This is a genomic window from Streptomyces fradiae, assembly GCF_041270065.1.
GTDB lineage: Bacteria > Actinomycetota > Actinomycetes > Streptomycetales > Streptomycetaceae > Streptomyces.
In genome coordinates this window covers 6,429,161-6,657,439 of the sequence record NZ_CP065958.1, presented here as the reverse complement: position 1 = coordinate 6,657,439, position 228,279 = coordinate 6,429,161, and the positions used below count along the sequence as shown (strand labels likewise).

At 72.7% G+C, this 228,279-nt stretch carries 199 protein-coding genes and 2 pseudogenes (1 of these 201 running past the window's edge); 81 read left to right on the top strand and 120 right to left on the bottom strand.

The window, feature by feature from the left end:
- Positions 1-483 precede the first annotated feature (483 nt).
- The gene (locus JAO84_RS30165; RefSeq protein WP_370415659.1) at positions 484-1,020 is read right to left on the bottom strand and encodes a flavoprotein; all 537 of its coding nucleotides are present in this window, start codon (positions 1,018-1,020) and stop codon (positions 484-486) included.
- Between the two features lie 209 nt (positions 1,021-1,229).
- On the opposite strand from JAO84_RS30165, the gene JAO84_RS30160 reads away from it, so the two are divergent.
- The gene (locus JAO84_RS30160) at positions 1,230-2,276 is read left to right on the top strand and encodes a phosphotransferase (RefSeq protein WP_370415658.1); all 1,047 of its coding nucleotides are present in this window, start codon (positions 1,230-1,232) and stop codon (positions 2,274-2,276) included.
- On the opposite strand, the gene JAO84_RS30155 is transcribed toward JAO84_RS30160, so the two are convergent.
- The 17 genes from JAO84_RS30155 to JAO84_RS30075 all read right to left on the bottom strand — a co-directional run bounded on the left by JAO84_RS30155 (position 2,273) and on the right by JAO84_RS30075 (position 15,745).
- On the bottom strand, positions 2,273-3,304 hold the full coding sequence (locus tag JAO84_RS30155; protein WP_370415657.1) for a glycosyltransferase: 1,032 nt from the start codon (positions 3,302-3,304) through the stop codon (positions 2,273-2,275). The two genes, JAO84_RS30160 and JAO84_RS30155, sit on opposite strands and share 4 nt — an antisense overlap.
- A 6-nt stretch (positions 3,305-3,310) precedes the next feature.
- Positions 3,311-3,925, bottom strand: coding sequence for a hypothetical protein (locus JAO84_RS30150; RefSeq protein WP_370415656.1), 615 nt, complete (start codon positions 3,923-3,925; stop codon positions 3,311-3,313).
- The gene (locus JAO84_RS30145; RefSeq protein WP_370415655.1) at positions 3,919-4,845 is read right to left on the bottom strand and encodes a PIG-L deacetylase family protein; all 927 of its coding nucleotides are present in this window, start codon (positions 4,843-4,845) and stop codon (positions 3,919-3,921) included. Before JAO84_RS30145 ends, JAO84_RS30150 begins: the two co-directional genes overlap by 7 nt.
- Complete coding sequence (locus tag JAO84_RS30140; protein ID WP_370415654.1) at positions 4,842-5,573, bottom strand: glycosyltransferase; 732 nt, start codon at positions 5,571-5,573, stop codon at positions 4,842-4,844. The genes JAO84_RS30145 and JAO84_RS30140 overlap by 4 nt, the downstream gene beginning before the upstream one ends.
- Entirely contained in the window at positions 5,570-6,403 is an 834-nt protein-coding gene (locus JAO84_RS30135) for an aminoglycoside phosphotransferase family protein (protein ID WP_370415653.1), read from the bottom strand. Before JAO84_RS30135 ends, JAO84_RS30140 begins: the two co-directional genes overlap by 4 nt.
- Before the next feature lie 47 nt (positions 6,404-6,450).
- Positions 6,451-7,338 carry a glycosyltransferase gene (locus JAO84_RS30130; protein ID WP_370415652.1) on the bottom strand — a complete coding sequence of 296 codons (888 nt, stop codon included), beginning with the start codon at positions 7,336-7,338 and terminating at the stop codon, positions 6,451-6,453.
- Between the two features lie 65 nt (positions 7,339-7,403).
- Positions 7,404-7,598, bottom strand: coding sequence for a hypothetical protein (locus JAO84_RS30125; RefSeq protein WP_370415651.1), 195 nt, complete (start codon positions 7,596-7,598; stop codon positions 7,404-7,406).
- Positions 7,595-8,044 carry a hypothetical protein gene (locus JAO84_RS30120; RefSeq protein ID WP_370415650.1) on the bottom strand — a complete coding sequence of 150 codons (450 nt, stop codon included), beginning with the start codon at positions 8,042-8,044 and terminating at the stop codon, positions 7,595-7,597. Before JAO84_RS30120 ends, JAO84_RS30125 begins: the two co-directional genes overlap by 4 nt.
- Before the next feature lie 193 nt (positions 8,045-8,237).
- Positions 8,238-9,440, bottom strand: coding sequence for a helix-turn-helix domain-containing protein (locus tag JAO84_RS30115; protein WP_370415649.1), 1,203 nt, complete (start codon positions 9,438-9,440; stop codon positions 8,238-8,240).
- A gap of 90 nt (positions 9,441-9,530) precedes the next feature.
- Complete coding sequence (locus tag JAO84_RS30110) at positions 9,531-10,190, bottom strand: HAD-IA family hydrolase (RefSeq protein ID WP_370415648.1); 660 nt, start codon at positions 10,188-10,190, stop codon at positions 9,531-9,533.
- A 212-nt stretch (positions 10,191-10,402) separates the two neighbouring features.
- Positions 10,403-10,753: a DUF6527 family protein gene (locus tag JAO84_RS30105; RefSeq protein ID WP_370416900.1), complete on the bottom strand. Its 351-nt coding sequence runs from the start codon at positions 10,751-10,753 to the stop codon at positions 10,403-10,405.
- A gap of 50 nt (positions 10,754-10,803) precedes the next feature.
- Positions 10,804-11,973, bottom strand: a complete 1,170-nt coding sequence (locus JAO84_RS30100) for a ThiF family adenylyltransferase (protein WP_365755093.1) — start codon at positions 11,971-11,973, stop codon at positions 10,804-10,806.
- Complete coding sequence (locus tag JAO84_RS30095) at positions 11,948-12,208, bottom strand: multiubiquitin domain-containing protein (protein ID WP_033204305.1); 261 nt, start codon at positions 12,206-12,208, stop codon at positions 11,948-11,950. Before JAO84_RS30095 ends, JAO84_RS30100 begins: the two co-directional genes overlap by 26 nt.
- A 108-nt stretch (positions 12,209-12,316) precedes the next feature.
- Entirely contained in the window at positions 12,317-12,601 is a 285-nt protein-coding gene (locus tag JAO84_RS30090) for a DUF3892 domain-containing protein (RefSeq protein WP_370415647.1), read from the bottom strand.
- Positions 12,602-12,756: 155 nt separating this feature from the next.
- Complete coding sequence (locus JAO84_RS30085) at positions 12,757-13,782, bottom strand: ImmA/IrrE family metallo-endopeptidase (protein ID WP_370415646.1); 1,026 nt, start codon at positions 13,780-13,782, stop codon at positions 12,757-12,759.
- Between the two features lie 20 nt (positions 13,783-13,802).
- Complete coding sequence (locus tag JAO84_RS30080; protein ID WP_370415645.1) at positions 13,803-14,711, bottom strand: hypothetical protein; 909 nt, start codon at positions 14,709-14,711, stop codon at positions 13,803-13,805.
- Positions 14,712-14,791: 80 nt separating this feature from the next.
- Complete coding sequence (locus JAO84_RS30075) at positions 14,792-15,745, bottom strand: hypothetical protein (RefSeq protein ID WP_370415644.1); 954 nt, start codon at positions 15,743-15,745, stop codon at positions 14,792-14,794.
- Between the two features lie 512 nt (positions 15,746-16,257).
- Between JAO84_RS30075 and JAO84_RS30070 the strand changes: the two genes are divergently transcribed.
- Together JAO84_RS30070 and JAO84_RS30065 are read left to right on the top strand one after the other, a co-directional pair.
- On the top strand, positions 16,258-17,631 hold the full coding sequence (locus JAO84_RS30070) for a hypothetical protein (protein WP_370415643.1): 1,374 nt from the start codon (positions 16,258-16,260) through the stop codon (positions 17,629-17,631).
- Positions 17,632-18,173: 542 nt separating this feature from the next.
- The gene (locus JAO84_RS30065) at positions 18,174-19,904 is read left to right on the top strand and encodes a TerD family protein (RefSeq protein ID WP_370416899.1); all 1,731 of its coding nucleotides are present in this window, start codon (positions 18,174-18,176) and stop codon (positions 19,902-19,904) included.
- Positions 19,905-20,583: 679 nt separating this feature from the next.
- Here the strand turns inward: JAO84_RS30065 and JAO84_RS30060 are convergent.
- Together JAO84_RS30060 and JAO84_RS30055 are read right to left on the bottom strand one after the other, a co-directional pair.
- Positions 20,584-21,870, bottom strand: coding sequence for a phytase (locus tag JAO84_RS30060; protein WP_370415642.1), 1,287 nt, complete (start codon positions 21,868-21,870; stop codon positions 20,584-20,586).
- Between the two features lie 310 nt (positions 21,871-22,180).
- Positions 22,181-24,373: a M4 family metallopeptidase gene (locus JAO84_RS30055; protein ID WP_370415641.1), complete on the bottom strand. Its 2,193-nt coding sequence runs from the start codon at positions 24,371-24,373 to the stop codon at positions 22,181-22,183.
- 179 nt (positions 24,374-24,552) lie between these two features.
- Here JAO84_RS30055 and JAO84_RS30050 point away from each other — a divergent pair, with 179 nt between their 5' ends.
- Complete coding sequence (locus tag JAO84_RS30050) at positions 24,553-27,267, top strand: LuxR C-terminal-related transcriptional regulator (protein WP_370415640.1); 2,715 nt, start codon at positions 24,553-24,555, stop codon at positions 27,265-27,267.
- A 162-nt stretch (positions 27,268-27,429) separates the two neighbouring features.
- On the opposite strand, the pseudogene JAO84_RS30045 reads toward JAO84_RS30050, so the two are convergent.
- Positions 27,430-28,609 (bottom strand): annotated as a pseudogene (locus JAO84_RS30045) (ISL3 family transposase).
- A 241-nt stretch (positions 28,610-28,850) separates the two neighbouring features.
- On the opposite strand from JAO84_RS30045, the gene JAO84_RS30040 reads away from it, so the two are divergent.
- On the top strand, positions 28,851-29,480 hold the full coding sequence (locus tag JAO84_RS30040) for an MFS transporter (RefSeq protein WP_370415639.1): 630 nt from the start codon (positions 28,851-28,853) through the stop codon (positions 29,478-29,480).
- An 88-nt stretch (positions 29,481-29,568) separates the two neighbouring features.
- Here JAO84_RS30040 and JAO84_RS30035 read toward each other — a convergent pair whose 3' ends face one another.
- The 12 genes from JAO84_RS30035 to JAO84_RS29980 form a co-directional block, all read right to left on the bottom strand.
- On the bottom strand, positions 29,569-30,507 hold the full coding sequence (locus JAO84_RS30035; protein WP_370415638.1) for a hydroxyacid dehydrogenase: 939 nt from the start codon (positions 30,505-30,507) through the stop codon (positions 29,569-29,571).
- 83 nt (positions 30,508-30,590) lie between these two features.
- The gene (locus JAO84_RS30030) at positions 30,591-31,718 is read right to left on the bottom strand and encodes an iron-containing redox enzyme family protein (protein WP_370415637.1); all 1,128 of its coding nucleotides are present in this window, start codon (positions 31,716-31,718) and stop codon (positions 30,591-30,593) included.
- Between the two features lie 46 nt (positions 31,719-31,764).
- The gene (locus JAO84_RS30025) at positions 31,765-32,736 is read right to left on the bottom strand and encodes a D-glycerate dehydrogenase (RefSeq protein WP_190225006.1); all 972 of its coding nucleotides are present in this window, start codon (positions 32,734-32,736) and stop codon (positions 31,765-31,767) included.
- A complete protein-coding gene (gene sbnB, locus JAO84_RS30020; protein ID WP_370416898.1) occupies positions 32,727-33,737 on the bottom strand; it encodes a 2,3-diaminopropionate biosynthesis protein SbnB in 1,011 nt (336 codons plus the stop codon). Before sbnB ends, JAO84_RS30025 begins: the two co-directional genes overlap by 10 nt.
- 14 nt (positions 33,738-33,751) lie before the next feature.
- Positions 33,752-34,741, bottom strand: coding sequence for a 2,3-diaminopropionate biosynthesis protein SbnA (gene sbnA / locus JAO84_RS30015; protein ID WP_190225005.1), 990 nt, complete (start codon positions 34,739-34,741; stop codon positions 33,752-33,754).
- Positions 34,738-36,000: an ATP-grasp domain-containing protein gene (locus tag JAO84_RS30010; RefSeq protein WP_370415636.1), complete on the bottom strand. Its 1,263-nt coding sequence runs from the start codon at positions 35,998-36,000 to the stop codon at positions 34,738-34,740. Before JAO84_RS30010 ends, sbnA begins: the two co-directional genes overlap by 4 nt.
- Positions 35,997-36,521 (bottom strand): flavin reductase family protein, encoded by a 525-nt coding sequence (locus JAO84_RS30005; RefSeq protein ID WP_370415635.1) that lies wholly within the window; start codon positions 36,519-36,521, stop codon positions 35,997-35,999. The genes JAO84_RS30010 and JAO84_RS30005 overlap by 4 nt, the downstream gene beginning before the upstream one ends.
- A gap of 108 nt (positions 36,522-36,629) precedes the next feature.
- On the bottom strand, positions 36,630-37,895 hold the full coding sequence (locus JAO84_RS30000) for an ATP-grasp domain-containing protein (protein ID WP_370415634.1): 1,266 nt from the start codon (positions 37,893-37,895) through the stop codon (positions 36,630-36,632).
- 76 nt (positions 37,896-37,971) lie between these two features.
- Positions 37,972-39,213 carry an acetyl-CoA carboxylase biotin carboxylase subunit family protein gene (locus JAO84_RS29995; RefSeq protein WP_370415633.1) on the bottom strand — a complete coding sequence of 414 codons (1,242 nt, stop codon included), beginning with the start codon at positions 39,211-39,213 and terminating at the stop codon, positions 37,972-37,974.
- Positions 39,214-39,260: 47 nt separating this feature from the next.
- On the bottom strand, positions 39,261-40,517 hold the full coding sequence (locus tag JAO84_RS29990) for an MFS transporter (RefSeq protein WP_370415632.1): 1,257 nt from the start codon (positions 40,515-40,517) through the stop codon (positions 39,261-39,263).
- The gene (locus tag JAO84_RS29985; protein WP_370415631.1) at positions 40,517-41,611 is read right to left on the bottom strand and encodes an LLM class flavin-dependent oxidoreductase; all 1,095 of its coding nucleotides are present in this window, start codon (positions 41,609-41,611) and stop codon (positions 40,517-40,519) included. Before JAO84_RS29985 ends, JAO84_RS29990 begins: the two co-directional genes overlap by 1 nt.
- A gap of 1,545 nt (positions 41,612-43,156) precedes the next feature.
- Positions 43,157-43,912 carry a transposase family protein gene (locus tag JAO84_RS29980; RefSeq protein WP_017236966.1) on the bottom strand — a complete coding sequence of 252 codons (756 nt, stop codon included), beginning with the start codon at positions 43,910-43,912 and terminating at the stop codon, positions 43,157-43,159.
- Between the two features lie 507 nt (positions 43,913-44,419).
- On the opposite strand from JAO84_RS29980, the pseudogene JAO84_RS29975 reads away from it, so the two are divergent.
- The 3 genes and pseudogenes from JAO84_RS29975 to JAO84_RS29965 form a co-directional block, all read left to right on the top strand.
- Positions 44,420-44,605: pseudogene (locus JAO84_RS29975) on the top strand (CorA family divalent cation transporter); the annotation flags it as partial.
- 175 nt (positions 44,606-44,780) lie between these two features.
- Positions 44,781-45,593 (top strand): molybdate ABC transporter substrate-binding protein, encoded by an 813-nt coding sequence (gene modA, locus JAO84_RS29970; protein ID WP_370415630.1) that lies wholly within the window; start codon positions 44,781-44,783, stop codon positions 45,591-45,593.
- Positions 45,594-45,636: 43 nt separating this feature from the next.
- Complete coding sequence (locus tag JAO84_RS29965; RefSeq protein WP_370415629.1) at positions 45,637-46,329, top strand: pyridoxal 5'-phosphate synthase; 693 nt, start codon at positions 45,637-45,639, stop codon at positions 46,327-46,329.
- A gap of 95 nt (positions 46,330-46,424) precedes the next feature.
- On the opposite strand, the gene JAO84_RS29960 is transcribed toward JAO84_RS29965, so the two are convergent.
- Positions 46,425-48,341 (bottom strand): FHA domain-containing protein, encoded by a 1,917-nt coding sequence (locus JAO84_RS29960; protein ID WP_370415628.1) that lies wholly within the window; start codon positions 48,339-48,341, stop codon positions 46,425-46,427.
- A gap of 334 nt (positions 48,342-48,675) precedes the next feature.
- On the opposite strand from JAO84_RS29960, the gene JAO84_RS29955 reads away from it, so the two are divergent.
- Together JAO84_RS29955 and JAO84_RS29950 are read left to right on the top strand one after the other, a co-directional pair.
- Positions 48,676-48,999 carry a plasmid stabilization protein gene (locus tag JAO84_RS29955; RefSeq protein WP_370415627.1) on the top strand — a complete coding sequence of 108 codons (324 nt, stop codon included), beginning with the start codon at positions 48,676-48,678 and terminating at the stop codon, positions 48,997-48,999.
- A gap of 88 nt (positions 49,000-49,087) precedes the next feature.
- A complete protein-coding gene (locus JAO84_RS29950) occupies positions 49,088-49,657 on the top strand; it encodes a type 1 glutamine amidotransferase domain-containing protein (RefSeq protein WP_370416897.1) in 570 nt (189 codons plus the stop codon).
- Between the two features lie 56 nt (positions 49,658-49,713).
- On the opposite strand, the gene JAO84_RS29945 is transcribed toward JAO84_RS29950, so the two are convergent.
- On the bottom strand, positions 49,714-50,184 hold the full coding sequence (locus JAO84_RS29945; protein WP_370415626.1) for a universal stress protein: 471 nt from the start codon (positions 50,182-50,184) through the stop codon (positions 49,714-49,716).
- A 180-nt stretch (positions 50,185-50,364) separates the two neighbouring features.
- Here JAO84_RS29945 and JAO84_RS29940 point away from each other — a divergent pair, with 180 nt between their 5' ends.
- Entirely contained in the window at positions 50,365-51,324 is a 960-nt protein-coding gene (locus JAO84_RS29940; protein ID WP_370415625.1) for an NmrA/HSCARG family protein, read from the top strand.
- 16 nt (positions 51,325-51,340) lie between these two features.
- Here the strand turns inward: JAO84_RS29940 and JAO84_RS29935 are convergent, their stop codons facing one another.
- Entirely contained in the window at positions 51,341-52,645 is a 1,305-nt protein-coding gene (locus tag JAO84_RS29935) for an NAD(P)/FAD-dependent oxidoreductase (RefSeq protein WP_370415624.1), read from the bottom strand.
- Positions 52,646-52,724: 79 nt separating this feature from the next.
- On the bottom strand, positions 52,725-53,666 hold the full coding sequence (locus JAO84_RS29930) for a LysR family transcriptional regulator (protein WP_370415623.1): 942 nt from the start codon (positions 53,664-53,666) through the stop codon (positions 52,725-52,727).
- 129 nt (positions 53,667-53,795) lie between these two features.
- Between JAO84_RS29930 and JAO84_RS29925 the strand changes: the two genes are divergently transcribed.
- From JAO84_RS29925 to JAO84_RS29910, 4 genes are all read left to right on the top strand, one after another.
- The gene (locus tag JAO84_RS29925) at positions 53,796-55,157 is read left to right on the top strand and encodes a D-arabinono-1,4-lactone oxidase (protein ID WP_370415622.1); all 1,362 of its coding nucleotides are present in this window, start codon (positions 53,796-53,798) and stop codon (positions 55,155-55,157) included.
- Between the two features lie 5 nt (positions 55,158-55,162).
- On the top strand, positions 55,163-56,359 hold the full coding sequence (locus JAO84_RS29920) for an amino acid deaminase/aldolase (protein ID WP_370415621.1): 1,197 nt from the start codon (positions 55,163-55,165) through the stop codon (positions 56,357-56,359).
- An 82-nt stretch (positions 56,360-56,441) separates the two neighbouring features.
- Positions 56,442-57,083, top strand: coding sequence for a TetR/AcrR family transcriptional regulator (locus tag JAO84_RS29915; protein ID WP_370415620.1), 642 nt, complete (start codon positions 56,442-56,444; stop codon positions 57,081-57,083).
- Between the two features lie 88 nt (positions 57,084-57,171).
- Entirely contained in the window at positions 57,172-58,563 is a 1,392-nt protein-coding gene (locus JAO84_RS29910) for a GH1 family beta-glucosidase (RefSeq protein ID WP_370415619.1), read from the top strand.
- 49 nt (positions 58,564-58,612) lie between these two features.
- On the opposite strand, the gene JAO84_RS29905 is transcribed toward JAO84_RS29910, so the two are convergent.
- The gene (locus JAO84_RS29905; protein WP_370415618.1) at positions 58,613-59,026 is read right to left on the bottom strand and encodes a VOC family protein; all 414 of its coding nucleotides are present in this window, start codon (positions 59,024-59,026) and stop codon (positions 58,613-58,615) included.
- Positions 59,027-59,151: 125 nt separating this feature from the next.
- The gene (locus tag JAO84_RS29900) at positions 59,152-60,597 is read right to left on the bottom strand and encodes an LCP family protein (RefSeq protein ID WP_370415617.1); all 1,446 of its coding nucleotides are present in this window, start codon (positions 60,595-60,597) and stop codon (positions 59,152-59,154) included.
- A gap of 142 nt (positions 60,598-60,739) precedes the next feature.
- Here JAO84_RS29900 and JAO84_RS29895 point away from each other — a divergent pair, with 142 nt between their 5' ends.
- The 5 genes from JAO84_RS29895 (at position 60,740) to JAO84_RS29875 (ending at position 68,841) form a co-directional block, all read left to right on the top strand.
- Positions 60,740-61,315, top strand: coding sequence for a TerD family protein (locus JAO84_RS29895; RefSeq protein ID WP_265868633.1), 576 nt, complete (start codon positions 60,740-60,742; stop codon positions 61,313-61,315).
- Positions 61,316-61,536: 221 nt separating this feature from the next.
- Positions 61,537-63,354, top strand: a complete 1,818-nt coding sequence (locus JAO84_RS29890) for a methylmalonyl-CoA mutase family protein (protein ID WP_370415616.1) — start codon at positions 61,537-61,539, stop codon at positions 63,352-63,354.
- Entirely contained in the window at positions 63,354-65,564 is a 2,211-nt protein-coding gene (gene scpA / locus JAO84_RS29885) for a methylmalonyl-CoA mutase (RefSeq protein WP_370415615.1), read from the top strand. Before JAO84_RS29890 ends, scpA begins: the two co-directional genes overlap by 1 nt.
- A 3-nt stretch (positions 65,565-65,567) precedes the next feature.
- The gene (gene meaB / locus JAO84_RS29880) at positions 65,568-66,551 is read left to right on the top strand and encodes a methylmalonyl Co-A mutase-associated GTPase MeaB (RefSeq protein WP_370415614.1); all 984 of its coding nucleotides are present in this window, start codon (positions 65,568-65,570) and stop codon (positions 66,549-66,551) included.
- Positions 66,552-66,699: 148 nt separating this feature from the next.
- A complete protein-coding gene (locus JAO84_RS29875; protein ID WP_370415613.1) occupies positions 66,700-68,841 on the top strand; it encodes a SpoIIE family protein phosphatase in 2,142 nt (713 codons plus the stop codon).
- Here JAO84_RS29875 and JAO84_RS29870 read toward each other — a convergent pair.
- On the bottom strand, positions 68,834-71,116 hold the full coding sequence (locus JAO84_RS29870; RefSeq protein WP_370415612.1) for an RICIN domain-containing protein: 2,283 nt from the start codon (positions 71,114-71,116) through the stop codon (positions 68,834-68,836). The two genes, JAO84_RS29875 and JAO84_RS29870, sit on opposite strands and share 8 nt — an antisense overlap.
- Before the next feature lie 148 nt (positions 71,117-71,264).
- On the opposite strand from JAO84_RS29870, the gene JAO84_RS29865 reads away from it, so the two are divergent.
- Entirely contained in the window at positions 71,265-72,242 is a 978-nt protein-coding gene (locus JAO84_RS29865) for a LacI family DNA-binding transcriptional regulator (RefSeq protein WP_370415611.1), read from the top strand.
- A 114-nt stretch (positions 72,243-72,356) separates the two neighbouring features.
- Here JAO84_RS29865 and JAO84_RS29860 read toward each other — a convergent pair whose 3' ends face one another.
- Together JAO84_RS29860 and JAO84_RS29855 are read right to left on the bottom strand one after the other, a co-directional pair.
- Entirely contained in the window at positions 72,357-72,926 is a 570-nt protein-coding gene (locus JAO84_RS29860; RefSeq protein ID WP_370415610.1) for a flavodoxin family protein, read from the bottom strand.
- A 28-nt stretch (positions 72,927-72,954) separates the two neighbouring features.
- Positions 72,955-73,809, bottom strand: coding sequence for a class I SAM-dependent methyltransferase (locus JAO84_RS29855; protein ID WP_370415609.1), 855 nt, complete (start codon positions 73,807-73,809; stop codon positions 72,955-72,957).
- A 258-nt stretch (positions 73,810-74,067) separates the two neighbouring features.
- Between JAO84_RS29855 and JAO84_RS29850 the strand changes: the two genes are divergently transcribed.
- Positions 74,068-74,934, top strand: coding sequence for a LuxR C-terminal-related transcriptional regulator (locus JAO84_RS29850; protein ID WP_370415608.1), 867 nt, complete (start codon positions 74,068-74,070; stop codon positions 74,932-74,934).
- A 3-nt stretch (positions 74,935-74,937) separates the two neighbouring features.
- Here JAO84_RS29850 and JAO84_RS29845 read toward each other — a convergent pair whose 3' ends face one another.
- The 15 genes from JAO84_RS29845 to JAO84_RS29775 all read right to left on the bottom strand — a co-directional run bounded on the left by JAO84_RS29845 (position 74,938) and on the right by JAO84_RS29775 (position 94,221).
- Positions 74,938-75,774, bottom strand: a complete 837-nt coding sequence (locus JAO84_RS29845; protein ID WP_370415607.1) for a thioesterase II family protein — start codon at positions 75,772-75,774, stop codon at positions 74,938-74,940.
- Positions 75,771-76,733 carry a 3-oxoacyl-ACP synthase III family protein gene (locus JAO84_RS29840; protein ID WP_370415606.1) on the bottom strand — a complete coding sequence of 321 codons (963 nt, stop codon included), beginning with the start codon at positions 76,731-76,733 and terminating at the stop codon, positions 75,771-75,773. Before JAO84_RS29840 ends, JAO84_RS29845 begins: the two co-directional genes overlap by 4 nt.
- A gap of 31 nt (positions 76,734-76,764) precedes the next feature.
- Complete coding sequence (locus JAO84_RS29835; protein WP_370415605.1) at positions 76,765-77,811, bottom strand: MupA/Atu3671 family FMN-dependent luciferase-like monooxygenase; 1,047 nt, start codon at positions 77,809-77,811, stop codon at positions 76,765-76,767.
- A 25-nt stretch (positions 77,812-77,836) separates the two neighbouring features.
- Positions 77,837-79,078: an MFS transporter gene (locus JAO84_RS29830; protein ID WP_370415604.1), complete on the bottom strand. Its 1,242-nt coding sequence runs from the start codon at positions 79,076-79,078 to the stop codon at positions 77,837-77,839.
- Complete coding sequence (locus JAO84_RS29825; protein ID WP_370415603.1) at positions 79,062-80,714, bottom strand: amino acid adenylation domain-containing protein; 1,653 nt, start codon at positions 80,712-80,714, stop codon at positions 79,062-79,064. Before JAO84_RS29825 ends, JAO84_RS29830 begins: the two co-directional genes overlap by 17 nt.
- Positions 80,707-81,816, bottom strand: a complete 1,110-nt coding sequence (locus JAO84_RS29820) for an HAD-IIIC family phosphatase (RefSeq protein WP_370415602.1) — start codon at positions 81,814-81,816, stop codon at positions 80,707-80,709. The genes JAO84_RS29825 and JAO84_RS29820 overlap by 8 nt, the downstream gene beginning before the upstream one ends.
- A gap of 2 nt (positions 81,817-81,818) precedes the next feature.
- Positions 81,819-82,808, bottom strand: a complete 990-nt coding sequence (locus JAO84_RS29815) for a 3-oxoacyl-[acyl-carrier-protein] synthase III C-terminal domain-containing protein (protein ID WP_370415601.1) — start codon at positions 82,806-82,808, stop codon at positions 81,819-81,821.
- Positions 82,805-83,932, bottom strand: a complete 1,128-nt coding sequence (locus tag JAO84_RS29810) for an acyl-CoA dehydrogenase family protein (protein ID WP_370415600.1) — start codon at positions 83,930-83,932, stop codon at positions 82,805-82,807. Before JAO84_RS29810 ends, JAO84_RS29815 begins: the two co-directional genes overlap by 4 nt.
- Positions 83,925-84,218 (bottom strand): acyl carrier protein, encoded by a 294-nt coding sequence (locus JAO84_RS29805; RefSeq protein WP_370415599.1) that lies wholly within the window; start codon positions 84,216-84,218, stop codon positions 83,925-83,927. The genes JAO84_RS29810 and JAO84_RS29805 overlap by 8 nt, the downstream gene beginning before the upstream one ends.
- Positions 84,215-85,108, bottom strand: coding sequence for a 3-hydroxyacyl-CoA dehydrogenase family protein (locus JAO84_RS29800; RefSeq protein WP_370415598.1), 894 nt, complete (start codon positions 85,106-85,108; stop codon positions 84,215-84,217). The genes JAO84_RS29805 and JAO84_RS29800 overlap by 4 nt, the downstream gene beginning before the upstream one ends.
- Positions 85,105-88,593: a beta-ketoacyl synthase N-terminal-like domain-containing protein gene (locus tag JAO84_RS29795; RefSeq protein WP_370415597.1), complete on the bottom strand. Its 3,489-nt coding sequence runs from the start codon at positions 88,591-88,593 to the stop codon at positions 85,105-85,107. The genes JAO84_RS29800 and JAO84_RS29795 overlap by 4 nt, the downstream gene beginning before the upstream one ends.
- 17 nt (positions 88,594-88,610) lie before the next feature.
- Positions 88,611-88,964, bottom strand: coding sequence for a phosphopantetheine-binding protein (locus JAO84_RS29790; protein ID WP_370415596.1), 354 nt, complete (start codon positions 88,962-88,964; stop codon positions 88,611-88,613).
- Positions 88,961-92,035, bottom strand: a complete 3,075-nt coding sequence (locus JAO84_RS29785; RefSeq protein WP_370415595.1) for a condensation domain-containing protein — start codon at positions 92,033-92,035, stop codon at positions 88,961-88,963. Before JAO84_RS29785 ends, JAO84_RS29790 begins: the two co-directional genes overlap by 4 nt.
- Positions 92,032-93,885, bottom strand: coding sequence for an amino acid adenylation domain-containing protein (locus JAO84_RS29780; protein ID WP_370415594.1), 1,854 nt, complete (start codon positions 93,883-93,885; stop codon positions 92,032-92,034). Before JAO84_RS29780 ends, JAO84_RS29785 begins: the two co-directional genes overlap by 4 nt.
- A 102-nt stretch (positions 93,886-93,987) precedes the next feature.
- A complete protein-coding gene (locus JAO84_RS29775; RefSeq protein ID WP_370415593.1) occupies positions 93,988-94,221 on the bottom strand; it encodes a hypothetical protein in 234 nt (77 codons plus the stop codon).
- A gap of 299 nt (positions 94,222-94,520) precedes the next feature.
- Between JAO84_RS29775 and JAO84_RS29770 the strand changes: the two genes are divergently transcribed.
- Together JAO84_RS29770 and helR are read left to right on the top strand one after the other, a co-directional pair.
- Positions 94,521-95,066: a GNAT family N-acetyltransferase gene (locus tag JAO84_RS29770; RefSeq protein ID WP_370415592.1), complete on the top strand. Its 546-nt coding sequence runs from the start codon at positions 94,521-94,523 to the stop codon at positions 95,064-95,066.
- Positions 95,067-95,213: 147 nt separating this feature from the next.
- Positions 95,214-97,412, top strand: a complete 2,199-nt coding sequence (helR, locus tag JAO84_RS29765; protein ID WP_370415591.1) for an RNA polymerase recycling motor ATPase HelR — start codon at positions 95,214-95,216, stop codon at positions 97,410-97,412.
- 26 nt (positions 97,413-97,438) lie between these two features.
- Here the strand turns inward: helR and JAO84_RS29760 are convergent, their stop codons facing one another.
- Positions 97,439-97,996 (bottom strand): heme-binding protein, encoded by a 558-nt coding sequence (locus tag JAO84_RS29760; protein WP_370415590.1) that lies wholly within the window; start codon positions 97,994-97,996, stop codon positions 97,439-97,441.
- Between the two features lie 141 nt (positions 97,997-98,137).
- Positions 98,138-98,662 carry a hypothetical protein gene (locus JAO84_RS29755; RefSeq protein ID WP_370415589.1) on the bottom strand — a complete coding sequence of 175 codons (525 nt, stop codon included), beginning with the start codon at positions 98,660-98,662 and terminating at the stop codon, positions 98,138-98,140.
- Between the two features lie 157 nt (positions 98,663-98,819).
- On the opposite strand from JAO84_RS29755, the gene JAO84_RS29750 reads away from it, so the two are divergent.
- Positions 98,820-100,055: a sensor histidine kinase gene (locus JAO84_RS29750; RefSeq protein WP_370415588.1), complete on the top strand. Its 1,236-nt coding sequence runs from the start codon at positions 98,820-98,822 to the stop codon at positions 100,053-100,055.
- An 84-nt stretch (positions 100,056-100,139) separates the two neighbouring features.
- On the opposite strand, the gene JAO84_RS29745 is transcribed toward JAO84_RS29750, so the two are convergent.
- Positions 100,140-101,711 carry an adenosine deaminase gene (locus tag JAO84_RS29745; protein ID WP_370416896.1) on the bottom strand — a complete coding sequence of 524 codons (1,572 nt, stop codon included), beginning with the start codon at positions 101,709-101,711 and terminating at the stop codon, positions 100,140-100,142.
- 776 nt (positions 101,712-102,487) lie between these two features.
- Here JAO84_RS29745 and JAO84_RS29740 point away from each other — a divergent pair.
- The 6 genes from JAO84_RS29740 (at position 102,488) to JAO84_RS29715 (ending at position 108,743) form a co-directional block, all read left to right on the top strand.
- Positions 102,488-103,537: a questin oxidase family protein gene (locus JAO84_RS29740; RefSeq protein ID WP_370415587.1), complete on the top strand. Its 1,050-nt coding sequence runs from the start codon at positions 102,488-102,490 to the stop codon at positions 103,535-103,537.
- Between the two features lie 73 nt (positions 103,538-103,610).
- Positions 103,611-104,033 carry an STAS domain-containing protein gene (locus JAO84_RS29735; RefSeq protein WP_370415586.1) on the top strand — a complete coding sequence of 141 codons (423 nt, stop codon included), beginning with the start codon at positions 103,611-103,613 and terminating at the stop codon, positions 104,031-104,033.
- 80 nt (positions 104,034-104,113) lie between these two features.
- Entirely contained in the window at positions 104,114-104,515 is a 402-nt protein-coding gene (locus tag JAO84_RS29730) for an STAS domain-containing protein (RefSeq protein WP_370416895.1), read from the top strand.
- Positions 104,512-105,036 (top strand): ATP-binding protein, encoded by a 525-nt coding sequence (locus JAO84_RS29725; protein ID WP_370415585.1) that lies wholly within the window; start codon positions 104,512-104,514, stop codon positions 105,034-105,036. Before JAO84_RS29730 ends, JAO84_RS29725 begins: the two co-directional genes overlap by 4 nt.
- 155 nt (positions 105,037-105,191) lie before the next feature.
- Positions 105,192-105,593, top strand: coding sequence for an ATP-binding protein (locus JAO84_RS29720; protein WP_370415584.1), 402 nt, complete (start codon positions 105,192-105,194; stop codon positions 105,591-105,593).
- 42 nt (positions 105,594-105,635) lie between these two features.
- A complete protein-coding gene (locus JAO84_RS29715) occupies positions 105,636-108,743 on the top strand; it encodes a HAMP domain-containing protein (RefSeq protein WP_370415583.1) in 3,108 nt (1,035 codons plus the stop codon).
- Here JAO84_RS29715 and JAO84_RS29710 read toward each other — a convergent pair.
- Positions 108,715-110,997 (bottom strand): SpoIIE family protein phosphatase, encoded by a 2,283-nt coding sequence (locus tag JAO84_RS29710; RefSeq protein WP_370415582.1) that lies wholly within the window; start codon positions 110,995-110,997, stop codon positions 108,715-108,717. The genes JAO84_RS29715 and JAO84_RS29710 overlap by 29 nt on opposite strands.
- Positions 110,998-111,200: 203 nt before the next feature.
- Here JAO84_RS29710 and JAO84_RS29705 point away from each other — a divergent pair, with 203 nt between their 5' ends.
- The 4 genes from JAO84_RS29705 to JAO84_RS29690 all read left to right on the top strand — a co-directional run bounded on the left by JAO84_RS29705 (position 111,201) and on the right by JAO84_RS29690 (position 115,461).
- A complete protein-coding gene (locus tag JAO84_RS29705; protein WP_370415581.1) occupies positions 111,201-111,629 on the top strand; it encodes a barstar family protein in 429 nt (142 codons plus the stop codon).
- A gap of 163 nt (positions 111,630-111,792) precedes the next feature.
- Positions 111,793-113,055, top strand: coding sequence for a serine hydrolase domain-containing protein (locus tag JAO84_RS29700; protein WP_370415580.1), 1,263 nt, complete (start codon positions 111,793-111,795; stop codon positions 113,053-113,055).
- Positions 113,056-113,175: 120 nt separating this feature from the next.
- Positions 113,176-114,543, top strand: coding sequence for an esterase-like activity of phytase family protein (locus JAO84_RS29695; protein WP_370415579.1), 1,368 nt, complete (start codon positions 113,176-113,178; stop codon positions 114,541-114,543).
- A 45-nt stretch (positions 114,544-114,588) separates the two neighbouring features.
- Positions 114,589-115,461, top strand: coding sequence for a hypothetical protein (locus JAO84_RS29690; RefSeq protein ID WP_370415578.1), 873 nt, complete (start codon positions 114,589-114,591; stop codon positions 115,459-115,461).
- Here JAO84_RS29690 and JAO84_RS29685 read toward each other — a convergent pair.
- The 4 genes from JAO84_RS29685 to JAO84_RS29670 all read right to left on the bottom strand — a co-directional run bounded on the left by JAO84_RS29685 (position 115,440) and on the right by JAO84_RS29670 (position 119,342).
- On the bottom strand, positions 115,440-116,675 hold the full coding sequence (locus JAO84_RS29685) for an NAD(P)/FAD-dependent oxidoreductase (protein ID WP_370415577.1): 1,236 nt from the start codon (positions 116,673-116,675) through the stop codon (positions 115,440-115,442). The genes JAO84_RS29690 and JAO84_RS29685 overlap by 22 nt on opposite strands.
- A 75-nt stretch (positions 116,676-116,750) precedes the next feature.
- A complete protein-coding gene (locus JAO84_RS29680) occupies positions 116,751-117,446 on the bottom strand; it encodes an alpha/beta fold hydrolase (protein WP_370415576.1) in 696 nt (231 codons plus the stop codon).
- A 115-nt stretch (positions 117,447-117,561) separates the two neighbouring features.
- Positions 117,562-118,191 carry a phosphoribosylanthranilate isomerase gene (locus JAO84_RS29675; RefSeq protein ID WP_370415575.1) on the bottom strand — a complete coding sequence of 210 codons (630 nt, stop codon included), beginning with the start codon at positions 118,189-118,191 and terminating at the stop codon, positions 117,562-117,564.
- A gap of 71 nt (positions 118,192-118,262) precedes the next feature.
- Positions 118,263-119,342, bottom strand: coding sequence for a hypothetical protein (locus tag JAO84_RS29670; RefSeq protein ID WP_370415574.1), 1,080 nt, complete (start codon positions 119,340-119,342; stop codon positions 118,263-118,265).
- A gap of 371 nt (positions 119,343-119,713) precedes the next feature.
- Between JAO84_RS29670 and JAO84_RS29665 the strand changes: the two genes are divergently transcribed.
- Both JAO84_RS29665 and lysA read left to right on the top strand, forming a co-directional pair.
- Positions 119,714-120,106: an SAV_915 family protein gene (locus tag JAO84_RS29665; RefSeq protein ID WP_370415573.1), complete on the top strand. Its 393-nt coding sequence runs from the start codon at positions 119,714-119,716 to the stop codon at positions 120,104-120,106.
- 10 nt (positions 120,107-120,116) lie between these two features.
- Positions 120,117-121,442, top strand: a complete 1,326-nt coding sequence (gene lysA, locus JAO84_RS29660) for a diaminopimelate decarboxylase (protein ID WP_370415572.1) — start codon at positions 120,117-120,119, stop codon at positions 121,440-121,442.
- Positions 121,443-121,465: 23 nt separating this feature from the next.
- Here the strand turns inward: lysA and JAO84_RS29655 are convergent, their stop codons facing one another.
- Entirely contained in the window at positions 121,466-122,161 is a 696-nt protein-coding gene (locus JAO84_RS29655; protein ID WP_370415571.1) for an esterase/lipase family protein, read from the bottom strand.
- A gap of 198 nt (positions 122,162-122,359) precedes the next feature.
- Here JAO84_RS29655 and JAO84_RS29650 point away from each other — a divergent pair, with 198 nt between their 5' ends.
- Positions 122,360-123,805, top strand: coding sequence for a glyceraldehyde-3-phosphate dehydrogenase (locus JAO84_RS29650; RefSeq protein WP_265868673.1), 1,446 nt, complete (start codon positions 122,360-122,362; stop codon positions 123,803-123,805).
- 177 nt (positions 123,806-123,982) lie between these two features.
- On the top strand, positions 123,983-124,438 hold the full coding sequence (locus JAO84_RS29645) for a tellurite resistance TerB family protein (protein WP_370415570.1): 456 nt from the start codon (positions 123,983-123,985) through the stop codon (positions 124,436-124,438).
- Between the two features lie 25 nt (positions 124,439-124,463).
- On the opposite strand, the gene JAO84_RS29640 is transcribed toward JAO84_RS29645, so the two are convergent.
- The 4 genes from JAO84_RS29640 to JAO84_RS29625 form a co-directional block, all read right to left on the bottom strand.
- On the bottom strand, positions 124,464-125,414 hold the full coding sequence (locus JAO84_RS29640; RefSeq protein ID WP_370415569.1) for a M56 family metallopeptidase: 951 nt from the start codon (positions 125,412-125,414) through the stop codon (positions 124,464-124,466).
- A gap of 5 nt (positions 125,415-125,419) precedes the next feature.
- Positions 125,420-125,863 (bottom strand): BlaI/MecI/CopY family transcriptional regulator, encoded by a 444-nt coding sequence (locus JAO84_RS29635; RefSeq protein ID WP_370415568.1) that lies wholly within the window; start codon positions 125,861-125,863, stop codon positions 125,420-125,422.
- 205 nt (positions 125,864-126,068) lie between these two features.
- Positions 126,069-127,319: a LysR family transcriptional regulator gene (locus JAO84_RS29630; protein ID WP_370415567.1), complete on the bottom strand. Its 1,251-nt coding sequence runs from the start codon at positions 127,317-127,319 to the stop codon at positions 126,069-126,071.
- Positions 127,228-127,776: a carboxymuconolactone decarboxylase family protein gene (locus tag JAO84_RS29625; protein WP_265868591.1), complete on the bottom strand. Its 549-nt coding sequence runs from the start codon at positions 127,774-127,776 to the stop codon at positions 127,228-127,230. The genes JAO84_RS29630 and JAO84_RS29625 overlap by 92 nt, the downstream gene beginning before the upstream one ends.
- 186 nt (positions 127,777-127,962) lie before the next feature.
- On the opposite strand from JAO84_RS29625, the gene JAO84_RS29620 reads away from it, so the two are divergent.
- Positions 127,963-128,550, top strand: a complete 588-nt coding sequence (locus JAO84_RS29620; protein ID WP_370415566.1) for a TetR/AcrR family transcriptional regulator — start codon at positions 127,963-127,965, stop codon at positions 128,548-128,550.
- Positions 128,551-128,634: 84 nt separating this feature from the next.
- Here the strand turns inward: JAO84_RS29620 and JAO84_RS29615 are convergent, their stop codons facing one another.
- The 7 genes from JAO84_RS29615 to JAO84_RS29585 form a co-directional block, all read right to left on the bottom strand.
- Positions 128,635-130,353, bottom strand: a complete 1,719-nt coding sequence (locus JAO84_RS29615; RefSeq protein WP_370415565.1) for an acyl-CoA synthetase — start codon at positions 130,351-130,353, stop codon at positions 128,635-128,637.
- On the bottom strand, positions 130,350-133,670 hold the full coding sequence (locus JAO84_RS29610) for an FAD/NAD(P)-binding protein (protein WP_370415564.1): 3,321 nt from the start codon (positions 133,668-133,670) through the stop codon (positions 130,350-130,352). The genes JAO84_RS29615 and JAO84_RS29610 overlap by 4 nt, the downstream gene beginning before the upstream one ends.
- The gene (locus JAO84_RS29605; protein WP_370415563.1) at positions 133,667-134,140 is read right to left on the bottom strand and encodes a cobalamin B12-binding domain-containing protein; all 474 of its coding nucleotides are present in this window, start codon (positions 134,138-134,140) and stop codon (positions 133,667-133,669) included. The genes JAO84_RS29610 and JAO84_RS29605 overlap by 4 nt, the downstream gene beginning before the upstream one ends.
- Positions 134,141-134,541: 401 nt before the next feature.
- A complete protein-coding gene (locus tag JAO84_RS29600; RefSeq protein ID WP_370415562.1) occupies positions 134,542-134,958 on the bottom strand; it encodes a cupin domain-containing protein in 417 nt (138 codons plus the stop codon).
- Complete coding sequence (locus JAO84_RS29595) at positions 134,951-135,871, bottom strand: sulfurtransferase (protein ID WP_370415561.1); 921 nt, start codon at positions 135,869-135,871, stop codon at positions 134,951-134,953. The genes JAO84_RS29600 and JAO84_RS29595 overlap by 8 nt, the downstream gene beginning before the upstream one ends.
- 5 nt (positions 135,872-135,876) lie before the next feature.
- Positions 135,877-136,428, bottom strand: a complete 552-nt coding sequence (locus JAO84_RS29590; RefSeq protein WP_370415560.1) for an HPP family protein — start codon at positions 136,426-136,428, stop codon at positions 135,877-135,879.
- An 11-nt stretch (positions 136,429-136,439) separates the two neighbouring features.
- Positions 136,440-137,984 (bottom strand): vanadium-dependent haloperoxidase, encoded by a 1,545-nt coding sequence (locus JAO84_RS29585; protein WP_370415559.1) that lies wholly within the window; start codon positions 137,982-137,984, stop codon positions 136,440-136,442.
- A gap of 709 nt (positions 137,985-138,693) precedes the next feature.
- Here JAO84_RS29585 and JAO84_RS29580 point away from each other — a divergent pair.
- From JAO84_RS29580 to JAO84_RS29565, 4 genes are all read left to right on the top strand, one after another.
- Positions 138,694-139,185 carry a hypothetical protein gene (locus JAO84_RS29580; RefSeq protein ID WP_370415558.1) on the top strand — a complete coding sequence of 164 codons (492 nt, stop codon included), beginning with the start codon at positions 138,694-138,696 and terminating at the stop codon, positions 139,183-139,185.
- Between the two features lie 186 nt (positions 139,186-139,371).
- On the top strand, positions 139,372-140,523 hold the full coding sequence (locus JAO84_RS29575) for an acyl-CoA dehydrogenase family protein (protein WP_370415557.1): 1,152 nt from the start codon (positions 139,372-139,374) through the stop codon (positions 140,521-140,523).
- Between the two features lie 28 nt (positions 140,524-140,551).
- Entirely contained in the window at positions 140,552-141,337 is a 786-nt protein-coding gene (locus tag JAO84_RS29570; RefSeq protein WP_265867904.1) for an electron transfer flavoprotein subunit beta/FixA family protein, read from the top strand.
- A gap of 33 nt (positions 141,338-141,370) precedes the next feature.
- Entirely contained in the window at positions 141,371-142,327 is a 957-nt protein-coding gene (locus JAO84_RS29565; RefSeq protein ID WP_265867905.1) for an electron transfer flavoprotein subunit alpha/FixB family protein, read from the top strand.
- A gap of 78 nt (positions 142,328-142,405) precedes the next feature.
- Here JAO84_RS29565 and JAO84_RS29560 read toward each other — a convergent pair whose 3' ends face one another.
- From JAO84_RS29560 to JAO84_RS29540, 5 genes are all read right to left on the bottom strand, one after another.
- On the bottom strand, positions 142,406-142,804 hold the full coding sequence (locus JAO84_RS29560) for a Zn-ribbon domain-containing OB-fold protein (protein WP_370415556.1): 399 nt from the start codon (positions 142,802-142,804) through the stop codon (positions 142,406-142,408).
- Positions 142,805-142,924: 120 nt separating this feature from the next.
- Positions 142,925-143,644: a TetR family transcriptional regulator gene (locus JAO84_RS29555; RefSeq protein ID WP_265867907.1), complete on the bottom strand. Its 720-nt coding sequence runs from the start codon at positions 143,642-143,644 to the stop codon at positions 142,925-142,927.
- Between the two features lie 88 nt (positions 143,645-143,732).
- Positions 143,733-144,494 (bottom strand): SDR family NAD(P)-dependent oxidoreductase, encoded by a 762-nt coding sequence (locus JAO84_RS29550; RefSeq protein ID WP_370415555.1) that lies wholly within the window; start codon positions 144,492-144,494, stop codon positions 143,733-143,735.
- A 52-nt stretch (positions 144,495-144,546) separates the two neighbouring features.
- A complete protein-coding gene (locus JAO84_RS29545; protein ID WP_370415554.1) occupies positions 144,547-144,951 on the bottom strand; it encodes a hypothetical protein in 405 nt (134 codons plus the stop codon).
- A 106-nt stretch (positions 144,952-145,057) separates the two neighbouring features.
- Positions 145,058-146,212: an acyl-CoA dehydrogenase family protein gene (locus tag JAO84_RS29540; RefSeq protein WP_370415553.1), complete on the bottom strand. Its 1,155-nt coding sequence runs from the start codon at positions 146,210-146,212 to the stop codon at positions 145,058-145,060.
- Between the two features lie 138 nt (positions 146,213-146,350).
- On the opposite strand from JAO84_RS29540, the gene JAO84_RS29535 reads away from it, so the two are divergent.
- Positions 146,351-146,983, top strand: a complete 633-nt coding sequence (locus JAO84_RS29535) for a TetR/AcrR family transcriptional regulator (RefSeq protein WP_370415552.1) — start codon at positions 146,351-146,353, stop codon at positions 146,981-146,983.
- A 100-nt stretch (positions 146,984-147,083) separates the two neighbouring features.
- Here JAO84_RS29535 and JAO84_RS29530 read toward each other — a convergent pair whose 3' ends face one another.
- The 5 genes from JAO84_RS29530 to JAO84_RS29510 form a co-directional block, all read right to left on the bottom strand.
- Positions 147,084-148,220, bottom strand: a complete 1,137-nt coding sequence (locus JAO84_RS29530) for an XdhC family protein (protein ID WP_370415551.1) — start codon at positions 148,218-148,220, stop codon at positions 147,084-147,086.
- 64 nt (positions 148,221-148,284) lie between these two features.
- Entirely contained in the window at positions 148,285-149,751 is a 1,467-nt protein-coding gene (locus tag JAO84_RS29525) for an NCS2 family permease (protein ID WP_370415550.1), read from the bottom strand.
- Positions 149,752-149,999: 248 nt separating this feature from the next.
- Complete coding sequence (locus tag JAO84_RS29520; protein ID WP_265867914.1) at positions 150,000-152,387, bottom strand: molybdopterin cofactor-binding domain-containing protein; 2,388 nt, start codon at positions 152,385-152,387, stop codon at positions 150,000-150,002.
- A gap of 2 nt (positions 152,388-152,389) precedes the next feature.
- A complete protein-coding gene (locus tag JAO84_RS29515) occupies positions 152,390-152,995 on the bottom strand; it encodes a (2Fe-2S)-binding protein (RefSeq protein ID WP_265867915.1) in 606 nt (201 codons plus the stop codon).
- Between the two features lie 2 nt (positions 152,996-152,997).
- Entirely contained in the window at positions 152,998-153,891 is an 894-nt protein-coding gene (locus tag JAO84_RS29510; protein ID WP_265867916.1) for a xanthine dehydrogenase family protein subunit M, read from the bottom strand.
- A gap of 302 nt (positions 153,892-154,193) precedes the next feature.
- Between JAO84_RS29510 and JAO84_RS29505 the strand changes: the two genes are divergently transcribed.
- Positions 154,194-155,888, top strand: coding sequence for a PucR family transcriptional regulator (locus JAO84_RS29505; RefSeq protein ID WP_370415549.1), 1,695 nt, complete (start codon positions 154,194-154,196; stop codon positions 155,886-155,888).
- Positions 155,889-156,100: 212 nt separating this feature from the next.
- The gene (locus JAO84_RS29500; RefSeq protein WP_370416894.1) at positions 156,101-156,868 is read left to right on the top strand and encodes a hypothetical protein; all 768 of its coding nucleotides are present in this window, start codon (positions 156,101-156,103) and stop codon (positions 156,866-156,868) included.
- A gap of 186 nt (positions 156,869-157,054) precedes the next feature.
- Here the strand turns inward: JAO84_RS29500 and JAO84_RS29495 are convergent, their stop codons facing one another.
- Both JAO84_RS29495 and JAO84_RS29490 read right to left on the bottom strand, forming a co-directional pair.
- Positions 157,055-158,587, bottom strand: a complete 1,533-nt coding sequence (locus JAO84_RS29495) for a WD40 repeat domain-containing protein (RefSeq protein ID WP_370415548.1) — start codon at positions 158,585-158,587, stop codon at positions 157,055-157,057.
- A gap of 73 nt (positions 158,588-158,660) precedes the next feature.
- Entirely contained in the window at positions 158,661-159,434 is a 774-nt protein-coding gene (locus tag JAO84_RS29490) for a GntR family transcriptional regulator (protein ID WP_370415547.1), read from the bottom strand.
- Positions 159,435-159,582: 148 nt separating this feature from the next.
- Between JAO84_RS29490 and JAO84_RS29485 the strand changes: the two genes are divergently transcribed.
- The gene (locus JAO84_RS29485; RefSeq protein ID WP_370415546.1) at positions 159,583-160,443 is read left to right on the top strand and encodes a (2Fe-2S)-binding protein; all 861 of its coding nucleotides are present in this window, start codon (positions 159,583-159,585) and stop codon (positions 160,441-160,443) included.
- Positions 160,444-160,664: 221 nt separating this feature from the next.
- Entirely contained in the window at positions 160,665-161,750 is a 1,086-nt protein-coding gene (locus tag JAO84_RS29480) for a DUF2637 domain-containing protein (RefSeq protein WP_370415545.1), read from the top strand.
- A gap of 55 nt (positions 161,751-161,805) precedes the next feature.
- On the opposite strand, the gene JAO84_RS29475 is transcribed toward JAO84_RS29480, so the two are convergent.
- The 4 genes from JAO84_RS29475 to JAO84_RS29460 all read right to left on the bottom strand — a co-directional run bounded on the left by JAO84_RS29475 (position 161,806) and on the right by JAO84_RS29460 (position 169,354).
- On the bottom strand, positions 161,806-162,207 hold the full coding sequence (locus JAO84_RS29475; RefSeq protein WP_370415544.1) for an ATP-binding protein: 402 nt from the start codon (positions 162,205-162,207) through the stop codon (positions 161,806-161,808).
- A 101-nt stretch (positions 162,208-162,308) separates the two neighbouring features.
- Positions 162,309-164,051: a pyruvate dehydrogenase gene (locus JAO84_RS29470; protein WP_370415543.1), complete on the bottom strand. Its 1,743-nt coding sequence runs from the start codon at positions 164,049-164,051 to the stop codon at positions 162,309-162,311.
- 41 nt (positions 164,052-164,092) lie between these two features.
- Positions 164,093-165,412, bottom strand: a complete 1,320-nt coding sequence (locus JAO84_RS29465) for a protein phosphatase 2C domain-containing protein (RefSeq protein ID WP_370415542.1) — start codon at positions 165,410-165,412, stop codon at positions 164,093-164,095.
- A gap of 123 nt (positions 165,413-165,535) precedes the next feature.
- The gene (locus JAO84_RS29460) at positions 165,536-169,354 is read right to left on the bottom strand and encodes a S8 family serine peptidase (protein ID WP_370415541.1); all 3,819 of its coding nucleotides are present in this window, start codon (positions 169,352-169,354) and stop codon (positions 165,536-165,538) included.
- A 248-nt stretch (positions 169,355-169,602) separates the two neighbouring features.
- Here JAO84_RS29460 and JAO84_RS29455 point away from each other — a divergent pair, with 248 nt between their 5' ends.
- The 4 genes from JAO84_RS29455 (at position 169,603) to JAO84_RS29440 (ending at position 172,097) form a co-directional block, all read left to right on the top strand.
- On the top strand, positions 169,603-170,586 hold the full coding sequence (locus JAO84_RS29455) for a helix-turn-helix domain-containing protein (protein WP_370415540.1): 984 nt from the start codon (positions 169,603-169,605) through the stop codon (positions 170,584-170,586).
- A 96-nt stretch (positions 170,587-170,682) separates the two neighbouring features.
- Entirely contained in the window at positions 170,683-171,129 is a 447-nt protein-coding gene (locus JAO84_RS29450) for a hypothetical protein (RefSeq protein WP_370415539.1), read from the top strand.
- A 78-nt stretch (positions 171,130-171,207) separates the two neighbouring features.
- Positions 171,208-171,690 carry a DUF456 domain-containing protein gene (locus JAO84_RS29445; RefSeq protein WP_265867927.1) on the top strand — a complete coding sequence of 161 codons (483 nt, stop codon included), beginning with the start codon at positions 171,208-171,210 and terminating at the stop codon, positions 171,688-171,690.
- 32 nt (positions 171,691-171,722) lie between these two features.
- A complete protein-coding gene (locus tag JAO84_RS29440; protein WP_370416893.1) occupies positions 171,723-172,097 on the top strand; it encodes a PPOX class F420-dependent oxidoreductase in 375 nt (124 codons plus the stop codon).
- Here JAO84_RS29440 and JAO84_RS29435 read toward each other — a convergent pair.
- Both JAO84_RS29435 and rsgA read right to left on the bottom strand, forming a co-directional pair.
- On the bottom strand, positions 172,094-173,494 hold the full coding sequence (locus JAO84_RS29435) for an AlkA N-terminal domain-containing protein (protein WP_370415538.1): 1,401 nt from the start codon (positions 173,492-173,494) through the stop codon (positions 172,094-172,096). The genes JAO84_RS29440 and JAO84_RS29435 overlap by 4 nt on opposite strands.
- A 98-nt stretch (positions 173,495-173,592) precedes the next feature.
- Positions 173,593-174,711 carry a ribosome small subunit-dependent GTPase A gene (rsgA, locus tag JAO84_RS29430; protein ID WP_370415537.1) on the bottom strand — a complete coding sequence of 373 codons (1,119 nt, stop codon included), beginning with the start codon at positions 174,709-174,711 and terminating at the stop codon, positions 173,593-173,595.
- Positions 174,712-175,074: 363 nt separating this feature from the next.
- Between rsgA and JAO84_RS29425 the strand changes: the two genes are divergently transcribed.
- Positions 175,075-175,539, top strand: coding sequence for a VOC family protein (locus JAO84_RS29425; RefSeq protein WP_370415536.1), 465 nt, complete (start codon positions 175,075-175,077; stop codon positions 175,537-175,539).
- Here JAO84_RS29425 and JAO84_RS29420 read toward each other — a convergent pair.
- Positions 175,512-176,225: a helix-turn-helix domain-containing protein gene (locus JAO84_RS29420; protein ID WP_370415535.1), complete on the bottom strand. Its 714-nt coding sequence runs from the start codon at positions 176,223-176,225 to the stop codon at positions 175,512-175,514. The two genes, JAO84_RS29425 and JAO84_RS29420, sit on opposite strands and share 28 nt — an antisense overlap.
- A 37-nt stretch (positions 176,226-176,262) precedes the next feature.
- Positions 176,263-177,387 (bottom strand): YihY/virulence factor BrkB family protein, encoded by a 1,125-nt coding sequence (locus JAO84_RS29415; RefSeq protein WP_265867933.1) that lies wholly within the window; start codon positions 177,385-177,387, stop codon positions 176,263-176,265.
- Positions 177,388-177,404: 17 nt separating this feature from the next.
- Here JAO84_RS29415 and JAO84_RS29410 point away from each other — a divergent pair, with 17 nt between their 5' ends.
- The 14 genes from JAO84_RS29410 (at position 177,405) to JAO84_RS29345 (ending at position 191,157) form a co-directional block, all read left to right on the top strand.
- Positions 177,405-179,051 (top strand): acyl-CoA dehydrogenase family protein, encoded by a 1,647-nt coding sequence (locus JAO84_RS29410; RefSeq protein ID WP_370415534.1) that lies wholly within the window; start codon positions 177,405-177,407, stop codon positions 179,049-179,051.
- Positions 179,052-179,418: 367 nt separating this feature from the next.
- Entirely contained in the window at positions 179,419-180,726 is a 1,308-nt protein-coding gene (locus JAO84_RS29405) for a GAF domain-containing protein (protein ID WP_370415533.1), read from the top strand.
- A 151-nt stretch (positions 180,727-180,877) separates the two neighbouring features.
- A complete protein-coding gene (locus JAO84_RS29400; protein ID WP_370415532.1) occupies positions 180,878-181,459 on the top strand; it encodes a GNAT family N-acetyltransferase in 582 nt (193 codons plus the stop codon).
- A gap of 171 nt (positions 181,460-181,630) precedes the next feature.
- Positions 181,631-181,714 carry a putative leader peptide gene (locus JAO84_RS29395; protein WP_356067285.1) on the top strand — a complete coding sequence of 28 codons (84 nt, stop codon included), beginning with the start codon at positions 181,631-181,633 and terminating at the stop codon, positions 181,712-181,714.
- 126 nt (positions 181,715-181,840) lie between these two features.
- Positions 181,841-183,538: a nitrite/sulfite reductase gene (locus tag JAO84_RS29390; RefSeq protein WP_370415531.1), complete on the top strand. Its 1,698-nt coding sequence runs from the start codon at positions 181,841-181,843 to the stop codon at positions 183,536-183,538.
- Positions 183,535-183,714 carry a hypothetical protein gene (locus JAO84_RS29385; protein ID WP_265867938.1) on the top strand — a complete coding sequence of 60 codons (180 nt, stop codon included), beginning with the start codon at positions 183,535-183,537 and terminating at the stop codon, positions 183,712-183,714. Before JAO84_RS29390 ends, JAO84_RS29385 begins: the two co-directional genes overlap by 4 nt.
- Entirely contained in the window at positions 183,711-184,427 is a 717-nt protein-coding gene (locus JAO84_RS29380; protein ID WP_370415530.1) for a phosphoadenylyl-sulfate reductase, read from the top strand. The genes JAO84_RS29385 and JAO84_RS29380 overlap by 4 nt, the downstream gene beginning before the upstream one ends.
- Positions 184,424-185,008 (top strand): adenylyl-sulfate kinase, encoded by a 585-nt coding sequence (gene cysC / locus JAO84_RS29375; protein WP_370415529.1) that lies wholly within the window; start codon positions 184,424-184,426, stop codon positions 185,006-185,008. The genes JAO84_RS29380 and cysC overlap by 4 nt, the downstream gene beginning before the upstream one ends.
- Positions 185,005-185,940 carry a sulfate adenylyltransferase subunit CysD gene (gene cysD / locus JAO84_RS29370; protein WP_370415528.1) on the top strand — a complete coding sequence of 312 codons (936 nt, stop codon included), beginning with the start codon at positions 185,005-185,007 and terminating at the stop codon, positions 185,938-185,940. Before cysC ends, cysD begins: the two co-directional genes overlap by 4 nt.
- Before the next feature lie 2 nt (positions 185,941-185,942).
- A complete protein-coding gene (locus JAO84_RS29365; RefSeq protein ID WP_370415527.1) occupies positions 185,943-187,289 on the top strand; it encodes a sulfate adenylyltransferase subunit 1 in 1,347 nt (448 codons plus the stop codon).
- A gap of 221 nt (positions 187,290-187,510) precedes the next feature.
- The gene (locus tag JAO84_RS29360; protein WP_370415526.1) at positions 187,511-188,620 is read left to right on the top strand and encodes an aliphatic sulfonate ABC transporter substrate-binding protein; all 1,110 of its coding nucleotides are present in this window, start codon (positions 187,511-187,513) and stop codon (positions 188,618-188,620) included.
- A gap of 26 nt (positions 188,621-188,646) precedes the next feature.
- A complete protein-coding gene (locus JAO84_RS29355) occupies positions 188,647-189,444 on the top strand; it encodes an ABC transporter ATP-binding protein (RefSeq protein ID WP_265867944.1) in 798 nt (265 codons plus the stop codon).
- A complete protein-coding gene (locus JAO84_RS29350) occupies positions 189,431-190,330 on the top strand; it encodes an ABC transporter permease (RefSeq protein ID WP_370415525.1) in 900 nt (299 codons plus the stop codon). The genes JAO84_RS29355 and JAO84_RS29350 overlap by 14 nt, the downstream gene beginning before the upstream one ends.
- Before the next feature lie 5 nt (positions 190,331-190,335).
- Positions 190,336-191,157 (top strand): sirohydrochlorin chelatase, encoded by an 822-nt coding sequence (locus tag JAO84_RS29345; protein ID WP_370415524.1) that lies wholly within the window; start codon positions 190,336-190,338, stop codon positions 191,155-191,157.
- Here the strand turns inward: JAO84_RS29345 and JAO84_RS29340 are convergent.
- The 7 genes from JAO84_RS29340 to JAO84_RS29310 form a co-directional block, all read right to left on the bottom strand.
- Complete coding sequence (locus JAO84_RS29340) at positions 191,049-191,615, bottom strand: TIGR03086 family metal-binding protein (RefSeq protein ID WP_370415523.1); 567 nt, start codon at positions 191,613-191,615, stop codon at positions 191,049-191,051. The two genes, JAO84_RS29345 and JAO84_RS29340, sit on opposite strands and share 109 nt — an antisense overlap.
- Before the next feature lie 55 nt (positions 191,616-191,670).
- Entirely contained in the window at positions 191,671-192,288 is a 618-nt protein-coding gene (locus tag JAO84_RS29335) for a DsbA family protein (protein ID WP_370415522.1), read from the bottom strand.
- A gap of 88 nt (positions 192,289-192,376) precedes the next feature.
- Positions 192,377-192,943, bottom strand: a complete 567-nt coding sequence (locus JAO84_RS29330; protein ID WP_370415521.1) for a DUF1697 domain-containing protein — start codon at positions 192,941-192,943, stop codon at positions 192,377-192,379.
- A gap of 70 nt (positions 192,944-193,013) precedes the next feature.
- On the bottom strand, positions 193,014-194,225 hold the full coding sequence (locus JAO84_RS29325; protein WP_370415520.1) for a S8 family peptidase: 1,212 nt from the start codon (positions 194,223-194,225) through the stop codon (positions 193,014-193,016).
- A 234-nt stretch (positions 194,226-194,459) separates the two neighbouring features.
- Positions 194,460-195,806, bottom strand: a complete 1,347-nt coding sequence (locus JAO84_RS29320; protein WP_370415519.1) for an ABC transporter substrate-binding protein — start codon at positions 195,804-195,806, stop codon at positions 194,460-194,462.
- Positions 195,803-196,645 (bottom strand): carbohydrate ABC transporter permease, encoded by an 843-nt coding sequence (locus tag JAO84_RS29315; protein WP_370415518.1) that lies wholly within the window; start codon positions 196,643-196,645, stop codon positions 195,803-195,805. The genes JAO84_RS29320 and JAO84_RS29315 overlap by 4 nt, the downstream gene beginning before the upstream one ends.
- Entirely contained in the window at positions 196,642-197,574 is a 933-nt protein-coding gene (locus JAO84_RS29310) for a carbohydrate ABC transporter permease (protein ID WP_370416892.1), read from the bottom strand. Before JAO84_RS29310 ends, JAO84_RS29315 begins: the two co-directional genes overlap by 4 nt.
- Before the next feature lie 161 nt (positions 197,575-197,735).
- Between JAO84_RS29310 and JAO84_RS29305 the strand changes: the two genes are divergently transcribed.
- Together JAO84_RS29305 and JAO84_RS29300 are read left to right on the top strand one after the other, a co-directional pair.
- Entirely contained in the window at positions 197,736-198,593 is an 858-nt protein-coding gene (locus JAO84_RS29305) for a phosphotransferase enzyme family protein (protein WP_370415517.1), read from the top strand.
- A gap of 46 nt (positions 198,594-198,639) precedes the next feature.
- The gene (locus JAO84_RS29300; RefSeq protein WP_370415516.1) at positions 198,640-199,470 is read left to right on the top strand and encodes an alpha/beta fold hydrolase; all 831 of its coding nucleotides are present in this window, start codon (positions 198,640-198,642) and stop codon (positions 199,468-199,470) included.
- Positions 199,471-199,477: 7 nt separating this feature from the next.
- On the opposite strand, the gene JAO84_RS29295 is transcribed toward JAO84_RS29300, so the two are convergent.
- From JAO84_RS29295 to JAO84_RS29280, 4 genes are all read right to left on the bottom strand, one after another.
- Positions 199,478-200,200 carry an exonuclease domain-containing protein gene (locus JAO84_RS29295; RefSeq protein WP_370415515.1) on the bottom strand — a complete coding sequence of 241 codons (723 nt, stop codon included), beginning with the start codon at positions 200,198-200,200 and terminating at the stop codon, positions 199,478-199,480.
- Positions 200,201-200,312: 112 nt separating this feature from the next.
- The gene (locus tag JAO84_RS29290; protein WP_370415514.1) at positions 200,313-201,566 is read right to left on the bottom strand and encodes an SAV2148 family HEPN domain-containing protein; all 1,254 of its coding nucleotides are present in this window, start codon (positions 201,564-201,566) and stop codon (positions 200,313-200,315) included.
- Between the two features lie 88 nt (positions 201,567-201,654).
- On the bottom strand, positions 201,655-202,974 hold the full coding sequence (locus JAO84_RS29285) for a copper amine oxidase (RefSeq protein WP_370415513.1): 1,320 nt from the start codon (positions 202,972-202,974) through the stop codon (positions 201,655-201,657).
- A gap of 79 nt (positions 202,975-203,053) precedes the next feature.
- Positions 203,054-203,833: a Tat pathway signal sequence domain protein gene (locus JAO84_RS29280; protein ID WP_370416891.1), complete on the bottom strand. Its 780-nt coding sequence runs from the start codon at positions 203,831-203,833 to the stop codon at positions 203,054-203,056.
- A 210-nt stretch (positions 203,834-204,043) separates the two neighbouring features.
- Between JAO84_RS29280 and glgX the strand changes: the two genes are divergently transcribed.
- Positions 204,044-206,164 (top strand): glycogen debranching protein GlgX, encoded by a 2,121-nt coding sequence (gene glgX, locus JAO84_RS29275; RefSeq protein WP_370415512.1) that lies wholly within the window; start codon positions 204,044-204,046, stop codon positions 206,162-206,164.
- Here glgX and JAO84_RS29270 read toward each other — a convergent pair.
- The gene (locus tag JAO84_RS29270; protein ID WP_370416890.1) at positions 206,133-207,404 is read right to left on the bottom strand and encodes an MFS transporter; all 1,272 of its coding nucleotides are present in this window, start codon (positions 207,402-207,404) and stop codon (positions 206,133-206,135) included. The two genes, glgX and JAO84_RS29270, sit on opposite strands and share 32 nt — an antisense overlap.
- A gap of 90 nt (positions 207,405-207,494) precedes the next feature.
- On the opposite strand from JAO84_RS29270, the gene treY reads away from it, so the two are divergent.
- Positions 207,495-209,849: a malto-oligosyltrehalose synthase gene (gene treY / locus JAO84_RS29265; protein WP_370415511.1), complete on the top strand. Its 2,355-nt coding sequence runs from the start codon at positions 207,495-207,497 to the stop codon at positions 209,847-209,849.
- 101 nt (positions 209,850-209,950) lie between these two features.
- Here the strand turns inward: treY and JAO84_RS29260 are convergent, their stop codons facing one another.
- Complete coding sequence (locus JAO84_RS29260; protein WP_370415510.1) at positions 209,951-212,143, bottom strand: hypothetical protein; 2,193 nt, start codon at positions 212,141-212,143, stop codon at positions 209,951-209,953.
- Positions 212,144-212,262: 119 nt separating this feature from the next.
- Between JAO84_RS29260 and JAO84_RS29255 the strand changes: the two genes are divergently transcribed.
- A complete protein-coding gene (locus tag JAO84_RS29255) occupies positions 212,263-212,709 on the top strand; it encodes an SsgA family sporulation/cell division regulator (RefSeq protein ID WP_370415509.1) in 447 nt (148 codons plus the stop codon).
- A 32-nt stretch (positions 212,710-212,741) separates the two neighbouring features.
- Here the strand turns inward: JAO84_RS29255 and JAO84_RS29250 are convergent, their stop codons facing one another.
- From JAO84_RS29250 to JAO84_RS29240, 3 genes are all read right to left on the bottom strand, one after another.
- Positions 212,742-213,323 (bottom strand): nitroreductase family protein, encoded by a 582-nt coding sequence (locus JAO84_RS29250; protein ID WP_370415508.1) that lies wholly within the window; start codon positions 213,321-213,323, stop codon positions 212,742-212,744.
- A gap of 107 nt (positions 213,324-213,430) precedes the next feature.
- On the bottom strand, positions 213,431-214,456 hold the full coding sequence (locus JAO84_RS29245) for a cytochrome P450 (RefSeq protein WP_370415507.1): 1,026 nt from the start codon (positions 214,454-214,456) through the stop codon (positions 213,431-213,433).
- A gap of 139 nt (positions 214,457-214,595) precedes the next feature.
- Positions 214,596-215,153, bottom strand: coding sequence for a DUF1707 and FHA domain-containing protein (locus JAO84_RS29240; protein WP_265867965.1), 558 nt, complete (start codon positions 215,151-215,153; stop codon positions 214,596-214,598).
- Between the two features lie 195 nt (positions 215,154-215,348).
- Here JAO84_RS29240 and JAO84_RS29235 point away from each other — a divergent pair, with 195 nt between their 5' ends.
- Positions 215,349-216,323 carry a GNAT family N-acetyltransferase gene (locus JAO84_RS29235; RefSeq protein ID WP_370415506.1) on the top strand — a complete coding sequence of 325 codons (975 nt, stop codon included), beginning with the start codon at positions 215,349-215,351 and terminating at the stop codon, positions 216,321-216,323.
- Between the two features lie 66 nt (positions 216,324-216,389).
- Complete coding sequence (gene treZ, locus JAO84_RS29230) at positions 216,390-218,144, top strand: malto-oligosyltrehalose trehalohydrolase (protein ID WP_370415505.1); 1,755 nt, start codon at positions 216,390-216,392, stop codon at positions 218,142-218,144.
- A 405-nt stretch (positions 218,145-218,549) separates the two neighbouring features.
- Here treZ and JAO84_RS29225 read toward each other — a convergent pair whose 3' ends face one another.
- From JAO84_RS29225 to JAO84_RS29210, 4 genes are all read right to left on the bottom strand, one after another.
- Entirely contained in the window at positions 218,550-219,719 is a 1,170-nt protein-coding gene (locus JAO84_RS29225; RefSeq protein ID WP_370415504.1) for a M24 family metallopeptidase, read from the bottom strand.
- A gap of 73 nt (positions 219,720-219,792) precedes the next feature.
- Complete coding sequence (locus tag JAO84_RS29220) at positions 219,793-220,746, bottom strand: hypothetical protein (RefSeq protein ID WP_265867969.1); 954 nt, start codon at positions 220,744-220,746, stop codon at positions 219,793-219,795.
- Between the two features lie 69 nt (positions 220,747-220,815).
- Complete coding sequence (locus JAO84_RS29215) at positions 220,816-221,550, bottom strand: LysR family transcriptional regulator (protein WP_370415503.1); 735 nt, start codon at positions 221,548-221,550, stop codon at positions 220,816-220,818.
- Positions 221,551-221,577: 27 nt separating this feature from the next.
- Positions 221,578-222,111 (bottom strand): tetratricopeptide repeat protein, encoded by a 534-nt coding sequence (locus tag JAO84_RS29210; protein WP_370415502.1) that lies wholly within the window; start codon positions 222,109-222,111, stop codon positions 221,578-221,580.
- A 109-nt stretch (positions 222,112-222,220) separates the two neighbouring features.
- Here JAO84_RS29210 and JAO84_RS29205 point away from each other — a divergent pair, with 109 nt between their 5' ends.
- Entirely contained in the window at positions 222,221-222,991 is a 771-nt protein-coding gene (locus JAO84_RS29205; protein ID WP_370415501.1) for a hypothetical protein, read from the top strand.
- Here JAO84_RS29205 and JAO84_RS29200 read toward each other — a convergent pair.
- Both JAO84_RS29200 and JAO84_RS29195 read right to left on the bottom strand, forming a co-directional pair.
- Positions 222,957-223,526: a cysteine hydrolase family protein gene (locus JAO84_RS29200; protein ID WP_370415500.1), complete on the bottom strand. Its 570-nt coding sequence runs from the start codon at positions 223,524-223,526 to the stop codon at positions 222,957-222,959. The two genes, JAO84_RS29205 and JAO84_RS29200, sit on opposite strands and share 35 nt — an antisense overlap.
- 35 nt (positions 223,527-223,561) lie before the next feature.
- A complete protein-coding gene (locus tag JAO84_RS29195; RefSeq protein WP_370415499.1) occupies positions 223,562-224,209 on the bottom strand; it encodes a nucleoside/nucleotide kinase family protein in 648 nt (215 codons plus the stop codon).
- 118 nt (positions 224,210-224,327) lie between these two features.
- On the opposite strand from JAO84_RS29195, the gene JAO84_RS29190 reads away from it, so the two are divergent.
- The 4 genes from JAO84_RS29190 (at position 224,328) to JAO84_RS29175 (ending at position 226,500) form a co-directional block, all read left to right on the top strand.
- A complete protein-coding gene (locus tag JAO84_RS29190; protein WP_370415498.1) occupies positions 224,328-224,564 on the top strand; it encodes a DUF2283 domain-containing protein in 237 nt (78 codons plus the stop codon).
- 173 nt (positions 224,565-224,737) lie between these two features.
- Positions 224,738-225,583: a methyltransferase domain-containing protein gene (locus JAO84_RS29185; protein WP_370415497.1), complete on the top strand. Its 846-nt coding sequence runs from the start codon at positions 224,738-224,740 to the stop codon at positions 225,581-225,583.
- A gap of 64 nt (positions 225,584-225,647) precedes the next feature.
- On the top strand, positions 225,648-226,052 hold the full coding sequence (locus JAO84_RS29180) for a VOC family protein (RefSeq protein ID WP_370416889.1): 405 nt from the start codon (positions 225,648-225,650) through the stop codon (positions 226,050-226,052).
- A 94-nt stretch (positions 226,053-226,146) separates the two neighbouring features.
- Positions 226,147-226,500 (top strand): hypothetical protein, encoded by a 354-nt coding sequence (locus JAO84_RS29175; protein WP_265867974.1) that lies wholly within the window; start codon positions 226,147-226,149, stop codon positions 226,498-226,500.
- Positions 226,501-226,518: 18 nt separating this feature from the next.
- On the opposite strand, the gene JAO84_RS29170 is transcribed toward JAO84_RS29175, so the two are convergent.
- Positions 226,519-227,304, bottom strand: coding sequence for an SDR family oxidoreductase (locus tag JAO84_RS29170; RefSeq protein ID WP_370415496.1), 786 nt, complete (start codon positions 227,302-227,304; stop codon positions 226,519-226,521).
- A 257-nt stretch (positions 227,305-227,561) separates the two neighbouring features.
- On the opposite strand from JAO84_RS29170, the gene JAO84_RS29165 reads away from it, so the two are divergent.
- Positions 227,562-228,279 carry the 5' portion of a class I SAM-dependent methyltransferase gene (locus tag JAO84_RS29165; RefSeq protein ID WP_370415495.1) on the top strand. Its footprint extends 35 nt past the window's final position, so 718 of the gene's 753 nt are visible here — the first part of the coding sequence; it begins with the start codon at positions 227,562-227,564; its stop codon lies off the right edge, out of view.

The following is a 228,279-nucleotide window of genomic DNA, read 5'->3' as shown; positions in this document are numbered from 1 at the left end:
TAATCATCTCTCGGGCGTCCTCCGGATCCGCCGGATAGCGGCAGAGGACGAAGGCCGCATTCGGCAGGCCCGTGATGAGCTGACCGCCGGGGGCGAGGACACAGTAGAAGCGGCAGGCCGCCGTAGTGCTCCAGGCGCTCCCCGGCCTTGCCGAGTAGATCCTCTCCGAACCCGCCTGGCCCACTCTCGACACCACCCTCAACGTCACCGAAGTCCTCACCTGACGCCTGGGGCGCCTTCCGGATCTGGCAGTCGGGAAGCCCCGCACAACAGGCCGACATACAGAGATCCGCATGGTCCTGCCACACCCACGCCATGGGCGACGTGGTCAGGCTCCCTTCCAAGGAGCCGCTGACACAGACACTGCCCCAATCGGCACATCCCACGTTCACCCGGTGAGCAGGTCCCAGCTCGCTCTCAGAAATGCCGTTCCGCGCCGGAACAGCGAATCCGTTCCAAGCGAGAAGGGGGGCGAGATCGCGTTCAGTCGAGCTTGCCCTCCAGCAGCTCCAACGCCTCCTCCCACCGGAAGCGGTCCGCTCCCCCACCCGCCTTCGGCCGGTGCGGCTCGTACGACCCGACCAGCACGCCCATCTCCCGCAGCTGGTCCAGGCTCCGACCGTACGCCGGATGCGCGGCCATGGCCGCGTTCACGTACGGCAGGACGACCGTCGGGATACCCATCCCGTACGCCTCGCACAGGATGCCCAGCGCGAGGGTGTCGGCGATGCCGGCGGCCCACTTGTTGATCGTGTTGAACGTGGCGGGCGCGACGGCAATGGCGTCGGCGGGCGGGAGGGGGCGCGGGTCGCCGGGGCTGCGCCAGGCCGAGCGGATCGGGTAGCCGGTCTGGGCCTCGATCGCCTTGGTGTCGAGGAAGCCGAGGCCCTGGGGTGTGGCTACGACGCCGACGCCCCAGCCCTGCTCCTGCGCGGCGGTGATCAGCCGGTGCGCGTCGCCCGCGATGCCGGCGGCGCAGACGACGACATAGAGGAACGGCTTTTTCGGGCGGTCGTTCATGGCTTTGCCCCCTCGTCGACGCGCTCCCCTGCGGTCACGATTCAGACCCTAGCTGTCAGCATTCGCGGACGGGGTCGGGCCAGAGAAGCCGCCTGCCATCTGCACGAAGGGCATGGTGTCTGAGTACAAGCGCTCGCTAGACCACTGATGCCGGTGCCGCGTGGTGATCCTTGTGCGCCCGAGCGCCCAGCTCACGTATCGTCGCCAAGGTGACCAACGCGCATGTGGCGAGCAGGCACCGCATTCCCTCCGATGATCTTGCGGAACTGATCAAGGAGTTCGACCTCGGGGACGTCGTCGACTGGCGTCATCTGGCTGACGGCCTCATGAACGTGAACTGGCAGCTGGACACGCCGCGAGGGACCTTCGTTCTCAAGCGGGTCACGGATGTGCCGCTCGACAGGTTGCGCCGCAATCTTGCCGTGCTGCCGGCCCTGGCTGAGGCCGGCATTCCGGTGATCGTCCCTGTGGTGGGCTCGTCGGGTGGGGTCGTGGTCGAGGTCGGTGGGAGCGGGTACTGCCTGTTCCCCTGGGCACGTGGAGCGCACGTTCGTGGCGTGGACCTCCCCCTCGCTCAGGTGCGGCGGCTCGGCGCGGTCCTCGCCAAGCTCCACCTGACGCTCGGGCACGCCGCCGAAGCCGGGGTCCTCTCCGCTGTTCCCGTCAGCCTCACCGCGGACGTCGCCACACCAGAACGGGCGGCGGAGAAGGCCGACCGGCTCACTTCTGCTGCGCGGTCCCACGGTTCGGGCGACGCCTTCGACGCGGCGGCGCTCGACGCCCTCGCCAAGCGTCGGGTGCTGCTCGCCGAGTACGCGGCCCTGCGCCCGGAGGGAGACGTTCCCGCAGGGCCGTACGGCTGGACGCACGGCGATTTCCAGTACCGGAACCTCCTCTGGGCCGACGGCGAGCTGACGGCCGTCCTGGACTGGGACCGGCTGGGCGTCCGCCCGTACGCCGAGGAGGTCGTCCGTACGGCACAGGTGCAGTTCGGGGTGGAGGGCGTCTTCGACCTGGAGCGGGTGGCGGCCTTCGTGAGCGGCTACCGGTCGGTGGTCCCGTTGGAGCCGGCCGCGCTGCTCGACGGCGCACGCCGTCTGTGGTGGAAGCGGATGACGGACTTCTGGCAGCTCGAATTCCATTACGACCGGGGCGACCACTCCTGCGACGACCTGTTCATCGCCGACGAGGCGCTCCTCCACTGGTGGACGGAGCGGCTCGACGAGGTGGAGCGGGCGTTCGGCGGCGCTCTCTAGATCCCCAGTTCCCGGAGCTCTGGGAGGCACGGGCGGGTGAAACGTGCCGCTCTGGCCCGTGCCAGCTCCCCCAGCGCTTCGCAGTCCACGTCGCGGATCACTCGCGCCCACGCCTCGGGGCCGGCGGTGGCAGGGAGGACGATTCCGGCGTCGCCGATGGCTTCGGGGATCCCGCCCCGGTTGGTACCGATGGTCGGGACGCCGTGGAGGGCGGCCTCGACGATCACGCGGGGGAAGGCGTCTTCCACGGTGGATGGGACCAGCAGAAGGCGGTGGCTACGGTACAGCGGCTCCATGTCGTAGACACGGGGCACGTACCTGACGTTCGGATAGGCCGCGAAGTCGGCAGACGTGTCCCACCAGCCCTCGACCAGGGTGAAGGGCTGTTCCGGCATGAGGCGGATGAGCTGGTGCAGCAGCTCGGCGCCCTTGGCGGGGATGGGGTTGACCATCAGTACGGCTGGGGTGCGCTCCGTGTCCGTAGCCGGTCGTGGGCGGGCGAACGGCGGGTACACCACGTCGATGCGGGTGCCGGGCGTGCGGGGTGCCCGGTCGCGGACGAACTTCGACACGGCAAGTCCGTAGTGGGGACGGCCGGTGAGCACGCCCAGGCCGGTGGCGGAGACGGAGTGGAGCAGGCCGGCGACGAGGGTGGTCGGCTTCGCCAGTTCGGCCAGCCTCGCTGATCCTTCCTGGGCGGTGAACACGACGTCGGGGCGGATCTTCCCCAGGAGGCTGGCCAGTGCGTGCCCCACGTTGTTCTGCGTCAGCGCCGCGCACTCGACCCCGTTCCACCGGTAGCGCAGGGTGTCGTCCGCTTCGTCGTACGGGACGCGATGCCTGTCGAGATGGGCGCGCATGTCGGTGAGCTGGGTGGCTCCGTCCCACGGCGCCTCGTGTGAGCCGAGGTAGGTGACGCGCCAGCCGACGGCGGCAAGTTCTTCGGCGAGGAGCTGCTGGGTGACCTCGGCGCCGCCGATGAGGAAGGGGGGCGGGGTGCGGCGCCAGGCGAAGAGGGCGGTGGGCACCTGCGGTCACCTCGCCCAGAAGCCGACGAGGGTTTCCACGGCCCGGGCGACTTCATCCGGGTCGGCGTCGGCGGCGAGGACCGCGAGCTCTCGCGTCATGGGCCGACGGGCCGTGTGAACGAAGTAGTCGCGTGCGTGGCGGAGGAAGTCCGGCTCGTGGAGGAAGTACTCGGACTCGGCGGCGGTGTGGCCGGCGGTCTTCCGGCGGAGGTGGAGCGTCTCGGCCGGTACGTCGAGGTAGAGGGTGTGATCGGGGCGCAGGAACGGCAGCGACTGGAGCCGGTGGCGGAGCTGGTGGTGCACGCCGTACCCAAACAGGGCGTCCAGGGCGTACGCGTGGGCAAGGAGGGTGTCCACGGAGCGGTCGAGGACGACGAGCTGCCTGCTGCTCGCGGCGGCCTCGGCCACTCTGGTCGCCTCGATCTCCATGAACCTCTCGAAGGCGGCGAGCTGGGCGGCCGCGGAGTCGGTGCGGGCCGGAGGGATGTCGTCGCGGTGGGCGATGTGCTTGACGTAGCAGTCCGAGACGTACGCCCGTGAGCCGAGGGCGGTGCGGCGGAGGTGGCGTATCGCCGTGGACTTGCCGGCGTAGGAGGGCCCCTCCAGGGCGATGATCAGCACGTCGGCGACTCCGTCCGGTAGAAGCGTTCGGCGTACGGGCCGGGCCCGTCGGCGAGGTCGGCCGCCGTGGTGAAGGCGTGCCGGATCGGCCGGTACATCTTCCGGGCTGGGTGCATCTGTGAGCCGTGCATCCTCAGGACGGTGACCTTGTCCAGGACGACGTCGGTGATGTCGACCAGCTCGGGCCGCATGGCCGCCCCCGTACGCGTACGGAACAGGTGCTGGTCGCAGCCGGCGAGCGCGTACGTCGCCCAGAAGGCGAGGTCCTCCCAGAACCAGGTGCAGCCGAGACGGACGGCCGCCTCGTGGACGAGGAGGTGGTCGGGGTGGCGGGTGACAGCGGCGGGGGCGAGGAGCTCAGCATCGGGGTGGAGCGCGGCGATCCGGCGCAGCTCCTCGGTGATCCGGTCGAGCAGCTCGGGGTCGTAGGGCCTGTACGGCGGCTCGGCGTCCTTGTGTCCGAGAAGGAGTCGGCGTGCGGCGAACGGTGCAAGCGCGGCGGCGCCCTCCCGGTCGCGCAGCTCGGACACCGTGCCGACATCGGCGTACGTGGCTTCCAGGGCGGGGTGCACGCTCCGGGAGCGGGTGAAGACGGTGACCACGGTCAGCGGTCGGGGGCGGGCGAGGAAAGCACCCGAGGCAGAGAGGGCGAAGTCGTCGTGGTGAGGTTCGATGACAAGGACCGGGCGGCCGGCAGGGGTGCGGGCCTCGACGTAGTAGGGGACGCGGGTGTGGGGCGCCGTCACCTCCAGGACACGGTGGTCCATGGCCCGGTGGCGGGCGGCGAGCTTCTGGGTGTGTGTCCGGTGGGCGCGGTGGAGGTCGTCGGGGAAGGTGTAGATGCCGCTGCCGTCCGGAACCGGCAGGTCGGCTGCAAGCAGGGTCTTGGGCTGGGGCCGCACAGGGGTCTCCTTCGTCATCGCACGGTGGTCTCGTACCAGTGGCGCCACATGCGGGGCGACCGGAGCCGCAGGCGGGCGGTGATGGGGTTCTGCCACCAGAGCATCCGCAGGCTCGACCACTGGTCGTAGCGGCGGGTCGACGGGCGTACGCGCAGGTCGTCGAGGATCGCCACGGGCCGTCCGGTGGCCTGGCCGTGGGCGGTGAGCCGGGCGAAGAACTCCACGTCCTCGCTCATGAACAGGTCGTCCCGGTACCCGCCGACGTGGTGGAAGGCGTCGGCGGTGCAGAACTGGTTGACGCCCTGGGCTCCACCGCGCCGGGTGCGGTAGTGGTCCCAGTAGGCGCACAGCAGCCGGGCGCCGAGCCGCTCGGGCGTGTAGAGCGGCGGAATGGCGCCGCCGACGGACCCGGCGTCCATGGCGGCAGCCGCGGCGGTGACCGCTTCCAGGGGGAGGGCCACGTCGGCGTCGGTGAAGAAGAGACGGCCGCTGCGGGCGGCGCTCGCGCCGGTGTTGCGTACCCGGCCGATGTTGCGGACGGACTCGGTGACGACGCGGGCGCCGAAGGAGGCGGCCATGTCGGCGGTGGCGTCGGTGCTGGCGTTGTCGACGACGATCACCTCCCCGGTGCGGCCGGTGACCTCCTCCCAGCGGGCGAGGGAGGCGAGGACGGAGGGCAGGTAGCGGGGCAGGTAGGCGACCTCGTTGAAGGCCGGGATCACCACCGACAAGGCAGGGGTGGTCATCGATATGTCCTTTCGGGACGGGGTACGCGAAAGAGGTGCGGGGTCCGTCGGCTCAGCTCGTCCAGGCGGCCGACCCACCGGGCCCGGTCGTCGCCGGGTTCGGAGTGGGCCCAGCAGCGCATCGTGTGGAAGACGGCCCAGGCCGCCAGCTGGTGGTGGTCCAAGGCGAGCGGATAGGCGTCGGTGACCGTGCGGGCCCGGGCGGAGGCGATGGCGCCGGTCATGACCAGGGTCTGGGCCACGTCGGACTCGCGGGGGCCGGCTACGGCGTCGGTGAAGTCGACGAGGTGGCGGACGGCTCGGGGCCCGGCGAGCACGACGTTGTCGCCGTGCAGGTCGCCGTGGCACCACACCGGGGCGGCTGTGGGGGCGTCGGTGATGGCGGCCAGGGCGGGCGCGATGCGGTCCAGAGCGCTGGGCGGGCAGCGACGGCCGATCGAGGTGACCTGCTCATGGAGCGGCCGGCGCGGGGCCCACGGCTGGACCGGGGCTCGGTGAAGGCGGCCGAGCAGGCCGCCGAGGTCCCTTAGGGCTCGCTCGTCGCCCACCCGGCCGGACCGCACGGCGCTTCCCAGGGTGAGCGGTCCGAGGTCCGCAGTGATGAGAGCGGTCACCTCGTGGCCGGGCACGTGTCCGTGCACGAGGACGGCGGGCACGGGGACGTGCTGCGCGACGGCCCGGTTCGCCGCCGCCTCGGTCGCGGCGTTGCGGCGGGCGGTAACCGCGTACAGCTTGATCACCACGCTCCGGCCGTCGGCCAGGAAGGCCCGGTACACGACGGTCTTCGACCGTGCCGACAGGCGGTGTGCGGCGCGGACCGGAACTCCCATGAGAGCGAGAGCAGCCCGCGCGATGGCTGCGGGTACGTTCGTCGTGCTCACCACGCACCCGCCGGTTCCGCCCCGAAGGCACCCAGGCGGCGGACGTGCCGAAGGGTGACCGCCAGGTGCCGCCGGTACTCGGCCACGTCCTCGGTGCGGGGACAGTCGGGCTGCCAGGGCTTTTCGGGGCCGACGAAGTGCACGAGGGCCGCGGCCGGGTCCGGCCTGGGCGACCGGGTGACGACCCGCCGTACCCAGTTGCCCCGCTCCAGGAACCGGCCGGCCTCGAACCTGTTGAGCCCGGCGGCGGCCGGTCGCACGCGGCCGGAGTGCAGGAGCCACAGGTTCAGGGCGTCCTGGTCGTTGTGGAGGATGTGGCGGCGGCCGTGGATGAGCGCGTGCTCGACGCCCTTGCGGACGACGGGCATGTGGCCGGTGCGGGTCCAGAGGACTCCGGCGTTGAAGTAGGGGCGGCCGCGCAGGTGGGGCCAGCGTTCGGCGGCACCGGGCAGCGCCGGGCACTCCCCTACGGCCGGGTTGAACTCGTCGCGTACGGCACCGATCTCGTCCTCCCGGAGGGATCCGAGCGGATTGGTGACGTCTCCGCGGACGAGCACGTCCGCGTCCACGTAGATCAGGTAGGGCCGGCGGACGAAGTCCGGCGTGAACTCGAACCGCAGGTAGGTGGTGACGGTGATGTACGAGGCGTCCGCCATGCGCGAGGCTCGCAGCGGGGCGCAGCGTCGGAGGTCGAAGGAGCCGAAGCCAGTCCGCTTGGCGAAGTCGGAGAGGAGCAGGGCCTGTGCCGGGGCGAGGTCCAAGGTGAGTACCCGTACCGCCGCGTTGCGGCGGGCGATGGGGGTGAGGCCGTCGGCCAGGCCCGCGATCGCGGCAAGGCCGGGGACGAGGTACTGCTGGTCGATGCAGAGACCGAACGCGTACACGGGGCGTCGCCTTTCAGGCATGGTGCACGGTAGGGAGTGAGGGGTTCGACGGTGTACACGGAAGCTCACCGGTTGTCCCCGCCGCCGGAGGGGGCGAGGACTTGGAGGCTGTCGGGGTCGTCGGTCTCCCAGTAGGGCCCGCCCCCGGTCGGCGGCCGCAGCACCCACACAGTGCCGCCGGCACGGACGTCGGTGACGATCGCCCGCCGTCCGTTTCCGTCCCTGACAAGGTCGCCGACCCACGCGCGCCGGGCGGTCACGAGGTGCCCTCTTCGGGTGCTTCGGTCTGCGTGAACCAGCCGGACGCCGCGTCCGCGAGGTCGCGGCGGCGTCGGTCCTGACCGGGCGTGCGGCGGGCCGGGGTGCCGCCGTTCGACGCGTCCGCGAGGAACCCTCCCCGATCGCGGAGGAGCACGCCGAGGGCCGCGAACTGGGCCGCGTCGGAGGCGACATGGGCCGCCGCGCTGACGACGACGCCCCGGATCATCCCGGCGGACAGGGCGGCCGTGACCGCCTGCCATCCTGCCCGCTCAGCGAGCGGCAGCGCCGGGTCGGAGTCGGACCAGGCCCCGGCGACGTGCCAGTGCCGGGCGTCGGCGTAGTAGCGGCCACGCTCCTCGCTCTCGCCGAGAGCGGTGGAGGACGGGGCGCAGGAGTAGACGGCAACGGGTACGTGCCCGAGACCGCCGGGCGGGTTGTTCGGCATACCTCCAGGCTGCTGACCTGCGAGGCTCGGGCCCAGGCATGGCCCGTCGCAGCGGAGGAACCTCGTATCGGACTCGACTGCCACGTCCCGTGGCAGCGGACGCGGACTCCGCCGTGGGGCTGACACGGCCCGTAGCAGTCATGCCGGCGGCACCCGCGGAGCTACTACGGACCGTGGTACCGCGGCCCGTTCCTCAGCGCACCCCGAGCGGGACACCGGCGGAGTTGGCCAGCCCGCGCAGTCGGCTGACGGACACGCCGGCGAGCCTGCTGATGATGACGCCGGGAAGCATCTGGTGGCGCACCCAGCCGGGAGCCGTCTCGCACACCGTTTGGAGGGTGTCGGCGGCGGCCTCCCACCGTCGGCATTCCACCTGGGTGAGAGCGACGTCCAGGCCGAAGCGGGCACGGGTGGCCAGCGGCACGCTGGCGTCCAGGCGGACGGTGTCCATGAGGCGCAGAGCGCCGCCCGTGTCGCCGAGCGCCACCGCGATGCTCATCGCCTGCGTGGCGGCGTACATCGGCCCGTACGGCTGTGCGTGCGAGCCGCGGGCGTGTTCGTCTCCGATGCGGGCGGCGACGGCGTGTGCCTGGGAGAGGTACTCGCGGGCGTGGTCCGCGCTCGCCCCGCCCCGGGAGGCGGCGACGGCGGCGTTCGTGACGAGCTGACCGTAGACGCTGAGCCGGTCCGGGTCGTGCTCGCTCATCTTGGGCTCGATCCGGTCGGCCTGAGCCGCCGCGAGGAGGAAGCCCTGCTTGGTGCGCCCATCACGGAGATTGACCCACGCGGTCGTGGCGGCGAGATGGGCGTCGCGCAGTTCGTCACCGCCCTGGACGGCGATCTGCCGTCCGTACGTCAACGCCGCGTACGCCAGGTCTCGCGAGCCGAGCACGTTGGCGGCCATGCCCGCGGTCTGGAAGGTGTCGATCAGGACGCCGGCGGCGGCCTCCCGTTCATCGAGGCCGGCGGCGTCGAACCGGGCGCGGGCTTCTGGAAGGAGCCGCCCGAGGAGGGTACCGAGCTCGGTGTACCGCCCTTCCCAGTAGGCGGCGTCCGCGCGACGAACGACCGCTCGAAGTTCTTCGACGCTTCCCGGCTCGACCTCGGCGGGGATGCCGATGGCAGCGTCGTGGGTCGCCGCGGAGACCAGGCGCAGCGCGGCCCGCTCGTCGCGGTCCATGGACCGGCGGGGCGCCTGCTGCCCGAGGAGCACGGCGATGTCCGTACCGAGCGCGTCGGCGATCGACAGCAGCGACGGCAGGGAAGCCGTCCCGCCGCGTTCGAGCTTGCGGACGACGCCGACGGACACACCGGCGGCCTCGGCTAACTGCTCCTGCGTCATGGCACCGCGCAACGCCTTCAAGCGCTCAGAGGTGGTGTACTCCGACCACTGCATGCTCCAGAACCTCCGCGTGATGGGCCCCACACGGACAGTACTCACAGAAGCGGTGCGGTGGACAGCCTTCGGCCAGGCGGCAGTTGACGCTCAGACCGTGAGCACAGCCGTGACGCCGAGAAGAGCCTCCAGCTCGGCGACTGCCCTGTCTTCGTCGGTGGCGTGAACAGTCGTGATGCCCAGCTCGGCAGCGGGCGGCAGGTTCACCTCATGGTCGTCCACGAACACGCACTGCTCGGCAGGCAGCCCGATCCGCTCCAGGGCCAGCCGGTAGATAGCTGGGTCCGGCTTCGCCATCCCCTCGAGCTCGGACACGACGTGCACGTCGAAGAGGTCCCAGATCCCCACGTGCTCGTACGGGTTGAACGGGTCGAGCCCGAAGCTGTTCGACAGCAGCGCGAGCCGATGCCCGGCAGCCTGCGCGGCCCGGGCGAGCGCGATCATCCGACGCGCCGGAGGCACCTCGGCCCAGGCCCGCCCCATCAGGTTCACGGGGTCCACGTGCTCGCCCAGCAGAGCTGCTGTTCCTTCATTCCACTCGGCCTGCCCGATCTCCCCGATCTCCAGCGCCGCGTACAGCCGCCGGCCTTCGGGATGATCGTTGAGGGTGGCACGCCACGCGCCCGGCTCCAGTCCTTCGGACACGCACCAGGCCCGGTGAACCTCGATGGGGCTGGCGGTCAGCACCCCCGCGAAATCCAGGATCAGTCCCAGTTGCTCATACCCGTCAATGCTGTTCCCGCGCACCATCCGGTGTTCGCCCCTTCCGAGATCGGTCTCGCACGGCGACGCTACCGTGCAACCACCAACCGGAACACACGGGCAGAAGTCGACCACAGGGTACGACCTGGTGGCGGGAAGTACCTCGCCCAACGCACCAGCAACTCCAGCGCGAGCTGGAGTCGGACTACCGCCAGACCCAACCTCGGTCGTCATCCGATCAAACGGAGCGCAGTGCCGGTTTACTGACGCCAAAGCCTCAGATAACGGCGGAGACCAGCCGTTCGTCGCGGCCGCTGCTCTCCCCTGTCATGGACGACCAGCAAACGGAGGTCTCGGTCCCGGTTTTGGTCGATTTCTGCCGCCGAGTAGCGGCGGCTCCAGTGAACGCGACCGTCGCGGATCCAGTAGTGAGACTGGCACGGGAGGGACCAGTTGCCGATCGATGGGGTGAGGGAAACATTCTCGCCGTCGTAGGTGAGGGACCACTGGGCCGGGGAGAGCGGTGTGACGACTTCGTGCCCGCATCCGCAGCAGCACAAGTGGCCGCAGGTGCGGTAGGGGATCGAGATGTAGAGCACCCCTGCGTCCATGGCCTGGGGAAAGGTCTCGGTGAAGACCGGGCTCAGGGTGTCTTGCGGAGTCACGGCCGGTCCTCGTTGGCGATCTCGTTGGTGATCAGCGAGTACGTGGTGTGGGCCTCGTCGGTGGCGTCGGCGTAGATGCCGAGGGCGCGTTTCCAGCGGATGACGGCCAGGATGGCGTTGAGCGCGTTGAGGTCCGAGGTCTGGATGTTGCTTGCGTAGGCGTCGCGTTCGGGCGCGGGCTTGGGGATACGTCGGCGGGCGGCTTCTCGGCGACCGGGGAGGCTGGTGGTGATGCGGAGCAGTCCGCTGAGGCGGCCGTCGATCTCTTCGATGCCCATGCCGACGTCGATGAATGGCACGTCGTGCGCTTCGATCCAGTTGATGATGGCCGGTTTGCTGGCCGCGTCGTCGGAGGCGAGGAACACGAACGTCGCCCCTTCGAGGAGGTCGAGGTTGCACTCGTCGAGGTACTGCACGCAGCCGGTCACACTGCGGTGCATGTTGGCGTAGACCGAGGCGAGATAGGTGGCCTTGGGCGGACGGGCGCGGAGGATGTCGAGGGTGGGGGCCCCGGGTGCGCGGAAGGCGTTGTGGTTGTCGAAGGTGTCGCCGTCGATGAGGAGGATCGAGTCGACCTCGGTCTTGGCGACCTGGTCGAGGATGTAGCTTCCGCTGCCGCCGAGGCCGACGATGACGATGCGCTGTCCTCGGAATCGGCGGTTGATGGCGGTGATGCCGGCGCGGGAGGTGGCGGTGTCGCGGTAGGCGAAGGGGCTATCGTCGTCGATCTCCTGCCACGCGGCGCCGGGGGTGGGCGTGGCTGAGGGGTCGAGGGCGTAGGCGTGGTCGGCGATGATCCGCGCGTATGCGGTGATCTTCGTGTACTGGTCGGGGTAGCCGTTGGGGGTGGGCTTGCTGGAGAGCATGAAGTTCGCCTGCATGTCCTCGGCGATCACCCGGGTCTCCGGGTTGGCGAGGGTCAGGGGGCGGCCGTGCTCGGTGCACGGGGTGGAGCCGCCGAACCAGATGCGGTGGTCGGTGTCGGAGACGACTCGGTCTCCGCTGACGGTCACGGGGTAGGCGAGGAAGCCGTACTCGACGGTGCGGTTCTCGGTGACGTACGGGATGCGCTGGACGACGATGTGGCCAGCGCGCACGACGACGTCGTAGCCGTCGTCGAGGAGGCGGGACAGGTCGGGGTCACGAGCGAGAAGTGCGATAGACATCGAAAACCATCCCCTCCTTCACGCGGACGCTGTGGCCGGCCGTGAGGCTTCCCGCTCCGTGTCCGTCGTGTCCGCGGCTGTAGCGGACGGTGTAGGTGTCCTGGTCGTTCGGCGGCTGGCCAGGGTAGGCGAGGTCGACGACCTGCTCGTAGGTGATGGCCTTCGCCTCCCAGGTGTGGGGGCGGGCGTTGACGATGATCGTGACGGGCTTGGGCCCGTGGCTGTCCTGGGACATGGGGTCCTCCTGAAGTGGGGAGCGCGTGTTCGGACTGGTGAGTACCGGGGGTGTCGGGCGTGCCGCCGCAGGGGGCGGCACGTCGGACGGCGGTTTCGCGATGGCGGGTCAGCGCCGGGGAAGAGCGAGGAGGTTGTTGGTCCACACGCCGTCGGCGTGGGTCCGCAGGTACTTCTCGCCTCGGGCGGGCGTCACGACGGCGACTTCCGTGCGGTGGCCGGCTGCGTCGCTGGTGTAGGCCTTGCCGGCCTGGTTCTCGATCCAGTCGACGATCTGCGCCCGGGTGCTGTTGCTTGCCTCGCCGGACGTCTGGTTGGTCCACCACAGGTGGGTGATGTGCTCGTGCGTGGTGCCGCCGGCCGTCAGGCGTACCGCGGTGATCTGAATGGCCACGTTGCTGTTCCTGCTGTTCCTGCCGGCGACGTTCCGACGGGTTCCCGCAGCCGGCGCCGGGTTCCTTGGGCACCCTGGGTGGGGTGCTTCGCCTGGGACGGACGACGTAACTCGCGGGTAGGAAGACGCGTGCGGTTCGCGGGGCCGGCGGGGCGTCAGGAGCAGTCGAAGCAGCGGTCGCTGTTCGGGGGGAACATCGCGGGCGGGTGCACGATGAAGCAGCCGGGGCAGGCGCGGCCCGGGACACGGGGCGGGCAGGCGCAGCGGCCGCAGTCGGGGCACTGAGGAACGCGGCAGCTTGGGCAGGCGGGTTCGAAGGAGCGGTACTCCTCGTCGCAGTTCGCGCAGATGTAGTTGCGCGACTGGGGGCCGCTGCCTGCGGTGGGCGGAGTGAAGGCGCGCCAGGGGGCGGAGTCGGTGACGAGGACGGCGACGATGTAGCCGTCCATGGGGGCGGTGTCAGTGTGCAGTTCGCGTCCGAGGATGCCGTCGCGGTAGCGGACCTGGGTTCGCCCTTGTGCGCGGCCGGAGCCGGTCAGGGCACGGTCGATGACGGGGATGTCACCTTGGAAGCTGCCACGTCGCAGGGGGCGCTCTCCGTGCGAGGCGGCGAAGGCGAGGTGTCCGGTGGGATCGAGGAGGAGAACGTGACCAGGAGCGGGGAGGTGCTGGGCTGCTCGCACGCAGACGGCCATGCGGGAGGCGTTGCTCGCCCGCCACAAGTGGGTGATCGCCAAGGCGGTGGGTCCTTTGACGTCCAGGTGATGACCGACGAGGTGCGCGGGGAGCAGGATCTCGGCGGCGAACGCGTCGCAGGCGGCATCCTCGAGGAGGACGCCGCCGTCGGGTTCCCGGCTGAAGGGCTCCATAAGGTCAAAGCTGCTCTTCTGCAGGTGGTGACCGAGTTCGTGCAGAGCGGTGAAGTCCCGCCGTGCCTGGCTGGCGGACATGGCGACCGACAGGCGCGGCGGCGGGCCGTAGTCGTATGCTCCGGCGACGCTACAGCCTTGTGCCGCCCGGCCCTCGGGAACGTCTTTGACGGTGAGCTCGGGCCAGGTCCGCAGTTCCGCGAGGGCGCCTTGTGTCAGGCGTTCGAGGGCACCGGGGCGAGCCGCTTCGACTTCCTTGATCATGGCGGCGGCCTGAGTGCGGGCTGCGCCGGCGAGCACGTAATTGACCACGCGAGGTGCCCCCTTTTCCTCTATTTGTCGAGGATGAGTTCGAAGTAGCGGTCCGTGCGGGCGGTCCAGTTCGGCTGGGCGCGGTCATCGTCGCGTGCCGCGAGCGTGAAGATGCCGTAGGCGGCGCGCAGTCGGCCGTCGCGTTCAGTCTCGTCGTACTGAGCGGCGAGCTTCTTGATCTGCGTGCGGCGCAGGGGGCGGTTCAGCTCGTGGACGACGACAGGTGGCAACGCGGGGTTGGCCGCGAGCAGGTACCCGGCCGGCTGGCCGAGGCGCTCGGCGAGTGCGGCGGCTTGGTCGGCGGTGAGGGCCTGCTGTCCTCTCCATACGGCGAGCGCCTGGGGCGGCAGCAGATTCAATGCGGCCGCGAGCTGCGGGGCGGTGATGGCGTGGGCACGAAAAAGCTGGGAAAGGCCTCCCGCCCCTTGGGGAGCCCACTGTGCCGAGGCCAAGGCCTCAAGGCGGTCGGCGAGGACTGCGCGGTACTCGTCGGCCGCCGCGGACGGCCAAGCGCCGCTGCCCCGCTTGGTGCCTGCGATGGCATCGGCAAGTGTGCGGGAGGTGAGGATGTCAGGGCGGTTGGTCAGCTCGCCGACCTGCCGGTCCAGCACGCACCACGGAAGCGTCGTCTCCAAGCCCCACCACAATGCCAGCGGCTGTTCCAGGGTGGTCGCCTGAGCGGGCAGAAGCAGGGTGTCGCTGTCAACGTACCGTTCGAAGGAGGTCGGCACGGCACGCACGGTGTCATCGTCACCGATCGTTGTGATCAGCAGCAGCTGGATGGTGTCCTCCCATGCCGCACGCCAGATCTGGCCCGGACGTGGGTCCTGAGGTGGTGCGGTGGCCACCCGGTGGACGGCGTCGGGCACTTTCAATCCCGCCGCGGCGGCTACCAGCCTCTGGTAGGCAGTGGTGTGGACAGAGCTCATGCCGTCTCCCCCGTCTCCTCGGCTGTGGTCCATCAGCGCATTCTCTTCTCACTGGATCCAGACGACGTAACTGGGACGGTTCACGAAGGAGCGTCGCCGCAGCGCCGCAGCAGTGCGGTCATGACTGCCTGCGAGTCACTGTCCACGGATAGGGCGTCACGGAGCAGAGTTTTGAGATTGGACAGGACCATGGCTGCGTGGCCTTGCCGGATCTCCAGCAGCTGCGCCGCGTGATGGGCGTCCTTGTCGAGGTACGGGAGCAGCAGGCGCTCATTGGGTGAGAGGCGCTGCCAGATGTCCTCGGCCACTGCGTCGACCCCGGTCGGGTCCGGTGCGGTGGTGGCCGCCTGCCGTTCGACGATTTCGGCGACGGTGCCTTCGTCGGCGTACAGCGGGGTGAAGCGGGCCGGTGCCAGGAGCTCGAACCGGGCCTCGAGGACCTTGGCGAGGTCCTCCTCCCGCACCGCGCCCTGTGCATGCTGCAGCACGCACAGCAGGATGGTCTTGAGGGCATGGACCGTCTGCTTGGGTGTGGGGCCGGCATGGTTCCAGCGGGTGATGCCGACCCCTGTCACCCGCGCGGCCCGGGCGATGAGATCGTCCAGGTCTCCCTGCCATACAGCTCCATCGGCATGGTCGGCCAGCGCCCAGCGGGGCGGGGAACCCTTGGTTTTCCGGTAGGCCAGGTCCTCGCTCATCAGCCGGGCGATACGGCGCCGAAGCTTGCCCCGCGGCGTCTTCTTCGCCTCGTCGATGAAGTAGTGCTTGATCGTCGCGAGATACACACGTTCCAGCGAAGCATCGTCCGTGGCGAGCGCGAAGCAGCTTGTGACGAACTTCTGTCCTTTCCCTTCGCGGGTCAGCATCGCCAGGACCACCTCATAGGCAGCGTCATCGCTCCACTCCGCGTGCCCCTCGGGCGGTGGAAAGCCGTAGGAGCGGCGAACCTGGTGGACCAGTCGCCGCAGCAGGTCGAACGAGACCGGCCCCAGCTCGCCCGTCCGTGTCAGCTCCTCGAAAGCCCCGCCTGTCACGAGCCACCCCCGATCCCTTACCCCCGCCCCGGCGCCTGCAGCCACGGGGCTTCCAGTCTGCATACACCAGCATCTCCCTCCGCGGCATGCGACACACGCATATTCCCCTCGTCGCGCAGAAGGGCCCACCCGCTATCCGGACAAGGAGGTGTCACGTTCTCTACGCGGCGGCGCGGACGGCGGCAGAGACGCGGTGCAGTTCGAGCAAGCAGCGTCCGATCCCGAGGGCGAACCCGAAGCCCTCTACAGAGGTCACAACATCAGCGCCCTACCGTGCGTTTGGTGTCGACTCGTACGAAGGCAAGGGTGCCGCCGAATCCGGTTCCATACGGCCGGTGACGAGGCGTGACGTCGCCAATAGCTTGACCGAGATCAACGTTGTCGATGGGTCGATTCGCTTCGCGGGCGGGTGGTCCATGCCTTGTGCGCCCCTGCGCACTTGCGTGCTCCGGCTGCCGCAACCGTACCTTCGCGGGGTTCTTGAAGTGCCCGTGCGAGCCGTAGGGGACTCATTGAAGCCGGCCAAGAAGGTACTCCTCGACCTCGACGCATCGTCGAACGTGTCCATCCGATCCAACGAAGAACTGCTCGGCAAGGTGCAGTCCGCGATCGCTGCGGACGACAAGGCGCGCAAGAAGAGGGAGGCCGAGCCGCTCCGCCGCAAACCGGTCCTGTCCGGGATCCCGGGCAACGAGCTCGACTGCCGGGTGCGAGTCTCCATGTGGGACGTGCTGCACACACTCGGCCGGGCCACGACGCTGTCCTGGAAGGGAGCCGGACGCGGCCTTGCAGAGCACTGGGGAGCCCTGAAGTACAGCCAGGCGCTGGCGGGTGGTCCTGACTCGTTCCTCGGGCTTTCGACCGAAGGGCGGAAGATCGCCGAACGGTACAAGACCATCCAGTCGCACGAGCTCGGCATGGCCTTCGGGCTCACGCTCGCCAAGCAGGTGCTCGGGCGGCGGTTCCCCGAGCACTCCGTGAGCATCGTCCCGGCCGACACAGTCTTGCGCGCCGGGTGGGCCCTCACGAGCAGGGAGAAGGGCAACAAAATCGGGTACGGGTACCGGCCGCAGTACTTCGCGGAGGTCTGGCGCCCTGGGGAGCCGTCCCTCGTAATCCCCATCGCGACCAAGGGCAACCACAGCAACGCGGCGATATCGGCCAGCCAGCTGGCGTCCGCGTCTGTGCACGCCGAGGCCGTGCACATCGGCGCGTGGAACGAGACCCCGAGCCTGCTGTTCAGCACGGAACTTCCTGCGGACGGCACCGTGACCGTCCACGCGCTGCAGGCTCCCGGCCGTGACGGCTGGCTCGCCAACCCCTCTGGCGAAAGCAAAGCCGACCTGGACACCGCCCCATCGGAGGAGAATCCCTTTCCGGGGATCCAGCCGCCCCATGTGGGAGGGGTGGCCCGCGAGCCAGTTCCCGGCTGCCACGTGACCCCCGAGTACTTCAAGTGGTTTCAGCAGGTCCTCGGACATGCGGCGGCGGCCGGGCTCATGGCCTTCACCGGCTCCGGTCAGGGCACTTCCCGCTATCTCACCAAGCGGCAGGGCAACGAACGGTTCGAAGACTTCGAACACGCTGCCGCCGGCAGTGTCCAGGACATCAGCCACCGCCTTCTCGGGCACACTTACGCCGGCACCGACCATGTGTTCCGGCTGAACGGGCCGCGCGTCGAAGCGTTCTCCGGCGTGGACAAGGAGCTCTTCGACCTCCTTACCGAAGGGGAGGTCGAGGAGTACCGCCTCCGCGTACACGCGGCCCGGCACACTCGTCCCCAACTCGCCTGGGACAAGAAGTGGGGCGGCCCCGTATCCATCCACGCCGACGGATCCGTCCTCGCCATCCGCCTGCTGCCCGGTCAGCGCGTGAAGCGCAGCTAGCGGACCGTCCCGAAAACGCCGGAAGATCGAGCGCGTGACCTGCGAACGCCGACAAAGGCGCAGGTCACGCACCCTAATTCGCGGATCACACCGAGTGCCTTCTAAGCACATGGCCGGGGCTACCCGGCCCGGTCTTTGTCAGAGCCGTTCGCCGATCAGGAGTATCTTTCCAAGGGAACACGTGGGTATTGATGTGATCCCCGGGCCTGCACTCTCGAAGCGCCGCCCCAGCAACTGATGCCGCTCCGGCGTGTACGGGGGCGATCGATGCTTGTGTCCGGCATGGGCTTCACCTGAGGATGCCACCACAGTCGGCCTCGAAGACCCTGTCGTTCGCCGACAGTAGGAGCGGATCTCCGGCATCGATATCGGAATACTGACAGACTCTCCGCAGCAGCGAGGGAGGCTCCATGGGTTTCGGATTCCGCGTCGGTGTGCCGGGATTGAGCGTGCGCGTCTCGACAAGGGGTGTACGGACGTCCATCGGGCCGCGGATGGCACGCGTGAACGTAGGAGGCGGGCGAACGACGCTCTCGTCGGGCATGGGGCCCTTGTACGCCTCCACCGCGCTGGGCGGTGGGCGGCGTCGGAGTACGACGAGCCGCGCGCCACGTTCCGGCTCGCGCCCGCGGGCCACCGTACCTTCGGGCGCGCAGCTGGAACGGGCTCGCCGACAGGCTGAGCGGGCCCGACAGGAGGCAGAACGCGACGCTGCCATCACGCATCTGCGGGAACTGCGGCTGCAGATGACCAGCGTGCATCTGCAGCCCTTCTCCCCCGCCCACCCGCCGGTAGTGCCTGGTCCCCCGCAACTGGGACTGCCCTGGGCGTTGGCCGAGGCCAGGACGTTCCATCTGGCGGGGCTCGGTGTGTTCGCCCGTGCAGAGCGCGCCGAGGCGAAGCGGCGGGCCGAGCAGGACGCGCCGGCGTACCTGGCTGCCGAACAGGCGCGGTTGCAGGGCATCTACGCCGCTTTGACCACCGAGGCACATCAGTGGTGGCAGGCCCTTGTCGCGAACGACGAGGCGACTGTGTGCGAGACGGTCAACTACGCCTTCTCCGACAACCCCGCCGCCGGCTGCGCGGTCGGGGTGGACGGCTCTGTGATGTCCGTGGTGATGCGGCAGCCCGACATCGACTCGCTCCCCGACCGGACTCCCGGAGTCACCTCCGGCGGGCGTCCCACGCTGAAGACGCTGACGAAGCGCGACCGGGTCCTGTGGTGGCTCACAGCCATGGGGTCCAACGTCATCGCCACCCTCAAGGAGGGCTTCGCCGTCGCGCCGGGAATCACCGCGATCGACCTCGCGGTGATCACCCGCATGCCGGACACCCAGCGACTGGGGTTCGTGGCGTACGGTCGGTGGACCCGCCAGGCCATTGAGGCAGGCTCCTGGCGGCAGCCGGAGGACGCGCTGCGGTTCCTCGACATCGGCCAGGACGTCGCCTGCGCCGTCGCCACGACCGCCTCCGGAAACCTGTCGAGCACCATCAAGCCGCTGGACACCAGCCGTCTGCCCGGCCTGCAGAGCCTGCTCGACCACGCCCAGGACGACGCCACCTCGGTCGACGCCACACTGGCCGGCCTGGACGGCGACCTCCTCGCCAACGTCCCCGCCACCCATCATGTGCCAACCCCAGACCCCTATGTGATCCACACGTTCGCCGAGTGGAGGGCCCAGGCCCCGTCCCCGGCCCAGCTGCCCGCCACGGGCGAGCCCGTTCACGCCGCCCTCGCGACGCTTACGCCTGGGCAGAACCTCACCCTGCCCGACGAGGCGTGGGAAGGGCTGAACATCACGTTCAGCTTCGACGGCGCAGACGCCGACCTCACGCTCTTCCTCACCGACGCGCACGGCCGGGTCGCCTCCGACGAGGACTTCGTCTTCTACAACCAGCCGTCCGCTGCCGAAGGGGCCGCACGTCTCCTGGGGAAGCAGAACGATGGCACGCACACCATCGAGAGCGCCGCCGTCCACCTCGCGGCTCTGCCCGAACGCGTCCAACGCATGACGATCGCCATCAACATGGACGTCGACACCGGACTGACCTGCGGCTCCCTCACCCACGCAGAACTGTCCCTGAGATGCACTGCCGCCGCCTGGGCCTTCCAGCCACCCGCCGACCCTGCCATTCGAGCGATGGTCGTGGCAGAGCTCTACCGGTACAGGTCCACCGAGGGTCTGCCGGTGTGGAAGCTCCGAGCAGTCGGGCAGGGCTGGGCAGATGGACTCGACGGCTTGGCCAGAGCGCACGGAGTCGATGTGGTGTAGCCCATCGCACGGACGCTCCACTGACCAGCAGCAGGCCGCCTCCGAACGCTCTCCGCTGGGGAGAATCTGGGGAGGATCAAGCCCCGTTGGGGAGCGGCTGGGGAGGATCGGCTGTATACGTCGGTAGCACGATGAAAGAGCCGGAAAGGTTGATCGGCGCAGGTCAGAGCACCTCTCCAGTCGACTCCCGCAGGTCAGCGACGCGAGGGCGAGGACTTCAAGAAGATCGGCTCCGGTGCGGAGGGGTGAAGCGGTGTGCTGTGGTCGCGCTGCGCGCCGGTGGCGGGCGTAGACCGGATCGCGGTTCGCGCTTGGCTCCGTACAGTTTCAGCCGTCTGGGTCGTTCACGGGGCGGCCAAACGTCCTGGAGGGCGGCGTGGGCCTGCCCGGCGCCGAGAAGGAACGCATTTCTTTCACGCCATCACCTCGTCAAAGGGGGTGGTCGGCCGGTGCGTAGGCGGCGCCGACGGGGAAGTCGAGTTGTCCCGGAGGTCGGTGGCACTGAACGTCGCGGGCGGGCCCCCCCCCCCCCCCCGCGACGTTCAGTGAGCTTCTTCAGAGTGGCCACTGATCGGGTGACGGCTTGATCCGTGAAGGCTGAACACCGCTGCAGATCAAAGGCCGGTCAACCCCACAGAGTCGTTCACCCTCTGGGGCGGCCGCTGAAGAAGCTCAGTGATCAGTCAATGGTGTCGTCGACCTCGCCGAGGTCGACGAACTTGAAGCCGGTGGCCTCACGGTCGCTGTCACCGGGGGTCTCCTGGCCGTCCTGGACGACGAGCAGGCCGTTGGGGTAGCGGGTGCCGAGTGGGGCGTTGAGGGCGGCAGCGCCGTCGCAGACCTCGGAGCCGTCGAGGGTGGTGGAGGCCGCGGCGATGCGGAAGGTGTTCTCGTACTCGTTGTCCTCGTCGCGCTCGCGGTCGTAGGCGACGAAGGTGTTGTCGCCCTGGCTGGAGGCGAGCAGGTAGCCGTCGCCGTCCGGCTCGGACACCAGGGTCAGCCCCTCGACGTCGGCCGTCAGGTGTGTGCCGCCGAAGCCGGGGTCGATGCCGGGCGTGCACTCCTCGGTCTGCTCGTCGTACGTGCCCGGGACGCCGTACTCGCGGACCTTGTCGATCAGGGTCGGCGTGCCGGTCAGGCCCGCGTCGATGCGCCAGATGCCGACGTCCTCCTGTCCGGCGTACAGGGTGCCGTCCGCGGGGTCGACGACCATGCCCTCGACCTGCGGCAGTTCGCCCGGCTCGGCGCAGGGCGTCCAGGTGGCGCCGTTGGGCAGGCGGAAGGAGGAGGGCAGGTCCAGGGTGCGGACCTGGCGGTAGTCGACGGTGCCGGCCGCGGTAGGGAGCAGTTCCAGCAGGGCGATCCGGGTGCGGTTGCGCTGGCTGACCAGGGCGTAGGAGCGGCCGGTGGTGCGGTCGGTCCAGGTGGCCAGGCCGTACGCGGTCTGCTGCTCGTTGATCTCGTCCTGGTCGGCGGAGAACACGGGTCGCACTCCCGGGGCGGTGACGTCGGTGAGCGGGCCGCCGGGCTTGTCGCGGTCGATGCGGTAGATCCGCAGCCGGTCGTTGCCGCGGTCGCTGACCACCGCGACGTCTGCGCGCGTGCCGCCCAGGCGCAGGCCATGGACCAGGTCGACGTTGTTGAAGCGGCCGGGCTTGTCGTCGGCGCTCGGGCCGGCGGGGGCGGGGAGGGACTGGACCTGGCGCGCGTCCAGGTCATAGACCCGCAGGCCTCCCTGCTTGGCGGTGGCGATCACCAGGCTGCGGCCCGGGTCGGTGGCGTTGCGCCAGATGGCGGGGTCGTCCGCGTTGGCGTTGCCGCCGGCCTCGTCGTCGAACAGCGGCGTGGTCTCGGCCTTCGGCTGGACGCTGTCGATCCCGGAGGCCTGGGCCGGGGGGGCGAAGGAGGTCGCCAGTGTCGTGCAGAGAGCGAGCGTGGAGGCACGAACGGCCAGACGTATCGTCATGTTTCTTCCTTGTATGAGGGGTTTTGCCCTGGTAGGGAAGACACTGGCGGTCACGTATGACATGTCCACGACTCAGAGGTGTCTAGTGGTTGAACACATCGCGAAAGCCGTGGAGCGGAGATCGGGCCGTCCCGGCTGGCCCTCTCACGCTCGCGGCCGTCGGCTCCGCTGTAGCCTCGCCAAGGAGATCGACCGGTGCAAGGCGCGCCACCTCTTCTTCGACAGGTCCGCACGCATGCGGTGGCTCCTGCGGCCGGAGCGCCCGAGCAGGGCGTCCGGCCGCAGGAGTGCTGATGGGGAGCTGGACCGGTCAGCCGATGGCGATCTGGTCGACCAGGAAGATGGTGGACAGGTAGGTGTCTTCGGTGCCGGCGAACTCCAGCTTCACCGTCCGGCCCTTGTAGGCGGACAGGTCGACGGTCTTCTGGACGTATCCGGAGCTCGCGTCGGCGTTGGAGTAGGTGGCCAGGGTGGTGCCGTCGACCTTGACGCCGAGGGTGTCGTAGGCGGTGGAGCCGGACTCCTGGGTGGAGACCTTCAGCCAGAAGGTGAGCTTCGGGGTGCCGGTGGAGGGCACCGCGATGTTCGACTGGGACAGGGACTCGATGGCGTCGGCGCCGTAGCCCATCATCCAGGCGTACCAGGACCCGTCACGTGCGGCCTGCAGGGACGAGTTGGTGATGATGTTGTCGCTCTGGGTCCAGCCGCTGGTGCCCTGTTCGAAGCTGCCGTTGGTCAGCGCGTTGCCGCTGGGGGGCGTGGTCGGCGAGGGGGTGGGGTCCGTCGGCGAGGGGGTGGGGGTGGACGGCGAGGGGGTGGGGGTGCCGGTGCCGGGGTCGGGCAGGGCGGTGCCGACGCTGACGGCCGCCCAGGCCTTGGAGACGAGGTACCGCTCCTGGGAGTTGGTGCCGTACAGGTCGGCGGCGGCCTGCAGGGTGGCGGTGCGGGCGCCGGCGTAGTTGGTGGTGGAGGTCATGTAGGTGGTCAGCGCCCGGTACCAGACGGCTGCGGCCTTGTCCTTGCCGATGCCCGCGAAGGTGTCGTTGTTGCAGGTGGTGCCGGTGTGCGAGCGTCCGCCGATGGTCTTCGTGCCGGTGCCCTCGGCGGCCAGGTAGAAGAAGTGGTTGCCGATGCCGGAGGAGTAGTGGACGTCCGCCGAGCCGGCGCTGGAGGTCCAGCAGGACAGCGAGTTGCCGTCGGCGGCCGGGTTGTCCATGCGGCGCATGTAACCGCCCGACATGTTGAGCTTCTCGCCGATGTAGTAGTCGCCCGGGTCGCCGGCGTTGTTGGCGTAGAACTCGACCATGGTGCCGAAGATGTCGCTGGTGGCCTCGTTGAGGCCGCCGGACTCGCCGGAGTAGGTGAGGTTGGCGGTGGCGGAGGTGACGCCGTGGCTCATCTCGTGCCCGGCCACGTCCAGCGCGGTGACCGGGGTGTTGCCGTTCTGGGAGGAGCCGTCGCCGAAGAACATGCAGAAGCAGTTGTCGTCGTAGAAGGCGTTCAGCACGTTGGTGTCCATGTGCACGTACGCCGGGGCGCCGCGGCCGTCGTTGCGGATGCCGGAGCGGTTGAAGGAGTCCTTGTAGTAGTCCCAGGTCTTGGCCAGGCCGTAGGAGGCGTCCACGGCGGCGCTCTCGCGGCTGGACGTGGTGCCGTTGCCCCAGGAGTTGGTGGTCTTGGAGAAGGCCCGGGCGTTCTGCTTCGGGTTCGACTGCGGGCTGTTGTACGAGTCGTAGATGATCGTGCCGCCGTGCGCGGGGTCGGTGAGGGTGTAGCCGCTGCTGGTCTGGGTGGTCTCGATGGAGACCTGGCCGACGGTGACGCCGTTGCCGGTGCCCGTGACGCTCTGGTGCAGTTCGTACTGGTCCAGCGCCGCGCCGCTGGTCGCGTCGACGATCACCGCTTCCCGCGAGGTCGGACCGGTGTCGCCCTCACCGGTGACGGTCGAACGGTAGGCGAGGACGGGGATCTTGCCGACCGCGTACACCACCAGGGTGCTGTCCTTGCTGCCGGCCTTCGCCTTCTTCACGTGCTTGGCGTGCTTCACGGCCTTGGCCGAGGCGTCGGCGGCCGTCAGTTTCGGGGTGGTGCCGGCGATCCGGATCGCGCCCTGGTGGGCCAGGTCCGAGCCGGTGATCGTGCCGTCCTCGGCGAGGTGCACCACCAGGTCTCCGCCGATCACCGGCAGGCCTCTGTAGGTGCGGTCGTAGCGCACGTGCCGGGTGCCGTCGGCGTCGATCAGGACGTCCTTGGCCCGCAGGCGCTCGTCGGGGCCCAGGCCGAGCTCGCGGGCGGTCGCGGCCGCGTTCCGGTCGGCCGTGCGTATCGCCTCGTCGCGCGCGTCGGCCGTCATCGCCTGGAAGCCGGCGCCGGGTCGGGCGGCGGAGGTGCCTGCGGCCGCGGTGGGCTGGGGAGCCGCGGTGGACTGGGTGGCCACCATGGTCACGGAGCCCAGGGCGAGGGCTGCCGCGACACCGGCCGCCAGGGCGTTCTTGCGGTTCATCGATATCCTTCCGCCGGGCCTTGTCGGGGATGTGCCGCAGAACGTCATCTGTGGTGCGGGGGGCGTTCGGCAGCGGTTGGCTCGGCTGTGGCCATGAGGCTAGGGACGCAGGTGCCCGGCCGACATCGGGGTGATCCCTTGACCTAGACGGGGAGGCTCGGCGGGCGCACCATGGCCCGATGCCAGAATCTGCGATGTGGATGAACGCGTTCCACGAGGTCGGTCCCCTGCTGCCAGAAGACGTGCACCACACCCGCCGGGTGGTCCTGTTCGGGCCGCCCGGAAGCGGCAAGACCACCGCGGCCGGGGCCTTGGGGCGACGGCTGGGCCTGCCCGTCCTGCGGTTGGCCCCGCGTCCGCAGGACGCCCGGGTTCCCTGCGCCGGGCTGCTCGAACTCGCGCTGGCCCTCCAAGCGCTGCCCGTCGCACGGGAGCTGACGGCGGAACTCGACGAGGCCGCCGGCCGGCCGGGCTCCCCGGACGATGCCGGTTCGGCCCTGCGGCTGCGTCGGCAGACCGCCGCTGTGCTGCGGGAGGCACCGCCCATGACGCTGGTGGTGGACAACGCCCAGTGGCTGGACCCGGCCAGCGCGGCCGTCCTGGGCTGGGCCCTGCGCCTGACCCCGGACCTTCCCGTCATCGCGGCCGAACGCACCTGGCGCCCGGAGGCCGCGGGTCACTGGTGCGGGGAGGACGCGTACGCGGTGCGCGTTCCGCCCCTGACGAACTCTCAGGTCGCGACGCTGCTGTCCCCGTACCGGCTCGTCCCCCGTGAGGTCACGCGCATCCACACCCACAGCGGAGGAAATCCCGCACTGGCCCTGGCGCTGGCCGACGCCTCGTGCCCGCTCCCGGACCGAGACGGTGACAGCGGGCGGGCCCTGCCGCCGACGGCCAGCCGACTGGTGGGTGAGTGGCTGGACGAGGTACCGGCCCAGGTACGGGAACTGCTGACGTTCGCCGCGCTCGACGACCGGCCCGACCTCGACCTGCTCGGCCGCCTCGCCGGCCCGGCAGCCGAGGCCCTCTTCGCCCAGGCCGAGGCGGCCGGGCTCGTCGACCTCGGGCAGCCCGACGGAACGGTGCGGTTCACCGCTTCCGCGATCGGCGCCGAACTCGTGGCCCGGCTGCCGGGCCACGCACGCAGGCTTCTGCACGCCCGCCTGGCCGAGGCCAGCCACGACAGCGTCCGCCGCGACCGGCACACCGTGCTGGCGGCCGACGCCGCCGACCCGCGGTCGGCCCGCCACGCCGCCCGCGCCGCCGCACGCGCCCGGCTGCGCGGCGACCACGCGCTCGCGGCAGAACTCTCCCTCCTCGCCGCCCAGCGCACCCCTCACGACGACAGCGACCTGCTCACCGAACGGGCCCTGACCGCCGTACGCGACGCCGCCCACTACGGCGACCTCGCCCGCGGCCGGGCCGCCGCACGCCTCATCGTGGGCCACGACACCACCCCCGACCAGCGCGTCGACGCCCTCGTCGCCCTGATCGACGCGAGCGGCCAGCACCTGCAGGGCGCGGACGAACTGTTCGCCGCCGCACTTCACGCCGCGGCCGGACGACGCGACCTCACCGCGCGGATCCTCATACGTCAGTCCATCTGGGCCAACGTCAACGAAGGCGACCCCCAACGGGGGTGCGACCTGGCCGGCCGGGCCACCGACCTGGCCGAGGCCGCCGGCGACACCACCACCACCGCCATGGCCCTCACCATGCAGGCCCGCCTCCAACGCATCCTCGGCCACCCCGACACCGCGACCACGCTCGCCCGCGCCCTGTCCCTGCCACGCGCCGCCTTCATCCCGGTCAACGGCACGCCCCAGCACCTCGCCGCCCGGCACGCCCTCTTCGACGACCGTCCCGAGGAGGCCCGCACCGCGCTGCTTCCCCTGCTCGTCGAAGCCGAGCGGACGGGTGACGCCGAGGCGACCGTGGACATCCTGCGCAGCCTCGCCGAGGCCGAACTCCGCGCCGGACGGTGTGCCAGGGCACTCGACCACGCCCACCGCGCCCAGGCGCTGACCGACGGGACCTCCCTGTCACCCGCGCCGGCGTGCTACACCTCCGCCCTCGTCGAGGGCACCGCCGGACGCACCGACCTCGCCCTCGTCCACGCGCGCCGCGGAGTCGACACGTCCCGGCAGGAAGACAACCGGGTCTTCCTCTCCCGCAACCTCTTCGCCCTCGGACACCTCCTCCTGGTCACCGGCCACCCCAAAGAAGCTCTGGAGGCTCTGGAGGAGGTGCGGGACCTCGAGGAACTCCAGCAGGTCCGCGACCCGTCCGTCCTGCGCTGGCATCCCGAACTCGCCGAGACCCTCATCGTCCTCGGTCACCTCGACCAGGCGCGGAGCCTGCTGGACGACACCCGCCGCACCGCGACCGACCTCGGCAGGGACGCGGTCCTCCCCGCGCTCGAACGCACCCAGGCGCTCCTGGACGCCGCCCGCGGTAACTTCGGCACCGCGGCCCGGCGCCTCAACGACGCGGCCGACCGCCTCCGCCACCTCCCCCTCGAACGAGGCAGGACCCTGCTGGCGCTCAGCCACACCGAACGCCGCGGCCGCCGCCGCGCCGGCGCCCGCACCGCCGCGCGAAGCGCCGCCGACCTCTTCACCACCCACCAGGCACACCCCTGGGCCCAGACCGCCATCCACACCCTCGGCCGACTGGAAGACGCCCCCACGGACGACGACGCCCGCCCCCGCCTCACCTCCGCCGAACGGCGTTGCGCCGAACTCGCCGCCGCCGGAGCGAGCAACCGCGACATCGCGACCGCCCTCACCGTCAGCGTCAAGACGGTCGAAGCGACCCTCACCCGCGTCTACCGGAAACTGGGCCTCCACTCACGCTTCCAGCTCGCACACACCGTCACACCGGCACACGAGTGACCTGCGACGGCCCCGAACCGGCTGAACTCACCGTCGTGGCGAGGCCAGACGAACACTTACCTTCCCGGACCAGTGCCCCAGGCCAACGGCGTGGAGACGGCCCGGCGCGGGTCTGTCAATCGAGCGGCTCTGTCTCATATTCGGTGGGGACGGAGAGTGCCGCTATCCGAGGAGGATGCGGTGGCGAAGAAGGGTGAAGCCTGCTCGTCCGTGCATCTGGCGCGCGATCCGTTTGGTCTTGGTGTTGACGCCTTCGGTGGGGCCGTTGCTGTACGGAAGTGTGAGTGCGGCGATCACAGCGTCGCGGTCTCGGTCCAGGCCCCGGGTGAAGGCGTGCAGATGGGGTAGATCGGCTGAGCGAGCCTTGACGATCCAGCGCGAGAGACCGTCGGCATTACCTTCGCAAGGTGTCAGGAGTTCGGCGAAGCCTTCGGCAACGGCGGCCAGCTGGGTCATCTCGGGGCAGGCAGCGGTAAGCCGGGCCAGAAGACCGCGATGCTCGGCCTTGAGGTTGTCGGGCCTGGCGAGGATCATCCGGGCGAGCCGGCGCGGGAAGACGTGGCTGCGGTCGGCGCCCGCGCGGCCCTGGTTGATGTACTTGTGCAACAGGTTCAGACATCCGGTGAACCCGAGGGCCTTGATCTCTTCGAAGAGGTGCTGGACGGGGACGGCCGGGTCCGCAGCACGACGTCTGCGCAGGTGTTCGTGGTAGGGGGCGACGAGGCTGGCGCGGTACCTGGGGACTCGGAGCATCCGCTCGGGCCGGTCGGCTCGCGCATAGCGTTTGACGGTGTTCAGGGCCAGTTGCAGGCGGCGGGCGCATTCGAGCAGGCCCACACCCTTCCCGAGCAGGTCGTGGACCTGGTGCCAGCGTTACAGAGTCGTCTGCGCGCGGGGTCCGTCGTAGGTGGGCGCGTCTAGCTCGGCGGCCCAGCACGTGCTGTGTGCCTTCACCTCGCTCAGGGCGGCTTCGCACAGGTTGTGCCGCAGGCGCCCCCGGTCGGCGACCTGGACTGCGTCGGGCAGGGCGCGGCGGATGGCCTCGGCGTAGGTCGTGGAGCCGTCTCGGCACACGACCTCGACGCCCGGATGCTTGTGCATCCACGCTTCCAGCGTGTCGGCGGTGCGGTCGGGCAGTACGTCGATCCGTTCATGGGTCTCGGCGTCGATCACCACGGTGGCATAGCGATGCCGCCGACGCCCCGCACCCCGGACAGATCGCGGCCTCCTGCGGAGTCCGGGCCCGCACCACGATCCGTTCACCATCGTCGGCCACATCCCCGATGGCCAGCGGGAAGAGACCCGAAAACACCATCTGTACAAGCTCGTTGACATTCTTCATATGATGGCCAACGATGCTCCGTCACCACCGAATATGAGACAGAGCTGAACGATTTACAGTCCCCAGGTGCTCGGCCCCGCCGCGGCGGGTCTGCTGATCGGTCTGTCGGGGTCCGGCGTACTTGGCGTGGTGGCCGGTGTTTTCACCGTCGGGGCGCTGCTCAGCCTGCGAGCCCGGCTGCACACCGAACTCCGGCCGACGACCGACGCGCCATGGCGGACCCGGTTCACCCGGGGCGCACGTGGTGCGCCGCAGTCCGCTGCTGCGGGCGCTGCTCGTGCGGGGGGCCCTGTTCAACTTCTTCGAGTATGCGCTGATCACGCTGTACCTGGTGGTCGCCCTGCGGATCCTGGGCATGTCCACGTCGGCGGTCAGGATCCTCCTTGGCGTCGGCGCGGTCGGCTCCGTCGCCGGTGCTGCCCTGGCCGCACGTCTCTCGGCCCGTGTGCGGCGCACCCGTCTGGTGGCCCTCGTCATGGGGTTCGCCTTGATCGCGCCGTGCGTACTGCCGCTCTCCCCGCACGATTCGCCGTACCTGGTCGGCGCGATGGCCGCCCTCGCGTTCCTCACCTACGGCGTGGGCCTCACCGTCTACAACGTGCACTCGATCGCGATACGGCACGAGAGCGTCGAGGCCGAGTACCAGGGGCGGGTGGGCGCCGTGTACAGCTTCTTCGCCTTCGGGGGCACCGCCCTGGGAGCCGCCTTCGCCGGCTGGCTCACCATCTGGTGGGACCCGCAGTCCGCCATGTGGATCCCGTGCGCCGGCCTGCTGGCGGTCCTGCTGCTGTTCGTCGGCTCCCTTCGCCGGATCGAAGCGGCGGGCCCGGCCGAGCACCGGACCCCGGAGGGCGCCGGGACTCCGGCCTGAACGAAGGTGCCGCGCCCTGGTCGTCCCTCTCGCGCAGAGGGACGACCAGGGCGCTCAGGTGTTTCGAGGCCCGTCCCGCCGGCCGTTGTCAGGCCGCGGGGTCCGGAGCGCCGCCCGTCAGCACCTGGCGCACCGCCCGGACGGCCTCCCGGCCCGCGCGTTCCTGAGCCTGCGCCGTGCCCGCGCCGATGTGCGGGGTGGCGATCACGCCGGGGAGCCCCAGGAGGGGTGAGGAGAGGGGCGGTTCGAACTCGAACACGTCGAGTGCGGCGCCGGCCATCCGCCCCTCCTTCAACGCTTGGGCGAGGGCGAACTCGTCCACGATGCCGCCGCGTGCCGTGTTGACCAGTCGCAGGCCGGGCTTGGCCCAGGACAGTTCCCGCTCGCCGATCAGGCCGCGGGTGGCGTCGGTCAGCGGCACGTGAACGGTCAGCACGTCGCTCTGCCGGAGCAGTTCCTCCAGCGCCACGGCCTGCGCGCCGGTGCGTTCCAAAGCGTCGTCACGCACGTGCGGGTCATGGGTCAGGACGCGCATGTCGAAGGCGCGCAGCCGACCCGCGACCAGCTCTCCGACCTTGCCAAGTCCGAGAACACCGACGGTGCTGCCGGCCAGTTCGACGCCCTGGAAGTCGGCGCGCCGCCAGTGGCCGGCGTGAACGGACTCGGACGCCGGAAGAATGGGGCGGGCCAGGGCGACGACGAGTCCGACGGTGAGTTCGGCGACGCTGACCACATTGGAGTACGGGGCGTTCGCGACGACGACGCCTGCCCGGGCGGCCGCCGCCACGTCGACATTGTCCAGACCGACGCCGGCCCGGGCCACGACCCGCAACCGCGGGGCCGCGTCGAGCACCTCCAGGTCGACCCGTGTGGCGCTGCGAACGAGCAGGGCGGACGCCTCGGGAACAGCTGCGAGCAGCTGCGCGCGGTCGGATCCGGTGCAGTGGCGCACGTCGAAGTCGGCGGCGAGCTCTGCCGTCAGGTGTGCGGGAAGGGGGTCCGCGACGAGGACGACGGGTGAGGGCACTTCTGTTCCTTCCCGAGGTGGGGTGGGCGGGCGGCGGTGACGGGTCGCGTCCCCGCCGCCCGGGCGTTGCTGCGGAGCCTTGGTCAGGCGGCGTTCTCCGTCGGCATGGCGCGAAGGAATCCGAGCATGCGGTCGAACTGGCGGCGGCCGGTCTCCGAGGCCAGGTGCGCGCCGTACACGATGTCGTTGATCTCGTCGGGGGCGAGCCGTGGACGCTGCATGCGCATGCCGTCGGACAGTTCACGGCTGTGCCGGGGGTCGATCGCCACGTGCGCGGTGAAGTAGATGCGCTTCTCGTCGTCGAGGAGGCCGACGCGGGTCATGCCGTCCAGGATCCGGACGAAGTGCGGTTCGACCCAGCTCTCGAAGACGAGGAAGCAGCCGTACGCCATCATCTTGCGCGCGGGGCGGGTGAGCAGCGCGGCGTTGGTGTTGGAGGTCAGCTTGCCGAACCAGGGGTGGCCGACCCGGTACCGGTCGAGGGTGTTCCAGCCGTCCTCGGTCGCCTCCAGCAGGCGGCGCAGCCAGTAGGTGTGGAAGTTCTCCAGCTTGCCGCGGCCGCACTCGTCCCAGAGGTTGGCCGCGGCGACGGCCTTCATCATGCCCTGCAGGCCGACGACGAGGAGGGCGACCTCGTCGTCCACGACCTCGTTGCGGATCGTCTCGCACAGGAGGAAGCGTTCGATCTGCTCGCGGGAGGCCTCGTCGCGGATGAAGTCGAAGAGCGGGTGGACCACGCCGGGGTTGGTGGCCGCCAGCTCGTCGAGGTGGTCCGCCGCCTCCGACTGGTCGGTGAAGGTGGGCAGGTCGCCGAGGGCGGCCCAGTGGTCGAACAGCTCGCGCTCCAGGGCGATCTTCGCGGCGAACTGGGCGATCTCGGCGGTGTCGTCGGTGTGCCGCGTGAAGGCGCCGTCTCGGTAGCCGAAGGAGTGCGCGTAGATGGAGCCGAGGTGACCGTGCAGGAAGCGGCCGTGGGCCTCGGGATCGTGCCGGAGGCCTTCGAGGATCGCCTGCTGCTTCTCGGGAGTGGCCGCCATGAAGTCGGTCAGCTCGGGGTCGAAGCCCTCGAAGTGCTCGACCGGCGGCCAGTAGTGCTCGTACAGGCGCAGCGCCTCGTCGGCCGGCGTCTTGAGGCTCCTGGTGAGGGAAGAGGGCTTCTGCTGCTTGATGGCGCGCTCGGAGGCGGTCGTGGTCTCGGTGCTGTCGGACATCAGGGTGTCTTTCCTTGCTTAGGTGGGGCGTGGCAGTGGCCTGGGGTCAGGCGGGTGTGGGCGGACGCCGGCCGTCGAGCACCGCCAGTACGTTGTCGACGGCGAGGGCGCCCATGGCCTGCCTGGTGTGGGTGGTCGCGCTGCCGAGGTGGGGGGTCAGCAGCGCGCGTTCCTGTGCGAGCAGTGCCCGGTTGACGGCCGGCTCGTGGGTGTGGTGGTCGACGGCCGCCGCGAGCAGGGCACCTGTGCCGAGGGCCGCGGCGAGCGCGTCTTCGTCCACCACTCCGGCGGTGATGCTGACCACCACGGCGCCGGTCGGCAGCAGGGCCAGGCGCCGGGCGTCCAGCAGGTTGCGGGTCTGTTTTGTGAGCGGGCAGCTGACGACCAGCAGCGCCGACTCGGCCAGCAGTCGCTCCAGCGGGCGCCACGTCGCGCCCGAGGCGTGTTCGTCGGGGAGCGGGGAGCGGTTGTGATAGGCGATGCGCAGGCCGAAGCCCCGCGCCCGGCGGGCCACCGCCCGGCCGATCTCGCCCATCCCGAGGATGCCGAGCCCGGCTCCGGACAGTTCCAGCCCGAGCATGAAGTTCGGTGCCCAGTTCCAGGGGGTGGCGGAGCGGACCGTGCGCTCGCCCTCGCCGATGCGCCGGGCGGCACCCAGCAGCAGGGCCATCGTGAGGTCCGCGGTCGAGTCGGTGAGAACGCCGGGGGTGTTGGTCACCTGGACGCCCCGGGCGGCGCAGGCTTCCCGGTCGATGTTGTGCAGGCCCACGGCGTGGTTGGCGACGACGCGCAGCCCGGGACCGGCGGCCTCCAGGAACTCCTCGTCCACCCGGTCGTCGAGGGTCGTCAGCACCGCCGCCGTGCCCCGTACCGCCTCCAGGAGCCGGTCGCGGGGCATCACCGCGTCGCTGTCGTGCAGCTCCACCGTGTGGCGGGCGGTGAGCCGGTCGAGGGTGTCGGGGGCGAGACGGCGGGTGACCAGAACCCGCGCCCGGCTGCCGACACCGGTCAGCCCCATCGCTGGGTTTCGCCGAAGAAGTCCGCGACGGAAGTGGCCTGGCCGGTCTCGACGGCGCGGCGGTGCACGTAGGCGCCGACGGCGAGGTCGAGCACGCCGAGGCCGAACGGCGAGAAGATGCGGGGACGGTCGGCTTCCATGGTGACTTCGCCCTCGATGACCTGGGCCAGGACGCCGGACACAAAGTCGCGGTTGCCGCTCTTCAGCTCTGCTAGGTGCGGGGAGGTCTGGGCGGTCAGGCAGTGGTCGACGTCGTCCAGGACGTTGTACGAGGACAGCACGATGTCGGCGGAGACGTCCCGCAGCGAGACGTTGAGGACCACCTGGCCGGGAGCGAAGGAGTCGGGGTCGGTGATGTACGGCTCACCGGCCGTGGTGGCGAGCACCACCACGTCGGCGCCCTTGAGGGCGTCCGACAGGCTGTCGGACACGGATGCGGTGTGGCCGAGGCTTTCCCGGATGTGTGTGGCGAGCGACCTGGCGTAGTCGGGGACCTGGTCGTGCAGGGCGAACTCGCCGACCGACCAGCTCTCGGCGGCGAAGAACTCGACGATGTTGCGGGCGATGATGCCGGAGCCGACCACGGCGATCTTCTCGGCCTCGGTGCGGCCGAGCAGCCGTGCCGCCCCCAGGACGGCGGAGGCGGCCGTGCGCGCCGCGCTGATCTGCGAGGCCTCCAGGCAGGCGAAGGGGTAGCCGGTGGTGTAGTCGTTGAGCAGCAGGACGGCCGACGCCCGGGGGATGTTGTTCTGGATGTTTTCGGGGAAGCTGCCGATCCACTTGATGCCCGCGACGTCCGTGTCGCCGCCCAGGTAGGCGGGCAGGGCGATGATCCGTGCGCTCGGTTTGCCGGGGAAGCGCAGGAAGTAGCTGTTGGGGTTGATCGAATCGCCCCGGTGGTGGGCGAGGTACGCGTCGCGGACCACCGAGACGATTTCGGAGCGGGACTCGCTGATGATCTTGCGGGCGGCGGTGCCGCCTACCACGTCGAACTCAAACATCTGTTGCATCGCTCCTAAAGCGGTACGGGAAGCTGGGGCTGGTCGACGGGTTCGAGTGCCTCGACGCCGAAGCGTGCGGCAACCCAGGTGTCGTCGTACACGGTGGACAGGTAGCGGTCACCGAGGTCGGGCGAGAGCGCCACGGTCCGTGACCCCGTGGGAATGGCGTCGGCCCGCTCGATCACCGCGGCCAGCACCGAGCCGGTCGAGCCGCCGACGAGGATGCCGTGGCGGCGGGCCATGGCCCGGCAGGCCCGGACCGCGTCCCGCTCGTCGACCAGGGCGACCTCGTCGACCAGCTGCGGCTGGAGGAGTTCCGGGCGCCGGCTGGTGCCGAGTCCGGGGATGTACCGGGTCCTGCTGGGGCCGCCGAAGGTGACGGAGCCCTCCGTGTCGACGGCGATGATCCTGGTGCGGGGCGAGAAGCGCCGGAAGTACTCCGCGCATCCCATGAGGGTTCCGGTGGTGCCCGCCCCGACGAACAGGTAGTCGATCGGGCCGATCCTGGCCATGGTGGACGCGGCGGTGCGCACCGAATGGATGCGGGGGTTCGCCGGGTTCCCGTACTGATTGGTCCACAGCAGGTCCGGGTCCTCGGCGACCAGACGCTTGATGAGGGCGATCCGGGAGCCGAGGTAACCGCCGTTGGCATCCCGCTCGTCCACCACGATCACCTGGGTGCCCAGGGCCTTCATGGCCGCCACGTTCTGCGCCGACGCGTTCGGATCGGTGACGCAGGTGAACCGGTAGCCCTTGGCGGCGCACACCATACTCAGCGCCACGCCCAGGTTCCCGGACGACGACTCGATCACCCGGCCGCCGGGACGCAGGAGGCCTTGGAGCTCGGCGTCCGAGACCAGTCCGACGGCTGTTTTGAGCTTGATGGAGCCGGCCGGATTCAGGCCCTCGATCTTGAGGAACAGTTCGCTGCCCGGCAGTTCACCGGGAAGACTCAGGAAGATGTCGTCCGTGATGATGTCGTAGGCCTTGTCGTGAATGGTCACGCGCGTGCGTCTCTTCCCGGTCTCGTACGGGTCTGGTCCACCGTCGTGATGGTGAGGGTGCGCCGCACGTGGGCGAGGGCTTCCTCGAGCTCTTCCGGCGACGCCGCGGACAGCACCGCAAAGCCGGTGCGCTGCCCGGAGGACGAGGTCTCGCCGATGCGGTCGCCGACCGCCACGGACACGCCGGCGTCCACCACGGCGGGGTGCTCGCGCACCTCGTCCAGGCCCTCGACGGCCACCACGACTCCGGGCTCGGAGACGATGAAGTGGCTCGCCGCGTGCCGGACGGGCGCCTCTGGCGGAGGAGGCAACTGCGCTCCGACGGCCAGACGGACGACCATTTCGAACCAGTCGATCCCGTAGGCGAGCGAACAGAGGTCCATGAGGTAGTCGCCCGGCGTACGGACCGCAACCTCCATCACCTGCGGGCCCGTCGCGGTCATCCGGAACTCCAGGTGGACCAGGCCGGTACGCATGCCGATCGCCTCGATCGCGGACTCCCCCAGGGCGTCCACGACCGCGGCCTCCCGCGCGGGCAGTCGCACGGCCACCCGGTGGGTGAGCTCGACGAAGTTGGGCGGTCCCGTCGTCTCCTTGGCGGTGAGGTTGGCGAACCACACCTTGCCGTCCTGGACCAGGGCTTCCCAGCTGTACTCGGGTCCCTGCGCGGCGGTCTCGACGAGCAGGAGCCCCTCGGTGCGGCGTCGGTCCGCGGTCTCCCGGTACGCGGTCAGGTCCGGGACCAGCTCCACGCCCTCGCTGCCCGCGGACGACAGGGGCTTGACGATCACCGGAAGGCGGGTGGACGCCCACGGCTCGGCCTCGGTCAGGGCGCCGGTCAGCCGGTAGTCCGGCTGTCCGATGCCATGGGTCCGGAAGCGGCCCCGCTGGAGCGCCTTGTTCCGGGAGATCGACGCCGCCTGGAGGGACGGGCCGGGCAGTCCGAGACGGTCCTGAACCAGGGCGGCCGCCAGTACGTGCGACTCGGTGAAGGCCATGACGCCGTCGGGCCGGCGCCGCTGGGCCGACGTGTAGGCGGATTCGGCCCACAGCTCGTCCAGGGCCCCGTACTGACCCTGGCTCAGATCGAGTTCGTCGACGAGGCCCCGGGCCTCGGCGGCCCGGGACTCGGCCTCGACGGCGCGGACTCGCAGACCGAGCCGGTGCGCGGCGTGGACGTAGGGCCGGCCCATCAGGCCGACGCCGATCATCAGGAGCTCAGGGGCGTCGGCCGGCTCCACGTGCGGTCTCTCGCTCATGCGGCGGGGTCCTGTGACGTGTTCCAGGCGCCCTCGAAGAAGAGCAGGGGCCGGCCGGCGTTCAGCACCCCGGCGTCCACGACCTCGCCGAGCACGACATAGTGGTCGTCGCGGGTCAGGATGTCCGACACCCGGCAGTCGACGTAGCCCAGCGCCTCGGACAGCACCGGGGCGCCGGTCGTGGCGGTCGTCACCGGTGATCCGGCGAACCGGTCGTGGTCGGAGCGCCAGAACCGCTCGGCCGCCGCCCGCTGCCCGTCGGCGAGGAAGCTGGCGGCGAAGGAGCCGGACTTCTCGATGTACGGCCAGGTGCGGGACCCGGTGCTGATGCAGAAGAGCACCGTCGGCGGTGTGAGGGACACGGAGGTGAACGAGTTGACCAGGACGCCCACGGGACCCTGGTCGCTCTGGGAGGCGATCACCGCGACCCCGGTGGCGAACTTGCCCAGGACACGGCGCAGGGGCGTCTTGGCAGCGCTGCCGGCTGCCGGAGGGGACAAGGCCGCGGCACTTGTCGTCATGTTTGGCTCCTTGAAGTCCGGTGCCTACGGGCGCCCGGGACGGTTGGCGCGCAGGCCCGGCAGGCCCCGCCCGGCGGTTGCGCGCGCGGGGGTCCGGGGGCGGGGCGCTTACTCGTAGTGGATGACCACGGACTCGTCGAGCGCGTCGTGGAACTGCTCGGCGTCCTCGTACGAGTCGTGGCGGGAGAAGACGAAGCCGGGGTAGCCCGAGTACTCGGGGTACGGGAGGATCCGGTCGCCCGGGTGCAGAAGCTGGACGATGCGGTCGACCCTGGGGTCGGCGGCGGCCTCGGACAGGCCGGCGATCTCCGTGATGCGGCCGGATCCGCCGACGGGGACGAAGTACATGGCTCCGGTGCCCCGGTGCCATACGGGATCGTTCCAGCCCAGGGGCTCCCGGCCCATGGCGATGCGGAACGTGTCGCCGGTGAAGTCGGCTCCGGTCACCGACTCCACGATGTGGTGGGAGGCACCGGAAGCGCCCACCCGCGCGCCCATCTCGAGCAGGTAGGCATCGTCCCCGCGCAGGCGCAGTTCGGAGTGGGTGGGGCCGTCGGTGACGCCGAGGGCGGCGTGGGCGCCGGTGATCTGCTCGATGATGGACCACTCGACCTCCGGGGACAGCGGAGCCGGGGCGCGGTAGACCTTCTCCTCGAAGTAAGGACCCTCGGGGCGGCCCTTGTAGCCGATCGTGTGGATCTTCACCTGGCCCTGGTAGGACAGCGACTCGATGCAGTACTCGTCACCGTCGAGGTACTCCTCCACCACGAGGCCCTCGAACTGGACGGAGCTCCCTCCGTAGCCGAGGTAGCGCTCGCAGACCTCCCACACGGACCTCACCGTGGTCTCGAGGTCCTCCGCGGAGTCGACCCTGGTGACGCCAAGGCTGGTGAAGCCGCCAGCGGGCTTGACCACGACCGGGAAGACGAGGTCTGCCGCGACCTTCCAGTCCTCGGGGCCGGACAGGCCCACGTAGGCAGGGGTGTTGAGACCGGCCTGCTCCAGACGGCGGCGCATCTCGCGCTTGTCGCGCACCGCGAAGGAGGTCTCCTCGCTCAGGCCCGGGAGGCCCAGCATGCGGGCCGCCCTGGCCGTGAACGGCACGGCTACGTCGAGCGCAGTGACGATCGCGGCCAGCGGCCGCTCGCCGTGCAGCGCTTCGATGGCGGCAAGTGCCCCGGCCTCGTCGCCGAAGATGTCCAGGGGGAGGGTCCGGACGACGGCGGGAGGAAGCTGCGCGGGCAAGGCCTCGTCGGGACGCGGGTTCGGCCGGTGGATGAGGACGACGTCCACCCCCGCCCGCCGGGCGCCTTCGAACATCCACGGCATGCCCGGCCGCTGGTACACCAGGGCCACAAGAGGACGGTCGATCACGGAAAACACTCCACTCTGGGGAATCGGGGTTGGCGGAACACGGCCGACGGGCGTGGTAGACCGGTCACTGCACGCGCTAACGCTGGGCGAACTCGACGCGGAAGTCGTCCATAAGGCGGCGCAGATCGGCTTCGGCCTGTGCCTCGGAGTCGTGCACCACGATGCCGCGCCCACTCTGCAGGCTGTCGTATCCACCGCTCCCGTCGATCACGTCACCGGGCTGGGGGACGAGTTCCCGCCACACGGAGTCGACCATGCTGCTCATCGGCACCGACGAGACCACCTCAGCAGGCAGCACGCGCGGCTTGGGGATGATCACCCAGCCGCCGGACGGGTCGCCGTTCTTCGGGGTCGGCGGAAGGGGTTCGCCCACCAGGGACTTCAGCCATACCTCGAAGAGGTTCACGCCGAACAGCTTGTGAATGACGTATGGCACCTCGGCGCCGCCGATCCGGCCGGCCACTTCAAGGAAGACCAGCTCCTCGGTCCCGGTGACGAAGAGCTCCATGTGGAAGGGCAATCCGCGCATGCCGAGCGCCGAGACGCAGCTCTGCGTGAACTCCTCGATCCGCTCTCGGAGCCGTCCCCGCTGGACGACGACCGACCCCAGCGGGGCGCCGCCTTCGAAGGACAGACAGTCGTTCAGGTAGCGCGAAACCACCTGGAAGACGATCGTGCCGTCCTCGTCGGCAAAGCCGTCGACGTGGTGGACGGTGCCGGTGATGAACTCCTCGATCTCGTAGCCGCCCGGCTCCCGCGTCTCCCACAGGCCGCGCAGGGCCTTCTCGTCCTGGATCAGGTGCACGCCGATGCTGCCCGCGCCATCCACCGGCTTGACGATCAGGGGGTAGCCGGTCGTCTCCGCGAAGGCCAGCGTCTGCTCGACGTTCTCGCAGCCGGCGAAGTGCGGCACCCGCAGCCCGGCTTCCGCGAGGATTTCCTTCATCCGCACCTTGTTGCGGTAGACGGCCACCTCGTCGGGACCGGGACCGGGGATGCCCAGAGACTGCCGGACGCGGGCCACCGCGTCGAGCGTGAACTCGGACAGCGTGATGATCTGGTCCACCGGGCGACCGACCCGCTCCGTCACCTCCGTCACCGCGGCGCGCAGGTGGTCGTAGGAGCTGATGTCGTCCACTTCGACCATCGAGGCGATCCGCTCGCGCCCGGCCAGGACGCCGGTGGCGCCGACCCGGTCCACCACATAGCTGACCTGGTGGGCCTCGTGGTCGATGAACTCCTCGTACCGGGTGAGCTCATGGTCCCAGCGCACGCCTTCGGTGAACCTGGGCCACCGGTTGACGATGACGATGTGCACGTACTGCTCCTGTAGTAGAGACGGGGTGAGAAAGCGAGGCGGTGCGCTCAGCCGCCCTGGACGTCCGCGAGCAGTCGCTCCTGCTCCAGCGCGGCGATGGCCGAGTTGAACCCGCGGATGGTCAGCGGCAGGACCACCAGGCCGTACAGGGCGAGCAGCACCGCCAGGATCCCGACGAGCAGCTGCGGACCCAGGCTGTTGCCCAGGAAGGCGATCAGCAGGCCACCGATGGGGTACGACAAGGTATTGAGCAGGTAGAAGGGGCCCATTACCTTGCCCAGATGGCTCGACGGGATGACCTTGACTCGCTGCGTGCGGTTGTAGACGTTGAAGTACGCCACGCCCATCAGCGCCGCCACGTAGGCCACCGTGTACAGCACGAAGGACGGTGCGGAGGCCAGCCCCAGCAGCGAGGTGCTGAGCAGTACGAAACCGAACACGCCCAGGGCCTTGACCTCGAACCGTTTCAGCAGGGTGGGCACCAGCATCAGGTTCAGCAGACCCGTGACGCCCACCAGCGTGTTGAGCAGGGCGAAGGAGGACTCGGGTGCCTTGAAGATGTCGGTGACGACGGCCGCGTTGACGCTGAGCGCCGTGGCGAAGGCCAGGTTGATGGAGAAGTTGATGCTGACCAGCAGAACGACCGGCCTGTTGTGGATCAGCAGCGACCAGCCCAGGCGCAGCTCGCCCACGGTCTTGGCCACGCTGCCGGGGTTGAGCTGACGCTCGCCCCTCGGCAGCGGCAGCCAGCACAGGGCCGCCACCGCGCAGAGTGCCGCGGCGACACACAGCAGCCACAGCTTGCCGATGTACGCCGACCCGAGCACGGCCAGTGCCGGGCCCACGGCCATGGCCAGCAGTTCCATGTTCTGCACCAGCGACTGCGTGCGGGCTACCTTCTCTCCCTTGGCCAGGAGCAGCACCGCCTTCTCCACCGACAACCGGATCGGCGCCATCAGCAGCGACATGAACACCGCGCCGGCCATCAATGCCGGGACGGTCGCGGACGGCAGCGTGGCGCAGACCGTCAGCACGAGCACGAGCACGATGGCGCGCCCCGCGTTGACCCGGGAGAAGAGCCGGGGCCCACCGTCCCGGTCGGCGATCAGCCCCGCGAAGGGGAAGGCGAGCAGACCGGGCAGCCACTCCAGGGCGAAGGAGATACCCAGTACGGAGATGTTCTCGGTGTCCTGGAAGATCAGCAGCGGCACGCTGAACATGACGACCTGCTCGGCGACCAGGCCGAGCAGCACGCCTGTGGCGAAGAGCACGAATTGCGCGCGCTCGCGCGCCGGATGCACCATCAGTTCACCGCGCCGGCGGCATCGGACTGCCCGGCACCGCCAGCCTCGGCCTCGCGCTGCCGGACCAGCGGCAAAACGTGCCGGTAGAAGATGCGCATCTCCTCGCGCGACGGCCAGCCCGAGAAGATGAACTCGCTGACGCCCACGGCCTTGTACTCCATGATGTAGTCGGCGACCTCCTCGTAGCTGCCGACGATGCACAGCGCCGGGCCGCCCCGGTAGGCGACGGCACCGGACCAGAGGTAGGGCGACAGCCAGTCGTCACCGGAGGCGTCCGCGAGGCGGAAGGAGTTCTTCACCGCCTCCGAATCCACGTTGGTCATGAACTCGGCGATGAACCTGCGCTGCTTCTCGTCGGGCTCGCGCATCATCTCCGCGACCTGTGCGAGCGCCTCTTCCCTGGTCGAACGGGCCAGGACCTGCATACGCAGGCCCACAGCACACCCCTCCGCCAATACCGGCTCCGCAGCCTTCGCGATCTCCTCGGGCGTGTCGGCGTACCGCAGCCAGCAGTCGCCGTACTTCACGGCCGTCCGCTGGGCCACGCCCGAGGCGCCGCTGAGGTAGACGCGGGGCCTGCCGCCGCCCTTGTAACCGAGGCCCAGCTGCGCCTCTTCGACGCGGTAGTGCCGTCCCTCATAGGTCAGCGGGCCGTCGTTCCCCCAGAGGCCATGCATGATTTCCAGGAATTCATTAGCACGTTCATAGCGTGCGTCGTGGTCCAGGAAATCGCCGTAGTATGCCTGCTCCTTAGGGGAGATGCCCGCCACGATGTTCAGGTTGATGCGGTTGTCCGACATCCACGAGACCGTGTTGACCACCTGAGTGAACAGCGTCGGCGACAGCAGGCCCGGACGGTACGCCAGAAGCAGGTTGATCCGGTCCGTCAGGTGCGACAGCGCACCGAGCATCGGCAGCGGGTCGGGCATGTGGTAACTGATCGCCATCAGAAGGGAATCGACACCGATCTCCTCCGCCTCCTTGACGAACGACACGATGCCGTCGAAGTCGAGGCTTCCCGCGTCGTACTGCCCGGAAGCTTTCTTCTGACCGCTCTCCAGAGGAGAGCACCAATGGAACCTCAACTCGCTCACGCGGGACCTCTATCGCAAAAAAAAAGGGGGGTGGGTATTTCAAGGCAGCGATGCAGAAAAACGGGTAGTCCAGGCGGGTTTCCTCTATGGCCTGCCGGTAACGTCCGAGAAAGGCGTCCTGGCCGAAGATGAGCAAGTCGCCGAGCTACCAGCTCGAAGAGTCCGTTACCAGGTAGAGGTGCTTCCCCAGGCGCTTCCACTCGATCATCGGATAGTCCGATGGCAGGCTCAGCGCGGTGCGGCAGGGGAGAGCTGCTGTGCCCGGAGAGAATCTGGATGCGTTGCGCAGGGCGGTTGTACTGACGGACGTCTCCATGCTGATCGCTTCTCTGGTCAAGGTTGGTCGATGGGCGGAATGCCGATAAAGGCGGGCAGCGAGCTGTCGATGCTGCCTACCGGTCAGCCTCGTGACGCAACGTCGAGCGCGGTTCAGTGCCACGGTTCAGGGAACAAAGAGCGGTCGTGGCACTGGCGAGCGAAGCGGTGCCGACTGGGACAGGAGGACTTCCGCAGCTCTTGGGGCGAGTTGTTGAACTTTCGTATGACGTCTGCCTTCTGCCTGTGCACTCCATGAGCCGTATTCCTGGTGCACAGGGCTTGGTCTGTTCGGGGTCCGGGCAGCGACAAGGGCGTTCGCCGCCGATAGGTGACGGGATCCAGTCTGCGGAGACTGGCGTGCGGCGGCGAGATCGAGGCGCTTTCGGCAGCAGCAGACCGCTGGGCAGAGCGTTCTGTGTCTGTTCGTCCTTCCTTCCGGGATCGTCGAGCGGTGACGTCCTAAGGGCTGCCCCGTAACTCCGAAGACCGCTTGCCGAGGTCCAGTTCGACCTACGCAGCCGGAGTCCTGCTGAGGCAGCGAGGTGGGCCAGAGTCGGACATACCTGTGGAGTGCCAGCCGCAGGGCTGCCGCCTTCCCTGGAACCTCGCGGGAATGCTGCAGCCCTGCCGTCGGGCTCGCCCCTCGGCGGGCCCGACAGCAGGATTCTGATGTTGCGGCGGGGGCAGGTCAGCCGTTGGCGATGTCGTCGTGCCGGGTGCCGCCGGTGTCTACCAGCACGTTCTTGGCCGCCAGCTTCTCGTCTGTGCCGAAACCGATCGACTTAGCCAGGGCCTCGGTCTCGCGGTCGGCGGTGCGTATCGCCGCGCTACGGACGTCGGCACCTATATTGCCCGTGACCCGGTGCCCGGCCGGGCGGAGGAGGTGCCGGCGGCCGCGGTGGACTGGCTGGCCACCACCGTCACGGCGCCGAGGGCCGCCGCGACGCGGTGCTTGTGGGACATGGCGATCCTTCCACCGAGCCAGGTTGGGGAGAAGACCGCAGAACGTCATCTGGGGGCGGCTAGCGGGGGCCGTTCGGCAGCAGTTGGCTCGGCTGTGACCAAGAGATTAGGGAAGGCAGGAGCTAACTGAAATCAGGGCAATCCCTTGACCTGGACTGGAGCGGCCCTGAGGGCGCACCACAGCCCGGCGTGAGAGGGCATCTGATCTAACGAGCTCGTGCACGGCAAGCGGTGAGACGTCGCGGGCTTCGGTGGGACCGGTCCTCACCTCTGTCGTCGGGGGTCCAGGTCCGCGGTCTGCTGGTGGGACAGTAGGCCGGCGACGGCCTGGACGGTGTCGCTGATGTGCTCGCGACGGCCGAGGTGGCGGGCGAGAGCCCGCCAGTTCTTGAGGTGGGCGATGCCGTGCTCGACCCGGATGCGGCGTGAGGAGTGCGCCTTGCGCTGTCGTTCGTACATCTCCTCGTACCAGTCCGGGGCGTCCTTCTTGAACTTCCGGTGCGGTGGCGTCACCACGCGTCCGCCGGCCTGGGCGCCGAGCCCCTGGTAGCCGGCATCGGCAAGGACCTCGACCACGGGCCCCTCGGCCAGGAGCTTGACCAGCCCTAACTGGCGGGCGTGGGTGATGTCCGCGCAGCTGCCTGGTCTGGCGGGGCTGCTGAAGAGGACCCTTCCGTTCTGGTCGGTGAGGACCATGGTTTTGACGGCGTTCTGCTTGTTCTTCCCGGAGATGAACACGTCGCGGTCCTTGTGTCCAGCGGCCGGCCGACGGACCCGGATCTCGGTGCCGTCGATGATGCCGGTCTGCCCACTGGCGCCGAGGTGGTCGATGACTTCGGCCAGCGTCCGGAGCCGGACGCCGGGGCTGATCGTGCACCCTCGCTCGGCGAGCAGGGGTCGTATCTCACCGATGGCCCGGGTGATGGTGGAGCGGTCGACTGCGAACCAGCAGGCCAGCACATCGTGGGTGACCCCGTGGCGAAGGTGCACGAGCGTGGCCAGGAGCCGGTCGACGAACATTAGCCGGTGCTTCGCACCGGCGCCCACAGCGTGCTTCCGCGGCCGAGAGGTCAGCTTGGCCTGGTGACGCTCAGGCCACAACGGCCCCACCTCGGCAACGATTTCAGCGATCACATCGGCAGACAGGCCCGTGATTCGACGGTTGCTGACGATCACTGCACGAGTCGCGTTCCCCACTACCCGACCATGATCAACCATCTCGGGCTCGACGTCTCACCGCTTACCGTGCACGAGCTCGTAGGGGGACACCATCGATTTCGACTTGCGAGGTGACTACGCTGCGCGACGCGAGCGGCACGCCAAACCCGCCCCTGGCCAGCGCGGATCCGCCCCCAAACCAACTGCCGCTGGGGAGAATCTGGGGAGAATGAGCCGCCCTGGGGAGCGGCTGGGGAGAATCGACTGCGTAAGACAGTGTCACCGTGAAAGCCCCGGAAAGCTGCAAACTCGCAGGTCAGCACAGCTCATGCAACGATCCACGCAGCTCAGCGCATTGAGGGCGACGACTTCAAGAAGATCTCCTCCTGGGCCGCCATCCTGTTCGCGCCCACGCTGGTGGGAACGATCTACGGCATGAACTTCGACAACATGCCCGAGCTGCACTGGGCGGGCGGGTATCCGTTCGCCGTGGTGCTGATGGCGGTGGTGTGCACGAGCCTGTACGTGGTCTTCAAGAAGAAGGACTGGCTGTAGGCGGCGCGACGGCTTCCCGACCGCTCGGCGCCCTGCTCGTCGGTTCCTCCAACCCCCCTCGCATTCGCCATGGAGGGTCCCACGATCTTGTTGCAGATGAGCCTGATGGCGCCCTACGGTGTCGCACATGCAAGCCCCGCGTCACCGTTCGTCGCTCACGAGTCGTGGAGAAGCCATGTCCCTCACCCCCGTCAGACGCCGTACGGCTGCCGCCGCCCTCGCCGCGACCCTCCTTGTGCCGCTCGCGGCCTGCTCGGCGAGCGACGGCACCGCGAAGGACGCCGACGGGTCCACGGCCTCCGGCTCCGCGGGCGCCGCGCACCGGGCGAACCTGACCGTCCTCGCGGCCGCGTCCCTGACGGACGTGTTCAAGACGGCGGGCGCGGCGTACGAGAAGGCGCACCCGGGTACGAAGCTCACGTTCTCCTTCGCCGGGTCGCAGGAGCTCGTCGCCCAGGTGTCGCAGGGCTCGCCCGCCGACGTGCTGGTCACCGCGGACGCCAAGAGCATGGACAAGGTGAGGGCCGACACCGGCACGCCCGCGATCATCGCCAAGAACCGGCTGGTCATCGCCACCGGCGAGGGCAACCCGCTCAAGGTCGACGAGCTGAAGGACCTCGCCGACCCCAAGCTCAAGGTGGTCCTCGCGGCCCCCGAGGTGCCCGCCGGCAAGTACAGCCAGCAGATCCTCGACAAGCAGAAGATCACGGTGAAGCCGGTCTCCCAGGAGCCCAGCGTGCGCGCCGTGCTGAGCAAGGTCGAGCTGGGCGAGGCGGACGCCGGACTCGTCTACAAGACGGACGCCGCGAGCGCCGCCGACAAGGTCGACGCCGTCGAGATCCCCGACGCGCAGAACGCCGTCGCCCAGTACCCGGCCGCCACCCTCAAGGACTCCGAGAACACCGAGGCCGCGGCCGCGTTCGTCGCCTGGCTGTCCTCGCCCGAGGGCCAGAAGATCCTCCAGGACGCCGGCTTCCAGAAGCCGTGACCCGACATCCGTAATGATCAGCCGGAAGGAAGCGAGAGACGACATGGCGGAGAGGGAGACTGGGACGGAGACGGGGCACGACGCCTCCGCTGTGCGGGACTGGCTGCGCGGCATCGAGGTGTTCGCCCGGCCCTTGCCCGACTTCGCGCCGGACGAGGCACCGGCCGAGCCCTCGGAACCGTTCCTGGCCTGGCTGACCGAGGCCGTGAAGGCCGGCATCCCGGACCCGCACGCCATGACCCTGTCCACCGTGGACGAGGCCGGCGATCCCGACGCCCGGGTGCTCATCCTGAAGAACGTGGACGCCTCGGGCTTCCAGTTCGCGATGCACGGCGGCAGCCCCAAGGGCGTCCAGCTCGCCGGCACCCCGCGCGCCGCGCTCACCTTCTACTGGGCGGAGTTCGGCCGCCAGGTCCGTATCCGCGGCACGGTACGGCCCGAGCCCGCCGACCGCTCGGCCACCGACTTCCTCGCCCGCTCGGCCACCGCCAGGGCCGAGGCCCTGCTCGGCCGCCAGAGCCGCTACCTCGCCGACCCGGAGGAACGCGACCGTGCCCTGCGCGACAGCCTCGCCAGGGTCGACGCGGAGCCGGAGCTCGTCGACCCCGCCTGGACGCTCTGCACCGTCGTCCCGGACACCGTCGAGTTCTGGCAGGCCGCCGCCACCCGCCTCCACACCCGGCTGCGGTACGAGCGGGAGGGCGCCGGCTGGCAGCGCCGCCGGCTCTGGTCCTGACGCCGCCGAACGCTGACCGTGCGGGGCAGGCGGGACAGGCCGAACGCGCCGTCCGGCGCGAGTGACCCCGCTCCGGACGGCGCGCGCACGGCTCGTCACGACGTGGCGGAGGACTTTCGCGCGGTGCTCGTGGCCTGCGCGTCCTGGCGGTAGAAGATGTCGATGTCGACCTCTTCGCCGCCGACGATCAGGGTGTCCCACGCCCCGCTGTCCAGGAGCGTGCGCAGGGTGGCCGAGCCGAGCGTCTCCAGGTGGTTCCGGAGCGTCGCGTCGTCGGGCATGCCGGGGACGCGTGGCGCCAGCCGGGCCCGGATCTCGCCCATGCGCTGCAGGAACGCCTCGATGTCGGCGGTCCGGTCGAGGTCCTTCCCGTCCTTCCCCTCCGTGCCTTCCGTCTCCTCGATGCTCTGGGCGATCTTCTCCTTGATCGCGCGGCTGACGCCGTTCTCGTCGGTGGTGATCATCGTGTTCCAGGCGCGGCTCTTGTGCCGGTACTGGAGCATGGACATGGCCGCCTCGTGGCGGGCGAAGTCCGCGTCCCGGAACGGCCGGCCCCTCCACGCGCCGTTGAGGGACCGGGCGAGCGAGATGGCCGAGCCCAGACCGCTGTTGAGCCCGCGCCCGGGCCAGAAGTGGATGGCGTTGGCGGCGTCGCCGAGCAGGAACCCGTACGTCCCCGGGGTGGTGGCGGTGGCCGGGTGCAGCCGGGTGGTGAACCGGGGCCGCTGCACCATGTCGAGCCGGAAGGCGGTGACCGCGCTCAGGTCCCGCTCGGCGACACCGAAGAGCGCGAGGCCCTCCAGCACCCGCTTCCACAGGGCCGAACCCCTGACCATGGCGGGCAGAAAGAGCGTGCTGTGCGTCGAGCACTGGAAGTCGCCGTGGTCGTCCCGCCCCATGACGCACGGGCGCGAGGCGATGCACTCCTCGAAGACATGCCGGACCGGGTCGATGCCGACGACTTCCGCGGCCTCGGCGTCGGTGAGACGCATGTTCAGGAATCCCTCGCCACGGAGGGAGTTGAGGAGAAAGCGGTTCTGCGCCACGGTCAGCAGCACGGTCATGGGATCCGTCAGGGTGGACTTGACGCGCAGACCCAGGACGACATCCTGAATGTGTTGACCGCGCAGCGAATAGATGGACGTGTCGGCGTTGCCGAACTTGTCGGCGAAATGCTCGCGGGTCCGGGAACGGCCGCCCTCGCAGATGGCGAGCACATGACCCTCGGCCGCCGTCTCCTCGTATTCGACCGGATCGAATGCGGCGGGAATCAGCTGGATGCGGTCAGGCTTCTCGTTGGCCATTTCGAGGAGGGTGTCCTCGATGTAGGCGATCCGCATGTTCCGGGGATTGCGGTCGCGGATGGAGTCGGGGCCGACCGGCCACATCTCGGAGAACGCGTCGCCGCGGAACAGCCTTTCCTGCACCTCCTCGGGGAGGTTCAGATACTGCCGGCTCTGCACCGTGACGACCTGCTGCCGCCGGACGTTGCCCTGCCCCTCGCTCATCCAGACGACCTTCGCGCCGTCCCGGGTCCACCGCCCGTCGTACACGGTGATGGCCACGCGAGGCCCCATGAGGTCTTCCAGGAGCAGCGCGAAACTCAGCCCGACGGGACCGCCGCCCGAAATCGTGACGCGCAGCACCGGGCCCGCGGCCGGCGCCTTCTCGGGAGTGGCGAGCGGCCGCAGCACGGAGAGGTCGAGGATGGTCTCCAGCGCGTCGGCCGCCTCGAAACGGAACGTCTCGGTTCCGATCTCGATGAGATCTCCGGGCTGCAGCTCGTGCGAGGTCACTCGCGTCCCGTTCACCCGCGTTCCATTACTGCTGCCACGGTCGTACAGCACGAAACCGTGACCCTCGCGGCGCACTTCGGCGTGGAACCGTGAGACGTTGCCCCCGGATATCGCGATGCTGTTCTCGTTGTTTCGACCCAGGGTTACCGCGGTGGTGCCGATCGGGAACTGCTGTCCAGCCAGAGAGCCTTGATGGCCAACGAGCCGAGGAGGCATGGGTCACCCATTTCCCTAAAGCACGGATCCGATGACGAATTGCGAGACCGGTCGCCCACGGCGGCACTCCTGCATCACACACCGCGAGTCGACCGGTACGCAGAGCAAGCTTAATGCGGCCACGAGGCCCCTGAGAAGTCATATGGACTGACTGATCAACACATGGTGTCCATTCCGTGAAGATGTAACAGGGGACGCCCGAGGGGTGCCGACGAGCTGGTGGGGAACACGGTTCGGGACGGCCTGAGCGCGTCGGGTCGCATGAACCCGCGCGGCCCGGGCAGCGGCCGGGCGAGGGGGTTGTGAGGGTCGTACGTGGCGAGAGGAGCGGATCATGCCCCGCGGATCGAGTGCCAAGCGAGAGCGGCAGTACGAGCACATCAAGCAGAGCGCCCTGCAACGGGGCGAGAGCAGGAAGCGCGCGGAGGAGATCGCCGCGCGCACCGTGAACAAGGAACGGGCCAGGGCCGGCGAGTCGGAGACGGCGAGCAAGAGTTCCACGCAGGACATGTCGTCCTCCCGGCGCGGCGGGCAGCGCTCGCACAGCGGGTCGCAGGGACCGACCTACGACCAGCTGTACGCGGAGGCGCAGCGGCGCAACATCCACGGCCGTTCGCACATGAACAAGGCCGAACTCAAGCGTTCCCTGGGCCACTGAACCCCGAGGCACCGAACGCTCGGGCACTGAACCCCGGGGCACTGAACCCGGGGCACCGAAGGAGCACATCGCCGTGACCCTCGACGGAATGAACGTCCTCGTCCTCACCACCAACTACGGAGTGGAGCAGGACGAACTCACCCGGCCCGTGGCGGCCCTGCGCGAGGCGGGCGCGGCCGTCACGGTCGCCGCGCAGCGGGTCGCTCCGATCCTGACCCTGGTCTCGGACCGGCGGCCCGGCGCCGTCGTCGCCGCGGACGCCGCCATGGGCGAGATCATGGCGCAGGAGTACGACGCGGTCGTCGTCCCCGGCGGCACGCTCAACGCCGACCGGCTGCGCACCGACCGGAGCGCCCAGCGCCTGGTCGGCGCCTTCGCCAAGGCCGGCAAGCCGGTCGCCGCGATCTGTCACGGCCCGTGGCTGCTCGTCGACAGTGAGGTCGTCCGGGGCCGCGAGGTGACCTCGTACCCCTCCCTGCGCACCGACGTCGAGAACGGCGGCGGCAGCTGGCACGACCGGCAGGTCGTCATCGACACCAGCGGCGGCTTCCCGCTCATCACCTCCCGCCGGCCCGGCGACCTGGACGCGTTCTCCGCGGCCCTCGTCCGCACGCTCCAGAGCCGCCTCCCCGCAGCACGGGAGCGAGCTCAGTCGTAACACCCTCGCGCAACGCCCTCAGTCGTCAGCCGTGAGGCGGCGGGGGCGTCACGGCGTCACGCCGCCTCCGCCTCCGCCTCCAGATGGCTGGTACCGGTGCGGACGATGACCACCGGGCACGAGGCGTGCACGGCGCACTGCTGGCTGACGGAGCCGAGCAGCAGGCTGGAGAAGCCTCCGCGGCCCCGGCTGCCGACGACGAGCACCTCCGCGCCCTTGGACGCCTCGATCAGCACCTGCGCCGGGTTTCCGCGGACCACGTGCTCGTCCAGGGGCACGTCGGCCGCGCGGGAGAGTTCGTCGCGCAGCTCGTCGGAGAGGGCGCGGCCGGCCGCCTCCGCGTCGAAGGCGGCGTCCACGGCCGGTGCGGACCAGCCGACGGCGCCGGGCAGGTCGTAGGCGGCGACGGCCTCCACCGTCCCGCCGATCAGACGGGCGTGCTGCACCGCCCAGCGCAGGGCCTCGTGCGAGGCCGGGGAGCCGTCCACGCCGACGACGACGCGTCGCTGCTGGTCATGGGTGTTCATGGTCGCAGTCCCTTCAGTCACGTCACGGATTGGTTCCGTCACGGATTCCGGCGGGCCCTTCACATTGTCGCCTGCCCACCGGTCTCCCGCTCACCCCTGGGAATCCGGGCAGCCGATCCGGGCGGCCCCGCGCATAGATGCGAGCGGTCCGGGAACGCGCGGAAGGAGGCGGATGACGTCATGACCGAGAAGAAGATCATCACAGTTTTCGGTGCCACCGGCCGGCAGGGCGGCGGCCTCGCGCGGGCGATCCTCGCGGAACACGGCGACGCCGCCGAGTTCGCGGTACGCGCGGTCACCCGGCACCCCGACTCGGAGCCCGCCCAGGAGCTGAAGCGGCTGGGCGCCGAGATCGTGCGGGCCGACATGGACGACGAGGCGAGTCTTCCGGCGGCCTTCGAGCATGCGTACGGCGCGTTCTGCGTGACGAACTTCTGGGAGCACCTGTCCGCCGAACGCGAGGGCGTCCAGGCGGAGGCGATGGCCCGGGCCGCGGCGCACGCGGGGGTGCAGCACGCGATCTGGTCCACCCTGGACGACACCCGGGAGTGCGTCCCGCTCGACGACCCCCGGATGCCCACCCTCCAGGGCCGCTACAAGGTGCCGCACTTCGACGGCAAGGCCGAGGCCGACCACCACTTCGCCGACGCGGGCGTGCCGACCACCTTCCTCCGCACCACCTTCTTCTGGGAGAACCTGCTGGGCGCCTTCGCCCCTGAGCACGGTGCCGACGGCGCGCTGTGGCTGACGTATCCGATGGGCGACAGCCGGCTCTCGGGGATGGCGTCGGACGATGTCGGCAAGACCGCCCTGTCGGTCTTCCGCCTCGGCGGCTCCGCCGTCGCCGCGACGATCAGCATCGCCGGTGAGCACCTGAAGGTCGCCGACATGGCGGCCGCCCTCACCGAGGCGGTCGACCGGCCGGTGCGCTACCGCCCGCTGACCGCGGACGAATGGCGGGCTCAGGGAGCCCCGGGGGCGGACGAGACGGGCAACATGTTCCAGTACTACGCGGAGTGCGAGCAGCGCTTCACGGACGCCCGGGACCTCGACGCCGTACGCCGCCTCAACCCCGCCCTGCAGGACTTCTCCACCTGGCTCGCCGCGCACCACGAAGCCCTGCGCAACGCCTGGACCTGAACCTCCCTCGGGCCGGTCAGGGGCGGGCGGCTCCGCGGTGGCGGAGGTTGATGAGCGCCGCCTTCGCCAGGGCCAGGGGGCTGAGGAAGCGCAGCGGGCCGATCAGGCGGGCGGCGAAGAGGTACATGTGGCGGGCCATCGCCTCGTCGCGGGCCGCCGCCGCGAACATCAGGCGCTCGCCCGGGTTGAAGGGGCGGGCCTTGGCGAAGTCGGCGGCGATCTGCTGGTGACCGCGCAGGCCGCGGCGGTGGCGGCGGGCGTAGCGGGTGAGGGCCGTGTCGAGGTCGCCTCGGCCGGCGGCGGCCGGGGCGACGGCCTCGGCGAGCCACTGGGCGGTCTGCAGGGCCCAGCCGCAGCCGACGCCCCACAGCGGGTCGCCGGTCAGGGCGGCGTCACCGATCAACGCGAGGCCCGGGGCGGTCGGCTGACGGGTGATCAGGGGATAGTCGACCGTGCCGATGATCTTCGAGACGCGTGTGGCGGCATCGACGGGCGGCGCGTCGGGAAGGCCGCGGACGAAGTCGAGGAAGCTGCCCTCCAGGTCCTCACGGAAGGCCGGCAGGCGCTTCTTGTCGGGGAGGACGGCGAGGACGGTGACGCCGTCGTCGTTCGGGAACGCGTACGCCATGTCCGGTTCCAGGAACCAGGTCTGGCCGATTCCGCCATGCAGCGGGAGGTCGCGGAAGTGCGCGAGGTAGCCGAACCGGGTGTTCCGGTGCTTCCGGGTGGGCACCCCGGCGAACTTCGCCACGGCGGAGTCCTTGCCGTCGGCCCCGACCACCAGCCGGGCCCGCAGCTCCCGCTCGCCCTGCGGCGTCGACGCCCGCACCCCCGCGACGCGTCCGTCCTCCCGTACGATCCCGGTCACCTGGTGGCCGAGCAGCAGGTCCACGCCGGGCGTGTCCGCCGCGCGGGCCCGGATCAGCGGGTCGAGGGTGCTGCGCCGCACGTTGTACCCGTGCGGCAGCGCGGGCCCGCCCGCCGCGGCGCGCGGCTCGATCCACCCCCAACGCGTGTGCCAGCGTGCGTCGTTCCGTAGCGCACCGGCCTTCTCAAGGGCGGGAAGGAGGCCGATCTCGACGAGGACGGGGTGCGCGTTCGCCGTGATCGAGTGGGTGCACAGCACCTTGTACGCCTCGGGGTCCGAGCGCCGTTCGAGCAGCGCGACCCGCGCGCCGCGCCGGGCCAGCAGGATCGCCGCCGTGCTGCCGGCAAGGCTCGCCCCGCTGATGACGACGTCGTAGTCGTACGCGCGCGCGTCTTCGTGCTCGTGCTCGTGCTCGTCCTGGTGCTCGTGTCCCGCGCTCTCGGGCCTGGTCATGGCCTGATCGCCCCCTTCGGGTTGCTGTCGCCGGCCGGAATGACGGCAGAGCAAGAGCTGTCAGGAACATGACCGTATGTCAAGAGGGCGGAGGGGTCGGGAGCGGTGCCTCGATCGTCGCCACGATCGCCGGCTCGCGTTCGCGGACCCGGCCCGCCGCCGTCACGAAGCGGTCGACGCCCGCGGTGCGGTGGCCCCGGCGCCAGGCGACGGCCAGGGTGGAACCGGGTACTCCGGTGAGCGGGACATAGCGCACGCCGGGGTGCGGGGTGTAGCGGGCGGCGCCGGCGACGGTGATCGCGCAGGCCAGGCCCGCGGCGATGACCTGCAGTTCCTCGGTGTGGGAGGTGGTGGTGCGGACGACCGTGGGCGGGCGGCCGCCACGGCGGTCGTCCAGGGTCCAGTAGCGCCGCCAGACGGCGTCGGCGGTACGGCCGACGGCGAGCGGTTCGCCGATGACGTCCGCGGCGGTGAGCGCGGTCCGGTCGGCGAGCGGGTGGCGCACCGGGAGCGCGACGACCAGGGGTTCGACGAAGAGCGGAAGCGTGTCGAGGTCGGGCACGGACAGCGGCAGCCGGACGAAGGCGACGTCGGAGGAGCCGTCGGCGAGACCCGCCGAGGGGTCGTCGAAGCCGGTCTCGCGCAGCTCCAGCCGGACGTCCGGGCAGAGCGCCGCGAACTCGGCCAGGATCGGCGCGGTCAACTCCAGCGCGCCGCCCATCACGAACCCGAGCCGGACCGTGCCCGAGACGCCGCGGCTCGCGCTCAGGGCGGCGGCCACCCCGGCGTCCAGGGCGGCGAGGGACTCCCGTACCGAGGCCAGAAAGGCCTCCCCGGCCGGGGTCAGCGCCATGCTGCGGGTGGTGCGGTCGACGAGACGGACGCCGATCGCGTCCTCGAGGTCGCGGAGCTGCTTGCTCAGGGCCTGCTGCGTGACGAAGAGGCGGGCGGCGGCCCGGCTGATGTTCAGCTCCTCGGCCACCACCACGAAGTTCCGCAGTTTCTGCGTGGCGACATCCACAACCGCTGATTGTAAATGCGGGCGCAACTCTTTGTTTCCCCGGGTAACGGCACGCCCCTACGTTGGCTGCCCATACGAGCCCCTCGTACACCGCCGCACGCGACGCACCCCCGACGACGGGAGTCGATCATGCAAGCACCCCCCGCGCCCCGCCCTGCGACCCATCCGGCGACCTGGCAGAACTGGTCGGGCGACGTCCGCAGCCGGCCCGCCCGCACGGTCACCCCGGCGACGCCGGACGAGGTCGCGGAGGCGGTCGGCGCCGCGCAGCGGGACGGGCTGCGGGTCAAGGCGGTCGGCTCGGGCCATTCGTTCACCTCGATCGCCGCGACCGACGGCGTGCTGCTGCGGATGGACCGGCTCGACGGGATCCTCTCGGTGGACCGGGCGAGCGGCCTTGTCACGGTGGGCGGCGGCGCGCCGCTGCACCGGCTCAACCCGCTGCTCGCGGAGCACGGCCTCGCCCTGGAGAACATGGGCGACATAGACCGCCAGACGATCACCGGCGCGATCTCCACCGGCACCCACGGCACCGGCGTCCGCTTCGGCAGCATCTCCACCCAGGTGCGGGCCCTGGACCTCGTCCTCGCCGACGGCACGGCGGTGCACTGCTCCGCCGACGAGCACCCCGAGCTCTTCTCGGCCGCCCGGGTCGGCCTCGGCGCCCTCGGCGTCGTCACCGCCGTCACCCTGCAGTGCGTGCCGAGCTTCGCGCTGCGCTGTGTCGAGGAGCCGATGCCGCTCGACCGGGTACTCGACGGTCTCGACGAACTCGTCGACGGAAGCGACCACTTCGAGTTCTTCTGGTTCCCGCACACCCGCACCGCCCTCACCAAGCGCCTCACCCGGCTCCCGGCCGACGCCCCGCTCGCCCCGGTGAGCCCGCTGCGCCGCTGGTTCGACGACGACTTCGTCACCAACACCGCGTACGAGGGGCTGCTCCGCCTCGGCGCCCGCTTCCCCTCCGCCGTCCCCGCCATCACCCGCTTCGCGACCGCCGCCGTCTCCGCCCGCGACTACACCGACGTCTCGCACCGCGTGTTCGCCACGCGGCGCGACGTGCGCTTCCGGGAGGGCGAGTACGCCGTCCCCCGCGAGCAGGCCGCCGAGGTGATCCGGGAGATCGGGCGCTGGACCGACACCCACGACGAGAAGGTGTCCTTCCCGCTGGAGGTCCGCTTCTCGGCCGCGGACGACATCCCGCTCTCCCCCGGCCACGGGCGCACCAGCGCGTACATCGCCTTCCACCAGTACCACCGGATGCCGCACGAGACGTACTTCGACGCCGTACAGTCGATCTTCGACGCCGTCGACGGCCGGCCGCACTGGGGCAAGCTGCACCGCCTGGACGCGGAACGGCTGAGGCGGCGCTATCCGCGCTTCGACGAGTTCACCGCGCTGCGCGACCGGCTCGACCCCGAGGGGGTCTTCCGCAACGCCTACCTGGACCGCGTCCTGGGTGTCCCCGGCGGCTCGGACCGGATCGGCTGACCGCCGTGTACGCCCCCGACTTCGCCGCCCTCGCCCGCGCCACCCGCGACCTCCAACCGCCCTTCGCCGTCCTGGACATGCAGGCCTTCGAGCACAACGCCGCGAGCATGCGGCGGCGCGCCGGGGGCAAGCCGATCCGGCTCGCCAGCAAGTCCGTGCGGAGCCGGGACGTCATCCGGTCGGTGCTCGCGATGCCCGGATTCCAGGGGATCCTGGCCTTCACCCTGCCCGAAGCCCTGTGGCTGGCCGAGGAGTTCGACGACATCCTGGTCGGCTATCCGACCGCCGACGACGCCGCCCTGCGCCGGCTCGCGGCCGACCCGCGCCTCGCCGCCCGGATCACGCTGATGGCCGACTCCCCCGCCCATCTGGACCTCATCGCCGCCGCGGCAGCGGCTACGGACGGAGCGCATCCGCTACGGATCTGCCTCGACCTCGACGCCTCGCTCACCTCCCTCGGCGGCAGGCTCCACTTCGGCACCCACCGCTCCCCGCTCCACCACCCGGAGCAGGCCCGCCGGCTGGCGCGGGCGGTGGCCGAGCGGCCCGGACTGCGGCTCGTCGGCGTCATGGCGTACGAGGCGCAGATCGCCGGCGTCGGCGACAACGCCCCGGGTCCGGTGCTGCGACGGGCCGCGATCCGGACGCTGCAGGGCCTGTCCCGGCGCGAGCTGCGGGAGCGGCGGGCGGCCGCAGTCGCCGCCGTACGGGCGGTGGTGCCGCTGGAGTTCGTCAACGGCGGCGGCACCGGCAGCCTGGAGTCGACGGCCGCCGAACCCGCCGTCACCGAACTCGGCGCGGGCTCCGGACTCTACGGACCCACCCTCTTCGACACCTACCGCGCCTTTCGGCCGCGCCCGGCGGCCTTCTTCGTCCAGTCGGTCGTCCGCCGTTCCTCGCCCGCCCGCGCGACCGTCCTCGGCGGCGGCTGGACCGCCTCGGGCGCCCACGGGCCCGACCGCCTGCCCACCCCCGTCTGGCCGCCCGGTCTGCGCCTCACCCGCCTCGAAGGCGCCGGCGAGGTCCAGACCCCGCTCACCGGCCCCGGCGCCGCGCCGCTCGCGCTCGGCGACCGCGTCTGGTTCCGGCACACCAAGGCGGGCGAGCTGTGCGAGCGCGTCAACGAGCTGCACCTGGTGGACGGCGACCGCGTCACCGCCGTCGCACCGACGTACCGAGGAGAGGGGCGGGCGCTGCTGTAGGCACGGCTCATGGGTTACGTTCCCTCTTCGTCGGACCGGTCGGACGGACCGGGCGGACCGGACGGACCATCGGGAGGGTGACGTGGCGGAGGATTCCCCGCGGCAGGCGCGACAGCCACGGCAGCCCCGCCAGGCGCGGAGCCGGGCCAGGGTCGAGGCGATTCTCGGGGCCGCCGACCGGATCCTGTCCCAGGAGGGCTACGAGGCCCTGACGATGCGGCGGATCGCCGAGGAGTCGGGGGCGCCGGTCGGCAGCATCTACCAGTTCTACGCGGACAAGGGCGCCGTGGTGGACGCGCTCGGCCGACGGTATCTGGAGAGGTACCGGACGGCGATCGACGCTCTCGTCGAGCGGGCGGTCGCGGGTGAACTGACCGATCCGGTCGGCACGATGGTCGATGTGTACGCCGAGCTGTTCCGGTCGCAGCCGGGCGGCATGGCGCTCTGGGCCGGGCGGCACCTCAGCCCCGGGCTGGCGCGGGCGGACGAGGCGAGCAACGCGCTCATCGCCGAGGGGCTGCGGCGCATCGTGGAGCAGCTGACCGGCGTCGCGGACGACGAGGTGCTGCCACGGGCGACGCGCGTGGTGGTGTGGGCGGCCAACGCCGTGCTGCACGAGGTCCACAAGGGCGGCGGCACGGCGGATCCCGGGACCGTGGACGAGCTCAAGAGGATGCTGAACGCGTACTGGGAGGACCTGCGGAGCCGGCTGCGCGAACCATAGAACGTGAACGAGTGTTCATGTTACGTTGCGGTCGCGCTGTGAGGACCCTCGCGTCGGCGAGCCACCGACGCGGCCACGACCAAGGCAGGTGCCCGTGACCACGAGCTCCAACACCCCCTTCCAGTTTCCGGACGGCTTCGTCTGGGGCGCGTCGACCGCCGCGTACCAGATCGAGGGCGCGGCCGGCGAGGACGGCAAGGGCCCGTCGATCTGGGACACCTTCGTACGGCGCCCCGGCGCCGTCCGCGACGGGCACACCGGGGACGTCGCCTGCGACCACTACCACCGCCTCGACGAGGACGTCGCGCTGATGCGCCGGCTCGGCCTCGACGCGTACCGCTTCTCGCTCTCCTGGCCGCGGATCCTGCCGACCGGGGCGGGCAAGGTCGAGCCGCGCGGCCTCGACTTCTACGACCGGCTCGTCGACGCGCTGCTCGGCGCGGGGATCGAGCCGACGCCGACGCTGTTCCACTGGGACCTGCCGCAGGCCCTGGAGGACGAGGGCGGCTGGCTGAACCGCGAGACGGCGTACCGCTTCGGGGAGTACGCGGCCGTGGTCGCCGAGCGGCTCGGCGACCGGGTCACCCGGTGGATCACCCTGAACGAGCCCTTCGTGCACATGTCGTTCGGCTACGGCTTCGGCGTCCACGCCCCCGGCCGCGCGCTGATGCTCGACGCCCTGCCCGTCGCCCATCACCAACTCCTGGGCCACGGCCTCGCGTCGGCGGCGCTGCGCGCCGATGTGCCGGGCGCTCGGGTGCTCGTCGCCAACAACTGCACGCCCGTACGGCTGCGCTCCGACGCGCGGCGCACGGAGGACGCGGCGGCGGCCTCGGCGTACGACGTCCTGCACAACCGGCTCTTCAACGACCCGCTTCTGCTGGGCCGTTACCCCGATCTGACCGCCTACGGCATGACCGACCCGAGCTGGGGCGGCGTGGTGCGCGACGGGGATCTCGACACGATCGGCGCGCCGCTGGACGGGCTCGGCGTCAACTACTACAACCCGACCTGGGTGACGGCCCCGGCCGACCCCGCCGGCGGGCTGCCCTTCGACCTCGCCGAGCCCGAAGAGGCGTACGAGCGCAGCGCGTTCGGCTGGCCGGTCGTGCCCGACGGGCTCACGGAGCTGCTCACCGGCCTCGCGTCCCGCTACGGCGGCGCCCTTCCGCCGGTGTGGATCACCGAGAACGGCTGCTCGCAGCCGGCCGGGCTGCGTGACCGGGCACGCATCGACTATCTCGCCGGGCACATCGGCGCGATCGCGCGGGCCGTCGCCGAAGGCGTGGACGTGCGCGGCTACTTCACCTGGTCGCTGCTCGACAACTTCGAGTGGGCCGAGGGCTACCACCAGCGCTTCGGCCTGGTCGAGGTCGACTTCGCCACCGGGCTGCGCACGCCGCGGGCGAGCTTCGAGTGGTACCGCGAGCTGATCGCCTCCCAGCGGTCCCACCGATCCCAGTTGTCCCAGCGGTCCTGAGCGGAGGGGCGGCGCCCCGCGCGGGGCGTCGCCCCTCCGGCGGGTCCCGTCAGCCCCGCTCGCTGATGTTGACCATCCAGGTGATGCCGAACTTGTCGGTGCACATGCCGAACACGTCGCCCCACATCTGCTTCTCCAGCGGCACGGCGACGTTCCCGCCCGCGGACAGCTTCTCCCAGTACCCGCGCAGCTCGTCCGCGTCGTCGCCGCTGAGGCTCACCGCGTAGTTGTTCCCGGGCTTGTGCTCCATCCCGGGCGGCACGTCGGCCGCCATGAGCGTGAAGCCGGAGTCGGTCTCCAGCATGGCGTGCATGATCTTGTCCTCGTACCCGGGCGGCACCTGGGGCATGGAGTCGCCGTAGCCGTTCAGGCTGAGGTCGCCGCCGAGGACGCTCCGGTAGAACTCCATGGCCTGTCGCGCGTCACCGGAGAAGCTGATGTAGGGGTTGAGTCGGGATGCCAAGACGTGCTCCCTTCGAAGGGGTGCGGACGTTCGATACGGGGAGCTTAGGGCGGTCGCGTCCCGTTTCGTCCGACCCGAGGGGTGCCGTCGCCCGTCTGGCTCCGGCGGCCTGCGGCCGGGGGGGGTCAGCCGTACGAGAGGTTCGCGCAGGGGTCCTCGTCCGCCGCGCGGGTGTCGGCGGGCGGGACCGTGGCGGTCGGGGTGCCGGCGGCCGTGCCGGCCGAAGGGGTGTCGGCGTAGGAGCGGCCCAGGGTGACGGTGATGCCGGGGGTGGTGGCCGGGGTGAGCTCGGCCCCGGTGAAGTGGGTGGCGACGGCCTCCGCCTGGGCCTTCTGGCCGGGGCCGTAGGCGATCAGGGTGCGGGGGTGGGTCTGGTCGGGGGCGGTGGAGGCGTCCGTGACGGTGAAGCCGGCCGCGCGCAGCATCTCGGCGCCGCGGGCGGCCAGGCCCCTGGTGCGGGTGCCGTTGAGGACCGCGACGGAGATGCCCGCACCGGACGCCGGCGAGGCGGTGGCCGTCGGGGGGGCTCCCGGAGCGGGGCGGGCGCCGAGCGGCCGGTCGGCGCGGAGGGCGGCCCAGAGCGCGGCCGCCTCGGGCTCGACGATCGCGACGCGGGCGCCCTCGTACCGCCAGGGCAGCGTCACGAAGGTGGTGTCGTGCAGATCGACGTCCTTCAGGGACATCGCGAAGTCGATCAGCTTGTCGGCGGAGCCGAGCCCGGAGTCGACGGTCAGCGACTCGGTGGCGGCGTTCGCCAGCGGCAGCAGCTTCGTCGGGGTCAGCCCGTCGCTCTTGACCTTCTTGAACAGGCTCCCGACGAAGGCCTGTTGGCGCTTGATACGGCCTATGTCGGAGCCGTCGCCGATGCCGTGCCGCAGCCGCACGTAGTCGAGCGCCCGCTGCCCCGCGACGGTCTGCTCGCCCTTGGGGAAGAGGAGTTCGCCGCGGGTGGCGCGCTTGGGGTTGAGGTCCTTCTGGTACACGTCGTTGGGCAGGCACACCCGGACGCCGTCGACGACCTCCGTCAGCGCGGCGAAGCCCTTGAAGTCGACGACCATGGTGTGGTCGACGCGCAGTCCGGAGAGCTTCTCCACGGTGTTCTGGGTGCAGGCGGGGTTGCCCTTGGGCGTCTCGCCGGTGCTGAACGCCGAGTTGAACATGGTCCGGGTACGCGGCCGGGTCCACGTCCCGTCGGGCAGCCGGCACGGCGGGATGTCCACCAGGGTGTCGCGCGGAAAGGACACGGCGACGGCGTGCCGCCCGTCGCGGTAGACGTGCAGCAGGAACGCGGTGTCGGAGCGCCCGATGTCGTGCGCGTCGCCGCCGCCGAGCTCATCGTTGCCGTCGGTGCGCGCGTCGGAGCCGATGACCAGGACGTTCTGCCCGTAGGCGGAGGCGGCGGGGCGGTTGTCGGAGAGTCCGTCGGCGCCGAAGGTGTCGATGTCGCCGCCGAGTTCCAGATAGATCCAGCCGACGCCGGACACGGCGAGCACGAGCAGCGCCAGCGCCGTGGTGAGCAGTCGCCCGCCGCGGCGCCGTCGCGGAGCATGGTGCAGTCGCCTGTCAGTCATCGATACGCCCTCGTTCGTCCGGCCCTGCAGAGGGAGACGAGTGGCCGGGCCACGGGGTTGCACGCTCCTGAAGGCAACCATCAAGGCCGTTCTCGCGTCTTGCTGGGCGAACAGGTGTGAGCACGACCGTGGAGGATGAACAGTGGGCGTTTCCCTGGCCAAGGGTGGCAACGTTTCCCTCAGCAAGGAGGCCCCCGGCCTGACCGCCGTTCTGGTCGGCCTGGGCTGGGACGTGCGGACGACCACCGGCGCCGCGTACGACCTCGACGCGTCCGCCCTGCTCTGCGACGCCTCCGGCAAGGTCGTGTCGGACGCGCACTTCGTCTTCTACAACAACCTCACCAGCCCGGACGGCTCCGTCGAGCACACCGGCGACAACCTCACCGGCGAGGGCGACGGCGACGACGAGTCCATCAAGGTCGATCTCGTCGCCGTGCCGGCGCAGATCGACAAGATCGTCTTCCCGGTGTCGATCCACGACGCCGAGAACCGCGGCCAGAGCTTCGGCCAGGTCCGCAACGCCTTCATCCGGGTCGTGAACCAGGCCGACGGCCGCGAGATAGCCCGCTACGACCTCTCCGAGGACGCGTCCACCGAGACCGCGATGGTCTTCGGCGAGCTCTACCGCCACGGCGGCGAGTGGAAGTTCCGCGCCGTCGGCCAGGGCTACGCCTCCGGGCTTCGCGGCATCGCCCTGGACTTCGGCGTCAACGTCTGACGTCCGGACGGCCGGGCGTCCGGGCGTCCACAGGACCGAGCCGGTCGCCCGGGCGTCCACAGGACCGAGCCACGGGTCCGCCACAACCCGTACCGACCCCTTGACACCCCCCTGATTCCCACCCAGCACGACCGTCACCCGGGATCAAGGGAAATCCGGCGAGGTCAAGGTCACAGCTGATCACGCTGCTGCTCGTATGCGTGACAACCTAGGCTCCGAACATGACTGTGCTGCCTGACGACGGCCTCTCTCTGGCCGCCGAGTTCCCCGCAGCGACCCATGCGCAGTGGCAGCGCCTCGTGGCGGGCGTACTGAGCAGGTCGGGCAAGGACGTTCCCGAGACCGAGGCCGAGGACGCGCTCTCCACCCAGCTGGAGGACGGCGTACGGGCCCGGCCGCTGTACACCGGCGCCGACGGCGTGCCCGATCCCGGGCTGCCCGGTTTCACCCCCTTCGTGCGCTCCGGGCGCGCCGAGGGCAACACGGCGGGCGGCTGGGACGTGCGCCAGCGCCACCGCACGGCGGACCCCGAGGCGGTCCTCACCGACCTGGAGAACGGCGTCACCTCGCTGTGGCTGACCGTCGGTGCCGACGGCATCCCGGTGGACGCGCTCGGCCGGGTCCTGGAGGGGGTCTACCTCGACCTCGCGCCCGTCGTCCTGGACGCCGGCGCCGGCACCACCGCCGCCGCGGAGGAGCTCTTCGCGCTGTACGGGCGCCGGGGTGTCGCCGCCGACGCCGTGCGCGGCAATCTGGGCGCCGACCCGCTCGGCACCGAGGCCCGCACCGGCACCCCGTACGACCCCGAGGGTTTCCCGGGCGCCGTCGCGCTGGCCCGCCGCTGCGCCGGGACGTACCCGGGGCTGCGGGCGCTGACCGTGGACGCCCTGCCGTACCACGAGGCCGGCGGCTCGGCCGCGCAGGAGCTCGGCGCCTCGCTCGCCACCGGCGTCGCCTACCTCCGCGCGCTCACCGACGGCGGCCTCACCGTCGAGCAGGCCCTGGGCCAGCTGGAGTTCCGCTACGCGGCCACCGCCGACCAGTTCCTCACCATCGCCAAGCTGCGCGCCGCGCGCCGCCTGTGGGCCCGCGTCGCCGAGGCGTCGGGGGCCGCGGCGGCCGGGGCGCAGCTCCAGCACGCGGTCACCTCGCCGGTGATGATGACGGCCCGCGACCCGTGGGTGAACATGCTGCGCACCACGGTCGCCACCCTCGCGGCCGGTGTGGGCGGCGCCGAGTCGGTCACCGTGCACCCCTTCGACCACGCGCTCGGTCTGCCGGACGCGTTCGCGCGCCGGATCGCCCGCAACACCTCCACGATCCTGATCGAGGAGTCGCACCTGTCCCGGGTCATCGACCCGGCCGGCGGCTCCTGGTACGTGGAGACGCTGACCGACGAACTCGCCCACGCCGCCTGGGAGTTCTTCCAGGAGATCGAGCGCGAGGGCGGCCAGGGCACCGCGCTGCGCTCCGGGTGGATCGAGCAGCGGCTGGGCGCGACCTGGGCCGAGCGGTCCAAGGCGCTCGCCAAGCGCCGCGAACCGGTCACCGGGGTCAGCGAGTTCCCGCACCTGGCGGAGAAGCCGGTGGTGCGCGAGCCGGCGCCCGCCGAGCCCTCCGGGGGTCTGCCGCGGGTCCGCCGCGACGAGGCCTTCGAGGCGCTGCGCGCCCGTTCCGACGCGCATCTCGCCGCGACCGGCGCCCGGCCGCGGGTCTATCTGGCCGCGCTCGGCCCGGCCGCCGCGCACACCGCGCGCCTCACCTTCGCCGCGAACCTCTTCCAGGCCGGCGGCATCGAGCCGGTCACCGAGGGCTCGTTCGAGGAAAGCGGCGCCACCGAGGTCTGCCTGTGCTCCAGCGACGCGGTGTACGAGGAGCGGGCCGCCGAGGAGGCCGCCGCGTTCCGCGCCGCCGGTGCCGGGCACGTGGTGCTCGCCGGGCGCCCGGCCGCGTACCCGGACGCCGACTCGTACGTCTTCGCGGGGTGCGACGCCGTCGCCGTGCTCTCCGCCACCCTCGACCGCATGGGAGTGTCCTGATGGGAATCCCCGACTTCACCGGGATCGACCTCGGATCCCCCACCCCGGCCGGCAGCGCCGACGACTGGCGTGGCGCGGTCAAGCGCGCCTCGGGCGGCGACGACCTGCTGTGGGAGACGCCGGAGGGCATCGGCGTCAAGCCGCTGTACACCGGCCGTGACCTGGAGGACGTCGACTTCCTCGGCACCTACCCGGGCGTGACGCCGTATCTGCGCGGCCCGTACCCGACGATGTACGTAAACCAGCCGTGGACCATCCGGCAGTACGCGGGCTTCTCGACCGCCGAGGAGTCCAACGCCTTCTACCGGCGCAACCTGGCGGCCGGCCAGAAGGGCCTGTCGGTCGCCTTCGACCTGCCGACCCACCGCGGCTACGACAGCGACCACCCGCGCGTGACCGGCGACGTCGGCATGGCGGGCGTGGCGATCGACTCGATCTACGACATGCGGCAGCTCTTCGACGGCATCCCGCTGGACAAGATGTCGGTGTCGATGACGATGAACGGCGCGGTGCTGCCCGTGCTCGCGCTGTACATCGTCGCCGCCGAGGAGCAGGGTGTGCCGGCCGAGAAGCTGGCGGGGACCATCCAGAACGACATCCTCAAGGAGTTCATGGTCCGCAACACCTACATCTACCCGCCGAAGCCGTCGATGCGGATCATCTCCGACATCTTCGCCTTCACCTCGAAGAACATGCCCCGCTACAACTCCATCTCCATCTCGGGGTACCACATCCAGGAGGCCGGCGCGACGGCCGACCTGGAGCTGGCGTACACCCTCGCGGACGGCGTGGAGTACCTGCGGGCGGGCCGCGAGGCGGGCCTGGACGTGGACGCGTTCGCGCCGCGCCTGTCGTTCTTCTGGGCGATCGGCATGAACTTCTTCATGGAGGTCGCCAAGCTGCGCGCGGCCCGCCTCCTCTGGGCCAAGCTGGTCAAGCAGTTCGACCCGCAGAACGCCAAGTCCCTCTCTCTGCGGACCCATTCGCAGACCTCGGGCTGGTCGCTCACCGCGCAGGACGTCTTCAACAACGTCACCCGCACCTGCGTGGAGGCGATGGCGGCGACCCAGGGCCACACCCAGTCGCTGCACACCAACGCGCTCGACGAGGCCCTCGCCCTGCCGACCGACTTCTCGGCGCGCATCGCCCGCAACACCCAGCTGCTCATCCAGCAGGAGTCGGGCACCACCCGGGTCATCGACCCGTGGGGCGGCAGCGCGTACGTGGAGCGGCTCACCTACGACCTGGCGCGCAAGGCCTGGCAGCACATCCAGGAGGTCGAGGCGGCCGGCGGCATGGCGCAGGCCATCGACGCGGGCATCCCGAAGCTGCGCGTCGAGGAGGCCGCGGCCCGTACCCAGGCCCGGATCGACTCCGGCCGGCAGCCGGTCATCGGCGTCAACAAGTACCGGGTCGACGGGGACGAGCAGATCGAGGTCCTCAAGGTCGACAACTCCTCGGTCCGCGCCCAGCAGATCGAGAAGCTGCGCCGGCTGCGCGCCGAGCGCGACGAGCGGGCCTGCCAGGACGCGCTCGACGACCTCACCCGGGCCGCCGGCGGCGAGGGCAACCTGCTCGAACTGGCGGTGCGCGCGGCCCGCGCGAAGGCGACCGTCGGCGAGATCTCGGACGCCCTGGAGAAGGTGTACGGGCGGCACGCGGGCCAGATCCGTACGATCTCCGGCGTGTACCGCAACGAAGCAGGCGAGTCCCCGTCCGTGGACGGCACCCGCGCGCTCGTCGACTCCTTCGAGGAGAACGAGGGCCGGCGTCCCCGCATCCTGGTGGCCAAGATGGGCCAGGACGGGCACGACCGCGGCCAGAAGGTGATCGCGACCGCCTTCGCCGACCTGGGCTTCGACGTCGACGTCGGCCCGCTGTTCCAGACGCCGGCCGAGGTGGCCCGGCAGGCCGTCGAGGCGGACGTCCACATCGTGGGCGTCTCGTCCCTGGCTGCAGGTCACCTCACGCTCGTCCCCGCGCTGCGGGACGAGCTGGCCGCGGAGGGCCGCGAGGACATCATGATCGTGGTCGGCGGGGTCATCCCGCCCCAGGACGTGCCCACGCTCCTGGAGATGGGCGCCGCCGCGGTGTTCCCGCCCGGCACGGTGATCCCGGACGCCGCCGCGGACCTGGTGCGCCGGCTCGCGGAGGGCCTGGGGCACGAGGCGAGCCCGGGACAGGACGCCGGCCCGGGACACGACGCCTGATCCATGGCCATCGACATCGACACGTACGAGAAGGGTGTACGGGACGGGAAGCGCGCCCTCGTGGCGCGCGCCATCACCCTCGTCGAGTCCACCCGGCCGCAACACCGGGCGCTCGCCCAGGAGTTGCTGACCCGGCTGCTTCCGCACAGCGGCCGGGCCCGGCGGATCGGGATCAGCGGGGTGCCGGGGGTCGGCAAGTCGACCTTCATCGACGCCTTCGGCACCATGCTGACCGGCCTCGGGCACCGGGTGGCGGTGCTCGCCGTCGACCCGTCCTCGACCCGTACCGGCGGCTCCATCCTGGGCGACAAGACCCGGATGGAGCGGCTCGCGGTCGACCCGGCGGCGTTCGTGCGGCCCTCGCCGAGCGCGGGCACGCTCGGCGGCGTCGCCAAGGCGACCCGCGAGTCGATGGTCGTGATGGAGGCCGCCGGTTACGACGTCGTGCTGGTCGAGACGGTCGGCGTCGGGCAGTCGGAGACGACCGTGGCGAACATGGTCGACTCCTTCCTGCTGCTCAGCCTGGCCCGCACCGGCGACCAGCTGCAGGGCATCAAGAAGGGCGTCCTGGAGCTGGCGGACGTGGTCGCGGTCAACAAGGCCGACGGCCCCCACGAGCGCGACGCCCGCGCTGCCGCGCGTGAACTCGCGGGCGCGCTCCGTCTGATGCACGGCAAGGAGGCCTTCTGGACGCCGCCGGTGCTGAGTTGCAGCGCCCGCGAGTCCACCGGCCTCGACGAGGTGTGGGAGCGCCTGGAGAAGCACCGCGCGCTCCTGGACGCGACCGGCCGCCTCGACTCCCGGCGCCGCGACCAGCAGGTCGACTGGGCCTGGTCGATGGTCCGCGACGAACTCCTGAACCGCCTGCACGCCGACCCGGCGGTCCGCGCCCTCACCCCCGAGGTGGAGCGGCGGGTCCGGGACGGCGAGCTGACGGCGACACTGGCGGCGGAGCGGATCCTGGGGGCCTTGGGGTCCGGAGGCTGACGCTCTCGGCCGAACGGGTGAGCCTCATGCCCCCGGCACCGCCCGTGGTGCCGGGGGCGGCCCGGCCCCGACTTGCCGCGCGCCCGGCGGCTGCCATCGTGGTCTGCAGGGCACACGGCGGCCCGGCGAGCCGGAGGTGGTGGCGACCGTGGGCGATGCGGAGCGCGGGGCCGAGGAACGGGCGGCCGAGGCGGCGCTTCTGGACGCCCTCTTCACCCAGGCGCCGGTGGGCCTGTTCCTGGTGGACCCCGAGCTGCGGGTGACGCGCTTCAACCACGCGGCGCACGGCATGCGGCAGGTGCCGGAGGAACGGGTGCTCGGTCACCGGATCGGCGGCTTCGCCCCCGGACTCGCCACGGACGAGCTCCACGCGACCGCCCGGCGCGTCCTGGAGACCGGCGAGTCCGCGCTCGGCGTCCTGCTGCACGGGCGGCGGCCCGAAGGGCCCGAACCCGGGGACGGCGAGGAGATCGCCGTGTCCGCGTCCCTGTTCCGGCTCACGGACTCCTCGGGCAAGGTGCTCGGACTCGCCGCGCTCGCCGAGAACGTCACCGACCGGGAGCAGGCCCTGGCCCGCCTGGAGGTCCTGCACCGGGCACACCGCCGGATCGGCACGAGCCTCGACGAGACCGCCACGGCCGAGCAGCTGGCGGCGGTGGCGGTGCCGGACCTCGCCGACGTCGTGATCGTCGACGTGCTCGGCGAGGTGTACCAGGGGCGCCGGCTGCGGCCCGGCCGGGTCGGCCCGGGCAGCCCGCTGCGCCGCGCCGCGTTCCGCGCCGCCGACGGCTCGGCCGGGGACGTGGCTCCGGGCGCGCTCGTCGACCTCCCCTTCCCCACCCCGTGCTCCCAGGCTCTCGCCGATCTGCGGCCGCGTCTCGTCCCCCGGCTCGCCGCCGGCACCCCGGGGGCGAAGACGTTCGGCGCCGGCGCGCACTCGCTGATCGCCGCGCCGCTCGTGGTGCACGGCACGGCCCTCGGGATCGCGGTCTTCCTGCGCACCACCCGCCCCGAGCCGTTCGACGGGGACGATCTGCAGCTCGCCGAACAGCTCGCCACGCTCACGGCGCTCGGCATCGACAAGGCCCACGCCTACACCCGCGAGCGCACCGTCGCGACCGCCCTGCAGCGCCGGCTGCTGCCGTCCGCGCCGCCGGAGCTGACGGGCGTGGAGGCGGCGCACGTGCATCTGCCGGGCGACGACGGGGCGGACTGGTTCGACGTCATCCCGCTCTCCGGGGCGCGGGTCGGGCTGACCGTGGGAACGGTCGCCGGGCGGGGCATCGAGGCTGCGGCGACCATGGGCCAGCTGCGGACCGCCGCGCGGGCGCTCGCGGCCCGCGACCCCGCCCCGGACGAGCTCCTCTCCGGTCTGGACGAGGTGACCGTACGGCTGGCGCGGGAGGTCGGACCGGAGGGCGGGGCCACGTCGACGCAGGCCGAGCCCCCGTCGGCGACCTGTCTCTATCTCGTGTACGACCCGGTGTCCGGGCGCTGCCGGGGCGCGAGTGCGGGGCATCCGGTGCCGCTGGTGCTCGGCCCGGACGGGCGGAGTCAGGTCTCGGAGATCCGGCCGGGGCCGCCGCTCGGCGGGGGCGGCGGTTTCTCCGTCGCGACCGCGGAGCTCGCCGAGGGCAGTCTGCTGGCCCTCTACTCCTCCGGTCTGGTCCTGGGCCGGGGCCGTTCGGCGGCCGAGGGCCGGGCCACGCTGCGGACGGTGCTCGGCGGCCCGGGCCGGACGCCGGCGGAGCTGTGCGACGACGTCGTGTACGCGCTCGGCGAGCGCCACGACCCGCGCAGCGTGGACGACGCGAGCCTGCTCCTGGTCCGCACCCGGCGGCTCGGCGCGGACCGGATCGCCGAGTGGCCGCTGCGGCACGACCCGACGGTGGTCGCCGAGGCCCGCGCCCTCGCCGTACGCAAGCTGGCGGACTGGGGTCTCGACGAGCTCGCCGACGCCACCGAACTGATCGTCAGCGAGCTCGTCACCAATGCGATCCGCTACGGGCTGCCGCCCCTGTCGCTGCGGATGCTGCGCGACCGCGAGCTGATCTGCGAGGTCACGGACGGCAGCAGCACCACCCCGCACATGCGGCTCGCCGAGCCCACCGACGAGGGCGGGCGCGGGCTGTTCCTGGTGATGTATCTCGCGGGCCGCTGGGGCACCCGGTTCGCCGCCCGGGGGAAGACGATCTGGGCGACCCAGGAGCTGCCCCGCGACCAGGACCCGGGCCAGGACAAGGACGCTGGCCAGGACCCTGGCCAGGGCCCGGACCAGGACCTCAGCTGACGGTCCACTGCTGGAGGCCGGATCCGGTGTCGGGCTGCTGGGTGACGCGGGCCCCGTCCCCGGTCGACGCGGTGGTCAGGAGCAGTCCGCTGCCGACGGAGGCGACGGTGTAGCCACCGCCGGACGGCAGGCGCAGGATGGTCCAGCGCTGGTTGGCGCCGCCGTGGCAGGTCCACTGAATGACCCGGGCGCCGGCGGCCGTGGAGCCGCCCTCGATGTCGGCGCACTTGCCGGACGAGCCGTTGCGCAGCTCGTAACTCCCGTCGGTCTGCCGGGTGAGGGTCCACTTCTGGTTGGCGCCGCCGTTCGGGCTCCAGGTGATCAGCTGGGTGCCGTTGGCGCTGCTGCTGTCGGGGTCGTCGAGCGCCTTTCCGCCGGAGACGGTGGTGAGGGTGCGGACGCCGTCGAGGGCGGGCGGCGCGGTGCCGGTCGGGGTCAGGCTCAGGGTCTGCTCGGCGGCGCCGCGCCCGGCGCCGACCGGGCTGCCGGTGGTGTCGGTCCAGCTGCGGGCGGGCGTGGTCTCGGCGGCCGGGCGTGCGGGGTCGCCGGAGAGGCCGAGGACGAGGCCGCTGTAGCGGTTGACCAGGCGGTAGGTGCCGGTGGGGGTGTTGTCGGCGGCCGAGGCGCCGGGGATCACGAACCACTCCTGGCCGGTGGCTCCGGTGCCGCCGGCCGGGGCGGTCACGGTGGGCCGGGTGCCCCAGGCGCGGGTGGCCGGGCCGGTGGCGGCGACGCCGAGGAGCTGTCCGGTGGCGGTGTTGGCGATGCGGTAGGAGCCGTCGCCCTTGGCGGTGAAGGTCCAGGACTCGAGGGCCGAGCCGGTGGGGGCGGCCACGGACGTCGTGCTCGTACCGCCCTGGACCTGGGCGAGGACGCGTCCGCCGGCGCTGCCGATCCGGTAGGTCCTGGTGGTGTCGACGGGCGCGGCGGGCCGGCTGCTGTCGATCCGCAGGTTGACGTACTCGCTGCTCGCGCCGCCGGAGCAGCCGAAGGAGCAGTAGGCGCGGAAGTCCCGGCCGACGATGCCGGAGTTCGTGCGGTTGCCGGAGTCGAGGAACCAGCGGTACCAGGACGCCGTGGTGTAGCCGCCGGTGTCGCCGAGCCGGAACCACTTCTGGGTGGTGAGGTCGGCGGTGGCGTAGAGCTCCTGCGGGGCCTTGCCGCTCTGGTCGACGGCCTGCGGCTCGCCGATGTAGAGCCCGAGGTGGGCGTTGTAGGTGATGTCCATGACGAAGAGCGGCGAGGTCGGCGGGGTCTGCCCGGCGGCGACCTGCTGGCTGACGGTGCCGGGGGTGGCCGGGTCGTACTCCTGGTCGGTGGGCACATAGCCGGTGCTGTTCGTCCCGACCGGGACCATGGTGCTCTCGCGGCCGCCGACGCCGGGCTGGGACCAGGCGCCGTCGTACCACTTCTGCCAGGAGCCGGGGGCCATCTTCGAGGCGATGGGGGCGCGGGCGACATGCCCGTAGAAGGCGGCCCAGCCGCCGCCCTTGTTCACGATGCGCGAGCCGTAGAAGACGTAGAAGTAGCCGGAGGCGGTGTCGGTGAAGAGGCGGGGGTCGCCGGTGCCGTAGTGGTACGTCTGCTGGGGGAAGGCGGCGGTGTCGCCGCGCCTGGTGCTGTACGGGGACGTGATGACGTGGTCCTTGACGGTCCAGGTGCGTCCCTGGTCGCGGGAGACGGCGTAGTCGATGCCGTCGTAGTGGATGCCGTCGGCGAAGGGCTGCGGGGTGAACTCGTTGTGCACGAGCCCGTACCAGTCGCCGGTGTCGGGGTCGACCCACAGGCCGGTGAGGTCGCAGTAGTTGCGGTGGGCGTAGCCGCTGCCGGCGGGGGCGCTGGTGGACTCGACGCCGGTCGGGCTGTTGTTGCAGCGCCACGTGGTGTCGTTGTTGCGGTCGTTGCTGTTGCTCGGGTTGACGGCGTCGCTGAGGGCGCTGGAGCGGGTGGCGGTGTCGAGGTCGGCGCCGGTGAAGAAGTTCCACTGGCGGGAGTCGTTCGCGCCGTAGAGGGCGTGGGCCTGCTGGAAGTAGAAGGTGCCGTCCTTGTCGGTGTAGGGACTGGCGGGCGTGTCGTCGGGGTGGGTCCAGGAACCCTTGGCGCCGACGGTGACGGTGTAGGTGTCCTGGCTCGTGGCGGGGGCGGGGGCGGGGGCAGGGGCAGGGGTCGAGGCCGGGGCCGCGGAGCCGGTGGGGGCGGCGACGGCGAGGGAAGCGGCGGCGAGCGCGGTGGTGGCGAGCAGGCTCAGGAGCCTGCCGCGACGTGGAGGATGCACGTGAACTCCCTGGGCGGGGGCCGGAGTTGCCGAACGGCCACGGACGATAGAGCTCATTTGACCGGTAAAACAAGAGGCGCGGCGCAGTCGCGTCCACGAAATCAGCGTCCCTTGACCGCGGTTGGCGGCCGGGCTACGGTGCGACGCCATGGTGACCATGCGGGAGGTGGCGGAACGGGCAGGCGTCACCAAGCAGACGGTGTCGAACGTCGTGACGGGACGGGTGGCGGTCCGCCCGGCCACCGAGGCGCGGGTGCGCGCGGCGATCGCCGAACTCGGTTACGTGCCCAATCTGGTGGCCCGCTCGCTGGCGACCGGCAGCACGCGCACGGTGGGCCTCTTCGTGCCGACGGTGTCGGCGCCGTTCTACGCGGACGTCGTGGAGGAGGTCGAGGACGCCCTGGAGGAGCGCGGTCACCATCTGCTGCTCTGCACGACCCGGCGCGACGGCGAGCGGGCCCGCCGCCATCTGGCGGGGCTCACCAGCCGCTCGGTGGACGCGCTCCTGATCGCCGGGGACCAGGGGCTCACCGGCCATCTGCCGCTGCTCGCGGACGCCCGCTTCCCGGTGGTGCTGTGCGCGTGGGAGGCGCCGGTGCCGCCCGGCTTCCCGGTGGTCACCATCGACTACGCGTACGGCGGCGGGCTGGCCGGCCGCCATCTGCGCGAGCTGGGCCACGAGCGGGCCGTGATCCTGGCGAGCCCCGCCCACTCCGTACGCGTCGAGGGCTTCCGGCGCGCCTTCCGCGAGGACTCCCCCGTCCATCTGGCCCCGGCCCCGGCCTTCCGCGCCGGCCTCGACACGGCGCTCGCCGCCCTGCGCGCCCACCCCGGGGCCACCGCGCTCTTCGCCACCCACGACGTGCTGGCCGCGGCGGCCACGGAGGCGGCCCGCGCCCTGGGCCGCTCGGTCCCGCACGACCTCTCGGTCGTCGCCCACGACGACACCCCGGAGGGCCTGCTGTCCCGCTCGACGCTCACCTCGGTGGTGCTGCCGAAGCGCGAGATGTCCCGCCAGGCCGTGGACCTGGCCCTCGCCACCCCGCCCGGCGCCGTGCCGCCCGCGCCCCGGCTGCTCCTCCCCCGCCTGGTGCCGGGCGCGAGCACGGCGCCACCGGGAGGCTGACGGCTCAGGGCGTCCGGTACTGGGCGAGCGCGCGCAGCCCGCCCGCACGCCCACCCCGAACCGCCCCGGACTCCTCCTGCGGAGTCCGGGGCGGTTCCGTGCGGTTCGGCGCCGTTACGCGAAGAACGCGGCCGCCCGCGCGAGGGCAGCCGGGTCCGCCTCCAGGTCGCCGGGGCGGTGGGCGCGGGCCAGGAGGGCGCCGCGCCACTCCATGCCGAGGTAGCCGGCGGTGCGGCTGAGCATCCCGGTGAGGGGGTCGGTGTCGGCGTCCTCGCCGCGGGCGTACGCGGTGACCGCCCACAGGTTCTTGCCGCGCATCCGCTCGCGGAAGGCGAGGTCCGGCAGGGCGAGCCAGCGGGCCCAGTAGTCGAGGTAGAGCTTGGTGGCCGCCGAGACGCTGTACCAGTGGAGCGGCGACGCGACGACGAGGTCCGTGCTGTCGAGGGTCGCGTCGAGCAGCACCTTCTCCGGCCCGTCCGGCAGCGGGCCGGACGGCTGGGCGGGGAGGGCGAGTTCGCTCAGGCTGAGCCAGCTGCCGGTGCTGTCCGGCGGCAGGCCCTCGGCCGCGTACCGGGCCAGGGTCTCGGTGTTCCCGCCGTCGCGGGGACTGCCCAGGACGAAGGCGAAGCTCCGGCTCCGTACCGGGTGTTCGAGCGTGAACGTGGCGGTGGCGGTGGAAGTCACAGCGGTCCTCACAGCTCGTCTCGGTGCTTCACGCGGACCGGCGGTCGGTCGCGCGGGCGTCGGCGACCAGGCGCAGGTGCTCGCGGGCGTCGCTGAGCAGCTGGTCCGAGTAGTCGATGGCGCCGCCGGGGCCGGCGTACCGGAGCTTCCGCGCGCCGGAGGTGCGGCGCAGGATGGTGACGCTGTTCTGCATCAGCTTCTGCGACTCCAGGAGGCTGACCACCTCCAGCTCCCCGGGGTGGCGCTCCTGGAACTTCGCTATGTAGCGGCGGACGGCGTCGCCCTCGGGGTAGGTCATCAGGTAGTGCATGACGACGAGTCCGCCGTCGGGGTTGATCAGCGGCCAGAAGTGGTCGAAGAACCACAGGCACTCCCAGGCGTCGACCCACGCGAAGTCGATGGGGGTGAACTCCTCGGGGAGCTTGTCCAGGGAGTCCTTGAGGTCGGCGTTGACCACCGTCACCCGGTCCGCCAGGCCGAGTTCGGCGAGCACCTCCTGGCAGCGGCCGGCGGAGGACTCGGCGATCGAGAGGTTGTCGACGGCGGCGAGGCGCGGGCGGTAGGGCTCCAGGTGGAGCGAGGGGGTGACGAGCGGCGGCTCGGCGAGCAGCCACTGGTCGTCGAGGGCGCGGCCGGCGTCGAGGTGTTCGCGGGTCTTCTCGGCGAGGGCGAGGGATTCGGCGGCGGCCGTCTCCTCCGCCTCGGCGAGCGCGGCGGCGAGGAAGGGGGTGGTGTATCCCATTCCCACTTCGAGCACCCGGCTCGGGCGGAGGAGCTGGACGAGGTTCGCGAGTAGCGGGCCGACGACCTCGGTGCCCATTCCGGGCACGGAGAGCCGGGCCACCGCCGAACGGAACTCATTGCTCTGAATCGAGGGTGCCATTTCCATCCCTTGGTAAATGCGGTTCGAACCGAGTCGGAGAGGGTTCACTCATGGTTTCCGGCGCGCGGTTGCCGCAACAACGCCCTGACCTAACAGGTATGCGCAGCGCATGATCACGCAGGGGGGCAAATGTCGCAAACAGGATGTGATGGCACGCCATGTGGACCAGGACTCTGCGAGCCTGGACTACGTCGTTATGAAAGCGCCGTCGCCGCGGGGTCGGTGCCGGCGGACCCGCCGGTCCACTGTGCGACGGCTTTGGGACTGCTGGTACCGGCTCCGGGCGAGCCCGAGCTGCTCGCGCCGGTCACCCCGGCGATCGCCGCGGGCCGGACGCTGGCTCCCCTGGAGCGCACGCTCGCGGAGGACCGGCGCCGGCTCGACGCCCTGGCCAAGTCCTTCGAGACGGCCGAGGCCGTGTACACCGAGGCCCGGCAGAGCGGGACGCAGTGCTCGACGGTGCTGAAGGGCGCCGGGGAGATCGCGGCGACGATCGACGTGGCGGTGGGACTGTGCAAGTCCGAGCTGCTGACCGCCCAGCCGGGCGGCCGCCGGCCCCCGGAGATCCTGGAAACGGTGGTGGCGCGCAATCTCGAACTCCTGTCACGGGGCGTCTCGCAACGCACCCTTTATCAACATGCGGTATGGAACCATCCGCCGACGGCGGAATACATCCGGACCGTCGCGGAAGCCGGCGGAAGTATCCGGACCGTGGACGAGATGTTCGACCGGGTCATCATCTGCGACCGCACGGTGGCATTCATTCCGACCCTTTCCGATTCTCCGGACGAGGCGCTGGAGGTCCGCGATCCGAGCATCGTCCGCTATCTGGCGAATGTCTTCGAGTACGCGTGGGCCCGTGGCACCCCGGTCGATCCGGCCGCGGGAAAACGGCCGGAAATCGTCGTTTCGGAGCTGGAACAGAGCATCGTGCGCTTCCTGGTCGCCGGACACACCGAGGAGAAGATCGCCCGCGGACTCGGCATCAGCCGGCGCACCGTGGCCGAATACATCAGTCGGATATCCCGGCGGCTCGGCAGCGTGAGCCGGGCCCAGCTCGGCTATCTGATAGCGACCAAGGGGCTGCTCCCGGAGCCCGAGAACGAGCGCCCCTGCGATCCCTGAGGATCAGCGATCGGCGCCGGGCTTCAGGGCGTCGGCGACGTCGTGGGCGATGCGCGCGCTGACCTCCGCGGCGTGCTCGAAGAGGTAGAAGTGGCCGCCCGGCCAGGAGTGCCGGGCGGTCGGGCCGGTGGTGTGGCCGGCCCAGGGCGCGGCGAGACCGGGGTGGGCGACCGGGTCGTCCGCGCCGGTGAACAGCGAGAGCGGGACGCCGAGCGGCGGGCCTGGGTGCTCCTCGTAGGTGTCGACGATCGAGAGGTCGCCGCGCAGCGCCTCCACCATCGGTCCGACCAGGTCGGGGACGGCGAGCACCTCCTCGGGGGTGCCGCCGAGCTCCCGCAGGAACGCGGTCAGGCGCTCCCGGGTCCACAGGTGGCGCTGCGCGCGCTCGGGCCGGTGGCCGGGGGCGGGTGCGCCGGAGAGGCCGACCCAGACGGGCGGGTCCCCGTCGCGGGAGAGCTCGCGGGCGAGTTCGTACGCGATGAGGGCGCCCATGCTGTGGCCGAAGACGCCGTACGAGCCGGCGCGGGGCGCGTCGAGCACCCGCCGGGTGAGCGGGGCCAGCCACTCCACCGCCTCGGCGGTGGTGCGGCAGCCGCCCTCGCCGAGTGCCATCAGCCGGCCGGGGAGGTCCACGGCGAGCAGCCGCCAGCCGGCGGGCAGGTGCCGGAGCAGCGGGGCGAAGGCGGCGGCCGAGCCGCCCGCGTGGTGGGTGAGGAGCAGCGTGAACGGCTCCCCCTCACCCGTACCCGCGCCACCGGGCTCACCCGCCGGTCCCTCGACCGGGGCGAGATAGCGCCGCAGGTCCTTCCAGCCCGCGTACGGGCGTACGGGAGCGGTCATCGGCCTCGGTACTCCAGCGCCGTGACGCCCCAGCTGAAGCCCATGCCGCTGGAGGCGACCAGGACCAGGTCCCCGGGCGTGAGGCGGTCCTCGCCGATCAGGTCGCGGAGCGCGAGGAACGGGTCGGAGCCGCCCATGTGTCCGTACCGGTGGTAGTTGAAGACGCTCTTGCCGGCCGGGATGCCGAGCTTGGCGAGCAGCTTCTCGTGCATGCCCTTGTCCCCTTGGTTGACGAGGAACCAGTCCACGTCGTCGATCCGCCGGTCCAGGGTGTCCAGGACGTCGTGGACGCGGGCGGGGAAGTTCTCCAGATAGGCGTCGCCGAGTCCGGGCCGGCGGCCGCGGCGGCGCATCAGGACGCGGTCGTCCTCGACGTCGCCGGAGTAGTAGTCGGCCCAGGAAGGGTCGGTGCGGGCGGCGGAGGCGAGGACGTCGAGGAGGGTGCCCTCGCGGCCGAGCAGGACGGCCGCCGGGGCGTCGCCGAAGTTGAACAGGTGCTTGGACTCGGCGTCCTCGTGGTCGACCAGCCGGCTGAGCCGGTCGCCGATGAGGACGAGCGCGTACTGCCCGCCGTTCAGGGCGAGTTCGGCGAGCGCCGTGCGGATCGCGGTCATCGCGCCGTTGCAGAAGTTGGTGACCTCGTAGCAGTGGGCGTTTCCGATGCCGAGCTCGTCGGCGACCTTGGCGGCGGGCGACCAGAAGGGCAGGTCCCACTCGCCCGAGCCGGCGTAGACGACGAGTCCGATGGCGTCGGGGTCGACGCCGGTGCGCTCCAGGACGGTGCGGCCGGCGGTGGCGGCCAGCTCCCAGGCCGGCTCGTCCTCGTCGAGGGCGGGGAAGGAGGCGGTGTGGGTGATGGCGAGGATGTCGGCGACGGGCACGCCGGACGCGGCGTGCAGCTCCTCCACCTCCACGGTGGAGGAGGGGAGCACCACTTCGAAGTCGACGATCCCGCCCACGGGCGCTGTCCTCCTTGTGCTGTCCGTCATGTCAGGCCGCCGTACGGGCGCGCAGCCGGTTCAGGTGCTCGAGTCCGGCGAGCACGGCGGGGGTGGGCAGGCCGAAGTCGATCAGGCAGGCGATCTCGTCGACGCCGATGGCGCGGAAGCGCTCGACCATCCGCTCGGCCTTGTCGACGGTGCCGAGCAGGCCGCCGTCGTCGAAGTAGCGGTCGAAGGAGCGCGCGACGATGAAGTCGATGTCCTCGGGGGCGAGTTTGGAGGCGTCGACGCGCCGCCCGTCGAGCTGCGAGCCGAGCAGCAGCCCGAGCGAGCTGCGCAGGTAGTCGCCGAGCGGGGCGCGGACGGTGTCGCGTACGGCGTCCTCGTCGTCGCCGAGGAAGGCGTGCACCATGAGGGCGACGTGGCCGGTCCAGCCGTCGGGGCGGCCGAGTTCGGCGACGGCCTTGCGGTACTCGCCGATCTTGTGGGCGAGGTCGTCGAGGTCCTGGCCGAGGAGATGGGTGAGCAGGCCGGAGCCGGAGCGGCCGGCGTTGCGGAAGGTCTCGACGCCGCCGGCGCTGGTCACCCAGACGGGCAACTCGGGCTGGACCGGCGGCGGGTAGACGCCGAGCCGCTGCTCGGTGCCGACGCCGTCGGTGACGGTGATCTTCTCGCCGCGCCACAGGGCACGCACCTGCTCGACCTGTTCGAGCAGGATGGTGCGGCGGTCGGCGTAGTTCTCGGGGCGCAGGGCGAAGTCGGTGGCGTGCCAGCCGGAGGCGAAGGAGAGGCCGACCCGGCCGTGCGACAGGTTGTCGACGACCGACCACTCCTCGGCGATGCGCAGCGGGTGGTGCAGGGGGGCGACGACGCTGCCCGCCCGGATGCCGATGCGTTCGGTGACGGCGGCGATGGCGGCGCCGGTGACCGAGGGGTTGGGGTAGAGGCCGCCGAAGGGGTGGAAGTGCCGTTCGGGCGTCCACACCGCGCTGAACCCGTTGCGGTCGGCGAACTTGGCGCCCTCCATGAGGAGTTCGTAGCGGTCGGCGGTGGCCTCGGTGCTGTCGTTGGCGAAGTAGAAGAGGCTGAAGTCCATGAGTGGGCCTTCTCGTTTCGGGCGGTCAGGCGACGGCCGGTTCGGCGCCCGTCTCGGGGGCCGGAGTGCGGGTGCGTTCGGCCCAGGACGCCACGGCCGGGGCGGCGAGGCCCGCGGCGAGCAGCAGCGCGGCGAAGACCACCCAGGCGGGCCAGCCGAGCTTGACGATGAGCAGGGTGGCGAGGGCGGGGGTGACCATGGAGCCGAGCTGGGTCGACATGCCGAACATGCCCTGGTACTGGCCCTGGGCGTGGTCGGGGGCGAGGCCGAAGGCGAGCGACCACGAGCCGGCGCTGTAGAGCATCTCGCCGATGACGTGGACGGCGGCACCGGCCAGCAGCGCGGCGACGGCGACCCAGACCGGGCGGTCGGCGGCGAGCGCGAAGAGCCCGCAGCACAGGGCGAGGAAGACCCCGCAGCGGCGCAGGGTGCGGGCGCCGCCGCGGACGGTCTCGCTGCCCTTGCCGGCCCGCACCTGGAACAGCACGACCATGATCGTGTTGAGGATCAGGATGACCGAGTAGAGCCACTTGGGGGCGTCGGTGTGGCCGGTGATCCAGATCGGCAGGGCGACGGTGAGGATGGCGACGTTCATCACCAGGACCGAGTTGAGCAGGGCGACGGCCGCGTACGGCAGGTCACGGAGCACGACCCACTTGGGGCCGTTGCTCTCCTTCGGCGCCGGGTCGACGGACGGCACGGTGAGATAGGCGGCGCCCGCGATCAGGAACATGGCGCCGCCCGCGATGAGCAGGCCGACGTACGCGGGGCGGCTGTCGAACCAGAGGGCGACGGCGCCGGCCGCGGCGCCGAGGGTCACGCCGAGGTTGGACACGGCCCGCATGTACGACCAGGCGCGGACCCGTTCCTCCTGCGGGATGAGCCCGGCGATCAGCGCGCCGCGGGCGGCGTCGGTGGAGGACTCGGCCATCAGGGCGAGGCTGGTGACGACGACGAGGGCGGCGAAGCTCTCGACGAAGGCGTACGCGCCGACGAACACGCCGAGCAGCAGCAGGAAGCCGACGGTGGTGTTGCGCGGGCCGACGGCGTCGGCGAGCCGGCCGGCCGGGATGCTGGCGGCCATCGCCATGGCGGCGCCGATGCTGAGCGCGAGACCGACCTGCTCGGCGGGGATGCCGACGGTGCGGGTGAAGAACAGCACGCTGACGGCCATGAGCACGCCGTGGCCCGCGGTCTTCGCGAAGTTGCTCACACACAGGGTCCGGACGATGCCGGGCGGCGGGACGATGTCATCGAGTAGCGCCATGGTGGCCTCCGTGGCCGCCGCCGGCCGGTCCGGCCGCGGCGAGGTCGTGGGGGGTCTGGAGCTCGCTGGTGATACGCGGCCGGTCGACCTTGCCGTTGGGGTTGAGCGGCAGGCTCTCCAGGTGCCGGAATCGCCGGGGCACCATGTGGACCGGGACGCGCTTGCGCAGCCAGCGGGCGAGCGGCTGGGGTTCGAGGGGTTCGCCGGTGTGGCAGCCGACGAGTTCGACGTCGTCGCCGTCGCGCAGGGCGATGACGACGGCCTCGGCGATGTCCGGGTGGCGGCGCATCGCGGCCTCGATCTCGCCGAGTTCGATGCGGTAGCCGCGCACCTTGACCTGGTTGTCGAGGCGGCCGAGGTGCACGAGCCGCCCGTCCTCCCAGCGCACCCGGTCGCCGGTGCGGTAGTAGTGCGCCTCGGTGAGCGGGCCCTCGCCGTCGTACGGGGTGACGCCGCGCTCCTCGTCGTACGCGAGGAAGCGGCCCCGGTTGTCGGCCGGGTCGAGGTAGCCGTCGAAGCGCTGCGAACCGCGCACGACGAGCTCGCCCTCCTGGGCCGGCCGGCCGTCCTCGCCGAGGATCAGATGGTCGAGGAAGCCGTAGACGGGCCCGATCGGCACGGTGTCGTTGGAGGTCGCGGGCCAGTCGGCCGGGTCGGCGGGCAGGGCGAACTCGGTGCACGCGACGGTGAGTTCGGTCGGTCCGTAGACGTTCTCCAGGGCGGCGTGCGGGGCCACCGCGTGCCAGGCGCGGGCCTGGTCGTAGGAGAGCTGCTCGCCGATGAACACGCTGGCGCGCAGACTGGTGGCGAGCCCGGCGGGCAGGTTGTCGAGCTGGGCGCTGACCGACACCACGGACGGCACCGAGAACCAGTGGGTGATGCCGTTGTCCGCGATGTAGTCGACGGGCGACAGGAGTTCGGCCCGGCCGGGCACCACGAGGGTGCCGCCGCCGCCCCAGGTCACGAACAGGTCGAAGACCGAGGGGTCGAAGGTCAGGTCGAAGGTGTGGGAGGTGCGGCAGCCCGGGCCGATGCCGTACCGCGCGATGTTGTGCGCGAGGTACGGCGTGAGGTTGCGGTGCCGGATCGGCACGCCCTTGGGGCGGCCGGTGGAGCCCGAGGTGAACAGGACGTACGCGACGTCGTCGGGACCCGTGGTGTACGCGGGGAGCTCGGGCGCCGGCGTGTCCGCCGCGCGGCCGGCCTCGGCCACCTCCTTGGCGTCCAGGCGCAGTTCGGTGGTGACCGCGCCGGCGAGCCCGCCGTCGAGCTGGGCGGCGTCGGCGGCGTCCACGACGAGCACCTCGGCGCCCGAGAGCTCGACGATCATCCGGTTGCGGGCCACCGGGAAGCCGGGGTTGACCGGGGTGACGGTCGCGCCGAGCCGCTGGCCCGCGAGGTAGGCGGCGAGGACGGCGACGGAGCGGGTGGCCATGACGGAGATCCGCCGGGGCGCGCTGCCGTGCGCGGCCAGGATGCGGGCGGCGACGTGCTCGGCGGCCCGGCGCAGCTCGCGGTAGCTCAGGGCGGCGCCGCTCGCCTCCAGGGCCGGCAGGTCCGGGTGGCGCTCGGCGGTGCGGTCGAACCACGCGTACAGACTGCCGGGGAGCTCGTCCTCGGTGCGATGCTCAGCCATGGCTCGCCTCCGCGGGGACGGCGGGGACGGCCAGGTCGGGGGCGTCGAGCCGCATGGTGGTCGGCGGCTCCTGCCGTACGGGCTCGATGTGCAGGAGCTCGATGCCGTCGCGGTCCGGCCCGGTGACGGCGGCGGCGCACGGGCAGGCGTCGCCGGTGAAGCCCGCGAAGCGGTAGGCGACCTCCATCATGCGGTTGCGCTCGGTGCGCCGGAAGTCGGCGGCGAGGTGCACTCCCGCGGCGGCGGCCCGGTCGGTGAGCCAGCGCAGGATGACCGCGCCGGCGCCGAAGGAGACGACCCGGCAGGAGGTGGCGAGCAGCTTGAGGTGCCAGACGCCGGGGAGGCGTTCGAGGAGCACGATGCCGACGGCGCCGTGGTCGCCGAACCGGTCGCTGAGCGCGATGACCAGGACCTCGTGGTCGGGGTCGGCGAGCAGGGCGCGCAGCTCGGCGTCGCCGTAGTGGACGCCGGTGGCGTTCATCTGGCTGGTGCGCAGGGTGAGTTCCTCTACCCGGGCGAGGTCCTCGTCGGCCGCCCGCCGGATGGTCATGACGAGGTCGAGGGTGCGCAGGAACTCCTCGTCGGCGCCGGTGAAGTCCTGGCGGGCGGCCTCGCGGCGGAAGCCGGCCTGGTACATCTCGCGGCGGCGGCGCGAGTCGGCGGTGGTGACGGGGCTGAACTCGGGGCGGCCGGTGAGCTCCAGGGCCTCCTCGGCGCGGTAGCAGCGCACCTCGGGGAGGTGGTGCTCGACCTCGGCGCGCTCGGCGGGCTGGTCGTCGATGAACGCGATGGTCTTCAGGGCGAAGTTGAGCTGTTCGGCGATGTCGCGGACGGAGCCGGACTTGGGGTTCCAGCCGATCCGCGGGTGCACGAAGTACTCGGCGACGCCCAGCTTCTCCAGCTGTCCCCAGGCGTGGTCGTGGTCGTTCTTGCTGGCCACGGCCTGGAGGATGCCGCGCTCGTCGAGGGTGGTGATCACGGCGCGGATCTCGTCGGGGAGGACGACCTCGCCGTCCTCCAGCAGGGTGCCCTGCCACAGGGTGTTGTCGAGGTCCCACACCAGGCACTTGACGGTCGTGATGTCCTGCACGGTCTCGGTCACGGTCACACCTCCCACAGGGTCACGGCCCAGGCCGCGACGGGGCTGTTGTTGAGGACGAGCACGAGGTCGCCCGGGGCGAGTTCGCCGGCCGCGAGCAGCCGGTCGAGGTTGAGCACGACGTCCATGGCGCCCAGGTGGCCGTAGGCGGCGAGGTGTTCACCGCACACCGGGTGGATGGGCAGGCCGAGGAGCGTCTCGTAGAACTGGTAGGCGCTCGCCGTGACGTTCTGCATGAGGGTCGTGGCGACGGCGCCCTTGTCGACGCCGGCGTCGGCGAGCACCTCGTCGACCATGCGGGAGAGCCGCATGCGGCTGTTCATGGCGAGCTCGAAGCGGTACCGGTCGGGCGAGGCGCACTCCTCGCGCCACTCGTACTGCGGCACCTGCTTGTAGTCCACCCGGAACAGGTCGTGGAAGGTGCCGTCGGTCTCCTGGCGGTGGGCGCGCAGCACCGGCCGTCCGCCGCGGACCATGGTCATGGCGTAGGCGCCGTCGCCGATCACGGTGACCGGGTGGCGCACCCGGTCGTAGCCGGTGGGGCGGCTGCCGTGGGCGACGAGGACGCTCTGCCGGGACGGGTCGGCGAGCAGCAGGTCCCGGGCGAGCGCCCAGGCGGCGCTGGAGCCGGTGCAGCCGAGGCCGTCCAGGGTGAAGGCGAAGGCGCCGTCGAGCTTGGCCTCGGCCTGGACGCGGCAGGCGTCCGAGCCGAGCAGGACGTCGGGGGCGCGGGGCCCGACGAGGACGAGGGTGTCGGGCCGGGCGGCCCCGTCCGTCCCGTCGAGCTCGTCGAGGAGGCCCTGGACCGCCCGGACCGCGAGGTCGCCGGCGGTGGTGTCCTCCAGGACGCCGACGGTCGCGATGCCGCTGCCGCGGGCGAACTCGGCCTCCTCCGGGGTGAGTCCGGGGAACTCGGGGAGGTCGGCCAGCGGGGTGCGCACCTCGGGGAGCACGGTGTGCACCCGGCCGATGCCGATGGACAGGTCGTCGCTCATGACCACACCGCCAGGGCGTGCTTGCCGAGCAGCAGCTGGCTGATCTCGTTGCTGCCCTCGATGATCTCCATCAGCTTGGCGTCCCGGTAGGCGCGGGCCACCGGCCCGCCGTCCCGGGCGCCCGCCGAGGCGAGCACCTGGACGGCGGCGGCCGCGCCGCGGGCGGCGTGCCCGGCGGCGAGGTGCTTCGCGGTGACGGCGGAGGTGACGAGCTCGGGGCTGTTGTCGTCCCAGCAGCGGCTGGCCTGCTCGCAGCAGCGGGCCGAGGCCTCCTGGGCGACGTGCAGTTCGGCGAGGTGCCGGGCGACCAGCTGGTGGTCGGCGAGCGGGACGCCGAACTGCTCCCGGCCTGCGGCGTGCTGGGCGGCGGCGCGCAGGCAGGCCCGCAGGATGCCGACGCAGCCCCAGGCCACGGAGACCCGGCCGAAGGTGAGCGCGGAGGTGACCAGCCAGTCCACCGGGAGGCCGGCGCCGCCGAGGAGCCGGTCGGCGGGCAGCCGTACGCCGTCGAGGGTGACGTTGGCGTGTCCGGCGGCCCGGCAGCCCATCGGGTCGGCGACGCGCTCGATCCGTACGCCGGGCGCGTCGGTGGGGACCACCACGGCGCCGGCGCCCTCGCCGTGCCGGCCGAAGACGACCAGCAGGTCGGCGTAGGCGCCCACGGTGATCCAGGCCTTGCGGCCGTCGAGGACGATGCTGTCGCCCTCGGTGCGGATGGTGGTGCTCATCGCGCCGAGGTCGCTGCCGGCGCCGGGCTCGCTGAAGGCGACCCCGGCGAGCTTCCCGGAGGTCAGCTCGGCCAGGTGGACGGCCTTCTGCTCGTCGCTGCCGAGCCGCTCGACGGTCCAGGCGGCCATGCCCTGGGAGGTCATGACGCTGCGGACGGAGGAGCAGAGCGCCCCGACGTGCGCGGTGAGTTCGCCGTTGTCGGCGCTGCTGAGGCCCAGACCGCCGTACGGGGCGGGCACCTGGGCGCACAGCACGCCCTTGGCGCCCAGTTCGCGCAGCAGGTCGAGGGGCAGCTCGCCGGCCCGGTCCCAGGCGTCGGCCCGGTCGCCGATGAGGTCGCCGGTCAGCTGCTCCGCCTCGGCGCGGGCGGAGCGGCGTACGGTCGCCTCACTCATCGCCGGCGCCCCGCAGGCGCAGCACGAGGGCGGTCATGGCGTCGACGCTGCGGAAGTTGTCGAGGGTGAGGTCGGCGCCGCCGACCTGGACGCCGAAGGACTGCTCGACGTGCACCAGGAGCTCCATGGCGAACAGGGAGGTGACCAGGCCGGTGGAGAACAGGTCGACGTCGGCGGCGACGGCGGTCTTGGTGCGCTGCTCCAGGAAGGCGGTCAGCGTCTCACGGATGGCGGTGGTGTCCTGCTCGGTGGCGGCGGTGTCCTGCTGGGTGGTGGGGGTGCTCATGACGTGCTTCCTCCGTATTCGAAAAATCCGCGGCCGGTCTTGCGGCCGAAATCGCCGGCGGCGACCTTCTCCAGGAGCAGGGCGCAGGGCTCGTAGCCCGCGTCCCCGGTGCGTTCGTGCAGGACCCGCAGGGAGTCGACCACGTTGTCGAGGCCGATGAGGTCGGCGGTGGCGAGCGGGCCGGTGGTGTGGCCCAGGCAGCCCTCGAAGGCGGCGTCGACGGAGGCCGGGTCGGCCACGCCGTCGGCGACGATCCGGGCGGCCTCGTTGATCATGCGCTGCAGGATCCGGTTGATGACGAAGCCGGGTCCGTCGCCGACGACCACGCCGTGCTGGCCGAGGGCTTCGAGCAGCTCGCGGGCGTCGGCGACGGCCTGCTCCCCGCTGCGCGGCCCGCGGATCAGCTCCGAGGTGTGGATCAGGTAGGGCGGGTTCATGAAGTGGATGCCGACCAGGTCCTCGGGCCGGGCGACCGAGTCGGCCTGCTCGTCGATCGGCACGGCCGAGGTGTTGGAGATCAGCAGCGTGCCGGGGGCGACGGCGGCGGAGGCCTCGGCGAGCACCTTGGCCTTCAGCGGGGCCAGTTCGGTGACGGCCTCGACGACGGCGGTGGCGTCGGCGATGTCGGCGATCCGGGTGGTGGTGACGAGCTCGCCGGTGGCGCCCTCGCGGGGCAGCTTGCCCATCATCCGGGCGAGCCGCAGCTGGCCGGTGGCGGCGGCGCTCGCCTTGGCGAGGATCTCCTCGGAGACGTCCACCAGGATCACGTCGACTCCGCGGCCGAGGGCCAGGGTGGTGATGCCGGTGCCCATGACACCCGCGCCGATGACCGCGAGCCGGTGCCGGCGCGTACCGGCGTCCGTGGTTCCGGTGGTCGGATTGTCGCTCACTGCTGCTCCCCCTGGGTGGCGGCGGCCGCGCCCTCGGCCGCGAGGGCCGGGAGGAGCGAGCCGATGTCCTCGGTACGGTGGGCCAGGAAGGCCAGTCCGCTGCGCAGCTGCTCGCCGGTGACCAGCGGGGAGAGGCCGGCCTTGCGCAGCCAGGGCTGCCAGGCGCGGGCCTGGACGCCGGCCTCGTCGAGCTCGTGGCCCTCCATCTCGTAGAGGGCCGTGGCGGAGAGCACCTTGCTGCCGGTGGCCGTCGCCTGCTCGGCGACGAGCCGCTGCCATTCGGTCAGCGGGACGGTGCGGGTGGGCAGGCCGGCGGTCTCCAGGGCCGCGAAGAGGTCCTCCAGGCTCGGCGATATCTCGTCGACGAGGTGGTAGGCGCGGCCCACCGACCTGCCGGACAGGGCGAGTTCGGCGACGGCGCGGGCGAGGACGTCGACCGGGGAGACCGGCATGCCGCGGTCGTCGACCGGGCGGGCGCCGACGACCAGGCCGCTGGCGAGCAGGAACCAGATGAGGTCCTTGTCGTTGCAGGCGCCGGTCTTGCTGGAGGCCATGATGAGGCCGGGGCGGAAGACCCGGACGCGCATGCCGTCCTGGTCGGCCCGCTCCAGGATGCGCTCGCCGACCCACTTGCTGACGCCGTAGCCGCCGAGCTGCGGGTCGAGCGGCTGCTCGCGGGTCTCCATGAGGCGTCCGTCGCCGCCGGCGGGGGCGGTGGCGGCGACGGTGGAGATGAAGCTGATGTCGCGGATGCCCAGCGGGCGCATCCAGTTGAGGAGTCCGACGAGCGGCAGGATGTTGTCCTCGCGGAGCATCCGGTACGGCTCGGTGAAGACGACCTTGGCGGCGCAGTGCAGCACGTGGCCGATACGGCCGGCGAGTTCGCCGTCGCGGTACGTGGCGCAGACCTTCGCGATGTCGCGGAGGTCGCCGGGGACGGCGTGCACGCGCTCCGGGTCGGGCTCGGCCAGGCCGAACTTGGCGGCGGTGGCCTTGAGCCGGGCCATGCCCTCGGCCTCGTCGGCGGCGCGGACGACGCAGTAGACGCGGCCCTTGGAGGCGCGCACCAGCTCGTCGAGGAGGAAGGCGCCGAGGTAGCCGGTGGCGCCGGTGAGCAGCACGTCCTTGCCGGGCGCGGGCTTCTTGGCGAGCGGCTCCAGGGCGATCTGGAGGTCGGCGTCGACGAGGGCGCCGTCGCCGTCCGCGGCCGGGTCGACCTCCTCGTCGCCGAGTCCCGCGCCGTTCTTGAGGCCCTCGACGATGGCGGTGAGGCGGCGGACGGTGGCCTGGCTGCCGCCGGCCCGGTGGATGTTGACCAGGACGCCGAAGCGGTTCTGGATCTCCAGGACCATCTGTACGGAGAGCAGCGAGGTGCCGCCGAGCGCGGCGAACTCGTCGTCGAGGCCGATGGTCTCGTGCCCGAACAGGTCCTTCCACAGCTGGACGAGTCCGGCCTCGACGCTGCCCTCGGCGGCGGTGGAGGTGCCGCCGGTGCCGGGCGCGGCGGGGGCGGCGGCGACCGGGCCGTCGTAGGTGAGCCGGTCGAGGGCCCAGTGGCGCTTGCGGGTGAAGGGGTACGTGGGGAGGGTGACGCGGCGGCCGCGGGCGCCGTCGAGGGCGGACCAGTCGACCTCGGCGCCGTGCAGCCACGCGGTGGTGACGGCGTCGTCGAGGAGCTCGGCGAGCGCGTCGGCGTCGAGCGGAGCGTCCTGCTCAGGCAGCGCGAGGACGTGGCGGTCGCGGGCGGGCTCGCCGTGGCCGACGTACAGCGGGAACCGGCCATCGGGCAGGCTCTCCTGAGTGCCCGTCAGGGGCTCGCCGAGCTCCGGGAGCGCGGCGCGCAGTCCGGCGAGCAGCGCGGCCGGCGGCTGCGGGGCGCCGTCGGCGGGCAGCACCAGGACGGGGCGGCGGCCGGCGGAGCGCTCGGTGCGGACGGCCGGCGGGCGCGGCACGCGCAGGGCGGCGGCGAGGCGCTCGCGGGGCGCGGTGACCACCCGGCGCTCGTCGAAGACGGCGCGGCCGACCCGCAGGGTGTGGGCGACGTCCTCGGCGTCGAGGCCGCCCTCGTCGAGGGCGTCGGCGAGCCGGCGGCAGGTCTGGTCCAGCTCGGCGCGGGTGCGGGCGGACAGCACCAGGCGCACGGTGGCGCGGCGCGGGGCCGCGGGGCGGACCGGCTCCGGCGGGGCGGCGAGCACGATGGCGGCGTTGGTGCCGCCGACGCCCATGGAGTTGACCAGGACGTGCCGGTCGGCGTCGGCGCACTCCTCGCCGGTGGTGGTGACGAAGAAGGGGCTCTCGTCGAGGATGTCGGGGTCGCGCGGGCTCTCGAAGGTGGGGTGCGGCGGGATGGTGCCGGTGCGCGCGACGTGCACGGCCTTGATGAAGCCGGCGATGCCGGCGGCGGGGCCGGTGTGCCCGATGTTGGACATCACCGAACCGAGCGCGCAGTAGGCGGTCTTGTCGGTGGTGGCGCGGAACGCCCGGTTGAGCGCGATGAGTTCGATGTTGTCGCCGACCGGGGTCGCGGTGCCGTGCGCCTCGACGTAGCGCAGCTTGTCGGCGGTGACGCCGGCGGTGCCGAGGGCGGCGGCGACGACGTCGGCGACGCCGCGCGGGCTGGGGGCGACGAAGCCGAGGCGGTCGCCGCCGTCGTTGCCGACGGCGCTGCCGCGGATCACGGCGAGCACGGTGTCACCGTCCGCGAGGGCGTCGTCGAGGCGGCGCAGGGCGACGACGCCGACGCCGGAGCTGTAGGTCGTGCCGGTCGAACTCGCGTCGAAGGAGCGGCAGTAGCCGTCCTCGGAGAGCACGCCGCCGGGCTGGTGGCGGTAGCCGCGGAAGGGCTCGAGGACGGTGGCGCCGCCGGCCAGGGCGATGTCGCACTCGCCGGAGAGCAGGCTGAGGGTGGCGTAGTGGACGCCGTACAGCGAGGAGGAGCAGCCGGTCTGGATGCTCAGGGCGGGGCCGCGCAGGCCGAGCTTGTAGGCGGCGCGGGAGGTCATGAAGTCGGCCTGGCCGCCGACCGTGAGCTCCAGGTCGTCGACGGCGGCGCGCAGTCCGGACTCGCGGGCCTTGGCGGCGAGCAGGGCGGCCGAGTAGTTGCCGGCGGCGCTGCCGGCGAAGACGCCGACGACGGGGCCGGTGGTGGCGTCCTTGCGGGCCGGGTGTCCGGCGGCCTCCAGGGCCTCCCAGCAGGCCTCCAGGAAGAGCCGCTGCTGCGGGTCGATGGTCTCGGCCTCGCGGGGCGGGTAGCCGAAGAACTCGGAGGCGAAGTCCTCGACGCCGGCCAGCGAGGTGGCGACCCTGACGAAGGAGGGGTCGGCGAGCATCTCGTCGGTGACGCCGGCGGCCTTGAGCTGCTCGGGGGACATCTCGCGCATGGAGACGACGCCCCGGTCGATGTTCCGCCAGAACTCCGCCGGGGTGGCGGCGTCGGGGTAGCGCAGGCCGATGCCGACGACGGCGATGTCGGTGCTGTGGGTCATGGTCGCGGTTCCCCCGTTCACTCGGACGCGGACTGGTCGCGGCGCGCACGGCCGATGAGGCCGCCGCGGTTGCGGGCACCCAGCTCGGTCAGGGCCTCCTCGGTGCCGGAGGCGTCGCCGAGGAGGGCGACCTGGGCCTTGACGGTGCTGTGCTGGAACAGGTCGGAGACCTTCAGGGTCCGCTCGGTCAGCGGGTCCAGCTCCTCCCACAGCATGATGAGGAGCAGCGAACTGCCGCCCGCCTCCAGGAAGTTGACGTCCTCGGGTACCTGCTCGACGGTGTCCAGGTCGAGGACGTCGGCCCAGGCCTGCCGGACCCGGGTGAGCAGTTCGGTCTCGGTGAGCGGGGTCGTGGCCACGGTGTTGTTCACGAAGTGCTCCTGGTGAAGGGGTGGGAGTCGGGGTCGGCCGCGAGGTCTTCGGCGGCGGTGACCACGTCGATGAGCAGGGCCTCGGCCGTATCCCGGGTGAAGAGGTTGACGGCGTAGGCCAGGCGGAGGTCGAGCCGCTCGTCCGCCGCCTCTTCGGCGACGAGTTCGAGCTCGTACTTGATGTGCAGCGGTTCGAGCGGGAGGAGGCGGGCGGTGGTGTCGCCGGTCAGTCCGGCCGGGCCGGTGTCGCCGCTCTGGGCGCTGAGGAAGACCGGGGTGAGGGCGGGGCGGCTGAGGTCGCGGTCGCTGTGCAGCTCGTTGGCGAGGACGTCGAGCGCCACGTCGGCGTGCCGGTAGGAGACCGAACAGCTCTCCCGGACCCGGCCGAGGAGTTCCCGCCAGGTGGGTTCGCCGCGCAGGTCGAGGCGGAGGATCAGGGTGTTGACGAACATCCCGATCGCCTCGCCCGCGGCCGGGTCCTCGCGGCCGGCCCAGGGGAAGGCGAAGAGGAAGTCGCGCTGGCCGCCGCGCCGGGCGAGGGCCACCGCGAGCAGCGCCGCCGTGGTCATGAAGAGGGTGCAGCCGACGACGTCGGCGGCGACGGCGCGCAGCCGGCCCGCGAGGGCGGCGGGCAGCTCGGCGGTGAGCAAGGTCGCCTCGGTGGACTGGAGTTCGGCGCGCGGCCAGTCGTGGGGCAGGTCGATGTCGTTGGGCGCGCCGCGCAGATGGTCGAGGAGTGCGGCGGCCCGCTCGGTCTCCCGCGCCGGGGCGGGCGCCTCGGCGGGGGCGAGGTGTGCGGGGTGGACGGGCTCTGCGAGCACCGGTTCGGTGCCGGCGGCCAGGGCACGGTAGGCGGTGCCGATCTCGGCGAGCAGCAGGTCGCGGGACCAGCCGTCGGCGACGATGTGGTGCACGACCAGGGCGAGCACGGTGCGCTCCGGCCCGAGGGCGAGGATCTCGGCGCGGGCCGGGGCCTCCTTCCCGAGGTCCATGGGCGCCCAGCACAGCCGCGAGAGCCGGTTCTTCAGGGTGTCGGGGTGCCAGTCGGCGGCCTCGGTGACGGGCGTCGGCGGCGGGGTGCCGATGGTGCGGTAGCAGACGTGCCGCTTGCGCCGGTCGAGGCAGAACACCGAGGACAGCGCGGGGTGCCGGGTGAGCACCAGGTCGACGGCGCGGCGCAGCACGTCGCGGTCGACGGTTCCGGCGTACTCGACGAGGGTGGGGATCAGATAGGCGGCGCGCAGCGAGGGCAGCCGGTCGAGGAACCAGAACCGCTGCTGTACGGGCGAGGCCGGGTGGGCCTCCTGGTCCGCGGCGGCGGCTCCGGGCCGCTCTGCGGTCGCGGGCGCGGTCGCGGCCGGGGTGCCGGCGGCCGCCTGCGCGGCGGCGGCGCGGGCCTCGGTGAGGAGGCGGGCGAGTCCGGCGACGGTCGGGTCGGGCAGGAAGGCGCGCGGCGAGACGGTCAGGCCGTGCCGGCGCTTGGTCTCGGCGAGCATGGTGACGGCGAGCAGCGAGTGGCCGCCGAGCGCGAAGAAGTCGGAGGCGCCGGTGAGTTCGGCCGCGGCGGGCGCGGGCCCGAGGCCGCCGCGCTTGTCGAGGGCGGCGACGAAGAGCTCCGCGGCCTCCGCCTCGGCGCCGTGGAGGGCCGGGGTGCCAGGCATGGCCGTGGTCGCGGTCGTGGGGGCCGCCGGAGTGACGGCCGGCACCTCGGGCTCGGGCGGGAGGGCGTCGGCGGCGGGCTGGCCGGGCAGCTCCGGCAGCTCGGCGAGCGCCCGGTCGGGGTCGGCGACCGCCGCGTCGAGCAGCGCGGCCAGGCCCTCGGCGAGTCCCTTCGCGTCGGCGGGGCCGTACAGCTCGGAGTCGTACTCGATCGTGACGGACAGGCCCTCGGGCCCGTCCTCAAGCATCAGCAGCAGGTCGAACTTGGCGGTGCCGGTGCCGAGGACGACGGGCACGCTCCAGCCGGCGCCGCCGGCCCGGACCACGGGCGCGTTCTGGTAGACGAAGCCGACCTCGACCAGCGGGGTGCGGCCGGTACCGCGCGCGGCGCCGACGGCTGCGGTGAGCCGGTCGAAGGGGACCCGCTGGACGGACAGGGCCCGGAAGGCCTCCTTGCGGGTGGCCTTGCAGAGGGCGCGGAAGAAATCTGCGGCGTCGACCCGGGCGTGCAGCGGCACGGTGTTGACGAAGAAGCCGACGGCCTCCTCCAGACCGGGGTGGTCCCGGTTGGCGGTCATGGTGCCGAGCAGGAACGCGCTCCGGCCGGACCAGCGGTGCAGCAGGGCCTGGACGGCGGCGGTGAGCACGACGTACGGGGTGACGCGGAGGCCTGCGGCGAGCGTGTCGATCCCGGCGCGGACCGGCGGCGGCACGACGAGCTCGTGCCGGGCGCCGGTGCGGGCGCCGTCGGGGGCGGCCGGGCGGTCGGCGCGGCCGGCCAGGCGCAGTCCGGGGGCGACCTTCAGCAGCTCGGCGGCGCGCTCGTCGAGGGCGCGGACGGCGGCCGGCTGGTGCGCGGCGGACCGTTCCTGGGTCGCGAAGTCGGCGTAACGGGCCGGGAGTTCAGGGAGCTCGATCGGGTCCCCGGCGAGGGCGGCCGCGTAGGCGCGGGCCAGGTCGTCGAAGAGCGGGGCGAGGGACCAGCCGTCCACGGCGATGTGGTGGACGGTGAGCAGCACGGCGTCGCCGCCGGGCAGGCCCTGCCACAGGGTGCAGCGGAGCAGCGGGCCCTCGGCGAGGTCGAAGGGCGCGCGGCCGCGTTCCTCGGCCTCCCGCTCGGCGCGGGCGGCGGCGTCGGGCGCGCCGGTGAGGTCGACGACCTCGACGGGCACCGGCTCGGGGGCGAGGACGTGCTGCTCGGGGCGGTCGCCGGCGAGCCGGTAGACGGTGCGCAGCGGCTCGTGCCGGGCGGTGACCGCTTCCAGGGCGAAGGAGAGCGCCTTGGGGTCGAGGGGTTCGGGGGTACGGAAGAACAGCGGGACGTTGTACGTGGGGTTGCCGGGCGCGGTGGCGTCGGCGAACCACAGCCGCTCCTGGGCGAAGGAGAGCGGCGCGGGCTGGTTTCCGGTCACGAGGCGGCCGCCAGGGGGGTCGAGGCCACGTGCGCGGCCAGCTCGTCGAGGCTGTCGGTGAGCAGCACGGCACCGGCGTCGATCCGGATGTCGAGGCGCTGCCGCACCCGGGTGGCGATCTGCATCGCGAGGATCGAATTGCCGCCCAGGTCGATGAAGTTGGCGTCGGGGTCGACGGCGGGGAGGCCGAGCACGTCCTGCCAGATTTCCTGGAGGGCGGCCAGGACGGGGGCCGCCTCGGCCTCGGGGGTGGCGGAGGGCGGGCCCGCGTCCGGCGCGGGGGGTGCGGCGGGGGCGGCGGGGGCCGGAGCGGGAGCTTCGAGCATCCGGAGCAGCTGGGTCCGGTCGGCCTTGCCGGTGGAGCCGAAGGGGACGCGGTCGAGAACCAGCCAGCGGGCCGGGAGCATATAGCTGGGCAGGGTCTCGGCGAGCCGGCGGTTGAGGGCGGCGGGCAGTTCCGCGCGGTCGGGTGCGCCGGAGGCCGCCGAGTCGGCAGCGGGGAGTACGAAGCCGACGAGCGAGGCGGCCGGGCCCTCGCCGACCTTCTCGACGAAGGCGGAGTCGGCGAGTCCGCAGGCCATCGCGGTGCGCTCGATCTCCTCCAGCTCGATCCGGAAGCCGCGCAGCTTGACCTGCCGGTCGGTGCGGCCGAAGAGCTCGACGGCGCCGCCGGGCAGCAGCCGGCCGGTGTCGCCGGTGCGGTAGATCCGCTCGCCGGTGGCGGGATGGGTGATGAAACGTTCCGCCGTGAGCTCCGGCCGGGCCAGATAGCCGAGCGCGACGCCCGGCCCGCCGACACACAGCTCGCCGGTCTCCCCCGCCGGCACCTCGTTCAGCTCCGCGTCCAGGAGGTGGAGGGAGGTCTCCTGGAGCGGGAGGCCGACCGGCACCCGGTCGAGGCCGGCGAGCGAGGCGTCCGTGCAGTCGAAGTAGGCGGCGAAGGTGGTGGTCTCGGTCGGTCCGTAGCCGTTGACCAGGCGTCCGGGCGGGGTGGCGGCCAGGACCCGGCGCACCGCGCCGAGCTCCAGCTGCTCGCCGCCGACCACGACCGTGCCGACGGTCGCGAAGGCGTCCGCGCTCTCCCGGGCCACGGTGTGGAAGAGGGAGGTGGTGAGGAACATGTGGTCGATCCGCTCGGCGCGCAGCAGCGCCGTCCACTCGTCCATGGCCAGCTCGGTCACGGACGGGAAGACCACGACGGTCGCGCCGCCGCACAGCGCGTTCCACAGCTCGAAGGTGGTGGCGTCGAAGGCCGGGTTGGCGGAGCTCGCCACCCGGTCGCCCTGCTCCACGCTGCAGAACAGGGCGCCGAGCGCGAGCCGCAGCACGGCCCGGTGGGGGACGACGACCCCCTTGGGGCGGCCGGTGGAACCGGAGGTGAAGTTCACGTACGCCGGGGCGTCCCGGTCGCCGGCGGGCTCGGGGACCGGCCGGCCCGGGTCGCGCTCCGGCAGGTCGAGCGGCTCGACGCCCGCGGGCAGCCAGGACGCCAGGTCCGCCCAGCGGCCGGCGGCGCCCGGGGCGCGGACGATCACGCCCGAGCCGGACTCACCGACGATGTCGGCGAGCCGGGTGGTCGGGGCGAGCCCGTCGAGCGGGAGGTAGGCGGCGCCGCAGCGCAGGATGCCGAGGAAGGTGACGATCAGATCGGCCGAGCGGTCCTGGGCGACGGGTACGAGGTCGCCCGGGCGGACTCCGCGGTGCGCGAGCTCGGCGGCCAGCCAGCCGGCGCGCTGCCACAGCTCCCGGTACGAGAGCGACCGGCCCTCCGCCGGATCGCGTACGGCACAGGCCTCAGGCTGTCGCTCGACCCACCGTGCCACGACCTCGTGCACGCTGACTGCCGCCATTTCTACCCCTCCCCTTAATCCCGGATGAACTGCGTGTGACGCGGCGCCGTGAGTGCGGCGCTACGAGTGCCGCGCTGCGAGTGCGGCGCTACGAGGCGGTGCTCAGCCCCAGCCGTGGTCGTCGGTCGCGCCGGCGAGGACGAGGCGCCCGTCGCCGGAACCGGCGTCGGCGGTGGCCGCCTTCTTTCCCCAGCCGTGATCCGCCGTGATCCGCTGCGTCGTGTCGGCCGCGTTGCCGACACCCTCCAGGAGTTCACCCGAGACGACCGGAGCGGCCGCGAGGAAAATGGCCGAAACAGCCATTCCGGCGGACTTGACGAACCGGTTGGTAAGCATCTCTCTCCGTTTCGATGGACGGCCGTCGCTATTTCCCGGCCGCGTTCGCTTTCCGACCTCCACATCGTGTGGGGAGCGAGGAGCGGGGATCAACAAATGGCGCGCGCACGCCTGTGCGGCGCACGTTCATGCGGAGGGACGAAACGGACATCGCCGACTGCCGTACTGGGCGGGTCCGTTGGCGCTCGCCTAGGCTGGGCGGCGTTCACCAGGGGTGCGGACGCCCGTCACCGGCCGGCCGCACCACCCTGACCCGTCGCCCGATCCGACGCCCGATCCCAGCCCTCAGGGAGGCTTGCGTGACCCTCTTCGGCCACGACCTGACAGACTCCGCCCAGCTACGCCCACTGGAGCCGTGGCAGGCGGGAGAATTCGCCGCGTACGTGGACCGGGTGCGCCCGCATCTGGCCCCCTGGCTGCCGTGGGCGCACTTCATCGTGGACGCCGATTCCGCGCGGAATTTCCTCCAGCGGTACGCCGACACACAGAGTCAGGACGGCGGCCGGATTTTCGGGATCTGGGTCGACGGAAAACTGGAGGGCGGTGCGCTCTTCCGTATCTTCGACGTGCCCACCGGGGTATGCGAAATGGGTGTCTGGCTCTCCCCCGACGCACAGGGAAAGGGCCTTGTCACGCTCGCCGCGCGGCATCTCGCGGACTGGGCGCTGAAGGTACGCGGAATGCACCGGGTGGAATGGCGGGTGACGCCCGCGAACGACCGCAGCATTGCCGTCGCGAAGCGCCTCGGAATGCAGTACGAGGGCACGCTGCGTGAGGTGTTCGCCTTCAACGGCGCGCGTCAGGACCTGGAGATCTGGGCGCTGCTCGCGACCGAGCAGGCGTGACCGCGACCCGTCCAACAGAAGAGGCGAGGAACGCTCTCCTCGCCACTCTTAACTTATAGCGCATGGGGGGCCTTGCGGCAAGGCCCCCCTGCTGCCGCACAATCGCTCTCCTGACGCCGGAACCTGCGGAAATGGGAGCTTCACCACGTGCGTACGCATACGTCCGCGTTCAATCTGTCCGACCACCACTCCCCCAAGGCCGACCCGGCGCTGATCGCCGCCGACGAGCAGCACTTCACGGCCGTCGCCGAGAGCCTGGAGGAGTCGATCGCCGAGCTGTCGGACCGGCTCACCGTGCTGCGCAGGGCGCCGGGCGGGATCGGCCGCGAGGCGATGGAGCGGGACAACGAGATCCACCGGCTGACCGCCCGGCTGCGCACCCTGCGCCGCTTCGGCCTGGACCTGTGCCTGGGGCGGATCGTTCCCGCGGACTCGGCCGGACCGGGCTCCGACGGGCCCGGTTCCGCCGAGCCCGTCTACATCGGGCGGCTCGGCCTCACCGACGCCGCCGGGCGGCGGCTGCTCGTCGACTGGCGCTCGCCGGCCGCCGAACCCTTCTTCGCCGCGACCCACGCCCGCCCGATGGGCCTGGCCAGCCGCCGCCGCTACCAGTGGACCGACGGCCGGATCCACGACTACTGGGACGAGGTGTTCAGCGCCGACGGCCTCGAAGGGCACGCGGCGCTCGACGACCAGTCCGCGTTCATCGCGAGCCTCGGCTCCAACCGCTCCGAGCGCATGCGGGACGTGCTGGCCACGATCCAGGCCGACCAGGACGCGATCATCCGGGCCGGCTCGCGCGGCGCGCTGGTCGTCGACGGCGGCCCGGGCACCGGCAAGACCGTCGTCGCCCTGCACCGCACCGCCCATCTGCTCTACGCCGACCCGCGCCTCGGCCACCGGCGCGGCGGCGTCCTCTTCGTCGGCCCGAGCAGGCCCTATCTGGCGTACGTCTCCGACGTGCTGCCCAGCCTCGGCGAGGAGGGCGTGCGCACCTGCACCGTGCGCGACCTGGTCCCCGAGGGCGCCACCGCGGTGCCGGAGAGCGACCCGGAGGTGGCGCGGCTGAAGTCCTCCGCCGAGATGGTGCGCTCGATCGAGCTCGCGGTGCGGTTCTACGAGGAGGCGCCGACGCAGGCGCTGACCGTCAGCACCCCGTGGGCGGAGCTGCGGCTCACCGCCGACGACTGGGCGGAGGCCTTCGAGGCCGCCGACGGCGTGCCGCACAACGAGGCCCGCGAGCGGATCTGGGCGGAGCTGGGCAGCCTGCTCCTGGAGAAGCTGGACGAGGACACCGAGGTGCCCGAGGAGCCGTTCCGCCGGGCGCTGCGCGCCGACCGCGAGCTGGCCGAGACGCTGCACGGGGCCTGGCCGGTGCTCGATCCGGCCGACCTGGTGGGCGACCTCTGGTCCGTACCGGCGTATCTGCGGCTCTGCGCACCGTGGCTGTCGCGGGACGAGGTGCGGCTGCTGCAACGCGCGGACGTCCGGGCGTGGACGGTGTCCGACCTGCCGCTCCTGGACGCGGCGCGGCAGCGGCTCGGCGACCCGGAGGCGGGGCTGCGGCTGCGCCGCTACGAGCAGGCGCTCGCCGACCAGCGCCGGGAGATGTCGGCGGTGGTCGACAACCTGATCGCGGCGGCCGCCGACTCCGGCGCGGACGGGGACGACGGCGAGGGTCTGGTACGGATGCTGCGCGGCGAGGACGCGAAGGTCAGCCTGGTCGACGAGAGCGTCCTGCCGGGCGCCGAACGGGACGCGCTCGCCGGGCCGTTCGCGCACATCGTGGTCGACGAGGCGCAGGAACTCACCGACGCCGAGTGGCAGATGCTGCGGCTGCGCTGCCCGTCGCGCTCCTTCACGGTGGTCGGCGACCGCGCGCAGGCCCGGCACGGCTTCACCGAGTCGTGGCGGGAGCGTCTGGAGCGGGTCGGCCTGGACCGGGTCGAGATGGCCTCGCTGAGCATCAACTACCGTACGCCGGAAGAGGTGATGGCCGAGGCCGAGCCCGCCATCCGGGCCGCGCTGCCCGACGCCAATGTGCCGACCTCGGTGCGCCGTTCCGGCGTGCCGGTGGCGCACGGCGCGGTCGCGGACCTGGACGGGATCCTGGACGCGTGGCTGGCCGAGCACGCCGAAGGGACCGCCTGTGTCATCGGCGGTCCCGCGGTGCGGGGCAGGGAGCGGGTCTTCTCGCTCACCCCGGAGCTGTCGAAGGGCCTGGAGTTCGACCTGGTGGTCCTGGTCGATCCCGAGCGGTTCGGCACCGGCGTCGAGGGCGCCGTCGACCGCTATGTCGCGATGACCCGGGCGACCCGGCAGCTCGTGATCCTCACGAGCGCCTGAGTCAGCCAAGTCCTCTTTTTGCGACCTCAGTTGAGGGCGGCGACGCCGGCCTGGGCGAACTTCTCGTCCAGGTCGCCGGAGGGCGCGCCGGCCACGCCGATGCCCGCGATGGGGGCGCCCTTGGCCGTGACGGGGGCGCCGCCGGCGAGGAAGAGGGTGCCGGGGATGTCCTTCAGGGTCGGCGCGTTGGTGAGGCGCTTGACCAGCTCGGAGGTGGGCGCGTTCCAGGAGACCGCGGTGTACGCCTTCTTCACGGCCGACTCGTAGGACTGCGGGCCCGCGCCGTCGCCGCGCAGGGTCACGATGGTGTTGCCGTTGCGGTCCACGACCGCCACCGACACCCGCTGGTTCTCCTTCTCGGCGGCCTTCAGGGTGGCCTGCGCGGCCTTCGTCGCCGCCTCGATCGTCAGATGCGTGCTCTGCGTGGTGTTCTTGTTCTTCACGTCCGCCTTGACGACCGCGGCGGCCGGGGCGGCGGCGGGCGTGGCGGCGTTCGCGGAGACGGCACCGAAGGCGCCGGCGCCGAGGGCGACGAGGGTGGCGCCGCCGGTCAGGACACGGGCCCGCATCGAGATCTTCTTCATGGTGGATGACTCCTCGTGATGGTGGTCGCTGCCCGGGAGGCGCTGCGCCGTCCCGCTCTGTCATCCATCCTGGGTCCGTCGGGGGCCCCGCCCGGTCCGCCCGCCGGCCCCTGTCGCGACCCCGGCCGGCCGACCCCGGGGTCAGCCGATCGGTTGACCCCCGTCCCGGGACGCGTACATCTCCTGGAACAGGTCCCAGCCGCCGTCGGGCGTGGCCACGAAGCCCTGCCAGTGGAAGGAGGTGGGCGTGACGTCGCCGAAGGTCCAGCGCGAGGGCCTGCCCTCGGCGTCGGTGCCCTCCTGGATCATGCCGCCGGCGCCGTCGGGGCGGCCCGTCTGGGAGAAGTACGAGGGCAGCTTCGGCGAGAACCAGGTGATCTGCCAGAGCCCGGTGGTCACGTCGTACATCCGCACCGTGGTGCCGGGGTAGGGGCCGTGGAAGTCGGGGCAGTGGAGCACGTCCTGCACCACCCGCCCGCCGAGCGTCCAGCCGAACCGCCACTCGCCCGTCGCGGTGCGCCACTCCCCGTCGGGGAACCGGTAGCGGTTCTCGACGCGCCAGGTGCCGACGAGCCGGCCGTAGAGCATCAGCGCCTCGGCATGGTCCGGGTCGGGGCCGTCGGCCGAGAGCAGGTCGAGCATCGAGGCACGGGACGACGCGGTCATGGCGGTCGAACCCCCTTCTGACGGAACGCGGTTGACCGGCCAGAGGGTAGCCCGCCGATCCACCGGCGGACATCCGCTTTGAGAAAGGGGCATCTGCGGTGTTTTCCGGATTAACTGGAGCCGGTACGGCGCGCCGACTGGGAGAAGGGCACAGGGCATGGCGGGGATGGACGGTGAGGGTACGCGGGAGAGCTCCTGGTACGGGGAGACCGAGGAGCGCTGGTTCCGGGTGCTGCTCCACGTCGGCTTCTTCCTGCTGCTCGGCTCCTCGCTGACCCGCTTCCTGATGCGGCACACCGACGAGGGCCGGGCCCCCTGGGTGGTCGCGCTCGCGGTGCTGCTCGCCGCGCTGTACGTCACCGGGACCACGCCGAGCGGGGCGCGCACCGGCACCGGCATCCGCCGGCCGTGGTGGCTCGGGGCGGTGGTCGCGGTCTGGATCGCGCTGGTGTTCCTGGCGCCCAGCTTCGCCTGGTGCTCGATCCCGCTGTTCTACCTCAGCCTGCGCACCCTGCGCCCGCCGGCCGCGGCGGCGCTGATCACGCTGCTCACGGCGGTGGCCGTGGTGGCGCAGCTGCGGCTCGCCGGCCGCTTCGATCTCGACCTGCTGCTCGCGCCGCCCGCGGTCTCGGCGATCGCCGTGGCCGTCTTCGTACAGATGGACCGGCAGACCCAGCGGCAGCGGCGGCTCATCGCGGATCTGGTCCGCACCCGCCGTGAGCTGGCCGCGACCGAGCGCCGCGAGGGCACGCTCGCCGAGCGGCAGCGGCTCTCGATGGAGATCCACGACACCCTGGCGCAGGGGCTGTCCAGCCAGCAGATGCTGCTGCAGGCCGCCGACCGGGTGTGGGACGGGGAGCCGGCCACCGCCCGCCGGCACGTGCGGGCGGCGACGGCGATCGCCGAGCACAATCTGACCGAGGCCCGCCGCTTCGTGCACGACCTCGCGCCCGCCGACCTCGCCGAGGGCGGCGGCCTCGAGGAGGCCCTGCGGGCGCTCGCCGCCCGGGAGAGCACCGGCGGTCTCCGGGTGCGCTGCCATGTCGACGGCGCTCCCGACCGGCCGCTGCCCGGCCGGGTCGAGTCGGCCCTGGTACGGATCGCGCAGGGCGCCCTGGCCAATGTGCGGGAACACGCGGGCGCGGGCACGGCGGCGCTCACCCTCACGTACCTCGACGACCAGGTCGTCCTCGACGTCGCCGACGACGGGCACGGTTTCGACCCGGCGGCGGCGCTCGCGGACACCGGGGGCGTACGGGGCCACGGACTGCCCGCGATCCGCACCCGCGCCGCCCAGCTCGGCGGCACCCTCACGGTCGAGTCCGCGCCCGGCGAGGGCACCGTACTGTCCGCGGCGATCCCGCTCGGCGTCGCCGGCGGGCCTCCGGTGTGACGCGGCCCTGGCGTGACGCCGCCCCGCCGCCCGCCCCGGGGAGGGGTGGCCGACGGGGCGGACGTACCGAACGCACCGGACGGGTCAGCTGCCGACGGAGCCCGTCGCGACGCGGTGCTCGAAGGCGCCGAACGCGGCCTCCTGGCGCCACTCGACGGCCGCCTTGGGGCTGGCGTCGAGGAGCCGGCGGCAGGCGGGGCGCAGCCGCTCGGAGCCCGGCTCGTCGTGGCGGCAGGCACCGGCCAGGCGGTAGCCGTCACGGGTCGGGTTGCCCTGCCAGATGCTCGCGCCGGGCAGGAAGGCGTACTCCAGGGAGGCGCGGGCCAGGTCCTTCAGCTCGCGGTAGCCGAGGTCGTACGTCTCGGCGGCGTAGCGGTACTCGTGGGTGATGTCGATCCGCGAGACGCCCGGGTCGTCGGTGGCGAGGACGATCGGGACGCCGTGCGCGCGGTACGTCTCGAAGGGGTGGTCGGCGCCCTTGACGCCGAGGATCTGGGCGTTGCTGGTGAACGGCACCTCGACGGCGATCCGCCGCTCGGCCATGGTGTCGGCCACCCGCTGCCAGTCGTCCTCGTGGACGAGGTCGACGCCGTGCCCGATGCGCTCGGCGCCGGCCGTGTTCACCGCCTCGCCGATGTGGAAGGTGAGGTGCTCGGGCTTGACGAGACCGGGCCACAGCTCGCCGGCGTGCAGGGTGACATGGGCCTTCGGGTAGACGCCGCGCAGGTACTGCAGCATCCGCATCTGGGTGCGGTAGTTGGCCAGGGAGGTGTCCCAGTCCTCGGGCTGCACGAGGTTGACCGCGACGAAGCGCGGGTCTGCCTCGGCGAGCCGCATGCCGAGCGCCATCTGCGTGAAGACCCGCTCGTTGGTGCTGCCGCGCGAGACCTGGGAGATCCAGCGGACCGTCAGCCCGCAGCCGGGGCGGGGCGTGTCGGTGGCGCAGCGGGCCTCCGTGCGGAACTCGGCGTCGCCGGCGTCGGCCTCCTTGCGCGCCTCGGCGACCACCTTGTCGAGCTTGCCGCCCGCGACCAGCTTGCTGTGCATCCGGGCCAGGTCGGCGTCCCAGCCGACCTCGCCCGCGAGCTTCTTCGCGCTGTCGGAGGCCGGGGTGACCAGGGTCTCCAGATAGAACTGGTTCTGCTCGGCCACCGTGTCGGCGAACTCGGCGAGCAGCTTGCCGCGGTGCCGCCAGGTCACCTCGCCGAACTTGCCGAAGGTGTCGAAGAAGTGGTCGTGGCCGTTGCCGCCGGGCGGGAAGTCCTGCATCGACCACTCGCGTACGAGCGCGTCGTGGAACGCGCCGTCGGTGCGCGCGTCGGCGGCGGGGCGCGTGCCCGGGCCGCACGGCGGCGCGACGGCCGTCATCGTCTTGGTGTCGATACAGAGGCCGTCCTCGGCGGCGAGCTCGATCAGATACTCGGTGGTGACCGCGCCGGAGAGGTGGTTGTGCAGCTCACCGCCCTTGGGCATGGCCCGGAAGAAGGCCTGCAGCGCGGCCGGGTCCTGGCGGATCGCGGCGAGCCGCGCGGAGGCCACCGCCTCCCCCGCCGTCACCGCCGGCCGCGGCGCGGCGGGAGCGCCGGGCGCGGCGCTCGCCTGGCCCGCCGGGCCGGCGACGGCCGCCGGCAGCAGGCACAGCGCGGCGACGAGCAGCGCCCGACGGTGCGAAGTGCGGCGCGGGGCGGGGTGGTTGAGGTCCTGTGGGGGTACGGAATTGATCACCCCGGCATGATCGCGAGTCCCGGCGCGCCATGGGGCGTGCGACGGCCCTTTGCCCCGCCACTCCACCCGCACGAGAAATTTCTTCGCACGGAACGCACGAGCCACGAACGGGTGTCCGAGTGTCCTCGCCCCGAGGGCAGGGGGCGCGGCGGCGGTTGGGGCCTCCGCGGGCCCCGTCGGGGCCGAGGAGACACGGGCGGGTGCGCGTGCCGGGCCTCGCCGGCCGGGGTGGGAGTCGCCGGAAGCGGCCTTGGGAGTGTCCGGCAGATCAGGGTCGGACAGGGGCCCGCGACAGTCGGTGCTCGGGGCGTCCCCAGGCCCGCCAGGGCCGCCGGGGGCGGAAAGTGGCGTGGGGGGTCCGCCTCCTGGCTTCGCCAGGGCCCCGCCCGGCCCCCATGGCGCAGGGCTCCGCCGGGGATACCCACCCAGGCGAAGCCCTGGGGGGTCGCGCCGCCTGGCCGGGTCGGCGAGACACCCGTCAGGCCCGCCAGGGCCAGGGGAAGCAGCGTGGCGTGCCCGCCGGGCTCGAAGGGCCCAAGGGGCGCGCCTGGGCCAGGCCCGCAGGGCCTCGCCTGGGCTGCCGCCCCAGGCCGTGTCCGGCACCTGGTGCCGGGGCGGCCTAGGACTCGCCCTAGGCCGAGCGGCGGCTCCCGGTCTAGGACTTGGGCCCGTTCCGCCGCCCGACCGCGCGGCCTACCGTCCCCCGTATGGAGACGACAGACAGGCACAGCACCGACCGCACCGGCGTTCTCGACGAGGCGCTGGAGCGGCTGCACTCCAGCGGGCCCGAGCGGCTCGGGCGGCTCACCAATCACGCGCCCATGGCCGTGGAGGCGCTGGCCGCGCACGGGGAGGGGCGAGCGGTGCATCGGTGGCTGGATGCGTACGCGCCGAAGCTGGAGGAGTTCCCGGCCGGGGTCGCGCCCGTCACCGGCGAGGACTGGCGGGAGGCGCTGGGCGACCCGCGGCGGGCCGCCGACTGGATCGGGCACTTCGGCCGGGAACTCGCCGAGCGCCCCTGGCGGGACGTGCTCGCCGAGTGGTGGCCCCGGCTGCTGCCGGGGATGTACGGCGGTTCGACGCACCCCGTGATCCGCGTCGGGCACGCCGTACGCACCCTGCTCGCGGACGGCGGCGACCACACCGGCCCACGGCTCACCGAGCTGGCGCACGGCCTCGGCTACTGGGCCGCCCGGCACCGCCCCGTCACCGGCGTCGCCCCGCTGCCGGGCGCGGACGGGGCCACCGCCGCCGCCGCGCTCGACGCCGTACCGCGCATCGCCGGGCAGGAGGGGAGCTTCCCCGACCGGCTCGGGCGGGTCGGGGAGCTGCCGGTCTGGGCGGCGTCGGTGACCGGCCCGGACGCGGCGTACGAGCGGCTCACCGAACTCGTCCGCGCCGCGACCCACCGCTACGCCACCCACGGCCACGGCGAGGAGACCATGCTGGTCCACGCCGCCACCGCGCCCAACGCCGTCCTGCGCACCCTGCCCGCACTCCCCCGCGACCTGTGGGTGCCGAGCCTGCACGCCGCGTGGACGGCGTCGGCGGCGGTGACCGCGATGTACGCGCCGGCCGAGGCCGTCGTCCCCGCACCGCCCGCCTCCCGCACCCCCGAGGAGGTCTTCGAGCGCGCCCTCGCGCACGGCGACGAACACGTGATCAAGCTGACCGACACGGCCCTCGACTTCCCCGACGAGCTCTCGCTCGCGGCGGCCCTGCGCGCCGTGGAACTCAGCGAGCCGCTGCGCCCCTGAACCGGCCCGGCCGCGCCACCCCGGGCCGCATGAGCAGGCGGGATCGGGGCAGGCGCCCAGCGGAGGTGCCGCCATGGTCCCCGTGGATTTCGTGCCGCCCCAGGGCGGGGAGCGGAACCCGGCCCCCGCCGGTCAGGAGCCGCGGACCTACCGCGCCCCTGCGGGCACCGCCTGGGTGGTCCGCGAACCCTCCCCGGCACCGGGCACCGTGGTGCTCGCGGCGACCGGGGAGTTCGACGTCGACACGATCGACTGTCTGCGCCGGGCGCTCGCCGAGGCCCGGCACTCGGGCTGCCGGCAGACCGTCCTCGACATCTCGCAGATCGGCTTCGGCGACTCGTCGTTCCTGCACGAGCTGCTGACCGCCCATTTCGCGCACGGCCGGCTCGTGCTCGCCGGCCCGGTGCCGCGGCAGCTGAAGCAGCTGTTCGCGATGACGGGGACGCTGCGGCTGTTCACCATCGTCAAAGATCGCGAGGTGCTCGGCTTCGCCTGATCATGGTGCTTGACGCGCAATGAAGCGTGACGCAGGACGTACAGACCGGACCGGAAGGAGGCCGGCACCGCATGGAGGCCATGGACCGGGCGGAGGACTTCGCCGGACGGCTCGACGTCCGGGAGCTGAACGGACGGCGCCCCGACACCGTCGTCCTCGCCCTCGCGGGCGAACTCGACCACGACTCGGCGGGCCCGCTCCGGGACGCCCTCGCGGAGCACGACGGGAGCGACGGAAGCGGCAGGGACGGATTCCGGATCGTCGTCGACTGCTCCGGGCTGAGCTTCTGCGACTCCACCGGTCTGAACGTGCTGCTCCGCGCCCGGCTGCGGATGACCGAGGCCGGCGGACGCCTCGACCTCGCGGGACTGCGACCGCCGGTGGACCGCATGTTCGAGATCACCGGAGCGCGCTCGGTCTTCCGGGTGTACGAGACCGTCGCGAGCGCCCTCGCGGACGCCCCGGCCCCGGAGGGGTCATGAGGGGGCGGGAAGACGACGGCGACCGGCCACCGGACGCGGCCGCCTTCGCCGATTCCCTCTCCGACCCCTTCGTCGACGCCTTCGCCGGCGCCCAGGTCCGGCGGCTCCTCCTCGGCACCACCACCGGCGCCGTGACCCGCTGCCGCGACTTCACGGCGGTCGCGCTGCGCGACTGGGGGTGGCTGCCCGCGACCACGCCCGAGGGGCGCGAACGCGCCGAGGACGTGCTCCTGATGGTGTCGGAGGTGGTCACCAACGCGTGCCTGCACGCCGCCGGGCCCGAGGAGCTGGTGCTGCGGCACGCCGACGGCCGACTGCGCCTCGAAGTGGCCGACGGGAGTCCGGACCCGCCCCGCCCGCACGCGCCCCGCTCTCCGGCGCTGCCCGGCGGGCACGGGCTGATGGTCCTGGACCGGCTGGCCGGGGCCTGGGGCTCGGCGCCGAAGGCGAACGGCGCCCTCGGGAAGATCGTGTGGGTGGAGGTCACCCGCCCGTCCCGGCCGCCCTGGCGGAGCGACTGACTCCGCCCGAGCGCCCGAGCGCCCGGCACCCCCGCCCTGCGCGGCTCCCGTTTGCCGCTCCGGGCAGCGGAAAGCCGCAGCGTATGCCCCTCACGGACGGGATGGAGATCCGAAGCCGCGGCCGCGGTCGCTCGCTCAGGTACGACCTGACGGGGATGCCACCGGGTCCCGGAGTCGTCGCCGCCTGCCGGGAGGCGACCCGGCGGGCGCTGAGCGCCTGGTTCGGGCCCGCGGACACGCCCGACACACGGGCGGTGGCGGACGCGCTGCTGCTGGTCTCCGAGGTCGTCACGAACGCGCACACGCACGGCGGCGTGCCCAGCGAGCTGCGCCTCGACGGGACCGACCGTGCGCTGTGGGTGCAGGTCAGCGACACCAACCCGCACCGGCCGCGGCCGCACGGCCCGCACCGGGCCTACCGCTCCTCCGGACACGGGCTCTATCTGCTGCAACGGCTCGCCGCACGGTGGGGCACGGTGCCCCGGGGGCAGGACGGCAAGACGGTCTGGTTCCAGGTGGACCTGTTCCCGGAGGCTTCCGGACCTGGCGGGTCCTAGAGTGGATGGGCGGGGCGTCCGACCCCGCCCGGGCAGGCCCTCATGGCAGAGCGCACACCAGCACCCCACGGCGAGCACGGCGAGCACGACGGCCCGCGCGACGGCGAGCGGGACGGGCGCCGGCCCGACGCCGGGTCCGCCGAGGAGGGGCTGCGGCGGCTGCTCGCCGGGCTGACCGCCGTACGGGACGGGGAGCTGTCCGTACGGCTGCCCGAGGGCGCGGAGGGCGTGCAGGGGGAGATCGCGACCGTCTACAACGACATGGTCGACCGGCTGTCGCTGCTGACCGCCGAGGTGACCCGGGTGGCCGGCGAGGTCGGCGGGCAGGGCCTGCTCGGCGGGCGGGCGGGCGCGCCGCGGGCGAGCGGGGTGTGGCGGGAGCTCACCACCGGTGTGAACACGATGGCGGACAACCTCACCTCCCAGGTGCGCTCCATCGCTCAGGTCGCGACCGCCGTGGCCCGCGGCGACCTCACGCAGAAGATCCGGGTGGACGCGCGCGGCGAGATCCTGGAGCTGAAGGAGACCATCAACACGATGGTCGACCGGCTGTCCTCGTTCGCCGAGGAGGTGACCCGGGTGGCCCGCGAGGTCGGCACCGAGGGCAAGCTCGGCGGCCAGGCCCGGGTGCGCGGGGTGTCCGGCACCTGGAAGGACCTCACCGACAACGTCAACTCGATGGCGGACAACCTGACCAACCAGGTCCGCAACATCGCGCAGGTGACCACCTCCGTCGCCCAGGGCGATCTGACCAGCCGGATCGACGTGTCGGCGCGCGGCGAGATCCTGGAGCTCAAGACCACCATCAACACGATGGTCGACCAGCTGTCGTCCTTCGCCGCCGAGGTGACCCGGGTGGCCCGCGAGGTCGGCACCGAGGGCCAGCTCGGCGGTCAGGCGGAGGTGGAGGGCGTCTCCGGGACCTGGATGCGGCTCACCGAGAACGTCAACGAGCTGGCCGGGAACCTGACCCGCCAGGTCCGGGCCATCGCCGAGGTCACGAGCGCGGTCGCCGAGGGCGACCTCACCCGCTCCATCACCGTCGAGGCGCCGGGCGAGGTCGGCGAGCTCCGCGACAACATCAACGCCATGGTGGAGTCGCTGCGCGCGACCACCCGCGCCAACGAGGAGCAGGACTGGCTGCAGACCAATCTGGCCCGGATCACGGCGCTGCTGCAGGGCACCCGTGGACTGCCGGAGATCGCGGAGCTGATCATGGCGGAGGTGCCGCCGCTGGTCTCGGCCCAGTACGGGGCCTTCTTCCTGACCGCCGACGCGCCGGTCGGCGAGCAGAGGGCCGAGCAGGGCGCCGAGCCGGGCGGCGAGCAGGGCGCCGGGCCCGTCGACGTACCCGCCGCCGAGTCGCGTGCGGGCCCCGATCTGGTCATGGCCGCCTCGTACGGTCTGCCGGTCGCCCCCGGCGATCCGCCGCGCCGCTTCCGGACCGGCGAGGGGCTGGTCGGGCAGGCCGCCCGGGACCGGCGCGTACTGCTCGTCGATCCGGTGCCCGAGGGGTACGCGACGGTGTCCTCCGCCGTCGGCACCGGCGAGCCGGCCGCGCTGATCGTGCTGCCGATCGTGGTCGAGGACCAGGTCCTCGGCGCCGTCGAACTCGCCTCCCTGCGGCCCTTCGGCGCGCTGCAACGCGACTTCCTGGACCGGTTCGTGGTGAGCGCGGGCGCCGTGCTGAGTTCGCTGGTCGCCAACCTCCGCACCGACGAACTGCTCGCCCAGTCCCGCAGCCTCGCCGACGAACTCCGCTCCCGCACCCTTGAGTTGCAGGCCCGGCAGCGCGAACTCCAGCGCTCCAACGCCGAGCTGCAGGAGCAGGCGGAGCTGCTCGCCGAGCGCAACCAGGACATCGAGTCGAAGAACCGGGTCATCGAGCAGGCCCGGCAGGAACTGGAGGCGCGCGCCCAGCAGTTGTCCCGCACCTCGATGTACAAGTCGGAGTTCCTGGCCAACATGAGCCACGAGCTGCGCACCCCGCTCAACAGTCTGCTGATCCTGGCCCGGCTGCTCGCGCAGAACCCGGAGGGGAATCTGACGGAGAAACAGGTCGACTACGCGGAGGTCATCCACTCGGCCGGTTCGGACCTGCTGCAGCTGATCAACGACATCCTCGACCTGTCGAAGGTGGAGGCGGGCAAGATGGAGGTGCGGCGCGAACCGTTCGCGCTGTCCCAGCTCCTGGAGTACCTGGAGGCCACCTTCGGCCCGGTCGCCGACCAGCAGGGCCTGGACTTCGCCGTGTCCGTGGCCCCCGACGTGCCCGAGCGGCTGACCACCGACGAGGCGCGGCTGCGGCAGGTGCTGCGCAACCTCCTCTCCAACGCGCTGAAGTTCACCGAGGTCGGCGAGGTGTCGCTGACCGTCGAGCGCACACCGCCCGACGAGGTGCCGGCGGCGCTGCGGGACGGGCGGCCGGTGCTGGCGTTCCGGGTCGCGGACACCGGGGTGGGGATCCCGGCGGACCGGCTGCGGCACATCTTCGACGCGTTCCAGCAGGGCGACGGGACGACGTCGCGCGAGTACGGCGGGACGGGCCTCGGCCTCTCCATCAGCCGCGAGGTGGCCACCCTCCTGGGCGGCACCATCGAGGTGGAGAGCACCCCGGGGCGCGGCAGCCGCTTCACCTTCCACCTCCCGGAGCAGGCGGCCGCCCCCGCCCCGGGCCCAGCGGCCCCGGCCACCGACACCCGCACCGAGACCGACAGCCAGGCCGGGGACCAGGCGGCCGAGAGCGCGGCCCCCGCCCCCGCCCCGGCGCCGGCGCCCGCGGCGGCGACCGTCCTGATCGTGGACGACGACATCCGTAACGTCTTCGCGCTCACCCAGGTCCTGGAGACGCACGGGCTGCGGGTGCTGACCGCCGACGGGGGGCGGCGGGCCATCGAGCTGCTCTCCGCGCACGACGAGGTCCGGCTCGTCCTGATGGACGTGATGATGGCCGGCATGGACGGCTATCGCGCGATCGAGGAGATCCGGCGGATGCCCGGCCGGGCCGGTCTGCCGATCATCGTCGTCACCGCGAAGGCCATGCCGGGCGACCGGGCCCGCGCGCTGGAGGCGGGCGCCGACGACTATGTCGCCAAGCCGGTCGACGAGGCGGAGCTGATGGTCAGGATCCGTCGCCGGCTTGAGGACTGAGCCGCTGCGGACCGGGCTCCTCGCGGCCGGCGGTCTCCTCCGGGCGCCGGACGCGGACGGCGACCACGCTCGTGTCGTCGTCCGTGTCCCCGAGGGCCATGGCGAGCAGCGCGTCGACGAGGAGTTCCGGGCTCTCCCGGCCCGCCACCCGGGTCGCGACTGCGAGCAGCCGCGCGAGCCCGGGGCCGAGGCCCTCGTGCCGGCGCTCGACCAGGCCGTCGGTGTAGAGCAGCAGGGTGTCGCCGGGGTGCAGTGCGGTGCGGCGTTCCTCGTACGCGTACGAGGGCACCGCGCCGAGGAGGACGTCCTGCGGCGGTTCGAGGAGCCGGGCCCGGCCGTCGCGGATCAGCAGCAGCGGAAGGTGGCCGGCGCTGGACCAGACGAGGCCGCCGTCCTCGGGGTCGTACAGGGCGCAGACGGCGGTGGCGGTGGAGCCGCCGCCGGTGCGGAGGGTGACCTCGTTGAGCCAGCCCATCAGCTGGTGGGGCGGGCGGCCGGTGAAGGCGAGGGCGCGCTGGGCGTTGCGGAGGGAGACCATGCCGGTGACGGAGTCGATGCCGTGTCCGGCGATGTCGCCGACGGCGAGCAGCACCTTGCCGCCGGGCAGCGGCAGGACGTCGTACCAGTCGCCGCCGACCTGGTACTCCTCGGCGGCCGGCCGGTAGCGGGCGGCGACGGTGAGCCCGCCGGGGAGTTCGCCCAGGGCGGGCGCCTCGGGGACGATCGCCCGCTGGAGCTGGAGGGCGACCTGGTGGCGCAGCTCGGCCTGGTCGCGGACGGCGGTGAGCCGGTCGAAGGTCGCGGTCAGGGCGAGCTCGGTGCGGCGGGTCGCGGAGACGTCCTGGTAGGCGCCGACGAAGCCGGTGACGGTGTCGCCGTCGAGGAGCGGTTCCGCCGCGACCCGTACATGCCGGACTGAGCCGTCGGGCAGCACGGTCCGCAGGACGGTCTGGGCGCCCGTGCGGCGCTCGGTGAGCGTCCTGAGCAGCGCGGTCAGGGCCTCGCCGTCCTCCTGGTGGATGCGGGCGCGCAGCGCGAGCAGCGGGAGCGGGGCCTCGTCGCGGGCCATGCCGAAGATGCCGTACGCCTGCTCCGACCACATGGTGTCGCCGCCGGTCAGGCTGTCCTGGAAGGTGGCGACGCTCTGCAGCCGGGCGACGGCGCGGCCGGTGGCCAGGCCGGGGTCGCCGGTGGTGTGCCAGAGGACGACGGCGCGGTCGGGTCCGGCGGGCAGCACGCGGACGTCGAGCAGCGGTCCTGGGCCGTCCGCCGGGGGCCCGGCGGGCAGCCGGGCGGCGTGGCCGGGGCGGCGGGTGTGGCGGGCGCGGCGGGCCAGCCGGGCGAGCTCGGTGTGCGCGTGCGGGAAGGCGCGGGCGAGGGAGGGGTCGTCGGCGGGGAGGGTGCCGCCGAGGGCGGTGACGGCGGCCTCGTTGACGTGTTCCACCTCCACGACCGGGGTTCCGGTGGCCTCGCCGGTACGGAGCAGGGCGGCCGGGTGGGTCAGCGCGTCGAGCAGGTCGACGAGGACGGGGGCGCCGGCCTCCTCGCCGTCGGGCCGGTCCAGGAGGGCGCCGGCCACGTCCATCAGGCCGCCGACGGCCCGGCGCAGCGTCGGGTCGAAGGTCACGGGTCCGGGCCAGCCGACCAGCGCGACGCCCTCTGTCGTGCCGCGCCGGCGCAGCGGCAGCACGGCCCGTGCGGCGCCCTCGCCGGCGCCGGGCAGGGCGGCGCCGGCGGTCGGGCCCTCGGGCAGCCACACGGGCGCGTTGCCGTCGAGCACGGCCCGGATCGCCTCCGGTGCGGCGGGCGGGATCCACCACCAGGCCGCGGCCTCCGCCGCCCCCACCCCGGCGTGCCCGGCGAGCCGCAGACACCCGCCGTCGACCAGCCGCCACAACCACACGCTGTCCGCCCCGAGCGGCCCGAGCCCGCCGTCGAGCAGCGCCTGGGCGGCCGCCGCGACGTCCTCGGCCGTCTCGACGACGGCGGCGGTACGGCGGCTCCGGCGGGCGGGCAGCGGCGACGCGGGCGGGGGCGCCCCCAGTCCCTCCGCCGCCCGGGGGCCGGCGACGGAGTTCACGACGTCCGCGGCGAGGTCCTCGACCGTCATCCCGGTGGCCCCCGCGAGCGCCGTCAGATGCTCGGCCGCATCGCCCGTGGAAACCCCCAGCTGCACGGCGAGCACCCCGGTGGCCAGATCCAGCAGATGCGCCCGCGCCCGCTCCCCGCGCAGCCGCCGGTTCTCCGCGGCCAACCCCGCGAACCCGGACTCCGCCCCGGCCCCGGACACCTTCGACCCCGCCCCCGAGCCCCCAGCGGAACCGGTCAACTCGACCTCCGGCACAGGCAGGCGTACCCCTTCGGAGTCTACTCGCGGGGACGGGCGGGGAGCGGGCGGCGAAGGGGCCGGGGGCCCGGCCCGGCGCACCGGAAGAACCCACCGGTACGGTTCCTGACATGGTGATCGACGGCGGCTTCCACGAGGTCTCCGGCGTGGACCTCCCGGGGATCCTCGCCGAGGCCGCTCGCCGGGGCGTTCCCGTGTTCACGCTCTCCACCGCCGGGCGGACCGACAAGGAGGCGTTCTTCCGGGCGGTGCGGGAGACCCTTCCCCTGGACCCGCCGCTCGGGACCTGCCGCATGGTGTGGGACGCCCTCGCGGATTCGGTCTGGGGCGGTCTGCACGGGCTGAAGTCCCCCCGCGCGGTCATCGTCTGGCCCGACGCCCGGCCCGCCGCGGGCGCCGAGAGCTCCGAGAGCGCCGCGGGCGATTTCCGGATCGCGCTGGACATCCTGCGCGACGTGGCCACGTCTCTCGCCGACCTCCGGCACACCGGCGGCAGGCCGACCCGGGTCGCGGTCTACCTCGCCGCTCCGGACGAGTGACGCGGGACGGGTGATCCGAAACCGGCCACGCCGGCGCTGCGGATATGGCCGGAACACGCCGTGAGTGGCAGGAACCCTTCCGGTAGCCCGGCACTCATGCTCGGTGGGCGAGTCGTCCGGAACGTCCGGGGCGACCGCTTCGAGTGAGAAGTCGAGGAATTCCGTGCTCCTTTCGCCGCACCGACGTCTGGCCGTGGGCGCGGGCGTCGCGCTGGTCGCCGCGCTCGCCGGGACTCTCGTCCCGGCCACGCAGGCCGCTGCCGCGCAGGCACCCGCCCGTACCGCAGCGACAACCGCCCCGGCGCCCGACATGGCCGGGATCACCGCCGCGCTGGACGCCGCCATGGCCAATGGCGCGCCCGGTGCGATGGCCCGGTACAGCGGGCCGGAGGGGGTCAGGAGCCGGGCGGTCGGGGTGATGGACCGGGTGGCGGGCGAGGGGATGGACGTGCGGTCCCGGTTCCGGATCGGGAGCGTGAGCAAGACCTTCTCGACGGTCGTGCTGCTCCAGCTCGTGGACGAGGGCCGGCTGGAACTCGACCAGCCCGTGAACCGCTACCTCCCGGGCCTGCTGCCCGACGACCGGATCACCGTCCGCCACCTCCTCACCCACCGCAGCGGTCTCGCCGACTACACCGACCCGATGTTCGAGCACACCGTGCCGGGCTTCGAGGCCGTGCGGAACCGGGTGTTCACCTACCAGGAGCTGGTGGACCTCTCCCTGGCCCTGCCCCGCACCACCGAGCCCGGCGTCTCCTACAAGTACTCCAACGCCAACTTCGTCGTCGTCGGCATGCTGATCGAGAAGCTGACCGGCCGCCCGGTGGCCGACGCGTACCAGCGGCGCATCTTCAAGCCGCTGAAGCTGCGCGGGACGTCGTACGTCCACCCGGACACCCGCATCGCGGGCCCGCACGTGAAGGGCTATCTGCACCCGGACGAGGAGGGCGCGCCGCTGGTCGACTCGACGGAGCAGACGGTGTCGTGGGCGCAGTCCGCCGGCGCGGTCATCTCCACCACGGCCGACCTCGACACCTTCATGAGCGCCCTGATGCGCGGCCGGCTGCTGTCCCCCGCGTCGCTCGACGCGATGACGACGGTGACGCCGACCGACACCACCAACACCCGCTTCTACGGGCTCGGTCTGCGCCGTTACGACCTGTCGTGCGGCACCCAGGTGTACGGCCACACCGGCACGGTCCAGGGCTTCTACACGTACGCCTTCGCCACCCGCGACGGCCGGCGCAGCGTCTCCGCGCTGGCGAACACCTCCAACCACGGGGCCGCGAACACCGCGCTCGGCGGCACCCTTGAGGCGGCCTTCTGTGGAAGCGCGAAGAAGCCACCGGTGTCGGCCCGCTCCCTCCAGAGCGCGCCGAGCGCGACGGACCGCCCGGCGGAGCGCGATCTGCCCGAGCGGCACTGAGCGACGGGCGGCGGCGGGGGGTGGCCGCGAACACGTGAACGAGCGTTCAGCCACCGGCGGTTCATCCGACCACCCCCCGCCCGCCACCCGGACCTCACCGACGGCGCTCACGATCCGGCCATGACCAACGCCTCCCGCGCGCCCCGCGCCACGTCCGTCGCCATCGGCCTTCCGCTGTCCGCGGCACTCGCCCTGACCGCCCTCGCCTGGCCGGCCTCGGGCGCGCCGGCCCCGCACGCGCCCGGCCACGGCACCGGCCCGGCGGCCCGCGTGGTGGCCGACGCCACGCTGCCCGACATCCCGCTCGCCGAGTTCAGCAACCGCCTGCTGCCCGGCACCGTCGCCGACGACCGCGGGGTCGACCTCGGCGGCATCGGCAGCGACCTGTACCCGGCCGAGCGGCCCGGCGAGTACTGGACCGTCACCGACCGCGGCCCGAACGGCCAGATCTCCGTCGGCAAGGAGAAGCGCCGCACCTTCCCGGTGCCCGGCTTCGACCCGGCCATCGTGAAGATCCGCGTCGTCGGCGACCGCATCGACGTCCTGCAGGCCATCCCGCTCACCACCGCCTCCGGCAAGCCGGTGACCGGTCTGTCGAACCAGGCCGGCCGGGACGAGGCGCCGTACACCTACGACGCCCGGACCCCGCTCGCGTACAACCCGAACGGCCTGGACACCGAGGGCGTGGTGCGCGACCGCGACGGCAGCTTCTGGCTGGTGGACGAGTACGGTCCGTCGCTGGTGCACGTGTCGCCGCAGGGCCGGGTGCTCGCCCGCCACGTGCCCGAGGGCCTGAACCTGACCGGCGCCGACTACCCGGTGATCGAGTCGCTGCCGTCGATCCTCCTCACCCGGAAGATCAACCGCGGCTTCGAGGGCCTCGCCCTGCTCCCGAACGGCGACCTGGTGATGGCGCTGCAGAGCCCGCTGCTCAACCCCGACAAGAACAGCGGCGAGGACTCCCGCACCACCCGCCTGCTGCGCTTCTCGCCGCGCGAGGGCGAGGTCACCGGCGAGTACGCGTACCGCTTCGACCCGGTGGGCGAGGTCGAGCCCGGCCAGACCAAGACCTCGGAGCTGAAGATCTCCGCGCTTGTCGCGCTCGGCGGCGACCGTCTCCTGGTGCAGGAGCGCACCGACAAGGCGGCCCGCCTGTACGAGATCCGGCTGCGCCACGACGCCGACATCCTCGGCTCGGCCTGGGACTCCACCGCCACCAGCCCGTCCCTGGAGCAGCTGGCGGACCCGGCCGCCGAAGGCGTGCCGGTGCCGGCCAAGCGCCTGATCGTGGACCTCGGCACCGTCGAGGGCGTGCCGGGCAAGATCGAGGGCGTGGCGGTGGAGGGCACGCGCACCCTCGTGCTGCTCAACGACAACGACCTCGGCATGACGGACGGCGTCGGCGCGTTCGACGCGAACGGGCGGCTCGTCGACAGCGGTGTGGAGACGACGCTGGTGAAGGTGCGCCTGGACCGCCCGATCCGCTAGTGGGGGCGGATCGCCGTCGTCTGTCTCGGCTACGCGCCGATCGCGATGACCGAGCCGTGGCCGTACGCGCGTCCCGGCGCCCCGGCGTTCGGCGAGTGGCTGCTCGGGCGGAGCGTCTCGCCCGAGTACGTCGCCGCCGCGGTCCGCGACCGGATGGGCCCGTACACCCGCAGTCTGGTCCCTCTGGTCCCGCTTATCGCGCACTCCGTGCTCGGCGGGCGGCTGATGCTGCTCGGCCCGGTGCAGCTGCTGTCGGCGGTACGGCGGCGGATCCGGCTGCACGGCGCCTTCGGCATCGGGTACGCGGCGATCGTGTACGTGTCGATGGGCGGCGCGGCGGCCTATCTGGCCCGCACCCCGCCCGAGCAGGCGTTCAGCGGCGCGGCGTTCTGGATCGCGCGCGCGACGATCCTGGTCGGGACGGTGTTCGCGGTGACCTTCGGCGTCCTCACCGCCGTCACCGGCCTTCCCGAGCTGCACCAGCGGTGGTTCCCTACGCCGGTGGTGGCGGGCGCGTACGCGGTGGTCGTCGGCGTGCTCCAGCTGCGCGCCGTACGGGCGGGCCGGCGGGGCTCGGTCCGGGCGCGCGAGGGGGAAGCGGGCGGCCGGGCGCTGCGCGGCTGGCTGGACGACCCTGCCTTCGTGCCGGTCGAGGCCCGCGAACGCGGCATCCTCAAGCTCTGGTTCGGCGCCCGCCCCGGCGTCCACGCCCCCGTCCAGATCGCCGAGCACACCGGCACCCTGGAGGAGTACGAGCAGCTCGCCGCCTCGGTCGGCGAACTGCTCACCCGGGGCCAGCGTGAGGCCCTGGAATTCGGCATCCGCTGCGAGCGGATGATGGTCGACTTCTGGCGCTGGGTGGGCGACCGCGACGAGGACGACAGCACCGAGCGGGCTCAGCGGGCGGCCGACGCCTGATCCTGGTCGGCTCGGTCGGCGCGGGCGGCGCGCAGGAGCTGCCGGCGCTTGGCGGCGCCGCCCGGCAGGTGGTGGAGGCGGTAGGAGCCGGGCTTGCGGGCCTCTCCGACCAGCTGCTGGTGGATGGAGGTGCAGGCGATCTCCTTGAAGCGGGCGCCGAGCCGGCCGTCGACGTGGAACCCGATCGCGACGTCGGCCCGGTCGGCGAGCTGGAAGACCCCGGCGGCCCGGCCCAGGCTGACGCACTGGGCGTAGTACGACTGGTGGAGCTCCCCCGGCCGCTCGCCCGCGAGCCGGCTGAGCACGGTGTCGGCGGCCCGGGCGCCCTGCGGCAGCGCGGACTGGCAGCTCATCCGCAGCGGCAGACCGGACGGCGCCGCCGAGTCGCCGGCCGCGACGATCCGCGGGTCGTCGACGCTCGTCAGCGTCTCGTCCGTGAGCAGCCGGCCCAGGGCGTCGGTGGTCAGGCCACTGCGGACGGCGAGGTCGGGGACGGCGAACCCGGCGGTCCAGACGGTGACCCGGCTCGGCAGCTCGCGGCCGTCGGCGAGCCGTACGGCGTCCCGGGTCACGGCCGTCACCTTCGCGTCCGTCCCCTCGACGACCGTCACACCGAGCCGGGCGAGGTGCTTGGCGACGGAACGCCGGGCCCGCGGGTGCAGGTAGGGGCCGAGTACGCCGCCGCAGACCAGGGTGACCGGGCGGCCGGCCTCCGCCAGCTCGGCGGCGGTCTCCAGGCCGGTGGGACCGGCGCCGACGACTGTCACGGGGGCCGTCACGGGCTCGGCGTCGAGGGCGGTGCGCAGCCGCCGCGCCTCCTCCAGGGTGGAGATCGGGCGCGCGAACTCGGCCGCCCCCGGCACGCCCGGGTCGGCGGTGCCGCTGCCCACGGCGTAGACCAGGTAGTCGTAGGCGAGCGGGTCGCCGGCCGCCAGGGTCACGCCGCGCCCGGCCGGGTCGATCCGGGTCACGGTGTCGGTGACCAGCCGGACGCCGGCGGCCAGGACGTCCTCGTAGGCGACGACGGCGTCGTCGGATCCGCCGACCAGCTGGTGGAGGCGGACCCGGTGGACGAAGTCCGGGCGCGGGTTGATCAGCGTCACGGTGACGCCGGGGCGGCTGGTCAGCCGGTTCGCCGCCATCACGCCGGCGTATCCGCCGCCGATCACGAGCACGGACGTCGTCGTCCGCACGCTGTTCGGGTTCTCGGTCATGGCGCCTCCTCGGGTTCCAGGTGTTCGCCCGCAAGACACCGCGCCATCGACCGCCGTGACCGAATATGACTCAGGTCACACCCCAGGGACTCCTTCCGCCGCCTCGGCCAGGATCCGGGCGAGCTCGCGGGGCCGGGTGGTCATCGGCCAGTGGCCGGAGTCGATGTCCACGTACGAGAGGTGCTTGGCGGCGGCCAGTTCCGGGCTCTCGCCGGCGGCGAGCCACTGCCGCGCCTCGTCCGGGCTGAACTCGGGGCACACCAGCGTCACCGGCACCTCGAAGCGGCGCGGGTCGGTGAGCCGTACGACGCCCTGGACGACCGGGCCGGGGACGGGGACGGTGGCGGAGGCGAAGCGCTCGCGGGCGGCCTCGTCCAGGTCGGCGGCGTCGGGGCCCTCGAAGGGCGCCCAGCCGGGGAAGCGCATGACGCCGTCCTCGACCGGGAAGAAGGGGGCGTACTCCCGGCCGTCGGGGGCGGGGAAGCCGCCGACCAGGGCGACGCCCGCGATCTTCTCGGGCCGCGCGTCGGCGGCGAGCCAGGCCAGCGTGGTGGCGGCGGAGTGGCCGACCACGAAGGGCCTGCCGGACGCCGCGTCCACGGCGGCGACGACCGCCGCGACCTGGTCGTCGAGCGTGGCGGAGGCGGCGCCGTCGCCCTGTCCGGGGAGCGTGAGGGGGACGGGACGGTGGCCGAGCGCGGCGAGTTCGGGCACGACGTCGTCCCACGCCGATCCGTCGAGCCACAGACCGGCGACGAGCAGGATGTCCACGAGCTTCTCCCGGTGAGAGTGCGGGTTGCGGGTGCGGCTCCGGCCGCGTTCCGCACGCTAGTGGGAGGGACTGACAACGGGCCCTGCGCGCCGGCCCCTCGCGCGTCAGCCCGCGTCAGCCCGCGGCGGCTGCGGCCTTGGCAGCCGTGACGAACTCGCGGATGAGCTCGTGGTCCTTCACACCGGGCGCGGACTCGACCCCGCTGGAGACGTCGACGCCCCAGGGGCGGGCCCGGCCGACGGCCTCGGCGACGTTGTCGGGTGCCAGGCCGCCGGCGAGCAGCCAGGAGCCCTCGGGGCGGGCGGTGTCGAGGAGGGACAGGTCCCAGCGCGAACCGGAGCCGGCGCGGGGCGAGTCGAGCAGCAGAACCTCCTCGCCGTACGCGCCGACCCGGGTGTCGGGCCGCTCCTTGAGGGAGGTCGCGCGCCACAGCCGGGGGAAGACCCGGACCGCCGCGGCGAACTCCGCCTCGCCGTACGCCGGGCCGTGCAGCTGGAGCGCGTCGACGTCGAGCTCACGGGCGAGCGCGGCCGCCTCGGCGGCGGGGGTGTCGTTGACGACGAGCACGGAGAGCACGTGCTCCGGGGTGTGGGCGCGGGCATGGGCGGCGAGGACCGCGGCCCGGTCGCGGGTCAGACCGCGGACGCTGGTCCCGCTGACGACCAGGCCGATCGCGTCGGCCCCGGCCGCGGCGGCCACGTCGATCTCGGCCGTCGTGGCGAGCCCGCACACCTTCACGAACACCTGTGTCTCCTCAGCTCTCCGCCGGCCCGCCCGTCGAGGCCCGAGCCTACCGCCGCGGCCCGCGCCCCCGCCTACGCGCCCTCGCTCCGTTCGGCGGGTTCCTCGTCGCCGAAGGAGTCGGCGGCGTACGGGTGCACGTAGTGGTCGTCGCCGAACGGGGTGAACCAGGTGCCGAAGCCGAGCAGCGGGGGTTCGGCCTCCGCGCCCTCGTGGACGTGGGCCCGGAAGCGCTCCAGGGCGGCGAGCACGTCGTCGCCGACGAGGCCGTACAGCTCCAGGGCGGCCCGGGCCTGCTCGATGAGGAAGCGCAGGACGAGCTCCTCGGCGAGGCAGCCGAGGCGGCGGAAGCCGCCGTCGGTGAAGCGGGTGGTGAGGGCGACGGCGGTGACGAGGAAGCGGCGGGCGAAGGGTTCGTCGTAGCGGGCGGCGTGCCGGGCCGGGAGGCGGTCGAGGTGCCAGAGGTGGCCCTGGCAGCCGGCGACGTCGGTGTCCTCGTCGGCGAGGGCCTGCACGTCGTCGTACAGCTCGTCGATGAACACCTCGGCGGCGTGCACCAGGACGCCGGCGGCGAGTTCGGCGGTGTCGGGGCTCGCACCGAAGACGGCCGGTTCGAAGGAGCGCAGCCGGGCGGCCATGGCGCGGATCTCGGTCTCGGGGTCGGGGGCGTCCTCGACGAGTTCGGACCAGACGCCGTCCTCGTCGTCCCCCTCGCCCTCCCCGGCGGGCCGGCCGCGCCCCGGCGCCGTGTGCCGGGCCCGGCGGGCGGCCGGGTCGCTGGGCGGGGCGTCGGGCCCGTCGGCGGCGGCGAGGCTCTCCCGGGCGCGGTCGGTGTGCAGCCGCACCTCGCTGCTGACGACGAGCCAGCCGGTGAGGAGTTCGGTGTGGTCCAGGACCTCCTGGACCACGGCGCCGACCGCGTCCTCGGCGGCCTCCAGGGAGGGCGCGAGGGCGGTCACGGACAGCTCGGCGCCCCGGTGGTGGGGGTCCACGGTCACATCGAGGACGTCCACCTCCACGCCGTCCGGCCCTTCGGCGCCGGCCACCGAGCCGAAGCCGCGCTCCAGGAGGACGGCGGCGCCGAACCTGCCGAGGGCGTCGAGGTCGGAGGCGTCGTCCGGTATGCAGGTTTCCACGGTCACGACGTACGTCACGACGCAAGCCTGCCAGGCCGGGCGGGGCGGTTTCGAAGGGATTGCGGAATCCGGAGGGGTGGGGCGGGATCTGGCGGGATCTGGGGGCGGAGTCGGGGCGCGGGGCCGGGGGCCCGGGGGCGGAGTCGGGGCCCGAGTGCGACTCGGGGTCCCGGCGCGGAGCCGGGGGTCCTGGGGGTGCCCCCGAGGGCCCGGGACGGGCCCTCGCCCATTGAACGCGTCAAGTCCCCGTCAGGGGGCGCAGAGACCTCGTCAGGGGCGCGTCAGGGACGGGTCCCCCGGGGCCCCTGGGGCCGGTGCCGGGCATAGCTTCGACGGCGCGGCCCCGGCGCGAACGGCGCGGGGGCGCCCGTTCCCGGGGAGGAACCACCATGAGCGACATCCTGTACGGAGACGATCCCGAGCCCGCCGAACAGGTGCCGGCCGGACGAGGCGGGGGCCGACGCGGGGGCCGTGCCCGGCTCTGCGTACCCGTCCGGCCGGCGGCCCACGGCTGCGCGGCGCGCCTCTTCCGTACGCCGCTCGGCGCCCGTACCGCCGTCGCGTTCACCACGCCCGAGCGCCTCAGGTCCGTCCTCGGCCCCGACCAGGCCTGGACGGCGCTCGCCGAGCCCGCGCTGCGGGCCCTGGTCCGGCCGCTGGGTGTCGCGGAGCTGACCGTCGACCCGGCGCTCACGGCGGCCCCGCCAACCGGTGGGCCGTCCGCCGGACTCTCCCCGGTCCCGCCGTCCGCGCGCCGGCCGCGGCCGGTGCCGGCCCGCTGAGGGGGTCGGGATGACCGTCGCACCCCTCGCCCCCGCCGCCTCCGATCTGTCGGTGTGGCCCGCCTCGGCGGTGGCCCACCCGGACGGGCGGCTGCTCGTCGGCGGCGTCGCCCTCGACGAGCTGGCCGAGCGCCACGGCACACCGCTGTACGTCCTGGACGAGGACGAGGTACGGGGCCGCTGCCGCGCCTACCGCGACGCGTTCCCGGAGGCCGAGGTCCACTACGCCGCCAAGGCGTTCCTGTGCCGGGCGCTGGCCCACTGGGTCGAGGAGGAGGGCCTGGGGCTCGACGTGTGCTCGGCGGGAGAGCTGGAGCTCGCCGTGACCACGGGGTTCCCGGCCGAGCGGATCCTGCTGCACGGCAACGCCAAGTCTCCGGAGGACCTGCGGGCCGCGCTGCGGCTCGGCGTCGGCCGGATCGTCATCGACAACCCGGCGGAGATCGCCCGGATCGCGGCGGCGGTCGGTCCGCACGCGCGCCAGAAGGTGCTGCTGCGGGTCACCCCCGGCATCGGCGCGGGCGGCCACGCCAAGATCCGCACGGGCTCGGACGACCAGAAGTTCGGCCTGTCACTGCGCGACGGGCACGCCCAGCACGCGATCGCCCGCATCCTCGACCAGCCGCGCCTCGAACTGACCGGGCTCCACTGCCACCTGGGCTCGCAGATCACGGAGGTCAAGCCGTACCTGGTCGCGGTGCGGCGGCTCGTCGGGCTGATGGCCCGCACCCGCGACGCGCACGGCGTGGTCCTGCCCGAGCTCGACCTCGGCGGCGGCCACGGCATCGCCTACCGCCCGGGCGACCCGGCCCTCGACCTCCCCGCGCTCGCCCGGCGCGTCCACACCGAACTGGCCGTGAGCTGCGCGAGCGCCGGCCTCCCGGTGCCCCGGCTCCTCGTCGAGCCGGGCCGCGCGGTCGTCGGGCCTGCGGGCGTCGCCGTCTACCGGGTGCTGGCCGTGAAGACCACCCCGGAGCGGGTGTTCGTCGCGGTCGACGGCGGCATGAGCGACAACCCGCGCCCCGCGCTCTACGGCGTGCGCTACGCCCCGCGCCTGATCGCCCGCCCCTCGACGGCGCCCCCGCGGCCGGTGACCGTGGTCGGCCGCCACTGCGAGGCCGGCGACATCCTCGCCGCCCACGTCCCCCTCCCCGCCGACCTCCGCCCCGGCGACCTCCTCGCCCTCCCGGCCGCCGGCGCCTACCACCTGTCCATGGCCTCCTCCTACAACCTCATCGGCCGCCCCCCGCTCGTCGCCGTATCGGCGGGCACGAGCCGCCTCCTCGTCCGCCGCGAGACCCTGGACGACCTGCGGGCGCGGGACGTGGGCCTCTGAGGAGGGGGCGGCGCCCCGCCCCCTCAGGCCGCCCCCAGCGCGGCGACCACCCCGCGCCCCACCGCCTCGTCCCCCAGCAGCGCGTTGTGGTCCAGGCAGCCCGCCGGGGTGTTGGTCGCTCCGGTCAGGCGCACGCTGTCGTCCGGGTCGATGACCTCGTCACAGTTCGACCAGAAGGTCGTGTACGCGACCGGGCCCGGTGTCTCGTCGCCCTCGGCGAGGTGGTTCTGGACCCAGCTGCCCGGGGTCATGTCGCGGCAGGCCTGGTCCCAGAGGGCGCAGGCCCAGGCGACGCCGGTGCCGTGGTTGGGGCCGGCCAGGGAGATCCAGTGGGCCACGGTGGCGGTGCCGCCGGCGTACTTCACGTACCAGCGGGTGGGGAGGCTGCCGAAGGAGTGGGCGACGATGTCGACGCGGTCGGCGCCGGTGGTGCGGCGCACCTCGTCGACGTACGCGGCGAAGCGGCCGGCGAGCACCTCGTTGACGGACTGGTGGGTGTCGTAGCCCCAGCGGAAGATCTCGCCGTCGGCGTACCCGGCGGCCCGGAGCCGCGCGTCGAGGCTGCCCCAGACGCCCGGGTCGGCGTTGTAGCCGTGGACCAGGACGACCGGCCGATGGGCGGCGGTGGCGGCGCTCGCCGGGCCCGCGCCGGGTCCGGCGAGCAGCGCGGCCAGGGCCGTAAGCAGCGTGAGGAGAGCGGTGGCTGAGCGACGACGCATCACAAGGCCTCCGGGCGGTCGGCGAGAGGGATGGACCCCGAAGTGACGGGGTGTCAGATTCGACGTCCCGCGATGTTACCGCCGGAAACCCCCACCCCACACCCCCGTGTCCAGGACCACACAGGACCCCCCTGCCGCACATCGGAGACGACGGGATAGCATTTGAGCACTGCCTAGCTCGATCGAGAGATGCTTTCTGTGACTGTCAACGAGGACTCGTTCACAAACTGGAAGAACCGCGAGGAGATCGCGGAGTCCATGATCCCGATCATCGGGAAGCTGCACCGGGAGCAGGACGTCACCGTCCTCCTTCACAGCCGCTCCCTGGTGAACAAGTCGGTGGTGAGCATTCTCAAGACCCACCGATTCGCCCGCCAGATCGACGGCGAGGAGCTGTCGGTCACCGAGACCATGCCGTTCCTGCAGGCGCTCACCACCCTCGACCTGGGTCCCTCCCAGATCGACATCGGCATGCTGGCCGCCGAGTACAAGGCGGACGACAAGGGCCTCTCGGTGGCCGAGTTCACCGCCCAGGCCGTCGCCGGCGCCACCGGGGCCAACAAGATCGAGCGCGGCGAGGGCCGTGACGTCGTCCTGTACGGCTTCGGCCGCATCGGCCGGCTCGTCGCCCGCCTGCTCATCGAGAAGGCCGGCTCCGGCAACGGCCTCCGGCTGCGCGCCATCGTCGTGCGCGGCGGCGGCGACCAGGACCTCGTGAAGCGGGCCTCGCTGCTGCGCCGCGACTCCATCCACGGCCAGTTCCAGGGCACCATCACGGTCGACGAGGCCAACGGCGCGATCGTCGCCAACGGCAACACGATCAAGGTGATCTACGCCAACGACCCGTCCGAGGTCGACTACACGGCGTACGGCATCGAGAACGCCATCCTGATCGACAACACCGGCAAGTGGCGCGACCGCGAGGGCCTGTCGAAGCACCTGCGTCCGGGCATCGACAAGGTCGTCCTCACCGCTCCCGGCAAGGGCGACGTCCCGAACATCGTGCACGGTGTCAACCACGACACGATCAAGCCGGACGAGCGCGTCCTGTCCTGCGCCTCCTGCACCACCAACGCGATCGTCCCGCCGCTCAAGGCCATGGACGACGAGTACGGGGTGCTGCGCGGTCACGTGGAGACCGTCCACTCGTTCACGAACGACCAGAACCTCCTGGACAACTACCACAAGGCCGACCGCCGTGGCCGTTCCGCGCCGCTGAACATGGTCATCACGGAGACCGGTGCCGCCTCCGCCGTCGCCAAGGCGCTGCCGGACCTCAAGGCCCCGATCACCGGCAGCTCGATCCGCGTCCCGGTCCCGGACGTCTCGATCGCGATCCTGAGCCTGCGCCTGGGCCGCGAGACCACCCGCGACGAGGTCCTCGAGTACCTGCGCGACGTCTCGCTGCACTCGCCGCTGAAGCGCCAGATCGACTTCACCACGGCCCCCGACGCCGTCTCGATGGACTTCGTCGGCTCCCGCCACTCGTCCATCGTCGACGCCGGCGCGACCAAGGTCGACGGCGACAACGCGATCCTGTACCTGTGGTACGACAACGAGTTCGGCTACTCCTGCCAGGTGATCCGGGTCGTCCAGCACGTCTCGGGCGTCGAGTACCCGACCTACCCGGCCCCGGCGGCCTGATCCGCCACCGGAGTTCCCGGACACACGCGCACACGCCGGACGGCGGTGGGGCCCCCGCCCCGCCGCCGTTCGGCGTTTCGCGCCCCCGGCCTCCCCGGGAACTCGCCCGCACGCCGGTACGTTCTACAGATCCGTAGAAGTTGTTGGAACGTCACCGACGTCTGGAGTGCTTGCACCATGGCCCTGTGGGACCGCCTCAAGGAGTCCGCATCGACGATGCAGACCCAGCTGCTCGCCAAGAAGAACGACCTCAAGAGCGGCGCCTTCCGCGACGCGAGCATGGCGATGTGCGCGCTCGTGGCCGCCGCCGACGGCACCGTCGACCCGTCCGAACGCCGCCGGGTGGCCCAGCTCATCGCCACCAACGAGGTGTTGCAGAACTTCGACGCGATGGATCTGCAGCGCCGCTTCGACGCCAACCTCGAACGCCTCGCCGCCGACTTCGACTTCGGCAGGGTGAGCGTGCTCCAGGAGGTCGCCAAGGCGAAGAAGAAGCCCGCCGAGGCCCGCGCCGTGGTCCAGATCGGCATCGTCATCGGCGGTGCCGACGGCGACTTCGACAAGACCGAGCAGGCCGTGGTGCGCGAGGCGTGCTACGCGCTCGACCTGCCGCCGCACGAGTTCGACCTGTAGCCCCGGACCGCCCCCGTCACATCCGTCACATCGGGGTCGCCGCCCGCAGCACCAGGAAGAGCGTGACCGCCGAGTTGGCCGAGGACAGGGCCGAGAGGGTCGCGCCGACCGCGGCGGACCACACGGCCATCCCGGCCGCCGTGCACAGCGGCGGCCAGGCCGGTCTGGCGGGCGCGGGACCGAGCAGGGCGGCGACCCGGCGCGGCACCGGGCCCGCTCCCCCGCCGGAGACGTGCGCGAGCGCGCCGGTACGGGGCGCGGGCGCGGCGATCAGCGCGGCCCGCGCGACCGCCCGGGCGACCGTGCGGCGACTGCCGACCGCGGCCGCCGCCTCCTCGTCGGCCCACCGCTCGGCGGTGTAGGCGACGGCGGTACGCAGCGGGCGCAGGAACGGGTTGGCGCGGGCGGCGAGTTGCACGGCGAGCAGGTGGCGGTGGTGACGGGCCGTCAAGTGGGCGCGCTCGTGGGCGAAGACGGCCCGTCGCTCGGCGGGGCCGAGGGAGCCGAGCATGCCGGTGCTGACCACCACCCGGTCCTTCCGGCGTCCCCAACCGGGCAGGGCGTAGGCGTACGGGGCGGGGTCGGGCAGCACCGCGACGGAGCACCGGCCGGGCAGTCCGGCCAGCGCCCGCTCGGCACGGCGGCGCACCCCGAGGTGCCGGGCGACGGCGTGCAGACAGGCGACGAGCACGGCGCCGAGGGCGGGGATGGCGGCGCGCCCCGCGATCTCGTCGTACGGCACGGCGGCCCGGACCTCGGGGTCGGACCAGCCGTCGGGCAGCGGGTTGCCGGGGAGCTGGGCGGTGCCGACGACCATGAGCAGGGCCAGGCAGAGGGTGCTGCACACGGCGAGGACGACGGCGAAGACGGTGAGCAGCCGGGTCGCGGCGCGCGGGTGGAGGCGGTGCGCGGCGAGCCGGGCGACGGGCCAGGCGCTGAGCGGGAGCAGCAGCGGAAGGAAGACGAAGACTCCCATGTCCGCTAGTGTCCGCCCTCCTCGGGGGCGTCCGGTCTGCCTTCGCCCTCCTCGGTGAGGAGTTCACGCAGGAGTCGCTCGTCGTTCGGCGAGAGCGCGGTGACGAAGGAGGCGAGGACGGCCTTGCGGTCTGCCTCGGCGTCGAGGACCTTGCGCATGCGGAGGGCGGCGAGCCCGGCCTCGTCCGCGACGCCGGTCCAGACGAAGGAGCGGCCGGCGCGCTCGCGGGCGACGGCGCCCTTCGCGTACAGGCGGGTGAGGATGGTGATGACGGTGGTGTAGGCGAGGTCGCCGCCGAGCCACTGCTGCACCCAGGCCACGGGTACGGGGCCGGGGGCGTCCCGCAGCGCGCCGAGCACCTGGGCCTCCAGCTCGCCCTGGGCGCGTCTGCGCGGGGCGGGCGGCTCCGTCCCGGCCGCTCCGCCGCTGCCGCCGCCGCTGTCCGTCACGCCGCACCTTCCGTACCCGTCTTCTGAATCCAGCGCTTCCATCGTACTGACGGGGGCTGACGGGGCCCGGACATGGTGGTGCCACGGCGCACCCGCGGTCTCTGGAGCCCGGTCGGGGGTGTGGGTCCGGGGAGAGACGGGTGTGCCGTGGCACCGGTTCAGGGGGGCGCGGGCCGTGGGGGCGGGCCCGCGCCGTGGGCGAAGGTCAGCCGGCCAGGCCCGGGTTGGGGCCGAGGGCCGACACCGCGGCGTCCTCGGGGTCGTCGGCCGGGACCGCGCCGGCCAGCGCGGTGGCCTGGCGGAGGGTCTCGGCGAGGTTCTCCCAGTCGAGGGCCGGGCGGTCGTCGCCGCGGGTGGAGAGCAGACAGGCGTTCCAGCGCATCCGGGGAACGCCCGGCAGCGGGCGCAGTCCGCCTGCCTCGCGCGGGGAGGCGGCCAGGGCCATCGGGAGCATGGCGCAGCCGAGCCCGGACTGGGCGGCGGCGCGGACCCCGGCCATGGAGCCGAGTTCATGGATCTCGGGCGGTCCGTCGGAGCGGAGCCGGAGGAATTCGGGCAGCCAGCGCTGCGAGGGGCAGTCGGGGTCGGCGATGACGACCTGGCGGCCGGCGGCAGCCGCGCCGCGCATCCGGGTGACTCCGGTGACGGGCACGAACTCGACTTCCTGCAGGCGCACTTCTGTCAGGTCGTCGGCCCGGTCGGGGGTGCGCAGCGGGTCGGTGAGCGCGCCGGGCAGTGCGGCGGGGTCGTCGGCGTCGACGACGGTGAGGACGAGCGCGCCGTCGATGGTGCCGGCCCGGAAGGCGTCGTGGACCTCGCCGGTGCCCATGACCCGCAGGGCGAGCTGGACTCCGGAGAGCAGCCGGCGGCCGATGTGGGTGAGGCGGGCGAGCTGCTGTCCGTAGGCGAGCGCGGGCACCACGCCGACGGTCATCCGCGGCGGGTTGGCGGCGGGGCGGCGCAGGGCGACCTCCATCTCGCCGACGAGCGTGAGGATCTGCCGGGCGTAGTCGCAGAGCACGGTCCCGGTGCGGGTGAGCCGTACGCCGCTGGGGAGCCGTTCGAAGACGGGCTCGCCCACCTGCCGTTCCAGGGCGCGCATCTGCGCCGTGACGCTGGACTGCGAGTACCCGAGGCGGCGGGCCGCCTGGGTGAATGACCCGGTCAAGGTCACCTCGCGGAAGGTTCTCAGGGTTCTTGCGTCGATGTCCACGTGTTCAACCCCCTTGCCGCCCCCCGGCGGCGCCTGACACGGAGGCGGCTGGTCGCACGCCGCCCGTTCGATCGCCCCAGTCGGTCTGTTCACACCGCAGGGGTGCCGGACGCTCCTTCGCTCCCGGCACCCCTGTCGGCAGCGGAGGACTCTACTCGGCGAGCTGCGCCGGAACCAACGGAAAGTCCAGTTCCGGTTGCGCAACGTGATTGAAGAAGTTGGACAGCACGTTGAGCGCCACATGTCCGACGATCTCGGCCAGTTCGGCGTCGGAGACGCCGGCGGCGCGGGCGTCGGCGAGGGCGGCGTCGCTGACGCGGCCGCCGCTCTCCATGATGGCGCCGGTGATCCGCAGGACCTGGTCCATGTGCGGGTCGCCGGCGTCCTGGCCCTTGCGGGTGGCGAGCAGTTCCTGCTCGCCGAGGCCGACCTTGCCGCCGCGCAGGGTGTGCGCGGAGACGCAGTAGGTGCAGTCGTTGCGCTGGGCGATGTAGAGCGCCAGCTGCTCGCGCTGCCGGGCGCTGAAGCTGCCGCCGACCAGGGCGTCCCGCATGGCGAGGTAACCGCGCAGCGCGGCCGGGCCGTTGGCGAGGGCGGCGTAGAGGTTGGGCAGCTTGCCGAGCTGCTTGAGGGTGCTCTCGAGCAGCTCGCGCTGCTCCTCGTTGGCGGACTCGACGGTCAGCTGGGGCAGGCGGGGCATGGAACTCTCCTTGAGCCGAACCAAGACGGAACCAGTACGGAACCGAACGGAACTGATCGGTACCATCATGACGGTACCGATCGGTTCCGTCTGGCGCAACGGGAGGCGTGGACTCCGGTCCGGGCGCGTGGACTCCGGTCCGTGCGCACAGAATCCGCCGCACGGAACCGAGTGGTACCGTTTGGTATGGCCACGAACGCGAAAGAACGACTCCTCAGCGCCGCGGAGCGTCTTTTCTACGAAGAGGGCATCCGGGCCGTCGGCATCGAGCGGATCCTGTCCGAGTCCGGAGTGGGCCGCGCCTCCTTCTACCGGCACTTCCCCAGCAAGGACGACGTGGTCGTCGAGGTGCTGCGGCGCCGCGACGGCATGTGGCGGGCCTGGCTGGACGGGCGCATCGAGGCGAGCGAGCGCGGGCCGGAGGAGCTGCCCCTCGCCCTCTTCGACGGACTCGCGGAGCGCTTCGCCGCGGCGGACTTCCGCGGCTGCGCCTTCATCAACACGATGGTGGAGACCGCCGATCCCGAGAGCCCGGCCCACCATGTGGCCGCCGAGCACAAGGAGAAGGTCATCGCCCGCCTCGACGCCCTCCTCACCGACGGCGGCTACCACGACCACGAGACCCTCGCCCGCCAGCTCGCCCTCCTCGGCGACGGCGCCATCGTCACCGCGCTGCGCGAAGGCACGACCGAGGCCGCCCTCCGCGCCCGCGCCGTCGCGACGGTCCTGCTGAGCACGGCGGACCGGGCGGCGGAGCCGGCGGAAGCCCGCTGAGAACGGCGCCGGACACACCCGGCGCCGGACGCGTGAACGCCCGGGGCGCCCCCCTCACGAGGGCGTCCCGGGCGTCGGCGTGTCTCAGGCCGCGTCGCCGGCCGCGCTGAGTGCGGAGCGGCGGAGTTTGCCCGAACGGGTGCGGGGGAGGGTCGGGGTCAGGGTGATGGACTTCGGGACGAAGACCGGGGCGAGGCGGCGGCGGGCGAGGGTGAGCAACTCGGTGCGCAGGAGCTCGGGTTCGACGGGGCCGCGGGGCTCGACCACGGCGTACGGGGCGAGGCCGCCGCGCTCATCGGGGCCGGGGATCACCGCCGCGTCGGCGACCGAGGGGTGGGTGCGCAGGACCGCCTCGATCTCCATCGGGGAGACCCGGTGGCCGTACGACTTGAAGACCTCGTCGTTCCGGCCGAGCAGCCGGATCGACCCGTCGGCCAGCCGCTCGCCCCGGTCGCCCGTGCGGTAGAGCCCGTCCGCGAAGGCCTCCGCGGTGCGGTCCGGGCGGTCCGCGTAGCCGCGCATCAGGCCCGGCGGACGCTCCGTCAGATCCACGCACACCTCGCCGGATTCGCCGAGCGCGCCCGTCTCCGGGTCGCGCAGCACGATCCGGTAGCCGGGCAGCGGATGCCCGAGCGGGGACAGCGGCGCCGGGGTGTCGGGGGTCCGGCCGATCAGGGCCGTCGCCTCCGTCTGCCCGTAGCCGTCCCGTACCCGCACGCCCCAGGCCGCCGCGATCCGGTCCGTGACCTCGGCCGTCAACGGCTCCCCCGCCGCCGTCGCCTCCCGCAGCCGGGGCGCGCCCCGGCCCTCCGTCACGTACGGCAGCATCGCCCGCCACGCGCTCGGCGGCGCGCACAGGCTGCTGATCCGCTGGGCGGCGAGCACCCCGGGCAGCAGTTCGGCCGACAGCCCGCCGTCGGGCGGGGCGACGACCGTGGCGCCCGCCGTCCACGGCACGAAGAAGCTGGACCAGGAGTGCTTCGCCCAGCCCGGCGCGGACAGGTTGAGGTGCCGGTCGCCCGGGCGGAGACCGCTCCAGTAGAGGCTGGACAGATGCCCCACCGCGTATCCGGCGTGGGAGTGCTCGACCAGCTTCGGCAACGAGGTGGTGCCCGAGGTGAAGTAGCAGAACGACGGGTCGGCGGACGGCGTCGGCCCGGGCGGCAGGAAGGCACGGCGGCGCCCGGCGTCCCGGGTGTCGGGGTACGGCAGCCAGCCCGGCACTCCGCCGGCACCCGGCGCCATCCGCACGCCCGGCACCGGCACCGCCGACTCCCCCACCAGATGGACGAGTTCGGGCGCGCACACCACGTGCCGGATGCCGCCGCGGCCGATCCGGTCGGCGGCCTCGTCGCGGGTGAGGTCCTGGTAGCCGGGGACCACGACCGCGCCCAGCTTGATGCAGCCGAGCAGGGTCTCCCACAGCTCGGCCCGGGTGCCGAGCAGGATGAGCACCCGGTCACCGCGGGCCACCCCGGCCTCCGTCAGGGTGACCGCCAACTCGTCGGAGCGGGCCGAGAGTTCGGCGAAGGTGACCCGGTCGACGACCGGCACCGTACCGTGCGCGTCCGGTGCTCCGAGGATCTCAAGGGCGGTGCGCTGATTGCCCTCGGCGACCACGTCGAACCACTCCAGGGCCCAGTTGAAGTGCCGGGCCCGCGGCCACCGGAACGCGGCCGTGGCCGCCTCCCGGTCGCCGCGCAGCCGCAGCAGCAGGTCCCGGGCGGCCCGGTACTCCTCGTGCGCGGGCGTGCTGCGGAACTCCGCGCGGCACGCGGGCCGCCGCCGGGCGGGCGCGGTCATCCGGCCGCCCCGGCGGCCCTGGCCAGCGCGCCCGCGATGGCGTCGGCGTCACGGGTGAAGGAGCCCCAGCCGCCCGGCCGGCCGCTGCCGACCTGGGTGAACCAGCGGGTGTGCTCGCTGGGGATGCCGAGCACGTGGATCGACTCCTCCGTCGAGCCGTCCGCGCCGACCGGGTGGAACGGCGCGTCGGTGCAGTCCACCCCGCCGGTCCTGAACTCCCCCGCCCCGGCGCCGGTTTCGCCCGCGTTCACATAGGGCCGCACCAGTCCGTCGGCGAGCAGTCCGCGGATCAGCGGATCGCGGTCCACGGTGATGTCCGTGGTGGGGAGGCGCGCGTCGACGAGGACGTCGAGCGCCGTCCAGGAGTTCTCCACCTGCGCCGACTCCACCGTGAACCGGCCGCCGACCGGGTCCGTGCCGAACCGCACGCCCGGGCCGACCGGTTCGAGCACCCCGGCGGCGAGCAGCGCGAGGAACTGCTCGGAGCGCAGCTGCGGCGGCCCGGTCGACACCATCGCCGCCACCGGCCCGAACTCGGCCAGGAACCAGGCGTGCGAGGCGGGGGTGAGCCCGCCGAAGTCGACCACGTCGCGGATGGTCTGCCGGACGTCCCGCAGCACGTCGGCCGCCGCCTTCATCGGCCCGTCCGCGTTCCCGAGCCGCGCGTCGCCCAGATCGGCGCGCAGCCACTCGGTGAGCACCTTGTGGAACTCGGCCGGCGAGCCGAAGCGGCAGCCGTGGAACGGGCGGGCCAGGGCGTCGAGTCCGGTCAGCGGCTGCGGGTCGATCCGGTAGCCGGCGGCGAGACCGCGCAGCACGTCCTGGTCCGGGACCAGGGCGAGGGCCTCCTCGGCCCGCTCGGTGAACTCCCGTGCCGCGTCCGGGCCGTGGACCTGGCGGATCCGGGTGGCGAGCAGCACCAGGTTCACCTCGGCGAGCAGCCAGGGCAGCACCAGCTGCTCGAAGTCCAGCGGCGCGTGCTCGGTGCGCAGCCGGGCCATCCGGGCGGGCGTGAACAGCACCGGCCGGTACCGGTGCCGGGGACCCTTCTGGTTGGCGCCCCGGGTGAGCAGCGGCACTCCGGCCCGCGAGCCGGTGAGGATCCGCGGCTCCTTCCCGCTGGGCAGGTAGAGCAGCCCGTCGCCGCCGTCGGTGAACGCGCCGCCGCGCCCGAGGGTGAGTTCGGCGAGCACGTCGTAGAAGGTGAGGCCCATGCCGATGACGCCCACGCTCGCGCCGGCCGGGATGTCGGCGAGCGGCATCTCGTTGGCGGAGCCGCCCGCGATGTACCGCAGCGGGCGGACCGGGGTGCCGTGCTCGCGGGCGAACCGGCGCCAGTCGCGCTGCTGCGCGTCGAGCTCGTTCACCGGGTGGCCGGTGGCGAGCAGCATCCGGTCGACGGTGAGCACGTCGCCGCGGTCGAGCCGCAGCCGGTACGGCTCCCCCGGCGCGCCCCGGTCCGCGCAGATCACCCGGGCGGGCACCTGGTGCACGGTGAGGCAGGGCGGCAGGGTCTCCTCGATCCGGCGCATCACATAGCGCAGGTAGTGGCCGTAGACCGCGCGCGGCGCGTAGCCCTGCGGCTCGGCCCGCGCCGGGTCGTGCTCGGTCCACCACTCGCCGAGCGAGGGTCCGGCGCCGGGCCGGTGCGGGCCCTCGTCCGCCGGGCCGGAGAACATGGTGACCTCCTGCGCCGCGGTGTTCATCAGGAACCACGGTGACTGGTCCGTCCGCCAGATCCGCCCGGCCCCCGCCTCGTGCGGATCGATCGCGAACACCTCGATGCGGCGCGCCGGCGGCCGCTCCGCGCAGCGGGCCGCCAGCCGTTCCAGGACGGAGAGCCCGCGCGGGCCCATGCCCACGAAGGCGATCCGCAGCGGTTCGGCGACCGGATCGGCCAGACAGCGCGGGGTGTCCAGGGGAGCCGGCTCCGGCGGCGGAGCGGTCTCCGCGGCCAGGTCGTGCTCCCGCGAGACCCGGCCGAGCATGCCGGAGAGCTGGCGCGAGGTCATCGGGGTGGTCCTCCGGCTGGTGGTGAGCAGCGGCAGCGCCCCCAGGTCGGTCCACTGGAGCCGCCCGTCCGGCGCGACCGCCGAGCGGGCCTCGCCCCGGTTGTCCGGGTGGAGGCAGAACGGCACGTCGAGCAGCCCGCGGTCGAAGGCCTTCAGGAGCGCGAGCCCCAGGTCGTCGGAGAGCGCCCGGACCGCGCCGACCAGGGCGCGGGCCTCGGCGAGGATCTCCTCGGCGTCGCCCGCGGCGGTCTGCCCCGCCCCGCGCGCGGCCCGCTGCCGGGCCGTACGGGCCGCGTCGGCGGCCACCGAGAGGGCGGTCAGGTTCTCCGCGACCGACGGGATGCGGTGCGCCTCGGTCTCGGTCTTCACGATGAGCCGCTGCGCCCCGCCGAGCACGGCGAGTTCGGCGCTGCGGCGCAGCAGCAGCCGGGCGCCGGGGACGGTGCGCGGATAGACGCCCATGTACGTGTAGAGGACGACGTGCCGGTCCACGGACGGCGGAAGCAGTTCGTCCGCGAGCTGCCGCAGCGCGGCGAGCGCCCCGGCGTCCTGCAGCGGGTGGGTCTGCTGCGCGTACGACAGGGACACGCTGGTGGCGCCGTTCTGCGCGAAGAACAGGCACTCCAGGACGGACACGGCGACCAGCATCGACGGCGGGCAGAGCTGTCCGAGCAGACAGCCGCCGAAGGACTCCAGGTGGGCGCGCCGGCCGTGGGCCCGGCTCTCCTCGGCGAGGAACTGCACGGAGTCCCGCCAGGCGGCGACGGACTCGGAGAGCGGGGTGCGGCCGTAGGGCAGGCAGTACGAGACGGGGCCGCCCTCGCTGGCGGAGAGCCCGGCGGCGGCCATGGTGCGGAAGATGGCCATCGGATCGGCGGAGCCGTGCCGGACCTGCACCGGGGTGCGGCGTCCCGCGGCCGCGGCGGTCCGGGCGGCGGTCCTCGGCCCGTGGCTGACGATCGGGAAGCCGTTCAGGGGCCGCCCGGTGCGCAGGGCTGCGGTGGCGGCCGCGTGGTCGCCGACCCGGGTGTAGCTGTCGATGGTGAGGGTGGCGACGGTCCGCTCGGGCAGTGCGGCGACGGCGGCGACGCCGGCGGCCATCTCCTCCGGGGAGACCATGCCCATGCGGGGCTGGACGACGAGCTCGCCGGCCGCGGCGGCCTCCTGGACGAAGGCGCCCAGGTCACCGGGGGCGTACCCGGCAGGGCCGGGGTTCGGGCCGGGACCCTGGTTCGGGGCGGGGGCGGGCTGGGCCTGTGGTGAAGGCGGATGCGGGTGCGGCGGGTGCCGGTCGGGATGGGTCACGCCGCGGCCCGCCCGGTACACGCGCCTCTCGTCCCGCCGGATTCCCCGAGCCGGCCGAGCCGGGCGAGCAGCGCGGTGGGCGCCGTGCCGTCCGGGTACACCGCGTCGTAACCCGCCGCGAGAAGTTCGGCGGTGCGCTCCTCGGCGCCCTCGGGCGAGATGCCGAGCAGTCCGCCGATCACCATCGGGATCTCCCGGGTGTCGGCGTCCTCGCGCAGCGCCCGGGCGGCCCGCAGGCCGTCCTGGTGCCCGTGGCCGTTCACCGAGGAGAGCACGACGAGGTCGGGGCTGGTCATCCGCGCGGTGTCCACGAGCAGCCGCTCGGGCACGCAGGGCCCCAGGTTGAGCACCGAGTGTCCGTGCTCCTCCAGGAACAGCTGAAGGTGCACCAAATTCCAGGTGTGCGCGTCCGAGGACCCCGTGGTGAGGAGCACCCGGCGGGACGGCTCGGGACTGTGCAGACTTTGCATGGCGTGTCTCCAGTGACGGTGCGGATGCGGATGCGGAAGGGGGCGTTCGGGCGTGCGGGGGCGGGCCCGGGCGTGGCGGTACGGCGACGGGGGCGGCGCGGTGCCACGGGGCGGTCCGGTGCGGTGGTGACGGGGCGGCGCCGGCGGGGAATCGGCGCGTACGGCCCCGGGAGCCCCGGCCACCGGCGTGGACGGCCGGTGGCGGGCGGGCGCGGCCGCGACGGGGGGCGGCGCGCGGTGGAGCGTGCGGGTGCGTTCGTACGGGCCACGGGGAGGCCCGTACGGCACGGTGCAGCGGTACGGGAGGGGTCGCCGCCCTCGTGGGCGGTGGGAGCCGCGAGCCCCCTGGCGGGGGCCGGTCGCGGACCGGACGGGGACCGGTCCGCGCGCGGCCGTCGGTGTCAGGCGCCGGCGCCGACGCCGGTGGTGATCTCGCCCGCCTGGGGCGTGCGCGGGGAGGCCGGGCGGGCGCGGACCGCGAGGACCGTGCAGCCGGTGGCGCTGGACATCTGGTGCCGGGTGCCCGGCTCCTCGATCACGAGGTCGCCGCGGTGGAAGCGGCGCCCGTCGCTGTGGTCGAGCGTGCCGTCGAGCACCAGCATCAGCTCGTGCCCCAGGTGCTCGTGGAAGTCGCCGTGCGCGCCGGGCGGGAAGCGGAGCAGCAGCGAGGCGGAGTCCTCCTCGCCGGCGTGCCCGGGGCCCCACAGGACCACGAACTCCACGCCCTCGCGGCCGGGTTCGGTCCAGGGCACCCAGGGCAGGTCGGTCTGCTCGAAGCCGTTGCGCAGCACATCGCGGAAGACGGTGACGTCAGGCACGGGTGGTGACCTCCGAGGAAGCGCGCTGGGAGACGACGGACGGGATCGGGTCGGGGCCCCACTGCTGCGGGCCCTTGACGATCGGCGCGCCGATGAGGGAGCCGAACTCCCGCCACGCGCCGTCGTAGTTGCGCACGTCGCTCATGCCGAGCAGCTCGTGAAGCACGAACCAGCTGTGCGCGGAGCGCCAGCCGACCCGGCAGTACAGAACGGTCGGGGCCTCGGCGTTCAGGGCGCCGTAGGCCGCCCTGAGCTCCTCCTCGCCGCGGAAGGTGCCGTCGGCGTGGATGGCGGTGTGCCAGGGGATGTGCTCGGCGGACAGGGCGTGGCCGCAGCGCACGCCGATGTCGTCGGGCACCCCGGGCGGGGTGTTGGTGTGCCCGAGGTACTCCTCCAGGGAGCGCACGTCGAGCAGGGTGCGGCGGCCGATGTGGTCGAGCATGTCCTCGCGGCGGGCGCGGATCGTCTCGTCGGCGCCGGCCGGCACCGGGTACGCGGTCGCGGCGCGCTCGGGCGCCTCGGTGGTGAGGGCGCCGCCGATCGCCTCCCAGCGGGCGCGCCCGCCGTCGAGGATCCGCAGCTCCCGGTGCCCGTACAGGCGGAACTGCCAGTAGCCGGCCGCGGCCCACCAGTTGTTGTTGCCGCTGTAGAAGACGACGGTGTCGTCCTCGGAGATGCCGTGCCGGCCGAGGAGGGCCGCGAAGGCCTCCGGGCCGATGAGGTCGCGCCGTACCGGGTCCTGGAGGTCGCCGGTCCAGTCGATGCGGACCGCGCCGGGGATGCGGCCGGGGCGGCCGCCGCCGTCGTTGCCGCCGTCGGTGATCTCGACGAGGACGAGTCCGGCGGTGCCGGCGGGGTCCTTCAGGTGCTCCTGGAGGCGTTCCGTGCTGACGAGCAGGTTCTCTCGGTTCATCGGGTTCACCACCAGTAGGTCGGGTACTTGGCGATCACGCCGGCCTTGGAGGCGATCAGGCCGATCAGCACGAGCAGCACGCTGCCGATGCCGAGCAGGACGAGGAAGCGGACCGGCTGGGGGTCCTGGAGCACGGCGAGGACGGCGGTCGCGGCGGCCGGCGCGTGCACGGCGCGCAGCACCAGCATCAGGCCGACGCTGAGGCCGGCGGCGACGGCCGCGACCCACAGGGAGTGCCCGAAGACCGCGACGGCGACGAGGCCGAGGACGCCGGATCCGATCTGGCCGAGGACCACGTTGCGGGGCTGCGCGGGCGGCAGCGCCGGGGTGGAGCAGACGATCATCGCGGTGGCCGCCAGCGGGGCGATCATCAGCAGATGGCCGGTGGCCTCGCCGAGCGCCACGAGGACGACCAGGGAGACGACGGTGGCGAGGGTGCCGAGCAGGGCGGGTTTGGCGCCGGGGAACGGCGGGGCGCCGCTGCCGCCCTTCGGCCCGCCGGGCGCCGGGGCCTGCGCGCCCGGTGCCGGGGTCTGGGTCGGGGTCTGGTTGCTCACGTGCTCGCTCCTCAACAGCCGTTGAAGTAGTGCATGGCCCGCCGGTGCACGACCGCGCCGATCTTGTGGCCCATCTCGATGGCGGGCTCGTTGTCGAAGTCCCAGTGCATGCCGCCGTACACGCGGGAGATGCCGGCCTGCTGGGCGGCCTCGGTGAAGGTCGGCCAGGTGAGGACCACGTCCTCGTGCGGGGTGAGGCCCGGCTCGATGGTGGAGGTGCCGGCCTTGAAGCGGAAGGAGTCGCCGAAGGAGTCGGTGCCGGTGAAGCGGCGCAGGAACTCGGCGGCGGCGCCGGAGAAGGTGCTGTGGCCGGAGACGGTGGCCGCGAACGGCGGCACCGCGACGTACGCCTGCCAGTCGACGCCGTCCATGGCGACGGTGCCCTGGCCGGGGCCGCCCCAGGACTGGATCTGACGGCCGCGCCGGTCGTAGGGGATGAGGGTGGAGGGGCGGGCGAAGTCGTAGTCGAGCTTGACCGCCCAGGAGCCGATCGCGGCGTCGCACTCGGCCATGTTGAGGCCGAAGAACAGCTTGGCGTCCTGGCCGACGTCGTGGCCGTCGCGGGCCGAGACGAAGCGGCCCCACATCTGCTGGGCGCCGGGCGGGGTGACGTCATCGTTCAGCCAGAACTCGGCGATGCACTTCTGCTCGTCCGTCAGATTCGCGCTGTAGTCGAGGAGTTCCTCGATGGAGGCGGTCATGCGGACGGAGGGGTACGCGGGCGGCGCGGCCACCGTGAACTGGTCGGGGCGGCTGAGCGCGAACGGCTTCATCACGGCGAACTGGGGCGTGAGGAACTTCTGGGTCTTGCCGTTGACGATCAGCGGGGCCCAGCGCTCGGGCACGACGACGGTCGAGGGGTCGTAGGCGCCGGCGGTCTGCGGCGGGTTCACCGGCTGGTAGCCGGTGGTGTCCGCGTACGGCGGGGTGCCGAGCTGGTTGGCACCGTCGTTGTGGCGGTAGTCGAGGACGGCCCGCGCGGTGCGGAGGCCTATCCAGGCGGGGCTGTGGCGGCGCGGGCTGGTCAGCTCCGGGTCGTAGCCGAGGCTGCTCAGCATGGAGTCGATGGCGACCTTGTACTCCGGGAAGAACTCCAGGAGCGCGAGGTGCGCGGCGTAGCTGATGGCCTCGTTCATGTTGTCGTGCGTGCGCTCGTAGCGGGGCCGGCGCAGCGCGCCGCCGAAGCGGGTGCCGTCGGCGACCCGGTCGTAGCAGGCCCAGGCGTCGTAGATGCAGTTGTGGACGATGGCCAGGATGCGGGCGTTGACGGTGGCGGGGCCGAAGCGGTTGCCGACGGCCGCGTAGCGGCCGAGGATCGCGTCCATGGTGGCCTGGTTCCAGCGCACCACGACGGTGGGCTCGGCGACCGCGCCGGGCGCCCGGCGGCCGGTGCGGGTCTCCGCCTCGAACCGCGTCGTCGGGGCCGCGGCCGCCCAGGCGTTCCCGCCGGAGGCGAGCGCGAAGGCGCCGGCCGCGGCGGCGGAGGCGGTGAGCACCCGGCGCCGGGTGAACGGCGAGGGGGTGGCGGGGTCGGTGGAGACGGATCGCTGAGACATCCCTTTGTCTTTCCTTCGCATGCGGTGCGGGCCTGAAGCGGACGGTGCGGATCGCGGATCGGACGGATCCCCGTGCGGTCGGATCGTGGCCGGACCGGGGCGGATCTGGTGGGACGGGTCCAACGGGTCGATCTGGTCGCCGGAAATCGGTCGGATCGTTCGGATCGCGGATCAAACACAAGCTCGAACAGTCCTCAGGCTGGCGAGAATTGATCGCGCGGGGCAACGGCCTATCGGCTTCTTCCATCGGAGGCATGCAAGGAAGCGATGGGCCGGGGCGGGGGCCGCGACGAGTGGCTAGCGTGAGGGAACAGGCACCGCCGATCCGTTCGGCCGGGTACGCCGTGCCGCGGAGATACGGCACTCGGACCCGGTTCCCGGGGCGGCGGCACGTCCTCGGGGGCCGGCTCCGCCGTCGGGGTCCTTCCGACCTGATCCGCCGGACGGACCCCAGCCGCGCACGCCGCCCGTGGCCCGCCCCGTCGCCCGCTCAGCGGGCGGGGCCCGACGGCCTGGCACCGCAGGACAACCGCACGCGCACCGCCGACCCGAGGACTCGGGTCCGCCCGGTCATCCCGGCCACCCCCGGCCGCCCCATCGCGAGGGCGAGCACCGCGGGCCGCCGGCCGCCGGACCGGTGACCGCACCCTCGCAATCCCGTCCGGCAAGACCTCACGATCCCGCACCGATCCGTTTGGAGTGGCCGCGCATGTCCGTTTCCTCGCAGATCAGACCGCAGACCTCGTCCTCGTCCTCGGCGGCGCCCGCCGCCGCCCCGCCCCTCACCGCCTTCTTCGACCGACTCGCGCCGCGCCTGCACCGCTACGGCCTGATGCTGCTGCGGGTGGGCCTGGGCTGTGTCTTCGTCTGGTTCGGCGTCCTGAAGGTGATCGGGCAGAGCCCGGCCGCCCAGCTCGTCGTCGACGTCATCCCCTTCGACACCGGCAGCTGGTTCGTCCCCGCCCTCGGCTGGGCCGAGGTCGCCCTGGGCGTCTGGCTGCTCAGCGCCCGCGCCCAGCAGCTGCTGCTCCCGGTCCTGGCCGGCCACCTCCTGGGCACCTTCCTGGTCCTGCTGCTCACCCCGCAGGTGGCCTTCGACCACGCGAACCCGCTGCTCCTGACGATGATCGGCGAGTTCGTGGTGAAGAACGTGGTGCTCCTGGCGGGGGCGGTGGTGGTGACGACCCGGCCGAAGGGCTGAGCCCCGCACGGTTGAAATCGAGACGGCCCTGGCCGGGGAGCACCCCGGCCGGGGTCGTCGTGTCTTCTGTCGGCCATGTCGCACCGAAGCCACTAGCATCGTGGCACTGAGTGTGTTTTGCTGAGGGTACTCAGTGCCATATCAGTGCCATCATTGCCACAAGCGTTGCTAGGGGAGCCCCAGACCATGGCCAAGGACTTCGATCTGTATCGTCCGTCGGAGGAGCACGAGATGCTCCGGGAGACGGTCCGTGCGCTGGCGGAGGCGAAGATCACGCCGTTCGCGGCCGCGGTGGACGAGGAGGGCCGTTTCCCGCAGGAGGCCCTGGACGCGCTGGTGGCCGCCGACCTGCACGCGGTGCACGTCCCCGAGACCTACGGCGGCGCGGGCGCCGACGCCCTTGCCACCGTGATCGTGATCGAGGAGGTCGCCCGCGCCTGCGGCTCGTCCTCCCTGATCCCCGCGGTGAACAAGCTCGGCTCGCTCCCGGTCATCCTGTCCGGCTCCGAGGAGCTGAAGCACAAGTACCTCGGCCCGCTCGCCAAGGGCGACGCGATGTTCTCCTACTGCCTGTCCGAGCCCGACGCCGGCTCCGACGCCGCCGGCATGAAGACCCGCGCCGTGCGCGACGGCGACTTCTGGGTCCTCAACGGCGTGAAGCGGTGGATCACCAACGCCGGCGTCTCCGAGTACTACACCGTCATGGCCGTCACCGACCCGGAGAAGCGCTCCAAGGGCATCTCCGCCTTCGTCGTCGAGAAGGGCGACGAGGGCGTCTCCTTCGGCGCGCCGGAGAAGAAGCTCGGCATCAAGGGCTCCCCGACCCGCGAGGTCTACCTCGACAACGTCCGCATCCCCGCCGACCGCATGATCGGCGCCGAGGGCACCGGCTTCGCCACCGCGATGAAGACCCTCGACCACACCCGCATCACCATCGCCGCCCAGGCCCTCGGCATCGCCCAGGGCGCCCTCGACTACGCCAAGGGCTACGTCAAGGAGCGCAAGCAGTTCGGCAAGCCCATCGCCGACTTCCAGGGCGTGCAGTTCATGCTCGCCGACATGGCCATGAAGCTCGAAGCCGCCCGCCAGCTCACCTACGCCGCCGCCGCCAAGTCCGAACGCGTCGACGGCGACCTCACCTTCTTCGGCGCCGCCGCCAAGTGCTTCGCCTCCGACGTCGCCATGGAGGTCACCACCGACGCCGTCCAGCTCCTCGGCGGCTACGGCTACACCCGCGACTACCCCGTCGAGCGCATGATGCGCGACGCCAAGATCACCCAGATCTACGAAGGCACCAACCAGGTCCAGCGCATCGTCATGGCCCGCAACCTCCCGTAACCGTCTGCCACTTGAAAGGAGACAGGCCGTGACCCTGAAGATCGCTGTCTGTGTGAAGTACGTTCCCGACGCCACCGGCGACCGCGGTTTCGCCGACGACCTGACCACCGACCGCGAGGCCGTCGACGGCCTCCTCTCGGAGCTGGACGAGTACGGCGTGGAGCAGGCGCTCCAGATCGCCGAGGAGGCGGACGACGCCGAGGTCACCGTCATCACCGTCGGCCCCGACGACGCCAAGGACGCGCTCCGCAAGGCGCTGTCGATGGGTGCCGACAAGGCCGTCCACGTCAACGACGAGGACATCCACGGCACCGACGTCATCGGCACCTCGGCGATCCTCGCCAAGGCCCTGGAGAAGACCGGTTTCGACCTGGTCGTCTGCGGTATGGCGTCCACCGACGGCACCATGGGCGTGCTGCCCGCGCTGCTCGCCGAGCGCCTGAACCTCCCGCAGGTCACCCTGCTGTCCGAGGTCTCGGTCGAGGACGGAGTCGTGCGCGGCCGCCGCGACGGCGACGCCGCCAGCGAGCAGCTGGAGGCCCCGCTGCCGGCCGTCATCTCCGTCACCGACCAGTCGGGCGAGGCCCGTTACCCCTCCTTCAAGGGGATCATGGCCGCGAAGAAGAAGCCGGTCGAGGAGCTGGAGCTCGACGACCTCGGCATCGACGCCGACGAGGTCGGCCTCGGCGGCTCGTGGACCCTGGTCGAGTCGGCCACCGCGCGCCCGGCCCGTACCAAGGGCACGATCGTCACGGACGAGGGCGACGGCGGCAAGCAGCTCGCCGCCTTCCTGTCCGGCCAGAAGTTCATCTGACCCACCGTCACCATCCCTCAGGAGCAAGGAATCATGGCTGAGATCCTGGTTCTCGTGGACCACGCCGACGGTGCGGTCCGCAAGCCGGCCCTCGAACTGCTCACCCTGGCCCGCCGGCTCGGCGAGCCCACGGCGGTCGTCCTCGGCGCCGGCGAGGCCGCGGCCTCGATCGCCGCGACGGCCGGCGAGTACGGCGCGGCCACCGTGTACGTGGCGGACGGCGCCGAGTTCGCCGAGCAGCTCGTCGTGCCGAAGGTCGACGCGCTCACCCAGATCGCCAAGGACAAGGGCGTCGCCGCCGTCCTGGTGACCTCCTCGGGCGAGGGCAAGGAGGTCGCGGCCCGGGTGGCGCTGCGCCTCGGCTCCGGTCTGATCACGGACGCGGTGGAGCTGGAGGCCGGCGACAACGGCCCGGTCGCCACCCAGTCGGTGTTCGCCGCCTCGTACCAGGTGAAGTCGACCGTCTCGCACGGCGTCCCGGTCATCACCGTCAAGCCGAACTCGGCCGCCCCGGAGGCCGCTCCGGCCGCCGGCGCCGTCGAGAACGTGACGGTGGCCTTCACCGGCAACGCCGCCAAGGTCGTCTCCCGCACGGCCCGGGTGTCCACCGGCCGTCCGGAGCTCACCGAGTCGGCGATCGTGGTCTCCGGCGGCCGCGGTGTCGGCGCGGCCGAGGGCTTCGAGGTCGTCGAGAAGCTGGCCGACTCGCTCGGCGCGGCGGTCGGCGCCTCGCGCGCCGCGGTGGACGCCGGCTGGTACCCGCACTCCAACCAGGTGGGCCAGACCGGCAAGCAGGTCTCCCCGCAGCTGTACATCGCGGCGGGCATCTCCGGCGCGATCCAGCACCGGGCCGGCATGCAGACCTCGAAGACGATCGTCGCGGTCAACAAGGACCCGGAGGCCCCGATCTTCGACCTGGTCGACTACGGCGTGGTCGGCGACCTCTTCGAGGTGCTGCCGCAGCTGACGGACGAGATCGGCACCCGCTGACGCAAGCGAGAGGGGCGGGTGGCACTCTGTGCCACCCGCCCCTCTTGTCGTTCTCCGTGGAATGCGCTGGGGGCGCGCTCAGAACCAGCCGTCCAGGGCGACTTCCTCGCACAGCCGGACGACCGGCCGGCGGCCCGGTCCTGTGCCGTCGTGGAGCAGCTTGACCCGCACCCCGGGGCGCACCGCGTGCGGCGGTCCGTCGACCCGGCAGCGCACCACGAAGCCCTCGGCCATGTGCACCGGCCAGAGGTCGGCCTCGGCGGCGGTGAAGGCGCGCCGTACGGAGATCACGCCCTCACCCTCGCTGAGTTCGGGCGCCAGCTCGGTCGACCCGCAGGTCGGACAGAGCAGGCGCTGGAAGGTCGTGGTCTGGCACCAGCGGCACACCTGGTAGTAGAGCTCCGGCTCGGCGGCCGACTCGTCGGCCAGGAGGGCGGCGGACGACGTCCGCAGGCCCGTGGATCCCGTGTGGAACACGATGGCTTCTCCTTGCACTCGGCGGCTCGACCGTGCGTGGTGCAAAGATATGGCACTCAGTGCCAGCAAAGAAAGACCTGAGTACCCTCAATTGACGATACTGAGATCCCTTCGTGTCCCTCAGTCCTCGCCCAGGCTCGCCTCGACCTCGCGCACCACGCGCCACATGGGGGTGGACCGCTTGGTGATCACCACCACCACGTCCTCGGCCTCCTGCTCCCCCGCCGTCCCGCCGCCGGCCGGCACAGCGTCCGGGCTCAGCGTCTCGCGGACGAAGCCGAGCGCCCGGTCCACCTCCGCCAGCGGGTCGCCCTCGCCGCCGGAGCGCAGCCAGTGACGCAGCGTGTGGTTGTGCGCGGCGACCACGGCCGCGGCGACCACGTTGGCGCGCAGGGTGCCGTCGCGGCGGTCGGCGTAGCGGGTGCGGAGGTAGTCGCCGAGGGTCTTCTCGTACCGCCAGACGACGGAGAGTTCGTACGTCCGCAGGCCGGTCACCTCACGGGTGAGACGGTAGCGCTGGACGGAGAAGGTGGGGTTCGCGGCGTACATCCGCATCACGAGCCGGGTGGCCTCGCAGACCCGCACCAGCGGGTCGTCGGAGTCCGCGCTCGCGGCGAGGAACTCGGTCATGTCGGCGAGGCTCTGCTCGTGGTCCGGGAAGACCACGTCCTCCTTCGACGGGAAGTAGCGGAAGAAGGACCGCCGGCCGACCCCCGCCGTACGGACGATGTCGTCGACCGTCGTCTGCTCGTAGCCGCGCTCCAGGAAGAGCTCGAAGGCCGCCGCGACGAGGGAGTCGCGCATCGAGGGCTTGGCGGGGGTGGCGGGGTTGCTGCTCATGCCCCGAACCTAGCACTCGGATCCCTCTCGCGGCGGCACTTGGTGCCATCGCCCAGGTCAGCGGCTCAGCACCGCAGCCGGTTCCGGCTCAGCGGGCCGCCATGCGCAGCGCGCCGTCCATCCGGATGGTCTCGCCGTTGAGGTAGTCGTGCTCGGCGATCATCGTGACCAGGCGGGCGTACTCGTCGGGACGGGCGAGCCGCTGCGGGAAGGTGACGCTCGCGGCGAGCCCGGCCCGGACGTCCTCGCTGAAGCCGGCCATCATCGGGGTGTCCACGATGCCGGGGGCGACGGTGACCACCCGGATGCCGTACTGGGCGAGGTCGCGGGCGGCCGTGACGGTCATCCCGGCGACGCCGGCCTTGGACGCCGCGTACGCGATCTGGCCGACCTGCCCCTCGAAGGCGGCGATGGAGGCGGTGTTGACGACGAGGCCGCGCTGGCCGTACCCGTCGACCGGCTGCCGGGCGATCACCTCGGCGGCCAGCCGCATGACGTTGAAGGTGCCGACCAGGTTGACGTCCAGGACCGCGCGGAACAGCGCCAGGTCGTGCGGGCCCTTGCGGCCGAGGATCCGGGCGGAGGGCGCGATGCCCGCGCAGTTGACCGCGAGCCGCAGCTCGGCGCCGTCCTCCTCGATCCGCGCCAGCGCCGCCCGTACCTGCTCCTCGTCGGTGACGTCGGCGGCCAGCAGGGTGACCCCGTCGGCCGGCGCCTCGGCCCCGGCGACGGCCTTGTCGAGGTCCAGGCCGTAGACGGTGGCCCCGCGGGCGGCGAGCGCGGCGGCGGTGGCGGCGCCCAGGCCCGAGGCGGCACCGGTGACGAGCGCGGCGGATCCTGCGATGTCCATGAATCTCCTCGTACGAAGGGGCGGCCCGGAACCGGGCCGCCTCAGGTGTGCACTACTTCCATTCCCAGACCTTGGCCGTGTTCTTGCCGTCCTTGTCCTCGTCGTACTCGAACACGCCCGCGGTCCCGTTGAGCCGGCTGAACTTCGCGGAGGCGGTCTCGAAGAAGATCGAGCCGCGATAGGTGAAGCCGCCGGACTCGGTCGGGCGGCCGACGCCGGTGCCGTGCCAGGTGATGATGTCGCCGTCCTCGGTCATGTTGCAGCCCTGGCCGTCCCCGAAGAGCGTGCCGTCCGCCTCCATGACCGAGTCGTACGTGCCGATGTCCGTGACCGCCACGCCGAGCAGCGTGCCGGTCGACTCGAAGGACACCTCCACGTGCGGGTGCCCGCCGTCGACCGACACCACCCGGATACCGGTCCTCCGGCCCTGCTCCTCACCGATCAGATCGCCGAGCATGATGGGACTCCTCTCCGAGACCTGCGGATCGGGATCCCCTCTTCCGGCGTACGCCCGGCGGGGTACCTCGGCAACCGGAACCGGAATCGGCCGGACGGTCAGGCCGTCAGGCGGTCAGGCCCCGGCTGATGACCAGACGCTGGATCTGGTTGGTCCCCTCGAAGATCTGCATGATCTTCGCCTCGCGCATGTAGCGCTCGACCGGGAAGTCCCGCGTGTAGCCGTAGCCGCCGAGGACCTGGACCGCGTCCGTGGTGACCTTCATCGCCGTGTCGGTGGCGATCAGCTTCGCCGCGCTGGCCTGGCGGCTGAAGGGGCGGCCGAGGTCGCGGCGGCGAGCCGCGTCGAGGTAGGTGGCGCGGGCGGCGTCCACGGCGGCGGCCATGTCGGCGAGCAGGAAGCCGAGACCCTGGTGGTCGATGATCTTCCGGCCGAAGGTGGTGCGCTCGTTGGCGTACGCGACGGCGGCGCTCAGCGCGGCCTGGGCGAGGCCGGTGGCGCAGGCGGCGATGCCGAGCCGCCCGTTGTCGAGGGCGCTGAAGGCGATCTGCAGGCCCTGGCCCTCGGCGCCGATCAGCCGATCGGCCCCTATCACCGCGCCGTCCCAGTGGGCGGAGGTGGTGGGCACGGCCTGGAGGCCCATCTTGCGCTCGGGCTTGCCGAAGCTGAGGCCCTCGGTCTCGCCGGGCGCGAGGAAGCAGGAGATGCCATGGCTGCCGGGGGCGGTGCGGGCGAAGAGGGCGTAGAAGCCGGCCCGGCCGCCGTGGGTGATCCAGGCCTTGTTGCCGGTGAGGCGGTACGCGGCGCGGCCCTCGGCGTCCTCGGTGGGCTCGGCCTTGCAGGCGAGCGCGGCGGCGTCGGAGCCGGCCTGCGGCTCGGAGAGGCTGTAGCCGCCGATCTCGCGGCCCTCCAGCATGGCCGGCAGCCAGCGCTCCTTCTGCTCGGCGGTGCCGAAGGCGTGCAGCGGGTGGCAGGCGAGGGTGTGGACGCTGGTGGCGACGGCGACGGCGGCCCAGCGGGCGGCCAGCTCCTCCAGGACCTGCAGATAGACCTCGTACGGCTGGCCCCCGCCGCCGTACTCCTCCGGGTAGGCGAGGCCGAGCAGCCCGGCCTCGCCGAGGGTCGCGAACAGACCCTCCGGATACGTCTCGGCGGCCTCGTGCTCGTCGACGCGCGGGGCGAGCTCCTTGTCGGCGATCTCCCGCGTGAGGGCGATGAGGTCCGCTGCCTCGGGGGTGGGAAGCAGGCGGTCGACATCCATGGCGACTCCATCAGGACACAGACGGGCACAGACGATGCTGCGAAACGGTACTGCGAGGGGTACGGCAGTACCGGTTAGCGTAGCGCAGCAGAGTGACGGCACAAGCCCCCGAACGGGTCGACCCGGCATACTGTTCGGGTGATCGAGACCTCCGCCGCCGCACCCCGCCTCACCGGCCGCGGCGCCGCCAGGCGCTCCGAGCTCTTCGAGGAGCTGGTGGCGCTCCTGGTCGGCGAGGGCTTCGCGCGGCTCACGCTCGACGACCTGGCGGCCAAACTGCACTGCTCCAAGCGCACCCTCTACGGCCTGGCCGGCAGCAAGGAACAGCTGGTCAGAGCGGCCGTCGTGCACTTCTTCCGGCGGGCCACCGGCCGGGTCGAGGCGGTGCTCGCGGCCGCGACGGGACCGGCCGAACGGCTTGCCGCGTATCTGCGCGCCGTGGCCGCCGAGCTGGCGCCGGTCTCCCCGCAGTTCTTCGACGACGTGGCCGCCTTCGAGCCCGCCGCCGAGGTCTACGAGCGCAACACCCGGGCCGCCGCCGGACGGGTCCAGCAGCTGATCGAGGAGGGCGTGACGGCCGGGGTCTTCCGGGACGTCCACGTGGCCTTCGCGGCCGATGTGATCGCCTCCGTGATGGTCCGCATCCAGCAGCGCCAGGTGGCCGCCGCGACCGGTCTGGCCGACGCCGCCGCGTACGAGCAGCTCGCGGAGCTGCTCCTGCACGGCCTGCAGAAGGCGGGCCTGAGCCCGGGCGGCCTGAAACCGGCCTGAGGCGGGGCCCCGGTCCCGTACACACGAAGAGAGGGCACCCCGGGGATCCGGGGTGCCCTCTCTGCTCGTACGCGTACGGGCCAGGTGGTACGCGTACGGGTCAGGCGACCGAGCCTATGCGGCCGGCCGGCTCGCTCGTGCCGTCGTGGTGGATCGGGGTGTGCGCGCCGGTCAGCGAGGCGCCGCTGCCGCCGCGCCGGTTGGCGACGATCTCGGCGCCGATGGACAGCGCGGTCTCCTCGGGCGTACGGGCGCCGAGGTCGAGGCCGATCGGGGAGCGGAGGCGGGCGAGTTCGAGCTCGGTGACGCCGACCTCGCGCAGGCGCCTGTTGCGGTCCTCGTGGGTGCGGCGGGAGCCCATCGCGCCGACATAGGCGACGGGAAGACGGAGGGCGACCTGGAGCAGCGGGACGTCGAACTTGGCGTCGTGGGTGAGCACGCACAGCACGGTTCGGACGTCCACCTGTGTGGACTCCAGGTAGCGGTGGGGCCATTCGACGACGATCTCGTCGGCCTCGGGGAAGCGGAGCTTCGTCGCGAAGACGGGCCGGGCGTCGCAGACGGTGACGTGGTAGCCGAGGAACTTGCCGACCCGGACGAGCGCGGACGCGAAGTCGATCGCGCCGAAGACGATCATGCGCGGGGCGGGGACGGAGGACTCGACGAGGAGGGTGACCGGCTGTCCGCAGCGGCTGCCGTCGGCGCCGATCTCCAGGGTGCCGGTGCGGCCGGCGTCGAGCATGGCGCGGGCCTCGCTCGCGGCGGTGCGGTCCAGCTCGGGGTGCCCGCCGAGCCCGCCCTCGTACGAACCGTCGGGGCGGACCAGGAGGGCCTGCCCCAACAGGTCCTCCGGGCCGCCGACGATCCTGGCGAGCGCCGCCGCCTCCCCCGAGACGGCGGCGGCGAGCGCGGCGGGGAAGACCCCGCCGCGGACCGGGGTGACGAGGATGTCGATGATGCCGCCGCAGGTCAGACCGACCGCGAAGGCGTCCTCGTCGCTGTAGCCGAAGCGCTCGACGACGGTCCGGCCGTCTTCGAGCGCCTGTTGGCACAGCTCGTAGACGGCGCCCTCCACACATCCGCCGGAGACCGATCCGATCGCCGTGCCGTCGGTGTCGACGGCGAGCGCGGCGCCCGGCTGCCGGGGCGCGCTGCCGCCGACCGCCACCACGGTGGCGACGGCGAACTCGCGTCCCTGCTCGACCCACCGGTGCAGCTCTTCGGCGATGTCCAGCATCTCGAACTCCTAGGGGGATGGGGTGTGGAGGGCGGCGTCACCCAGTGCTGCGGGCCGGGGCCCGTCAGCCGACGCCCACCCAGCTCTCGATCGGATGGATGGCGAAGTAGACGATGAAGACGGCGGTCAGCGCCCACATGAAGCCGCCGACCTCCCGCGCCTTGCCCTGGGCGGACTTGATCACCACGTAGGAGATCACGCCGGCCGCGACACCGGTGGTGATGGTGTACGTGAAGGGCATCAGGACCACGGTGAGGAACACCGGGATGGCGACGGAGCGGTCGCTCCAGTCCACGTGCTTGGCGTTCTGCATCATCATCGAGCCGATGACGACCAGGGCCGCGGCGGCGACCTCCTGCGGCACGATCGCGGTCAGCGGCGTGAAGAAGAGGCACAGGGCGAAGAATCCGCCGGTGACCACGGAGGCCAGGCCGGTACGGGCGCCCTCGCCGACGCCGGTGGCGGACTCGACGAAGACCGTCTGGCCGGAGGCACCGCCCGCACCGCCGAGGACGCCGCCGGCGCCGTCGATGAAGAGGGCCTTGGACAGACCGGGCATGCGGCCCTTGTCGTCGGCGAGCTTGGCCTCGGTGCCGACACCCAGGATGGTCGCCATGGCGTCGAAGAAGCCGGCGAGCACCAGGGTGAAGACGATCATGGTGATCGTGATGTAGCCGACGTCGCCCCAGCCCGTGAAGTCCACGTTGCCGATGAGCGAGAAGTCCGGGGCGGAGACGGCGCTGCCGTGCAGCTCCGGGGCGCCGGAGAACCAGGCCTTGGCCGGGATGTCGGCGACCGCGTTGAGGACGGCCGCGACGACGGTGCCGGTGACGATGCCGATGAGGATCGCGCCGGGGATGTTGCGGGACTGCAGCGCGAAGATCAGCAGCAGCGTGAAGGCGAAGATGAGGACCGGCCAGCCCTCCAGCTCGCCGGCCGGGCCGAGCGAGACGGGGCCGCCGCCGGGGGCGGGGTTCTCGTGGACGAAGCCGGCCTTCACGAAGCCGATGATGGCGATGAAGAGGCCGATGCCGATGGTGATGGCGTGCTTGAGCGCGAGGGGGATCGCGTTCATGATCATCTCACGCAGGCCGGTGACGACCAGGAGACAGATCACGGCGCCGTAGGCGATCGACATGGCCATGGCCTGCGGCCAGGTCATGACCGGGACGACCTGCGAGGCCATCACGCCGGAGACGCTGAGGCCGGCGGCGAGGGCCAGCGGGACCTTGCCCCAGAAACCCATCAGGAGGGTGGTGGCCGCCGCGCAGAGGGCGGTGGCGGTGATCAGCGCGGGCTGGCTGAGGACGTTGCCGTCGACATCCTTGCCGGAGAGGATCAGGGGGTTGAGCAGGAGAATGTACGCCATCGCCATGAAGGTGGTGACGCCGCCGCGGATCTCCGTCGCGACGGTGGATCCTCTCTCCGAGATGTGAAAGTACCGGTCGAGCCAAGACCTGCCGGCGGGGTTGCGCGAGCCGTTGCCCGCGTCCTCGGCCGTGGTCTTGGGCTCCACTGACGACTGGGTCATGGGGCCTACTCCCAAGGTTCAAAGGGGCACCCGCGTACTGCGTTGGGGATTGCGGGATTTGGGATATCAAGTTGGCTGCACGACCCGGGGGACGGCCCGAGACGAACGGGTGAATCGGTACTGCGGTTCCTGCTGTCACTGCTGGTACTGCGGTTCCTGCGGGTACTGCGGTGTGGGGGTGTCCCCGGACGGTGCGGGCGGGAGGGAAGTGTGACGTTCCTGGGAGGCACGCACCGTCCGGAGAGGTCCTAGAGGGTGCCGGTCAGGTGCTCGGGGCGGACCGGCGTCTTGTTGAGCTCCAGGCCCGTCGCGTTCCGGATCGCCGCGAGGACGGCCGGGGTGGACGACAGGGTCGGGGCCTCGCCGATGCCGCGCACGCCGTACGGCGCGTTCGGGTCGGCCAGCTCGAGGTAGTCGACCGGGATGGTCGGCGTGTCGAGGATCGTGGGGATCAGGTAGTCCGTGAAGGAGGGGTTGCGCACCTTCGCGGTCTTCGGGTCGACGATGATCTCCTCCATCACCGCGACGCCGAGGCCCTGGGTGGTGCCGCCCTGGATCTGGCCGACGACGGAGAGCGGGTTGACCGCCTTGCCGACGTCCTGGGCGCAGGCCAGTTCGATCACCTTGACGAGGCCGAGCTCGGTGTCGACCTCGACGACCGCGCGGTGCGCCGCGAAGGCGTACTGCACATGGCCGTTGCCCTGGCCGGTGACGAGGTCGAAGGCCTCCGTGGGGCGGTGCCGCCACTCCTCCTCGATCTCGACGACCTCGTCCTCCAGGACGTCCACGAGGGAGGCGAGGGCCTCGCCGCCGTCGGTGACGACCTTGCCGCCCTCCAGGAGGAGTTCGGCGCTCGCCCAGGCCGGGTGGTACGAGCCGAACTTGCGCCGGCCGATCTCCAGGACCTTCTCGCGGACGAGCTCGCAGGAGTTCTTGATGGCGCCGCCGGTCATGTACGTCTGGCGGCCCGCGGAGGTCGAACCGGCCGAGCCCACCTGGGTGTCGGCGGGGTGGATGGTGACCTGCTGCACGCCGAGCTCGGTACGGGCGATCTGCGCGTGGATCGTGACGCCGCCCTGGCCGACCTCGGCCGCGGCGGTGTGGACGGTCGCGACGGCCTCGCCGTTGATGACCTCCATGCGGATCTTCGCCGTCGAGTAGTCGTCGAAGCCCTCGGAGAAGCCGACGTTCTTGATGCCGACCGCGTAGCCCACGCCCCGCACCACGCCCTCACCGTGGGTGGTGTTGGACAGGCCGCCCGGCAGCGCGCGGACGTCCGCGCTCTCGCCGGCGGTCTCCCACTGGCGCTCCGGCGGCAGCGGACGGGCCTTGACCCGGCGAAGCAGTTCGGCGACCGGGGCCGGCGAGTCCACCGGCTGGCCGGTGGGCATGATCGTGCCCTGCTCCATGGCGTTGAGCTGACGGAACTCCACCGGGTCCATGCCCAGCTTCGCCGCGAGCTTGTCCATCTGCGCCTCGTACGCGAAGCAGGCCTGCACCGCGCCGAAGCCGCGCATCGCGCCGCAGGGCGGGTTGTTGGTGTAGAGGCCGATCGCCTCGATCTCCACGTCGTCGATGACGTACGGGCCGACCGAGAGGGAGGAGGCGTTGCCGACGACCGAGGCCGTGGACGACGCGTACGCGCCGCCGTCGAGCACGATCTTGCACTTCATGTGCGTGAGCTTGCCGTCCTTGGTGGCGCCGTGCTCGTAGTAGAGCTTGGCCGGGTGCCGGTGGACGTGCCCGAAGAAGGATTCGTAGCGGTTGTAGACCATCTTGACCGGCTTGTCGGTGCGCAGCGCGAGCACCGAGGCGAGGATCTGCATCGAGATGTCCTCGCGGCCGCCGAAGGCGCCGCCGACGCCGGCCATGGTCATCCGGACCTTCTCCTCGGGCAGGCCGAGGCAGGGGGCGATCTGCTTGAGGTCCGAGTGCAGCCACTGGGTGGCCACGTACAGGTCGACGCCGCCGTCCTCGGCGGGCACGGCGAGGCCGGACTCCGGGCCGAGGAAGGCCTGGTCCTGCATGCCGAAGGTGTACTCGCCCTTGACGATCACGTCGGCGCGCTTGGCGGCCTCGGCCGCGTTGCCGCGGATGATCGGCTGGCGGTGCACGATGTTGGGGTGCGGGACGTGGCCGGAGTGGTGGTCGTCGCGGTTCTCGTGGACCAGGATCGCGTCGGGCGCGGTCGCCGAGGCCTCGTCGGTGATGACGGGCAGCTCGCGGTACTCGACCTTGATCTTGGCGGCGGCGCGGCGCGCGGTCTCCGGGTGGTCGGCGGCCACGAGGGCCACCGGCTCGCCGTGGTGGCGGACCTTGCCGTAGGCCAGGACGGGGGTGTCCTGGAACTCCATGCCGTAGTTCTTGGCGGCCGGCAGGTCGTCGGCCGTCAGGACGGCGTAGACGCCGGACAGGGCCAGGGCCTCGGAGGTGTCGATGGACACGATCTCGGCGTGGGCGACGGTGGAGCGCAGGACCTGGCCCCAGAGCATCTCCTCGTGCCACATGTCCGAGGAGTAGGCGAACTCGCCGGTGACCTTGAGGGTGCCGTCGGGGCGGAGCGTGGACTCGCCGACGCCGCCCTTGGTGTGGTTCTGGGTGACGTTGCGGGGGATGCCCGTGGTGGTACCAGCCATGATCAGACCGCCTCTCCCTGACGTTCCTGGCGGGCGGCCGCCAGGCGGACCGCGTCGAGGATCTTCTCGTAACCGGTGCAGCGGCAGAGGTTGCCGGAGAGCGCCTCGCGGATGTCCGCGTCCGTCGGGGACGGGTTGCGCTCCAGCATCTCGTCGGCGGCGACCAGCAGACCCGGGGTGCAGAAGCCGCACTGGACCGCGCCGGCGTCGATGAACGCCTGCTGGATCGGGGACAGTTCGACGCCCTCGCCGGTCTGCGAGTCCTGCGTGGGCTTCGCCTCCCACTTCTTGGCCGCGTCGAGCGAGGTGCCGCAGGCGCCGGAGGCGCAGCCGCCACCGTGCCCGTGCTCCTCGCGCTCCTTGGCGAACTCGGCGAGCCCCTCGACGGTGACGACCTCGCGGCCCTCGACCTGGCCGGCGGCGACCAGGCAGGAACAGACCGGCACGCCGTCGAGACGGACCGTGCAGGAGCCGCACTCGCCCTGCTCGCAGGCGTTCTTGGAGCCGGGCAGACCCAGGCGCTCACGCAGAACGTAGAGGAGGGACTCGCCCTCCCAGACGTCGTCGGCTTCCTGCGGACGACCGTTGACCGTGAAATTCACGCGCATGGTTATGCAGCTCCTTCAAGGGTGCGACCGTTGCCGGCGCGGTACTGCTCCCAGGTCCAGCCGAGCGTGCGGCGGGCCATGATGCCCACCGCGTGGCGGCGGTACCGGGCGGTGCCTCGGACGTCGTCGATCGGGTTGCAGGCGCCGGAGGCGAGCTCCGCGAACTGCTTCGCGATCGACGGGGTGATGATCTTGCCGTTGTCCCAGAAGCCGCCCTCTTCGAGCGCCGCGTTCAGGAACTCCTCGGCCGCGGTCGCGCGGACCGGGGTGGGGGCGGCGGAACCGATGCCGGTCCGCACGGTCCGGGTCTCCGGGTGGAGGGCGAGGCCGAAGGCGCAGACGGCGATGACCATCGCGTTGCGGGTGCCGACCTTGGAGTACTGCTGGGGGCCGTCCGCCTTCTTCACGTGGACGGTCTTGATGAGCTCGTCGGGCTCCAGCGCGTTGCGCTTCACGCCCTTGTAGAACTCGTCGATCGGGATGAAGCGGGTGCCGCGCACCGACTCGACCTCGACCTCGGCGCCCGCCGCGAGCAGCGCGGGGTGGGCGTCACCGGCCGGGGAGGCGGTGCCCAGGTTGCCGCCGACGCCGCCGCGGTTGCGGATCTGCGGGGAGGCGACCGTGTGCGAGGCGAGCGCCAGACCGGGCAGCTCCGCGCGGAGGCTCTCCATGATCTGGCTGTACGGGACGGAGGCGCCGAGCCGGACGTTCTCCTCGCCGACCTCCCAGTCGCGCAGCAGCTCGATCCGGTTGAGGTCCAGGAGGTACTCGGGACGCCGGTGGTCGAAGTTGATCTCGACCATGATGTCCGTACCGCCTGCGATGGGCACGGCCGTGGGGTGCTCAGCCTTGGCGGCGAGCGCCTCCTCCCAGCTGGCGGGGCGAAGGAAGTCCATGGTGGCTCTCTTCTTGTGCTTGCAGTGAACGGGGATTCGTCCGTACGGGTCCGGGGGGAACGGCCGGCGGCCCTGACGATCTCTTCATGTGCTGTTAACGCGTGGTGTGTGGCCTAGTACACAAGGCCCGGTCCCCCGTGTGCAGCCACCGAACACATGAAGCAGTTGGCTGGCTGCCACCCTCGTCTTGTAGATTCGAACGAAAGGCGGGAAACAGTAACCACTGCGTTTCCCCCTGGAAACGGTGGCACCACGCCACCGACCACAACGCGACACCCTTCGACGAGAACGGCGGCGAGACCATGCGGCTGCGCGCACTGCTGGAGAACGACGCGCTCGGGCTGCGCCTGCTCGGCGGCGAGGACGAGCTGGACCGCACCGTCCGCGGCGTGATGACGACCGACCTGAAGGACCCCAGCCGCTACCTTTCCGGGGGCGAGCTGGTCCTCACGGGTCTCGCCTGGCTCCGCGAGCCGGCCGACGCCGAGCCCTTCGTACGGATCCTCGCGAGCGCCGGAGTGGCCGGCCTCGCCGCCGGCGAGGCCGAGCTCGGCGACATCCCGGAGGACCTCGTACAGGCGTGTTCACGCCATCGCCTTCCGCTGTTCGGAGTCAACGAGTCCGTTGCGTTCGCGACGATCACCGAGCACGTTGTTCGACAGGTCTCCGGCGAGCGGGCCGGCGACCTGGCCGCCGTGGTGGACCGGCACCGGCGCCTGATGACCTCCGGACCGGCCGGCGGCGGCCCGGAGGCCGTCCTGGACCTCCTGGGCACCGACCTGGACCTCCGGGCCTGGGTGCTCTCCCCCACCGGGCGCGGCATCGCGGGCGCCGGCGAGCCCCTGGACGCCTCGCTCGCCGCCACCCTGGCCGGTGAGCACCTGGCCGCCACCCGCACCGGCCGGCGCGGCCCGCACCGGCTCACCGTGGCCGGAACCGCCTACTCGCTCTTCCCGATCCGCAACACCGGGCGCGGCGCCGCGCCCGCCGCCCGCGACGTGCGCGAGACGGTGCTCTCCGACTGGCTGCTCGCCGTCGAGGCCGACGCCGGCGACTGGCCGGCCGCCCGGCTCGACCTGCTGCAGGGCGTCACCCAGCTGATCGCCGTCGAGCGCGACCGCCGCGACGCCGCCCGGACGGTACGCCGCCGGCTCGCCCAGGAGGTCCTGGAGCTGGTCCAGACGGGCGCCGCGCCCGCCGAGATCGCCGCCCGCCTCCGGGTCGCCGCGCCCGTGCTGCTGCCCGGCCTGGGCACCGCCCCGCACTGGCAGGTCGTGGTCGCCCGCGTCGAGTGGGACCAGGAGCCCGGGCAGAACGCCGTCGACAGCGGCCCCGTGGCCCAGGCGCTCCTGGAGGAGATCCTGGTCGACCCGGCCACCGCCGGCGCCGACTCCGCCGACCGGATCGCCGTCGCGCACAGCGGCGACGAGGCCATCGCCCTCGTACCGCTGGCCGCCGCGCCGCTGCCGGACAGCGAGGACGACCTGCCGCCGGTCACCCTCGGCCTGCACGCCGACGCGCTGCTCGACGCCGTCCGCGCCCCGCTCTCCGCCGGCCTCGCCGACGACGGGCGGCTCACCCTCGGCGTCAGCGCCGCCGTGCACTCCGCCGAGGGGCTGCGCGGCGCCCTGGAGGAGGCCCGGCACGCCCGCCGGGTCGCCGCCGCCCGCCCGGGCCGGGTCTGCGCCGCCGGGCACCACGAGCTGGCCTCGCACGTCCTCCTCCTGCCGTTCGTCCCGGACGACGTCCGCCGCGCCTTCACGGCCCGGCTCCTGGACCCGCTGCGCGACTACGACCGGCGCCACCGGGCCGAGCTCATCCCGACCCTGGAGGCCTTCCTCGACTGCGACGGCTCCTGGACCCGCTGCGCCACCCGCCTCCACCTGCATGTGAACACGCTGCGCTACCGGGTGGGCCGGATCGAGCAGCTCACCGGCCGGGACCTGTCCCGGCTGGAGGACAAGCTCGACTTCTTCCTGGCGCTCCGGATGAGCTGACCGAATGAGCTGATCGGGTGAATCCGCGGTTCCGCCGCGGGGATTCATCTCATCGGGTGATCAAGCGACCTGACGGGGCGGCAGTGACGAGCCGCCCCGTCCCGCTTGCCGCCGCGCTCCGGGCCCCCGCCTCTTTGTGAAAACTTTCACCTACCCCCTTGGCCCGTGCCCCCGTTCGTGCTGAGATGCCGTCCTACTCACAGCTCGATGGCGTGCTCGGGGAGGGCAATGTGGCGTACGGCCGGGGAACCCCACTGGAGACCGCGATCTGGAGGCTTCGCTCCCGCGGCTGCTGGACGGACGCCGCCGAACTCCTCGCCCCCCGCGCGACGGAACCCGCCGCCGCCCTGGAACGGGCGGCCCTCCTGATCGAACGCTGTCTCTACACCGAACAGGGCTGGGCCGAGGCCGAGGAGGCGCTGCGCGCCGCCGAGGCGGTCGCCCGCACCGACGAGGAACGCGGGGCGGCGGCCTGCGAACGCGGGCATCTCGCCTACGCGTCGACCCTGCTCGGGGTACGGGACCGGGCCGACGAGGCCCGCGCGGCGCTCGGCCGGGCCGCCGCGCTCGTCGGCACCGACACCGCGGGCCGGGCCCTCCTGGACTACCGGCGCGGACTGGTCGCGCAGAACCTCGGCGACTCCCCGCAGGCCGCCCGCGCAGCCCTGCGCCGCGCCCACGCGGGCGCCACCGCCCACGAGGACGCGCTGCTGCTCTCCTCGACCTGGCGGCATCTCGCCGGACTTGCCCTGCGCGAGGGCGAGTTGACGGAGGCGCGGCACGGCTTCGCCGAATCCCTGCGGATCCGCGAGGAGTTGGGCTACCTGGTCGGTACGGCCCCGGCCCTCGCGTCGCTCGCGGCCACCGAGACCGAGCCCGAGGCTGGCCGGCTGCGCGCCGAGGCGGGCCGCCTCTTCCGTCTCCTGGGCGGCGTACCGACGTGGCTGGCGGCCCAGTTGACGCCGCGGCCGGCGATCTGAGGGCGGGGCGCGGGTGCCGTTCCGGTGACCGCATTCGGGACTGCATGATTTACGGCGCGGTCGGGTCCGGCCAGGATCAAGGACCTCCATTCCGCGCCACAAATCACGCTTTACGTCCCGAACGCGGCCCCCTGCACGTCCCCCGCGCCCCTCAGCTCGTCGGTCGTCCCAGGCCGGTGGGTGGGGTCAGCTCCTCTGTTCCAGCCGTATCAGCGCCTCGTCCAGGCCGATGATCAGCGCGCCGTCGTCCGTCACCGCCACCGCGCGGACCGGGGGGCCCGGGCGGAAGGAGAGGTGGGTGCGGCGGTCGACGTCGTGGAGTTCGACCGTGCCGTCGGCCCAGGCGGCGGCGAGGATCGGGCCGTGCGGGGTCTCGGTCGCGGCGAGGGAGACCACCGGGGCGCGGCGCTCGGCGAGCGGGCGGGGGTCGGCCTCGTTGCCGGGGGTCCAGCGGCGCACCGCGCCGTCCGTGCCGCCGCTGCACACGAACGGCGTCGCGGACTCGACCGCGGCGACCGCCGTGACCCGGCCGCTGTGCAGGGCCGCCTGGTGCAGCCCGGTCAGGCCGAAGGCGTGTACGGACCCCAGCCGGTCCCCCACCACCACGGACCCGGCGATCGCGGCGAGCGCCGTGCCGGGGTGCCGGCTGAGGGTGGTGGAGACGGCCTCGGTGAGCCGGTGCAGATACGGGGCGCGGGGCTCCCGGCCGCGTACGGTGTGCAGCCGGCCCCGCTCGTCGAGCAGCAGCACCGTCCCGTCGGGCGCGGGCGCGAGGGCGGTGACCCGCCCGGTGACCGGGTGGTCGAGCCGCCCGAGCGGCCGGGCGTCGGTGGCGGCGAGCAGCCGTACGGTGCCGCCCAGGTCGGCGGCGAGCAGGGTGCCGCCCTGTACGGCGAGCGCGCCCACCGGCCCGGGCCAGGGCGGGGCGACGTCCCCGGTGACCCGGGTCCAGCGCACCCGCCAGGGCGCGGGCGCGGCCAGCTCCTCCAGGGCGGGCCGCAGCCGCGGGTCGGCGCCGTCGCCGAGGACGCCGAGCAGCACGAGGGCCCGGTCGGCGGGGGTGCGGGCCGCGCAGAGCGCCTGCCCGGCGCGCAGCCAGGCGGTGCGGAGCCCGCCGTGGGCGTCGCCGGGGTCGCTCTCGTAGCCGGTGGTGACGGCGACGGGGTCGACGGCGCAGACGAGGGCGGGGTCGGAGAGCCCGCTGCCGAGGGAGGGGGCCGGCGGGGGACTTTCCTGCTCCTCGTCCTCGACCTCCGCGTCGACGACCGTCACCCGGCCCTCCGCGAGCAGCGCGTACGCGGCCGTCCCGGGGCGCGCCTCGACGACCACCCGCACCCGGCCGAGCCGGGCCAGGTCGGCCACGAGGGCGGCGACGGCCGCGGGCTCGGCGGCGGCGTGCAGCGCGGGGAGCAGCAGCACGGTGCGCGCGGTGCGGCCGGTCTCGCCGGTGGCGAGGGCACGGACGAGGTCGCCGGGCGAGGCGGCCACGACCCCGAGGTGGTCGGCGACGGCCCAGGCGGTGCCGAGCGCGGTGCGCCCGGTCAGCGGGATGAGCGCGCGGGCGCTGCGGTGCCGCCCGGCGGCCCGGGGGCCGTGCGCGGCGAGCCAGTCGAGCAGCCCGGGGCCTCCGGTGACGAGGCAGAGGCGGGGCGCGTCGGGGTCGGTGAGCCAGCCGAGCAGGGCCGCGGCCCCGGGGCGCTCCGCGCGGACGGACGGCATGGACACCTCTCGGTCGGTCGCGGGTCGGCGCGGTTCGAACGGAGTAACAGGCTGACACTGTCGACCTTAGTCGTCAGTGCTGCGCTCCGGTGAAGTGCTCCCGTACGAGTGAGGAGACGACCGCCAGATCCTGGGCGATCAGGGCGTCGAGGAGGGCGGTGTGCTCGGCGGCGTCGGCGACGAGTTCGCCGTGGCGCAGGGCGGGGGCGCTGACGAGCGGCCACTGGGAGCGGCGGTGGAGGTCGTCGGCGACGGCGAGGAGCTGTTCGTTGCCGGCGAGGGCGAGGACGGCGCGGTGGAAGGCGCGGTCGGTCTCGGCGTAGTGGGCGCGGTCGCCGCGGGCGGCGGCGGCGCCGGTGGCCTCGGCGAGCGGGCGGAGTTCGGCCCAGCGTTCGGCGGGCACGGTGCGGGCGAGCCGGAGCATGACGGGGACCTCGATGAGGGCGCGGACCTCGGCGAGTTCGGCGAGTTCGCGGGGGGTGCGTTCGGTGACGCGGAAGCCGCGGTTGGGGACGACCTCGACGGCGCCCTCGGTGGCGAGCTGCTGCATGGCCTCGCGGACCGGGGTGGCGGAGACGCCGAAGCGTTCGCCGAGGGCGGGGGCGGAGTAGACCTCGCCGGGGACGAGTTCGCCGCCGACGAGGGCGGTGCGCAGAGCCTGGAGGATCTGGCCGCGGACGGAGTGCCGGCGGACGGCGCGGGGCTCGCCGAGACCGGGGGCCGGGGGCTCGCTGTGGGTGTGTTCGCCGCGGGCGGTCTGCTCGGGGACCCGGGCGGGTGCCGGGTCGCCGTACGCCGTGGGGGCGGGGCGGCCGGTCGTCCGCCCGCGTGTGCTGCCCTGCTCCACCGGGGTCCTCCTGCGCCGTCGTGCCGGGCCCGGCTCGCGGTGCCGGGGTCCCCCGTGCACGATAGGCGGACGGCGTCGCAGTTCAAACACCGCACCGGTCGGGTAAGGTAAGGCTAACCTGCTAACGATCGTGATTCGGTGGTCCCGCATGGCCGTGCCCGCTCTGCTGCCGTCGCCCTCCGCCTCGCCCGTCGCCGCCGCCTACGCACGGCTCGCCGAGGTCTTCACCGGTCTGCGCGTGGACGAGCTCGCCGGGGACGAACGGCTGCCGCGCGGACCGGGCTGGGTGACCGCGGAGGAGCTGGGCGCCGGCGGGGACGGCCTGAACGCCTTCCTCGCCTGGGACGAGGCCCAGGTGCTGCGGGACTACAAGCGGGCCGCCCGCCCGGACGTGGTGGCCGGCTTCGGTCTGCACCGGTACGCGTGGCCGGTGTGTCTGCTCGTGACGCTCCCCTGGTTCCTGCACCGCCGGGTGCCCCGGCTGCCGGCCCGGGAGCTGTCCTTCCAGCGGGCGCTCGGGCGGATCGCGGTGCGGGTGGAGGAGTTCTGGTGCCTGCCGGGGGATCCGCTGGCGGAGCTGCCCGGCGCCCGCGTGGTGGCGGACGAGGAGGCGCTGCGCGCGGCGGCGCGGGACGCGCTGGCCGAGCACTTCGAGGCGGTGCTCGCGGGCTTCGGGCCGCGGATGCGGCGGGGCCGGCGGGCGCTGTGGGGGATGGTGACCGACGAGGTCGTCGAGAGCCTCTGGTACATCGCGGCGCTGCTCGGCGAGGAGGACCGGGCCCTGGCCGACCTGGAGCGGCTGATGCCGGGGACGGCGCGCCCGTACGTGGGGACGGCGGGCTTCCGGGAGCTGCCCGGCTCCGCGGAGGCCTGCGGCGGCGCGGCGCGCGCGACCCGTGACCGGGTCACCTGCTGCTTCTTCTACACGCTGCGCCCCGAGGACACCTGTCTGACCTGTCCCCGTACGGCCGACCCGGAGCGGGTTCGCCGGCTCGCCGCGACCGGCTGACCCTCCCCTCGGTCACACCACCCGCAGGGGTGGTCGCATTCGAACGCAACTCCGCTCTCCCGTGCGACAGTTCGACCAGATCGCACCTATTCGTATGCCGTGCGACCCCAATGGCGTGCTCTTGTCCCGAAACCCCGTGCCCGCCTCGCGCGGTCGGCCAATATGGGCCGCCGTATCGCCCTCTCTGCGAGACGACATGCGAGACGACAAAGGGACACCGCATGAGACTGACCGACATATCGCTGGACTGGCTGCTTCCGGGCGGCGTCATGGTGGCGGGAGTCCTGACGGCGGTGGCGGTGCTCGCGCGCGGGAAGCGCGCCGCTGACCAGGCCGCGGCCGACGACTCCTGGGAGCGCAGCGAGGAACGCCGCAGACGCAAGGAGGCCGTCTACGGCACCGCCTCCTACGTGCTGCTCTTCTGCTGCGCCGCGGTCGCGGCGGCGCTCTCCTTCCACGGGCTCGTCGGCTTCGGCCGGCAGAACCTCAACCTCACCGGGGGCTGGGAGTACCTGGTCCCGTTCGGTCTCGACGGCGCCGCGATGTTCTGTTCGGTGCTCGCCGTCCGCGAGGCCAGCCACGGTGACGCGGCGCTCGGCTCGCGCCTCCTGGTGTGGATGTTCGCGGGGGCCGCGGCCTGGTTCAACTGGGTGCACGCGCCGCGCGGCATCGACCACGCGGGCGCCCCGCAGTTCTTCGCGGGGATGTCCCTGTCGGCGGCGGTCCTCTTCGACCGGGCCCTGAAGCAGACCCGGCGGGCCGCACTGCGCGAGCAGGGCCTGATCCCGAGGCCGCTGCCGCAGATCCGGATGGTCCGCTGGCTGCGGGCGCCCCGGGAGACCTTCGGCGCCTGGTCGCTGATGCTCCTGGAAGGCGTACGGACGCTGGACGAGGCCGTGGACGAGGTGCGCGAGGACCGGCGGGAGAAGGAGCAGAACCGGATCCGCCGGCGGGAGCAGGCCAAGCTGGACCGGGCGCGCCTGAAGGCGATAAACCGGCAGCACCGGGCGTTCGGCCGGGCCGGCCGCCAGGTCGACGTGGCGGCCCTCGGCGCGGCCGGTGGCGGCGGTGCCGGTGTGGGCTCCGCGACGGGGCCGGTGCCGGCCGCCGTCGCGGAGCCCGCCATAGCCGACCCCGGACAGCTGCCGCTTCGCTCCCGACCCTCCCTGCAAGCCGTCAAGGGCGCTGAGCCGCGCACGGGCGAGTCCCGGACGGTGGACCTCACCGCCGAGGACGACACCCAGGCGCTGCCGCGTCTCGACTCCCTGGAACGCAAACTCGCGGACCTGGAACAGCAGTTCGGCTGAGCTGCATCTCTTGAACGGCGGGGCCGACCGAGGATTCCTCGGGCGGCCCCGCCGTTCAGTCCGTCCCGGACAGTTCGAACCAGACGACCTTGCCCACGCCGTGGTTCTCCACGCCCCAGGAGTCGGCGAGGGCCTGGACCAGGACCAGACCGCGTCCGTGCGTACCGTCGTCGGCGTGCGGTACCCGCGGGCTGTCGAGTCCGGACACGAAGTCCCGTACCTCGACCCTGAGTTGTCCGGGGAGCACGGTGGCGGTGACGACCGCGCCGTGCTCGGTGTGGACGAGCGCGTTGGTCACCAGCTCGCTGGTGAGGAGTTCGGCGACGTCGGAGGCGCCCGGCGCGCCCCACGATCCCAGCATCGCGCGCAAGGCATGCCGTACCTCCGGTACCGCGGTGAGATCCGCGCATCCCACCTTTCTGAGCAGTTGAGTCGGCTTGGTCGCCTCCCCGGCCATATCCCCCACCCCGTCGTCGCGTCGAACAGGCTCACGGGGATGCATGCCCGGCTGGGAGGGCGGCATTCATCGGTGTGCGCGGACCGTCAGGACCTCGTGCCTCAGGGGCGCGGGACGTTGCGCAGGTTGGACCGGGCCAGCTGGAGCATCCGGCCCACTCCCCCGTCGAGCACGATCTTGCTGGCGGACAGGGCGAATCCGGTGACCATCTCGGCGCTGATCCTGGGCGGGATGGACAGCGCGTTGGGGTCGGTGACGACGTCCACCAGCGCCGGGCCCTTCTGCTTGAAGGCGTCCTTGAGGGCGCCCGCGAGCTGCTTGGGCTTCTCGACCCGCACCCCGTAGGCGCCGGCGGCGCGCGCGATGGCGGCGAAGTCGGGGTTCTTGTTGGTGGTTCCGTACGAGGGCAGTCCGGAGACCAGCATCTCCAGTTCGACCATGCCGAGCGAGGAGTTGTTGAAGACGATCACCTTCACCGGCAGGTCGTACTGGACCAGGGTGAGGAAGTCGCCCATGAGCATGGTGAATCCGCCGTCGCCGGACAGCGACACGACCTGCCGGCCGCGGTCGGTGAACTGGGCGCCGATGGCCTGCGGCAGCGCGTTGGCCATGGAGCCGTGGCTGAAGGAGCCGATGATCCGGCGGCGTCCGTTGGGGGTGAGATAGCGGGCGGCCCACACGTTGCACATGCCGGTGTCGACGGTGAAGACGGCGTCGTCGTCGGCGAGTTCGTCGAGCACGGAGGCGACGTACTCGGGGTGGATGGGCACGTGCTTCTCGACCTTGCGGGTGTAGGCCTTGACCACGCCCTCCAGGGCGTCGGCGTGCTTCTTCAGCATCTTGTCGAGGAAGCGCCGGTCGGTCTTGGCGCGGACCCGCGGGATGACGCAGCGCAGGGTCTCGCGGACGTCGCCCCAGACGGCCAGGTCCAGCTTGGAGCGCCGGCCGAGCCGCTCGGGCCGTACGTCGATCTGGACGATCTTCACGTCGTCGGGCAGGAAGGCGTTGTACGGGAAGTCGGTGCCGAGCAGGATCAGCAGGTCGCACTCGTGGGTGGCCTCGTAGGCGGCGCCGTAGCCGAGCAGTCCGCTCATGCCGACGTCGAACGGGTTGTCGTACTGGATCCACTCCTTGCCGCGCAGCGCGTGGCCGACGGGCGACTTCACCCGCTCGGCGAACTGCATGACCTCGGCGTGCGCGCCCGCGGTGCCGCTGCCGCAGAACAGCGTCACCCGTTCGGCGGAGTCGATCATCCGCACGAGGTCGTCGATCTCCGCGTCGCCGGGGCGGACGGTGGGCCGGGCGGTGACGAGTGCGCTCTGGGCGGCCTTCTCGGGGGCCGGCTGGGCGGCGATGTCGCCGGGCAGCGAGACCACGCTGACGCCGCCCTGGCCGACGGCGTGCTGGATCGCGGTCTGCAGCAGCCGGGGCATCTGGCGCGGGTTGGAGATCAGCTCGCTGTAGTGGCTGCACTCGCGGAACAGCTGGTCGGGGTGGGTCTCCTGGAAGTAGCCGAGGCCGATCTCGCCGGACGGGATCTGGGAGGCGAGGGCGAGCACGGGGGCCATCGAGCGGTGCGCGTCGTACAGGCCGTTGATGAGGTGGAGGTTGCCGGGGCCGCAGGAGCCGGCGCAGGCGGCGAGCCGGCCGGTGATCTGCGCCTCGGCGCCGGCCGCGAACGCGGCGACCTCCTCGTGCCGTACCTGGATCCAGTCGATGGAGCCGTTGCGGCGGATGGCGTCGACGACGGGGTTCAGGCTGTCGCCGACCACGCCGTAGAGACGCTGGACGCCGGCGCGCACGAGGATGTCGACGAACTGTTCTGCGACGTTCTGTTTGGCCATGGATCCATCAACCCATGGGCGCCTCGGTTGTGCCCTTTCAGTTACGCCTCCCAGACGGCGACGCCGGTGCGGTCGTCGGCGTAGCCGGTGACGCGCAGCTGGGTGTCGGCGAGGAAGGCGGCGAGGCCGGGGGGTTCGGCGGCGGACCAGCGGGCGGCGAGTTCACGGGCGAGGGCGGGTTCGCCGCGCATGGGTTCGGCGAGGCCGTGGGAGGCGAGCAGCAGGGTGTCGCCGGGCTGGGCGACGGAGGCCCGGAAGCGGAACGGTTCGGCGGGCGGCGGCAGCGGGTCCTCGACGTAGGGGCGGCCGGGGGCGTCGGCGACGCCGAGCCGCATGGTGAGCCGGTCGCCGTCCTCGCCGGCCTCGGGGAGGTCGTACCCGGCGGGGTCGTCCTCGCCGAGCACGGTCCGGGCGGGGGGCACGGGCCGGGAGCCGTAGCCGACGACGGGTGCGCCGACGGTCGCGGCGGGTTCGGGGAGCAGCGGCTCGATGTCCTGCCAGGAGCCGTCGCGGAGCCGGAAGAGGCCGCCGGTGCCGATGCCGAAGAAGATCCGGGTGCGGCACTCGGGGTCGGCGGAGAGCAGCAGGCAGCGCAGGCCCGCGGTGTACTCCTCGGGGTCGAGGTCGCGTTCGGCGGCGCGGGAGCGGAGCTTGCCGTAGGTGCGGTCGGTGAGCCGGTGCAGTCCGGACTTGAGGTCGCCGCGGCGGCCGGCCCGGATGTCCTCGGAGAGCCGGGCGTGGCTGCGGCCGACGGACTCGGCGATCCAGCGACAGGCGTCGGCGGCGGCGAGGTGGGTGTGGTCGGAGCCGCGCCGTCCGGCGGCGACGGCGACGAGCACGAGGGCGGTCTCGTCGTGGCCGAAGCGGGCGGTGAGCAGGGCGTCGCGGCGGGGTTCGCCGCGGAAGCGGGCCGAGTCGCCGCGGACGGAGACGGCGCGCAGGGTGTAGCCGCCGTAGCGGGCGCCGTCGAGCACGGTGTCGGCGACGAGCCCGTCGAGTTCGCCGGGCCGGGCGGCGGGCAGATGGGTCGGCTCGGGGTCGTAGGTGGGCGGCCGGGTTCCGACGTGTCCGGTACGGGGCCGGGGCGCGGGGACCTGCACGGTCGGCGTGGGCGGCGGCTCGGTGGCGGCGGCCGGCAGCAGGTCCGGCAGCAGGTCCGGTACCGGCTCCGGGTCCGGGGCGAGGCGCGGGTCCCGGTCGGCCGGGGCCGCGGGCGGCGGCGGGGCCGGGAGCCCGGTCGTGGTCGCCGCGGCGGAGTCGTAGCGCTCGTCGAGGCTGTCCGGCGTGGGCGCGGGTGCGGTGTCCTGCGCGTCCTCGTCGTACAGCTTGTCCCACCAGTTGCTGTCCCCCTGCTGAGTCATGCCCTTATTGTCCACCGCACAGGGCGTCAGAAAACGGGACATCGGGAAAAGCTCTGGTCCGAAAGAGTGGTCCGCCGGACGACCCCACCCCCCACGGGAAGGACGCCCGGCGGACCGGCGTGATCAGCGCACGTCGTAAGCGCGGATCACGGTCTGGGTGACGGAGTTGCCGTGGGCGTCCGTCAGTTCGGTTTTCAGGGTGACCTGCTTGCCGCCGGCGCCCGCGTGGTCGACGGTCGCGGTCCAGGCCTCGCCCTGGTGGGTGACCCGCGCCTCGGTCCAGGTGGTGCCCCCGTCGTAGGAGTACGCGAGGGTGGCAGAGGCGATCGCGGCGGGGGTGTAGCCCGCGTGACCCGTCACGCCGAGGCCGATGTGCTGGCCGTCGGTGGCGGCGAGGGTCTTGAGTCCGTCCTCCGGAAGGTCGTACCGGGGGAAGAGAATGGGGATGCTCTGAGAATAGACGCTCTCGTCGAGCTTCGAGGTGAATTCCCACACGGAGTTGACGGAGGTGGAGCGGGCCCAGGCCCGGTTGCCGATCTTCATGACGTTCTGTTCGAGGGTGTACGTGCCGGGCTCGGCCGGCACCTCGAAGACGCCGAACGGCCAGCCGGTGGTGCCGATTTCCTTACCGTCCCTGCGCAGCGTCAGGTTGCCGATGTCGCCGAAGGAGCCGGGCTCGGCGTGGTGGCTGCGGTCGCCCCACATCGCGTCGGCGAAGCCGATGAGGTCGCCCTGGCGTTCGGCGACGAGGACCGGCGCGCCGGCGGCGTCGCGGGGGGCGGTGGGGGCGATGACGTCGTCGTACCAGGTCTCGGTGCGCCGCTCGCCGGCGGTGTAGGCGTGCCGGTCGCCGACCATCAGTTCGCCGAACGGGAAGCTGCTGCCGATCAGGGACTGCCAGACGGTGTCGCCGGGCGTGTGGTAGTCGGTGCGGGTGCCCGGGGCGGGGATGCTCTCCAGCGAGCCGAAGGAGATCGCCTGGCCGTCGGGCCGGTGGGCGGCGGGGAACTCGACGAAGTCGGTGGCGGTGCCGGCCGAGCCGAGGCGGGTGTCGGTGCGGCCGAGGGCGCCGTCCTTCACCCGGTAGGTGCGGGCGTCGCGGATCGGGCCGGTCTCGGGGAAGGCGAGGCTGTAGGTGTACGGGCTCCTGGCGGTGGCCCGCCAGGCGAGGGTGACCTCGCCGGCGGCGAGCCGTTCGGTCAGCCGGGCGGCCTCGTCCGCGGGCACGGAGAGGACGGGCAGGCCGAGGCCGGTGAAGCCGCCGGTCGGATACCAGCGGCCGGGGGCCTGGTGGTAGGTGAGGACGGCGAGCGCGCCGGCCGTCTTGGCGTTGCGGGCCAGGGTGCCCGCGGCGGTGCTGTCGTCGGGCAGCCGGACCAGCGCGATCCGGTCCTTGACCTGGGCGGCGGCGAGTTCGTCGGGGGTGCCGGTGCCCGCGTCGACGAGCCGGGCGGAGCCGGTGCCGTCGAGGTTGTCGGAGCCGGTGGACGCGGTCAGCGGATGCAGGTCGAGGCCGTCGGTGGTGCGCAGTTCGCCGATCTGCGGGGCGGCGGCGCGCCAGTAGCTGCCGAACTCGAAGCCGCCGTCCTCGGCGCGGCCTTCGACGGAGGCGTAGTAGCCGCGGATGGTGCGCGGTCCGGCGGCGGTGCCGGCGTGCAGCCAGGTGTCGTCCCAGGAGCGGGCGAACGCGAGGGTGGCGCCGCGGAGTTCGGTCGGCTGCTGGGTGCGCACGGTGAGGCGGTGGGCCTTGCGGGCGTCGAGGACGACCGTGGTGTCCCGGGTCAGGTTCAGCTGTGGCCGGGCCAGGTAGCTGATCGAGTCGTTGAGGACCGTGCTGCCCGCCGGGGCGTCCGCGTCGGGGGTGGTGACGAAGGAGGAGAGGAAGTAGCTGCCGGCGCGCAGACGGTAGACCTGGTCGCCTGCGCCCTCGTTGAAGCGGCGCTCGCCGGAGGCGTCGTCGGTGCCGATGACGTCGAGCGAGGACGCGCCGGCGGCGGGGTTGCCCTGACGGTCGATCAGTTTGACGCGCAGGGAGACGGTTTCGGCCTCGACGTACAGCGCGAACGGGGTGGAGACGTGCACGCCGCCGGGGCCGGTGGCGACCACGCGGCCGGTGACGTCGCCGTACTGGGCACGCTCCAGGCGGGCGGTGGGGTCGATGGCGAGGGGGACCTGGACGGTGGCACCGGCCGGGACGGTGACGGTGCCCTTGCCGAGGCGGGCGACGCCGGAGCGGACGGCGGAGCCGTCGTTGCCGGTGACCCGCTCGACGGCGAGGGAGAGGGTGACGGGCTTGTCGCCGGTGTTGGTGTAGGGGACGGAGACGGTGGTGCGGTCGCCCTTGATCTGCGGCCAGCCGTAGCTGCCGGCCTGGACGGCGGGGGCGCCGAGGACGGTCTGGCCGGTGGCGGCCTTGACGTCGAGGCGGCCGCCACCGGTCTCGCGGGCGTCGCCGGGGATGCCGCTGTCGGCGGAGGAGACCAGGGCGGCCTTGATCTGCCGGCCGGTCCAGTCGGGGTGGCGCTGCTTGACGATCGCGGCGGCGCCCGCGACGTGCGGGGTGGCCATCGACGTACCGGACATCGACTGGTAGGCGTAGACGCCCCGGCCGCCGGCCGCGGCGGCGGAGATGCCGACGCCGGGGGCGGTGATCTCCGGCTTGAGGGTGTGGGCGGCGTTGGCCGTGGGCCCGCGGCTGGAGAAGTACGCGGTGGAGTCGTCGCGGTCGACGGCGCCGACGGTGAGCACGCTCGGCGCGCAGCCCGGGGCGGAGACGGTGTTGTTGCCGGGGCCGGTGTTGCCGGCGGCTATGACGAACAACGTGCCCTTGCTCCGGGCGAGTTGTTCGGTGGCCTGGCTCATCGGGTCGGTGCAGTCGGTCTGCGAGGGGTCGCCGAGGCTCATGGACACGACGTCGGCGCCCTGCGCGACGGCCCATTCCATGCCGGCGATGATCCAGGAAGTGGCGCCGGAGCCGCCGTCGTTGAGCACCTTGCCGTTGAGGAGTTCCGCGCCGGGCGCGACGCCCTTCTTCTTGCCGCCGCTCGCGGCGCCCGTGCCGCCGACCGTGGACATGGTGTGGGTGCCGTGGCCCTGGCGGTCACCGACGGTGGCGGAGTCGGTGAAGTTCTCCTGGGCGACGATCCGGCCCTTCAGGTCGGGGTGTTCGGCGTCGGCGCCGGTGTCGAGGACGGCGACCTTCGTGCCGGAGCCGTCGTAGCCGGCGGCCCAGGCCTCGGGGGCGTGGACCTGGGTGGTGGAGCGTTCCAGGGTGGCCTGGACCTTGCGGTCGAGCCAGAGCTTCCGGAGACCGGTGGCGCTGCGGGCGGCCGGGGCCTCGACGTCCTTCCAGAACGCGGCGGCCTGCTTCTTGTCGGCCTTCAGCGCGACGCCGTCGACGGTCTTCAGGACCTGGCCGCGGGTGGCGCCGCGCGGTGCGGGCGGCGCGGAGCGGGCGGTCGCGAGGTCGGCGCCGTAGACGGCGATGAGCGGCAGGGTGGCGGAGGCGGTGTCGTCGTAACCCTGCCGGATCAGACCGGTGACGTTGAAGAGCTCCTCGTCGACGCGGCCGGCGGCGAGGGCGCTGGTGGCGCCCTCGGGGTAGACGTAGAGGTCCCGGCCCGAGCGGCGGGTCTGCACGAAGGGCACGGTGCCGTCCTCGCGAGGCAGCGCGGCGGCGGCCGGGGCGCCCGCGGCGTCCCGGGTCACCACGACCCGGTCGCCGGTGACGAGGGTGACCGTGACGGGCCGCTGCCCGGCCCGGGCGGCGGCCTCGCTGCCGACCAGCGGTCGCTCGCCGGAGCCGGTGCTGGAGCCGGTGCCGGTGCCGGTGCTGGTCGTCCGGGCGTCCTGCGGCGCTGCGGCCGCGGACGCCGCGACCGCGGTGACGGCCAGGACGGCGGCGGTCGCCGCCCCCAGGGCCGTACGCGAAATCGGGCGCATCGCTCTCCCCATCTGAATCCGGACATGCGGGCATCGGCGCATAAGCGCATAAGACGCCCATGTCCGGAGGCTGTTGGTGCTGCGGTGGCGCCACATTGGCAGAGGTGAGGGTGGTGCAGGCAGGATGGGCGAGGCGGGAATGCGCCGTGGCCGATTCCCGCCAGAGCACCGACGGAACGAACGCGTCCGGTGGACGTCCGGAAATTCCCGGGTCGTCCCGGGACGTCCGCGCGAGGGGTGGGACAGCGATGCTGGCAGCGATAGGTCTCGACGAACGGCAGGAATCCGCCTACCGCGCCCTGGTCGCCATGGGCGCGGCCGAGGTCTCCGACCTGGCCCACCGGCTCGCGCTGCCGGAGACCGACACCGAGCGGGCGCTGCGCCGCCTGGAGGCGCAGGGCCTTGCCGCGCAGTCCTCGGCCCGGATCGGGCGCTGGGTCGCCGCCCCGCCCGGGGTGGCCCTCGGCGCGCTGCTCACCCAGCAGCGGCACGAGCTGGACCAGGCCGAGCTGGCGGCGGCGCTGCTCGCCCAGGAGTACCGGGCGGAGGCCACGGAGCCGCCCGTGCACGACCTGGTCGAGGTGGTGACGGGCGCCGGGGCGGTCACCCACCGCTTCCTGCAGCTCCAGCTCGGCGCCACCCACGAGGTGTGCGCCCTGGTCACCGGAAAGCCGATCGCCGTGTCCGGGATGGAGAACGACGCCGAGGCGCTGGCCGCCGAGCGCGGGGTCCGCTACCGGGTGGTCATCGAGCGCGAGGTGCTCTCCCTGCCGACCGGCCTGGTGGAGCTGTCGGCGGCGCTCGGCCGCCACGAGCAGATCCGGGTGGTGGACCGGGTGCCGACCAAGCTGGTGGTGGCCGACCGCCAGCTCGCGATGGTCCCGCTCACCGGCCGGGGCGCCGAGCCGGCCGCGCTCGTGGTGCACGCGAGCGGGCTCCTGGAGTCGCTGATGGGCCTGTTCGAGTCGGTGTGGCGGGACGCCCTGCCGCTGCGCCTCGGCGCGGGCGCGCAGATCACCGAGGACGAGGTGCCCGGCCCGGACCCGACCGATCTGGAGATCCTCAGCCTGCTGCTGGCCGGGATGACCGACGCGAGCGTCGCCAAGCAGCTGGACCTCGGGCTTCGCACCGTGCAGCGGCGGGTGAAGGGCCTGATGGAGCTGACCGGGGTGAGCACCCGGCTGCAGCTCGGCTGGCACGCGTACGAGAAGGGGTGGGTGGCCCGCAGGTGAGCCGGGGCCGTATGGCAGGGTGAGCCCGGCCCGGCCGTGAGCGCCGGCCCGTCGCATCACCCCTCCCCCGCACGTCACCCCTCTGGAGTACCGCCCATGAACGGAAGGCGCCGTCGCGCCCTGCTGGCCACCGTCACCCCGGTCCTCGAGCCCGGGGAGCGGGTGGAGGTGACGGCGATCGTGGGCCTGAGCACCGTGTCCGTGCGGCGGACGGCGGCGTTCGGCATCGCGTCGGCGATCGCGAGCGGCGGGACGGTGTCGGTGATCCCGGCCCCGGTGCCGCACTATCTGGCGATGACCGACCGCCGGCTCTTCGTCTTCCGGGCGGACCCGACGTTCGCGGAGCCGGTGGAGCACACGATGACGATCCAGCGGGAGGGTCTGTTCCGGTCGGAGATCAAGGAGCGGATCCTGAACTCGTCGTTCGTGCTGTCGTCCCCGTACAGCGAGACGCAGCTGAAGCTGATCTTCCCGCTGATCAGCCGGAAGGAGCGGCAGCTCGTCGCGGCGGCGATCCCCGCGACCGGCACCGTGACCGGCTGACGTTCGGGTCCCTCGCCCCCGTCCCCCGTACGTATCGCTTGACCTGCGGGAACGCCGGGCCTCCGGCACCCTGGGCAAATGGGTGTGTGGCAGCTCCTGCTGATCGCGATGGTGATGCTGCTCGGCCTGTTCGGGGTGATGACGCCCGGCGTGCCGGGAACGTGGCTGGTGTGGGCGGCGATGCTGTGGTGGGCGCTGCACGAGCAGACCGGCCTCGCCTGGATCCTGCTCGTCTCCTCCACCGGCCTGCTGCTGCTCACCCAGGTGGTGGTCTGGCAGCTGCCGCCCCGCCGGTTCCGGGGCGTCGGCATCACGCGGCGGATGGTGGCGTACGCGGGGATCGGCGCCTTCCTGGGCTTCTTCCTGATCCCGGTGCTCGGCGCGATCCCCGGCTTCGTCGGCGGCGTCTACCTCTCGGAGCGCCTCCGCCTGGGCGGCCACGGCCAGGCCCGTGCCGCCACCCGCACGGTGATGCGGGCGGCGGGCACGAGCGTGCTGGTGGAGCTGTTCTCGTGTCTGCTGATCGTGGGAGCGTGGGCGGGGGCGGTGATCTGGGGCTGATGTCGAGGAGGTCGGGTGCGATGGCCGGCGGCATGCGGGACTTCGACGGTTTCACCGAGGCCGAGCGGGCCTATCTGCGCACCCAGCGCCTCGGGCGGCTGGCCACGGTCGACCCCTCCGGCCAGCCGCAGGCCAACCCGGTGGGCTTCTTCCCGCAGGAGGACGGCACGGTCCTGATCGGCGGCGCCGCGATGAGCCGCACGAAGAAGTGGCGCAACCTGCGGACGAACCCGCGGCTCGCCCTGGTCGTCGACGATCTGGCGACCGTCCGCCCCTGGCGGGTGCGGGGCGTGGAGATCCGGGGGGAGGCGGAGCTGCTCGTGGGGCCGTACTTCAGCGAGGAGGTGATCCGGATCCATCCGCGCCGGATTCACAGCTGGGGCCTTGAGGACTTCCAGGCGCGCTAGCCGCGCAGGTAGCGGGTGGCGTACGAGCGCCAGGGGCGCCATTCCGGGTGGTCCGGGAGGCCCGGGGACGGGACGTCGGGGTCGGCGAGGGCGCGGGTGCGGATGACGGCGACGGCCTCGGGGCCGACGCTGGGGACGGCGGCCAGGGCCGCGGCGGAGGCGTCGCGGTCGGCGCCCGGGTCGAGGCGGACCGTGCCGTCGGCGAGGGCGGTGGCCAGCGGGCCGGCGACCGGGTGGCCGGTGAGCGCGGCGGGCTCGGGGAAGACATGGGTGAGCGTGCCGCAGGGGGTCTCCAGGGGCGTGCCGTACGCCTCCACGAGCCGCGCGGCCTCGCCGGGGCCGACGAGGGTGCGCAGCGCGAACTCCTCCGGTTCGGCCGCGCCCGGGGACCGTACGCCGGGGCGGGCGGCGACCTCGGCGGCGAGGCGGGGGTCGGCGCCGAGGCGTTCGGCGACGGCGTACGGGTCGGCGTCCAGGTCGAGCAGCCGGCGCAGCCGCTGGACGGCGGTGGTGAGGTCGCGCAGTTCGGTGGGGTGGATCCGGGCCTCCAGCCACCGGCCGGCGCGGCCGGGGGCGCGCTCGTCGACGGAGACGATCCCGGTGCCGTACGGCAGGCGCAGGGTGCGCCGGTAGGTGCGGGCGCCGGGCGCGCCGACGACCTCCTCGACACCCGGCAGCGCCTCCGCGGCGAGCAGGTCGAAGACCTCCCCCGTCGCGTACGGCCCCCGGTGCGCGAGCCGCAGCGGCACCCCGGCGGCCAGCGCGGTGCGCGGCCCGGCGCCGGTCCCGGTGCCGGATTCGGCGCGCAGTTCGGTGGGGGTGCGGGCGTAGACGGCGCGGATGGTCTCGTTGAACTGGCGGACGCTCGCGAACCCGGACGCGAACGCGATCTCGGTGACCGGCAGGGCGGTGGTCTGCAGCAGCAGGCGCGCGGTGTGCGCCCGCTGCGCCCGGGCCAGCGCGACCGGCCCGGCGCCGAGCTCCGCGGTGAGCTGCCGCTGCACCTGCCGGGCGCTGTACCCGAGCCGCCCGGCCAGGCCGGGCACCCCCTCCCGGTCCACCACCCCGTCCCCGATCATCCGCACCGCCCGCCCGACCACGTCCGCGCGCACATTCCACTCGGCGGACCCCGGCACGGCATCCGGCCGGCATCGCCGGCAGGCCCGGAACCCGTGCCCCTGCGCGGCCGCGGCGGTCGGGAAGAAGCTCACGTTCCGCCGCTTCGGCGTGACGGCCGGGCAACTGGGCCGGCAGTAGATACCGGTGGTGGCCACCGCGAAGAAGAACACCCCGTCGAAGCGGGCGTCCCGGCTGCTGACCGCCTGGTAGCGGGTGTCCTCGTCCAGCTGCGCGAGCTGTCCGCCCTGCCCGAGCCGCCCGGTCTCCGTGTCCGTCATGTCCTCCAGTGTGCGGGACCGGGAGGCCCGTGACTGGCGGTTTTCGGACACGGAAACCGGGCCCCGGGCCGGCAGGCCCGGGCTCGGGCCTGGGCCCGTCAGCGCAGCTGGCCCCGCTTCGCGTCCATCGCCGCCCGGCCCTCCGCGCCCTTGCGCTTCCAGTCCTTGCGGATCTCGGCGCGGACGCGGGCGTCGGTCTTGGCGACCAGGCGCTGGTTCTCGCGGATGAGCTTGCGGTAGCTGTCGAGGCGCCGTTCCGGGAGGGTGCCGTCGGCGATGGCGGCGGTGACGGCGCAGCCGGGTTCGGACTCGTGGGCGCAGTCGTGGAAGCGGCACTCCGCCGCCAGGTCCTCGATCTCGGCGAAGACCTGGCCGACGCCGGCCTCGGCGTCCCACAGGCCGACGCCACGGAGGCCGGGCGTGTCGATGAGGACGCCGCCGCCGGGGAGCACCAGCAGATTGCGGGTGGTCGTGGTGTGGCGGCCCTTGCCGTCCATGTCGCGGATGGCCTGGACGTCCATGACGTCCGTGCCGAGCAAGGTGTTGGCGAGGGTCGACTTGCCGGCACCGGAGACGCCGAGCAGCACGCTCGTGCCGCCCGCCGTGACCGCGCGCAGCACGTCGAGGCCGTCCCCGGTCAGCGAGCTGACCGGCAGCACCTGCACCCCGGGGGCGACCGTCTCGACGTCCTCGACCAGGTACGACAGACCCACCGGGTCCGGCACCAGGTCGGCCTTGCTGAGGACGACGAGCGGCTGCGCGCCCGATTCCCAGGCGAGCGCCAGGAAGCGCTCGATCCGCCCGAGGTCGAGTTCGACGGCGAGCGACACCGTGATGATCGCGTGGTCCACGTTGGCGGCGAGGACCTGGCCCTCGGACCTCTTGGAGGAGGTGGAGCGGGCGAAGGTGGTGCGGCGCGGCAGATACGCCCGTACGTAGCGGGGGTCGCCGGCCCCGTCGGGGTCGACGGCCGCCCAGTCGCCGGTGCAGATCACCCGCAGCGGGTCGTGCGGCACGACGAACGCGGTGTCGGCGCGCACGACGCCCTCGGGCGTGACGACATCGCACTGGCCCCGGTCGACCCGGAGGACCCGGCCGGGCAGCAGACCCTGTGCCGCGTACGGCGCGAAGGCCGCGGCCCAGGCGTCGTCCCAGCCGTAGGCGAGCAGCGAGGAGAAAGAGAGAGAAGAAGAACGGAAAGAGGACGGGAGAGACAAGGGGGACCCTTCAAAGGGGTGGCCCCGGCGGCTGCCTACGGCAGCGCGTGAGAGAAGAGGTCAGCCGGTGGCCACGGAAGTGGGGTGGACGATCATCGGATTGAGGGCACGGCCCTTCGTGACGACAGCCATCGGTCACACCTCCTGGTCACAACACATGCTCGGCGGAAACGCACTTGAGCGCTCTTCGGCACCGCTCTCCCGAGCGGTGTGCACCACCGTAGCGGGCACCCTCGCGAGCGCGCCACGCATTTAACGCGCCACGCATTTAACGCGCCACGCGTTCAGCGCGCCGACACCCTCCGCGCCGCCGTGTCCGATCCGTACAAGACGCCGCTCCCCCGCCCCTCCTAGCCTGCGGCCATGGACACCAACCGAAGCCGCACCACCGACTCCCCCGCCTCCACCGGCTCCCCCTCCTCCCCCACGCCCCGGCTCGACGTGATCGGGATCGTCACCGCCGACATGGCCGCCTCCCTCGCCTTCTACCGGCTGCTCGGCCTGGACGTCCCGGCCGGTGCCGAGAGCGCGCCGCACGTGGAGGTCGCGCTGCCCGGCGGGATGCGGGTGCTGTGGGACACCGAGGACGTCATGCGGTCGTTCGACCCGGCGTGGACGCGGCCGCCGGGCGGCGGGGAGCGGGTCGCGCTCGCGTTCCGGTGCGCCGATCCGGCGCAGGTCGACGCGGTGTACGAGAGGCTGACCGGCGCCGGTCACCGCGGGCATCTGAAGCCGTGGGACGCGGTCTGGGGGCAGCGGTACGCGGTCGTGCTCGACCCGGACGGGACGGGCGTGTCGCTCTACGCGGACCGCAGCCCCGCCACGTAACCGCCGATCGTCAGTCCGGTCAGCGCCCGCATCTCGCGCGCGAGGTGCGCCTGGTCGACGCAGCCCGCGCGCGGGGCGGCCTCCGCCGCCGGGACGCCCGCCGTGACGAGGGCGAGCGCGCGCTGGAGGCGCAGGATCCGGGCGAGCGTCTTCGGGCCGTACCCGAAGGCGGCCAGGGAGCGGCGGTGCAACTGCCGTACCCCGATCCCGAGCTCGTCGGCCGCCGTCCCGACCGGGAGTCCGGCCCGCAGCCGGGCGACGACGGCCCGCAGCAGCGGGTCGGGCGCGGGCGCGTCGGCGGCCCGCCGCAGCACCAGGTCCTCCAGGGCGGCCGCCCGGTCCGCCGCCCCGCTCACCCGGTCGGCGAGCCGTCGCGCGACCCGCGGGCCCCACAACTCGGCCAGCTCCACCCGCTCGTCGCGCACCGCGCTCGCCTCGACGCCGAGGACGCCGGCCGCCTCGCCCGGCGCGAACCGCACTCCCGCGTACTGCGCGGCGGGGCTCCGGGGCACGTACGCCCGGGTGTCGGGCCCCGCGACGAGCAGCCGTCCGTCCGCCCAGATCAGGTCCATGCATCCGTCGGGCAGCACGGGCCGCGTCCCCGGGTCCGCGGCGTCGGCCGCCGCCCCGGGTTCCCGCCGCCAGACGACGGCTCCGGCGAGCCGCGCGGGCCGTTCCTCGTACACCTCACCAGGGTAGGCCGAGCCCGCCCTGCAGCGGCCGCTACTCCTTCTCCCACCCCGCATGCAGCCGGGACTTCACGTCGTCCGGCGGCAGGAACTTCGACCAGCGCTCCGGGAACTCCGAGGGCATGTCGGGGTCGTCCTCGTCCACGTCCTCGGCCTCCGCGCGCAGGCGGGCGACGAGGTCGGCGGCCTGGGCGGCGCGGGCGCGTTCGGTGGCCTCGCGGGCGCCGGCGGTGGCGACGGAGGGCCAGACGCGGTCGATGGCGGCGTTGACGGCGGCGCCGACGAGGACCGCGAAGGCGGAGATGCCGATCCAGAGGAGGACGGCGATGGGGGCGGCGAGGGAGCCGTAGATGGTGGGGCCCTCGACCTGGCTGGTGAGGTAGATGCGCAGCAGGAAGCTGCCGAGCACCCACATGGCGAGGGCGACGAGCGCGCCGGGGATGTCCTCGATCCAGGGGGAGCGGACGGGCACGGACACGTGGTACAGGGTCGTCAGGAAGGCGATGGAGAGCAGGATGACGGTGGGCCAGTAGAGGACCGAGACGACTTCCGTGCCCCAGGGGATCAGCTCGACGATGCGGTCGGGGCCGACGACCGCGAGCGGCAGCACGATGGCGCCGATGAGCAGCGCGATGATGTAGAGGAGCAGGGCGAGGAGCCGGGTCTTGACGATGCCGCGGTGCCCGTCGAGGCCGTACATCACGGTGATGGTGTCGATGAAGACGTTCACCGCGCGCGAGCCGGACCAGAGGGCGATGGCGAAGCCGAGGGAGATCAGCTCGGGCCGTTTGCCCTGGGTGATGTCGTCGAGGAGGGGTTCGGCGATCTCGCGGACGCCGCGGTCGGAGAGGACCGTGCCGGCGGCGTGCAGGATGTTCTCCCGGATGCTGGCGACGGTGTCGGTGTTGGTCCAGTCGTCGGCGTAGCCGAGGACGGCGATCAGGCCGAGGAGCAGCGGCGGCAGGGACAGCAGGGTGAAGAAGGCGGCTTCGGCGGCGAGGCCGAGGATGCGGTACTCGATGCACGAGTTGACCGTGTCCTTGAGGAGCAGCCAGACCATCTTCCGCTTGGAGACGTTGCGGTAGAGGACGCGCGCGCGGTGGAGCTTGCTCCAGGGCCGCCGCTCGGGCCGTTCGGGTGTTTCGTTTGCTGCCTGCACCTCCTTACCGTATCCGTATGGCACCCGGCACCCACACCGTGACCAACCAGGCTCCACCCCTGGTGGAATACGACATGTTCTCGTCCGACGCGGCCCTGGCGGAGGCCGTGGAGCGGCACCTGCCGCCGGAGGCGTACGGCGAGGCGCGCGAGGAGCTGACGGCCTTCGGGGTGTCGGCGGGTTCGGCGCAGGCGCAGGAGTGGGGGCGGCTCGCGAACGAGCATCCGCCGCGGCTGCGGACGCACGACCGCTACGGGCGCCGGATCGACGAGGTGGAGTTCCATCCGGCCTGGCACCGGCTGCTCGGCCGGGCGGTGGGCGCGGGGCTGACCGGCGCGTGGGGCCGGCCGGGTGGTCATGTGCGGCGGGCGGCGGGCTTCCTGCTGGCCTCGCAGGTGGAGGCGGGGCACGGCTGTCCGGTGTCGATGACGCACGCGGCGGTGCCGGCGCTGCGCGCCGAGCCGGAGCTCGCGGCGGCGTGGGAGCCGCTGATCGCCTCGCGGGTGTACGAGCAGGGGCTGCGGCCGCCGCTGGGGAAGACCGGTGTGCTGCTCGGGATGGGCATGACGGAGAAGCAGGGCGGCAGCGACGTCCGGGCCAACACGACCCGGGCGGAGCCCCTGGCGGCCGAAGGCGAGTACGTGCTGACCGGGCACAAGTGGTTCTGCTCGGCGCCGATGTCGGACGCCTTCCTGGTGCTCGCCCAGGCGCCCGGTGGTCTGTCCTGTCTCCTGGTGCCGCGGGTGCTGCCGGACGGGACGCGGAACGCCTTCGCGCTCCAGCGGCTGAAGGACAAGCTGGGGAATCACTCGAACGCGTCTGCCGAGGTGGAGTTCGACGGGTCGACGTGGGCCCGGCTGGTGGGCGAGGAGGGGCGCGGGCTGCGGACGGTCATGGGGATGGTGGCGGCGACCCGGCTCGACTGCGTGCTGGGCTCGGCGGCGCTGATGCGGCAGGCGGTCGCGCAGGCCGTGCACCACGCCTCGTACCGCCGCGCGTTCGGGGCTCTGCTCGTCGACAAGCCGCTGATGCGCAATGTCCTGGCCGATCTGGCGCTCGAGTCGGAGGCGGCGACCGTGCTCGGGATGCGGCTCGCGGCGGCGTACGACTCCGCCGACTCCGGTACGGAGGACGACCGGGCGCTGCTGCGGATCGCGGTGCCGGTGGCCAAGTACTGGGTGACGAAGCGGTGCACGCCGGTGGTGGCGGAGGCGCTGGAGTGCCTGGGCGGCAACGGGTACGTGGAGGAGTCGGGGCTGCCGCGGCTGCTGCGCGAGTCGCCGCTGAACTCGCTGTGGGAGGGCGCCGGGAACGTACAGGCACTGGACGTGCTGCGGGCCCTGCAGAGAGAACCGGCGGTGCTGAACGCGTTTCTGACGGAGGTGGGGCGGGCGCGCGGCGCGGATCACCGGCTCGACCGGGCGATCCGGGACCTGCTGACCGAACTGGCCGATCTGGAGGGCATCGAGGCGCGGGCGCGGCGGCTCGCGGAGCGGATGGCCCGGGTGCTCCAGGGTGCGCTGCTCGTGCGCTGGGCGCCGCCGGAGGTGGCGGACGCATTCTGCGCGTCGCGGCTCGGCGGGGACTGGGGGGCCTCGTTCGGGACGCTGCCGCACACCCTCGACCTGGGTGCGGTGGTGGAACGGGCCCGGCCGGTGGCCTGAACGCGTGTGCGGAGCGTCCCCCGGGCGGGTGAGTGTGGCGTTGTGCCGCGCGTGCCAGGGGTGGACCTGAGGGGGTCGGCACGCGCGGAAAAGCGGGGGGTGGTGCTGCGCCGACACGGCACCACCCTCCGCTTCGGCTCCACCCTCGTGCACGGGGGCGGGGGTTGCCAGAGTTGCATGAGGTTGCAGGATTACGGGAAGCAGCCCGCGCGTGACGCTGCGGAGCGGCACGATGGGCGCCGGGCCGCACGCCGTGCAGAACCGATACGGCACTGTGCGGCGGCGAAATGGCGACGACGGCACGACAGACGGAAAAGCGGATGGACGGCGAAGAGACAGCGGCATCGTGCGTGGCCGGGAGGGACCGATGAACCGAGCGCAGGTCGACCTGAACCGGCTCGCCGTGATGGACGCCGCCAAGGCGACCCGGCTGCTGCACAAGGTCCGTGAGGAGACCCTGGCCGGCCGGACCCCGCCGGTCGCACCCCGGGCGGTGATCGACGCGTCCTGGCAGCGCATGTTCCGGCTCGGCGTGAACCCGGACCAGAGCACCAGCACCGTGCTGCTCCAGCGCGACGAGCTGGAGGAGCGGCGCCGCTCCTCGGTGCTCGGCGAGGTCATGCGCACGCTGAGCGCCGGACTCGCCGGGATCGCCGACGCCTCCATGCAGATCATGGTGGTGACCGACGAGCTGGGCCGGGTGCTGTGGCGCGAGGGCAACCTGGCGGTGCTGCGGCAGGCCAACGGGATCTGTCTGGAGGAGGGCGCGGCCTGGAGCGAGCACACCACCGGTACGAACGCGGTGGGCACGGCGCTCGCCATGGGCAAGGCCGTGCAGGTGCACTCCGCCGAGCACTATGTGCACACGCTGCACAACTGGACCTGCGCCGCCGCCCCCGTCCACGACCCGCGCGATCACCGGCTGCTCGGGATCGTGGACGTCAGCGGCCCGGCGTCCAGCTTCCATCCGGCGACGCTGGCGCTGGTCGGCTCGGTGGCGCAGCTCGCGGAGGCCGAGATGCGCCAGCGGCATCTGCGCTCGATCGAGCGGCTGCGGTCGGTGGCGGCGCCGATCCTGTGCCGGGTGGGCGGGCGGGCCGTCGCCGTGGACACCCACGGCTGGACGGCGGCGGTGACCGGGATGGCGCCGGTGGACCGGCTTGCGCTGCCGAAGTCGTTCCGGGCCGGGCGGGTGTGGCTGCCCTCGCTGGGGATGTGCGCGGTGGAGCCGCTGCCGGGCGGCTGGCTGCTGCGGGTGGAGGAGGGTGCGCGGCCGGACGGGGACGGCGCCGCCGACGGGGCGGCGAGCCGGGTGGTGCTCGATCTGAGCCGGCCGCGCCGGGCGGCGGTGTCGGTGTCGGGTGCGGCCGGCAGCTGGTCGCAGGAGCTCAGCCCGCGCCACGCGGAGCTGCTCTATCTGCTCGCCCTCCACCCGGAGGGGCGGACGGCGGCGGAGCTGGCGCAGGACGTGTTCGGGGACCGGACGAGGACGGTGACGGTACGGGCGGAGCTGTCGCGGGTGCGGCGCAACCTGGCCGGCGTCCTTGCGCACCGCCCGTACCGCTTCAGCGAGGAGGTGGAGGTCGAGCTGCGGCACCCCGCGCACCCGGCGGATCTCCTCCCCCACTCCACGGCACCGGCCGTGCTCGCGGCGCGGAGCGCGACGAGCGCGTGAGGGGTGCACGGGCGGGGGCGGCGTGCGGGCGGCGGAGCGGTGGGTCCACGGGCCGGTCAACTGTCCACATGCCGGACAGGGGCCGCCCGATGTGACCGGCCCGGTGGGATCCGGCCTGGGAATCCGCGGCTCCGCATGATGCGATAAGCCCATGAGCAAGCCCACGAGCATCACCCTCACCACCTGGTCCCTGGAACAGACCTCGCCGTCCGACCTCCGGCCCGTGCCCGCTCCCGAGGGGCGCGACCTGAGGATCGTGCGGGCCGAGGTGCCCTCGGCGGAGTTCAGCCGCTTCCTCTATACGGCGGTCGGCGGCGACATCCGCTGGACCGACCGGCTGTCGCTGACGTACCCGCAGTGGCAGCAGCTCGTGGAGAAGCCGGGCGCCGAGATCTGGGTGGCGTACGAGCGGGGGACGCCCGCGGGCTACGTGGAGCTGGACCCGCAGGACGACGGCGCGGTGGAGATCGTCTACTTCGGCCTGATCCCCGGCTTCCGGGGCCGCGGGATCGGCGGGCACCTGCTTTCGTACGGGGTGGAGCGCGCCTGGGACCTGGCCGAGCGGTGGGCCGGGCGGACCCCGACCAAGCGGGTGTGGCTGCACACCTGCTCGCTGGACGGCGAGCACGCGATGGCCAACTACGAGCGGCGCGGCTTCCGGCTCTTCGACACCAAGGTGGAGCAGGTCGAGGAGCCGGCGAACCCGGGCCCGTGGCCGGGCGCCCACGCCTGACCCGTACACCGACCCGTACCCCTACCCCGTACGGCACCACCTCGTGAAAGGGGCCCTGAACTGGGCCCCTTTCACGTGACCCATGCCACATCGTCTCACTCAACGAGACAGTCGCGTCCACATCCTGGACGAAGCTGGACTGGGTCCAAACTCCCGTGACACGCTTCCGTCATGCCTGGAACTGGAATTGCCTTGGTGAGTCGGCGGCACGTCGACCTCGGCCGCATGTCCAGCGCCATCTGTTCGGCGCGCTGAGCAGTTCAGCACCGCCGCACATCTTTCCTGACGTCCTGTCTCTGCGCACTGCCGCGCCACCCTCCTATCCGAGCGCGAGTGTGCAGGTCAGAGCCGCCCTCTCGCAGTCCCGAAGGACATATCGCCATGGCCGCCACCCCGGAAAACCCCACTCCCGCCGCCGCCCGCCGCAAGGCCGGGCGCCACCGTGGCGAGGGTCAGTGGGCCGCGGGGCACTTCACCCCGCTGAACGGCAATGAGCAGTTCAAGAAGGATGACGACGGTCTCAATGTGCGGACACGTATTGAGACGATCTACTCGAAGCGCGGATTCGACTCCATCGACCCCAATGACCTGCGCGGACGCATGCGCTGGTGGGGCCTCTACACCCAGCGCCGCGAGGGTCTGGACGGCACCAAGACGGGCGTCCTGGAGCCGGAGGAGCTGGACGCCGAGTTCTTCATGCTGCGGGTCCGCATCGACGGCGGCCGGCTGACCACCGAGCAGCTCCGGGTCATCGGCGAGATCTCGCAGGAGTTCGCGCGCGGCACGGCCGACATCACCGACCGGCAGAACGTGCAGTTCCACTGGATCCGCATCGAGGACGTGCCGGAGATCTGGAACCGCCTGGAGGCGGTCGGCCTGTCCACCACCGAGGCCTGCGGTGACACCCCGCGCACCATCCTCGGCTCGCCGGTCGCCGGCATCGCCGCGGACGAGATCATCGACGGCACTCCCGCGATCGACGAGATCCACCGCCGGATCGTCGGCAACAAGGACTTCTCCAACCTGCCGCGCAAGTTCAAGACGGCGATCTCCGGCTCGCCGCTGCTCGACGTGGCGCACGAGATCAACGACATCGCCTTCGTCGGCGTGGTCCACCCGGAGCACGGCCCCGGCTTCGACGTGTGGGTCGGCGGCGGTCTGTCCACCAACCCCAAGCTCGGCGTCCGGCTCGGCACCTGGGTGCCGCTCGACGAGGTCGCCGACGTCCACGAGGGCGTCATCTCGATCTTCCGCGACTACGGCTACCGCCGGCTGCGCAACCGCGCCCGGCTGAAGTTCCTCGTCGCCGACTGGGGCCCGGAGAAGTTCCGCCAGGTCCTGGAGGACGAGTACCTCAAGCGCAAGCTGACCGACGGTCCCGCCCCGGCGGAGCCGGCCGGCCGCTGGCGCGACCACGTGGGCGTCCACAAGCAGCAGGACGGACGCTTCTACGTGGGCTTCGCCCCGCGCGTCGGCCGGGTCGACGGCGCCACCCTGACGAAGATCGCCGAGATCGCCGAGCAGCACGGCTCGGGCCGGGTGCGCACTACGACCGAGCAGAAGATGCTCGTCCTCGACGTCGAGGAGGCGCAGGTCGAGTCGATCGTCTCCGCCCTGGAGGCGCTGGACCTGCGGGTCACCCCGTCGACCTTCCGGCGCGGCACGATGGCCTGCACCGGCATCGAGTTCTGCAAGCTCGCCATCGTCGAGACCAAGGGCCGCGGCGCCTCGCTGATCGACGAACTGGAGCGCCGCATCCCGGAGTTCGACGAGCCGATCACCATCAACATCAACGGCTGCCCGAACGCCTGCGCCCGTATCCAGGTCGCGGACATCGGTCTCAAGGGCCAGCTGGTCCTGGACGACGAGGGCAACCGCGTCGAGGGCTACCAGGTGCACCTGGGCGGCGCGCTCGGCCTGGAGGCCGGCTTCGGCCGCAAGGTCCGCGGCCTGAAGGTCACCGCGGCCGAGCTGCCCGACTACGTCGAGCGGGTCCTCAAGCGCTTCCAGGCGGAGCGCGAGGACGGCGAGCGCTTCGCCGCCTGGACCGCCCGCGCCTCGGAAGAGGCCCTGTCGTGAGCGGGCGCGCGGCCCCGTTCCACTGCCCCTACTGCGGGGACGAGGACCTGCGTCCGGCAGAACAGGGACACGGCACGTGGGAATGCCACGCGTGCAGTCGAGCCTTCCAGCTGAAGTTCCTGGGGCTCCTCGCCCCGGCGACTTCGACCAACAGCTCTGGAGGGAACGAGAGATGACGACCACTCAGATCGCTCAGGACGCGACCGCGGCCGACCTGAAGGCACTCGCCGAGCAGGCCGGCCGTGAGCTGGAGGACGCCTCCGCGCTCGAGATCCTCCAGTGGGCCGCCGACACCTTCGGCGAGCGCTTCTGCGTCACCTCCTCCATGGAGGACGCGGTGGTCGCCCATCTCGCCTCGCGGGCCAGGCCCGGCGTGGACGTGGTCTTCCTCGACACCGGCTACCACTTCGAGGAGACCATCGGCACCCGGGACGCCGTCGACGCCGTCATGGACGTCAACGTCATCACTCTGACGCCGCGTCAGACGGTCGCCGAGCAGGACGCCGAGTACGGCCCCAAGCTGCACGACCGCGACCCCGACCTGTGCTGCGCGCTGCGCAAGGTCAAGCCGCTCGAAGAGGGCCTGACGAAGTACGCCGCCTGGGCCACCGGCCTGCGCCGCGACGAGTCCCCGACCCGGGCGAACACCCCGGTCGTCGGCTGGGACGAGAAGCGGCAGAAGGTGAAGGTCTCCCCCATCGCCCGCTGGACGCAGGACGACGTGGACGCCTACGTCGCCGAGCACGGGGTGCTCACCAACCCGCTCCTGATGGACGGTTACGCCTCCGTCGGCTGCGCCCCCTGCACCCGCCGGGTCCTCGAGGGCGAGGACGCGCGGGCCGGCCGCTGGGCCGGACGCGCCAAGACCGAATGCGGGCTGCACGGATGACGGCCGCCCAGGACACCCAGAACACCCAGACGCTTCAGGAGAATCACGTGACCGGTGCCACCATCTGGCTCACGGGCCTGCCCAGCGCCGGCAAGACCACCATCGCGTACGAGCTGGCCGGCCGGCTCCGCGAGCAGGGTCAGCGGGTCGAGATCCTCGACGGCGACGAGATCCGCGAGTTCCTCTCGGCGGGCCTCGGCTTCACCCGTGAGGACCGGCACACCAATGTGCAGCGGATCGGCTTCGTCGCCGAGCTGCTCGCCTCGCACGGCGTGACGGTGCTCGTGCCCGTCATCGCCCCGTACGCCGACAGCCGCGAGGCCGTCCGCAAGCGGCACGCCGCCGAGGGCACCGCCTATGTCGAGGTGCACGTCGCCACGCCGCTGGACGTGTGCTCGGTCCGTGACGTCAAGGGCCTGTACGCCAAGCAGGCGGCCGGCGAGATCAGCGGACTGACCGGCGTCGACGACCCGTACGAGGTCCCCGAGACGCCCGATCTGCGGATCGAGTCCCAGAACCAGACCGTGCAGGAGTCGGCAGCGGCCGTCCACGCGCTGCTCACCGAGAGGGGTCTCGCATGACGACCGTCGCCCATGCTCACGACACCACGGACAGTCCGTTCGCGCTGTCGCACCTCGACTCCCTGGAGTCCGAGGCCGTCCACATCTTCCGCGAGGTGGCGGGCGAGTTCGAGCGGCCGGTGATCCTCTTCTCCGGCGGCAAGGACTCCATCGTCATGCTGCACCTGGCGCTGAAGGCCTTCGCCCCGGCGCCGGTCCCCTTCACGCTGCTTCACGTCGACACCGGGCACAACTTCCCCGAGGTCCTGGAGTACCGCGACCGGGTGGTCGCCGAGCACGGCCTGCGGCTGCACGTCGCCTCCGTGCAGGAGTACATCGACGCCGGCAAGCTGCGCGAGCGCCCCGACGGCACCCGCAACCCGCTGCAGACCGTGCCGCTGACCGAGGCCATCCAGCAGCACCGCTTCGACGCCGTGTTCGGCGGCGGGCGGCGCGACGAGGAGAAGGCCCGGGCCAAGGAGCGGGTGTTCAGCCTCCGCGACGAGTTCTCCCAGTGGGACCCGCGCCGCCAGCGGCCCGAGCTGTGGCAGCTGTACAACGGCCGGCACGCCCCCGGTGAGCACGTGCGCGTCTTCCCGCTGTCCAACTGGACGGAGCTGGACGTCTGGCAGTACATCCAGCGCGAGAAGATCGACCTTCCGGAGATCTACTTCGCCCATGAGCGCGAGGTGTTCCAGCGCAACGGCATGTGGCTGACCGCCGGCGACTGGGGCGGCCCGAAGGACACCGAGTCGGTGGAGACGCGGCTGGTCCGCTACCGCACGGTCGGCGACATGTCCTGCACCGGCGCGGTGGACTCCGACGCCACCACGCTCGAGGCCGTGATCACCGAGATCGCCGCGTCCCGGCTCACCGAGCGGGGCGCCACCCGCGCCGACGACAAGATGTCCGAGGCCGCGATGGAAGACCGCAAGCGCGAAGGGTACTTCTAGTCATGACGACCTCCACCGAGCAGCAGCCCGCCGAGCTGGCGGCCACCACGCTGCTGCGCTTCGCCACCGCCGGTTCCGTCGACGACGGCAAGTCCACCCTGGTGGGCCGGCTCCTGCACGACTCCAAGTCGGTCCTCGCCGACCAGCTGGAGGCCGTCGAGCACGCCTCCCGGTCCCGCGGCCAGGAGGCCCCGGACCTGGCGCTGCTCACCGACGGCCTGCGGGCCGAGCGCGAGCAGGGCATCACCATCGACGTGGCCTACCGCTACTTCGCGACCCCGCGCCGCCGGTTCATCCTCGCCGACACCCCCGGGCACGTGCAGTACACCCGGAACATGGTCACCGGCGCCTCGACCGCCGAGCTGGCCGTGGTCCTGGTCGACGCCCGCAACGGCGTCGTCGAGCAGACCCGCCGGCACGCCGCCGTCGCCGCGCTGCTGCGCGTCCCGCACGTGGTGCTCGCCGTGAACAAGATGGACCTCGTCGACTACGCCGAGCCCGTCTTCGCCGCCATCGCCGAGGAGTTCACGACCTACGCCTCCGAGCTGGGCGTCCCGGAGATCACCGCGATCCCGATCTCCGCGCTCGCCGGCGACAACGTCGTGGAGCCGTCCGCCAACATGGACTGGTACGGCGGCCCGACGGTCCTGGAGCACCTGGAGACGGTGCCGGTCAGCCACGACCTGACCGCCTGCCACGCCCGCTTCCCGGTGCAGTACGTGATCCGTCCGCAGACCGCCGAGCACCCCGACTACCGGGGATACGCGGGCCAGATCGCGGCCGGCGCCTTCCGGGTCGGCGAGCAGATCACCGTACTGCCGTCCGGTAAGACGTCGACGATCACCGGGATCGACGCGCTGGGCGAGTCCGTGGACATCGCCTGGGCGCCGCAGTCGGTCACCATCCGGCTCGCCGACGACATCGACATCTCCCGCGGCGACCTGCTCGCGCCGGTCGCGGACGCGCCGGCCACCAGCCAGGACGTCGAGGCGACCGTCTGCCACGTCGCGGACCAGCCGCTCACCGTGGGCCAGCGGGTGCTGCTCAAGCACACCACCCGCACCGTCAAGGCCATCGTCAAGGAGATCCCGTCCCGGCTCACCCTGGACGACCTCTCCCAGCACCCCGATCCGGGGCAGCTGGTGGCCAACGACATCGGCCGGGTCAAGGTGCGCACCGCCGAGCCGCTCGCGCTCGACGCGTACGTGGACTCGCGCCGTACCGGTTCCTTCCTGCTGATCGATCCGGCCGACGGCACCACGCTGGCCGCCGGCATGGCGGGCGAGTCCTTCGCGACCGCCAAGGCCGTCCCCGCCGCGGCGGAGGACGAGGAGGGGTGGGACTTCTGATGAGCAGTCAGAACATCTACGGCACCTTCGCCAAGGAGGGCGGCCGGGTGGGCTCCGGCGCCCTCGGTGCGGGCCGGGGAGGTGTCGCGCGATGTGCGTGCTGACCTCCGGGCGCCGCTGTCGCGGCGCGCTGCCGCTCCACCCGCACCACCTCCCGCTCGGTCCCGGGCGGCGACATAAACGCAGACTTCGCAGAAGCTGAATCGAGGGGAACCACTCCCGTGCCTGCCACCACCCGTACCACCCTGCGCCGCGGCCTCGCGGCAGCCGTCGCACTCCCCCTGCTGATCGGGGTACTCGCCTCGTGCGGCTACGGCTCCCAGGCCAAGAACGACCAGAAGAAGGTGGCCGCGGAGGGCGAGAAGCTCTCCGTCGACGCCGTACGGCTCGGGTACTTCCCCAATCTGACGCACGCCACCGCGCTGGTGGGCGACCAGGAAGGCATCTTCCAGAAGGAGCTGGGCGGCACCCAGCTGAAGGTGTCGACCTTCAACGCCGGTCCGTCCGAGATCGAGGCGCTCAACGCCGGCTCGATCGACATCGGCTTCATCGGCCCCTCCCCGGCGATCAACGGCTACACCAAGTCCAAGGGCAACAACCTGCGGATCATCGGTGGTTCGGCCTCCGGCGGGGTGAAGCTGGTGGTGAACCCGGAGAAGATCAAGACCCTCGACGACGTCAAGGGCAAGCGGATCGCGACCCCGCAGCTCGGCAACACCCAGGACGTGGCCTTCCTCAACTGGGTCTCCGAGAAGGGCTGGAAGGTCGACGCCCAGAGCGGCAAGGGCGACGTGTCGGTGCTCCGCACCGACAACAAGATCACCCCCGACGCCTACAAGTCCGGCTCCATCGACGGCGCCTGGGTGCCGGAGCCGACCGCGTCGAAGCTGGTCAGCGAGGGCGCGAAGGTGCTCCTCGACGAGTCGGAGCTGTGGCCGGGCAAGCAGTTCGTCATCACCAACATCATCGTGTCGCAGACGTTCCTCAAGGAGCACCCCGACGTGGTCGAGGCGGTCCTGCGGGGCTCGGTGAAGACCAACGCGTGGATCAAGGCCCACTCGGAGCAGGCGAAGGCCTCGGCCAACAGCAAGCTCAAGGAGCTGTCCGGCAAGCCGCTCGGCGCGAAGGTGATCGACGGCGCCTGGCCGTCCATCCAGTTCGTCGACGACCCGCTCGCCGCGACGCTCCAGGCGCAGGCCGGCCACGCGGTGGAGGCCGGTCTCCTCAAGGAGCCCGACCTGGCCGGGATCTACGACCTGAAGCCGCTGAACAAGGTGCTCAAGGCCGCGGGCAAGCCCGAGGTGTCCGACGCCGGTCTCGGCGTGAAGTAACCCGAACCCCACTGGAGGTGACGAACATGGCCACGACCACCACGCTCGCCAAGGCCGAGGACCGCGTCGCCGCGGTCGGTCACGCCGCGCGCATCGAGCACGTCTCGAAGTCCTTCGGCGGCCCCGCCGGCGGACAGCTCGTCCTCGACGACATCTCGCTCGATGTCGCGCCCGGCGAGTTCGTCACCCTCCTGGGGGCCTCGGGCTGCGGCAAGTCCACGCTGCTCAACCTGGTCGCCGGGCTCGACCGGCCGTCCGCGGGGTCCATCGACACCCCGGGCGGCCGGCCGGCCCTGATGTTCCAGGAGCACGCCCTGTTCCCGTGGCTGTCCGCGGGCAAGAACATCGAACTCGCCCTGAAGCTGCGCGGGGTGCCGAAGGCCGAGCGCCGCACGGAGGCCGAACGGCTCCTGGACCTGGTCCGGCTCGGCGGCTCGTACGGCAAGCGGGTGCACGAACTGTCCGGCGGCATGCGGCAGCGCGTCGCCATGGCCCGGGCCCTCGCCCAGGCCAGCGACCTGCTCCTGATGGACGAGCCGTTCGCCGCGCTCGACGCCATCACCCGGGACGTGCTGCACGACGAGCTGACCCGGATCTGGCGCGAGACCAACGTGTCCGTCCTCTTCGTCACCCACAACGTGCGCGAGGCCGTGCGGCTCGCCGAGCGGGTCGTCCTGCTCTCGTCGCGCCCCGGCCGGATCGCCCGGGAGTGGACCATCGACATCCCGCAGCCGCGCCGGATCGAGGACGCCGCCGTGGCGGAGCTGTCCGTCGAGATCACCGAACAACTGCGTGGGGAGATCCGCCGCCATGGCCAGCACTGAGACGACCGCGGCCTCCGGGGTCGCCAAGGCCGACGACCTCGCGGGTCTGGAGGCCGGACTCGACGCCCTGGACAGCGTGCAGGTGCGCCGGGCCCCGGTGCGCGAGGTCCTCCTGAAGAAGGTCCTGCCGCCGGTCCTCGCGATCGTCCTGGTCGTGGTGGTGTGGCAGCTGCTCGTGTCTGCGCACGTCACCGACGAGGGCAAGCTGCCCTCGCCCGGCGCCGTGTGGGACAGCCTGAAGACCATGTGGCTGGAAGGCACGCTGCTCGACGTGCTCTGGACCAGCGTGTCCCGGGCCCTGCTCGGCTTCCTGCTCGCCCTCGCGATCGGCACCCCGCTGGGTCTGATCGTGGCCCGGGTGACGGTGATCCGGACGGCGATCGGCCCGATCCTGTCCGGTCTGCAGTCGCTGCCCTCGGTCGCCTGGGTGGCGCCCGCGGTGCTGTGGCTCGGCCTCAACGACTCGATGATGTTCGCGGTCATCCTGCTCGGCGCGGTGCCGTCCATCGCCAACGGTCTGGTGGCCGGCGTCGACCAGGTCCCGCCGCTGTTCCTGCGGGCCGGGCGGACGCTCGGCGCGACCGGCCTCAAGGGCGCCTGGCACATCGTGATGCCGGCCGCGCTGCCCGGCTACCTCGCCGGCCTGAAGCAGGGCTGGGCGTTCTCCTGGCGCTCGCTGATGGCGGCGGAGATCATCGCCTCCTCGCCGGACCTGGGCCTCGGCCTCGGCCAGCTCCTGGAGAACGGCCGCAACAACTTCGACATGCCGGGCATCTTCCTCGCGATCATCCTGATCCTGCTCGTCGGTGTCGCCATCGACCTGCTGATCTTCAGCCCGCTGGAGCGCACGGTGCTGCGCCGCCGCGGACTGCTCGTGAAGGCCTGATCCCGATGAGCGCCCCTGTCCTCCTCGTCATCGCGCACGGCAGCCGTGATCCGCGGCACGCGGCGACCGTCCAGGCCCTGGTGGCCCGGGCCGCCGCGCTGCGGCCGGGGCTGCGCGTGGAGACGGCGTTCCTGGACTTCAACCTGCCGTCCGTGACGGGGGTGCTCGACCGGCTCGCCGCCGAGGGGGTGCGGGAGGTGGTGGCGCTGCCGCTGCTGCTGACCCGCGCCTTCCACGCGAAGGCCGACATCCCCGCCGTACTGCGGCAGGCCCCGGCCTCGCTGCGGATCCGGCAGGCGGAGGTCCTGGGCCCGTCCCCGCTGCTCCTCGCGACGGTGGAACGGCGCCTGTACGAGGCGGGCCTGACGCCCGCCGACAAGAGCACCACCGGGGTCGTCCTGGCCTCGGCGGGCTCCACCGACCCGGAGGCGATCGCAGTGATCGCAGAAACGGCGCGGGAGCTGCGGAACACCGGTTGGTGCTCCGTGCGGCCTGCGTTCGCCTCCGCATCTCTTCCCCGGACCGAGGACGCGGTACGGGCGCTCCGCGCCGAGCCGGGCGTCCGCCGGGTGGCCGTGGCCCCGTACGTGATCGCCCCCGGCCGACTCCCGGACCGCATCGCGGCGGGCGCGGCCGAGGGCGGGGCGCTCCTCGCAGGCGTCCTGGGCCCCTCCCCCGAACTGGCCCGGCTGCTCCTGGAGCGGTACGAGCCGGCGGCTCAGGCCCTGCGGCCGCTGAGCGCGAGGGCCCTGGTGAAGGCCGGGGCGCCGTCCTCCGTGGCGGCGGGCGCGTCGAACCCCTCGTACTCCCGGTACATCTCCGCGTAGCGCCCGACGACCTCGAGCACGAACGCCCCGGTCTCCTCGGGCACCTGGTACTCCTGCCCGGTGCTGTGGGCCAGGTCCCAGCCGTGCAGGGCGAGCTCGAGGACGAGCATGGCGGCGATCTCCCCGGCCGGCATGCCGCTGCCCCCGAGGTCGATCTCCCCCTCCCAGGCCTCCGGCTTCTCCCAGGCGGCGAGCGCCCGGTCGAGCTGCGCCGCGTACCGCTCGGCCCAGTCGGCGTCGGCGGTGAAGTCGCGCTGCACGGTCTCCTCGGGGAGCTCGGTGCGCAGCGCGCGGTGCTCCAGGCCGTGGGCGCCGTAGAGGACGAGGTGGTTGGCGAGTTCGCGTACGGTCCAGTCGGTGCAGCGGGAGGGCGCGGCGAGCTGTTCGGCGGTGACGCCGCGGGTGACCCGGGCGGACTCGGCGGCGCAGGCGGTGAGGTGTCGGTGCATCGCGTTCATGATCCCTACGTTAGGGAGTGCGCCGTGGCCCGGTCTTGAAGTTTCGCGACACGGCTCAGGAGAAGTCCAGTCCGCCGGTGCGGGTGCGCTTGAGCTCGAAGAGGTCGGGGTCGCCGGCGAGGACGCGGAAGGCGTCGAAGAGTGCGGCGGCGCGCTCGCCGCGCGGGACGGCGCGCAGGACCGGGCCGAACCAGGCGGTGCCGTCGATGTGGAGGGTGGGGGTGCCGACGTAGGCGTCGGCGTCGGGGTCCTTGCCGGCGTCGTGGCTGCGGCGGACCGCCGGGTCCCACGCCGGGTCGTGGGCCGCGGCGGCGAGGTCGGCGGGCAGGCCCAGTTCGGCGAGCGACTCGGCGATCACGGCGTCGAAGTCCTCGTTCTTCTGCTCGTGGATGCGGGTGCCGTACGCGGTGTAGAGCGGGCGCAGGATGTCCTCGCCGTGCTGCTCGGCGGCCGCGGCGGCGACCCGGACCGGGCCGATGGAGGCGTCGACGAGGGTGCGGTACCAGTCGGGCAGTTCGTTGCCCTCGTTGTGGAAGTAGAGGCTCATGACGTGGAAGCGGACGTCGATGTCGCGCTGCCGCTCCACTTCGAGGATCCAGCGGGAGGTGATCCAGGCGAAGGGGCAGGCGGGGTCGAAGTAGAAGTCCACGGTGGGCGTACGGGTCGTCGTCATGGTCCCCAGCCTAGGACCGGGGTGGCCCGGCAGGGCGGGCCAATCACGACGCACCGGGCTGGGCCAATCAGGCCCGCAGGATCGCTCGTCAGTCCTCGTGCTCCGTCATCTCGACCAGCTTGCGGACCGTGTTCCAGTTGCGCGCGGTGACCGTGAGGCCCTTGAAGAGCGCGGGCCGGGAAAGCGCCTCGCCGAGCTTGGAGGTGCCGAGGCCGGCCGGGGCGTACAGGTAGAGCACGCGGTCGCCGAGGGCGAAGGCCTCGGGCAGGAAGGAGTCCCGGTCGAGGGCGGCGAAGCGCTTCTCGTCGACCCGCTCGGAGAGGTAGAAGGCGTGCAGCTGCTTGCCCTCCAGCTCCTCGGCCGGGTAGGGACAGTCGGCAGCGACGGCGGCGAGGTAGGCGTGGTCGCGGACCAGGCAGTCGACGGTGAAGCCGAAGTGCTTCTCGATCGCGGCCTCGACGGCTTCCCGGACGGCCTCGTCGGTGGTGTCGGGTGCGTCGGCGGCGGTGGTGAAGACCGCGTTCCCGCTCTGCAGATAGGTCTTCACGTCCCGGTGGCCGAGGCCTTCGAGGACGGAACGCAGCTCCGCCATGGGGACCTTGCGGTGCCCTCCGACGTTGATGCCGCGCAGCAGCAGGGCGTAGGTCTTCGTCATGGCCACACCATAGGACGACCGCCGTGCCCCGTGGGGGAGGGCACGGCGGTCGCCGGTCGTGCGGGGAGGGTTACTCGACGATCTTCAGGAGCTTGTTGGCGGTGCCGGGCGAGGCGTTGCCGATCTTGTCGGGGGTGGCTCCGCCGACCAGGGCCTCGGCGACCTGGTCCGGGGTGGCGTCGGGGTGGCCGGCCAGGTAGACGGCGGCGGCGCCGACCACGTGCGGGGTGGCCATCGACGTACCGGAGATGGTCTTGGTCCCGGTGTCGCTGTCGTTCCAGGCGGAGGTGATGTCCGAGCCCGGGGCGTAGAGGTCCACGACCGAGCCGAAGTTGGAGAAGCTGGACTGCTCGTCGTCCTTGGTGGAGGAGGCGACGGTGATCGCCTCCGGCACGCGGGACGGGGAGCCCTCGCCGGCGTCGGAGGACTCGTTGCCGGCGGCGACGCCGAAGGTCACGCCGGAGGCGATGGCCTTCTTGACCGCGTCGTCGAGGGCCGGGTCGGCCCCGCCGCCGAGGCTCATGTTGGCGACGGACGGGCCCTGGTGGTTCTTGGTGACCCAGTCGATGCCGGCGACGACCTGCTCGGTGGTGCCGGAGCCGTTGTCGTCGAGGACGCGGACGGCGACGATCTTCGCCTTCTTGGCGATGCCGTGGGAGGAGCCGGCGATGGTGCCCGCGACATGGGTGCCGTGGCCGTTGCCGTCCTGGGCCTCGTCGTCGTTCTCCACGGCGTCGAAGCCGTAGGAGGCCCGGCCGCCGAAGTCCTGGTGGCTGATGCGGACGCCGGTGTCGATGACGTACGCGGTGACGCCCTCGCCCGCACTGTCGGGGTACGTGTACTTGTCGTCGCCGGCGGTCTCGGTCTGGTCGACCCGGTCGAGGCCCCACGACGGCGGGTTCTCCTGGGTCTCCTTGATGCTGAACGTGCGGTTCTGCACCACCTTGGCGACGGACGGGTCGGCGGCGAGGCGCTTGGCCTCGGTCTCCGTGAGTCCGTTCACCGAGAAGCCGTTGACGGCGGAGTCGTAGCTGCGGCGCAGGGTGCCGCCGTACTCCCTCGCGAGGTCGGTCTTCCCGGCCTGGTTGGTCTTCTCGTCGAGCAGCACGACGTAGCTGCCGGCGACGGCGCCTTCGACACCGAGTCCGTAGACCGTTCCTTCGGCGGGCGCGGGGGCCGCACCGGCGAACGGGCCGTAGAGGACGGTGACTCCGGCGACGGCCGCGATCGCGGTCGTGACGGCGATGTAACGGGTCCGGCGGACACGCTTGTGTATTGCCATGAAGAGGGGTCTCCTCGTCAGGATTTGTGGGGGGTTGAGCCATCGGACGCAAACTCTCCGGTCGCTCGTTCGAAACCCTGTCCCATTGACGAGTGCAAATAAACCCCTTCTCGGACCTGTGACTTATCCAACAAGGCTTCTTAATGAGAAGGGTGGAAAATCTCCCCAACTCCCCCCTTGACTCGGGCGACTTGGACGACCTGGGGGCCGTCTCGGGAGGGGCGGGACGGGTGATCAGTCGCGCTGGTAGCGGGCCAACACCCTGTTTCCATCGGTAACCAGACGCCGCCTCAACTCCTCCGTGCCGATGGCCCCGCTGTAGTACTCCTGGAAGGCGGGGGTGGCCACCTTGTCCTTCCACTCCGGGTAGCCGCGCACCGACTGCGCGGGCGCCGGGCGCAGGGCCTGGGCGACGGCCGCGCCGGTGGCCCAGCCGAACTCCGGGGTGTGCAGGGCGGGATCGGCGAGCGCGGTGGTGGAGGTGGGCAGCATCCAGTCGCCGAGCGCGAGCCGCACGGTGTTGCGCGGCTGGAGGAAGAACTCCAGGAAGGCGGCGGCTTCCTTCTTGTGCGGGCTGTCGGCGGCGATGGAGAGCGTCTGCGGGCTGACGCCCTGCGCGAGTCCGCCCGCCCCGGCAGGGGCCGGGAGCACGGTCCAGTCGAAGCCCTCGGGCGCCTGCTGGACGATCTGCTGCCGGTACGAGAAGCCCAGCGGCACCATCGCGTACCGGCCGCCGAAGAAGCCGGGCAGGGTGTCGGAGCCGCCGCTGCCGAGGGTGGCCGGGGAGGCGGTGCGGTCGGTGCCGACCATGGCCCGGATGGTGCCGGGCACCACCGCGTCGGCGTCCTCGAAGCGAAGGGTCACCTTGTCGTCGGCGCCCCGGTGGAAGAGCCGCCCGCCGGCCGAGAGCCCCAGGTTGAGCGAGACGGACACCGGCTCCTTCAACGGCCAGGCGACCGCGTACCGGCCGCCGCCCATCATCTTCGTGAGGTCCTTGGCGACGCTGCGGAACTCCTCCCAGCTCCACGGCTGTTCGGCAGTCGGGACACGCACCCCGGCATCGGCGAGGAGCTTCCGGTTGGCCATGATCATGCGCGGTTCCTGGAGGAACGGCACGCCGTAGACGCCGTCGCCGAAGGTCGTGGTCCGCCAGCTCTCGGCGGGGATGTCGGCACGCAGCCGCACGGAGAGCAGCGGGCGCAGATCGGCCAGATAGCCGCCGTAGGCGAAGTCGGCGAGGTCGTCGGAGGCGTCGTGGACGAGGTCGGGGGCCTCGCCGCCCTCGAAGGAGGTGAGCAGCTGGTCGTGGACGGAGTCCCAGCTGCCCTGTACGTAGTCGACCTGGATGTCCGGGTGGGCGGCGTTCCACTCGGCGACGAGCTGCTTGTTGGCGTCGACGGACTCCTGCTGCCAGGCGAGGGACTGGAAGCGGAGCCGGACGACGCCTGAGCCGTCGTCGGGCCGCTGGTCCGCCGTGCACGCCGACCCGGTGAGCAGCAGGGCGGCCGCCGCGACGGCGGTCGCGAACCGACGCGCCCGCCCGAACCGCCGTGCCTGCGCCAACCGCCGTACCCGCCTCATGACTTCACCGCCCCGGCGAGCATGCCGCCGGTGATCCGGCGCTGGATGAGGGCGAAGACGACCAGGGACGGCAGGGTCGCGAGGAAGGCCGCGGCGGCGAGCGGGCCGAGGTCGGCGGCGCCCTCCGCGCCGAGGAAGTGGGTGAGGACCACGGGCAGGGTCTGTTTCTCCGGGGTCTTGAGGAGCACGAGGGCGAAGAAGAACTCGTTCCAGGCGGTGATGAAGGCGAAGAGCGCGGTGGCGACGAGGCCCGGCGCGAGCAGCGGCGCGGTCACCGAGACCAGGGTGCGCAGCCGGCCGGCGCCGTCGACGGCCGCGGCCTCTTCGAGCTCGGCCGGCACCGCCCGTACGTATCCGGTCAGCATCCACAGCGCGAACGGCAGCGACCACACCACGTACACCATGACCAGGCCCGGCAGGCTGTTGATCAGGTGCAGGTTCTTGAGGACGAGGAAGAGCGGGATGATCAGGAGGACGAAGGGGAAGGCCTGGCTGACCACGACCCAGCCGGTGGCGGCGGCGGTGAGCCGGGAGCGGTGCCGGGCCAGGACGTAGGCCATGGGCGTGGCCACGGCGACCGCGATCAGGGCGGCGGCGACCGCGGCGAGCAGGCTGTTCCCGGCGGCGCGGAGCAGCGGCTGTTCCTCGAAGGCCTGCCGGAAATTGGCGAGGGTGGGGTCCCGCGGGATCCAGGTGGGGTGCAGGGAGCCCAGTTCGGTGGCCGGTTTGAAGGCGGTGGAGACCAGCCACAGGAACGGGAAGGCGAGGAAGACCAGATACGCGAGGAGCGCGGCGTACTGGCCGGCGCGGGCGGCCCCGCGCGTACGGAAGGCGCTCACCGGTCCTGATCCCCCTTGAGGCGTCCGACGAGGTACAGCGCGAGCAGTACGGACACGACGGCGACCAGCACGCAGCCCATGGCGGCGGCGTAGCCGAACTGGCCGTAGCGGAAGGCCTCCTCGTAGGCGAAGAGCATGGGTAGACGGGTGCGGCCGCCGGGTCCGCCGTTGGTCAGGACGTAGACCAGGGCGAAGGAGTTGAAGTTCCAGATGAAGTTGAGGGAGGTGATGGCGAGGGCGACGGGGCGCAAGGCGGGCCAGGTGACCGTACGGAAGCGGCGCCAGGCGCCGGCGCCGTCGAGGGCGGCGGCCTCGTGGAGCTCGCGCGGGGTGTTCTGCACCCCGGCGAGCAGGGCGACCGTGGTCTGTGGCATGCCTGCCCAGACGCCGACCACGATCACGGCGGGCAGCGCGGTGCCGAGGCCGCTCAGCCAGGCGCGCCCGTCGCCGAGGCCGAGGTCGCGCAGGGTCTCGTTGAGGACGCCCGCGTCCGGGTTGTAGACGAGGCGCCACATGATGCCGACGACGACCTCGGGCATCGCCCAGGGGACGATCGCCAGCGCCCGGGCCAGCCAGCGCAGCTTCAGCTCCTGGTTCAGGAGCAGCGCGAGGCCGAGGGAGAGCAGGAACTGGGGGACGGTGACGCCGACCGCCCACAGCAGGCCGATGCGGAAGGACTCCCAGAAGAGGGTGTCGTGCAGCAGGTCCTGGAAGTTGAGGGTGCCGATCCAGCGGGTGGCCTGGGTGCGGCCGGACTGGGCGTCGGTGAAGGCGAGCCCGATGCCGTAGAGCAGCGGGCCGACGCTGAGGACCAGGATCGGCAGCAGGGCCGGCAGGACGAGGAACCAGGCGCCGAAGTCGCGGCCGGGACCCGGGGGCCGGGCGGGGGCGGTGCTGCGCGCCGCGGACCGCTTCGGCGCGGTCGTCACACTCACCGATCGACCCCCCTGTGCCCGGTTTGTCACCCTAAGGCCTGTCTGGGACTCGGTCATCGTCGTGACGGGCCGCCGGTTCGTCAAGGTGACCTGCACGGATGCGAGACTTTGGCGTATTCGCATCCGTCATGCGCAGCTGCTGTGGGGAGAGAACGATGGACGAGGCGCGGGCCCGGGAGATCCTGGCCGCCGCGGGACTGCGGGCGGCCGGCGCGACCCTGCTCGCGCTCGGCGAGAACGCGGTCTTCGCGCTCGGCGACCTGGTGGTGAAGGTGGGCAGGGACGCCGAGCTGCTGCCGCGCGCGGAGCGCGAGCTGGCCCTGGCCGGCTGGCTGGAATCGGCCGGTGTTCCCGCCGTACGGGCCGCGGAGCCCAAGCCGCTCCTTGCCGAGGGCCACCCGGTGACCATCTGGCACCGGCTGCCGGAGGCCGTACGGCCCAGTGAGCCGCGCGATCTGGCGCCGCTGCTGCGGGCGGTGCACGCGCTGCCCGAGCCGGCCGGGCTCGACCTGCCGCGGCGGGAACTCCTTGCCGGGGTGGAGCGCTGGCTGCGGCTCGCGGGCGACGCGATCGACCCGGCCGACGCCGCCTATCTGCGCGAGCGCCGGGACGCCTTCGCCCCGACCGCCGCCGCCCTCGTCCCGCACCTCACGCCCGGCCCGATCCACGGCGACGCGCTGCCCCGCAATGTGCACGTCGGCCCGGACGGTCCGGTCCTGGTGGACCTGGAGACCTTCTCCTCGGACCTGCGCGAGCACGATCTCGTGGTGCTCGCCCTCTCCCGGGACCGCTACGGCCTGGACCCGGCCGCCTACGACGCCTTCACCACCGCCTACGGCTGGGACGTGCGCGAGTGGGAGGGCTGCGCGGTGCTGCGCGGGGCGCGGGAGACCGCCAGCTGCGCCTGGGTGGCCCAGCACGCGCCGACGAACCCGAAGGCGCTGGCCGAGTTCGAGCGGCGGGTGGCCTCGCTGCGGGACGGCGACCCCGAGGTGCGCTGGTACCCCTTCTGACATCATCAGCCTTGTCGAACCTGCCGGTATCGAACGGGGTGTTGGGATGCGGATGGAACTGTCGGACGTCACGCTGGACGTCGAGGTGAGCGGCGAGGGACCGGTCGTGCTGCTCCTGCACGGCTTCCCCGACTCGCACCGGCTGTGGCGCCACCAGATCCCGGCCCTGAACGCGGCCGGGTTCCGGACGATCGCGCCGACCCTGCGCGGCTTCGGCGGCTCGGACCGGCCGGAGGGCGGCCCGGAGGCTTACCACCCGGCGAAGCACGTGGGCGACGTCCTCGAACTGCTGGCCCGGCTCGACGTCGACCGCTTCCACCTGGTCGGCCACGACTGGGGCTCGGGCATCGCCCAGGCCCTGGCTCAGGTCGCGCCGGAGCGGGTGGCGAGCCTGACGATCCTGTCGGTGGGCCACATCGGGGCCGTCCGCGGCGCGGGCTGGGAGCAGAAGCAGCGCTCCTGGTACATGCTCCTCTTCCAGCTCGCGGACGTCGCCGAGACCTGGCTGGCCCACGACGACTACGCGAACCTCCGCGAGATGCTCGCCGAGCACCCGGACGCGGAGGCCGTGCTGGAGCCCCTTCGCCGGCCCGGCGGCCTGACGGCCGCGCTGAACATCTACCGCTCGGGCCTTCCGGCCGAGGTGCAGTTCGCCCCGGAACTCCCGCTGTCACCGCTCCCGGAGCAGGTCCCCGTCCTGGGCGTGTGGTCCACCGGCGACCGCTTCCTCACCGAGCGGTCGATGACGGACTCCGCCGAGCACGTCGCCGGCTCCTGGCGCTACGAGCGGGTCGAGGACGCCGGCCACTGGCTCCAGTTCGACCAGCCGGAGAAGGTGAACGAACTGCTGCTCTCCTTCCTCAAGGAGAACGGCTGATCCCGGCCTAACCCGCCACCGGCGCCGGCTCCCGCAGCGGCCACACCGGGTTCACCACCGCCTCCGGGTCGCCCTTCCGCCTGAGGAAGGCCTGGAAGTCCTCGGCCCACTCCCGGTACCAGACGATCTGGCGCTCGTGGAGCCGGGCCGGGTCGAGGGCGGCGACCGAGGCGTGCCGCTCGGCTATCGCGATGGCCACCCGGACCGCGGCGAGCGCGTCGGCGGCGGCCTGGTGGGCGGCGGTGAGCTCCACCCCGTACTCCCCGCAGACCGCTTCCAGGGTCCGCTTTCCACGCCGGTAGCGGTCGACGGCGCGGTCGATGGTGTACGGGTCGAGGACCGGCCCCATGCCCTGGCCGCCGAGCCGCTCGTCGAGCGAGGGCAGTCCGTGCCGGCGCAGCTCGGCCGAGAGCAGGGTCAGGTCGAAGGACGCGTTGTAGGCGACGACCGGGACGCCGCGCCGCCAGTAGTCGGTCAGGGTGTCGGCGATCTCGTCGGCGACCTCCCGGACCGGCCGGCCCTCGGCCGCCGCGCGCTCGTTGCTGATGCCGTGGATCGCGGACGCCTGCGCCGGGATGCGGATGCCGGGGTCGGCGAGCCAGTCCTGCCGGCGCACCACCTCGCCCCCGTGGACGCCGACGACCGAGGCCGTGACGATGCGGGCCTCCAGCGGTTCCGTACCGGTCGTCTCCAGGTCGAAGCCGGCCAGCTCTTCCCCGTACCAAGCCATCGGGTCCTCCTTACGTGATCTCCCCCGTGGTGCTGAGAACCTTCGCACGCGCCACTGACAACGCGGTCGCCGGGCGTCGGGAGACCGGTCAGGACACCGGTCTGGGCACCGGTCAGGAGACCGGTCGGGAGTCGAGCCACACCGACTCGAATTCCTCCCGGTATGTCGAGAAAAGTCCGTGTTCGGCACCGGTGTCGGGGCCCTGTCCGGCCCGGACGACAGTCCGTCCGCCGCCGCGCAGCACGAAGACCGGGGCCTCCATGCCGCGCGCCTTGCGCAGATACGACTGGACGACCGCGACCCCGTCGGGGCCGTCCCCGTCGACCAGGTAGGCGGTGAAGCGCGGGGTCTCGTCGAAGACGTGGATCTGGAAGGCGCCGGGATCGCGCAGCCTGGAGCGCACCCGGCGCATGTGCAGGATGTTCATCTCGACCGAGCGGCTCAGCTCGCCCTTCTTCAGGCCGAGCTCGCGCTCGCGCCGCTTGACCGCGCTGCTCGCCGGGTTGAGGAAGAGCAGCCGTATGCGGCAGCCGGACTCGGCGAGGTGGACCATGCGCCGGCCGGAGAAGTTCTGCACGAGGAGGTTCAGGCCTATGCCGGTGGCGTCGAGCCGGCGGGCCCCGCCGAACAGGTCCTCGGCGGGCAGCTGCCGCTGCAGCCGCACCCGGTCGGGGTGCACGGACACCACGTCCGCGTAGCGGTCGCCGACCAGGTCCTCGACGGCGTCGACCGGCAGCCGGTCCGCCGAGGGCACCCCCGCCCCGCTCCCGAGGATCTCCAGGAGCCGGGCGGAGGCCCGTTCGGACTGGGCGAGCACGGTCAGCGACAGGGCCCGGTTGCGGGAGACGACGTTGCGCGTCACCTCCAGCTCGTCCAGGGCGAGTTCGACCTCGCGCCGGTCGTCGAAGTACGGCTCGAAGCAGGGCCAGTGCTGCACCATCAGCTCGCGCAGCTGCGGGAGGGTGAGGAAGCTCAGCACGTTGTCGTCGGCCGGGTCGAGCAGATAGCCCTTGCGGCGGGACACCTCGCGGACGGCGACCGCCCGCTGGACCCACTCCTGGCCGGCCGGCCCGGCTGCGGCCACCACCCACTCCTCGCCGTGCACCGGCTCGTACACCGGCCGGAGGACGGCCGCGACGACGGCCCGCAGCCGCTGTTCGACGAGATTCAGCCAGATGTAGGCGCGGCCGGCCCGCTGGGCCCGGGTGCGCACCTCGCTCCACGCCTCCGCGCCCCACTCCAGCTCGGCGCCGATCTCCACCGGCCGGGCGACGGAGACCGCGCCGGGCGGCACCTCGCCGGGGTCGGCCGGTCCCCCGTCGTGACCCGCCTCGCCTGGGGGCAGCTCCAGACCTCCCGAGCTCACCCGCGCACCGCCTTCTGCTCCCGACAACGATCAAGGAAGGGTACTCCGGAAGCGGAAGGCGGTGCAGCAGGATCGCCGGGCCGGTTGCTCAACTGCCCAGATTCGGGGCGCCGTTCTGACCGGCGAGATCGGCCGGAGTGAGCGGATTCATAGCGGTTACGTCCCTGGGCGCGAGCTGGAATCCCTGCCAGTGGACCGGCATCGGCTGCTGGTCCTCGTCCCGGGCGATGTGGTGGAACCCGATGTTGACCCAGACCGCCGGGTTGGTCAGAGTCTCCCCATTGACCCATTTGTCCACGCTGGTGGGCGCGTTCCGGCCACAGTCCAGGATGTTGTTGCTGGCGAACTGCTCACAGGCGCGCGCCTGGGTGAAGTAGACGTCGTGCTTCGTGAACGGGCGGCCGGCGTAGGTGTTGGTGTGGCCCGGCACGATCTCGTACGAACGGGCGTGGCCGTCCTTGTTCTTGCCGTTCTGGCTCACCACCCGCCACCAGCGCATGTTCTTCGCGTCGCCGGCGAGCTCCTTGGTGACGACGGTACGGGTGGTCTTCACGGTCGGGCTGCCGTCGCGGGCGGGCGGGGTGACCTTGGAGTCGAACTGCTCGACGCGGCCCTTGGAGTTGCCGTCGAGGCCGAAGTCGAGCTTCCAGAAGACGTTGTGGGCGTGGCTGGTGGCGTAGTCGCGGGCGCCCTTGCCGATCGGCCAGCCGCGCCCGTCGGTGGCGTTGTAGTCGACCGGCGAGAGGCTGCCGGTGGCGCCGACGTTGGCCGAGATCATTCCGTCGGAGGAGAACCGCCACTCGCTGATGTACTCGTACCAGCCGACCTTGTTGACGGTGTAGACGAGCAGGTCCTTGCCCTGCGCCTGCCACACCTTGCCGGGGCTGTCGGCGGCCATCCGGTAGGCGTGGCCGCGGGCCCGGGTGGTGGTGCACAGGCCGTTGACCTTGCCGACGTCGGGCACCTTGACCGAGGTGATGGTGCCGCCGGGGCACTCGCCGGGCTTGAGGCCCTGCAGGCCCCAGCCGAAGCCGGCGCCGGTGAGGTCGTCGTACTCGGCGTTGCCGTCGTCGTACGGGACGTGGATCTGGGCGAGCTTGGCGCTGTTGAGGACGCGGATCGGGGCGCGCTCGCCGGGCGGCTGGTAGGTGACCTTGTCCAGGATCAGGCCGGAGTCGGTCGAATAGCGCCAGCACATGCGCCAGACGGTGCCGCCGTCGAGCTTCTGCTCGACGCGGTACGCGGCGGAACAGTCGGCCGCCGGCGGCGGGGCGGGGGCGGCCGGGGCGGCCGGGGCCGCGCTCGCCGGGGTGGCGGTGGCGGTGGCGGCGCCGAGCAGGGCGCCGGCGGCGAGAACGGCGCCCGTGGTGCGGGCTGTGCGGGCGTGCCGGAGTCGCGAAGAGGACATGCGGACGTACTCCCTCGGTACGGTCATGCGGGGACGTGATGCCGGGCCGGTGGTCGGCCGACCCGGTCCGGGCCGGTGGTCAGCCGACGCGGGTGACGGTGCGGGCGCTGAGGTCGACGATCAGGCCGCGGGTGTCGATCCAGGCGCCGTTGAGCACCTTGGTGACGAGCCGGACGCAGCGGTGTTCGCCGCACTTCGCGAGCTGCGGCGGCACGTCCTTCTCCCGGTAGGTGCGGTAGACGTCGCCGTTGAACCACAGCTGGTCCGGTCCGGTGAGCTCCTTGCCGGTGGCGTCCTTGTAGTCGTCCTTGACGCCCTTGCCGAGCGGGCTGTCGAGGATGAGCCGCAGCGCGGCCTTCAGTTCCTCGGGGTGGGCGGAGGGCTGGACGCCGCGCTGCGCGCCGGAGGCCTCCACCTTCCCCGTGTCGAGGTTCACGGTCTTCGTGACGAGCTCGTCGCGGCCGTAGTCGTAGAGGCGGACCACGGCGCGACGCGGTCCGCCGGTCTCCTCGCCGGGCCGCGGGTCGGCCAGCTCGGTGCCGAGGCGCTGCGGTCCCCGGCCGCCCCCGGTGTTGCGCTGGGCGGAGGCGGCCGGCGGGGTCAGCGCCAGCGCCTCGGCCCGCTTCAGCTCGTCGTCGGTGAGCGGGTCGGTGCCCACTCCCTTCGCCCCCTCGGGCGGTGCCGCGGCGAGCGCGGCGGGCCCGGGCGCGGGGCCGTCGGCGGCCGGTTCCCCCGGCGTGCCCGTGCCGCCGGCGGCGGTCGGGCCCGTGGCGGCGGCCGTGCCGCGCGGTGCCTCGTCGGCTCCCGCGCTCCCCGGCAGGGTGACGGCCACGGCGACCGCGGTGCCGGTCACCGCCATCGCGGCGCCGGCCACCACCTTCCCCAGGTGGCGGCGCACTATCTCGTACACTCTTCCCCCCACTTGCACAAGTCTTCCGCATATCCCCCGATTCGCGGTGTGGTCACCCGTTAGGACGGGCCGAAGTCCTAGGAGGTTGCGCCTCTTTCGGGCAGGATCTGGCCGAGTTGGACCCCTCTTGCCCCCGGACAGAAGTGGAAGAGTTCGTCTATGCAGGTCTGGCCGGGACAGGCGTATCCCCTGGGCGCCACCTATGACGGCGCCGGTACCAATTTCGCGGTCTTCTCGGAGGCCGCGCACCGCATCGAGCTGTGTCTGCTCGACGACGACGGCGGCGAGACGTCCGTGGAGCTGCGCGAGACCGACGCCTTCGTGCGGCACGCCTATCTGCCGGGCGTGATGCCCGGACAGCGCTACGGCTTCCGGGTGCACGGGCCGTACGCGCCGGAGCGCGGCCTTCGCTGCAACCCCGCGAAGCTGCTCCTCGATCCGTACGCGCGGGCGGTCGCGGGCGCGGTGGAGTGGCACGAGGCGGTATACGGGTACCCCTTCGGGCGGCCCGACGCGCGCAACGACCTGGACTCCGCCCCGCACACGATGACGTCCGTGGTCGTCAACCCGTACTTCGACTGGGGCGACGACCGGCGGCCGCGCACCGAGTACCACCACACGGTGATCTACGAGGCCCATGTGAAGGGCCTGACCATGCTCCACCCGGACCTGCCGGAGGAGCTGCGCGGCACGTACGCGGGGCTCGCGCACCCGGCGGTCATCAACCACCTCAAGGAACTGGGCGTCACCGCCCTTGAGTTGATGCCGGTGCACCAGTTCGTGAACGACCACCGGCTCGCCGACGCGGGCCTGTCGAACTACTGGGGCTACAACACCATCGGCTTCTTCGCCCCGCACAACGCCTATGCCTCGTGGGGCGACCGGGGCCAGCAGGTCCTGGAGTTCAAGTCGGCGGTGCGGGCCCTGCACCAGGCCGGCATCGAAGTGATCCTCGACGTGGTCTACAACCACACCGCCGAGGGCAACCACCTGGGCCCGACGCTCTCGTTCCGAGGCCTGGACAACCCCTCATACTACCGGCTCGGCGACGACCCGCGGTACTACACGGACACCACCGGCACCGGGAACTCGCTGCTCATGCGGTCCCCGCACGTGCTGCAGATGATCATGGACAGTCTGCGCTACTGGGTGACCGAGATGCATGTGGACGGCTTCCGCTTCGATCTGGCGGCCACCCTGGCCCGCCAGTTCCACGAGGTGGACCGGCTGTCCTCGTTCTTCGACCTGGTGCAGCAGGACCCGGTGGTCAGCCAGGTGAAGCTGATCGCCGAGCCGTGGGACCTGGGCGAGGGCGGCTACCAGGTGGGCAACTTCCCGCCGCAGTGGGCCGAATGGAACGGCAAGTACCGGGACTGCGTGCGCGATCTGTGGCGCGGCGAGCCGCGCACCCTCGCCGAGTTCGCCTCCCGGCTCACCGGCTCCTCCGACCTCTACCAGGACGACGGGCGCCGCCCGCTCGCCTCGGTCAACTTCGTGACCTGCCATGACGGTTTCACGCTGCGCGACCTCGTCTCGTACAACGAGAAACACAACGAGGCCAACGGGGAAGGGAATCGGGACGGCGAGAGCCACAACCGGTCCTGGAACTGCGGCGCCGAGGGCGACACCGACGACATCGGCATCCGCGAGCTGCGCCAGCGCCAGATGCGCAACTTCCTGGCCACGCTGATGCTGTCGCAGGGCGTGCCGATGCTGGCCCACGGCGACGAGTTCGGGCGCACCCAGGGCGGCAACAACAACGCGTACTGCCAGGACAGCGAGGTGTCCTGGGTGCGCTGGCCCAAGCCGGGCACCGAACCGGAGTCCACGCTCCTGGAGTTCACCCGGGCGATGGTGCGGCTGCGCCGCGAGCACCCGGTGTTCCGGCGCCGCCGCTTCTTCCACGGGCGGCCGGTGGAGGGCACCCACGACGAGCTCACCGACATCGCCTGGTTCACGCCGGAGGGCGAGGAGATGACGGCCCGGGACTGGCAGGCCGCGCACGCGCAGGCGCTCACCGTCTTCCTCAACGGCAACGCGATCTCCGAGCCGGGGCCGCAGGGCGAGCGGATCTCCGACGACTCCTTCCTGCTGATGTTCAACGCCTCGTCGCAGGAGCTGGAGTTCGAGGTGCCGGACAGCCACGGCGAGTGCTGGAAGGTGGTCGTGGACACCTCCCACCCGGAGGGCATGCCGCCGCAGGAGGGCCCGCGGATGGCCGCCGGTGAGCGGGTCACCCTCGCCCCGCTCACGCTGACGGTGCTGCGGCGCCCGGCCTGAGCCCGTCCTGAGCCGCTTGGTCCGGCCCGAGCTGCTTGGTCCGGGAGGCGCGGACGGTCCAGGACAGCACCGCGCACCCCACGGCCGCCCCGGCCGCCACTCCGAAGGCGGCCGGGGCGCCGTGCGTCTCGGCCAGCCGGCCGGACAGGGCGAGCGCCACGGCCTGTCCGCCGACCACCCCGCTGGTGAGGAAGGCCATGCACTCGGCGAGCCGGGCCGGCGGCGCGGTGCGCTCGGTGAGCCCGAACACGGTGATCAGGTGCGGGGCGTAGGCGACGCCGAGAACGACGACCGCCGCGTACAGCCATCCGAGGGTGTCGACGAGGACGAGCGGTACGGCGAGCACGACGAGTGCGGCGGTGGCCGCGCGCCAGCGGGTGTGCAGTCCGATCCGGGCGGGCACGGCGGCCATGGCGAAGCCGGCGGCGGCGCTGGTGACGCCCATCGCCGCGTAGACGAGCCCGGCCTGGTCGGGCACGCCGAGCCGTTCGGTGAGGGCGGTGATCCCGGCCTGCGAGGCCCCGAACATGGCGCCCTGGAGGACCATCGCGCCGCGCAGCGCGTACGTGGACGCGGGGAGTGCGGAGACCCGGAGGCGCGTCCGTTCGGCGGCACTCGATCGGGTGGCTCCGGGGCCGGGGCTGGGGGCGAGGGTGCGGGCGCTCGGGTGGAGGGCGAAGGCGGTGCCGCAGCCGGCGAGGAGCGCGGCGGCGGTGAGCAGGGCGGCGGCCGGGTGGGCGACGGTGGCGGCGAGGCCGACCAGGGCCGGGCCGAGGACGAAGGACACCTCGTCGAGGGTGCCCTCGAAGGAGAGCACGGTCGCCACCGTCCGGTCGTCGGCCCCGGCCCGGCGGGCCAGGGTCACCGAGCGGCTCCTGGCCAGCGGGCCGATCTGCGGGACGGTGGCCCCGGCGAGCGCGCCCAGCGGCATCAGCAGGCCGGTGGTGGCGTGGCCGAGGGCGGCGAGCACCAGGGCGGTGACGGCGGCGGCGTTGGCGAGGGCGGCGGCGAGGACGACGGGCCGCTGCCCGTGCCGGTCGGCGAGCCGTCCGATCAGCGGCCCGGCGACGGTCTGGCCGGCCGCGAGCGCCCCGCCGACCAGGCCGGCGGTGGCGAGCGAGCCGCTGGTCTCGGCGACCAGAAGGAGGCTGCCGAGCTGGCACATGGCGGTCGGCAGCCGGCCCAGGAAGGAGACGGCGGGCAGGACCGGACCGAGCAGACGGAGGGTGTCGCGATACATCCGGAGCATCACGCGAACGTAACGCGGCTCACCCGAACGGACGCATGGGGCGATGACACGGAACCCTCCGCGCGGGGTACGTACGTTCGCATGACGTCCTTCTCGCTGCCCTCAGCCCTGGAACGGGCGCTGCCCACCGCGACCTACCGGATCCAGTTGCAGCCGGAGTTCCCGTTCGCCGCCGCCGAGGCGGCCGTGCCACGGCTCGCCGCGCTCGGGGTCTCGCATCTGCATCTGTCGCCGGTCCTGGAGGCGGTGCCGGGTTCCACCCATGGGTACGACGTGACCGATCCGGGCCGGGTACGGGGCGAACTGGGCGGCGAGGAGGGGCTGCGGGCGCTCGCGGCGACGGCCCGCGCGCACGGCCTGGGCCTGGTCCTCGATCTGGTGCCCAACCACATGGCGGCCTCGCCCCGGCACAACCGGGCCCTGCGGGAGGTGCTGCGGGAGGGCCCGGAGTCGCCGTACGCGCGCTGGTTCGACATCGACTGGGCGGCGGGCGACGGCCGGATGCTGCTGCCGGTGCTTCCGGCCCGGCTGCCCGAGGTGCGCGACCGGCTGCGGGTCGCGGACGGTGTCCTCGTCCTCGACGGGCAGGAGTTCCCGCTGCGGGCCGGCACCGAGGAGCTGCCGTTGGACGAGCTGCTCGACGCCCAGTGGTACCGGCTCGCCTGGTGGCGGCTCGCCCGCACCGAGCTCAACTACCGCCGCTTCTTCACCATTTCGGATCTGATCGGGGTGCGGGTCGAGGATCCGGAGGTGTTCGCCGCGACCCATGCCAAGGTCCTGGAGCTGGTCGCCGACGGTGTCGTCGACGGGCTGCGGATCGACCACCCGGACGGGCTCGCCGACCCGGAGGGCTATCTGGAGCGGCTCGCCGAGGCGACCGGCGGACGCTGCTGGACGGTGGTGGAGAAGATCCTCACCGGCACCGAACCGCTGCCCGCCTCCTGGCCGGTGGCCGGCACCACCGGCTACGACGCCCTGCGGTACGTGGACGGGCTCTTCACCGACCCGGTGGGCGCCGACGAACTCGCCGACGTGTACCGGGAGTTCGCCGGTCGGGCCGGGGACCGGGGCGGCTACTGGGCGGCGACCGCGCGCCGCGCCGCGTACAAGGTCGTCACCCATGAACTGGCCTCGGAGACCGCCGCCCTGACCCGCCTGGCCGAACGGATCTGCGCCGCCGACCCCGCGCTGCGCGACCACGCGCCGTGGGCGCTGCACACCGCGATCCGCGAACTCCTCGTCCGCGTCCCGGTGTACCGCACCTACCGCACCGGCGGCGAGCACTTCCTCACCACGGAGGCGGCGCGCGGCGCCAAGGCCGCGTTCGCGGTGCCGGAGGAGGCGACGGCGGTGGACGTGGTGCGCGACCTCGCGCTCGGCACCGCCCACGGCGACGGGCCCGAACACCGGGCGTTCCGGGCCCGGTTCGCGCAGACCTCGTCCGCGCTGCGCGCCAAGTCCGTGGAGGACACGGCCTTCTACCGCTACACCCCGTTGCTCTCGGCGAACGAGGTGGGCGGCGACCCGGGCCGCCCGGCGGTCACCCCCGACGAGTTCCACGCCTTCTGCGCCCGGCTCGCCCGCGACTGGCCGGGCACCGGCACGGTGCTCACCACCCATGACACCAAGCGCAGCGCGGACGTACGGGCCGGGATCGCGGTCCTGTCGCAGTGCCCGCAGCGCTGGGCGGAGCTCCTGGAGGAGGTCGCCGGGGTGCCCGCGCCCGATCCGCACCTGGCGTGGACGGCCTGGCAGACCGCCTTCGGCTTCGGCGCCCCCGACGCGGCGCGGCTCGGGCCGGCCGTCCTCAAGTCGGTGCGCGAGGCGGGTCTGCACACCAGCTGGACGGAGCCGGATCCGGCGTACGAGCGGGCGGTGACCGAGTTCGTGGCGGCCGGCCCGGGCCGGATCCCGCTCCGTACCGCCTCCGAGGCGGCCTTCGGACTCGAACCCCACATCCGCGCCCAGGTCCTGGGCGCGGCGCTGGTGCAGCTGACCATGCCGGGCGTGCCCGAGCTCTACCAGAACACCGAGCGGGAGTACCGGGCCCTTGTCGACCCGGACAACCGGGCGCCGTACGCGCCGGGCCCGGACGACGACAAGACGGCGCTCGTCCGGGCGGCCCTCGGCCTGCGCCGTACGCACCCCGAGTACTTCGGCCCGGCCGGCCACTACACGGCGCTGCCGGCGACGGGCCCGACGGCCCCGCACTGTCTGGCGTTCACCCGCGCGGACCGGGTCCTGACGGCGGTGACCCGGCTGTCGCTCCGCCTCGCGGAGGCGGGCGGCTGGCAGGACACGGCGCTCGCGCTGCCGGACGGCCGGTGGCTCGATGTCCTCGACGGCGTACGGGAGTTCAGCGGCGGGGCGCAGACCCCGGTGAAGCTGGCGGAACTGTTCGAGTCGCGGCCGGTGGCACTGTTGGTGCGCCCGTAGAAAAGAAAAGGGGCGAGGAAAGCGAAGGGACTACTGGCGTCGATTGAATTCGAGTGAGAAGGAAGCCCCTTCATGGCCTCGCCTTGGAAAGAACCTAGCACTCAGGCGGGGATCAGGTCGCGCAGATTTTCCGGCGTGATCACCCGCGAGCCCGGGGCGAGCCCCTCGGGGCGCTCCAGACCGATGTAGGTGACCGGCTCCTCGGGCGCCGGGGTGCGGCCGTCCCACAGTTCGGTGCGGGCGCCCGCCGCGGTCATCAGGTCGGTGAGGTGCCGGACGGTGAGCGGGGTCCGCTCGACCAGGCCGCGGACGAGGACGGCGAAGGTCACCTTGTTCTCCTCGACCCGGTTCCCGTGCGGCTCGCCCTTGAGGTAGAGGTGCAGCCAGCGGGCGTGCCAGCCGCCCTCGGCGTCGCGCTGGAAGGCGAGCGGCAGGGCGATCCGGCCGGGGCCGCGCAGGTCCGACTTCATGCGCACGGTGCGCGGTTCGAAGGGCCGGCCGCCCTGGTCGGCCTCGCGCAGCATGAAGCCGAAGAACGACTCCTCGACGCGGTCGAAGCCCTCGCCGCTGTAGACGTGCACCTGCGGGACGATGAAGTCGCCGCGCACCGCGCCGAGCCGCAGGTCGATGAACTCCGTGGCGCCGTCGGGCGCGTTGGTGACATCGCCGGAGTGGGTGCCCTCGACAGACGTGAGGGCGGTGTACGAGAGCCAGGTGACGGCGTCGTAGCCGGCGTCCAGGACCAGGGCTGACAGGTCGTGGTCGGTGGTGGCCCGGGCCTGCTTCCAGTACGTGAAGAAGCGCAGCAGCTCGCCCTCGATCCGCGACACGGAGCCGCGCGGCAGCGTGCCGAGGCCGGCCGCGGCGGCCCGGCCGCTCAACGGCAGTGCCACGGACAGGACTTCGGGGTCGACGAGGAGCCGTTCGGGGACCGTGAGCCGGCGCCGGGTCTCGGCGTCGAGCAGGGCGGTGAGCCGGTCCCGTACGGCCTCGGGCAGCGGCCCGCGGGTGTCCTCGGTGACCCAGGCGCCGCCGGACCGGTTCACGAACACCCGGCGCGGTGCGCCGGACTCGGCCGCTCCTGTGGCCTCCGTGCGGTTCTGCACGTGCTCGCGCAGGGACAGCACGACACGCCCCGACACCCGGGCTGCGGCACGCTCGGCGGCGGTGAGGACGGCGTCGAGTTCCGGGCCTTCCTGCGCGGTGCGGACGAACCGGTCGAGCCCGCGGAACAGCGCGCCGGGCGCGGTGGTCGCGAGCAGGTCGGCGGCGCTGGCGACGTCGCCGCCGGCGAGCAGCGCCTCGGCCCGCCCGGCGAGCGAGGGCGCCTTGCGCTCGCCGCGCGCGACGGCGAACACCTCGGCCGCGTGCGGCCACTGCGGGTACTCGTGCGGGTGCAGCCGCTCCCCGAGCCGCTTCCACGCCTCGCGGTGCCGGGTGACGTCGACGAGCTTGGCGGGCTGCGCGGCGACGACCGCGTCGAGGGCGGCGAGCAGCGCGCGACGGTGCGCCCGGGACGGCGCGCGGAACCGGGTGGGCTCGCGCAGGCCCACATCGCCGACCGACAGCGCGCAGGCGAGCCGCAGCACATCGGTGACGGTGTCGACGAGCAGGGCGGCCCCGGCCTTCAGGCGGGCCCGGTTGACCACGGCCCGGACCTCCCGGACCGGGATCCTCTCCGGCTGCGGCCCGTGCGCCTGGTTCCCGGCGAGCACGGCCAGGTCGGCGAGGTGCTCCTCGCCGAGCGGGGTGCGGCTGCCGGCGAGGGCGAGGTAGAGCGCGCTCACCTCGTCGAGGAGGGCGCCGCCGGGGTGCAGGAGGGTGACCCGGTCGCCGGCCGCCGCGACCAGTTCGCCGTGAGCGGCGAGCAGGTCCTCGTACGCGTGCTGGTACCGCCCGTACGTGGGCAGGGTCAGCAGGTCGAGTGTCCCGGTGCTGAGCTGTCCGAGCACCAGGGGCCGCGCCGTCTCGTCGCCGAGTGCCTTGACCAGGCACTCGGCCCAGAAGGCTGCGGTGTCGGGGACGCCGGCCGGGAAGCGGAGGAAGTACGGGTTGTGCCGGACGTGGTCCCCGACGAGTTCCCGGACGGTGTCCAGGGTGCGGGCGGCGAGGGCGGCGACCGTCTTCTCCTCGCACCCGGACAGGGCGGTGAACAGCTCGCCCGACAGCTTGAACCCGACGGACATCAGCGCGATGTCGAACTGCCGTGCGGCGGCGGCCCCTTGGCCGGTCCCGGAGGGGACGGGGACGCGGAGGGTGTGCCGTACGACCAGGCGTTCGAGGGTGTGGACCATGCCGGCATGGTTCCAGGGCGGGGCGGGCCGGCGCACACGGATTTCGTACGGGAGGCATGGGCGCGCCGCCAGCGGTAAGGCGAAGGTCGGGAACAGGTGAAGCAGCGGAGGAGAGCGACATGTCCGAAGCACGGCGACCCGACGACCGGGCGGCGGCCCTCGTGGCACCCTGGCGGACGAGCGGCCGACGGCAGGTGCACGCGGATCTGGAGATCCCGATCGACGTCACCTTCTCCTACGATCCGGGCGACCCCTGGGCGGTCCGGGTGTCGTTCGCGCATCTCGCCCGGGCGACCGACTGGACCCTCTCCCGCGAACTGCTCCGCTCCGGCATCCGCACCTCGTGCGGCGTCGGCGACGTCCGGCTCTGGCCGGTCCGGCTCGGCGGCCGCGGCGGCCGGCTCCGGATCCGCCTCGGCGGCATCGGCCCCCCGGTCCTGGTGGACGTCGACCGCCGCGAGCTCCGCGCCTGGCTGGCCACCACCTTCGAGGCGGTCCCGCCGGGCACGGAACCGGACCACGTCGACTGGGCGGCGGAGGTACGGAATCTGGGCGCGGGGTCCTGACGCCACGGCTACGGCTACGGGTGGGGGTACGGCTACGCCTCCGGCGTCCAGGGCGCGGAGAGGAGGTCGGCGACGCTGCGCCGGTCGCGGCCCTCCGGCGGCTCCTCGGCCGCCCTGCCCAGAGCGATCATGGAGATGATCTCCCACCCCGGCAGCGGGCGCAGCTCCTCGGTGAGCCCCTCCAGGTCGAAGGCCCGGAACTGGTGCGAGGCCAGCCCCAACGCCTCGGCCTGCAGCGTCATGTGGGCGACGGCCTGACCGAGGTCGTAGTCCGCGAACTCCGAGTACAGCAGCGGCGTGTCGTCCACGTAACGGCGCGCCGAGGTGACGACGAGCAGCCCCGCGTCCGTCGCCCACCGCGCCGAACTCGCCGCCAGATGCCGCACCACCCGACCGTGCCCCGGCTCCCCGCGCCGGCTCACGAAGAACCCCCACGGCTGCGAGTTCCCCGCGGACGGCGCCCACCGCGCGGCCTCCAGGAGCAGCCCGAGCGCGCCGTCGTCCACGACGGCGTCCGGATCGAACCGCGAGGGACTGAACCGCCCCGCCAGAAGCGGGTGTATGCCCCCGCCGGTCCGCACGCCCGCTTCCGGCCCAGCTTGATCACGTCGCATGTCCGGCTGCAACCGGCGGCCGGGGCGGCGTATTCCGCCGGGGTCCCGGCGGGGGCCTGGGTGGAGACCCGGGGCGGGCGCCTGGGTGGGGGCCTCCCCGAGCGGGCCTAGCCGCCGGGGCGGACGATCAGGGCGCGCGGGGCGCGGGTGATGACTCCGGTGCGTTCGGGGCGGCGGAAGCCGTCGGCGAGGCGGAGCCGGGGCATGGCCTGGAAGAGGGCGCGGAGGGCGTATTCGGCCTCCAGGGCGGCGAGGGTGACGGCGGGGCACGGCCCGGGGCCGTAGGTGAGCTGGCCGGGGTCGTCGCGGAACAGGTCGAAGCGGTCCGGGTCGCGGAAGCGGTCGGGGTCGCGGCCCGCGGCGCCGAGGAGCAGGGCGACCGGGGCGCCGGCCGGGAGGGTGCCGCCGCTGACCGTGATCTCGCCGCGGGTGCGGCGCATCATGATCTGCACCGGCGGCTCGCGCCGCAGCGACTCGGTCCAGGCGCGGGCGACGAGCCCGGCAGGCGCGTCGCGCAGCGCCTCGACGCGGTCGGCGTCGCTGAGCACGTCCGCGAGGAACCCGGCAAGGGCCTTCTCCCGTACGGCGATCTGCCCGGTGCACTGCCCGGCGAGCGCGGACGCGGCCCGGCCGCGCACGAGGCGCATCATGTCCCGGTACGGCACCCCCACCGCGGCGGCCACAGTCCCGGCGGGCAGCCAGTGGCAGAAGTCCGCCACCAGATCGGCCCGCGGCCGGTCGGCGATCCGGCGGGCGAGCACGAACGCGGTGCGTTCAGCGACGGCCCGCAGTTCGCCCTCGTCCACGTCCGTGTGCGTCTCAGCGCACGGCGGGTCGCCGGGCCGGTGCCCGTGCGTGAACCGGGCGTCGGTGAGCGCCCCGGCCACGTCCGCGTACCGGCTGAGCACCCAGGCCCGCAGCAGCGGATCGTGGGTGAGCGGGAACTCCTCGCGGAGCACCCGGTACGTCCGGTAGGGGTCCCGCCCGGACCCCGGCTCCAGGGGGCTCGGCGCGACCCGGCGCGGGCGGTCCGCCGCGGCTGCGGCGGCCTGCGAACCGGCGGGCGCCATCGGGGGCAGCACGGCCCAGTGCTCGCGCCACCCACCCTGCCTCCGGTGCGGCTCGTGGCTCATCTGACCCCCTCGGTGGTCGGCCGGCCCGCCTGTTGCGGTCCCCTCAGCACACCACCGATCGAGTGACATCGCAGCACGTACACCGCCGAACGGGTGGAATTCGGCACGAATCAGCCATCGGAACCGGTCCGGCCGCGGCTCAGTTCAGCGACAGCCGGAACGACATCTGCCCGAACCCCACCGCGTCCCCCGCCCGCACCACCACCGCGCCGGTGACCCGCCGCCCGTTGACCGTCGTGCCGTTCGTCGAGCCGAGGTCGCGCAGGATCCAGGTGCCGGCCTGGGAGGAGAGCTCCGCGTGGAGCCGGGAGACCGTCTCGTGGCTGAGCCGGAGTCCGTTCACCGGGTCGCGGCCGATGCGCAGCGGATACGGGCCGGGCACGGGCAGCAGGAGCTTCGGGAGGCGCTCGGTGTGCCAGGCGCGGCCGAGGCGGGCCGTGAACGCGGACATCTTGCCGACGGCGCCCACCACCCGGCGGGTCCAGGTCGACTCGGTGGCCAGGTCCGCCGTCAGCAGGGCGAGTTCGTCGGAGCGGCGGGCGACGAGCGCCCGCTCCATCCGGAAGAGGAACGTGTCGTGCGACAGACGTCCCTGTGCCGCACCCTCGCGGAGCACCGCGAGCGCGCGTTCCCGCTCGGCGTCGGTCAGCCGAGGGGCGTCCGGCGGTCCGGCCGGCAGCTCGTAAGGGGTCGTCACATCGTGATTGTCCGACGCGAGGCACCGGGGTGTCCAGAAGGGCCGTCGGCGGCCGGCGGGCGGGGCGATAACTCACGTGCCGCGGCGCCCGATCGTTGCTACGGTCGGCCGCCGATCGCACGCCGGCCGCACCACCAGTCGCACACCGGTCGCACGCCGATCGGATCACCTCACACATTCTGGGAGAACCCCTATATGCAGCTTGACCCTGCGCTCGTCATCCGTCCGCTCGCCGGACCGCAGGAGCTCGACCTCTTCGACCGCCTCGACTACGTCCTCGACCACGAACTCCCCGACGACCTCGCCACCGGCCGCCGCCTCCCCGAGTGGATGTGGGTGGCGCTGCGCGGCGACCGGCTCGTCGGCCGGATCGGCTGGTGGACCGGGCGGCCCGGCAACGCCCCGCAGGCGCTCGACTTCTTCGACCTGGACCCGGAGCTGTCCGCCGAGGACGCCGCGGACATCGGTCTGCGGCTCCTGGAGACGGCGACCGCGGCCGTCGTCCCGGCGGGTGCGCCCCGCCCCGAGTACGGCCGGTTCATGCCGGCGGACTGGCGCGAGGTCGCCGGGACCCGCACCCAGCTGGAACGTCTCTTCGGCGTCCTTGAGGCGTCCGGCGCCCGCCCGCTCGTGGAGCGGCTGCGCCTGGAGTGGCGGGCCGGGACCGCCGTGCCCGCGCCCGCCGGGCGGCTCGCCTTCCGCCCCGTACGCGACCGCGAGGACCTGCTCGCGCTGATGACCCCGGTCATGGAGGGCACCCTCGACGCCCACGGTCAGGCCGACCTCGCCACCGGGCTCTCCCCGCGCGAGGCCGCCGAGCTGCACTACGACGAGGAGCTGGCGCACTACACCACGCCCCGCGACTGGTGGCGGATCGCCGAGCTGCCGGAGACCGGCGAGCCGGTCGGCTTCGTCGTGCCCGCGCGCAACAACTACCACCCGATCATCGCGTACATCGGCGTGCTGCCCGCCCACCGCGGCCGCGGCCACGTCGACGAGATCCTCGCCGAGGGCACCCGGGTGCTCGCCGCCGAGGACGTGCCGAACATCCGGGCGGCGACCGACGTCGGGAACGTGCCCATGGCGAAGTCCTTCGCGCGGGCCGGTTACGTGAACTTCGAGCGCTCGATCAACTTCGTGTGGGACGCGCCGGGCGCGGCGGGCTCCTGACTGCCAGGATGGTCCCCGTAACCGTTGATCACTCGACGGTCGACCAGTCGACGAGGGGACCTTCGCGTGCTGTTCGAGGTGTGGGCGCCGCACGCCCGTGACCGGGTGACGCTGGAGCTGAACGGCGTCCGGCATCCGCTGGAGCGGGACGCCGAGCGGGCCGGCTGGTGGAGCGGCGTCTTCCCGGCCGCCGACGGCGACCGCTACGGCTACGCCCTCGACGCCGGGCCCGTGGTCCCCGACCCGCGTTCCCGCCGTCTCCCGGACGGCCCGGACGGGCTCACGGCGGTCGTCGACCACGACACGTACGCCTGGCGGCACGAGACCCCGAGGCTTCGGCTGCGCAGCGGCGTCGTGTACGAGCTGCACATCGGCACGTACACCCCCGAGGGCACCCTCGACGCGGCGGCCGGCCGGCTCGGGGAGCTCGCGGGGCTCGGCGTCACCCATGTGGAGCTGATGCCGCTGTGCCCGTTCCCGGGGGTGCGCGGCTGGGGGTACGACGGGGTGGCGCCGTGGGCGGTGCACGAGCCGTACGGCGGTCCGGCCGCGCTGAAGCGGTTCGTGGACACGGCGCACGGCCTCGGGCTCGGCGTGATCCTGGACGTGGTGCACAACCACCTGGGCCCGGACGGCAACCATCTGCCGTCCTTCGGGCCGTACTTCACCGACACCCACCACACGCCGTGGGGCGCGGCGGTGAACCTGGACGCGCCGGGCTCGGACGAGGTCCGCGCGTACTTCCTGGGCAGCGCGCTCGCCTGGCTGCGGGACTACCGGATCGACGGGCTCCGGCTCGACGCGGTCCACGCGCTGGCCGACACCCGGGCGCTGACCTTCCTGGAGGAGCTGTCGGCGGCCGTCGACGAACTGGCCAGGGAGCAGGGCCGGCAGCACTTCCTGATCGCCGAGTCGGACCTGGCCGACCCGCGCACCACCACCCCGCGCACGGTCGGCGGGCTCGGCGTCCACGCGCAGTGGAACGACGACTTCCACCACGCCCTGCACACGGCGCTCACCGGCGAGTCCCAGGGCTACTACGCGGACTTCGCCCGGGCCCCGATGGCCGCGCTCGCCAAGACCCTCACCCGGGTCTTCTTCCACGACGGCACCTGGTCCTCCTTCCGCGGCCGGCACCACGGGCGCCCGGTGGACCGCGAGCGCACCCCCGCGCACCGCTTCCTCGGCTACGCCCAGACCCACGACCAGATCGGCAACCGCGCCACCGGCGACCGCCTCTCGGCCACCTGCTCCCCCGGGCTGCTCGCCTGCGCGGCGGCCCTCGTCCTGACCGGCCCGTCGGTGCCGATGCTGTTCATGGGCGAGGAGTGGGGGGCGACGACCCCATGGATGTACTTCACCGACCACACCGACCCGGAGCTCGCCGAGGCCGTACGGCGTGGCCGGCGCCGTGAGTTCGCGGCCCACGGCTGGGCCGAGGAGGACGTCCCCGACCCCCAGGAACCGGCCACCCGCGACCGCTCGGTCCTCGACCGCGCCGAACGCGACCGCGACCCCCACAAACGCCTCCTCGCCTGGCACCGCGAACTCATCGCCCTCCGCCGCACCCTCCCCGACCTCACCGACCCGGACCTCGCCGGCGTCAAGGTCGCCTACGACGAGGAGGCCCGCTGGCTCGTCTTCCGCCGCGGCGACATCCGCGTCGCCGTCAACCTCGGCAAGTCCCCCGCCTCGATCGCCCTCGGCTCCAACGGCCGCGACCGCGTCCTCGCCACCTGGGACCCCACCGCCGACGCCCCGGGCCGCGACGGCCTGCTGTCACTGCCGGCGGAGTCGGCGGTGGTCCTGACGGACGGCTGAGCACGGCCCCTCCACAGCAGACGCCGACGCTTCGAAACCGTCCGCCCCCACCGGCACGAGAGCTCCCGCCGATCACGCCCGGGGCGGTTCGGTCGGGCGGGACAGGCCGCCAGCAGCCCGGTCCCGAACGCGGCGCGGCCCCCTACCCACTGACAACGCCGGGGTAGGTTGCGCGGCATGACCAGTGGACCGCCCCTCTGCCCCGAGTGCGACAAGCCGATGGCTTCGAGCGCGTTTGCCCTCTTCCTGCGAGAGGAGGATCAGCGGCGTACCTGCCGCATGGTGTGGCGGTGCCCCGACCGGCACCTTTGGTGGCACTGGGCTGATCGGCCGGAGGACCCCCTGGAACCATGCCCCTACCCGCAGTTCGGCAAGTGAGGCCCGACCGAAAGCCTCAGGCTGGTGTCACTCCACGATGGCCATCTCGTGCGGGGTGTTGTTGAAGCGGCGGCCCGTGCCGGCGTCCGTGAGGGTGACGATGTCCTCGATGCGGACGCCGAAGCGGCCGGGGAGGTAGACGCCGGGTTCGATGGAGAAGCACATGCCGGGGACGATGGGGCGTGCCTCGCCCTCGATCATGTAGGGGGGTTCGTGGGTGGTGACGCCGATGCCGTGGCCGGTGCGGTGGATGAAGTACTCGCCGTAGCCGGCGTCGGTGATGACCTTGCGGGCGGCGCGGTCCACGTCCTGGCAGGCCGCTCCGGTCCGTACGGCCTCGAAGCCGGCCTGCTGGGCCTCGCGGACGAGGTCGTGGACGCGGCGTTCCTCGTCGGTGGGGGCGCCGACGTGGACGGTGCGGGTGGTGTCGGAGCCGTAGCCGTGCTTGAGGCCGCCGAAGTCGAGGACGACCATGTCGCCGGGCTCGATGGTGCGGTCGCCGGCCTCGTGGTGGGGGTTGGCGCCGTTGGGGCCGGAGCCGACGACGGTGAAGTCGACCTGGGAGTGCCCGAAGCGCATGAGGAGCGCGGCGAGGTCGGCGGCGACGTCGGTCTCCTTGCGGCCCGCGAAGCGCACCTTGAGGATCTCGCCGTACGCCCGGTCGGCGGCGGCCCCGGCGGCCTCGACCCGGGCCAGTTCGTGGGCGTCCTTGACGGCGCGGAGCATCGGCAGGGCCTCGGTGAGGGAGACGTACGAGGTGCCGGGCAGGGCCTGCTGGAGGCCGAGCAGGTGCATGGCCCAGGCGTTGTCGCTGACGCCGAAGCGGCCCGAGACGTCGAGGAGGGGCGCGGTGACGGCGTACGGGTCCTTCCCGTCGGTCCAGTCCCGCAGGGACAGCGCGGCGGCACCCGCGGCCTTCTCGGCGTCCGGCGCCTCCAGGGTCGGCACGACGAGCACCGGGTCCTGGCCGGGGGCGATGACGAGCACGGTGAGCCGCTCGGTGATCGCGGTGGGCTGGTACCCGGTCAGATAGACCAGATCGGGCCCGGGCGCGACCAGCACCCCGGCGAGCCCCGCCGCGGCGGCGGACTCGGCGGCCCGGGCCATCCGGGCCCGGTAGTCGTCGGCGGTGAAGGGGGCGGGGGCGGTGCCGCCGTCGGACGCGGATTCGGACTCGGATGCGGTGCTCTCGGGCATGGGTGATCTCCTCCTCGACGTACAGCATCCTGCCGGGAGCCGCCGGGTCCGGCTACCCGGCTACTCCGCCCGCCTACTCCGGCTCGCGCACGATGAGGCGTTCGAGGAGGGCCTGGAAGTCGTCGCCGACGACGATGCGGAGCTGGCCGTCGTCCTCGGCGTGCTCGCTGAGCTGGGTGAGGGTGCCGGCGCGCCACCAGAAGACGTACGGACTGATGGCGCCCGGCGTGTCCTCGTAGCCGGACGCGGCGAAGGAGGCCATCGCGCCGAGGGCGGGGACGATGGTGGTGTCGCGGATGGGGTGGAAGGCCAGCTGGTGGCGGAAGGGCATGGCGACCAGCGCGCCGTCCTCCGTGAGCGGGCGGCCGGTGACGCGGCGGACGACCGCGTCGAGGTCGAGGACCCGGCTCGCCGTGTAGAAGGAGTCGCCGAGGATGACCTCGAAGCGCATGCCGTCCGCGTCCTTGACGGTCTCGTGGCCCTCGACCGGCAGCCCGCGCAGGTTGTCGATGGCGCGCTCGCGCAGCCGGACGGGGTCGCCGAGGCGTTCCAGGGCCTCGTCGGTGAGGGTCATGACGCTCTCCGGCAGGTCGAGCGCGAGCACCTCGTACAGCCCGGGGGCGACCGTACGGGCGTAGCCGAAGGCCCCGGGGTCGATGCCCTCGCCGCTGACGACCCGCGGATAGAGCTGGGCGCGGATCTGCTCGGGCGGCAGGGTCTCCAGGGCGGAGGGCCCTTCGAGGGCGCGGACGACGAGCCGGACGTGGCGCTCGATGAGCCGCGGCCAGATGCGGGTGCCGCGCGGGTCCTGGTGGCAGACGGCGGCGAGGTTGCCGAGGCCGAAGCGGCGGCCGGAGTCGTCGGTGACGGAGTCGGCGTACACGGTCACTTCGAGGCCGAGTTCGGCGAAGACCGCTCGCACCTCCCTGCGAAAGAGCGCGGCCTCGCGCTCGGAGAAGTACGTGAACTCCGGGTCCCGCGGCGCGTCGTCGCCGTCCCGCCTGGGCCCCCGCCGGAACCACCCCACGCCGTCCCGCCTTTCGTCGCCTGTTCCCGCCGTCCGTGCACGGCGTTCACTTCCGCCGTACCCGCCAGATTAGCGAGCGGCCGTCTCCCGGTGGCCGAGACGGCCGAGCAACTCCGCAGCCGGACCGTCCGGTTCGCCGCCGTGCGGCAGGCCGCCGTGCAGAAGCTCGGTGCGGTGTACGAGGCGGGGCGCGGCAAGCGGCACGAGCACCGCACCGGGGCCGGAGGCGGCCGCGGACCGGGGCAGCAGGGCGAGCCCGTGCCCGGCGGCGGCGAGCGCGGCGACCGTACGGACGTCGGTGCCCTCGTACCGCAGCGACGGCCGGAAGCCGTGCCCGCCCGGCGCCCCTTGCGCGGCGCGCAGCCGGTCGAGCGGCAGCCCCGCGCCGGGGGCGTCGAGCCAGCGCGCGTCGACGAGGTCGCCGAGGTCGAGCCCGTCACGCCGCCCGGCGAGCGGATGGCCGGCGGGCAGGACGACGACCAGGGGTTCCTCGGCGACCACGAGCGCGGTGAGCGGGGCGGCGGCCAGCGTAAGGGTGCGGCGCGGCGGGGCCGCGTACCGGGCGAGGTCGGCGCGCGCCGCGTCGAGCCGCAACAGCAGCGAACCGGCGTGTTCGAGGAGCCGTTCGCCGGCCGGGGTGGGCGCGACCGGCCGCCGGCCGAGCAGCGCCAGGCCGAGGTCGGCCTCCAGGGCGGCGATGTGCTGGGAGACGGCGGACTGGGTGTAGCCGAGTTCCCGGGCCGCCGCCGAGAAGGAGCCGAGCCGGGCGACGGTCACGTACGTACGGAGGAGGTGCGGGTCCATCGGCGGTGCTGCCTGCCTGTCCTTGCCTCAGGACGGCCCGGCGGTCTTGAGCAGATCGCGGGCGTAGTACGCGAGGGAGCGGTTGTAGCGCGGCAGCAGCGGGGCCAGCGCGCCGAGCGCGAGCGAGGCGGCTTCGCGCTCGCGGCCGGTGTCGGCGAGCGCGAGGGCGAGGAAGCCGTCGACGGCGGCGGACAGCGCGGTCTCGTCGGCGTCGAGCCGGTCGGCGGGGATGGCGCGCTCCTCGGTGAGGAGTTCGACGCTGAGGTCGGGGCGGCCGAGGTTGCGCAGGCTGCTGGCGAGCTGGATGACGGCACGGCGGCGGCGCAGGCCGGTGAGCCCGCCGTCGAGGGCCCGCCGGTAGAACCGGACGGCCTGCTCGGGCTCGCCCGTCGAGTCGTGGGCGGCGCCCTGCTCGAACAGGGCGACCGGGTCGTCCTCGGGGAGCTCGGCGGCGAGTTCGGCGATCCGGGCGCGGAAACCGGCCGGGTCCTGGTCCTTCTCGTACGCGTCGAGTTCGGCCCAGCGGTCGGCGAGGCGCTGCTCCCAGTCGTCGTTGTTCATGGCGGCACCCTATCCGGCGGGCCGGGGGGAAGGCCCATAAGCATCCGTGATGGAGAGTGCAGGAATCATCGTTGGACGTGAACGGCGGGACCCGGCCAGCATGAACTCCATGAACTCCATGAACGCCGCATACGACGCCCCGTACGACGCCCCCGCCCGCACGCCCCGGATCGCCCTGGTCGGCGACCGCTCCCCGCACGTCAAGTCCCATGTCCGCATCCCGCTCCTCCTCGACGCGCTCGCCGAGCAGGACGGCCTCGTCCTCGACGCGTACTGGATCCGCAGCGGCGACGCGGCCGAGCCCGGCGCGGTGTCGGGTTTCGACGCGGTGTGGCTGCTGCCGGGCAGCCCGTACGAGAGCGAGGAGGGTGCGCTGGCCGCGATCCGCACGGCGCGCGAGGAGGGCGTTCCGTTCCTCGGAACCTGCGCGGGCTTCCAGCACGCGCTGATCGAGTACGCGCGGGACGTCTGCGGCCTGCCCCGCGCCGCGCACGCCGAGAACGACCCGGCGGCCGACACCGGCGACCTGCTGATCGCGCCGCTCGCCTGCTCGCTCGTCGGGCACGAGGGCGCGGTACGGGTGACGCCCGGCTCGCTCGCGGAGTCGGTGCTCGGCGCCGAGCGGTCCACCGAGCGCTACCACTGCAACTACGGTCCGGACAGCCGCCATCTGGACACCCTGGAGGCGCACGGGATGCGCTTCACGGGCGTGGACGACGACGGTCAGGTCCGGATCGCGGAACTCCCCGGCCACCCCTTCTTCCTGGCCACCCTCTTCCAGCCGGAGCTGGCCGGCGACGGCTCGCGCCCGCACCCGATCGTCCGAGCCCTGGCGCGGGCGGCCGTCAGCCGCGCGATGTCCCTGCAGACGGCGGGCTGAAGTCCACGTCGGCGGCGGCCAGGACGCGTACGGACCGGCCGGGGAAGTCCAGGTGGCGGAAGATCTCGTTGTGGTGGGCGACGGACGCGTCGGGCGCGGCGTACGGCCCCGAGCCCGGCTCCCGCACGGAGGTGGTGTGGCCGTCGGCGACGAGCACGAGGTCGTAGCGGCGGCTGAGGGCCTGGCGGGCGGTGGTGTCGACGCAGATCTCGGTGGCGAAGCCGGTGACGAGCAGTTCAGTGGTGCCGAGGGCGCGCAGGGCCGCGTCGAGGCCGGTGTCGAGGAAGCTGTCGGCGCTGGTCTTGGCGATCACCGTCTCGCCGTCCGCCGGGGCGAGTTCGGGGACGATCCGCCAGCCCTCCGTGCCGGGTTCGAGGTCGCCGCCGCGGTGCTGGACGGTGATCACGGGGACGCCGGCGGCCCGCGCCCGGGCCCGGAGGCCGGCGATGACGGCGACGGTCTCGTCCGCGCGGTGGGCGATGGCGGCGAGGGCGTTCTGCATGTCGATGACGAGGAGCGCCGGGGCGTGGGTCACCCGCCGAGGATAACCAGACGCTGGGGTACGGGAGTTCACTCCATCCGTACGACGAGATGGGCGCGGTCCCGGCCGCGCGCGACGAGCCGGGCGTTGGCCTCGTCGGACTCGGCGACCCAGCGTTCGGCGTGGGCCTGCTCCTTGCCGAAGCGCACGTGCCGGGCGACCAGCCGCGGCACCCGGCGCCGGTCGTCCAGGTCCAGGTACCAGGCCTCGTCGAGGAGCGGGCGTACGGCGGCCCACGGGCCCTCGTCATGCAGCAGGTAGTTGCCCTCGGTGATGACGAGGGGCACCTCGGGCGGTACGGCTATCGCTCCCGCGACCGGCTCCTCCAGACCCCGGTCGAAGGCGGGCGCGTACACGGTGACACCGGGTTCGGCCGCCCGGATCCTGGCGAGCAGCGCCACGTACCCGGCGGCATCGAACGTGTCGGGCGCCCCCTTCCGCCCGGCCCGCCCGAGCCGCTCCAGCTCGGCCTGCGCCAGATGGAACCCGTCCATGGGCACCAGCACGGCCAGCCCGTCGAGCCGGGCGATCAGCCGCCCGGCCAGCGTCGACTTCCCGACCCCGGGCGGCCCGACAATCCCAAGCACCCGCCGCCGCCCGTCCCGACCCCCGCCCTCGGCGAGCCGCCGCGCCCGCCCGGCGAGCCGTTCGAGTTCCCGCGCGTCCATGCGGGGCATTGTCCCATCGGGGGGCGGAGCCACTAGGGCCTGTCCTGGCGATCTTTTGACGTCAGTACGCTCTCCGGAAGACCTGGACCTGAGACCGCAGGTCGGTGAACAACGGGGAAGGCCGGTCATGCGGGTCACATACGACGCATCAGCGAATATGGCGTACATCTACCTTGTCGACAGCATCGCCCCAGGTGAGGCCGTCCGGCAGGTACCTGCCGAGGACGACACGGCGATTCTCGACTACGACTCACACGGACGACTTCTGGGCATCGAGCTGTTCAGCGCCAGACGCCGGCTGCACCCGGAGCTGCTGGCGGGCGCCGAGCGGATCGATCGAGAGCCGCGTCCGCCGAGCGCGTGATTCGTTGAGACAGCCATGGGGAGTCGGGGCGATCTGACCGATGTACCGGCCGCCGGGCCGGCCAGGTCACGGCCGACGGGCTGAGGCCGCCAGCCTGGCCGGGGTCGCCGGGTCTGGCGCGCCGGCGCGCCTCCGACCCGCGCCCGCCGCCCCCCGAGCGGGAGAATCCCTCCGTGACGCACTCCCCCGAAACCCCCGGGACCCCTGGGACCCCCACCCCGCCCGTCCCTCCCCGCTACCTCCTCGACAACGCGCAGCCCGAGGCCGGTGACCGCTTCGACGCGCTCGGGGCGCTCTTCGACTCGACGACCTTCCGGCACATCGCGGAACTGGGGATCGCGCCCGGGTGGCGGTGCTGGGAGGTCGGGGCGGGCGGGACCTCGGTGGTGAAGTGGCTGGCGGGGCGGGTAGGGGCGCGGGGGCGGGTCGTCGCGACCGACATCGACACGTCGTGGACGGCGGCCGCACCCATGCCCGCCCAGGTCGAGGTGCTGCGGCATGACGTGGGCCGGGACGCCCCGCCCGGCGGGGGCTTCGACCTGGTTCACGCGCGGCTCGTCCTGGTGCATGTGGCCGACCGGGACCGGGCGTTGCGTGCGATGGTCGGGGCGCTGCGGCCGGGCGGTTGGCTGCTCGTGGAGGACGCGGACCCGGCCGCCCAGCCGCTGATCTGCCTGGACGAGTATGGCCCCGAGCAGGCGCTCGCCAACAAGCTGCGGCGCGGATTCCGCACGCTGCTGGCGGAGCGCGGCGCCGACCTGGCGTACGGCAGGAAGCTCCCCCGGCTGCTGCGCGAGGCGGGCCTGACGGACGTGGCCGCCGACGCGTACTTCCCGGTCACCTCGCCCGTCTGCGACGCCCTGGAGGCGGCGACCGTACGCCAGGTGCGCGCCCGGCTCGTGGCGGCGGGCCTCGCGACCGACGAGGAGGTCGACCGGCATCTCGCGAGCGTCACCGCGGGCCGGCTCGACCTGACCACCTCGCCGCTGATCTCCGCCTGGGGCCGGAAGACCGCCTGACGCGCGGGCGCGTGCGCCCACAGAAGCGGCATCATACGTATAACCTGCCCCCATGGACGCCACGCTGCCCGCCCTCGCCCTCGTCACCCTCGTCGTCCGCGACTACGACGAGGCCGTCGACTTCTACACCCGCGCCCTCGGCTTCGAGCTCGCCGAGGACACCGACCGCGGCGACGGCACCCGCTGGGTCGTCGTACGGCCCCGGGGCGCGGGCGCGCACGGCACCGGGCTGCTGCTCGCCCGCGCCAAGGGCGAGGCGCAGGCCGCGGCGGTCGGCGCGCAGACGGGCGGCCGGGTCGGGTTCTTCCTGCACACCGACGACTTCGCCCGCGACCACGCGCGGATGACCGCCGCCGGGGTGCGCTTCCTGGAGGAGCCGCGCCACGAGCCGTACGGCTCGGTCGCCGTCTTCGAGGACCTGTACGGCAACCGCTGGGACCTCCTGCAGCCGGCCGGTGCAGGCTCCTGAAAGCCCCCACCGGGCCCGAAACCCGGTGGCTCCCACCGCGCCCGCCCCGATACGGTCACGGCTCCCCCTCCCGTATCGAACCGAGAGCGACACCATGACCAGCCGCCGCGCGACCACCACCCTCTGGCGCCCCACCGGCCCCGAAGAGCTGGATCTCGTGCGCGCCCTCGACTGGAAGGCGTGGCCGCCCCGGCTCCCGGAGCAGCCGATCTTCTACCCCGTCCTCAACGAGGACTACGCGATCCGGATCGCCCGCGACTGGAACGTGAAGCACAGCGGCGTCGGTCACGTGACCCGCTTCGAGGTCGACACCGCCTTCCTGGCCCGCTACCCGGTGCAGCAGGCCGGCGGGCGGACGATCCTGGAGCTGTGGGTGCCGGCGGAGGAGCTGGACGAGTTCAACGCGCACATCGTCGGCGCGATCGAGCTCGTCCACACCTTCCGCTGAGCTGAGGGAAACCCCTGCCTACGCCTTCCTCCTCGCCGCCAGGAAGTCCTCGAACGTCCCCTTCCCCACCGCCCGTTCCGGCGTCAGGTGCCCACCCGCGGCGAACGCCCGGTACGTCTTCCCCGGGAGCCGTACGGGCAGCAGCGCACGCCTCCGCCCACTCGCCGCCAGGTAGGCGCGGGCCAGGTCGGCGAAGGTGCGCACCTCGGGGCCGCCCATCTCCGGCACCAGTCCGGCGGGCGGGCCGGCGGCCAGTTCGGCGAGGCGGTCGGCGACCTCGGCCACCTCGATCGGCTGGTCGGAGATCCCGGAGAAGTACGGCATGACCGGCGACTTCGCGAGGGCGGCGAGCACCTGGTGGACCAGGTCGTGGAACTGGGTGGTGCGCAGGACCGTCCAGCCGAGTCCGGACTGCTCGACGATCCTCTCGACCGCGAACTTGGTGCGGTAGTAGGGGAACGGCACGCGGTCGACGCCGACGATCGAGATGTAGACCAGATGGCGGACGCCGGCCCGGCCGGCCGCCGCCACCAGGTTGCGGGCCGCGTCCTCGTCGCCGCCGCGCGGGCTGCTGGCGCAGTGCACGACGGTGTCGACGCCGTCCAGGGCCGCGTCAAGACCGGGCCCGCCCTCGCGCAGGTCGACGGCGAAGGGCCGGGAGTGCCGGCTGAGCACCCGCACCTGGTGTCCGGCCGTCCGCAGCCGCTCGGTGACGATCCGGCCCAGGGTGCCGGTACCGCCGGTGACCAGGATGGTGTGCGGCACGTTCCGCGAAACGTTCTGCGACACGTTCTCCGTGCTCATCGCGATGAACCTCTCTGTCTCTCTCTGCATCGTCCGACAGAAAGGGGACGGATCGCGACCGCAGAGATGTGACATCGGGCCCGCTCGGGCCCGCTCGGGCCGCTCCGCGGTTCGTGGAGGCCGTTCGTAGAGGACGCCTGCCGACCGCCCGCATCTTCGTGCTTTCCGCCCGTACGGACACGGGCCGCGCCTTGGAGAGACTGCCGAACGCGTCACAGTCCATCACCGAGCACGAACGAGCACGGGGAGGCGGCACGATGAGCGTGCGGCAGCAGTACGACGAGATCGGCGAGGCGTTCGAGGGGTTCAAGTCCCTGCCCCTGACACGGTACGGGGAGGTGCCGAGCTTCCTCGCCCTGGTCGGGGACGTCCGGGGGAAGTCGGTCCTCGATCTCGCCTCCGGCACCGGCTTCTATAGCCGGGAGTTGAAGCGGCGCGGGGCGGCGGAGGTGTTCGGCGTCGACATCTCGACCGAAATGGTCGCGGCATCACGGGCGTTCGAGGACGCCGAGCCGTTGGGCGTGCGCTACGCGGTGGGTGATGTCGCCGAACTCGGGGACCTGGAGCATAAGTTCGACATCGCACTGGGGGTCCAGCTACTCAACTACGCCCCGGACGTGGCCGCGATGGAGCGCATGTGCCGGAGCGTGCACCGCAACCTCACCCCGGGCGGGGAGTTCTTCGTCCTCGCCCAGTCGCCGGACTTCCGCTTCGACGGCCCGCCCCTCGCCAAGTACGGCTTCCTGTGCGAGCCGACCGGCGAGGAGATCGAGACCGGGCCGCGGGTGCGGATCACGGCGCTGCTCGACCCGCCGATCTCCTTCGTCGGTGCCGCCCCGCGCCGCGAGGTGTACGAGCAGTCGCTGCGGGCGGCGGGCTTCGGTGGCCTGGAGTGGGTGCCGTTGGAGGTGTCGGAGGCCGGCCGCCGCGCGTACGACGCGGAGTTCTGGGCCGACCTGACCGGCAACCCGCCGC

What these genes read in the sequence shown, in the direction of transcription:
- JAO84_RS30165 (WP_370415659.1), bottom strand. Translation starts at nt 1,020, where the DNA reads ATGAACGACCGCCCGAAAAAGCCGTTCCTCTATGTCGTCGTCTGCGCC.
- JAO84_RS30145 (WP_370415655.1), bottom strand. Translation starts at nt 4,845, where the DNA reads ATGACGAAGGAGACCCCTGTGCGGCCCCAGCCCAAGACCCTGCTTGCA.
- JAO84_RS30140 (WP_370415654.1), bottom strand. Translation starts at nt 5,573, where the DNA reads ATGACCACCCCTGCCTTGTCGGTGGTGATCCCGGCCTTCAACGAGGTC.
- JAO84_RS30135 (WP_370415653.1), bottom strand. Translation starts at nt 6,403, where the DNA reads ATGGGAGTTCCGGTCCGCGCCGCACACCGCCTGTCGGCACGGTCGAAG.
- JAO84_RS30120 (WP_370415650.1), bottom strand. Translation starts at nt 8,044, where the DNA reads ATGCCGAACAACCCGCCCGGCGGTCTCGGGCACGTACCCGTTGCCGTC.
- JAO84_RS30115 (WP_370415649.1), bottom strand. Translation starts at nt 9,440, where the DNA reads ATGCAGTGGTCGGAGTACACCACCTCTGAGCGCTTGAAGGCGTTGCGC.
- JAO84_RS30110 (WP_370415648.1), bottom strand. Translation starts at nt 10,190, where the DNA reads ATGGTGCGCGGGAACAGCATTGACGGGTATGAGCAACTGGGACTGATC.
- JAO84_RS30105 (WP_370416900.1), bottom strand. Translation starts at nt 10,753, where the DNA reads ATGGACGCAGGGGTGCTCTACATCTCGATCCCCTACCGCACCTGCGGC.
- JAO84_RS30100 (WP_365755093.1), bottom strand. Translation starts at nt 11,973, where the DNA reads ATGTCTATCGCACTTCTCGCTCGTGACCCCGACCTGTCCCGCCTCCTC.
- JAO84_RS30095 (WP_033204305.1), bottom strand. Translation starts at nt 12,208, where the DNA reads ATGTCCCAGGACAGCCACGGGCCCAAGCCCGTCACGATCATCGTCAAC.
- JAO84_RS30080 (WP_370415645.1), bottom strand. Translation starts at nt 14,711, where the DNA reads ATGAGCTCTGTCCACACCACTGCCTACCAGAGGCTGGTAGCCGCCGCG.
- JAO84_RS30065 (WP_370416899.1), top strand. Translation starts at nt 18,174, where the DNA reads ATGGGGCCCTTGTACGCCTCCACCGCGCTGGGCGGTGGGCGGCGTCGG.
- JAO84_RS30060 (WP_370415642.1), bottom strand. Translation starts at nt 21,870, where the DNA reads ATGACGATACGTCTGGCCGTTCGTGCCTCCACGCTCGCTCTCTGCACG.
- JAO84_RS30055 (WP_370415641.1), bottom strand. Translation starts at nt 24,373, where the DNA reads ATGAACCGCAAGAACGCCCTGGCGGCCGGTGTCGCGGCAGCCCTCGCC.
- JAO84_RS30050 (WP_370415640.1), top strand. Translation starts at nt 24,553, where the DNA reads ATGCCAGAATCTGCGATGTGGATGAACGCGTTCCACGAGGTCGGTCCC.
- JAO84_RS30030 (WP_370415637.1), bottom strand. Translation starts at nt 31,718, where the DNA reads ATGTCCGACAGCACCGAGACCACGACCGCCTCCGAGCGCGCCATCAAG.
- JAO84_RS30025 (WP_190225006.1), bottom strand. Translation starts at nt 32,736, where the DNA reads ATGGGGCTGACCGGTGTCGGCAGCCGGGCGCGGGTTCTGGTCACCCGC.
- sbnB (WP_370416898.1), bottom strand. Translation starts at nt 33,737, where the DNA reads ATGTTTGAGTTCGACGTGGTAGGCGGCACCGCCGCCCGCAAGATCATC.
- JAO84_RS30010 (WP_370415636.1), bottom strand. Translation starts at nt 36,000, where the DNA reads ATGAGCGAGAGACCGCACGTGGAGCCGGCCGACGCCCCTGAGCTCCTG.
- JAO84_RS30005 (WP_370415635.1), bottom strand. Translation starts at nt 36,521, where the DNA reads ATGACGACAAGTGCCGCGGCCTTGTCCCCTCCGGCAGCCGGCAGCGCT.
- JAO84_RS29990 (WP_370415632.1), bottom strand. Translation starts at nt 40,517, where the DNA reads ATGGTGCATCCGGCGCGCGAGCGCGCGCAATTCGTGCTCTTCGCCACA.
- JAO84_RS29980 (WP_017236966.1), bottom strand. Translation starts at nt 43,912, where the DNA reads ATGTTCGTCGACCGGCTCCTGGCCACGCTCGTGCACCTTCGCCACGGG.
- modA (WP_370415630.1), top strand. Translation starts at nt 44,781, where the DNA reads ATGTCCCTCACCCCCGTCAGACGCCGTACGGCTGCCGCCGCCCTCGCC.
- JAO84_RS29965 (WP_370415629.1), top strand. Translation starts at nt 45,637, where the DNA reads ATGGCGGAGAGGGAGACTGGGACGGAGACGGGGCACGACGCCTCCGCT.
- JAO84_RS29960 (WP_370415628.1), bottom strand. Translation starts at nt 48,341, where the DNA reads ATGCCTCCTCGGCTCGTTGGCCATCAAGGCTCTCTGGCTGGACAGCAG.
- JAO84_RS29955 (WP_370415627.1), top strand. Translation starts at nt 48,676, where the DNA reads ATGCCCCGCGGATCGAGTGCCAAGCGAGAGCGGCAGTACGAGCACATC.
- JAO84_RS29950 (WP_370416897.1), top strand. Translation starts at nt 49,088, where the DNA reads ATGAACGTCCTCGTCCTCACCACCAACTACGGAGTGGAGCAGGACGAA.
- JAO84_RS29945 (WP_370415626.1), bottom strand. Translation starts at nt 50,184, where the DNA reads ATGAACACCCATGACCAGCAGCGACGCGTCGTCGTCGGCGTGGACGGC.
- JAO84_RS29940 (WP_370415625.1), top strand. Translation starts at nt 50,365, where the DNA reads ATGACCGAGAAGAAGATCATCACAGTTTTCGGTGCCACCGGCCGGCAG.
- JAO84_RS29935 (WP_370415624.1), bottom strand. Translation starts at nt 52,645, where the DNA reads ATGACCAGGCCCGAGAGCGCGGGACACGAGCACCAGGACGAGCACGAG.
- JAO84_RS29925 (WP_370415622.1), top strand. Translation starts at nt 53,796, where the DNA reads ATGCAAGCACCCCCCGCGCCCCGCCCTGCGACCCATCCGGCGACCTGG.
- JAO84_RS29900 (WP_370415617.1), bottom strand. Translation starts at nt 60,597, where the DNA reads ATGACTGACAGGCGACTGCACCATGCTCCGCGACGGCGCCGCGGCGGG.
- JAO84_RS29890 (WP_370415616.1), top strand. Translation starts at nt 61,537, where the DNA reads ATGACTGTGCTGCCTGACGACGGCCTCTCTCTGGCCGCCGAGTTCCCC.
- scpA (WP_370415615.1), top strand. Translation starts at nt 63,354, where the DNA reads ATGGGAATCCCCGACTTCACCGGGATCGACCTCGGATCCCCCACCCCG.
- meaB (WP_370415614.1), top strand. Translation starts at nt 65,568, where the DNA reads ATGGCCATCGACATCGACACGTACGAGAAGGGTGTACGGGACGGGAAG.
- JAO84_RS29865 (WP_370415611.1), top strand. Translation starts at nt 71,265, where the DNA reads ATGGTGACCATGCGGGAGGTGGCGGAACGGGCAGGCGTCACCAAGCAG.
- JAO84_RS29855 (WP_370415609.1), bottom strand. Translation starts at nt 73,809, where the DNA reads ATGGCACCCTCGATTCAGAGCAATGAGTTCCGTTCGGCGGTGGCCCGG.
- JAO84_RS29845 (WP_370415607.1), bottom strand. Translation starts at nt 75,774, where the DNA reads ATGACCGCTCCCGTACGCCCGTACGCGGGCTGGAAGGACCTGCGGCGC.
- JAO84_RS29835 (WP_370415605.1), bottom strand. Translation starts at nt 77,811, where the DNA reads ATGGACTTCAGCCTCTTCTACTTCGCCAACGACAGCACCGAGGCCACC.
- JAO84_RS29830 (WP_370415604.1), bottom strand. Translation starts at nt 79,078, where the DNA reads ATGGCGCTACTCGATGACATCGTCCCGCCGCCCGGCATCGTCCGGACC.
- JAO84_RS29825 (WP_370415603.1), bottom strand. Translation starts at nt 80,714, where the DNA reads ATGGCTGAGCATCGCACCGAGGACGAGCTCCCCGGCAGTCTGTACGCG.
- JAO84_RS29815 (WP_370415601.1), bottom strand. Translation starts at nt 82,808, where the DNA reads ATGAGCGACGACCTGTCCATCGGCATCGGCCGGGTGCACACCGTGCTC.
- JAO84_RS29810 (WP_370415600.1), bottom strand. Translation starts at nt 83,932, where the DNA reads ATGAGTGAGGCGACCGTACGCCGCTCCGCCCGCGCCGAGGCGGAGCAG.
- JAO84_RS29805 (WP_370415599.1), bottom strand. Translation starts at nt 84,218, where the DNA reads ATGAGCACCCCCACCACCCAGCAGGACACCGCCGCCACCGAGCAGGAC.
- JAO84_RS29795 (WP_370415597.1), bottom strand. Translation starts at nt 88,593, where the DNA reads ATGACCCACAGCACCGACATCGCCGTCGTCGGCATCGGCCTGCGCTAC.
- JAO84_RS29780 (WP_370415594.1), bottom strand. Translation starts at nt 93,885, where the DNA reads ATGGCGGCAGTCAGCGTGCACGAGGTCGTGGCACGGTGGGTCGAGCGA.
- JAO84_RS29775 (WP_370415593.1), bottom strand. Translation starts at nt 94,221, where the DNA reads ATGCTTACCAACCGGTTCGTCAAGTCCGCCGGAATGGCTGTTTCGGCC.
- JAO84_RS29760 (WP_370415590.1), bottom strand. Translation starts at nt 97,996, where the DNA reads ATGAAGAAGATCTCGATGCGGGCCCGTGTCCTGACCGGCGGCGCCACC.
- JAO84_RS29755 (WP_370415589.1), bottom strand. Translation starts at nt 98,662, where the DNA reads ATGACCGCGTCGTCCCGTGCCTCGATGCTCGACCTGCTCTCGGCCGAC.
- JAO84_RS29750 (WP_370415588.1), top strand. Translation starts at nt 98,820, where the DNA reads ATGGCGGGGATGGACGGTGAGGGTACGCGGGAGAGCTCCTGGTACGGG.
- JAO84_RS29740 (WP_370415587.1), top strand. Translation starts at nt 102,488, where the DNA reads ATGGAGACGACAGACAGGCACAGCACCGACCGCACCGGCGTTCTCGAC.
- JAO84_RS29735 (WP_370415586.1), top strand. Translation starts at nt 103,611, where the DNA reads ATGGTCCCCGTGGATTTCGTGCCGCCCCAGGGCGGGGAGCGGAACCCG.
- JAO84_RS29730 (WP_370416895.1), top strand. Translation starts at nt 104,114, where the DNA reads ATGGACCGGGCGGAGGACTTCGCCGGACGGCTCGACGTCCGGGAGCTG.
- JAO84_RS29725 (WP_370415585.1), top strand. Translation starts at nt 104,512, where the DNA reads ATGAGGGGGCGGGAAGACGACGGCGACCGGCCACCGGACGCGGCCGCC.
- JAO84_RS29720 (WP_370415584.1), top strand. Translation starts at nt 105,192, where the DNA reads ATGCCACCGGGTCCCGGAGTCGTCGCCGCCTGCCGGGAGGCGACCCGG.
- JAO84_RS29715 (WP_370415583.1), top strand. Translation starts at nt 105,636, where the DNA reads ATGGCAGAGCGCACACCAGCACCCCACGGCGAGCACGGCGAGCACGAC.
- JAO84_RS29705 (WP_370415581.1), top strand. Translation starts at nt 111,201, where the DNA reads ATGGTGATCGACGGCGGCTTCCACGAGGTCTCCGGCGTGGACCTCCCG.
- JAO84_RS29695 (WP_370415579.1), top strand. Translation starts at nt 113,176, where the DNA reads ATGACCAACGCCTCCCGCGCGCCCCGCGCCACGTCCGTCGCCATCGGC.
- JAO84_RS29690 (WP_370415578.1), top strand. Translation starts at nt 114,589, where the DNA reads ATGACCGAGCCGTGGCCGTACGCGCGTCCCGGCGCCCCGGCGTTCGGC.
- JAO84_RS29685 (WP_370415577.1), bottom strand. Translation starts at nt 116,675, where the DNA reads ATGACCGAGAACCCGAACAGCGTGCGGACGACGACGTCCGTGCTCGTG.
- JAO84_RS29665 (WP_370415573.1), top strand. Translation starts at nt 119,714, where the DNA reads ATGAGCGACATCCTGTACGGAGACGATCCCGAGCCCGCCGAACAGGTG.
- lysA (WP_370415572.1), top strand. Translation starts at nt 120,117, where the DNA reads ATGACCGTCGCACCCCTCGCCCCCGCCGCCTCCGATCTGTCGGTGTGG.
- JAO84_RS29655 (WP_370415571.1), bottom strand. Translation starts at nt 122,161, where the DNA reads ATGCGTCGTCGCTCAGCCACCGCTCTCCTCACGCTGCTTACGGCCCTG.
- JAO84_RS29645 (WP_370415570.1), top strand. Translation starts at nt 123,983, where the DNA reads ATGGCCCTGTGGGACCGCCTCAAGGAGTCCGCATCGACGATGCAGACC.
- JAO84_RS29640 (WP_370415569.1), bottom strand. Translation starts at nt 125,414, where the DNA reads ATGGGAGTCTTCGTCTTCCTTCCGCTGCTGCTCCCGCTCAGCGCCTGG.
- JAO84_RS29630 (WP_370415567.1), bottom strand. Translation starts at nt 127,319, where the DNA reads ATGTGGCGCTCAACGTGCTGTCCAACTTCTTCAATCACGTTGCGCAAC.
- JAO84_RS29625 (WP_265868591.1), bottom strand. Translation starts at nt 127,776, where the DNA reads ATGCCCCGCCTGCCCCAGCTGACCGTCGAGTCCGCCAACGAGGAGCAG.
- JAO84_RS29620 (WP_370415566.1), top strand. Translation starts at nt 127,963, where the DNA reads ATGGCCACGAACGCGAAAGAACGACTCCTCAGCGCCGCGGAGCGTCTT.
- JAO84_RS29615 (WP_370415565.1), bottom strand. Translation starts at nt 130,353, where the DNA reads ATGACCGCGCCCGCCCGGCGGCGGCCCGCGTGCCGCGCGGAGTTCCGC.
- JAO84_RS29605 (WP_370415563.1), bottom strand. Translation starts at nt 134,140, where the DNA reads ATGCAAAGTCTGCACAGTCCCGAGCCGTCCCGCCGGGTGCTCCTCACC.
- JAO84_RS29595 (WP_370415561.1), bottom strand. Translation starts at nt 135,871, where the DNA reads ATGAACCGAGAGAACCTGCTCGTCAGCACGGAACGCCTCCAGGAGCAC.
- JAO84_RS29585 (WP_370415559.1), bottom strand. Translation starts at nt 137,984, where the DNA reads ATGTCTCAGCGATCCGTCTCCACCGACCCCGCCACCCCCTCGCCGTTC.
- JAO84_RS29580 (WP_370415558.1), top strand. Translation starts at nt 138,694, where the DNA reads ATGTCCGTTTCCTCGCAGATCAGACCGCAGACCTCGTCCTCGTCCTCG.
- JAO84_RS29575 (WP_370415557.1), top strand. Translation starts at nt 139,372, where the DNA reads ATGGCCAAGGACTTCGATCTGTATCGTCCGTCGGAGGAGCACGAGATG.
- JAO84_RS29565 (WP_265867905.1), top strand. Translation starts at nt 141,371, where the DNA reads ATGGCTGAGATCCTGGTTCTCGTGGACCACGCCGACGGTGCGGTCCGC.
- JAO84_RS29555 (WP_265867907.1), bottom strand. Translation starts at nt 143,644, where the DNA reads ATGAGCAGCAACCCCGCCACCCCCGCCAAGCCCTCGATGCGCGACTCC.
- JAO84_RS29550 (WP_370415555.1), bottom strand. Translation starts at nt 144,494, where the DNA reads ATGGACATCGCAGGATCCGCCGCGCTCGTCACCGGTGCCGCCTCGGGC.
- JAO84_RS29545 (WP_370415554.1), bottom strand. Translation starts at nt 144,951, where the DNA reads ATGCTCGGCGATCTGATCGGTGAGGAGCAGGGCCGGAGGACCGGTATC.
- JAO84_RS29540 (WP_370415553.1), bottom strand. Translation starts at nt 146,212, where the DNA reads ATGGATGTCGACCGCCTGCTTCCCACCCCCGAGGCAGCGGACCTCATC.
- JAO84_RS29530 (WP_370415551.1), bottom strand. Translation starts at nt 148,220, where the DNA reads ATGCTGGACATCGCCGAAGAGCTGCACCGGTGGGTCGAGCAGGGACGC.
- JAO84_RS29525 (WP_370415550.1), bottom strand. Translation starts at nt 149,751, where the DNA reads ATGACCCAGTCGTCAGTGGAGCCCAAGACCACGGCCGAGGACGCGGGC.
- JAO84_RS29520 (WP_265867914.1), bottom strand. Translation starts at nt 152,387, where the DNA reads ATGGCTGGTACCACCACGGGCATCCCCCGCAACGTCACCCAGAACCAC.
- JAO84_RS29515 (WP_265867915.1), bottom strand. Translation starts at nt 152,995, where the DNA reads ATGCGCGTGAATTTCACGGTCAACGGTCGTCCGCAGGAAGCCGACGAC.
- JAO84_RS29510 (WP_265867916.1), bottom strand. Translation starts at nt 153,891, where the DNA reads ATGGACTTCCTTCGCCCCGCCAGCTGGGAGGAGGCGCTCGCCGCCAAG.
- JAO84_RS29505 (WP_370415549.1), top strand. Translation starts at nt 154,194, where the DNA reads ATGCGGCTGCGCGCACTGCTGGAGAACGACGCGCTCGGGCTGCGCCTG.
- JAO84_RS29495 (WP_370415548.1), bottom strand. Translation starts at nt 158,587, where the DNA reads ATGCCGTCCGTCCGCGCGGAGCGCCCCGGGGCCGCGGCCCTGCTCGGC.
- JAO84_RS29485 (WP_370415546.1), top strand. Translation starts at nt 159,583, where the DNA reads ATGGCCGTGCCCGCTCTGCTGCCGTCGCCCTCCGCCTCGCCCGTCGCC.
- JAO84_RS29480 (WP_370415545.1), top strand. Translation starts at nt 160,665, where the DNA reads ATGAGACTGACCGACATATCGCTGGACTGGCTGCTTCCGGGCGGCGTC.
- JAO84_RS29475 (WP_370415544.1), bottom strand. Translation starts at nt 162,207, where the DNA reads ATGGCCGGGGAGGCGACCAAGCCGACTCAACTGCTCAGAAAGGTGGGA.
- JAO84_RS29470 (WP_370415543.1), bottom strand. Translation starts at nt 164,051, where the DNA reads ATGGCCAAACAGAACGTCGCAGAACAGTTCGTCGACATCCTCGTGCGC.
- JAO84_RS29465 (WP_370415542.1), bottom strand. Translation starts at nt 165,412, where the DNA reads ATGACTCAGCAGGGGGACAGCAACTGGTGGGACAAGCTGTACGACGAG.
- JAO84_RS29460 (WP_370415541.1), bottom strand. Translation starts at nt 169,354, where the DNA reads ATGCGCCCGATTTCGCGTACGGCCCTGGGGGCGGCGACCGCCGCCGTC.
- JAO84_RS29455 (WP_370415540.1), top strand. Translation starts at nt 169,603, where the DNA reads ATGCTGGCAGCGATAGGTCTCGACGAACGGCAGGAATCCGCCTACCGC.
- JAO84_RS29450 (WP_370415539.1), top strand. Translation starts at nt 170,683, where the DNA reads ATGAACGGAAGGCGCCGTCGCGCCCTGCTGGCCACCGTCACCCCGGTC.
- JAO84_RS29445 (WP_265867927.1), top strand. Translation starts at nt 171,208, where the DNA reads ATGGGTGTGTGGCAGCTCCTGCTGATCGCGATGGTGATGCTGCTCGGC.
- JAO84_RS29440 (WP_370416893.1), top strand. Translation starts at nt 171,723, where the DNA reads ATGCGGGACTTCGACGGTTTCACCGAGGCCGAGCGGGCCTATCTGCGC.
- JAO84_RS29435 (WP_370415538.1), bottom strand. Translation starts at nt 173,494, where the DNA reads ATGACGGACACGGAGACCGGGCGGCTCGGGCAGGGCGGACAGCTCGCG.
- JAO84_RS29425 (WP_370415536.1), top strand. Translation starts at nt 175,075, where the DNA reads ATGGACACCAACCGAAGCCGCACCACCGACTCCCCCGCCTCCACCGGC.
- JAO84_RS29410 (WP_370415534.1), top strand. Translation starts at nt 177,405, where the DNA reads ATGGCACCCGGCACCCACACCGTGACCAACCAGGCTCCACCCCTGGTG.
- JAO84_RS29405 (WP_370415533.1), top strand. Translation starts at nt 179,419, where the DNA reads ATGAACCGAGCGCAGGTCGACCTGAACCGGCTCGCCGTGATGGACGCC.
- JAO84_RS29400 (WP_370415532.1), top strand. Translation starts at nt 180,878, where the DNA reads ATGAGCAAGCCCACGAGCATCACCCTCACCACCTGGTCCCTGGAACAG.
- JAO84_RS29395 (WP_356067285.1), top strand. Translation starts at nt 181,631, where the DNA reads ATGCCTGGAACTGGAATTGCCTTGGTGAGTCGGCGGCACGTCGACCTC.
- JAO84_RS29390 (WP_370415531.1), top strand. Translation starts at nt 181,841, where the DNA reads ATGGCCGCCACCCCGGAAAACCCCACTCCCGCCGCCGCCCGCCGCAAG.
- JAO84_RS29380 (WP_370415530.1), top strand. Translation starts at nt 183,711, where the DNA reads ATGACGACCACTCAGATCGCTCAGGACGCGACCGCGGCCGACCTGAAG.
- cysC (WP_370415529.1), top strand. Translation starts at nt 184,424, where the DNA reads ATGACGGCCGCCCAGGACACCCAGAACACCCAGACGCTTCAGGAGAAT.
- cysD (WP_370415528.1), top strand. Translation starts at nt 185,005, where the DNA reads ATGACGACCGTCGCCCATGCTCACGACACCACGGACAGTCCGTTCGCG.
- JAO84_RS29365 (WP_370415527.1), top strand. Translation starts at nt 185,943, where the DNA reads ATGACGACCTCCACCGAGCAGCAGCCCGCCGAGCTGGCGGCCACCACG.
- JAO84_RS29355 (WP_265867944.1), top strand. Translation starts at nt 188,647, where the DNA reads ATGGCCACGACCACCACGCTCGCCAAGGCCGAGGACCGCGTCGCCGCG.
- JAO84_RS29350 (WP_370415525.1), top strand. Translation starts at nt 189,431, where the DNA reads ATGGCCAGCACTGAGACGACCGCGGCCTCCGGGGTCGCCAAGGCCGAC.
- JAO84_RS29345 (WP_370415524.1), top strand. Translation starts at nt 190,336, where the DNA reads ATGAGCGCCCCTGTCCTCCTCGTCATCGCGCACGGCAGCCGTGATCCG.
- JAO84_RS29340 (WP_370415523.1), bottom strand. Translation starts at nt 191,615, where the DNA reads ATGAACGCGATGCACCGACACCTCACCGCCTGCGCCGCCGAGTCCGCC.
- JAO84_RS29335 (WP_370415522.1), bottom strand. Translation starts at nt 192,288, where the DNA reads ATGACGACGACCCGTACGCCCACCGTGGACTTCTACTTCGACCCCGCC.
- JAO84_RS29330 (WP_370415521.1), bottom strand. Translation starts at nt 192,943, where the DNA reads ATGACGAAGACCTACGCCCTGCTGCTGCGCGGCATCAACGTCGGAGGG.
- JAO84_RS29325 (WP_370415520.1), bottom strand. Translation starts at nt 194,225, where the DNA reads ATGGCAATACACAAGCGTGTCCGCCGGACCCGTTACATCGCCGTCACG.
- JAO84_RS29320 (WP_370415519.1), bottom strand. Translation starts at nt 195,806, where the DNA reads ATGAGGCGGGTACGGCGGTTGGCGCAGGCACGGCGGTTCGGGCGGGCG.
- JAO84_RS29305 (WP_370415517.1), top strand. Translation starts at nt 197,736, where the DNA reads ATGGACGAGGCGCGGGCCCGGGAGATCCTGGCCGCCGCGGGACTGCGG.
- JAO84_RS29300 (WP_370415516.1), top strand. Translation starts at nt 198,640, where the DNA reads ATGCGGATGGAACTGTCGGACGTCACGCTGGACGTCGAGGTGAGCGGC.
- JAO84_RS29295 (WP_370415515.1), bottom strand. Translation starts at nt 200,200, where the DNA reads ATGGCTTGGTACGGGGAAGAGCTGGCCGGCTTCGACCTGGAGACGACC.
- JAO84_RS29285 (WP_370415513.1), bottom strand. Translation starts at nt 202,974, where the DNA reads ATGTCCTCTTCGCGACTCCGGCACGCCCGCACAGCCCGCACCACGGGC.
- JAO84_RS29280 (WP_370416891.1), bottom strand. Translation starts at nt 203,833, where the DNA reads ATGGCGGTGACCGGCACCGCGGTCGCCGTGGCCGTCACCCTGCCGGGG.
- glgX (WP_370415512.1), top strand. Translation starts at nt 204,044, where the DNA reads ATGCAGGTCTGGCCGGGACAGGCGTATCCCCTGGGCGCCACCTATGAC.
- JAO84_RS29270 (WP_370416890.1), bottom strand. Translation starts at nt 207,404, where the DNA reads ATGTATCGCGACACCCTCCGTCTGCTCGGTCCGGTCCTGCCCGCCGTC.
- treY (WP_370415511.1), top strand. Translation starts at nt 207,495, where the DNA reads ATGACGTCCTTCTCGCTGCCCTCAGCCCTGGAACGGGCGCTGCCCACC.
- JAO84_RS29260 (WP_370415510.1), bottom strand. Translation starts at nt 212,143, where the DNA reads ATGGTCCACACCCTCGAACGCCTGGTCGTACGGCACACCCTCCGCGTC.
- JAO84_RS29255 (WP_370415509.1), top strand. Translation starts at nt 212,263, where the DNA reads ATGTCCGAAGCACGGCGACCCGACGACCGGGCGGCGGCCCTCGTGGCA.
- JAO84_RS29250 (WP_370415508.1), bottom strand. Translation starts at nt 213,323, where the DNA reads ATGCGACGTGATCAAGCTGGGCCGGAAGCGGGCGTGCGGACCGGCGGG.
- JAO84_RS29245 (WP_370415507.1), bottom strand. Translation starts at nt 214,456, where the DNA reads ATGAGCCACGAGCCGCACCGGAGGCAGGGTGGGTGGCGCGAGCACTGG.
- JAO84_RS29235 (WP_370415506.1), top strand. Translation starts at nt 215,349, where the DNA reads ATGCAGCTTGACCCTGCGCTCGTCATCCGTCCGCTCGCCGGACCGCAG.
- JAO84_RS29225 (WP_370415504.1), bottom strand. Translation starts at nt 219,719, where the DNA reads ATGCCCGAGAGCACCGCATCCGAGTCCGAATCCGCGTCCGACGGCGGC.
- JAO84_RS29215 (WP_370415503.1), bottom strand. Translation starts at nt 221,550, where the DNA reads ATGGACCCGCACCTCCTCCGTACGTACGTGACCGTCGCCCGGCTCGGC.
- JAO84_RS29210 (WP_370415502.1), bottom strand. Translation starts at nt 222,111, where the DNA reads ATGAACAACGACGACTGGGAGCAGCGCCTCGCCGACCGCTGGGCCGAA.
- JAO84_RS29205 (WP_370415501.1), top strand. Translation starts at nt 222,221, where the DNA reads ATGAACTCCATGAACGCCGCATACGACGCCCCGTACGACGCCCCCGCC.
- JAO84_RS29195 (WP_370415499.1), bottom strand. Translation starts at nt 224,209, where the DNA reads ATGCCCCGCATGGACGCGCGGGAACTCGAACGGCTCGCCGGGCGGGCG.
- JAO84_RS29190 (WP_370415498.1), top strand. Translation starts at nt 224,328, where the DNA reads ATGCGGGTCACATACGACGCATCAGCGAATATGGCGTACATCTACCTT.
- JAO84_RS29175 (WP_265867974.1), top strand. Translation starts at nt 226,147, where the DNA reads ATGACCAGCCGCCGCGCGACCACCACCCTCTGGCGCCCCACCGGCCCC.
- JAO84_RS29170 (WP_370415496.1), bottom strand. Translation starts at nt 227,304, where the DNA reads ATGAGCACGGAGAACGTGTCGCAGAACGTTTCGCGGAACGTGCCGCAC.